159 protein-coding genes and 1 riboswitch (1 of these 160 only partly in view) are annotated in these 193,204 nt (G+C 48.7%); of the genes, 55 read left to right on the top strand and 104 right to left on the bottom strand.

What is annotated here, in order from left to right; translation table 11 throughout:
* Positions 1-398: 398 nt before the first annotated feature.
* From H7F15_RS12280 to H7F15_RS12200, 17 genes are all read right to left on the bottom strand, one after another.
* Positions 399-1,178 carry a hypothetical protein gene (locus tag H7F15_RS12280; protein WP_185197264.1) on the bottom strand — a complete coding sequence of 260 codons (780 nt, stop codon included), beginning with the start codon at positions 1,176-1,178 and terminating at the stop codon, positions 399-401.
* Between the two features lie 25 nt (positions 1,179-1,203).
* Positions 1,204-2,022 carry a DUF4138 domain-containing protein gene (locus tag H7F15_RS19655; RefSeq protein WP_370523714.1) on the bottom strand — a complete coding sequence of 273 codons (819 nt, stop codon included), beginning with the start codon at positions 2,020-2,022 and terminating at the stop codon, positions 1,204-1,206.
* Positions 2,023-2,064: 42 nt separating this feature from the next.
* Positions 2,065-3,363, bottom strand: coding sequence for a conjugative transposon protein TraM (traM, locus tag H7F15_RS12270; protein ID WP_185197262.1), 1,299 nt, complete (start codon positions 3,361-3,363; stop codon positions 2,065-2,067).
* An 11-nt stretch (positions 3,364-3,374) separates the two neighbouring features.
* Positions 3,375-3,734: a hypothetical protein gene (locus tag H7F15_RS12265; protein WP_185197261.1), complete on the bottom strand. Its 360-nt coding sequence runs from the start codon at positions 3,732-3,734 to the stop codon at positions 3,375-3,377.
* A 4-nt stretch (positions 3,735-3,738) separates the two neighbouring features.
* Positions 3,739-4,356, bottom strand: coding sequence for a conjugative transposon protein TraK (traK, locus tag H7F15_RS12260; protein WP_185197260.1), 618 nt, complete (start codon positions 4,354-4,356; stop codon positions 3,739-3,741).
* Positions 4,357-4,374: 18 nt separating this feature from the next.
* Positions 4,375-5,559 (bottom strand): conjugative transposon protein TraJ, encoded by a 1,185-nt coding sequence (gene traJ / locus H7F15_RS12255; RefSeq protein WP_185197259.1) that lies wholly within the window; start codon positions 5,557-5,559, stop codon positions 4,375-4,377.
* A gap of 21 nt (positions 5,560-5,580) precedes the next feature.
* On the bottom strand, positions 5,581-6,243 hold the full coding sequence (locus tag H7F15_RS12250) for a TerB family tellurite resistance protein (protein ID WP_221627060.1): 663 nt from the start codon (positions 6,241-6,243) through the stop codon (positions 5,581-5,583).
* Positions 6,244-6,247: 4 nt separating this feature from the next.
* Complete coding sequence (locus H7F15_RS12245) at positions 6,248-6,892, bottom strand: hypothetical protein (protein WP_185197258.1); 645 nt, start codon at positions 6,890-6,892, stop codon at positions 6,248-6,250.
* Positions 6,889-7,578, bottom strand: a complete 690-nt coding sequence (locus tag H7F15_RS12240; protein ID WP_185197257.1) for a conjugal transfer protein TraI — start codon at positions 7,576-7,578, stop codon at positions 6,889-6,891. The genes H7F15_RS12245 and H7F15_RS12240 overlap by 4 nt, the downstream gene beginning before the upstream one ends.
* A gap of 28 nt (positions 7,579-7,606) precedes the next feature.
* A complete protein-coding gene (locus tag H7F15_RS12235; protein WP_185197256.1) occupies positions 7,607-10,084 on the bottom strand; it encodes a TraG family conjugative transposon ATPase in 2,478 nt (825 codons plus the stop codon).
* A complete protein-coding gene (locus tag H7F15_RS12230; RefSeq protein ID WP_185197255.1) occupies positions 10,068-10,421 on the bottom strand; it encodes a DUF4133 domain-containing protein in 354 nt (117 codons plus the stop codon). Before H7F15_RS12230 ends, H7F15_RS12235 begins: the two co-directional genes overlap by 17 nt.
* A 10-nt stretch (positions 10,422-10,431) precedes the next feature.
* Entirely contained in the window at positions 10,432-10,767 is a 336-nt protein-coding gene (locus tag H7F15_RS12225; protein ID WP_185197254.1) for a DUF4134 domain-containing protein, read from the bottom strand.
* 19 nt (positions 10,768-10,786) lie between these two features.
* Positions 10,787-11,320: a hypothetical protein gene (locus tag H7F15_RS12220; RefSeq protein WP_185197253.1), complete on the bottom strand. Its 534-nt coding sequence runs from the start codon at positions 11,318-11,320 to the stop codon at positions 10,787-10,789.
* Positions 11,321-11,552: 232 nt separating this feature from the next.
* Positions 11,553-12,401 carry an RteC domain-containing protein gene (locus tag H7F15_RS12215; RefSeq protein WP_185197252.1) on the bottom strand — a complete coding sequence of 283 codons (849 nt, stop codon included), beginning with the start codon at positions 12,399-12,401 and terminating at the stop codon, positions 11,553-11,555.
* 348 nt (positions 12,402-12,749) lie between these two features.
* Positions 12,750-14,711 carry a conjugal transfer protein MobC gene (gene mobC, locus H7F15_RS12210; RefSeq protein ID WP_185197251.1) on the bottom strand — a complete coding sequence of 654 codons (1,962 nt, stop codon included), beginning with the start codon at positions 14,709-14,711 and terminating at the stop codon, positions 12,750-12,752.
* A gap of 12 nt (positions 14,712-14,723) precedes the next feature.
* Positions 14,724-16,001 carry a relaxase/mobilization nuclease domain-containing protein gene (locus H7F15_RS12205; protein WP_185197250.1) on the bottom strand — a complete coding sequence of 426 codons (1,278 nt, stop codon included), beginning with the start codon at positions 15,999-16,001 and terminating at the stop codon, positions 14,724-14,726.
* Positions 15,995-16,393 (bottom strand): ribbon-helix-helix protein, CopG family, encoded by a 399-nt coding sequence (locus H7F15_RS12200; protein ID WP_185197249.1) that lies wholly within the window; start codon positions 16,391-16,393, stop codon positions 15,995-15,997. Before H7F15_RS12200 ends, H7F15_RS12205 begins: the two co-directional genes overlap by 7 nt.
* 503 nt (positions 16,394-16,896) lie before the next feature.
* Here H7F15_RS12200 and H7F15_RS12195 point away from each other — a divergent pair.
* From H7F15_RS12195 to H7F15_RS12185, 3 genes are all read left to right on the top strand, one after another.
* Positions 16,897-17,187, top strand: coding sequence for a helix-turn-helix domain-containing protein (locus H7F15_RS12195; RefSeq protein ID WP_370523711.1), 291 nt, complete (start codon positions 16,897-16,899; stop codon positions 17,185-17,187).
* Between the two features lie 1,281 nt (positions 17,188-18,468).
* Positions 18,469-18,969, top strand: a complete 501-nt coding sequence (locus H7F15_RS12190) for a MarR family transcriptional regulator (protein ID WP_221627059.1) — start codon at positions 18,469-18,471, stop codon at positions 18,967-18,969.
* Positions 18,959-19,639 carry a nucleotidyl transferase AbiEii/AbiGii toxin family protein gene (locus H7F15_RS12185; RefSeq protein WP_185197247.1) on the top strand — a complete coding sequence of 227 codons (681 nt, stop codon included), beginning with the start codon at positions 18,959-18,961 and terminating at the stop codon, positions 19,637-19,639. Before H7F15_RS12190 ends, H7F15_RS12185 begins: the two co-directional genes overlap by 11 nt.
* Positions 19,640-20,266: 627 nt before the next feature.
* On the opposite strand, the gene H7F15_RS19330 is transcribed toward H7F15_RS12185, so the two are convergent.
* The gene (locus tag H7F15_RS19330) at positions 20,267-20,422 is read right to left on the bottom strand and encodes a hypothetical protein (protein WP_221627058.1); all 156 of its coding nucleotides are present in this window, start codon (positions 20,420-20,422) and stop codon (positions 20,267-20,269) included.
* 335 nt (positions 20,423-20,757) lie between these two features.
* On the opposite strand from H7F15_RS19330, the gene H7F15_RS12175 reads away from it, so the two are divergent.
* Together H7F15_RS12175 and H7F15_RS12170 are read left to right on the top strand one after the other, a co-directional pair.
* Positions 20,758-21,336, top strand: coding sequence for a Crp/Fnr family transcriptional regulator (locus H7F15_RS12175; protein WP_185197246.1), 579 nt, complete (start codon positions 20,758-20,760; stop codon positions 21,334-21,336).
* Positions 21,337-21,611: 275 nt separating this feature from the next.
* Positions 21,612-21,908 carry a hypothetical protein gene (locus H7F15_RS12170; protein WP_185197245.1) on the top strand — a complete coding sequence of 99 codons (297 nt, stop codon included), beginning with the start codon at positions 21,612-21,614 and terminating at the stop codon, positions 21,906-21,908.
* Between the two features lie 58 nt (positions 21,909-21,966).
* On the opposite strand, the gene H7F15_RS12165 is transcribed toward H7F15_RS12170, so the two are convergent.
* The 4 genes from H7F15_RS12165 to H7F15_RS12150 all read right to left on the bottom strand — a co-directional run bounded on the left by H7F15_RS12165 (position 21,967) and on the right by H7F15_RS12150 (position 28,355).
* Positions 21,967-23,328, bottom strand: coding sequence for a RagB/SusD family nutrient uptake outer membrane protein (locus H7F15_RS12165; RefSeq protein ID WP_185197244.1), 1,362 nt, complete (start codon positions 23,326-23,328; stop codon positions 21,967-21,969).
* A gap of 21 nt (positions 23,329-23,349) precedes the next feature.
* Positions 23,350-26,556, bottom strand: coding sequence for a SusC/RagA family TonB-linked outer membrane protein (locus H7F15_RS12160; RefSeq protein ID WP_185197243.1), 3,207 nt, complete (start codon positions 26,554-26,556; stop codon positions 23,350-23,352).
* A 19-nt stretch (positions 26,557-26,575) separates the two neighbouring features.
* Entirely contained in the window at positions 26,576-27,916 is a 1,341-nt protein-coding gene (locus tag H7F15_RS12155; protein ID WP_185197242.1) for a TlpA disulfide reductase family protein, read from the bottom strand.
* 133 nt (positions 27,917-28,049) lie between these two features.
* Entirely contained in the window at positions 28,050-28,355 is a 306-nt protein-coding gene (locus tag H7F15_RS12150; RefSeq protein ID WP_185197241.1) for a hypothetical protein, read from the bottom strand.
* A gap of 536 nt (positions 28,356-28,891) precedes the next feature.
* Here H7F15_RS12150 and H7F15_RS12145 point away from each other — a divergent pair.
* Positions 28,892-29,377: a transcriptional regulator gene (locus H7F15_RS12145; protein WP_185197240.1), complete on the top strand. Its 486-nt coding sequence runs from the start codon at positions 28,892-28,894 to the stop codon at positions 29,375-29,377.
* Between the two features lie 3 nt (positions 29,378-29,380).
* Here H7F15_RS12145 and H7F15_RS12140 read toward each other — a convergent pair whose 3' ends face one another.
* The gene (locus tag H7F15_RS12140) at positions 29,381-30,259 is read right to left on the bottom strand and encodes a HEPN domain-containing protein (RefSeq protein WP_185197239.1); all 879 of its coding nucleotides are present in this window, start codon (positions 30,257-30,259) and stop codon (positions 29,381-29,383) included.
* A 164-nt stretch (positions 30,260-30,423) separates the two neighbouring features.
* Here H7F15_RS12140 and H7F15_RS12135 point away from each other — a divergent pair, with 164 nt between their 5' ends.
* The 4 genes from H7F15_RS12135 (at position 30,424) to H7F15_RS12120 (ending at position 35,753) form a co-directional block, all read left to right on the top strand.
* Positions 30,424-31,077 (top strand): serine protease, encoded by a 654-nt coding sequence (locus H7F15_RS12135; protein WP_185197238.1) that lies wholly within the window; start codon positions 30,424-30,426, stop codon positions 31,075-31,077.
* A 3-nt stretch (positions 31,078-31,080) separates the two neighbouring features.
* Positions 31,081-31,536, top strand: coding sequence for a hypothetical protein (locus H7F15_RS12130; protein WP_185197237.1), 456 nt, complete (start codon positions 31,081-31,083; stop codon positions 31,534-31,536).
* A 520-nt stretch (positions 31,537-32,056) separates the two neighbouring features.
* On the top strand, positions 32,057-33,874 hold the full coding sequence (locus tag H7F15_RS12125; RefSeq protein ID WP_185197236.1) for an ATP-dependent endonuclease: 1,818 nt from the start codon (positions 32,057-32,059) through the stop codon (positions 33,872-33,874).
* 124 nt (positions 33,875-33,998) lie between these two features.
* A complete protein-coding gene (locus H7F15_RS12120; RefSeq protein ID WP_185197235.1) occupies positions 33,999-35,753 on the top strand; it encodes an ATP-binding protein in 1,755 nt (584 codons plus the stop codon).
* 147 nt (positions 35,754-35,900) lie between these two features.
* Here the strand turns inward: H7F15_RS12120 and H7F15_RS12115 are convergent, their stop codons facing one another.
* Together H7F15_RS12115 and H7F15_RS12110 are read right to left on the bottom strand one after the other, a co-directional pair.
* Entirely contained in the window at positions 35,901-36,449 is a 549-nt protein-coding gene (locus H7F15_RS12115; protein WP_185197234.1) for an ImmA/IrrE family metallo-endopeptidase, read from the bottom strand.
* 4 nt (positions 36,450-36,453) lie between these two features.
* Positions 36,454-36,810 (bottom strand): helix-turn-helix domain-containing protein, encoded by a 357-nt coding sequence (locus H7F15_RS12110; protein ID WP_185197233.1) that lies wholly within the window; start codon positions 36,808-36,810, stop codon positions 36,454-36,456.
* Between the two features lie 228 nt (positions 36,811-37,038).
* On the opposite strand from H7F15_RS12110, the gene H7F15_RS12105 reads away from it, so the two are divergent.
* The 4 genes from H7F15_RS12105 to H7F15_RS12090 all read left to right on the top strand — a co-directional run bounded on the left by H7F15_RS12105 (position 37,039) and on the right by H7F15_RS12090 (position 41,104).
* A complete protein-coding gene (locus H7F15_RS12105; protein ID WP_185197232.1) occupies positions 37,039-37,344 on the top strand; it encodes a hypothetical protein in 306 nt (101 codons plus the stop codon).
* 374 nt (positions 37,345-37,718) lie between these two features.
* Positions 37,719-39,218: a ThiF family adenylyltransferase gene (locus tag H7F15_RS12100; RefSeq protein WP_185197231.1), complete on the top strand. Its 1,500-nt coding sequence runs from the start codon at positions 37,719-37,721 to the stop codon at positions 39,216-39,218.
* A 141-nt stretch (positions 39,219-39,359) separates the two neighbouring features.
* Complete coding sequence (locus tag H7F15_RS12095; protein ID WP_185197230.1) at positions 39,360-39,575, top strand: hypothetical protein; 216 nt, start codon at positions 39,360-39,362, stop codon at positions 39,573-39,575.
* Positions 39,576-39,637: 62 nt separating this feature from the next.
* Positions 39,638-41,104, top strand: a complete 1,467-nt coding sequence (locus H7F15_RS12090; protein WP_185197229.1) for a hypothetical protein — start codon at positions 39,638-39,640, stop codon at positions 41,102-41,104.
* 882 nt (positions 41,105-41,986) lie between these two features.
* Here H7F15_RS12090 and H7F15_RS12085 read toward each other — a convergent pair.
* The 6 genes from H7F15_RS12085 to H7F15_RS12060 form a co-directional block, all read right to left on the bottom strand.
* Positions 41,987-44,392, bottom strand: coding sequence for an AIPR family protein (locus tag H7F15_RS12085; protein ID WP_185197228.1), 2,406 nt, complete (start codon positions 44,390-44,392; stop codon positions 41,987-41,989).
* On the bottom strand, positions 44,382-45,362 hold the full coding sequence (locus tag H7F15_RS12080; RefSeq protein ID WP_185197227.1) for a PD-(D/E)XK motif protein: 981 nt from the start codon (positions 45,360-45,362) through the stop codon (positions 44,382-44,384). The genes H7F15_RS12085 and H7F15_RS12080 overlap by 11 nt, the downstream gene beginning before the upstream one ends.
* Positions 45,359-48,556 carry a Z1 domain-containing protein gene (locus H7F15_RS12075; protein ID WP_185197226.1) on the bottom strand — a complete coding sequence of 1,066 codons (3,198 nt, stop codon included), beginning with the start codon at positions 48,554-48,556 and terminating at the stop codon, positions 45,359-45,361. The genes H7F15_RS12080 and H7F15_RS12075 overlap by 4 nt, the downstream gene beginning before the upstream one ends.
* Positions 48,543-50,132 (bottom strand): ATP-binding protein, encoded by a 1,590-nt coding sequence (locus H7F15_RS12070; RefSeq protein ID WP_221627057.1) that lies wholly within the window; start codon positions 50,130-50,132, stop codon positions 48,543-48,545. Before H7F15_RS12070 ends, H7F15_RS12075 begins: the two co-directional genes overlap by 14 nt.
* A 167-nt stretch (positions 50,133-50,299) precedes the next feature.
* On the bottom strand, positions 50,300-51,895 hold the full coding sequence (locus tag H7F15_RS12065; protein ID WP_221627056.1) for a DNA cytosine methyltransferase: 1,596 nt from the start codon (positions 51,893-51,895) through the stop codon (positions 50,300-50,302).
* Entirely contained in the window at positions 51,876-52,307 is a 432-nt protein-coding gene (locus H7F15_RS12060; protein ID WP_185197225.1) for a very short patch repair endonuclease, read from the bottom strand. The genes H7F15_RS12065 and H7F15_RS12060 overlap by 20 nt, the downstream gene beginning before the upstream one ends.
* 48 nt (positions 52,308-52,355) lie before the next feature.
* Here H7F15_RS12060 and H7F15_RS12055 point away from each other — a divergent pair, with 48 nt between their 5' ends.
* Positions 52,356-52,574: a hypothetical protein gene (locus tag H7F15_RS12055; RefSeq protein ID WP_185197224.1), complete on the top strand. Its 219-nt coding sequence runs from the start codon at positions 52,356-52,358 to the stop codon at positions 52,572-52,574.
* 520 nt (positions 52,575-53,094) lie between these two features.
* Here H7F15_RS12055 and H7F15_RS12050 read toward each other — a convergent pair.
* The 10 genes from H7F15_RS12050 to H7F15_RS12005 all read right to left on the bottom strand — a co-directional run bounded on the left by H7F15_RS12050 (position 53,095) and on the right by H7F15_RS12005 (position 62,811).
* Positions 53,095-53,871 carry a Cthe_2314 family HEPN domain-containing protein gene (locus tag H7F15_RS12050; RefSeq protein WP_185197223.1) on the bottom strand — a complete coding sequence of 259 codons (777 nt, stop codon included), beginning with the start codon at positions 53,869-53,871 and terminating at the stop codon, positions 53,095-53,097.
* 203 nt (positions 53,872-54,074) lie between these two features.
* Positions 54,075-54,353, bottom strand: coding sequence for a hypothetical protein (locus H7F15_RS12045; RefSeq protein ID WP_185197222.1), 279 nt, complete (start codon positions 54,351-54,353; stop codon positions 54,075-54,077).
* Positions 54,354-54,427: 74 nt separating this feature from the next.
* Positions 54,428-55,351, bottom strand: a complete 924-nt coding sequence (locus H7F15_RS12040) for a hypothetical protein (protein WP_185197221.1) — start codon at positions 55,349-55,351, stop codon at positions 54,428-54,430.
* 1,051 nt (positions 55,352-56,402) lie between these two features.
* Entirely contained in the window at positions 56,403-57,059 is a 657-nt protein-coding gene (locus tag H7F15_RS12035) for a response regulator transcription factor (RefSeq protein WP_185197220.1), read from the bottom strand.
* Positions 57,060-57,072: 13 nt separating this feature from the next.
* Complete coding sequence (locus H7F15_RS12030) at positions 57,073-57,867, bottom strand: sensor histidine kinase (protein ID WP_185197219.1); 795 nt, start codon at positions 57,865-57,867, stop codon at positions 57,073-57,075.
* Positions 57,868-57,880: 13 nt separating this feature from the next.
* Positions 57,881-58,540 (bottom strand): hypothetical protein, encoded by a 660-nt coding sequence (locus H7F15_RS12025; RefSeq protein WP_185197218.1) that lies wholly within the window; start codon positions 58,538-58,540, stop codon positions 57,881-57,883.
* Between the two features lie 50 nt (positions 58,541-58,590).
* Positions 58,591-59,010, bottom strand: coding sequence for a hypothetical protein (locus H7F15_RS12020; protein WP_185197217.1), 420 nt, complete (start codon positions 59,008-59,010; stop codon positions 58,591-58,593).
* Positions 59,011-59,926: 916 nt separating this feature from the next.
* Entirely contained in the window at positions 59,927-60,241 is a 315-nt protein-coding gene (locus H7F15_RS12015; protein WP_185197216.1) for a DUF3892 domain-containing protein, read from the bottom strand.
* A gap of 378 nt (positions 60,242-60,619) precedes the next feature.
* On the bottom strand, positions 60,620-61,780 hold the full coding sequence (locus H7F15_RS12010) for a sensor histidine kinase (RefSeq protein WP_185197215.1): 1,161 nt from the start codon (positions 61,778-61,780) through the stop codon (positions 60,620-60,622).
* 266 nt (positions 61,781-62,046) lie between these two features.
* Positions 62,047-62,811 (bottom strand): LytTR family DNA-binding domain-containing protein, encoded by a 765-nt coding sequence (locus H7F15_RS12005; protein ID WP_185197214.1) that lies wholly within the window; start codon positions 62,809-62,811, stop codon positions 62,047-62,049.
* Positions 62,812-63,553: 742 nt separating this feature from the next.
* Between H7F15_RS12005 and H7F15_RS12000 the strand changes: the two genes are divergently transcribed.
* The 7 genes from H7F15_RS12000 (at position 63,554) to H7F15_RS11970 (ending at position 71,883) form a co-directional block, all read left to right on the top strand.
* Positions 63,554-63,706 (top strand): hypothetical protein, encoded by a 153-nt coding sequence (locus H7F15_RS12000; protein ID WP_185197213.1) that lies wholly within the window; start codon positions 63,554-63,556, stop codon positions 63,704-63,706.
* Between the two features lie 853 nt (positions 63,707-64,559).
* On the top strand, positions 64,560-66,047 hold the full coding sequence (locus tag H7F15_RS11995; protein WP_185197212.1) for a TlpA disulfide reductase family protein: 1,488 nt from the start codon (positions 64,560-64,562) through the stop codon (positions 66,045-66,047).
* A gap of 161 nt (positions 66,048-66,208) precedes the next feature.
* Positions 66,209-67,354: a TlpA disulfide reductase family protein gene (locus H7F15_RS11990; protein WP_185197211.1), complete on the top strand. Its 1,146-nt coding sequence runs from the start codon at positions 66,209-66,211 to the stop codon at positions 67,352-67,354.
* A gap of 290 nt (positions 67,355-67,644) precedes the next feature.
* The gene (locus tag H7F15_RS11985; RefSeq protein WP_185197210.1) at positions 67,645-69,204 is read left to right on the top strand and encodes a T9SS type A sorting domain-containing protein; all 1,560 of its coding nucleotides are present in this window, start codon (positions 67,645-67,647) and stop codon (positions 69,202-69,204) included.
* A gap of 371 nt (positions 69,205-69,575) precedes the next feature.
* Positions 69,576-69,779, top strand: a complete 204-nt coding sequence (locus H7F15_RS11980) for a hypothetical protein (protein ID WP_185197209.1) — start codon at positions 69,576-69,578, stop codon at positions 69,777-69,779.
* 376 nt (positions 69,780-70,155) lie between these two features.
* Complete coding sequence (locus tag H7F15_RS11975) at positions 70,156-70,308, top strand: hypothetical protein (protein ID WP_185197208.1); 153 nt, start codon at positions 70,156-70,158, stop codon at positions 70,306-70,308.
* Positions 70,309-70,686: 378 nt separating this feature from the next.
* Positions 70,687-71,883: a carboxypeptidase-like regulatory domain-containing protein gene (locus H7F15_RS11970; protein WP_185197207.1), complete on the top strand. Its 1,197-nt coding sequence runs from the start codon at positions 70,687-70,689 to the stop codon at positions 71,881-71,883.
* A 363-nt stretch (positions 71,884-72,246) separates the two neighbouring features.
* Here the strand turns inward: H7F15_RS11970 and H7F15_RS11965 are convergent, their stop codons facing one another.
* From H7F15_RS11965 to H7F15_RS11945, 5 genes are all read right to left on the bottom strand, one after another.
* Positions 72,247-72,579 carry a helix-turn-helix domain-containing protein gene (locus tag H7F15_RS11965; protein WP_185197206.1) on the bottom strand — a complete coding sequence of 111 codons (333 nt, stop codon included), beginning with the start codon at positions 72,577-72,579 and terminating at the stop codon, positions 72,247-72,249.
* Positions 72,580-72,665: 86 nt separating this feature from the next.
* A complete protein-coding gene (locus tag H7F15_RS11960) occupies positions 72,666-73,628 on the bottom strand; it encodes a hypothetical protein (protein WP_185197205.1) in 963 nt (320 codons plus the stop codon).
* A 457-nt stretch (positions 73,629-74,085) separates the two neighbouring features.
* Entirely contained in the window at positions 74,086-75,366 is a 1,281-nt protein-coding gene (locus H7F15_RS11955; protein WP_221627055.1) for a type II toxin-antitoxin system HipA family toxin, read from the bottom strand.
* Positions 75,366-75,686, bottom strand: a complete 321-nt coding sequence (locus H7F15_RS11950; RefSeq protein WP_185197204.1) for a helix-turn-helix transcriptional regulator — start codon at positions 75,684-75,686, stop codon at positions 75,366-75,368. Before H7F15_RS11950 ends, H7F15_RS11955 begins: the two co-directional genes overlap by 1 nt.
* 191 nt (positions 75,687-75,877) lie before the next feature.
* A complete protein-coding gene (locus tag H7F15_RS11945) occupies positions 75,878-76,348 on the bottom strand; it encodes a RadC family protein (RefSeq protein WP_185197203.1) in 471 nt (156 codons plus the stop codon).
* A gap of 955 nt (positions 76,349-77,303) precedes the next feature.
* Between H7F15_RS11945 and H7F15_RS11940 the strand changes: the two genes are divergently transcribed.
* On the top strand, positions 77,304-78,029 hold the full coding sequence (locus tag H7F15_RS11940) for a DUF6088 family protein (protein ID WP_185197202.1): 726 nt from the start codon (positions 77,304-77,306) through the stop codon (positions 78,027-78,029).
* Positions 78,030-79,010 carry a nucleotidyl transferase AbiEii/AbiGii toxin family protein gene (locus H7F15_RS11935; protein ID WP_185197201.1) on the top strand — a complete coding sequence of 327 codons (981 nt, stop codon included), beginning with the start codon at positions 78,030-78,032 and terminating at the stop codon, positions 79,008-79,010.
* A gap of 73 nt (positions 79,011-79,083) precedes the next feature.
* On the opposite strand, the gene H7F15_RS11930 is transcribed toward H7F15_RS11935, so the two are convergent.
* The 7 genes from H7F15_RS11930 to H7F15_RS11900 form a co-directional block, all read right to left on the bottom strand.
* Positions 79,084-79,233, bottom strand: coding sequence for a hypothetical protein (locus H7F15_RS11930; RefSeq protein ID WP_370523713.1), 150 nt, complete (start codon positions 79,231-79,233; stop codon positions 79,084-79,086).
* 67 nt (positions 79,234-79,300) lie between these two features.
* Positions 79,301-80,803, bottom strand: coding sequence for a site-specific integrase (locus H7F15_RS11925; RefSeq protein WP_185197200.1), 1,503 nt, complete (start codon positions 80,801-80,803; stop codon positions 79,301-79,303).
* Between the two features lie 356 nt (positions 80,804-81,159).
* Positions 81,160-81,708, bottom strand: coding sequence for a dihydrofolate reductase family protein (locus tag H7F15_RS11920; protein WP_185197199.1), 549 nt, complete (start codon positions 81,706-81,708; stop codon positions 81,160-81,162).
* 27 nt (positions 81,709-81,735) lie between these two features.
* Positions 81,736-82,152 carry a cytochrome c gene (locus H7F15_RS11915; RefSeq protein WP_185197198.1) on the bottom strand — a complete coding sequence of 139 codons (417 nt, stop codon included), beginning with the start codon at positions 82,150-82,152 and terminating at the stop codon, positions 81,736-81,738.
* Complete coding sequence (locus tag H7F15_RS11910; protein ID WP_185197197.1) at positions 82,139-82,810, bottom strand: SCO family protein; 672 nt, start codon at positions 82,808-82,810, stop codon at positions 82,139-82,141. The genes H7F15_RS11915 and H7F15_RS11910 overlap by 14 nt, the downstream gene beginning before the upstream one ends.
* Positions 82,800-83,228, bottom strand: a complete 429-nt coding sequence (locus H7F15_RS11905) for a hypothetical protein (protein WP_185197196.1) — start codon at positions 83,226-83,228, stop codon at positions 82,800-82,802. Before H7F15_RS11905 ends, H7F15_RS11910 begins: the two co-directional genes overlap by 11 nt.
* Before the next feature lie 277 nt (positions 83,229-83,505).
* Entirely contained in the window at positions 83,506-83,838 is a 333-nt protein-coding gene (locus tag H7F15_RS11900; RefSeq protein ID WP_185197195.1) for a DMT family protein, read from the bottom strand.
* A 131-nt stretch (positions 83,839-83,969) separates the two neighbouring features.
* On the opposite strand from H7F15_RS11900, the gene H7F15_RS11895 reads away from it, so the two are divergent.
* From H7F15_RS11895 to ppk1, 5 genes are all read left to right on the top strand, one after another.
* On the top strand, positions 83,970-84,617 hold the full coding sequence (locus H7F15_RS11895; protein WP_185197194.1) for an SIMPL domain-containing protein: 648 nt from the start codon (positions 83,970-83,972) through the stop codon (positions 84,615-84,617).
* Between the two features lie 249 nt (positions 84,618-84,866).
* Complete coding sequence (gene gyrB / locus H7F15_RS11890) at positions 84,867-86,822, top strand: DNA topoisomerase (ATP-hydrolyzing) subunit B (protein WP_185197193.1); 1,956 nt, start codon at positions 84,867-84,869, stop codon at positions 86,820-86,822.
* 181 nt (positions 86,823-87,003) lie between these two features.
* Positions 87,004-87,666, top strand: coding sequence for a hypothetical protein (locus tag H7F15_RS11885; RefSeq protein WP_185197192.1), 663 nt, complete (start codon positions 87,004-87,006; stop codon positions 87,664-87,666).
* A 736-nt stretch (positions 87,667-88,402) separates the two neighbouring features.
* Positions 88,403-89,053, top strand: coding sequence for a hypothetical protein (locus H7F15_RS11880; RefSeq protein ID WP_185197191.1), 651 nt, complete (start codon positions 88,403-88,405; stop codon positions 89,051-89,053).
* 151 nt (positions 89,054-89,204) lie between these two features.
* Positions 89,205-91,307, top strand: a complete 2,103-nt coding sequence (ppk1, locus tag H7F15_RS11875; protein WP_185197190.1) for a polyphosphate kinase 1 — start codon at positions 89,205-89,207, stop codon at positions 91,305-91,307.
* Positions 91,308-91,980: 673 nt separating this feature from the next.
* Here ppk1 and H7F15_RS11870 read toward each other — a convergent pair.
* A complete protein-coding gene (locus tag H7F15_RS11870; RefSeq protein WP_185197189.1) occupies positions 91,981-92,880 on the bottom strand; it encodes a Ppx/GppA phosphatase family protein in 900 nt (299 codons plus the stop codon).
* Between the two features lie 200 nt (positions 92,881-93,080).
* On the opposite strand from H7F15_RS11870, the gene H7F15_RS11865 reads away from it, so the two are divergent.
* Positions 93,081-93,923: a murein L,D-transpeptidase catalytic domain family protein gene (locus tag H7F15_RS11865; RefSeq protein ID WP_255481206.1), complete on the top strand. Its 843-nt coding sequence runs from the start codon at positions 93,081-93,083 to the stop codon at positions 93,921-93,923.
* On the opposite strand, the gene H7F15_RS11860 is transcribed toward H7F15_RS11865, so the two are convergent.
* From H7F15_RS11860 to treZ, 5 genes are all read right to left on the bottom strand, one after another.
* Complete coding sequence (locus H7F15_RS11860; protein WP_255481205.1) at positions 93,901-94,539, bottom strand: thioredoxin family protein; 639 nt, start codon at positions 94,537-94,539, stop codon at positions 93,901-93,903. The genes H7F15_RS11865 and H7F15_RS11860 overlap by 23 nt on opposite strands.
* A gap of 711 nt (positions 94,540-95,250) precedes the next feature.
* On the bottom strand, positions 95,251-96,774 hold the full coding sequence (gene malQ / locus H7F15_RS11855) for a 4-alpha-glucanotransferase (protein WP_185197188.1): 1,524 nt from the start codon (positions 96,772-96,774) through the stop codon (positions 95,251-95,253).
* Positions 96,771-99,464: a malto-oligosyltrehalose synthase gene (gene treY, locus H7F15_RS11850; RefSeq protein WP_185197187.1), complete on the bottom strand. Its 2,694-nt coding sequence runs from the start codon at positions 99,462-99,464 to the stop codon at positions 96,771-96,773. The genes malQ and treY overlap by 4 nt, the downstream gene beginning before the upstream one ends.
* Positions 99,465-101,864 (bottom strand): DUF3536 domain-containing protein, encoded by a 2,400-nt coding sequence (locus H7F15_RS11845; RefSeq protein WP_185197186.1) that lies wholly within the window; start codon positions 101,862-101,864, stop codon positions 99,465-99,467.
* 2 nt (positions 101,865-101,866) lie between these two features.
* A complete protein-coding gene (gene treZ, locus H7F15_RS11840; RefSeq protein WP_185197185.1) occupies positions 101,867-103,669 on the bottom strand; it encodes a malto-oligosyltrehalose trehalohydrolase in 1,803 nt (600 codons plus the stop codon).
* A gap of 200 nt (positions 103,670-103,869) precedes the next feature.
* Between treZ and H7F15_RS11835 the strand changes: the two genes are divergently transcribed.
* From H7F15_RS11835 to glgB, 3 genes are read left to right on the top strand one after another with little or no spacing between them, the layout of a single operon-like run.
* Positions 103,870-105,891 (top strand): alpha-1,4-glucan--maltose-1-phosphate maltosyltransferase, encoded by a 2,022-nt coding sequence (locus H7F15_RS11835; protein WP_185197184.1) that lies wholly within the window; start codon positions 103,870-103,872, stop codon positions 105,889-105,891.
* A 17-nt stretch (positions 105,892-105,908) separates the two neighbouring features.
* On the top strand, positions 105,909-109,241 hold the full coding sequence (gene treS / locus H7F15_RS11830) for a maltose alpha-D-glucosyltransferase (protein ID WP_185197183.1): 3,333 nt from the start codon (positions 105,909-105,911) through the stop codon (positions 109,239-109,241).
* Positions 109,234-111,465, top strand: a complete 2,232-nt coding sequence (glgB, locus tag H7F15_RS11825; RefSeq protein WP_185197182.1) for a 1,4-alpha-glucan branching protein GlgB — start codon at positions 109,234-109,236, stop codon at positions 111,463-111,465. The genes treS and glgB overlap by 8 nt, the downstream gene beginning before the upstream one ends.
* Positions 111,466-111,539: 74 nt before the next feature.
* Here the strand turns inward: glgB and H7F15_RS11820 are convergent, their stop codons facing one another.
* Complete coding sequence (locus tag H7F15_RS11820) at positions 111,540-112,139, bottom strand: DUF2179 domain-containing protein (RefSeq protein WP_185197181.1); 600 nt, start codon at positions 112,137-112,139, stop codon at positions 111,540-111,542.
* 44 nt (positions 112,140-112,183) lie between these two features.
* Complete coding sequence (locus H7F15_RS11815; protein WP_185197180.1) at positions 112,184-113,260, bottom strand: mechanosensitive ion channel family protein; 1,077 nt, start codon at positions 113,258-113,260, stop codon at positions 112,184-112,186.
* Positions 113,261-113,539: 279 nt separating this feature from the next.
* On the opposite strand from H7F15_RS11815, the gene H7F15_RS11810 reads away from it, so the two are divergent.
* On the top strand, positions 113,540-115,753 hold the full coding sequence (locus H7F15_RS11810; protein ID WP_185197179.1) for a bifunctional alpha,alpha-trehalose-phosphate synthase (UDP-forming)/trehalose-phosphatase: 2,214 nt from the start codon (positions 113,540-113,542) through the stop codon (positions 115,751-115,753).
* Between the two features lie 901 nt (positions 115,754-116,654).
* Here H7F15_RS11810 and xseB read toward each other — a convergent pair.
* From xseB to H7F15_RS11795, 3 genes are all read right to left on the bottom strand, one after another.
* Positions 116,655-116,927 carry an exodeoxyribonuclease VII small subunit gene (gene xseB, locus H7F15_RS11805; RefSeq protein WP_185197178.1) on the bottom strand — a complete coding sequence of 91 codons (273 nt, stop codon included), beginning with the start codon at positions 116,925-116,927 and terminating at the stop codon, positions 116,655-116,657.
* A complete protein-coding gene (xseA, locus tag H7F15_RS11800) occupies positions 116,914-118,479 on the bottom strand; it encodes an exodeoxyribonuclease VII large subunit (RefSeq protein ID WP_185197177.1) in 1,566 nt (521 codons plus the stop codon). The genes xseB and xseA overlap by 14 nt, the downstream gene beginning before the upstream one ends.
* A 242-nt stretch (positions 118,480-118,721) precedes the next feature.
* Positions 118,722-120,224 carry a helix-turn-helix domain-containing protein gene (locus H7F15_RS11795; protein ID WP_185197176.1) on the bottom strand — a complete coding sequence of 501 codons (1,503 nt, stop codon included), beginning with the start codon at positions 120,222-120,224 and terminating at the stop codon, positions 118,722-118,724.
* A gap of 162 nt (positions 120,225-120,386) precedes the next feature.
* On the opposite strand from H7F15_RS11795, the gene aceB reads away from it, so the two are divergent.
* Together aceB and aceA are read left to right on the top strand one after the other, a co-directional pair.
* Positions 120,387-121,991, top strand: a complete 1,605-nt coding sequence (gene aceB / locus H7F15_RS11790) for a malate synthase A (RefSeq protein ID WP_185197175.1) — start codon at positions 120,387-120,389, stop codon at positions 121,989-121,991.
* 135 nt (positions 121,992-122,126) lie between these two features.
* Complete coding sequence (gene aceA, locus H7F15_RS11785; protein WP_185197174.1) at positions 122,127-123,410, top strand: isocitrate lyase; 1,284 nt, start codon at positions 122,127-122,129, stop codon at positions 123,408-123,410.
* A gap of 223 nt (positions 123,411-123,633) precedes the next feature.
* Here the strand turns inward: aceA and H7F15_RS11780 are convergent, their stop codons facing one another.
* From H7F15_RS11780 to H7F15_RS11770, 3 genes are all read right to left on the bottom strand, one after another.
* On the bottom strand, positions 123,634-124,029 hold the full coding sequence (locus tag H7F15_RS11780) for a hypothetical protein (protein WP_185197173.1): 396 nt from the start codon (positions 124,027-124,029) through the stop codon (positions 123,634-123,636).
* Positions 124,030-124,133: 104 nt separating this feature from the next.
* Entirely contained in the window at positions 124,134-125,561 is a 1,428-nt protein-coding gene (locus H7F15_RS11775) for an aldehyde dehydrogenase (protein WP_185197172.1), read from the bottom strand.
* A 6-nt stretch (positions 125,562-125,567) separates the two neighbouring features.
* Positions 125,568-126,416, bottom strand: a complete 849-nt coding sequence (locus H7F15_RS11770; protein ID WP_185197171.1) for an SDR family oxidoreductase — start codon at positions 126,414-126,416, stop codon at positions 125,568-125,570.
* A gap of 175 nt (positions 126,417-126,591) precedes the next feature.
* On the opposite strand from H7F15_RS11770, the gene H7F15_RS11765 reads away from it, so the two are divergent.
* Together H7F15_RS11765 and H7F15_RS11760 are read left to right on the top strand one after the other, a co-directional pair.
* A complete protein-coding gene (locus H7F15_RS11765) occupies positions 126,592-127,437 on the top strand; it encodes a hydroxymethylglutaryl-CoA lyase (RefSeq protein ID WP_185197170.1) in 846 nt (281 codons plus the stop codon).
* Positions 127,438-127,440: 3 nt separating this feature from the next.
* The gene (locus tag H7F15_RS11760) at positions 127,441-128,181 is read left to right on the top strand and encodes a (Fe-S)-binding protein (RefSeq protein ID WP_185197169.1); all 741 of its coding nucleotides are present in this window, start codon (positions 127,441-127,443) and stop codon (positions 128,179-128,181) included.
* Between the two features lie 84 nt (positions 128,182-128,265).
* On the opposite strand, the gene H7F15_RS11755 is transcribed toward H7F15_RS11760, so the two are convergent.
* From H7F15_RS11755 to creD, 3 genes are all read right to left on the bottom strand, one after another.
* Positions 128,266-128,916: an outer membrane beta-barrel protein gene (locus H7F15_RS11755; RefSeq protein WP_185197168.1), complete on the bottom strand. Its 651-nt coding sequence runs from the start codon at positions 128,914-128,916 to the stop codon at positions 128,266-128,268.
* 251 nt (positions 128,917-129,167) lie between these two features.
* The gene (locus H7F15_RS11750; RefSeq protein WP_185197167.1) at positions 129,168-129,806 is read right to left on the bottom strand and encodes an outer membrane beta-barrel protein; all 639 of its coding nucleotides are present in this window, start codon (positions 129,804-129,806) and stop codon (positions 129,168-129,170) included.
* Positions 129,807-129,919: 113 nt separating this feature from the next.
* Complete coding sequence (gene creD / locus H7F15_RS11745) at positions 129,920-131,272, bottom strand: cell envelope integrity protein CreD (protein ID WP_185197166.1); 1,353 nt, start codon at positions 131,270-131,272, stop codon at positions 129,920-129,922.
* 354 nt (positions 131,273-131,626) lie between these two features.
* On the opposite strand from creD, the gene H7F15_RS11740 reads away from it, so the two are divergent.
* The 4 genes from H7F15_RS11740 to H7F15_RS11725 are packed head-to-tail and all read left to right on the top strand — an operon-like array spanning position 131,627 to position 134,258.
* Positions 131,627-132,487, top strand: coding sequence for a TIGR02587 family membrane protein (locus H7F15_RS11740; protein ID WP_185197165.1), 861 nt, complete (start codon positions 131,627-131,629; stop codon positions 132,485-132,487).
* Positions 132,488-132,495: 8 nt separating this feature from the next.
* Positions 132,496-132,909, top strand: a complete 414-nt coding sequence (locus H7F15_RS11735; RefSeq protein WP_185197164.1) for a hypothetical protein — start codon at positions 132,496-132,498, stop codon at positions 132,907-132,909.
* A gap of 32 nt (positions 132,910-132,941) precedes the next feature.
* Entirely contained in the window at positions 132,942-133,841 is a 900-nt protein-coding gene (locus H7F15_RS11730; RefSeq protein ID WP_185197163.1) for a cyanophycinase, read from the top strand.
* A gap of 9 nt (positions 133,842-133,850) precedes the next feature.
* Entirely contained in the window at positions 133,851-134,258 is a 408-nt protein-coding gene (locus tag H7F15_RS11725) for a hypothetical protein (RefSeq protein ID WP_185197162.1), read from the top strand.
* A 204-nt stretch (positions 134,259-134,462) separates the two neighbouring features.
* On the opposite strand, the gene H7F15_RS11720 is transcribed toward H7F15_RS11725, so the two are convergent.
* Both H7F15_RS11720 and H7F15_RS11715 read right to left on the bottom strand, forming a co-directional pair.
* Complete coding sequence (locus tag H7F15_RS11720; RefSeq protein WP_185197161.1) at positions 134,463-134,786, bottom strand: 2Fe-2S iron-sulfur cluster-binding protein; 324 nt, start codon at positions 134,784-134,786, stop codon at positions 134,463-134,465.
* Between the two features lie 3 nt (positions 134,787-134,789).
* Positions 134,790-135,794, bottom strand: a complete 1,005-nt coding sequence (locus H7F15_RS11715) for an NAD(P)/FAD-dependent oxidoreductase (protein WP_185197160.1) — start codon at positions 135,792-135,794, stop codon at positions 134,790-134,792.
* Positions 135,795-136,116: 322 nt separating this feature from the next.
* On the opposite strand from H7F15_RS11715, the gene H7F15_RS11710 reads away from it, so the two are divergent.
* The 3 genes from H7F15_RS11710 (at position 136,117) to H7F15_RS11700 (ending at position 138,657) form a co-directional block, all read left to right on the top strand.
* Positions 136,117-136,809, top strand: coding sequence for a hypothetical protein (locus H7F15_RS11710; RefSeq protein ID WP_185197159.1), 693 nt, complete (start codon positions 136,117-136,119; stop codon positions 136,807-136,809).
* A gap of 110 nt (positions 136,810-136,919) precedes the next feature.
* Entirely contained in the window at positions 136,920-137,699 is a 780-nt protein-coding gene (locus tag H7F15_RS11705; RefSeq protein WP_185197158.1) for a hypothetical protein, read from the top strand.
* Between the two features lie 94 nt (positions 137,700-137,793).
* Positions 137,794-138,657, top strand: coding sequence for a pirin family protein (locus tag H7F15_RS11700; protein ID WP_185197157.1), 864 nt, complete (start codon positions 137,794-137,796; stop codon positions 138,655-138,657).
* A gap of 13 nt (positions 138,658-138,670) precedes the next feature.
* On the opposite strand, the gene H7F15_RS11695 is transcribed toward H7F15_RS11700, so the two are convergent.
* Positions 138,671-139,021, bottom strand: coding sequence for a thioredoxin family protein (locus H7F15_RS11695; RefSeq protein WP_185197156.1), 351 nt, complete (start codon positions 139,019-139,021; stop codon positions 138,671-138,673).
* Positions 139,022-139,236: 215 nt separating this feature from the next.
* On the opposite strand from H7F15_RS11695, the gene H7F15_RS11690 reads away from it, so the two are divergent.
* On the top strand, positions 139,237-139,509 hold the full coding sequence (locus H7F15_RS11690) for a hypothetical protein (RefSeq protein WP_185197155.1): 273 nt from the start codon (positions 139,237-139,239) through the stop codon (positions 139,507-139,509).
* Between the two features lie 181 nt (positions 139,510-139,690).
* Here the strand turns inward: H7F15_RS11690 and H7F15_RS11685 are convergent, their stop codons facing one another.
* Positions 139,691-140,077: a response regulator gene (locus H7F15_RS11685; protein WP_185197154.1), complete on the bottom strand. Its 387-nt coding sequence runs from the start codon at positions 140,075-140,077 to the stop codon at positions 139,691-139,693.
* Positions 140,070-142,262, bottom strand: coding sequence for a PAS domain S-box protein (locus H7F15_RS11680; RefSeq protein WP_185197153.1), 2,193 nt, complete (start codon positions 142,260-142,262; stop codon positions 140,070-140,072). The genes H7F15_RS11685 and H7F15_RS11680 overlap by 8 nt, the downstream gene beginning before the upstream one ends.
* Positions 142,263-142,668: 406 nt before the next feature.
* Here H7F15_RS11680 and H7F15_RS11675 point away from each other — a divergent pair, with 406 nt between their 5' ends.
* A complete protein-coding gene (locus H7F15_RS11675) occupies positions 142,669-143,583 on the top strand; it encodes a mechanosensitive ion channel family protein (RefSeq protein ID WP_185197152.1) in 915 nt (304 codons plus the stop codon).
* Positions 143,584-143,623: 40 nt separating this feature from the next.
* On the opposite strand, the gene H7F15_RS11670 is transcribed toward H7F15_RS11675, so the two are convergent.
* From H7F15_RS11670 to H7F15_RS19650, 5 genes are all read right to left on the bottom strand, one after another.
* Positions 143,624-145,228: an alpha-amylase family glycosyl hydrolase gene (locus H7F15_RS11670; protein WP_185197151.1), complete on the bottom strand. Its 1,605-nt coding sequence runs from the start codon at positions 145,226-145,228 to the stop codon at positions 143,624-143,626.
* Positions 145,229-146,144: 916 nt separating this feature from the next.
* Complete coding sequence (locus H7F15_RS11665) at positions 146,145-147,776, bottom strand: M28 family peptidase (RefSeq protein ID WP_185197150.1); 1,632 nt, start codon at positions 147,774-147,776, stop codon at positions 146,145-146,147.
* Positions 147,777-147,828: 52 nt separating this feature from the next.
* On the bottom strand, positions 147,829-148,254 hold the full coding sequence (locus H7F15_RS11660; RefSeq protein ID WP_185197149.1) for an SRPBCC domain-containing protein: 426 nt from the start codon (positions 148,252-148,254) through the stop codon (positions 147,829-147,831).
* Between the two features lie 93 nt (positions 148,255-148,347).
* Complete coding sequence (locus H7F15_RS11655; RefSeq protein ID WP_185197148.1) at positions 148,348-150,732, bottom strand: BamA/TamA family outer membrane protein; 2,385 nt, start codon at positions 150,730-150,732, stop codon at positions 148,348-148,350.
* A gap of 6 nt (positions 150,733-150,738) precedes the next feature.
* The gene (locus H7F15_RS19650) at positions 150,739-155,775 is read right to left on the bottom strand and encodes a translocation/assembly module TamB domain-containing protein (protein ID WP_370523712.1); all 5,037 of its coding nucleotides are present in this window, start codon (positions 155,773-155,775) and stop codon (positions 150,739-150,741) included.
* 455 nt (positions 155,776-156,230) lie between these two features.
* Between H7F15_RS19650 and H7F15_RS11645 the strand changes: the two genes are divergently transcribed.
* A complete protein-coding gene (locus H7F15_RS11645; RefSeq protein ID WP_185197146.1) occupies positions 156,231-157,673 on the top strand; it encodes an FAD/NAD(P)-binding protein in 1,443 nt (480 codons plus the stop codon).
* Positions 157,674-157,983: 310 nt separating this feature from the next.
* Here H7F15_RS11645 and H7F15_RS11640 read toward each other — a convergent pair whose 3' ends face one another.
* From H7F15_RS11640 to H7F15_RS11620, 5 genes are all read right to left on the bottom strand, one after another.
* Positions 157,984-158,244, bottom strand: coding sequence for an acyl carrier protein (locus H7F15_RS11640; RefSeq protein WP_185197145.1), 261 nt, complete (start codon positions 158,242-158,244; stop codon positions 157,984-157,986).
* 106 nt (positions 158,245-158,350) lie between these two features.
* Positions 158,351-161,530: an efflux RND transporter permease subunit gene (locus H7F15_RS11635; RefSeq protein ID WP_185197144.1), complete on the bottom strand. Its 3,180-nt coding sequence runs from the start codon at positions 161,528-161,530 to the stop codon at positions 158,351-158,353.
* A 74-nt stretch (positions 161,531-161,604) separates the two neighbouring features.
* Positions 161,605-162,660, bottom strand: a complete 1,056-nt coding sequence (locus tag H7F15_RS11630; protein WP_185197143.1) for an efflux RND transporter periplasmic adaptor subunit — start codon at positions 162,658-162,660, stop codon at positions 161,605-161,607.
* 20 nt (positions 162,661-162,680) lie between these two features.
* Positions 162,681-164,036 (bottom strand): TolC family protein, encoded by a 1,356-nt coding sequence (locus tag H7F15_RS11625; protein ID WP_370523698.1) that lies wholly within the window; start codon positions 164,034-164,036, stop codon positions 162,681-162,683.
* A gap of 69 nt (positions 164,037-164,105) precedes the next feature.
* Entirely contained in the window at positions 164,106-164,579 is a 474-nt protein-coding gene (locus H7F15_RS11620) for a GbsR/MarR family transcriptional regulator (protein ID WP_185197142.1), read from the bottom strand.
* A gap of 335 nt (positions 164,580-164,914) precedes the next feature.
* Between H7F15_RS11620 and H7F15_RS11615 the strand changes: the two genes are divergently transcribed.
* Positions 164,915-166,168 carry a sodium:proton antiporter gene (locus tag H7F15_RS11615; protein WP_185197141.1) on the top strand — a complete coding sequence of 418 codons (1,254 nt, stop codon included), beginning with the start codon at positions 164,915-164,917 and terminating at the stop codon, positions 166,166-166,168.
* 177 nt (positions 166,169-166,345) lie between these two features.
* Here the strand turns inward: H7F15_RS11615 and H7F15_RS11610 are convergent, their stop codons facing one another.
* The 8 genes from H7F15_RS11610 to H7F15_RS19500 form a co-directional block, all read right to left on the bottom strand.
* Positions 166,346-166,657: a helix-turn-helix domain-containing protein gene (locus tag H7F15_RS11610; RefSeq protein WP_185197140.1), complete on the bottom strand. Its 312-nt coding sequence runs from the start codon at positions 166,655-166,657 to the stop codon at positions 166,346-166,348.
* Entirely contained in the window at positions 166,641-166,982 is a 342-nt protein-coding gene (locus H7F15_RS11605; protein ID WP_185197139.1) for a type II toxin-antitoxin system RelE/ParE family toxin, read from the bottom strand. Before H7F15_RS11605 ends, H7F15_RS11610 begins: the two co-directional genes overlap by 17 nt.
* 125 nt (positions 166,983-167,107) lie before the next feature.
* The gene (locus tag H7F15_RS11600) at positions 167,108-167,740 is read right to left on the bottom strand and encodes a hypothetical protein (protein ID WP_185197138.1); all 633 of its coding nucleotides are present in this window, start codon (positions 167,738-167,740) and stop codon (positions 167,108-167,110) included.
* A gap of 98 nt (positions 167,741-167,838) precedes the next feature.
* Positions 167,839-168,606 carry a hypothetical protein gene (locus H7F15_RS11595; RefSeq protein ID WP_185197137.1) on the bottom strand — a complete coding sequence of 256 codons (768 nt, stop codon included), beginning with the start codon at positions 168,604-168,606 and terminating at the stop codon, positions 167,839-167,841.
* A gap of 132 nt (positions 168,607-168,738) precedes the next feature.
* A complete protein-coding gene (locus H7F15_RS11590; protein WP_185197136.1) occupies positions 168,739-169,485 on the bottom strand; it encodes an EcsC family protein in 747 nt (248 codons plus the stop codon).
* A 227-nt stretch (positions 169,486-169,712) separates the two neighbouring features.
* The gene (locus tag H7F15_RS11585) at positions 169,713-170,246 is read right to left on the bottom strand and encodes a YceI family protein (RefSeq protein WP_185197135.1); all 534 of its coding nucleotides are present in this window, start codon (positions 170,244-170,246) and stop codon (positions 169,713-169,715) included.
* Positions 170,247-170,459: 213 nt separating this feature from the next.
* Positions 170,460-171,125, bottom strand: coding sequence for a hypothetical protein (locus H7F15_RS11580; protein ID WP_185197134.1), 666 nt, complete (start codon positions 171,123-171,125; stop codon positions 170,460-170,462).
* A gap of 384 nt (positions 171,126-171,509) precedes the next feature.
* The gene (locus tag H7F15_RS19500) at positions 171,510-173,354 is read right to left on the bottom strand and encodes a DNA/RNA non-specific endonuclease (protein WP_255481204.1); all 1,845 of its coding nucleotides are present in this window, start codon (positions 173,352-173,354) and stop codon (positions 171,510-171,512) included.
* A 328-nt stretch (positions 173,355-173,682) separates the two neighbouring features.
* Between H7F15_RS19500 and H7F15_RS11570 the strand changes: the two genes are divergently transcribed.
* The 3 genes from H7F15_RS11570 (at position 173,683) to H7F15_RS11560 (ending at position 178,754) form a co-directional block, all read left to right on the top strand.
* On the top strand, positions 173,683-175,233 hold the full coding sequence (locus H7F15_RS11570) for a malate:quinone oxidoreductase (protein ID WP_185197133.1): 1,551 nt from the start codon (positions 173,683-173,685) through the stop codon (positions 175,231-175,233).
* A 187-nt stretch (positions 175,234-175,420) separates the two neighbouring features.
* Positions 175,421-177,535, top strand: a complete 2,115-nt coding sequence (locus tag H7F15_RS11565; RefSeq protein WP_255481203.1) for an ATP-binding protein — start codon at positions 175,421-175,423, stop codon at positions 177,533-177,535.
* Positions 177,536-177,938: 403 nt separating this feature from the next.
* Positions 177,939-178,754 (top strand): MBL fold metallo-hydrolase, encoded by an 816-nt coding sequence (locus H7F15_RS11560; protein ID WP_185197132.1) that lies wholly within the window; start codon positions 177,939-177,941, stop codon positions 178,752-178,754.
* Here H7F15_RS11560 and H7F15_RS11555 read toward each other — a convergent pair.
* The 4 genes from H7F15_RS11555 to H7F15_RS11540 all read right to left on the bottom strand — a co-directional run bounded on the left by H7F15_RS11555 (position 178,749) and on the right by H7F15_RS11540 (position 182,545).
* Positions 178,749-179,297 (bottom strand): alpha/beta hydrolase, encoded by a 549-nt coding sequence (locus H7F15_RS11555; protein ID WP_185197131.1) that lies wholly within the window; start codon positions 179,295-179,297, stop codon positions 178,749-178,751. The two genes, H7F15_RS11560 and H7F15_RS11555, sit on opposite strands and share 6 nt — an antisense overlap.
* A gap of 65 nt (positions 179,298-179,362) precedes the next feature.
* The gene (locus tag H7F15_RS11550; RefSeq protein ID WP_255481202.1) at positions 179,363-180,637 is read right to left on the bottom strand and encodes a sugar MFS transporter; all 1,275 of its coding nucleotides are present in this window, start codon (positions 180,635-180,637) and stop codon (positions 179,363-179,365) included.
* 192 nt (positions 180,638-180,829) lie between these two features.
* Positions 180,830-181,681 (bottom strand): cyanophycinase, encoded by an 852-nt coding sequence (locus H7F15_RS11545; protein WP_185197129.1) that lies wholly within the window; start codon positions 181,679-181,681, stop codon positions 180,830-180,832.
* A gap of 117 nt (positions 181,682-181,798) precedes the next feature.
* Positions 181,799-182,545 carry a DUF72 domain-containing protein gene (locus H7F15_RS11540; protein ID WP_185197128.1) on the bottom strand — a complete coding sequence of 249 codons (747 nt, stop codon included), beginning with the start codon at positions 182,543-182,545 and terminating at the stop codon, positions 181,799-181,801.
* 99 nt (positions 182,546-182,644) lie between these two features.
* Positions 182,645-182,749, top strand: a riboswitch (SAM riboswitch).
* A 194-nt stretch (positions 182,750-182,943) separates the two neighbouring features.
* Between H7F15_RS11540 and H7F15_RS11535 the strand changes: the two genes are divergently transcribed.
* The 3 genes from H7F15_RS11535 to H7F15_RS11525 all read left to right on the top strand — a co-directional run bounded on the left by H7F15_RS11535 (position 182,944) and on the right by H7F15_RS11525 (position 187,663).
* Positions 182,944-184,290 carry a Na+/H+ antiporter NhaC family protein gene (locus H7F15_RS11535; protein ID WP_185197127.1) on the top strand — a complete coding sequence of 449 codons (1,347 nt, stop codon included), beginning with the start codon at positions 182,944-182,946 and terminating at the stop codon, positions 184,288-184,290.
* A 226-nt stretch (positions 184,291-184,516) separates the two neighbouring features.
* Complete coding sequence (locus tag H7F15_RS11530) at positions 184,517-186,763, top strand: cation:proton antiporter (protein ID WP_185197126.1); 2,247 nt, start codon at positions 184,517-184,519, stop codon at positions 186,761-186,763.
* A 90-nt stretch (positions 186,764-186,853) separates the two neighbouring features.
* Positions 186,854-187,663 (top strand): PepSY domain-containing protein, encoded by an 810-nt coding sequence (locus tag H7F15_RS11525; RefSeq protein WP_185197125.1) that lies wholly within the window; start codon positions 186,854-186,856, stop codon positions 187,661-187,663.
* On the opposite strand, the gene H7F15_RS11520 is transcribed toward H7F15_RS11525, so the two are convergent.
* The 7 genes from H7F15_RS11520 to H7F15_RS11495 all read right to left on the bottom strand — a co-directional run.
* A complete protein-coding gene (locus tag H7F15_RS11520; RefSeq protein WP_185197124.1) occupies positions 187,664-188,686 on the bottom strand; it encodes a potassium channel family protein in 1,023 nt (340 codons plus the stop codon).
* A 327-nt stretch (positions 188,687-189,013) separates the two neighbouring features.
* Positions 189,014-189,646, bottom strand: a complete 633-nt coding sequence (locus H7F15_RS11515) for a DUF3347 domain-containing protein (RefSeq protein WP_221627054.1) — start codon at positions 189,644-189,646, stop codon at positions 189,014-189,016.
* Positions 189,647-189,721: 75 nt separating this feature from the next.
* Entirely contained in the window at positions 189,722-190,180 is a 459-nt protein-coding gene (locus tag H7F15_RS11510; RefSeq protein WP_185197123.1) for a hypothetical protein, read from the bottom strand.
* 15 nt (positions 190,181-190,195) lie between these two features.
* A complete protein-coding gene (locus H7F15_RS19495; protein ID WP_255481201.1) occupies positions 190,196-190,324 on the bottom strand; it encodes a hypothetical protein in 129 nt (42 codons plus the stop codon).
* Between the two features lie 17 nt (positions 190,325-190,341).
* On the bottom strand, positions 190,342-191,538 hold the full coding sequence (locus tag H7F15_RS11505) for an efflux RND transporter periplasmic adaptor subunit (protein WP_185197122.1): 1,197 nt from the start codon (positions 191,536-191,538) through the stop codon (positions 190,342-190,344).
* Between the two features lie 70 nt (positions 191,539-191,608).
* Positions 191,609-192,910 carry an efflux RND transporter periplasmic adaptor subunit gene (locus H7F15_RS11500; protein WP_185197121.1) on the bottom strand — a complete coding sequence of 434 codons (1,302 nt, stop codon included), beginning with the start codon at positions 192,908-192,910 and terminating at the stop codon, positions 191,609-191,611.
* Between the two features lie 90 nt (positions 192,911-193,000).
* A protein-coding gene (locus H7F15_RS11495; protein WP_185197120.1) for a TolC family protein crosses the window boundary here: on the bottom strand, positions 193,001-193,204 show its 3' end. It continues 1,101 nt past the right edge of the window; the window shows 204 of its 1,305 coding nt (coding positions 1,102-1,305); its start codon lies beyond the right edge, outside the window; its stop codon occupies positions 193,001-193,003.

Here is a 193,204-nt window from a genome sequence, read left to right as displayed (position 1 = left end):
GATTGGCAAGACTGGAGCATGGGAAATAACGTATAGGCTTATGTAGGTATCAGACCCTTTTACTGGAACGCGCTGTTCTCCCCCCATAAGAATTCAACATAGGAGAATTCAACATAGGAGGTGGAGCTGGACAAATAGCGGAGGGTCCGCCTGGCGGATACCCTATTTGTCCATACTACCTTGGCGTAAGCAGACCCATGTCGCGGCAACAGGCTACCTTTGAGCCGGAGAGAATTGATAAGGAAGGGAGTTGACAACTCTCCTGGAGGATACTGGCTGGCGGGGGGAGAGATCCGGAAACAATACGTCCCTGCACCATGGGTACAGGGACGATGTATCGGTCATCCGGGAAAACAGGATACCAAGGGAAGGGAATGTTGTATCCTGCTGAGTATAGCTTACAGGCTCAGCCCCTTTGGACGGGATTGCCTTTTAGCGAGTTGTTTTTCCAGTGTAGGCTCTTGTCTGGGTTCCTGCTGCTTTAGATTGTTTTCCAGCTTCACCCCGTAGCGGGTAATGGTTTCACGCATCACCTGGTGGTGCTGTTCGTTGTACACGTTGATGGTTTTGAACCGGGGGTTGGCTTCTATCAGTCGCTTCACTTCGTTGCCTCCTTCCAGGGCAGTAACCTGCTGCCGGTTGCCTTTCTGGAGGGAGCGCAGGAGTTGTGCTTTCTGTTCCGGGTCCAGTATTTCCATGATGTAGAACTGTTTCAGCGTTTTTTCCAGGTCGTAGCCATAGTTTTCATGGAACTGTCTGACCTTGTAGTTTCCTGACTGGTCCTTTGCACGCATATCCAGCTGCACCCAGGCTTTGTAGGGCTGCCCTTCCGCATTGACCAGTTCCTTAAATACGGCACGCCCGTTCAGCAAATTATAGGCTTCCCTGGCCGTAATCCCGTTGTTCTTATGAATGTAAAATGTCTGTCGTTTGTCCTGGGCGGGATCCATGTTCCTGTAAAGCGCTTCATACTTATTAAAGAAGTACATCTCCGACTGATCTGATTTCCGGAAGTGGAGGGTATAATCCACCGCGCTTTTGTAGTAGGGGATGTGGGCCTTCAGCTCAAACTCCCGTGCCTGGGCAGTGATGTTTTTCTCCAGTTCTTCGTAGAGGCTGTTCCCAAAGCCCAGGTACCTGAGCCCTTCTTTGAGATAATCTAAGTTTTGCGTATTCATAGGACAGTTGTTTAGGTGATAGATATTAGAAAAGCCGGTCGAGCTGCAGGGGAACAGCCTGGCGGATGTGCCGCCCACGCACCTGCAGTTCCAGGTGGCGGTCCCCCTGCTGTTCGGACAGGGACAGCACAAGGAGTTTGCGGGACGATAAGCTGGTTTTCGGCATGGTAACCATAAGGACATGGCTGGCACCTTCCGGCAGGCTTTCTGCGTCAGGCCCATGGACATGGACCGGGCGGATTTCCTGTTGCTGGTAAGCTATCCGCTTCAGGTGCCTGCGATCCCGGATGTGACCTTGTACCAGGCCCGGGGAATAGGGGAGGGCGGACTTATTGGTAAGCACGATGCGGCAGAAGAGCAGGTCCTGGTAGGTGTATATGCCTTCCAGCGTTGCCTTCAGGCCACTGTTTTTATCCCGGATACCGTAATGCCTCCTTTGGTCGCCTTCGAGGTGGCGGCTAATGACCTGGAGACTGGCCTCGCTGAGGGGCATGCCGGTGAGCTGAACAGGAAGGAGATCTGGCGGGGCGTCTGGAAGGTGAAGAACGGTACGGGCCGGGTGCGGGGCATATACGACCGGAAAGCTGTAGAGGTGACCTCCCGACGTGATGACGGTGAGATTGGTTACCGGGAAATTACGCCGGGCAGCTTTTAGCTGCAGTACATTCTGTGTTTCCCGGGGGACCTGGACCAGGACATCGGCACTCCCGCGATCCACACTTTTGATAGCGAAAGGAAATACAAGGCTGGTAGTCTTGTTTTCAGAAAGCTGCAGAGGCTCCGGTTGCTGCTGTTGGGCAACGGCTACGAGGTTCAGGGCAAACAGGGAGAAGAGGGATAGCATTAGATACTTTTTCATGATCAGATAGGTTTGGAGTGAGGAAAATTAATGGATAGCGTTCCGGTCCAGCAGGAGCAGCCGATGCCCTGCCGGTAATGTGACGTGTTGCCGTTTTATCCTGCCGCTGAGCAGGCGTTTAGCCGTTTCCATACCTGCCGCCACAGCCTGCCCGCCAAAGGTAGGGGCAAGTGGGGACGGGGGCATGTTCTGTGATATAAGGCGATCTGTTCCGTGTGTGGTGGCCTGCTGGCGAAGCAGGCCCGGGACGAATAATCCTTCCATCCCGTCCAGGTCGTAGGCTGATAAGGCTACAGGCAGGACAGTCTCCCCATCCCGTATTGTATGCACAGTGATATAAAGCCGTTCGTCCCGGATACGGCATGTGCCAAACACAGCGGTGCCCCGTGGCAGGAGCCTGCCCGCCAGGTAAGCATCCTGGCGCAGCGTGATCCGTACGGTTGCGCCCGTCGAAAGCCGTTGGGATTCCCGGATGTCTGCAGCCAGGGTGTTAGCAGGAAGGGGAGGAGAAAAAGCGTGAGTGTTAAGTCCGTGAAATGCCTGGGACGGCTCCCCTTCGTATGGGGAAGTGCCGGACAGGGTGGAGCCGCCGGAAATCAGGGAACCGTTCCCATGGGCTCCATCCTGCAGAAGGGTTACCGCAGGCAGTTCCTGCCGGCGGTGGAGCGGGAACACCTGGCGCTCGTTTTCCGATGACTGTTGCTGCAGCCTCCGGGTTACCCGCTCCGGGTGCTGGATATCAAGTATCTGGTCCAGCATACCCTGGAGCTGCTGCATTTCAGGGTCGGGAGCGCTGCCCTGTGTTGTGGCATGTTGCAGCAACCCCTCCAGCCGGTCAATGTCGGCCGCAGGCTGCCGGCGGGTATGCATGACGGGGGGAGCCGCTACCCCGGCACGTGCCGGCCGGGGTTCCACCAACTGTGCTAACTGTGTCAGCCGCTGCCGGATGCTGGCTTCCCGGGATTCGGGCACAGGTAAGCTGTTTTGTCCTGGGGTATCGCTTCCGGGAGTTGAAAGGCCCCCCGGTACTACCTCATGAAGGGTTGGGGTCAGCTGCGGATCATTCAGCAGTCCGCGTATGCTGCTAGCCCCTTCAGGCGGTAACGATGGGGCAGACTTTCGATGAAGTTCCTTTCTGGCAGTTACCTTTTGATTCTCCAGGTGCGGAGCCGGCAGTTCCAGGCGGAGACCGCGTGGAGCAGGAGATGGTTGGCCTTTCCCCCCGCCCAGCGCCCAGAAAGCCATGGCCAGGAACGGGAGGATGAGAAGGGGCAGTGCCAAAAGGAGCCTGCGTCGTTGACGGATGTTGGAGGAATGTTGTATCATGGTTACAGGGATTAATAAGATGGATTAATCGGGTTATGTTGCCGGGTCGTGTCAGGTATTATCCTGGTATTTCCCCATGGCGGTGCCTGTAAGGTGTTCGTGTCCACCCGGTACTTTAAAGGCGGTTCCCGGATACTCCGGGGGAGGTGTTGCAGGGGGCCGGCACCTGGTCTGTGAACCCTGAAGGCATCGGCGAGGATCCAGCTGCAGGCGCTCCCGAACAGCAGGCAGAATGCCAGCAGGCATCGCTTCCGGGCAGGAACTGATAGGTTGTGGAAACGGTGGCTTATCCACCGGGTAAAGGCAGTCTGAAGCGTTTTATGGCGGGGGGCAGCTTCCTGCTCTGAAGACGGTTTGCGGGTGGGATCCATAGGTTTAGCGGCTTGTTGTGTTTAGATCTCTGTTCTCGATGGTCGACCAGCGCTCTATGAGGAACCCATGGGGGTTATGGTCAGAGCGGGGCACCGGCCGGAGAGTGCCTTCCGTCAGGAGGCTTCGGGTCAGCACGGAAGTGGAGCGGGTCAGTTTCTGGCGGGCATAGCAGCGGAAGTAAAAAGGGACCTGGTCCAGGTTGACCTGGATGCTGTCGATAAAAATTTCCTGGCTGATAGTACCTGCGACCAGGTCGGAGTAGTAGCCACTTTCCCGGAGATTATCATATACCCGCCTGGCAGATGCATCCGCCAGGTGCATGGCTTTGGACAGGTGTGCTTCAATGACGCTTTTATCCGGGGCCAGGGTAAAAAAGTAATAGTGAAAAGACCGTATATGATCCCTGGCTTCTACAGCCAGGTTGGCACTTCGGCTGGAGGCGAAGGCTTCCAGGGCTTTGCCGGCAGCCAGCACGTAAACACGCTCCTGTGCGTCCTGTACCTGGCGGTGGCTGAAGTAGAGCACCAGGCCACATACGAGCGTACAGGCCAGCAGGAAAAGCAGGCTGAAGGTACGGATGTGCCGGAAGGCAGAGTCGATGTTGCGTAATTGCTTGAACATGGGCTGAAGCGTTTAGGGTCAGGAATTGCCGGAGAGCCGGTCGTGCTGAAAGGTGCTGCCGGTTGAGGTTGGCGGATGTTCCCCTTCACCGGGAGAGCGGCGGAGCAGGGTGCCCGCCACCGTTACCGGGATGGTGCTTCCTGCCCGCAGGGCGGTCAGCGAGGTGTGGGTGGCTGCACTGAACAGGTTCGTTATTTTGTAAAGAAGCGCGTTCCCCCCGCCGGCATGAACGATGTAGCCGGCCACGCTGGGCACGGTAAAGTAGCCCACGATCCCCATCAGCAGGAAGATCAGGTACGCCGTGTCGGTGGAACTGAAAAAGGTATTCCCATGGCTTTCCACCTGGCTGATATCGAGGCGGAGCATGCCTTCCTGCACTTTCCCGATGATGCTCCCGAAAATGTTGGCGATGGGGAGCCAGAGGAACACATTGATGTAGCGGGCGAGCCAGACGGTGAGGGTATGCCGGAACCCGTCCAGGATGGAAAAGGCAAGGACAAGCGGCCCCAGGACCGAGAGAATGACCAGGTAAAAAGTACGGACGGTATCAATACAGAGGCTGGCTGCCAGGAAGAGGAGCTCCAGCACTTCCGCCATCCACTGCTTAATGGAGAGCCGGAAATTATAGGAAGCCCTGGCCACGGCAAATTTGACATCATTGCCGATGGACTCCAGCAGGCCTTCCCCCTCTCCTGCCACTGCTCCGGGATGCGTATATTCATACCACTTTTCCCTGTCGCCGTTTCCGTCCGGGCCTACGTACATCTGCCAGTTATCGGACTGTTGGATAGCGGCTTCTTTTTGCTGTAACAGGACCGCAACTGCCTGGTTCGTGTTCCCTGCCATGGCTGTGGTGGCGGTGACGGTAGGCTGTAGTACCCCATTGAGCAGGGCCAGTACCGCCGGGTAGAGCAGGATGGCCATGCCCAGCGCAAAGGGGCGGAGCAACGGATAGAAATCGACGGGCTCAGCTTGGGCAATGTGCTGCCAGACACGGGAAGCAATGTAGGTCAGGGCGGCGAAGCCACCCAGTGCCCGGCCGACGCCGATGAGCTGGGTGCAGAGGGGCAGCATCTGGTCGTAAAGCTGCTGGAGGATTGTGTGCAGGTTTTCCGTTTGGGTGGTCCCGCCCTGTGCCTGTGCCAGGCGGGGCAACAGGAGGATTGCTGCGGTAGCCAGGAAGGGAATAAGTGCTTTTTTCATGGGTTTTCGCTTTAGGATTCACTATTTCAAATGCTCGAGGGGAGGGTAGTGCGGACGGATGCCACGGATGCTGATGCGCTCCCGTTCCCTTCGGAGGGCCAGGAGGGTGGCTTCCCGGTTAAAGTGCCGGAGGAAGTCCAGGTTGTCCCGCGTGTCCCGGTAAATGCGGTGGATCAGTTCCAGGCGTTCGTCATCGCTCATGCGCAGGGCGCCGCTGGTTAGCACGAGGGTAAGTTCATCGAGGTGCTGCAGGCTCCGGTTTGCCAGGTGCGCGTAGACCTGCCCGATATATTCCACTTCTTCCGGGGTAAAATGCCCGGACTGGCGGAATCGGCGGAAGGCCTCCCGGTGCTCCTGTAGTAGGGCCTGTTGCAGGGCGATGATGTCGGCTACCTGGCTGTACTGCCGCAGGGCAGGATTGACAGCCCATAAACCGTCGAGGAATGTCTCGTGCAGGTTGAAGCTGCCCTGGGAGATATCCCGGATGGCACCGTATCCCCGTTGCAGGATTTCATATCCCTGCTGCATATCCGAGAGGATGGCGCGAAGCTGCCGTAGCTTTTCGACGTTGAGCAGCAGTTGCCTGATTTCGGGCGCCTGGGCGTTGGCCGGGGTGTACGCGAAGACAGGCAGCACCAGCAGCCAGGCAAGGAGTAGGGAGCGTGTGATGGTTTTCTTTTTCATATGGTCATCGGGTAGGATATAGGTTGCGCATTTTCTGGAGATGGTGTGTTTCCATGGCCCGGTCCCGGGCCAGCCGCCGGACCTGCTCCAGGAAGGAATTGGTAAAGGCGTAGGTGGTGGCACTGCGAGCGAGCAGTGCCTGTAGCTGTCGGAGGCGGCTGCCATCGGTCATTTCCAGCCTGTCGTCAGTTAGGAGCAGCCAAAGCTCGTCCAGGTCCATCCTGCACCGCTGCAGGACGTTGGCTTTCACCTGTTGCAGGTAAGCCCGCTCGGCTGTGGTCAGGAATTCCTGCTGCGCCGGCAACAGGCCGTGCGTCCCGAAGGCCCGGATGATTGCTGCCTGCCGGTCCAGGATGTCCCGGACCAGGGGAGCACGCTTTAATCGGGGGTTGACTTCCCGGAGAGAGCGAAAGAAAACCTGGTGCAGGCCGAGGTCGCCGTTTTTGATGTTGCGCACGGTACTGATCCCTTCATGGGCCAGGGCAATGCCCTGGCGAAGGGTACCGGAGTAAGCCTGTAAGGCTGCGATCTGCTGCACCAGGTATTTTTCTTTTGTCCGCTTTTGCCGGAACCACTCGTCAAAGGTCTGCCCGTTTACCGGTAGCGTCAGCAACAGGAAGAGGGGCAACAGGAGATAGCGGGTCTTCATTGATTTTCTGTTAGATGGTCATATAACTGTCGTATTCCCTCCAGGTCGTTTCGCTCACCGGCGCGCCGGAGGGCCAGGCGGATGTTGCTGTCGTTAAACTTCCGCAAGGCGGTATAGTGGCGGTCCATGCGCCCGCCCAGTTCGTGGATCAAGGCCAGCCGGTCGCCGTCGCTCATCTGGGTGGAGAAGGCGTTGAGGATCAGCAGGAGCCCGTCGAGGTCTTTGAGGCTCGCCTCCAGCAGCCCGCCGTACACCTGCCGGATGTAGTCCATTTCGGCCGGGGCAAAGTTTCCGTGCTCCCGGAGCAGGCGGTAAGTGCGCCGGTACGCGTTGACCAGGGCTTCCTGCTTTTGGGCAAGTTCGCGTGCCCGCTGGTAGTAGGTGATCGCCGCTTTCACTTGCCAGAGTTCTTCGTAGTAGGTGGCATAAAGCTGGCGCTGTCGCTCCGTCCAGTCGGCAATTTCTGTCAGGCGCAGGTCCGTCAGCTTGTTCTCCAGCACTTTCTGGGCCTGTTGCAACCAGATGGTTTTGTTCTGCAGGCGTTGTATCTTCAGATCCATGGCGACGATGGCCTTGGTGATGCCCGCCTTGATGACAGCCAGGATCGGGTCCTGCGCCTGCGCGGGCAGGCCTGTCCCGAGATAGAGGAGCAGGAGAACAGGCAGTATTTTGTATAGTGTTTTCATTCGTTGGGTTTTACAGTGACTGGTCACATCATACAGTTCCTTCCCGCATGGCCTGCGCCAGGGCGGCAATGCCTTTGCGTACATCGCCCCCATACCGGGCGGCGTATGTTTCTACTTTCAGTTTTTCGGTTTCCTCGGTGGTGTAGGCCAGGTATTCTTCCAGCGACACTTCCGTGCGGTACACCCGGGAATGGGTGCCGCCCAGGCTGATAAAAACTTCCTTGTAGCGACGGGCGGGGTCATTTGCCTTGTTAAGGGACAGGACCAGGGTCTTTTCCTTTTCTGTGAGGCCCAGCAGCTGCTGGATACTGTCGAACTTGTGGAGGTACTTGCCCTGGTCGAGCAGGATCTTGCAGTCGGAGTTATTGACAATGGCTTCCTTGACCACCGGGGACGAGATGATGTCCTCGACTTCCTGCGTGACGACGATGGCTTCCCCGTAGAATTTGCGCACGGTCTTGAACAGGTATTTAATATATTCTGCCATCCCCTCCCTGGCGATGGCTTTCCAGGCTTCTTCGATGAGGATGACCTTCCTGATTCCTTTGAGTTTGCGCATCTTCGAAATGAAAACCTCCATGATGATGATGGTGACGACAGGAAACAGGATAGGGTGGTCCTTGATGGTGTCAAGCTCAAAAACGATAAAGCGTTCCTGCAGCAGGTCCAGGTTTTCACGGGCATTGAGCAGGTAGGCGAACTCCCCGTCCCGGTAATAGGGGCGCAGCACAAAAAGGAAATTGGCGATATCCACGTCCTTCTCTTTTACCCCTTCTGCCTGGAGTTTCCGGGTAAAGGTGTCCCGCACGAATTCATAAAATGTGTCAAAGCAGGGGAAAATTTCCGGCCTGGCCCGCAGCAGGTGGTAGTACATTTCCAGGGCGTTGGAGAGGGCCACGTACTCTGCCCGTGTAAAGGGCTCGCTGTCCTTTTTCCAGAGGGCAAGGAGGAGGGTTTTGATGCTTTCCTTCTTCTCCGTGTCCAGCGTGTCGCCTGCGGCAATGTAAAAAGGGTTGAACCGGATCGGGTGTTTTTCATCGTAGGTGAAGTAGTAGCCCTGCACCAGTTCGCAGAGGCCCTTGTAGGAGTGGCCGACATCCACGAGTACGATGTGGCTGCCCTGTTCATAGTAGGTGCGGAGCAGGTGGTTGGTGAAGAACGATTTGCCGCTGCCGGAGGGGCCGAGGATGAACTTGTTCCGGTTGGTGCAGATCCCTTTTTTGACGGGCTCATCGGAAATATCCACGTGCACGGGCATACCCGTCAGCCGGTCCCCCAGGCGGATGCCTACCGGGCTGAGGGAAGAGCGGTAGTTGGTTTCCAGGTTGAAGAAGCAGCAGGCCTGCTCGAGGAAGGTATCAAACGTATCGTTCATGGGGAAGTCGGCCTCATTGCCGGGCAACCCGGCCCAGAAGACCTGCGGGGCGCCAGCTGTTTCCAGGTGCGGCACCACATCCAGCTGGGCCAGGGCCGTGGACACGAGGTTTCGGATCTCTTTCTGCCGGCCTTTCCGGTCCGTCCAGGCCAGGATGTTAAAGTGCGCTTTGACCGGGAGGCGTTGCTGGCCGATCGCTTCGTTCAGAAAGGTGTGGATGGCATCCCGGGCAAGGGCATTCTCGCGGGAATACGCGGCCAGGGATTGCAGGCGCAGGCGCTTGCTTTCAAGCCGCTGGAGTGTTTCAGGTACATCTTCGAGGAAAATATACTGGTTATATACGTGGTTACAGGGCAGTAACTGGCCGAGCGGGGAGGCGAACCCGATACTGAATTTTGTCCGGTCCGTTGAATAGCGGTCGTAGTTTACCCGTGAGCCGCATAAAGCCGGCAGGTGTGTGGCATCGGCGAGCGTGAAGAGCTGGCAATGCTGGTTGCCGATGCGGATTTCATCCCCGAAGTGGATATCCTGCAGGAGGGGCGGGCCTTCGGCGGGAAGGAGTCCGCAGTAACGCTCGAGCAGGCCGGCTGACCGGTGCGTTCCGGCAAGTTCTTCATCGTTCAGGCGGCGAAGCTGCAGAAAGCCGCTATCCTGGAGGACACGCTCAAACTGCCCGGCCTGGTCCTGGAAGTCCAGGAAACGCTGCGGGGAGACAGGTGTCAGAGGGGGCGGGGACAGGCGCAGGAGCGAAGAAAGCAGGGAGCTCCCCGGGCGCCTGCTTTCCGCTTTCCGGGTAAGCAGGATATAGCACTGGTGTGCCAGGTAGGGGCGCTCATGGAAAAAGCGTTCGCTGGACCTGGACAGGAACGTATGGTGCTCCTGTTCAAAGCGGGCCTGGTAGGCACTGTCCAGGAACCAGTCCTGCTTGTGAAAGACAGTACCGGGTGACAGGAGCCGCAACGCCTTGGTAAAGGTTTGGTGCAGGGCTTCGTATTCGTAATCCGAGAGGGTGAAAAGCTCTGGCAGCATTACCTGGTAGGCGATGGTCATGTCGCCCTGGCGGGAGAGGATGCAGTCGTGCTCCACTTTGTAGACCGGCAGGATGGCCTCGATATCAGTTGTCTTTGTCATGTGTCGTTTGTTTTGTGTTGTCAGTAAGGTTCAGGAAGGGCCGCCTGGACCGGATGCGGAGGGTTGCCGGCACACGGTACCGGGCCATGCGTTTCAGCAGCCCGTGTTCCCCATAGGTATGGCTTAGGCGATATACCCCGGTGAACAGCCCGGCCCCTGACACGAGGATGGTGCCGAGGCCGATGGGGATGGGCACGCCGGCCAGGTACATCCCGGCGAAGAGCAGCAGCAGTGCTACCAGGCCGGCAGCCAGGTAGCCGATGTACTGCGCTTTCAGCCCGCGGAAGAGGATCGGCTGGTTGATTCCTTTGTTGAGTTGGTAGACACTGGTAGCCATATGCAGCAGGCTATATGCCAAAGAATGATTTAAGTACCGTGGCCACAACGACGAGGAAAATGCAGCTGCCAAACCAGGCGGCGGCCACCTTGCCGGTATCCGGCTCGCCGCCGTTCCATTTCTGGTATACCTTCACGGCACCGACCAGCCCGACGACGGCCCCGATGGCATACATCAGGCTCGTGCCGGTGTCGAAGTAGCTGCTGACCATATTGGTAGCTTCCTGAATGCCGGCGTTGCCGTCGGCTGCCTGTGCCAGGACCTGGCCTGGAAGCAGGGCCAGGCAGCAGATCGCCAGCCGTAGCGCTGCAGGGGCGATAGGGAAATAAGTGTTCTTCTTTTTCATGGGGTAATGGATATGTAGGTTATGATAAGTTGTTTTCAGGGTGCGGGGCAGCGGATTCCCACAAGGACAGCAGGTCTTCCAGCCGGACAGGGTAAGGCAGTGTATCGGCGCAGCGTGCCAGCAGCAGGTGGCTGGCTGCCTGCCGGTAGTGGTCCGGCGAAAGGGTGCTGTACCGGCCTGCCAGGAGCCGGAGCAGGGAAAGCAGCTCTTCCTTGTCGCCGAGGACAGTTGCATCGGCAAGCAGGAGTTCGGCTTCTGCCAGGAAGGGACCCAGCTCTCCAGGTACCCCCAGGCAGGAGGGGGCTATCCCGGTGTTCGCTTCGGCCCTGGGCGGGGCTACCTGCAGGTCGGCTGTGGAAGTGACTGCCATGTCCTCTTCCGCAACGGGTCCCATGAGCGGGGATGCCGGCTGGATGTGATCATTTCGTTGTGCCCCGGACATGCGGCGCACAAGCTTAGCCCGGTAGAGATAGACCAGCACGCCTGTATAGTATAAAGCCAGGGCAAATGCTGCATAGAGTAGGAACTGAAACCAGGTAACGGATGTAAACATAGCTTTTTCACCTGAAGCCGGGCCGCTCCGTGCGGCGGGCCTGGTGAGAGCAAAGGTGGAGATCACGGCTACCCTGTTTTCACAAGGTCATCCGTAGGTGGGAAAAATAGTTTTGAGGATATGGCAATGGAGGCAGGAGAAGAAAAGTCCGGTAGCAGGTCGGACTGAGGGCCAGGGGGCAGGTGTAACACCAGCCCCTTCATATGATTCCCGGCCTCCCTGCCCTGGGTGCTCAGACGGCGTCCAGCTCATCCATGCGGGCCTCGAGCTTTTGCCGCATCAGGTCCAGGAATTTGGTGCGGCTGTCTTTTTTCCGCTGGCGGATTTCCTGGAAGGTGCGGTATACGTTACCGAGGCTGACCTGGAAGAGCGCTTCGAGCCGGGAAGCAATTTCAAGTACACCGGCCGTCCCGTTGTTGATGTGGCCGGACTCATAAAGACCGTAGGCCAGTTCAATCAGGTGCACCTTAGAGCCGGTCCAGTGAAGGTCCTTGCGCTCCTCGGGCACATCCGCAGGCAGGTTGCCCGTTTCGAGTTCCTGTAAGGCACGGATCAGGTAAGCACGTAGCTGCTCGTTTGCCTGGATCCGGGCGATGACGTAGTCGTAGTAGGTCGTAAAGCGCGTGTCAGAATCCACAGCGGTCGTGGCGTAATGGTAAGGAAGGTCACAGGAGCCGCGCACGAAGAGCTTGGCATCGAGGAAGGTGGCTTCAGCGCGCAGGTACTGGTAGAGCTGTACATGGTGGTCGTGGAAAATGCGGATGAGCAGCAGCTCCCGTTCGTAGTGGCGGCGGATATCTTTCAGGCTGCCGGCCGGCCGTTTGAGCTCGATCAGGGCCAGGCGGGCATGGAAGATCAGGAGGCTGGTGAATTTGGGTTTGACATGTTTGAAGAAATAGATTTCTTCCTGTTCATCCCGGAAGGTGTGGTGGATGACCATTTCCTTCAGTTCCTGGATCGCTTCGTTGATGTATGTTAAGTTTGTTTCACGAAGCTGGGCCGGTGTTCCGGTGTGCTGGATTTCAGTGTCCCGGAGTGTTTCCACCAGCTGTTCATAGCGTCTTTCTGCGTGGTGTATCATATGTCATAAAAGTTGATGTACATGTGATGAACTGGCATACCGGACCACCCTGGCTTGATTTCCCGGGCAGAAGCTGCCGGAAGAATGGAAAGCGGCCGTCATGCGGCTAAGGGTCTGTCTGGCGCATCTTAAAAAGTTTCCATGGTTTTTCTGGTTGAGTCAGCTTGCCGGGCATTCCTGCAGTATGCCCTGTAAAACGGGCATAATGGATAGTTTGCTAATAATCAAATAATTATATATAGCTTATAGCTGATAAAAACGAAGAATGTTGCATGGAGTGGCTTTCTATATCGTTTATCCGGTTGTTTTTAAAGTAACCGGTTGTGTTTCAGTAAGTAAGGGATTTGTTTATTTTCCCTCATATCCCATGGGAGAATTCCCCTTGTTTTCCCCGATCATTTGGTTAATATCTTCCCGTATCCGCTGGTAGTTTGCCTGAACCGTTTCAGCAGTCAGTTGCCGGATGGCCGGTATGGGGACGTACTGTTCCTCTTCCCGGGCCAGGGCGGCATGGTCGTTCACGATAGTGGCATGAAAGACCTTATGCCGGATTTCCTGCCCGGGGTTATCTGCCACCAGCCCGGCAAATTCCCCGGAGGAAAGCGTGGCCAGGGTACCGGGCGGAATAGCTGCCTCCAGTTGGGTAGAGCGGCTGACGGATGTATCGCCGGCATTCAGCGATATACTCTGGCGCGGCTGCAGGATCTTGCCAAAGCGCTCGGACAGCAGCCGCGCCGTTTCCCCGGTTACCTGCCCGCTGATAATATTGCCCGGGATGTTCAGGATGACTTCCGCCTGCTCCCGGCCATAGTCTTTTTTCAGCTGGCTGTAATCCTGCACGCCCAGTGTCGTGGCCACCCGGTTGGAGCGGGCCGTGGCCATGAGGCTATCGATCCCGTTGAAATACAGGGTGGGAAACTCATCAAAGATGAGGCTGCATTTGAGCTGCCCTTTCCGGTTGATCAGGCGTACGGCGCGTGAAACGAACAGGGAGAGCACGGCACCATAGACCTGCAGTTTCTGCGGGTTGTTTCCCAGGCAGACCACCTTTGGGTCCCGGGGGTTGTTCAGGTCCAGCGTGAAGTCATGGCCGGAGAGTACATAGTAAAGCTGTGGCGACGACAACCGGGCCATGCTGATCTTGGCGCTGGCTACCTGCCCTTCCAGCTGGTCCACGGCTTGCTGTTCGAATGCCGAGACAAAGGGATTGATCAGCACTTCAATTTCAGGTTCCGTACGCAGCAGGTCAAACAGTTCCCGGTACTCCACCTGCATCAGCTCAATGACGTGGGGCAGGGTGCAGTAGCGCCCGTTCCGGTACTTGCGGAGAAACCAGATGATGGCTGTCACGAAGTTGATGGGGGACTCCACGAAAAAGTCCCCCTGCCGGCGGATCCATTCCCGGTTCAGCCCCAGCATGATGGTGCGGGAGGCTTCTGCTGCATCCGTGATATCGGCCATGCTTTCCGGGTGCAGGGGGTTGCACCGGTGGCTCCGGGCCAGGTCATCAAAGTTGACCAGATAGAAGCGGGGCGGTACCGGGTACTGGTGCCGGTACCGGAGCAGGGTATTATAGGCAATGCGGGTCAGGTCATCGTACTTGAAGTCGTACAGGAAGATGGCAAAGCCCTTGCGTATGTGCTGGGTAAGCACATGGCGGATGACGAAGTAGGACTTCCCGGCCCCGGGTGTACCCAGTACCAGCAGCGCCCGGAAAGGGTTGATTATGTTGATCCAGCTCCGCCGCGTCTCCCCCCGCAACGTGTACCGGGCCGGCAGGTTAATGGAAACGTCGTTATCCAGCAGGCGTTCTTCCTGGGGGAAGGATTCGTTCGACCGGTTAAAGATATCCGGGCGGAAAGGGGGGAGCAGCAGGCGCGAAATCCGCGTGCCGCCCGTGAGGATAAGCAGATAGCCTGCTCCTGTGAGTGCCATGTACAGGAGTGAAGTGGCAGGCGTGACCGGGAAACGCAGGAGCACATAGCTGCTGCCGAAGTATAGAATTCCCCCGGCAAGGAGGTAGGCTGCCAGGCTGCCGGCCCGCAGCTGCTCATCCTTCCTTCCCCTGTTTCCCAGCAGGGAGACGCCCAGCAGCAGCAGCGCGGCCCCCTTGGCATGCCACACATTACGGAACAGCAGCATCTGGTGGAGCGGGCCCAGCACCCGCTCCTGGAAGGGCAGCACAAGGCCCCACGCCTGGAAGGATTCCCGGCAGCTAAGATAAAAATGGAGCAGCAATACCACGATGCTCAGCAGCCGTGTGAAGTCCAGGATGTTGCGTAGCCCCTGTTGGTTTTCCCCGGTGTTCATAACTTACACTTCTCAGAGGGTTTGGTAACGTTTCTTTCGTTTTCGCTTTTTCCGTTTCAGTGCTGCCGGCAGGTAGGCCGGCTCCTGGCGGGCTTCCAGCAACTCCCGGATGACATTCTCCGGCTGGGTGGCCGGCGGCAAAATGCCCCGGGAAGTAGGTGCAACCCCACGGGGTTTTATTGCTGGGGTTATTTCCCCTGTACGGGGAGTACCGACCACCCCTTCGCCTTGCTGGCTGCGGGAAAGACGCGCAAGCAGCTGCCGGGCACCGTATGCTTTGCCAAGTTCCCTGCCGTTGATGACAGCCCGGTTCCGGTAGTCCAGGAAGGTGGCGCCGTAAACCTGGCCCCGGGCGCTCTCCCGGAACAGCACCTGGATGCCTGCCCGGTTCAGGTGCTGCAGGAAGGCGGGCGGGCCATCGCGATCAGCCTGGTGCAGGGCCTGCGTGACATGCGTGCGAAGGACATTGCACAGAAAGGGACGGTGCTGCCTGTTGTAGCTGAACTGTTTTTCAAGTTTGGCAAGGGTCGGCCTGCCGGGCAGGCTGCTGGCTTTCAGGGGGACGCCTGCCTTCTGCCCGTCCTGGCCCAGGATGCTGTACACCAGGCCTTTCCGCCGGTGCATAAGGGAGTTGGCTGAGCCCTGGTCAGCTGTAATGTTATATTGGCGGAGAACCACGTTCAGTTCCGGCAGGCTGGTCACATTGAAATGTTTCAGGATGGTATGGACGACCCGGGCAATGCCCTGCCGGGTCTCTTCCTGCCCGTACCATACCTTTTCCAGCTGGTCCAGGGACCTGGGAAGCGCAGCAACGATGGCGTTACCCTGGGCGGGCAGGAGGCCGAACTCCTGTTCGATTGCCTTCCGGGCCTGTTCGGATTTTTCCCGCCCGATGTTGTGGGTGTTTATTCTTTTCCCGTCGCGCGTGATATTGGTGGTCACTAAATGGAGATGGGGGTGCCCTGCATCGTGGTGGCGGTAGACCAGGTATGGCTGTTCCCCAAAGCCGATGCGCTGCATGTAGCTGGCAGCTATCTGGCTGTACTGTATGTCAGTCAGCTGTTCGGTGGGATGAAAGTTGAGGGAAATATGCAGCACGTTGGTCTTTACGCGGGGCGCCATCTCCTGCAGCCTCCGGAAGCGGCGAAGCTTCTGCTGGAAAGTCAGGTCAGCCGGTGATTGCAGGAAGCGGGAAGCCAGTATAAGCTCCGCTTTCCCTTCCTGCACTTTCTGTTCGTTGTAGTGCAGCACCCCGTGGATGCTCTTGCCGGTGGCGATGCGGGCTACCATGGCTGTGCCAGCTTTGCAATGAGTGAGAGTAACAGGCCTACCCTACGGTCCACCTGCTGGTAGGCCTCCAGCGTCTGGTGGGCCAGCACTACCCGTCTGGCGGGTTGCGTGCTGCCGTTAAAGTAGCGGGTGAGCTGGTTGATGTTGATCCCGATCAGGTGCAGTTCCTGCCGGATGGCGGCGAGTTCTTCCAGGAAGTTGTCCCGGGTGGTATCCCGGTAATATACCCGGACGGGCTTCCCAGCCAGGTGCCGGCGGATGAGTTCGCCTATGGAGCGGCAGTCGCTCTGCGAGGCAAGCTTTTCCAGGCGCATGTATTCGCTTTCGGGCAGGCGGATTGAAAGGAGCCTGGTGAGCAGCTGGTCCGGGTGGGGGTGCTTACGTCGTGCCATGCTACCTCCTTTGGAATTTAAAAGGAAAGCCGAGTTCCGAGGCAGGCGTCAGCCGGTCCTGACCAGGCGGGAGGCAGCCTTTTTTGTTTACAAAAATACATCTTGCTGCCTGCGCTCCACAGCAGGCCTGTGTCTCCTTCCCTTGCCTGACAAGAAGGCCCTGTTGTCCCTGACGGGAGGGAATGGAGGGAAAGGCAGTACTTCTGTTTTTAGAATCCAGCATAGGTATGAAGCTTTACATGGTGAAGCGCCGGCCCTGTTACGGGAGCTGAGCGACAAATTTCATTCGGTAAAAGCGCTGTTTTTCACAAGGCCTTCCCCAGTGGGGACATATTTTAAGGCAGGTTTTAGCAGGAGTTAGTGGAGGCTGACTGCCAGCAGGTGCTGTTCCCGGGGGCAGGCATGACCCTTTTGCTTAGTTGAATGGCAACAGAAGCAGCCAGTGATTAAAATTCCTTCGTTGGGTAAGCCTTGTGAACATGGGGACAGGCATTGTTCTACCTTTGGCCAAGAACCAAATGTCCCAGAAGATGGCTGTAGAAATTATCACCAAAGAAGACCTGCAACAGTTCCGCAGGGAGTTACTCGAAGACTTCCGTCAATTACTTCAAAGCAAACAGCCTGACCCGGTACGGGAAGTACTCCGGTCCGCCGAGGTACGCCGGTTGCTGAAGATCTCCCCGGCAACGCTCCAGACCCTGCGCATCAATGGCACGCTTCCCTACACGAAAGTAGGAGGCACGCTATATTATCGGATGGAGGATATTCACAAGTTGCTGGCGGGAAAGGAATAATGACATGGGGTCTCTTCCAGAAATTGAAAGATGCTGGGCAAGGGCTGCACAGGATGCACGTTTACTTCCATCCCACCTGCTGCTGTACCTGGCGCTTTGCCAGGCCTGGAGCAGGCACGGATTTGTGTCACCGTTCCCGGTTCGGCGGCAGGAGTTGATGCGATTGGCTAAAATCAGCTCGCGGGTCACATACCATCGTTGTATCCGGGAGTTACACCGCTACGGGTATATCCGCTATGCACCTTCTTATGATTACTATCATGGGAATTTTGCAACTGTCATTTCTGCTCCGGATGCTCTGCCAGTAATAGCTGTTCCGAACATTCCGGCAAAGCGGACTCAGGAATATATTCAGCAAGAGAAGCTTTAGGCTAAATTCACAATTTATCTGAATGTGTTAACCTTAATAAAGTTTTAAGGTTAACACATTACAGTATTTTACCTAAACCATACTTCCGGCCAATTCCGGACAATTTCAACCAATTCCGGCTAATTGGTACCTGGAGCCACGCCCCACGCCTGTGTGGGAAAGCACGGCCATTTCAGCAAGTTGTTGCAGCTCTTCAGTGGCCGTGGTTTTACCGAATTTATTGATCGTCTATGCGTACTGCTTGTTCTCCATCTCTTCCAACTGGTTCCCCGATCCCCGAGACTTCAAATTTAATCCGCGCAGCCTTAAGTTCAGCTCACTGTGCCTGATGATTAAGCAACCAGGTATTTTTATGGAACGATTAGAAACTGAGCTGAAAAAGATAGGCTACAGATTCGATCGCGGCTTTGTGAACTACTATGACGAGCAGGTACAGATTAGAAATATGACACCGTTCCATAAAAACCTAGAGCATTTGATTATCAGAAGGAGTTCAGGTTTTATGTTGATAACGAAAAGAACGAGCCTTTGAAAATCAACATTGGAAGCATGAAATCTTACTTCGAGATTTTTGATGCGAAAGATCTTGTTGGTTTAAGACTTGAGACTAAACCTAAGGATAGTTGAAGAGTGATATCATCGGCAGCCCGTATGGATCGGAGATTGACTCGGGTAGGACAGGTGGGTTCGTGTACTGCTCACTTAGTTACACGAGCTAACAAAGCAAGGATTCACTGCAGTTCTCCCTCTTCCGCCTTGTTTTGCCAGTTTACTGCCATATCTTCTTTTGCCCCCGAAGTACAAAAGCTTATGATACTTTTTTTGGTTAGATTATTTTAGTAATTTGCAATTCGCGAATCGCGAATTGCAAATTATAGGAGACAGTATACGGTATGAAGAAACATAACGGGATGCGTCCTCAGGATATCGTGATACTGCTGGACATCATTACAAGGGAAGAGGAGTGGACGATGAAGGACATCTCCCGCGGATTGAATATTAGTGGCTCAGAGGTTTCAGAGTCGCTCCAACGGTCTTGTATGGCCGGGCTGATAGACGGTTCCAAGAAGAACGTAATGCGGAATGCCTTGCTGGAGTTCCTGAAGCATGGGCTGCGTTACGTGTTTCCCCAAACCCCGGGGGCCGTTGCGCGGGGGGTACCTACAGCTTACAGCGCGCCACCGTTGCGAGACATGATCATGAGCGGCGATAAGCTGGTGTGGCCTTACCCGAAAGGCGAGGAGAGAGGCCAGAGCGTGGAGCCGCTTTACCCTACTGTGGTGGAATCAGCACAGCAAAACCCAAAGCTGTATGAGCTGCTCGCACTGGTTGACGCACTGCGTGTGGGCAGGGTGAGGGAACGGGAGTTGGCGGCGGTTGAATTAGAAAAAAGGGTTTTATATGAATGGTAACCAAGTCAACAGAGAAGTCATTATAAAGGTAGCTGAAGGCCTGCAGGAGCTGCGGCAGGAGATGGTGTTTGTGGGAGGAGCTACCCTGAGCCTGTATGCAGACGACCCGGCGGCTGATGCCGTGCGCCCTACCAGTGACATTGATTTAAGCGTTTCGCTTGCAGGCTATGGAGCCTGGAACAAGCTTCAAGAACGCCTTCAGGAGCTTGGGTTTTACCCAGACCCTGCAAGTCCTGTGATTTGCCGCTTTACCTTTGAAGGGATCACAATAGACGTCATGCCGGACGATCCGCAGATTCTCGGGTTCTCAAACCCGTGGTACCAACCAGGGCTGAACCAGTCGAGTTCAATTTCCTTGACACCAAACCTGAGAATTCGTTTACTGCCTGTGGCATACTTCCTTGCTACCAAGTTTTCTGCGTATCACAGCCGGGGCGGTAATCCGCTTACCAGCCACGACTTTGAAGATGTAATTTATATAACAGATAACAGGTTGCACCTCAAAGCGGAGATTGCCGGTGCGCCAATAGAGGTGAGGAAGTATTTACAGCAGGAATACAGGCAAATCTTAGACAGTCGTTACAGGGATGAGACCCTGTCAGCTCATTTAGGTGAGCCAAGTCGACTGCAACTACTGGTTGAAAAGATGGAACAGATCGTCAGGCTATAGAACTAGGCTTGCAGCATGTTGTTCCCATACCTTGCTTTAGCAGTAAGATAAATCTTTAGGGTGGATTTTGCTTTACTATCTCCTGCTCCTCCAGAGAGTTAGGCCACTAACATTTGACATTCCATTGGCAGACAGAGTTAAGTTCGTCCGTGTCCTCGGCAGGACTGCGCTACGGCAAAAGCAAGGCTGTATGAACTCCCTTTGGTCGGTCCTGGTTTGCCTTCGCCTGCCAGCCTGTGGTACTGTTCACATCTGTTGCTGTTTTCTTTTGATGTTGTAAAGTGTCTCCGGCAGGAAAGCCAAAAGCAAAGCCCACAGCCCATATTATGCTCGCCTTCGGGTCAGCCGCTGCTCAGCCAGTCGCCCTCGTGCCTCGGGCTCTTCCCGGCTGGCTCTGGCTTCCGCTCGCAGCGGCTCCGCGCCTGGTATCTTGCCTCCAGCCCCGGGTTGATGCCGGGGCTTATAGTTGGAGCTATACTTTATGGTTGGCGCTATACCTGAAGGCAGCAGATCCGCCAGCCGCACAAAGGCCAAGGGGCTATTCCGGCCCTTTCCACCCCAGTAGCCTTGCCGTGGCTGTCCGGGGCATGCGCCCCAGCCATCCCCGCGTTATACCTTGCTTGTTAGCTAAGGTATAGACACAAAGAAGCCCGACCTGTTAGGGCCGGGCTTTATACTTAATACCTGAGTGGCATTGAAATCTTCGCGAATACCTTTCAGGAGCTCAACCTTCTCACGCTCGCTTTCCAGCAAACGTTCATACAGTTTCTTGTTCTCCTCCAAACTTCCATCAGCTTGTCCATGGGTAAAGTTGCAGGTGTTGTGTATACTGTTCGGGCCTTGATTGAGGCTGTAGTCGCTGAAAATGAGGGTAAATCAAGTATCAAAACATAAGCTTATACATTGAATGGCTATTCTATTGGCCGGCACTATCTTCATGTCCCTGACTTAAATGCCTTATTCCGGAAGGTTCGTAACACATATTGTATGGGAAAAACCCATGCTCCTTTGGGGAGGAAGGTCATTGCCAACCAGTAAAGTATTGGCCAAATTTGTTAACAGCAGGCTTGTTTAAAGGCCGATTACAACGGTCGGAAATCAAAGAGTGGAGGTAAAGGATGGAGGATGAACCTAACATATTTGATGTGCTGGCAGCTTTTCACCCGGTAAGCAGGGAGCTACGGGAACACCTGAACAAGGTTCTTCTATCCAGAACCCTCAAAAAGGGGCAGGTACTGCTCCGGCCGGGACGGGTGCCTGCCCAGGCCTGGTTTATCCAGGATGGAGCAGCCAGGGCATACGTTTTTGATGACCGGAAAGGGGAGCAGGTCTCTGTCTGGTTCTGGACGGGCGGAGATTTCATGCTGGCCTTGGATAGCTTTTGCCGCCAGCTGCCTACCTCCTTTTACATAGAGTTGCTGGAAGACTCCACCCTGCTGTCGCTGAGTTATAGCCAGCTGGAAGAGACAGCGGAACGATTCCCTGCTTTCCGCCATATAGAGCGTTCCATTATGGAAGCATGCCTGCACCGGCTCTACCGGCATTACCATGCCCGGGCACACCTGCCGGCCAAAGCCCGTTTTGAAAAGCTTATGGGGGAACAGCCCTGGCTCTTTCAAGTCGCGCCGGTTAAAGACATCGCATCCTTCCTGGGCATGTACCCGGATACATTAAGCCGACTACGGGGAGAAAGATAACCCGCGCCGGCTACGGATTACAGATCAGGGTGTTACATGAAACCAGGCCGCCTTCCTGTTATGAAACAGAATTGTCAAACCGGGGAGCACCTACCTTTACCCTAACCAAAAGGAGAGGAGGTGCCCGGAAAACAGATTGAATAACCGGCGTTCCCGGATGCGGGGCATACAGGTACGCCACAGGGAAGGCTGAAAACCTGCAAACAGAGTAGGCCACATACATGTTGAACCAAAGTTTTTCGCTTGCTTTTTGATCTACAAAAGCACTCCAGGTTATGAAAAAGTATATGATCATCGGGGCTATGGCCGCTATCGCTTCAGCTGCCGCAGCCTTTACCGGGGCTCCGCTATCCAGTGAAGCCTCAACTATCGTACAGTACCAGTTCGGGGGAAGCTCCATGAGCGAAGTGTATGAACTGGATGAGTGGACCGAAGTTACGGGTACGCTTCCATCCTGTTCCGGCAGCAACCTGCCTTGTGTCGTCACGGTGCAAAGCGGAACCCTGGAAGAATGGCTGGCCGAGCGCGACCATGCCAGGATACTGAAAGATGCTACTTCCAAGAAGAATTAACCTGTAACTGGTGATGGAATAAAAAAGGCCCGCTCAAGAAATTGAGCGGGCCTTTTTATCAGCGAGGGTTCTGGGGCATGCCGGACAGGCGGATAACATCTTCCGGGATGGGCAGTGCATACCGCGGGTCATTGGGCGGGAGCGTGTAGGTCCGCCCCTCCAGCGACCTGGACATGGTGATAGCGGCCCCGGAGGCATTCAGCCTTTTGATATCCAACCAGCGAATGCCCCGCATCAGCAGCTCCCTGCGGCGGTCCTGCCGGATGATCTCGAGGGCTTCCGCAGCATTGGCCGCTTCCAACGGGAGGAAAGTTCCTGTTTCCCAGCGCGTAACCAGCAGGGTGTTGAGTGCGTCCATCGCCCCGGCTGCATCTCCCTGTCCGGCCAGGGCTTCGGCTTTCATCAGGTACAGCTCGGCGGTAGAGATCCCGCTGAACAGGTTGGCATTTCCTTCATAGCTTCCTTTAAACCCGTAGGTGCCATCTCCATTGCTTTTGAAGAATAACTTGTGGCGCAGGTCCCCGGGCTGGTAGGAAGCGTACAGTTCCGGATCGATCCTGGCGTTGGAAATATAGAGCGCATTGGGGACAGGGATGATGCTCCGGTAAATGATTTCTTCATTTGGCTGGCTGAAAGGAAAATCGGCCTCTGCAGAAAGGGAATTAAAATCAAGCAGGCTGCTGTGAAGTTGTAGTGCCGAATCTGCATATGCCGCCACGGCAGGGTAATTGCCCATGTACAGGTGTGTACGTGCAAGCAGGGCATAGGCGGCTGCTTTCGAGGGCCGGACAGGGTGTACCTGGGTAGGTGGAAGGAGTTTCGCCGCCTGCTGCAGGTCGGACAGCACCTGGTCAAAGCTTTCCTGCAAATTGCTCCGGCGCGACTTTTCCTCGAAATCGGTCGAGAGGCGCAAGGGAATGCCCCAGGCACCGGTTGCGTTCCCTTTTGTGTAGGCAGGAGCCCACAGGATGGCTACCTGCAGGAACGACTTGCCCCGGATAAAGTGTGCCTGTCCTTTGACATTGCGCCAGTCATCCTGGTTTGCCGGCGTCATGGCCACTTTTGTTAAGCCTTCCAGGACAGTGTTTGCCGTATAAACCGGGGTATAGGATGTAGCCCAGTCATTGTAGGGCGAAGTAAAGAAGTTCTCCCGGGACCAGGTATACTGCAGGCGTTCGGTTTCGGAGAGGCTTGCCCAGGTGGCGTCCTCCAGGTAATAGTCATCGGTGCTTACCTCCCCCGCCGCAGGGTCGTTGTCGTTTAGCTGAGAAAAATCGTCGAGCAGGGCCTGGAAGTCCCTGAGGGTGGAGGGTATAACCTGCTGCTTATCCGGTTTCTCGTCAAGGAAACTTTCGCAGCCGGCTACAAGGCTTAAAAAGCATAATATCAAAAAGCTTCGGCTTATATGGGATCGTGTCATGATATTTATTTTAATGATGGATTAAAAGAAGGCTTTCAGGCCAAGGGCAAAGCTCCTGGCTGGTGGCATGGTGTAGCTCCCCAGGTTATAGTCCGGGTCAATGTCCTGTGAGGTGGCTTTCCAGAGAATACCAAGGTTCTGCAGGGTGGCATAGCCCTGCAGGCGCCTGAAAGGCAGCTGGCCGGTGCCGTCCGGAACAAGCTCGTAACTGCAGGTTATATAGGCCAGGCGGACGTGGTCTCCCGGCTCCACGAGGGCTGCCGATCCCTGGTAGAAGGCATCCCGGCGTGAGTTCGCCGGGTATACCTGTGAGGGTACATCCGTATGGGCTTCATCTCCCGGCTGCTGCCACCTTCCGGCGTAATCGGCATGCCCGTCGCCGTTGCGGTACAGGTTGTTATAGTTGATAGAGCGTCTCCTGAAATAATAGCCCAGCTTATAAGTCAGCCTGGCGGTCAGGGAAAGTGGGCCGTAACGGAACGTATTGCCCAGCGAACCGAACCACTGCGGCAGGGCCGAACCATGGAACTGCAAATCGTCTACCTGTACATCCGAGCCTGTCAGCGCGGCGTAGTCCGTGCTGGGCTCTCCATCCAGGAAGCCACGCGGGTCACCGGTCTGTGGATCCAGGCCTGCCCACTTATAGGAATAAATGGCATACACCGGGTGCCCCACTACCGCAGATATGGTCGGGACCGTATTTACAAAACTGCTTCCGTTCAGGTTGCTGAGATAGTATTCCGTTACTTCATCCCGGGCAAAGCTGGCATTCAGGTCCGTAGACCAGGTAAAAGCGCCTGCCTCCAGGTTGATGCTGTTGAGTTCCACGTCAATGCCCCTTCCTTCCATGGTGGCAACGTTTTTAATGATCGTGGAGCCGATCCCGGCCGTACTTTCCAGCAGCTTTCTCCCGAAAAGGTCCGTGCCTTTCTTTTGGTAGTATTCCACGCTGCCTGTCAGGCGGTTGCCTTTCAGGCGGAAATCTGCGCCGAAATTCAGCATGCGGGACTTCTCCCACTGCAGGTCCGGGTTGGCATACTGGTCGTAAACCGCCAGGGTGTTCTGGGTATAATAAGACATGAAGGAATACAGCATGGTGGTTACAGCGGTCCGGCTCAGGTCGGCATTGCCGCTGAAACCATAGGTAGCCCGTAGCTTCAGGTACGGGAGGAAACCCACCTTGTAAAAGGGTTCCGTGGAGAGGTCCCAGCCGGCCCCCACGGACCACAGCGGGTTCCAGCGGTCGTTGGCCGCTACCCCGAAGAGGTTGGAACCATCCTGCCGTGCGCTGGCTGAGGCCGTGTACCGCTGCCGGAAGGTATAGGCGGCATTCCCAAAAAGCGACACGAAGCGGCTGAGGCGTTCGTTAAGCCCGTCCCCGTTGGGTATCTGGGCCGTACTGCCATTTACATAAGTAGGGTAGCGGTTCCGGTAGTCTACCTGGGCGAAGGAGAGCGTCTGGTCATCGTAGCCATACAGGCGCCGGCTGGATCCGGATGAACGGTTCTGGCGAACCTCGCCACCCACCAGGGCTGTAAGGTCATGCGGTCCCCATGCTTTTGTATAAGTAAGCTGCCCCCGGGCATTGTGTGCCTCCAGCTGTTGCTGCTGTCGGTTAAGAATACCGCCCGGAGGAATGGCGTATGTCAGCGTGCCGGTAACGGGGTCCAATGACGTATAGAGGTTGACCAGGTGGCGGGCGGCGTAGCTCTGCTCATCCTGCAGGTGCTCTGCCTGGCTGTGCTGGCGCTGGTACTGGTAACGGGCCGTGGCCTCCAGCCCGAAGGGAAGCCGGTAGTCCAGGCCGATCTGTCCTGTCACATCCTGCAGGTCTGTCCTGGTATGGTCGTGCCTGTAGTCTTCTAACGGATAATAATTCCAGTCCAGCAGCCTGTCGTCTTCAATAGCTTCCTTCCACGACTGCCGGAGGTCCCTGACGCCGGGTACCGGGTTGCCTTCTTCGTCAAGGAAGCGCGTGTAGGGATAAAGGGGGGCATTAGCGGAGGTGCCTTCCCCATAGCCGGTCCTGCCGCTTTTCTGAAGGCGCTGCGTGTAGTACAGGCTTGTATTCAGGTCCAGCCGGGGCAGGAGGCGCACCGTCTGCCGGAGGTGTGCATTAATCCGGGAGGAATGGCTGTCCAGGTTGTCGGTCGCTTTATCATACCCGGCGGAAAAATGCCATGCATAGCGGTCGCTGCCAGCGCGGAGCCCTATGCTGTATTGCTGCTGCAGCCCCTGCTGGTACATGTGCCTTCGGTATGCCTGACGCACATCCTCCTGCCTCAGGGCCGCCAGTTGCGCCCCTGCCTGTTCGGGCGTCAGCTCACCTTTACGTTCTTTCAGCAGGATCTCCACTGCAGGGGAGATGACACGCCTGCCGGAGGAATTGATCGTGGAATTGTAGTATCCCTTTCCAAACAGCATACGCTCTACGTCAATAAAATCACCGGCTGACATCTGTTTGATGTAAGACAGGTCCGGTTCCGGCGTGAGGATCATGCCGGCATGGAAATCAACAGACAGGGGTTGCCGGAAACTGCCGCTTTTGGTGGTGATCACAATCACCCCGTTGCCTGCACGGGTGCCCCAGATGGAGGCAGCGGCGGCATCTTTCAGGAGGGTAACGCTTGCCACGTCATTGGGGTTGATGTTGCGGATATCCCCTTCGTATGGGAAATTGTCCACGACAATAAGCGGGGCCTTCGGGCCCTGGATGGTACTCAGCCCTCGCAACAGGAGGCCGCCCCCGCCGAAGGTATTACGGTCCACTGTCAACCCATTGGCTACCGCCTCCAGGCGGCTCAGGATGTCGGGGCCGGCCTGTTGCTGGAGCTCCGCGCTGCTTACCGTGGAAAAGGACCCGGTGGCCCGCTCCCGGGGGATGTCCTGGTAGCCGGTTGAAACTACCTGCACGGTCTGCAGGGTATGATCATCTTCTTCCAGTTCGATAACCAGGGGTTCCCTTGAGGGCAGGGAGAAAGGTACCTCCCGCGTTTTGAAGCCCAGGAAGCTGATGACGAGGGTGCTGCTTTGCAGGGACGGAGTGAAGCTAAAGGTACCGTCTTCGCCTGTTGTGGTACCGGTGGTGGTTCCTTTCAGTACAACGGAGGCTCCCGGCAGGGGAGCCTTGTCGGTAGCCGACCGGACGAGCCCGGTAAGAGGCTGCTGGGCTACGGCCGTGAGCGCCAGGCAGCACCATAATTGTAAGAGGAGTATGCTCTTTTTCATAAACGTGGTGAATTAATGGTTATAGATCAGTTGGTTGTGTAAGTTTCCGCAAAACGAGGACGGGCACTTTCCTGCGCCGTGGTACCAGGTCAAGCCCCTGTGCCCGCAGTTCCCGCCGCAGGGTGGCCAGGTCCGCAAAACCGGACGGAAGAGTGATGTCTGCAGTCCCGGCGTAGCCGGTATGGTCAAGCACAAGCCGTGGGAGGGTATTGTTGCTGTTCAGGCGGGCGATCAAAACTTCCAGGGGCTTGTTCTGCATGGAAGGCGCGTGGGGGTGGAACAGCCTGTTGGCGGGTTTGCCCCCCTTGCTTTTGTACCTGCCGGTATTCCCATGCCGCACGAGCAGGAAGCAATCTATCTTCCTGGGCTCGAACAGGGCCTGGTACCCGGTATGGGTGTTCAGGTCCTGCAGGAGGGTGCGGAACAGGGGGGCCGGTTGCGCTGCACGCCGGGACAGGTCGTAGGTGTAGGTGCGGGTGGCTTTCCACTCTGTTGGCGGCAGGCCCGAGTTTTCCTGGAAGAGCTCGGCAGAGTCTACGCCTGCGAGCAGGAGCCCGCGGGAGCCCAGGGCCGGGTAGAGCTGCCGCTTTGCTGCCTGGAACAGCTCCAGGACGGACAGGTTTGCCAGTGTCATGCCGGTGAGGATGTCTCCCTCGTGGCGCAGTACCGTACGCCCGGGGCCATCGTCTATTTTGCCCCGTACCAGGAAGGATGCATGCACAAGGGAGGTTTCCGGAAGGGCGACACCGGTAAAGAGAGGAACGGACAGATCGCGGTCGGGCAGCAGCGATACCGGCATGCGGCCGTGCTCCAGGGCCTGCTGTATATTGGCCGCGGTCACCCGCTCCGCTCTTGTGATCGCGCCTACCGTGCCTTCGGGGGTGATCCAAGCGAAATGGGGCACTGCGTGGTGCGGGAAAAGCTTGATAAGGGTGGTGTCACCTGCCACGACAGGCAGGTGCGGCGTGCTCTGCAGCAGGGCCTTTATCTGAGGAAGCGGATCCTGCGCGCTTGTGGCGTTTACCAACAGTACCTGCAGCCTGTCCCCGTAAGCGTGCTGGAGTGAGTCCAGCAGGGGCAGGGGACGGCGGGAATCCAGGCACCAGGAGGCAAAAAAGTCCAGCAGCACCAGCTTCCCGCGGTAATCGGATAGTTTTGCATTGGTCCTGGCATGGTTCAGGATTTCGGGGATAAAGACGTCCGGCACGGGCTGGCCGGTTGCCAGCGCGGTGCCGGGTGGTGTGCTGCCCTGCGCCCGGCACACAGACAGCCAAAGCCCGGGCAGCAGGTAGAGCAGCAACACCAGTAACAGGAAATATAAGGGCATAGGCAGCCCATAGAGCCATTTTTTCAGGATCATAACAGTATAGTTTTAAATTCTACCAATAAAAGGGGCTGTCACGGCCCGTGATGCACGGGCCGGCCAGCAGGGGTTGCAGGAGCTGTCCAACCCGGGTGGTGCCACGGGCAGGGCATGGCCAGGGAAGTGGTGCTTAGCCATGGCCGGTGTCTCCTGCGGGATCAGGGTTTACTGCGGGTACTGTTGCCGGCGGGGCCGGAAGGTCAGGCAGCTGGTATACAGCCGAAACAAGAATTTCAATGTTTTCATAGAAAGCGGCCAGTTTGTTGGTAGTGTCGGGGTTCATTTCCTTGAAGCTGTCCAGCAGGCGGGGCTGCAGGCAGCGCCAGAGTTCATCCTGCACTTCCTGCAGGGGATAAGCTCTTTTAAAGGCAGTGATGGTCTCCTGCGGGCTTTCGGCGTGCAGGGAAGGGGGCAATAGTAATTGTGCGGTGTTCATGGTACTAAATGGGAATAGTTGGCAATACAGTCCCGGCCAGCTTTTGCAGGGCAAAGCCGGTAACACAAAGGGTTTGGGAAATGGCCGCGGAAAGGCAGCGTGGCTGCTGGCGGCAACGGTGGGGGTGTTATCTCACTCGGGAGGGGAGATCAGGAGCACCCAATCGAGCGTGCAAGCAGTGGTGCTGTTGATCAGGGTATAATTGTGCAAGGATATAATAGCAGGAAAGATCTGCACCAGAAAGCAGGGCAGCGCGATAAGAGGCACTGCCGGGAAGCAGGGAAACAAAAAGGTAAGCGCGGGGCCCCGCCGGACATTACTAAGGCTTGAGAACCTGCCGGTCCATGCCAGTAGGGCGCCCGCACTTAATGCTGTAACATATGGTAAACCTGTATTCATCGTCCCGTTCACTAAGGTTCTCAAGCTTAGTAAGGGAGAGTAAAGGTTTGTGACCTTAACCTGAACAAATATAATAATTAAAATGATTACAACAAAATGATATTTCTGTAATCGACTGAACTCTACACATTAGCATCGTGAAGAGACATCGGGAATACGAAAAAGCCTTAGGTAAAAAGATCAAGCTGCTGAGAGAAGACAAAAAGCTTTCACAAGGGGAGCTTGGTTATCTTGCAGGTGTGTCTCAAAACCAAATTTCGAGATTAGAGAATGCTAAAGGGGGTGTTACTGTTTATTCACTAATTTCTATAGCCGCAGCGTTGGGTTGTGATCCGAGCGAGCTCATCAAAGTTGATGTAAAGCTCGAGTTCGATAAAGGGAAGAAGCTATCTTTAATAAAGAGATTGCCTATTACTCCAACTCTAAGAAAAGTTTTAGCGTCTGATTTCTTGCTTACTCCTAGATCTATTAAGGAGATAGTAGAGTATTGCGAATCAGAATTAAATGTTGCCTTGAGAAGTGGTTCTATTTCAGGAGCTTTGAAGAGACTTGCAGAAAAAGGGTTGGTTCACCGTCTACCAGCACCAAAGAAAGGTGATTTTCTTTACCAAAAACATCTATAAAAATTACTCAATTCCTATTGATAAGACCTTTTGTGAGCATAGCTCATAAACGATTTTCTGCATTTGCTCTATTCTATCTATAAGGTCATAAATTTCACTTGCAGCAATAGTATATTCAGATTTATACCTTGCATCAATATATCCCTTTTTAAGTAGATCAAATAGATACACCTCGTGCTCGTTCTGTGGCAAGGGTGAAAAGATAAAATAAAGTTCTTTGGAATAGGGTTTTACTAAATCCCGGAGCTTATCAAGATTATGAACTTTAGGTTTATAGTTAGTGAAAACTAAAAGGGTTGTATTATAGAACCTCTCTGCTGCTTGATGTAGAAGAAAAGCAACTTCATTCAGGCTTTCTTTTTCTTCTAATGATTCTTTAAATCCAAGCTTTGCGTACTTTAAAAGCCTTGAGGCACTCTTGTACCACTTATTAAATTTTTCAGTAGCTGTTTGTTTCGATTCTTCACACGTTAATACTTTGGGATCTGAAAATCCGAAAGCACCTGCATCATAAAGTAATATACCATCCTTAATAATATCAGTAAAGAAGTACTGCCCATTCTCTAGTCCTTCGTTCACATAATCTATAGTATGAACTATAGGATTGACAGGAGTGTGATAATGCCAGCTGTTTACAATTTTATCCTGAGAAACATATTCTTTTTCTTCACGGGAGGTAGTAACTATAAGCACATCAAAGTCACTTATATACTCATACTGGATACCATTTTCAGTATACTTATCTTCTACCCAATTGCCACTGGCATAGCTGCCGAATAAGATGATTTTATCCGCATTCGGCACTTTCTTCAGAATCAGGTTCTTTAATTCGAGGACCTGGTTTTTCTTGTCTTCCGGGAGGTGATCTAAGGATGTTTTCATTTCTGTAACATAGGGTGGTATAAAAATACGCTTTATAGTTCAGAAATGAAATTGATGGGATTTTTCACAACTGTGTTTGGTGTAAAACAGGAGATAAGACATTTTGCCTGACGTATATTGCAGGTGTAAAATTATCGCTCAAAAATAACTGATTAAGTTCTATTATGGATATTACTAACCTTCATCAAATTGTTTTTACAGTGGGTCGAATAACACCCCAAGGCGTTAACTTATTAGGAACGTGTGTTTTATTAAATAAGGATGGGCTATTTGCAACGGCATCGCATGTTACGAATAATGACAATACTAATTTAGTAATTGTTTTATCTCCAACAACTGACCTATTACAGTACCAAGATACTTCAAACAATAGAGTACAAACTATCGATGCATCTATTTTTAAAGTAGATCCAGTGAGAGATATATGTATTTTAAGAGTTACAAATAGTATTTTCAGTAATATAACAATAGCTGGGGCAGATTCAGTTAAAGTTAGTGACAGCTTAGCTATTGTTGGTTATCCACATAGTAATTATGGGAGGCAGGTATTAACTTTTCAAACAACAGTTGTAGGAGCAAAAATACTTATTGAATCTTCTGGTATAAAAACGAAGCATTTGGTCCTTAATATACAAACAAGGCCTGGCCAGTCTGGTAGCCCAATATTTAATCTTTCTAATTCCCAGTTAGTTGGTATATTAATTGGCTCATATGCTCCTGAAGAGGAAGGTGGAATTTCTTTAGGTGGTATTGATCCTCAGACACTGCACCAAACAACACATGCTGTATCAGCTGAATATATTAAAAATATGATTTAACGTATGGAGAAATATAATCACATTTTATCTAAGGATGAAAAGGAGCTTCTAGGAGTTTTAGAACAGTATCAACTTGATATTATTAATAATTTTTTAGAGCAGACAAATGGTGATTACATTGAGAGTGCTAATAAATGGCTAAATGCTACTCCAAGTAATACTGCAAAATTTGGAAGTCAGCCTAGCACATCTAAGCTATACCAAGAGAAATTATTAGAGGAAATAGAAAAGTTCTTGTGCGGTGATGAACGTTATGAAGAAGATAGAAAAAAGCTAAATAATACAGCCGACACTTCTAGTAAATTTTTTATAAGTTCAATGTCTGCTGCAATAGGGAGTTATCTAGGTGTTGCTGGAGCTTTTATAGCGCCTGTAATAGTTCTTCTACTTATTAGCTTTGGAAAGATGTCGATAAACGCCTGGTGTGAAATGAGAAAATCTAACCGTGAAAACCTTTAGAGAAGAGAAACAAAGAAACACTTAGTAAATTTAATTGTATTGAAGGGAGGCTATTAACCTCCCTTTCTTTTTCTTGAGATTATATACTTGCCGAAGCTTGATTCTAAGATTTTAGAGTAGCCTAGCATTGCAAGCAGCAGTACAGGAATTATCCAGAATCAGTCGTACCATTCAGCTTGTGATTTCATCTTTTATAGTTTGGCGTGATGGAGTAATAATTATAAGGAGAAATAAAAGTTCTAAAAGTCTTCTACTAGAAGATATTATGATGATTTCATTTGCTATAATGTAGGGTGGTATAAAAATATACCGATTTGAGCGGAAATCTATCAATATGCAGGAATAGCTCTCTTCTCCTACCGGTTGTTTATAAATTAAGAAAAATTAATGAATTGTATGATGTGAAAAATCACTTGAACTGAAGACTTTGAATTTCTGCTTTCTATGGTATGATTTATATATATTGCTTAAAATATATAACTAGTCCTTAAATTAAGTAAAGCAATTTATAAATCTACAGATGGCGAAAAGCACAAAGAGTACAGAGAAAGCAGAAAGTAACGAGGCAATAATTCTTACAATGCCCAAACCTAGATTAGTAAAGCTTATAGTTAAGAATTTTAGATGTATAGGTTCCAAAGGGGTAGAAATAGATTTAGATGAAATAGTCGTGCTAGTTGGACCTAATAATGCAGGAAAGAGTTCTTTGTTGAAGGCTTACGAAGTGGTCATGTCTGAAGGTTCTAAGAACGGCGAGTTAACAATTTACGATTTTCCTAATAATAGAGTAGATCCTGATAATCTACCTCAGATAGAATTACATACAATTGTGTTTGATGAGCGGGTAGGCACCCAATGGTTAGAAAAGACAGCTGAAGCGGAGTGGCTGGTAAAAGAAAAGTGGACATGGGAAAGTACTGGTAAGCCAGTACGTAGAGGATGGAATGTAACCTTAGGAGATTGGGACTCTAAAAGCTTTCCATTTGGGCCAGCGAATATTGCTAACCAGAGAAGACCTGAGCCTCATAAAGTAAATGCTTTTGATAATCCAGATGATCAAGCTAATGCAATAAAGAAATTGCTGATGGCCGCAATTACAGAAAGAGTTAAAAATCTGCAAGCTGCTAGCTCTGAAGATAAAAATGAATATCATCAACTTTTGGATAAAGTGAAGGATTTACAAAAGCAAATAGTTGATGAAGCTCAAGAGCAAATAGATACTGCTAATACTGAACTTTCAGGACTTATAGCAAAAGTATTTCCCGGCTATCAGATCAATTTTGACGCAAAGCCCGAAAATGACATTGAAAAGACTTTAAACCTGTTTAAAGCTGACCCAGACCTCTTGATGGGGCCATCAAGTGGACATTTGAGCACGATTGATAAGCAAGGTAGCGGAGCAAGAAGAACCCTATTGTGGACAGCACTGAAGTATATCTCTGAAAGTAACCAGAAAATGCAGAGCGATGGATCCCCTGTGAGACCGCACCTTTTGCTTCTTGATGAGCCTGAGATTTGTCTTCATCCTAATGCAATAAGGGAAGCTTGCAACGTATTATACGAGCTCCCTACATCTGGTAATTGGCAGGTGATGGTTACTACACATTCACCAATATTTATCGACTTTTCGAGAGATAATACAACAATTGTAAGAGTGAACAAGGATGAAGATGGTGAAATACAAGGTACAACTGTATTTAGGCCTTCAAAGGCTAAACTAGATGATGATGATAAAAAGAACCTTAAGCTTCTAAATTTATGTGATCCTTATGTAGCTGAGTTTTTCTTCGGGGGGAAAGTAATAATCGTTGAAGGTGACACAGAGTACACAGCTTTTAATTATATCAAAGCTAGTAAGCCAGAAGAGTATCGGGATGTACATATAATTAGAGCCAGAGGTAAAGCGACAATCGTTTCATTGATTAAAATTCTTAATCACTTTGGAACAAGCTATTCAGTGCTTCACGATAGTGATACCCCTTTAACAAAGAAGGGGGATAAGGCTAATCCTGCTTGGGGGAATAACCCTAATATTCTTGCTGCTATACAAGCTAAACCTTCAGGAACAAAAGCTAGGTTATTGGCATCTCTTCCAAATTTAGAAGAAGCATACTTTGGTGAAGCTATATCAACAGAGAAACCATATAATGCATTAAAAACTATTTCTGAAGATCCTGAAAAGTTTGCGATTATTGAGTGTCTGCTCCAGGCTTTGATCAATCATGAAGCTCCGGTGCCCAACAAGTGTACTGAGTGGGAAACAATTGAAGAATTGAAGCAAAAACTGGAAGAAGTATTGTCATCAACCAATGATAGTTTGCTTAATCATCTGAATTAGTCTTTGTTGAAGTGAATTAAAATTACTTTCTTTATTTAGTAGCATTCTGTAGCTCTATCGCTTCTAGGCTTATACTAATATTCTCAAAGACTTAAACAGGGATCATTTAACTTAAAATCTCTTTATGGCCAATTTTAAAGTTGATACAAGGCTAGCCTCTTTACTAGGTGAAAATTATCGTTCAACTGAGCACGCCTTGAAAGAGTTAGTTGATAATGCTTGGGATGCTGAAGCTAGTATTGTAGAAATTACTTTACCTGATCCCTTTAATAAGGCAGATCAACCCATAATCATTAGCGATAATGGAAATGGTATGACTACAAAAGAAGTAGAGGAAGATTATCTGAAAGTTGCAAGAGACAGGGTTCTTCAAAAAGGAAGCAGAACTGAAAAGAAGAATCGGTTAGTAAAAGGAAGAAAGGGCATTGGGAAATTTGCAGGTTTAGTTGCTGCAAATTCTATGATACTAGAAACTAAAAAAGAAGGTAAACTAACTAAAGTCTCTATAAATAGGGACGAACTTAAAAAGTTTACTGATTTAGAAGTAGCAGACTTACCTTTAAGTTTTTCAGACTGCAATGAGAATGAAAACGGCACTACCATTACCCTATATAATTTAAATCAAAATTTAGCCTTCCCTGATCCTGAGAAGTTGAAGCAAATACTTTTTGTCGAGTATAGTCGTGAAAACGACTTTAAATTACTCGTCAACGGAGAACCAATTGAAATTGAAAGTCTAACGGGAGAAGTTTTTGAAGAAAGTGCTCATCTGCCTAATGCAGGATTTGTGAGATATAGATTTATAATTACTGACGAAAAAAAATCTCTAAAGTACCCCGGACTTATAATAAGAGTGCAAGGAAAGGTAGTTGGCAAACCTTTTTACTTTGGTCTTGAAGATTCTGAAGAGATCCCTCAAAAGCTGTTAAAGAGAGTTTATGGTGAAGTAATTGCCGATGAACTCAGTGAGGAAAATGTAACAGCTAACTGGAACAATATAATTGAGAATAGCCTAGCATATGCTGAAATTAAGGAGTTTATAGCAACTGCCTTGGATGATAGATTAAAGGATAAATTTAAGGCGATAATAAACTTACAAAAGGCTAGAATTCAAAAATTAATAAACAAAAAGTTAAGGAACCTTCCTGAGCATAGGAGAAAATATGCTGAACTGGCTTTAGATGGTATCCTTAGAAAGCTTTATACTGAAAAAGCTGATCGAGTAGAAGCAATAATCTCTTTGCTATTAGACGGTTTGGAGAAAGACGAGTATTGGACTGTTTTAAAGAGTATTGAAGAAGCGAGTTACTCAGATATACATTTATTTGCTGACGCACTTTCAGAATTTGGTATAGTCGATATGATTATGATCAGCAAGCAAGCGCAGAATAGGTTACGGTATATTGACTATCTGGAGCAAATAATTGCAGATGCTTCTACTGATGAAATGACCATTCATAAAGCTATTGAGACAAATCTATGGCTGTTCGGTAGTCACTTCACTTTTTTAAATTCAAATCAAAGTTTAAAAAGAATCATTGAAGAAAAGGTTACCCAAAAATACACTGGTAACAGAGCTAATAAGCGTCCAGATCTTCTCCTTACTCAGGATATTACTAATAGATATCTACTATTAGAGTTTAAACGCCCTAGCATCACAATAAATAGAGATCACGAGAGCCAGGCTATTAAATATCGTGATGATTTAAGAGTCTATATACATGATAAGCCGATAGATATTTGGGTGATTGGTGGTAAAGTAGATCCAAAAATCACTTCTCATAATCAAAATCAAAACGTTAAACTTATTTCATTTACAGAACTAATTAGCGAGGCAAGAACGCAATTAATATGGCTCCTGAACCAGCTAAAGCGGTAATTATTTCTCTAGATCCAGCTCGTTTTTCTATTCCATGTTGACTGTGTTAAAGGTAATACTACTAATTCTTTGACACAGTTTTTTTTGCAGCCTCAGTAAATAGAAAAGGGATTAATGCCCCCTTTTCTATTTAAAATAACTTCTTGATTATTGGAGAACACCCAGGTTCGTCAATCGGTAGGTCATGGCAATTGTGCTGACTTTAAATCTTCTAGCTAATTCATTAATGATTTCTTCGTCATGTTTGTAATTATCTAAATCCAAAGAATTGATTTCTTTTTTTAGAAGATTGACAGGCATGAGGAGAGCAGCTGCAAAGGCGTTCGCTTCCCTTTCGATCTTCACCTCGCCAGATGATGATTTTCCATCCCTAAACAGTACCCTAACCCCATCTTCCTCTATTTTCTGAATCAGCCCATCCTTGTCTACAAATAAGGCACTTGAGGACTTATGAAGGGAATAGTGACCTATTTCATGCGCAATGGTGAATCTAGTCCTTTCCCTTGATTCGGAGGGGTTTACTCCTATGATAGCTTTGTCATTGTCAAGCAGGAGAGCACCAGATACCCCGTCTCCAAGGTCATATGCTTTGATGGATAAACCCAAGGCTTTTGCAATTTTTCTAACCGGAACTGGGGCTTGAGTAATTTTTAGATCAGTCAAGAGTTCATTTACTTGATTCTCAATCCTTTTCATTAGGTTAAGGTTTTGTGGGTTTGATGTTTGACTTTACAAAATCCAATAGCTTTTGTTGCAACTCTTCTTTCCCCGCACTTTTCTTTTCGATTTCCTTCTGAATATTCTTGTCAATATTCTGATCAATGAATTCAAAGACAGGGAGTAAATCAATAATTGAGAGTTTCAGAAGTCTGGCAATTTCATAGAGTACATGAAGAGGTGCCCTTTGCCTTCCTTTCTCAATGTTGACAAGTGATGCGCGACTAATATTCAATAGTTCTGCAAATTTCGTCTGCTTGAGTTTAGCCTTCTCCCGCTCTTCTTTTATACGGCTGCCCAAGGAAATATATAATGAATTTATTTGGTCGTTATGCAACATTGGATATCCAATTGACTGTGCAAGTTAAGAAATACTGCAACATTATACTACAGTATGTATTTAAGGCATCCCCATAGGGAGCAATATGAGTCCTTGTGTTTGTAAAAATATACAAAAATATTTACGAATAAAAATTGCAACTGTAAAAATGATTCCCTTACCTTTGATGCGTCATCCATCCTGCTTTAGAACGGACTGAAGAGGTAACAATGGGGGCATGGAAAATTTATGAACATTTTTACAAACACTAATGAGGGCAGAGCGTCATCAGATGGCTCTAAGGGGCCAAACAAAGGAAAACAAGAGAGAGAGATTCGCTACACTCTGGACGGAGAACCACAAACTACAACTGAGCGAGAAATGACAGCTGAGCAGATACTGCGAGTCGGTGGTGTTGATCCCGCTAAATATTACCTTGTGTTACAGAAGGATGAAGGTAATGTTGTATTTAAAGATAATCCCTTGGCTGTTGTTAAACTTCATAACAACATGAAGTTCTTGGCAAATTATCGTGGTGCAACTACAGTATCATAAGTTATGGGTAGATCCTTATTCATCCAACAACTAGAGGCCCTAGGGTACCAACCACAGATGGTTGGTACCACGGGGGTGCAGTTCCCCTTTGTTATACCGGTTGGTAGACTCAAGGGTAATGAGGTTCAAATAGGAATTGACGTGGGGCCTTCATTTCCGCATATTCCCCCTCCTGGTCCACATTTTAATCAACAGATACTACCACTTCAGGCTGGTGGCACACATCCAACAGGTGGAATTCATCCTAGTGTTAACCACAGCAAGAGTTTTGGGCAGGGTTGGCAGTATTGGAGCAGGCCTTTTCAAGGTTGGGAGCAAACAGACAGGACAGCTCGTGTTTACATGGCGCACATTCATAACTTATTAGAAACATTATGAAGTACAGTATAGCGCTATCAACTAGAATTCACGAGCAGGCTGTTAGACATCTTGTCCGAGAAGATGGCCAGGAAGATTTGTGTTTTGCATTATGGTATCCCAGTAGTGGTAACACAAGGTACACTGGGATCATCAACAAATTAATCATTCCAAGGGAGGGTGAGCGAAATGTTCACTGGAATGTAAGTTTTAATTCGTGCTATTTAGAGCGTGTGCAGAAAGAGGCTACACGAGCCAATGCTGGAATCGCCTTATTGCATAGTCATCCATCGTCTGGTTGGCAAGATATGAGCGATGATGACATCCTGGCCGAAGAGCGAACAGCGCCTTCCTGCTTTGGAGCTACCGGTTTGCCTTTTATAGGCATGACTGTTGGAGATGACGGTGCCTGGAGCGGACGCTTCTGGAAACGCGAAGCACAAAGAGTTTATCAAAGAAAGTGGTGCGAGTCTGTAAGAGTTGTTGGGCACAGCTTAGATGTTACATTTAATGATGAGCTACTGCCAGTGCCAAATATAAGGGAAGAGCTACTTAGAACAGTATCGGCATGGGGTAGTGATGCACAAGCTAAGACTGCAAGGCTGACAGTGGGGGTTGTTGGGTTAGGGAGTGTTGGTAGTATCGTTGCAGAGTCGCTAGCAAGGATAGGCGTTTCAACGGTATTGCACCTAGATTTTGACGCGATTGAGCGAGTAAACCTTGATCGTGTCTTGCATAGTAGTGGTGTCGATATTGAAAAGTCAAAGGTTGAAGTTATCAGTAAAGCTACATCTAAAAGTGCCACATCCTCATCGTATACTGTCTTACCAGTTGAATATAGTATTTGCGAAGAACATGGCTACCGTGCTGCATTGGATTGCGACATCCTATTTAGCTGTGTTGACAGGCCTTGGCCAAGATTTGTACTCAATCAGATCGCTTATGCCCACTTTATACCCGTGATAGACGGTGGGATATATATCGAAACTAATAAATTAAATACCCAGATGAAGCGGGGGAATTGGCGTTCTCATGTAGTAGGCCCTGGAAAAAAATGCCTTGAGTGTATAGGACAATACACACCAGAAGCAGTTGCACTTGAAATGAGCGGTGATTTCGACAAGCTAAGTTATATTGCTAATCTTCCATCGGATCATTTTCTTCACAATAACCAGAACATTTTTCCATTTAGCTTAAGCCTTGCTGCGTTTGAGATGCAGCACTTTATTATGATGGTAGTGTCTCCTGCTGGTGTCTCTGATGTTGGATCATTGAACTACCATTTTGTTTCCGCAACTTTAGAAAGGGAAGGCGGAAGCTGTAAACAAAGTTGTATTACTGATTCATATATTGGACAAGGTGATTTAGCTTTTAAACCTTATGTTGACGTACATCCCGTAGCTGAAGAAGCAAGAAGTAGAAGAAAGTCGAACAATAATTTAGATGAGAGCCTAGAGACTTCTCCTAAAGGTAAATTGTCAAGAATAGTAGCATATATAAGAAAGCTTATAAGATAGAGGCACCATTTATGGGTATATTACTTTAGCTTAATTATCTAAGCCAAGCCATGTTACAAATTCTTACTCAGGTTAGTGATCAGATATTTCTTCAACGCCCGGGTAGGAATTGTAATTGCCAAAAGACAGCTCTAAACACGAATGAAAGTAATGATTACCTTCGACGGGTACAACAACCCAGGAAAGGTAACACTTCTGGATGAGGGAAATGAAATCAACTCAAGTTATTTCCCTGAGGATTTCGATGCCAAATGGCAGGATTTTCAATTTATGGATGACAATTCCTTACAGGTCAATGGCTACCACAAGCATAATACTGCTATAGGCAGTTACACCGTCACCATAAATCCTGAATGATTAATTTAAGTAACTGCTTCTTTCTCTAAAGATCAGCTACACAACTCTCACGATATATATTGATGAGTTCAAATGAAGAAATAAAAAGGGAACTTCAGGAGACCCTGGAAGCTATTCCTGCAATAAAAGTTATTCCAACTTTCGACAGAATAGAAAGACTGGAAGAGGAGAAGGAAGCCTTTCTCAGCATACCCAGCCATAATTTACTTGAGCGGCAGGTTTCTTTACAAAAGCTTGCTACCGGCGGATTTCGCATCAGGATTGATAATGCTTTTACCAGAATGTCTGATCCATTTGACGCTGAGTTGTTTATAGATAAAAAAAGGTATCAAGTGGAGAGCTTGTTCTTAGGAATGTCAGGTATGAAGCTTGAAAGGGTGCCCGGTAGCAAATATTTTTCCGGGGAGTCTTCGCTGGAAGGGCAGATATATTCATTCTCAAGTCCTGCTTCTGCCTTTGAGGATAAGTATCTCCGTTATGTGATTGATGCTCCAAGAGCAGAACTGTACCATTATCTGGAAGCAGGGATGTCAAGAGATGAAGCTACTCTTGATAAGTATAGCAGGGTGCCGTTACTCGTGTCTGGTAACGAGTTAACACTCTATGAGAGAAAGCACGATGGGAAGACATATTTTCTGATAGATTCTGCTGCACCGATCGACAAGGATCTTTTTATGAACCTGTGCTTGGCCGTGATGCTTGGCTTCGGGCTGCTATCAGCCAGGTTTTATCAGGGAGAGGCCTATTGTCTTTCTTCAAATGAAGAAGACTTTAATCACATTGAAGGCCTGTCTTACCACACACTCCGGGATTCGTTGACGAGTGTTTTCAACCCGATTTACTTCAACCCTTATGGCTATACAAAAGACGAAGGAGTAATTGGTAAAGTGGGGCATCTGAATAAAGTTTTTTCACCGGAACTCTTCTCGAAGTTATGCTCCAGGATTTTTGAAGAGGATGAATATGCCGCGTTACTTATCCTTATGCTGGAAGCAAATTCCGCATCATTGATTCTGAGACCAGCCGGATATGCAGTGACCCTGGAGCATCTGACGACCATGATCGCTGAAGAAGACAACGGGTTAAAACCCATACTTGATAAAAAGCTGGCCAAACAATTTCGTAAAGAACTATACGGGGTGTTGGATAAGTATGCAGAAGCAATTGAAGCAAACGGACAGACAGATTCCCTACAGATCCTGCGCAGGAACATTGAGAAAATAAACAACCCTACCAACCGGGATAAACTAACAAAACCATTCAGGATTTACGGTATAACTTTAAGCCCCTCGGACGTTGAGGCCATTGACTACAGGAATGACTTTCTGCATGGGAGAAGGATAAATTCCGGGGGAAGTGAAGGAGAGTACTATCTTGATGTCTTTCATGTTGCCCTTCGCTTGAATTTCCTTGTTAATAAGCTAATCCTGAAGCATATTGGCTATACGGGTATGGTAGTTAATTATGTGAAGTATAATGAGGAACAGCTGAAGGCAAAGCTTGATGAAGAGCTACTGGTTGAGATTTAACCAGTATAGGTTTACCACTTATATATCTATTCCTTATGATGGCGGGAGCCTGAAGCTCGTACTTGGTTTCTCCCTAAATTTTACTCTTACAGACGATAGCTTTCGACAGCGTTTCTACTCTAGTTGTTATTAAAGATAAGTGTACTAATATCATACAGTTAACAATTAGCTCCTATATGTACAGTTATCACCCATCGTTCTATAGTACGACCTCAATTAATTTCAAGTAATGAATGATTGTCTTACCAGCTGCGAATTTAAATAGTACAGAGCAGTGATAGCTGTATTAATTATTCTTCAAGAAAATAACACCAGTTGAATTTTTAAAATTGCTTCTTAAAGCTACGAACCCGTGTTACTGAGAAAATCATTTTCAGGTAATAAGCACGCTTAGTATGATCCTGTCTGGGTTCAAGTCTTTGCGTATAAATTTATGTGATGGTTATGTGATAGCTTAATAAGTTATCCACAATCTTATTTCTAAGATAGCCCCTATTGCTAATTAGGTAGCTTTCGTGTGATTAAATCTTATGTGATGGTCATGTGATAACTCTATCGGATACTCATACTATAAGACGTGAAAAAAGGTTTGATGCGAGTACCGCCGCACCCGCCTGCAGGCATTGAAGCAATTTTTCCTGCCTGCTACATAAACCATACTTCTTTCTTAATGCCTCTTTAAACCACAGAGGGTTACGAAAAAGAATAAATTTTTAAGCATTCCGGTTTAAAAATTAGCAGTAGTGTCAGGCCAGATAGCGGCATTTTTCCTGAATAGTCCGGACATTCCTTTGCTGTGGTCTGTCTCTCTAAAGGCCAGTGATGAACTCACTCTCTAAACTATCTGCTACTGAGCACCTGGTATACTTTAAATAGTTTTGTTCATTTGGCTGACGTTATTCTCATGACATAGTCAGATGCTGCACTGATCAGTTCTATTGTCGGGAGATTACGGTTCGTCAGGATTTTGCCAATCTCCCTAAAGGATGAATAGTAACTGGCTTTCCTTGCCTGGGCGAGTTCGGCTATGTTATTAAAGTGGTCATCCAGCCTTTTAGAAGCAGAAACGGCCTTGTTATATTCCCGGATTATAAAATCAAGCGTTACTTTAAAATCATCAGACGGCTGATAAGCTACCTGGTCAAAAATCTCAGGAGTCTCTTTTCTGAGCCTGTTCAGTAACCGGGATTCGAACAGAATTTCTTCTTCCTCCAGATCCCGGGCATTCTCCAGTTTTGAGATTATAGAACTCAATCTGTTTGCCTCACCCGGCTTCAGACCATCCCCGATTTTACTTCTGATTGCCCTGTAAAAATCAGCTGTATTCCTGTGAATTCTGACAGATTCAATGAGTAAGGTGAAATCAATGTCTGCGGCTTCCTTTTTTCTGGATACCGGAATTTTATCCGCAATGGCGAATTCTTCCAGGATTTTTGAAGCATTGTCTGAGGCCATGAAAGTTTTTATCTCGGCGCAGTTTTTTATGGAGTCCCACAGTTCCTGCTTTTTGGAGTATTCACCAAAATCATCACTCTTCGAATAACGCTTGATAAGGCCATTCATGAGCACCATCAGTTCCTTCATGAAGCTTTCCAGGTTGTCTCCCAGTCCTTCCTGAGACCATATTTTACTGAGATTAAACCGTGTACCTTTCCTGTGCTGCCCGGAGTACTGGAACAGGACAGAAACAGAATAGGGGATAACCGCCGACCGGAGCTGTCCCATGGAGTTTGGTCCCTGGCCATATAGTTGCTCCAGTCTTCTGAACAGGATAATCCTGGAGATAAGGTCTTCGTAAAATTCCCTGTCTATCTCAGCAGCTTTCTTATTCCTGCCTTCCCCTGTTATCTGCTCAATAAAATACCTGAATACCTTTTCGCCCCCCTTTTTCACCATATAAGGCTGATCTCCCCAGGTAGAGTAATACTTGGCGAGCTGCTCTTTGGAAAATCTTCTTTCAGGCGGATATTCCTTTCGGATGCGGTTATGGTTGGATCCGGCAATTCTGAGTATTGTGTTGAATTCACCCTTTGCCCTCTCAAAGAACCACTTATTTCCCTTGGGAGTAACAATACTGTCTGAGAGCGCCTTTAATTTTACGAGCTGCGTACTGCGTGATCTCAGATCCACTTTCGATACCCGTGACTGCGCATTGGAGAAGGTACTGATGTTTGATATGAGATCTTCCAGTTCATCCTCCGTTGCTTCTTTGGCAACATTGATCTTTGCCATGACCCGCACCTTGGAAACATCCAGCCCTTCTTTTCTGGAAAAATAGATGGTAGCGGTAGTCTGGCCACCATTTACAATCTGGAAATTGGACAGGGACTTAATGTAGGTTTTGCCGTTCTCTTCGATGATTTCCTTTCCAGTGGAGGTAATAGTCAACCCGTTGTTATAGGCAATAAACTTTTCGGGATTTTTCCGGATAGTTTCCTTAATCCCTTTGTTGACTCCCCTGAACTGCAGGAAGGACCTGACGTTTTTTTCCAGAAGGCGACTGCTGTACCTTTTGTAAAGGTCAGCCAGAATGGCTGCGGGCAGGACACACAGATAAGATTCAAAATTATTCTCATCTGCTGCTTTGATGGCCTCTATCCTGTAGTCAAAGGTCTCTTTGAAATCAATAACCAGCTCTTCCCTGTTCCCCTGGGAGATTAAGACATTATAAAGGAAGTTAAGGTCAATGAGGCGCCTGATGACCAGGAGCTCCTTTTTGAATTTCTCCCTGCCTTTTGTGTAGGAGAATGTGATTTTGTCATCCTCAAATTCCATACGCCTGGGTTCCGGTTCGGAACCTCTGAAAGAGACCGTAGGTGTCGCGGACAACAGGAATATCTCCACAACATCAAACTGGTCCGCACCTTCTGAAGTGGCCAGATGGGAAATGAGTGCCTTGACAGGACTGGAATCCTGGATCTCATCATTAAGGTAGCCCTTGACCGCTCTGTTCACGAACCGGGTTGCCCGGCTGAAGTGATTTTCATAGTATGCTTTCTGGGAAATCAGTAAAGCGCTTTCCGGGGTTCCGGGATTAACCGAATCTTCATTTACGATAAAGAGCTGGAGCCTTTCCCCGGATTCATTTACGGCGTAGGCATTTATTTTCAGCTTCTCGGCTTCATGCGTATAATAGGAGTCATGGGAATCTTCGGAATCCACCAGCTTTACTTCAAGCATGGAGGGCAGCACAATGCTGAGAAAAGCGGATTCTGAAATGAAACCATCCTCGTCTTTGGATTCTTCCAGTAAATCCCTTCTGTACTTTAAATACTCATCAACTACCATAGGAATACTCCTTTTCTGAGAGAATAAAATTGCTTAATAAACTTAACTGAATGTCATACCTGACATTTTGCACTGCCTCAGGAATTTCAGAAGCAGTGAGTTTCGGGAAATCCCGGTGCATGCAATCATAAACTGTCTCCTGTACAGGGGTAAACCGGTAAGTATCATACTCCTCCAGGGCATGGTATGAAAGACCTGCCGCTGATAACGCTTTCAGCAGGATTGAGAAATCACCCTGTTTTTCCCTTATCATACCCCTTATGGCATCCGACAGCTCTTTTAAGGAGACGCCATCCGCAGGGTTAGTCCGGACTGAAATTACCAGAAGCTCCAGATCCCTGCCTGGGTCAGGCTGTAGCTGAAACTCACTGGAAATGCGGATTTCGCCTTTTGAAATTTCCTTTGTCTTCACTTCAACATCCTTCTGACCCAGAACAAAATCATGGGGGGTATGGAAGGGCCCTTTCCACATGTCAAGTACAGCGTTTACTTCATGTGCCGGGGAGGCTGACAGCAGGGACTGCAGGAAAAGAAGTTCACCGAAGACCCCTTTTATCTGCTCTCCTGATAACCTGTCAGATCTTCTGTTCTCAAAGAACTCACTCCATCTGTAAAGCGCACTGATAAATTCCCCTGTATATGCCTCCACAGCAGCAATACCTCTGATCCGGTGATGCAGGGACAGGATCAGGTCGTTGAACAGGTCATTAAAACTGTTGTCCGTCAGCTGCAGCACAATAAAATTGTCGTCCGGGAAATGCTCTACTGTTAAATTCTCTCTGATAACATTAACAACGTTAACCTTATGTAAGCGGGGGACGGCCAGGATCAGGCAGCGTCTGAGTTCTTTACTGATGCCTATGTACAGATCAGGCAGGCATTCGGGTGAAACCCGCAGTGACTTATACCCGCGGCTGACATTTTCCAGGGAAAGTCTCTGCCATTTCTGTTCCAGCTGAGCTACGTTCATATCAGCTCCTTAATGTCATCAGGTACCTCGCTGTCGGTCTCCGCTTCTTCTTCCCCGGATTCGTCATCCGTATCAAGGTCATAATCTCCCTGCATATATATACCTCCCGGATCATCCTTGATCGGTGGAAAACCAATAGCATATCCTACCAGGGGAATATCCAGGTCATACCCTTCATCTTCCACCATCTTTCTGAACTCCGGATCCTCACTGCCTTTTTCCTGCAGAAACACATAATGGGCATCGAACAGATAGATGACCAGCAGCCCTTCCTGTTCTGTCATTCTTTCCCGGTACACCCTTTCAGGTACTGTGGTCTTTTCAGCCTTCGCCAGTGCCGCAGCCTCACTGAGCGTGGGATCTTTTCTCAGTATGCTGGTTTTTTTCTCCTGTATGAATTCAGCTTCAGCTTCGCTGATCTGGCTTTTACTCAGCAGCAGGGAAAGGTCTTTCCCCCCCGAGATAATGTTGGCAGATCTGCCTGAAGCACTGAAGCTCTTTTTGTACAGGAATATATCCCTGTACCTGCTCTGGCTGCTGTTATCCTTTGAAGGGCCTTTCCTTACAGACAGGTTTACATCCACCGGAAGATTGGATTCGCCTGCTTTCAGAGTTCCCTTTCCTGTCACTGCCGTTGCGTTTCCTCTGGTTTTTACAGCTATCGTCCATTTCGATAGTTTTCCTTTTTCCCGGCACAGTTCAATGAACCTGATTAATCCGTTCCGGACATCCTCATCAAAGTTATTCTCCAGCTGTAAGATTCTAAGGATGCCGGGGATATCCGTTGAGCAGGTTAGGAAGCCTTCCCTTTCGGCACTGAACGCAAGGGAACCGGCTATACCATTTTTGAAATCAGTCCAGACTTTCAGGATCTTTTCCTTTCTTACATCAAACCGTGTTGTCTGTTCCAGCTGGTCCTGGTAGGACCATTTTACCTCTTTGGCATTTTTTAAAATGGATGGCCTCGTGATTTTAAGGGTTCCCGGGTGCTTCCTGACGCGAAGGACAAAATTCTCCGGCGTTTTATTTTTAGCCTCCATTTTCCTGAACTCCGCTTCCAGTTCTTCGATGGTACGGGTAGTCGCATCGAATTTGTCAATAGAGTCCTGAGTAGTGAACAGTTTGCAGCAGTCCAGGTAGCCGGGCCTGTATCCAAACCATCTTCCCATTTGGAGTAGGGTATCCGAATAATTGGTTGACCGCACAAAATAGTTGATGGTCAGCCCTTCAAGGGTGAACCCGCGGGACAGCCTGTTACCACCGATTGCTATAATTTTTTTAGGGGACTTTTTAGAATACTCCAGTTTATCGTTTGTAACACTGTTGATCGCTTTTACCTCGATGTCCTGAATAGCATCAGGCAGATAGTTTTTTAGGGCTTCAAAGGTAATAGGCGTCAGGAATTCGTCCTGATACCCTTTGGGAAGATAGCTGCTGATGTTCTCTATGATCCCCGCATAATACCTGTACCAGGTCTTTTCAAAAACAGCATAGACTGAATCAGGGTTACCCGGAAAATCATTTGGCAGATCGGTCTGAAGCTTCCTGATATATTCCTCTACCAGCTTCTTGGTAGCATTCTGCCAGCTGGTATATCTTGAAATGTGCACCAGCATGGTATGGTGCGGGTTATACAATGCCGAGTAAAGCATGCTTGATTTCCGGCTGTCCCTGATGGCCACCGAAAGAACAAAGCACCTGATACTTTCCCTGACAGAATTGGGCAGGGCTGCAGGGAAGGAATCAGTGGATTTACTGGCTCTTGTGGATTTTCTGTACTCCTGGTAGCTGGTAAAATCCAGATAGCCGCCAAAGGGACCAAATCTTTCTTCCCATTCCTCTTTATTTTCAAAATTTTCCACCCCGATCAGGCTGCCATCTTCCTGCCTGTAAACCCTTGTCGGAAAACTTTCTGTATGGTCTCTGACAACTTCTATCAGTGGGATCTTTTCTCCGGCAATGTTGTCAATTGGCTGCAGTGTTTCAAATATCTGTTTTGCACCTATATAATTTGACGGAGGGTTCAGCAGCACAATAAAGTCATCCGGGAAGATATTGGAAACCTGGGACAGGGATTTTTCGCCGGACTCCCCTTTCAGTTTGTATTTTACAACCCAGTCATTTTCAGGTGCCTCGTTGCGGTCCTGCAGAACATTGGCAAAAGGGGTCGCAGTGTATCCCAGGTAGGTTTTTCTTTTAAAGAGGTCCAGCAGCGCCCGTATATGTCCGTTTGTTTTGGAAGCATATTCCCGGCCTTTCGCCCCTGCATTATTCAGAGAGGCATTATCGGCTTCATCATCCAGTATAAGTAAGGGAATGTTATGTTTATCTTTGAACTCCTCCAGGTAATCGTGCAGCCAGACAATAAGATTCCTCAGCACGCTTACATTCTTTTTACATACCAGGATATTGGTCTTGTCAAGTGAAAAGTCGGCATCTGCAAGAGGTTTGTTAAAGTCTGATTTGAACGATGTTACCGCTACTACCTGATCTACAGACTTGTCGCCCTGAAGGCCGAAGCGCCTGATTCTTCCAACGCCCTTGGGCCCTTTTGTTTCTGCGGACAGATCGGTAATCCCTGAACCCACCACATCATTTTCAATCCTCAGCTGTGTCTGGCTTCTCAGGTCTTCCATGATACCGGAAAGAACTATAATCAGCCCATAGCCGGCATCTATTGCCCTGTTGATAACGGCATTGAAGTTTCCTGTCTTACCTGACTGCACGCTGCCTACTACCAGTCCTTTTATGTAAAAGGGTTCCCTGGATTCCGGGTCCCCGATTTTTTCCAGAATCTCCAGGCTGGAGACCCTGGTTTCTTCCACTACTTTCTCCGGCCGGCCTGTGTTTCCAAGGTATGTAAAATACCTGTCACTGTAATTCCAGTCTGTTGCATTCCTGCGGTCAGCTGTAAGCCAGGTCTGAAACCCTTCTTTTGTCAGTGAACTGCTCGGATCAATATCAATCGGGTGCACTGAAAGAAATTCCCTGACAGCGATGTTATAGTAGTTTTCCAGGGAGATATCATCAACTTCAGGATAATCATACATGTCAGCTATCGTACGCACAGGGGCTTTGATTTCCGGCAGAAGGCTGTCGAAGTAGGCTGTATTCAGTTTGTTATCAACTGCATAGCTTCTGGCTTTGCTTGTGATAAGCTTTTTGATAACATCAATGTATTTACTGGTATCCATGTAAGTCTGTTTTTAATAACTGTTTGATTTCTTCAGGAAGTGAGGCTTCAGAAAAGCCAAGGCTGGGGAGTATGTCTTTTTTAATCTGCTCCGGTGTCATTCCGTTCTCCCTGAGCAGCACAATACCGGAAATGATACTGTCGGCTGATAATCCATCTTCTTCCCCAGTGCTGTTATAGGCCACATCCTCGTGTACATGCCTGATTTTATTAATTGAGGTGGTGATCATCCGGAGTATCCAGTTGAGCTTTGAAAGCTGGTTACCGGTCAGTTCGTTTCTGAGCTCCTTTAAAATTGGGAAATCTGCATTCAGTTCCAGAACCACCCCCTTGCTGGATGATCTTCTTTCAAAAAGCTGTATACTTCCGGCTTTCTTCTGGCCGGAGAATTTTCTGATTCCCCGGTTAAAAAACTCTTTTTCAGCTTCTCCTTTTAATATACTGATATATCGCAGAAATGCCTGCCGTAACTCATAGGGGATTACAATCTGGGATTTTGCAACGTTCAGATGCAGCAGGTGATCCACACTGTTGCCTACTTCAACTCTCAGGCGGGCTAACTGAAGCTTTGGGGATTTTTTGATAATCCCGTTCCAGCCTCCGAACAGAATTATTCTGTCTGCCCTGTAGATATACATCCCTTCCATATCCATCAGGCCCCGGTTACGGGTAGTCCACTGGGTCAGCCCCTGCTTACTCTCATCGATGCTTCTGGAGGGCAGCACAAAACCTTCAATCTTAATGGTATCCGTCCGGAAGTTTCTGTGCCTGTATTCAATAGGCCTTACATCTGTTTCATGGATTGGAAACGGGTTAAAAGGCTTTATGACTGTATTGTTAATCCTGATCCTGAGAGGGTTTGCCTTTCTTTCCATAAACCGGTGAAATACCAGCGAGAGGTAGTCGGAGGTCACTTCCGTAATCTCTTTTTTGAGACTGTCCTGCCTGTTGGTCTCTTCCAGGTAATCTTCAAACTTGTAAAGCCCTTTCCAGACAATGATGGTATTTGCTTCAAATTTCTCAAAGCTGTTCTGGTATCCGGAGCTCAGGGACTGATAGGAAGCAAGAAGTGCTGTAATCTCTTCTTCCGTGTTTATTAAAATACGCCACTTTTTCTTCTGCTTCAGATAATCCACATCCCATGTTCTGCCATGGTAAGCTGATCCGCCCTTTTTCCTTGAGAGCACCGTAAAACACCTCGTCTGGGCAAAGGAAGCTGTCTTCATACCCAGCCCAAACCTGCCCAGGTCAGACACTTTCCGGTTGCTTTCCGGAGAGCTGCTGGGAAAGTGCATGCTCTGTCTGAGTGTTTCCCTGTCCATCCCACTGCCATTGTCAGCCAGAAACAAAGTGAAAGGTTCCTGATCCATCCTGATAAGGACCTCAATCCTGTCAGCACCGGCAGAAACGGAGTTGTCCATCAGATCTGTCAGTGATGTTTCCAGGCTGTACCCCTGCTCTGCAATAGACTTTATTAAATATTCGGGATCAGGATCCGCATTTTCATAACATGCATGATCAGTTTTGTTTTCAGTCATCAGGTGCTTTGGTGAGGCCGGTAATTCAGATAATTTCACAGGGTACGTAACGCTAATATATGAAAATTTCGATTTAATGATATACAATTCTGCTTATCATTAAACCGAAATTTATATGCCGGCGGACAGGGCGGCAGGGGAGGAGGAACGGTAGCCGGGCATAACATTCCCTGAAGATAGTTGCAGGCTCTTTAATAGTCTGTGGCTCAGGCTTCTGCTAAAGCTGTGCTTTCCTGCACAGTGGTCACAGGGTCTGCTTCGAAGGCCGGCAGTACAAGGCGTGCAATTTTATTTGCCAGAAGGGGTGGCACTGCATTTCCTACCTGAATGAACTGAGCTGTCCTCGAGCCGCAGAAGAAGTAGTTGTCAGGAAATGTCTGAATCCGGGCAGCTTCCCTGACTGTCAGGCTCCTGCATTGCTCAGGATCCGGATGAATATAGTAATGCCCGTCCTTGGAAATATGACTTGTAATGGTTTTTGAAGGCTGACCTGCAACCTGCACCCTGAATCTGTCAGCAAATTTCTTCGTTGTTACGGCCTCCTCAATATTCCGGTGCAGGGGGTATAACCGCTTCGGGAAGTCTATAATTTTCGGAGATGTTTCCCTGACCTTACCAAAACAGGCCGCATAGAAATACCTGTGCAGATCAGACGGCATATGCCCTCTGGAGGAATGATTCAGGACGCCCTGTAGCCTCGGGTCATGAAACCAGCCCTTTTCATACTGGCATGCAGCATGGGACCAGGGGATATAGTTATCCCCAACACCAAATTCAGACGGATTTATTTTTTTTAACTGTTTCCGGATTTCATCAAATACATCAGCGTTCTGAGGAAGTTCAGCCGGATTGATATCGATCTCCCTTATTAACTTAGCCCATCTTTCATACGTGTCCTTTTCTTTGGAAAGCCCGCTCCTTAACCGGGGCAGATCCTGTATCACATGCTGTAGAGGAACCTGATCAGCCTGCTCCAGAACATCAGGGGTAAAGGCAATATCGTTTCTGATGCCCAGGAGTATTACCCTGTGCCGTGTCTGGGGAATTCCGTGCTTTTCAGCATAAATTATAAAATCCCTGTGGCTGTAGAAACGTTTTCCATCCAGCTCCAGGCTCTGGGGATGATTCACGAGGGAATATATTTTATAACCGGGGCACCGCAGTTCAACATCCGGAAAGTCTTCCTCTTCCAGAAATGCTTCAGCCGGGTCAGAAAGATCTTTCAGGATACGGGAAAAGATAGGGCTCTCTTTTGTCTTTGCTGACAGAATTCCTTTTACATTTTCCATTACGAATACGGCAGGGCTGTGGACTGCAAGAATTCTGAGGTACTGCTTGTATAGCTCTACTCTGTGGTCTTTGGAAGCATCCAGTACTGTTTCCTGTCTTCGGGATCTTCCAACAACTGAGTATGCCTGACATGGAGGCCCCCCGATCAGCAGCCAGTTCCGCTCTCCCTGAAGGGCTGAGATGATTCTCCTGTCAACTTCAGCATTGGGTATTTCCCCTAAGGTAGCCTGCCATGCTTCTTCCCGGGCCGTTTCTGCCTGCTCCGGATGGTTTTTATAAAGCTGGCCGATACTTATTTCACCACGGACAAAAGCATAATAATCATCAGGTGCTTCTCCTGCCGGGAATTGCCTGAAAAAGCTTCTTAGCATTAACGTTTTATGAGCTTCCCCATCCTTTTCTATGGAAAGGGCTATTTTGAATTTTCTCTGCTTTTTTCCTCCTGATAAGGCGCTAAAACCTTCTCCAAGGCCCCCTGGCCCTGCAAAGATGTCAATTACCGGTATTGCCACTATGTATAAATGTTAGAATTCTGTCGTAGGTAAGGTCCCTGCTGCTGGCTTTCAACTCACACTCAAATATCGTCAAAACTTTCCATCCTTCCTGGGTTAATTTCTGAAAATTCTGTTCATCCAGCTCCTTATTTCTGTTGATTTTCTGCTGCCACCACTCCGTTCGTGTTTTAGGAATGACATAATATCTGCAATGTTCATGCCCATGCCAGAAACATCCATGTACATGAATAACTGTTCTGTGTTTAGGTAGGACAATGTCTGGTTTTCCTGGTAGTGTCTTATCATGTAGTTTATATCTGTATCCTTTGCTATGTAAAAATTTCCGGACCATAAGTTCAGGCTTTGTATCCTTTCCCTTTATACGGCTCATGTTATAGCTCCTTGTTTCTTTTGAATGTACATCTGCCATAGTTTCTGCTTTATAAAATATCTAAATTAGTAGCCTTAACAATTTGCTATGATCAGAGAATATAAAATCAATATTGTAAGGGAGCCAGGCCCTGATCCCCTGACTGGCGAATTTTATCCTTTCGAGCATGAAGAGCTACGTATAGAGGCCGTTTCTGAAAGAAGCGCCTATACAATTGCTTGTACGCTTTTTAAAATGAAGGTGAGGGGGCAACTGTTGCGGTTCTTTATTGATGGGGTGGAATACTTTGAGGAAGATTTAAGATAACGTATGCTTTATGTTTAAAACAAATCAATAATTTACAACTCTGGAGGCATAGTCAGATACTATATTCAATTGTTCATAAAGTTTTCCGCGGGTACTGGTTTACAGTCCGTAACTATATAATTGATTCGGAAAAACAGATGAATTATTTTAACTCCTGTCATACTCAACAGATCATGTTGATTTTCTGATTACTACCATTCAATGCAGTTTCGGTGGGTACGATGTGCAGACATCGGCTCATAGGTGAATGTAATTAGAAGTTAAGCACATCCCATATACAATAAATGTGTAATAAACCTTGTTCACAAGTGTATGCTCTACCAACCCTATCGGACAGGATTATGATATGGCTTTAGGTCAGACTGAAATCAGGGACTGAACGACCTGAAGCAATTGCCATTAGTTCAGGGCAACCATTTTACAGATCGTCTGCCTTCCTGCTTACGAACCCTGATCCTGCGGAAAAGACTAACCTTAACAAGTTTACCTATCAAACAGTAAGTGCTATAATGTACGTAAGTTAAGAAGGTATTGAACTACCCAAGCTTCCCTGGACTGAAGCCGATTCTATCATTTCAACCAGAGTTCCATACAGTACATCTAATATCCAGAAGAAATTTGCGCCAATCTCTTTTTCATTATGCATCATTTCCCTGACATTATCTATGATGGTCCTCTTGAGAATATCAATCAATATGTCTCTGTCAAGGCCTGATTCATTAGCATTTTTATCATCAGTAAACTGAAAACCAACTTCCGATAAAACCAGATCTGGGTCACTATGGTATCCTTCGTGGGCGATTTTGTTTCGGATGGGCTTTACTTTGGCGATGAGCGTTTCCACGGAACTTACTATCAGATCGAAGGCGTGGATGTTGTGCTCCAAAGCTTTTTTGCGAAGTTTTTTCTCAAAGCCTAATCCACTTTTTATTTCCAGGGCGTGCACCAGGTTAAATAATTGTAGAATCTGGTCCTTGTAAGTTGTTACCCTAAGAAAATAGTTTTCTATATGATACCTGAGGTATTCTCCTGTTTGTATGGTAGATTTTTCTTTTTTCTCATTATAATTAAAGGGGTGCCTTTCAGCTATAAACACCCGGGCCAACCGTAGGCTCTTGAGTGTATGCTGAATTCTGATTAGTTGGGTATTGATTCGGCTCACATAAGCGTAAGGTTCCCGTGTGACAGAGCTTATGGGGGTTATCCCTTTTTCAATTCCTTCAACATATGTTTTGAGAATCTTTATAACAAATTTATGCTCATGATATTCTATCAATTTCCCGCTCTCTGCACGCATGGTGTATAATTAAACAGCTTTGAAATACATCAAAATAATAGTTGAGGCCCCGACTTCATTACAGAGCCTGTTACAGTAGCTAAATACGGGTTAAGTTCTGATACGGAAAGAGATAAGCATAATGTCTGACATAGAACCCGTCTTTCATTCAAGTATAATAGCAAGAGGGCTCTATCAAACCAAAGTGACGCCAGGTTATAATCTTACTCAAGGACCTTTTCATAATCATGGTCACTTGCTGTCTCAAATATATCTTTATCGAAAACATCCTTTAGGGTCTGCCGGATAAACTTATAAGGATGATTCCATTTATTGGGCCCAACTGACAGAATGGCCTCCCCGGGCAGGTCAATCTTTTTTATCAATTTGTAGTCGCCGGCATGCCCGCCATGGTGAGGCACCACAAAATATACACGTCTGTTTTTTCCAAGCTCAGGTAAAATGTACTGATGCACCTGATCATAATGATGATCTGCAGGCAATATAGCTGCAGCACTCTTAGTCCAGACTCCCAACGAGAGCCCTGATTTGTTTCTATTAGATGATTTTGTGCCTCTTAATAGGTATATGCCATTATTTTATAAAGGGTATGCAGTACACTGCTTTTACCTCTTCCTGGCTCTCTCGAGCAGGGTGCGACCTCGATCCTCTGCCTGAAGTGCGTGTTTGCTACAATCTTTTCAAGTGCCCTTTCGCTGGTTCGGGTTGGAGGGTGAGCCATATAGATAACTTTATGAAGGAGCCTGATCCAGGCATCATCAACCTGAAAAATAGCCTGGTAGTGGTCTATATCCCAGTGGCTGATTATTAGTGTGCACTTGATGGCAGCTTCGCCTTCGTTTAACACCCTGATAATTTTACTTCGCCTGATGACACTGTCTATGCACTTTGCCGTGAAGCGTACAGACGCACCAATGTCGTAAAGGATAACATTCCCATCCTTAAAGTGCACTTCGTTCCAGTTGCCCTGCCCAACATTCATAGCTACCAACGTTGTACCCTCTGCCCAGCTTTTGATAGCATCAAACTCATCAATTGGTATCATTCCCGGTTCCGCTTCCCTTTCTTCATATTCTTTCCCAAAAACAGCCTTTTTGGATAATGCTCTGCCAAAGCTGAATGGCAGATTGCTGCCTGAGAGATCTAATCTGAAAGCAATAATATTGGAGTGGCCACCAGCGTCGTCTATACCTTGATAAGGCTCACCCTGATCGATAAGGCTTAAGATATTATCGGGCAGGTAATAATAACATCCCTCGCGAGGGACACGCATCTTTCCAAAATGAACGCCTGTTAACTCGATCATGCTCCGCTTATCGTTTAGAATAGGGTGTTCTTCCCCTACATTAGCCCTTACTTTCTCAAGAAAACTTCCGTGATGCTTTTCATTCGGAAAATCTAATAGGATATAACCTGATCCTTTCTCAATCTTTTCGATAAAAACAGGTACGGGGTCCGGGGTAGCTTCTGTAGAACGCATAAGTAAAGTGATTAAATAAACGGTTGATCAGGTGTAATATATTTGTACTACCTCACCTTGTATCAAATATAAGATTTGTTTGTGTAGTGCTAAAGCAGGAAACTGATACCAGGCTTCCGGTTCGTCAAGGTATGATGGTCTTTAGCACGGAGCTTAGTAACGATGGCAGGTGATTCCGGGAAACAGATGGCTGCTTCCGCCGAAGGAAAGCATAAGGACAGTCAGACGAAAAAACTTTTCCCAAGGACTGCTCTTATTGTCAACCGGAATCCAAGCATTCTGCAATAGCTACTTTTTTTGTTAAGCCCCTCTTCTGTCAGCTTTACTTTTTCTCAATTAAGCAGAGGTCTTCAGTTTAACTGCCTGCTTCGACATAAATCGTAATGAGAAGCAGCCTCTTCCGTGTTTATTCACAGGTAAAATTCACATGGAGTGCCGGGTATCAGGCGGTGGCTAAAGAGAAGCCCTGTATAATGTCTAAAGGCCTTCCGGGTAAAAAGAGAGAAAGGCGGGTCCATCTTTACACCCGTTTATTTTCACGTAAAAGGCTGTATTGCCGGAAGGGCTTTGGGAAGATGCTGCTCCGGTCATTTTGTATGCGCATGCGATTACAGGATTTAGGTAGCTATGCTTTGTACCATGCCTAATGTACCGGTCATAGGATGGAGGTTAATTTTCCCTGTGATTTTTCCCATGCCTACCTTGCTGCCAAAACCGCCTGTTTTGCCTTAATTGCAGACGTTAAAGCACCTGGCGCTATGAGCAGAATCAGCCGGCCGGGGGTGGGGTATTTGTGCCTGCAGGACGTATGATCGTAAGAAGGGGCACGGTACCAATGCGGTAATGCAATGCTTCCCGGGGTATGCAGTGGACTGCGTGGCCAAAAGCCAAGCGGTCAGTTCCCGGGAGCTGGAAACCGTCAATGCAGCAAATACTCAGACAGTCTTTTCCAGGATATGAAAACCTATCACTTTTGCTCCCGGTTCAGTGGAGGCGGGGCAAAAGTGAAAAGACCGGGATACCCGTAGCTCTTTAGTTCACGGGTCGGAAACTATTCAACTTTATAGATGCCGTTGCGGATAGCATAGATTACAAGACCTACCCTGGAAGCGACATCCAGCTTCTTGAACAATGTCTCCCTGATGGATTCCACTACGCGCGGAGAAACTTTCAGGAACGGGGAGAAGGATTTATAGGGTAATTCCGTACAGGCAAGTTTCAGAAATTCTATTTCCCTTTCCGTAAGTTCTGTCTGGAGCTGGGTGCCACTAACAAGTCCCCGTTTCAGAATCTCGCTCACACTGCTGGAGTAATAACTGCCATCCACCTCAAGGGCCTCTAAGGCCATCCTGAGTTCGGAGGGGTCCGCATTCTTCAGGATATACCCGTCTACCCCGCATTTCAGCATACGGAGTACGGTTTCCTCATCGTTGCTCATAGATAAGGCCAGGATCTTGATGTCCGGGTGGTGTTCCTGCAGCCACTTTGCCGTTTCAAAGCCATCCATGACCGGCATGCTAATATCCAGGAGTACGATAGCGGGAACCTTTTCCGGGAACAGCTTCCGTATAAAGTCCCTGCCGTTTTCTGCTTCAAGTATCACGGTGTATCCACTGAAACCATTGATCAACTCCAGGAGCCCTTTCCGGAAAAGCTTGTGGTCGTCAACAAGTGCTACCCTGGTAACCGCCGTTTGTGTGGTATGCATAATTAAAAAGTATTTAAATGAATCGGATCGGAAGCTCAAGATGAACAAGCGTGCCTGCCCCCGGGGTGCTTTCTATGCTGAACTTTGCACCTATCATGGCCGCGCGGGAATGCATGTTGGTGATGCCGGTACCACCTGCCATGTGCAGGAGTGCCGGTGCCGGGTCAGCCTGGTCAAAGCCCCTGCCATTATCTGAAATATTGAGGGTCATCCCGTCTGCCCGGAAACTGACGCGTACGGCAATGGCATCAGCCTGTGCGTGCCTGAGGATGTTGTTGATCGCCTCCTGTGCTATACGGAAGAGAATCAGCTTTTTATCCGGGGCAACGGGGAGTTCCTGCCCGATCAGGTCAAAGCTGGTGTCGATAACCCCGGTTTTGCCGATCAATTCAAGCTGAAATTTCAGGAGGGCCGATAGGGGCTGTTGTGTAACATATTTACTGTTCAGCCTCTTCGACAGATCTCTTAAATCCTGGATGGCCTGGTCAATCAGCTCCTTGCTGGTGGCAAGTTTCGAAGCACCAGCCTGTGTTATCGTGTTCTCCAGGGTGCTGATATTAAGCCGGGCCAATGAGAGGACCTGGCCTACATTGTCATGAATTTCCTGTGAAATGGAGAGGAATGTTTGTTCCTGCATCTCAAGTTGAGCCTTCAGCATTTCTTTCTGGTAGGAGTCTACCAGTTCCGTTACCTCCTGCTGGTGCAGGAGTCGCTTTTTCTGGTAGGTCAGGGTCATAAAAGTAATGAACATGCCTAACAGGAGTAACAGGGCGGTACCAACGGCAACAATCAACACAACGTCCGGCATAGGGAAGATAAGCTTACAGTTTCGCTCGTTCTAAAGCATAGGGGGTCTTTTTCCATTCGAGGAGGAAAGCGATAAGAAAAGTACCGTGCAGCAAATATCCGAGAAAGATACTGATATAAAAAAAGGCATTGGCCATTTCAAAAGATTTACCCAGCATGTAGTGCATCAGGCCGTCGACAAAAAAGCTCCCCAGTGAATAGAACAGGAGGCCTGTACTGGTCCAGAACATAGCATCTTTTGTTAACTCGACTACTTTTAAGCTGGTGAAAATCTCCCGGTAATAAAGTAATACCCAAAGGGTCAGTAAAACATTCTTCAATGACAGCGCATAGGAATTATATTCTGACAAGCCCTGGAAAAAGAACGTAATAATACCTGAGACGAGCAGGTACGCCGGGATGGTCAGGATTACAGCACGCCTGTAGATGGTGCCTTCCAATACCTTGTAAAATACAAGGGAGTAGAGCACATACTGTAAGGGGGTGAGCAGGTGATAGAGATGCAGATTTCGTGTCTTGTTGAGGAGCAGGTAAGCCGCGTAAGCTTCAAAAAGTGCCGTTAAAAGCAGCGTCCAGCCCAACAGCCGGAATGGGGAGTCCAGCTTTTTATACAGGACCAGCCAAACTGCCAGGTTCAGCGCCAATAAACTGAAATGAACATATAATTCCCACATAGTTCTGAAAGATAGGAAGAAGGCCCGGTAGATACCAAGCCTTCCCTGTTTTAAGGTTCCATCAGATCGTCTGCAGGGCAGTTCAAAAGTGGCGGACAACGGCAGCAATCATCCACGTAGGTGAGGTCAGTCTCCGTGGTAAGGCTATTCGCATCGTTTACCGGGGCCATAAAGAGACGGTGTTCCCCGTTTTCTTCAATCCCGTAGTAAACCCGAATGAAGGCACTTCCCGGACTCTGTTGTATCATTTGCAGGACCGAATCAGTGGTGAAATTGGCAGCGCGGATCATCGTATTGTCCTGGGGGGGCTGTAAGGCGGCAAGATAAGCCTTGTAGCGGGCACACCGTTGGCGAAGCTCCTCGTGGGTAACGTCCAGTTCTACGAATTCATTCTGGTTCACATCGCTGAAATTGCAGGGTTGTGTTTGCTCCTGCAGGCCATCTGTCTTTCTTGTGATTAAGGTTGGCATACATTTTTATTTAAGTGAGACATTTTATCTGTATGCCTAAGTAGGGCAGCCTATTCTTTAGACTCAACCGCCTTTCAAACAGGTAGTAAAAAGGGGAGTGTTGTAATGTCTTGGTAATGTGTTGTTTGTGTTTTGTGATGCATGCTATGGGCGTGAATATTTACCTGAAACATGTGTAAAACGGGCTTTGAATAAAGGGATTTGATACGGGTGACAGGATGAAAATAACGGCACCGAAGTGGGACTAATCACACCACCAGTGTAATTGGTTTTATCCTGGTTTTGTTAGTGTAAACGCCCCTGGAATGAAGGTCGGTTTACGACGTCCATCCGGGCATGAGTACTTGAGGCTGATTTCATTCGGCAGGTCCGGCATGCGGCATACTTTTTTCCCCGAATCCCTTCCCGGTCAGCGCAGGCAAACCTGCCAGGTAGAGATCAGGAGCTGGACCCGTAAGGTGCTTGCATATGAAGATGGCCAAAGAGGGGTGGGGAGGCCGGAGCCCTGCCCTGGGATTTGTTTATATTCTACAAAAGCCTGAAGTGTATCAGGCTTTTGTAGAACAAATTGTCAGGGTTTACCTCAGGTCGGAGGATACCATGTCCTGCAACGGCAATTTACCTTACCTGGCCAGATGATTCAGTGTTTAAGCCGTAATAGTAATTGGCAGTAACATCCTGCCGTTGCAGTAGCTGATTGCCCGGCCTGCTCAGTGGCTTCCGGGCCCGTCAGGGTGCATTCAACTCTCGGCAGCCTGCAGCTGTTCTGGATCCACTGTCTATGTCAGCCTCTTTTCAGTTCGTGTTGAATAAGCTGACTGCACTTGTTTTGCCCTGCAGCTACATCGTGCAGCAACAGAGAACCAGGCCGGAAGGGAATTTATAAAGCATATCCTTCCTGCTACCTTAAGTTACTTCATGGTGCTATCCAGTCAAAGTCAATCAGGTGTGCCAGGTTATCAGTTAACCGGTTATCGGGGTCTGTCCTCAGGTACTTGCCCGAAGCTCCGTTCACGACGGTGACATTCTCCCCTGTAGCCCATTGAGCCCTGCTGTAGTTCCACATCCAGGTTGTGGCGGAGTTTCCCCGTGTTTCAAGTAGTTGTATTGCCAGTGCTTTGGATACTTTCTCAGCCCGTGTCGTGCTGCTGTCCCCTTCCGTGTGGAAGGCATAATGGGTGATAACGTCGTTAGAGTCTTTCCAAACCCCTGAAATTCTGAATTTCGCCATATTTAGATTTGCTTGTTATGATAGACCGGTTTACGGTAAAAGAGCACAAGATTAGAGACTTAATTCAGGAATCAGAAGGGGATGTACCTGTGTTTTTTCTCCCATTTCACAGGTTTAATCTCATCCGGGTGGTCTTGTATTTGCCTGATCAATTCATTTGGGTTCCGGGCACCTGCAGAGAGCGAATACAATTTCAATAAGTCTCTGGCAGGCTGTAGTGAATTTTGAGGGGGCCCGGGAGGTTCTCCTTATTTGCAGAATCGGCCTTAATTAGCCAAACCGGGGGCTAAGGCAACACGATGATAAAATAGACATGAAGATGACAGGGGAACTGGTACCGATTATCATGTGAAGAGGGATCTTCTGACGTATTGGTCCTCAGCTGGCATGAAGAGATCTCGGCAGAGCAGGCCCAGTTGCCTGCCGCTCCCAGGTACCAGGTCCCACGTGATCAGCTGCAGCAGTGACGAGGGCAGAAGGAACCTGCAGGAAGGTATGGAAATAGCCTTTCTTGTCAGAGCGGCTTTCGAGAAGGAAATTGTCCTGGTAGCTATGTCGGAGTCTTCTGCGAATATTATCTAGTCCAATCCTGTGGCCCGATGGGCGGGTGGAGCACCGCAGGTTGGATGTCCTGATCTGGAGGCCCTCTTCATCAAGTAGAACATTGATGATAGCGCCTTGCCCCTTTTGCGTGAGATTCCCATGTTTGAATATATTTTCCACAAGGGTCAGGAGAACAAGGGGGATGAACCGTACCCCTGCCAGGTTAGGGCTGTACACCAGTTCGATATGAAGCTTATGGTCGTTCCGTAATTGGTATATGCGTATCAGGTGCTCCACCTGTTCTATTTCTTTTAGAAGATCTGCTTCCATGTGCTCTTCTTCGCGCTGGAGTGAATAACGCATCATTTCGGAAAGCGACAGGATGGTTTCGGCAGCCTGAGCGGAAGTCTTCCGGACACTGTTGTACACAAAGCTAAGGGTGTTAAACAGAAAATGGGGATTAATTTGTGCCTTCAGAAAAGCATTCTGGGACTTGATCAGTTCATGTTGAAGGGTTTGCTTCTCAATTATCTGGAGCAGGTGCTGTCTTTCTGCCTGTTCTGCACGTAGTTTTTCTTTTAAAGACTTGATGAGAAAGTAGTAGCCTGTTGCAAATCCCATAAAATAAATGGCGCGCCAGGTAGATCGCAGGATGTAGTTATAGTCGAGCGCGACAGGGCGTAGCATGGTGACACCCAGATACCGGGTCAGCAGCAGTTCTGCCCCATAAACAACAAAGACGTAGCACGCAAGTACCAGGAAGACCAGGAAGGGGAGTACCAGTACCGGCTTGGCGGTCCCCAGAAGTGTACGGGGAAGAATGACTGTCGCAAACAGGTAAAATAGAAGGATGTTGAGAATGTAATGCACGGAATAATCCAGCAAGGAACCGAATGAGCCGGTAACAAGACCAACTACCAATACCTCGTAGGCGATGAAGCTTACCCAGACAAGAAAATGGGTTTTATAGCCCTTAATAATCGAGTACAATTGCATTATCTTTGGTTTTATGGCTAATGTATAACGGCTCGGTCCGGTGGTGGAATAAATTTAGGCTGTAAAGGCGTAGGTCATAAATTTTTCATAAAAGCTATGAAAAAACATACGAATATCCGTCTTAATCTGAAATTGAAAACAAGTTTTTCCTTTCGGCCAACCAGTTTCTCTGGAGGAATCTTCAGTACCGAACCTGCTACCACACCGATTACCTTGACAACTGGCGTCTTTCCGGGCGTAGATGTTTAAAAAGTAATGCGGGCATATTAATTTCCGGCGGATCCTAACCGGCCGGAAATTAATACGTTGCCGGTAACATACTGGAGGAACTGCTGCCGGTAGGTATCCCCGATGGGTACTTCCAGGTTATTGACAAGTGTGATAGTGCTTCCTTCAATCTGTTCGACGCTCTTCTTTGCAATGATGAAGGATCTATGCACACGGATAAATCCGTTCGAAGGAGACAGAGCCTCTTCCACTTCCTTCATCGTCAGGTAAGTAATATGTTTGTGGCTGGCTGTATGAATGATTACATAGTTTTTTAACCCCTCTACTGCGATGATCTCTCCTGTACGTACCCGTATCAGTCTACTTTTCTTGTCGCTCTTAATAAAAAAACCCTCGTCAGTCTGCTGAGGGATTGCCGGATGGCTTCCGGACTGCCTTTTGAAGACGCACTTAACTGCTGCCAGGAATTTATTGAAGGAAATTGGCTTAAGTAAAAAATGATCCGCCTGAACATCAAATGCTTCCAGCGCATATTTAGAATGCGCCGTAGTGAATATCAAAAATGCAGCATGGGACCGCAGGGTTTTCGCCAGTTCAATCCCGGAGATCCGTGGCATGTCAATGTCCAGGAAAATGAAATCGTACATTATATCGCCATGGAAGTCCATAAGGGCTCTTACCGGGTCCTGGTATGTTCCGGCAAGCTGGAGTTGAGGTACGGATTCGATATAGTCAGAAAGTAACTCAACGGCGTGGCTCTCGTCGTCTATCACCACACACCGATACTGATGGGTTTCGTTCATGTAAGTACGAGTTTGTTTTCGTAGATCAATTAAGAAATAATAGGTTGGTATCTACCAGTTTTCCCATGTAAAAAGGAGCAGGCTACAAATACTGGCTATTCCTGTGGGGTGAATACAGGTATTTCAATACAGAGCCAGGTTCTTATCATACTGCATAGCGGTCGTTGCCTGTGTCACCATGTAAAACAAATATACAATATAAAAAATAATTGCAGGGTCCCAGGCAAGGGAATGCATCAGGCGGCCCCCCTGCAACAGGGTTTTTCAGGTCAGACGCACCTGTTTGTCCTCCCAGGCAGGGTGTTGGTGTAATAAATTTCTGATACTATCTCAGATTTAATAGTTTCATTCAGGTAAGGTATAGTTATCGAATGGGGAAAACACTGGCTGATGGGAATAAGCAGGGATGCTTCCAGAAATTATCCGCTGATGGGCGCCTGCTTCAGGAATTGCTTCCGGTACAACCACTGGAAGGTGGGCCAGCAAGCAGGCATCCAAAGCAATCCGTATGAAAACCAACGTATCTGTATGAATATTTCTCTTGCTCTTCCTGCTCTTAACCGGGGGTGCACACACCGGTCTATTTTATTTATAGTTGGGAAGTTGCTAAGCAGAAATGACATTCCCGTGAACCGGGCATCCCGAAGAAAAACTTTATATCCATCCTGATTTTCAAACTCTTTTGTAAGTCAGCGATGGGCTGGCAGGACTGGGGGTGGTGCACCAGGCCATTCATAAAGACATGGACACACTGCTGGGAAAATTTACCAGGCCCCTCCTTATTGCTCTAAAGGAACACGATGGAGACTTCGCTGTAATTGAAAACATCAAAGATGCCAAAATCGCCCTATTAACTGATTGCGGGGAAATCAAGAGGGTGACAGCGGAGGAGTAGGCGGGGACGTGGGATCATACAGTCTTGACACTTGATGCCAGTGCGAAAGGTGCAGGATTGCCCCGAAACAACTCCCTGACAGGTTCCCGGTAGTTGTCCGTGTGGGGATGAATGACTTTGATTCTGATGCGGAGGCGCAGGCATTTTGCTCGAGTCTCCTGGGAGATCACTGCGGTTCACTCTTTGTAGTGTAGTCTCCTGTTATACCCACATCCGGGAAGCGGTATGTTTTTTGACCTTTTGCTGGCACGTACACCAGCAGGATTCACCTGCAGCTGCTATTGAAGTCTCTGCGGTATGTGGGCCTGAGACCATACTGCCTGTCTGGACCGGAGTACCCTGGGATTCACCCTGCTGGCTGATCCCTGGCTCCATGTGTCGTATCAGGGAGTTTTTCATGATAATATCCTGCCTAAAAGCCTTTCCTGAAGAAATAGCGTGTCACCTGCAGGAAAGGAAACATGAAATTTTGAATGAAACAAGATTTAACAATTTACCGATGTCCAAGAAGTTGATTAAGCTTATACAAGCTAACAAAGAGAAGTTCAATATCCATGTCCCTTCTGGGAAGGTGTGGCGCAAGATCTCTGCTCAAATCCACAAAGAAAGCAGTTCATCCAAAAAGTGCCGAGATATCTCCGGGAAGTAAACAGGTGGGACTTCCCATATCATTGTTAATATGTGGAACATGCATATAGCGAGGAAGAGGCGGGACTTCTGATGCAGAATAGGGCAGATAACTTTAAAGGTTACCTGCAATGAAATCACCGCCACAGTTGAGAGATATTTCAGGAAATGAAGCGTTGGTGCTAATCGCATATTTATAAAAAAGATTGCTTACTCATTCAAAAATATGAAGATAGATAAGTTTCTACTGTCAGTTGCTATACCTTTTGCTGTAGCCTCATGTGATACTAAGCGAGCCACTACTGAAGCGGAACAGTCTTATGGTGTAGAAAGAATTATACCAAGAGAAGTCAATAACATTGTTCTTATTTTTTCCAGGAATGATCAAGCCAACAGTAATAAGAAAAGTTCTTTTTATACTGCGAATAACGTTCGTTATTATGAAAACGTGATTGATAGGATTGATGTTGAGTTGCAGAATAAAGAGCAGGAGGATACCATAGTGGTAATAACTGACAGGAAATTACAGTCAGTTGACCTGTTCCACAATTACGTGACATTTAACTACTATTTTCAAAAAGGAGATACCGCCGTATTTTCTTTTCGAGATGATATACCCTATGTTCAACTGATCAACAGAGAGACGAAAACTTATGATACTAATCTATCACTTGTTTTGAGAAAGCGATTCAATCAGCCCCTAAAAGAAAGTGGTATAATGAGACTTTCCGCAGATAAAGCTACAGTTGCAGAAAGATTTGAAATCATCAAGGCGAAATATCAGCAGGAGCAGGGATTTCTTGATTCCTTACAATCTAATGGTTTATTAACACATTCCATTTGGCAAGTTGCTACTCAGCAACAGGTATATAAGCTATGGGAAGCATTGCTTGACCCAACCTTAGCACCCTATAGAACTGATGAGTCAGTCAGTTTCCCTTTGTCAGAATTAGTAAATAATGATCGTCTGATCTTTGATGATTTTTTTCACAGGTTTTTAAAATACAAATATTTGTGGAGTGATCTGATGGGGATTAGAAAAGTGAGGCATTCACAAGGTATTTCACTTGACTACAAGGAAGGGTATGAAAAAGTTAAAGCGAAGATAGGAAATCACAATGTAAAGAATCTCCTGCTCTTCTACTGTCTTCAGATGATTCAGGATGAAGAACCTAAAGCCATCTTTAATGCTTACCTGAAACAATTTAAGGTAGATGTGCGAGATACAGCTTATATAGCCTATCTAGACAAGAATTTTAATAATAAGCCGAATAGCCCACCAGGCTCCTCCACGTTAACAAATTTGTTTAATACGAGAAAAGTTGAGTTTAATAAGTTAATTGATGAAAACAAGGGAAGAGTAATTTATGTGGACTTATGGGCAAGCTGGTGCAAACCCTGTTTGTCAGTCATGCCTGCGTCACATCTGCTACGGGAGCAGTATAAGGGGGAACCGATAGTATTTATATACCTATCTATCGACGATAAATTTACTGCTTGGGAAAAAGCAGCCGAAAAAGTGGGCCTGGTGTCTTCTGAGGATAACTTTTTACTGCTAAATCCTAGAGATGCCGGTCTTACGAAGCAGATCAGTTTAAGAACATTGCCTCGTTACCTTATTTTCGGAAAATCTGGTGCCTTATTACATGAGAATGCCCCCGGTCCGGATAGCCCTGAATTAGTAAAGCTTCTCGATAGGTATATTAAGGAATGATTTACTTTAATCTGGATGTGGAAAGAGTCTAAACATAAAGTCTTAATGTAATGCACAGAATCAGGAATCCAAATATCTGATAACATCACCTATAGTGCATAAAACCCAAAACGTAAACTGTATCGAGCAATAAAATCCAATACAACCTAAACTTTACATACATGAGACACCTTATCTTACTATTACTTCTTGGTTTTTGCTGCTGTAGCAGTTATGCGCAATTAACCTATCATGTTGATGTGTCCTTCTCAGATCCTTACAATACTAAAGGAGGGGTAGTAGACGGGGAGGTGATAAAGTTGGAATTCTCCTTTCACGATAGGGTACAACAATCAGTAGTAAAAGATGGTAAAGCTACCTTTACTGGTACCCTTGCTGAACCCACCGTTGCTATGCTAAACTATAAGAGCGGCGGCGTCAAAATTTTACTTGACGGAAATAAGTATACTCTGAATTTGACGGCAGTGAAAGAGGCAAATTACTTTATCTACAAAGATAGCGTGATTACTACCTCACCGTTCCATAATGTGTGGCGCGAATTCTATAAAAATAACAGAGCCCAGACAAGGCGCAAATTAGAACTTCTCGATGAAATAGATCTGAGCCAGGATAAACAGCAGATGACTTCTCTGCAACGGGAGTTGGTGTTACTGGATTTAGAAATTGCAGAAAGTTATAAAACGGTTGCATTGGAAAATTCAGACAACTATGCAGTAGCTTATTTTATGGGCGATGCGCCTGACTTTTCCTATAAAAACTATATGCCTGTTTATTCTGCTTTAAAAGAGGATGTAAAACGTAGCCAGTTAGGCCAGCGACTACTCAGTAAACTGACTGCTGTGAGAAATCTATCTGAAGCAGATGCTGTTCCTGTCAATCCAATCAGCAAGAAATATATTGGACAGAAGATGCCAGAAATAGTGGGGGTAGATGAAACTGGAAAGCGTGTAAGACTGGGTCTTGAAAACTACAAAAGTAAGTACACACTTATAGAGTTCTGGGCTAGTTGGTGCGGCCCATGCCGTAAAGTAAATATAGATATGCGGGCGAGTTATCCTGAGTACAAAAAAAAGGGGCTTGAGGTAATAGGCTTTTCGCTGGATACAGATGCCACGAAATGGAAAAAAGCGGTAGCACAAGATAATACAGGTTGGTTGCAGGTATCAGATTTACAGGCAAGTCATTCGCCCGTAGCCCGATTCTTAAACATAGTTTCATTACCATCCAATGTCATAATTGATGCTAGTGGAACCATCGTAGGAATGGATGTATATGGTGAAGCGTTAGACAAGATATTAAATAAATAAGATAGGTCACGCTATAGAATTAAACGTAAATAAAAGCTCCCAGGAGCATATAAATGTGCAATCCACGCTTATGGTATTCCTGGTTTTTTCACCACCTCCTTCACATCACAAAAGGACCAGAACCTGACTGTTTCGTTTTCGGCTTACTTTATGATAAATATGATTTTTGAAAATGTAACAAAGTATATAAGACTAAAGTGTATAGTGGTGGACCACCAATAGTTGATTCCAAAAACAAGAAACACTGGATGCATTAGATGCAGACACGAAACCCGAACACAGCGATGAGAATGAAATGGCTTCTTTTTTTACTGCTTGTGCTGCAGCAGGTAGCGGGCTTTGCGCAGCGAGAGGCTACCAATTGGCATTTCGGGAATAAACTTGCCATGAACTTTAAAAGCGGTTGTCCTGTCCATTTTACAGTGGGTGATATGGTGACATTCGGGGGTAGTGCCGTCATGTCTGATAAAGATTCAGGTGCGCTGCTTTTTTATACCAATGGAAGAACCATCCGGAACAGTATGCACCAGCCAATGCCAAACGGGCACTATTCCCCTTTAGATTGTGCCAACGGAATCGGGCAACCTGCCCTGATCGTGCCGATGCCCGGGAACGAAGATCTCTACTACGTTTTTCACCAAAATTTCAGAACCTACCCGGAAGGAGATAAACTATATCAGATTTGTACGACCGTGCCTGCCTTGGCCTACAGCATGGACGTGCTGTATTCAGTGGTGGACATGCGGTTAAATAACGGATTAGGCGATGTGGTAGCTATGCAAAAGGACATGCTACTGCAAACCAAGGCAACCGAGAAACTCACCGCTGTACCGCACAGCAACGGCAGAGACTACTGGCTTGTAACGCACGAGTGGGATAGCGATGCTTTTGTCGTTCACCTCATCACTCCAGCTGGTATTTCATCCCCGTTTGTGCAGCGCATTGGCTCTGTTCACAGGCAAAAGCCTAACCACGACAATAGCGAGATCAGGGGCATGATGAAAGCTTCTCCTGATGGGAAGAAACTGGCTGTTGCCGTGAATGGGGGAGCACGCCCTTTCGACCTGTTTGACTTCGATGCAGCTACAGGTATCTTATCGAATTATGTGAACCTTGGAAATCTACATGAACAGTTTGGTGTATCCTTCTCGCCCGATAACTCGAAGCTTTATGTATCAAACGTAGACATAAGCAGGATGCGGGACGGAGAGTACTACCCTGATAATATTGTGCAGTTTGATTTGCTGGCTGGTGACACAGAGGCGATCATTACCTCTGCCCAGAGCGTTATCATGGACAACCCGTTGTTTAACAGACCGCCCCAGGGTGGAATCGGGGGCGGATTTAATGACATGCAACTTGCGCCTGATGGCAAGATCTACATGATTGGGAATAACTGGATGGTGCTTGATCCGAGCTTAGGCAACAATAATGTGGTTGTGCTTCATGCCCCTAATAAAAAGGGATTTGACAGTAGGCCAAGCTATAGTACACTTACCTTCAGCGGGCAGCCAATTGATGCCGGTCTGCCCAACTTCATACAGTCTTACTTCAACGGCTTAGAACCTGTGTCCTGCCCTGCAGCCGATGAATGTACATTCTCAGTGTTCGATCTGTATCCGAATCCTGCCACAGGTGTCGTAAAGTTTAACCTCCTTGCCTGTGGTGGGAAGCAGAATTTTAGCCTTCACATTGTAAATGCGATTGGGCAAGTTGTGCGGGAAGATCTAAAAAGGTTGAGTTTTGAGGACGAGGTAGACCTATCGGGTTATGCCGCTGGTCTGTACCTGTTTATTTTCACTTTTGAGAATAGACAGCAGGTGGTGAAGAAAGTAGTGAAAGCAAAGTAAGAATAGTGTATCTTTAAAAATACATATAAGAACTATCCCGTCAAGTATGACATCTATGCCTTCGGTTAAGGGTGAGAAGCAGTTGGAAGGCATGCGGGCATAAAATTAAAAAGATAAATGAAACAAATTCTACTGCTCTTTCTCCTGCTTTTAGTGATGTAAACACAAGCAGCGGCCCAAGCTAAGAAACCAGCTGATTTTGGACTCAGGTATTTACAGACTCTTTACAAGCGGGACACAGTGGAGATACTGGTGATGTCAAGACAGGGAGAAGAGAAAATAGAGAAGCCTCTGTTCCTTTTTGTGCAAGGGTCGCTTCCGGTACCACTCATCCTGCTCAAAGAAAATGGGGAGTCCTACAGCGTCTTTCCATGTATGCTGAAATCCTGCTAGACAGCTATCACCTTGCTATAATCAGCAAACCTTTTGTGCCGCTTATCAAAAAAACGGCTGAGTTGCGAAGAGACATAGCCTATATTAACCCACAGACAGGCGGTTTTCCTTCAAAATATATCGAGCGGGATCAACTGGAATACTATGCCGGCAGAAACAAAGAAGTAATAAAGTTACTGTAGAAGCAAAGCTGGTAGGTAACAGGGACATGGTCGTCGCTGGTCATTCGGAAGGAGCGGCTGTAGCGGCTAAACTGGCGGAGTGATCCAAAGATGTTAACCGGCTTGTCTTTTCCGGCGCTAACCCTTCCGGAAGAATGATGACTATGGTTTCACAGATAAGGCAGCAGGACGACTCATTGGGTACGGTCACAGAGAAGCAGTTTCAGTTCTGGCAGGATCTGGTAAACGATCCGGAGAATAACCAGGTACAGAGAGAGACAACCTTTAAATCTATCTATAACTTCTCACAGCCTCCAATAAGCTCATTGCGCAAGTTAAAGATTCCTGTGCTAGAGGCTTATGGTACAGAAGACATCGTTGCCCTTTTTTTGATTTCATGCGCATCGAGGCTATCCGTGACAAAAAGAAAAACTTTAACTTCAGACCTTATGTCGAAAGAGAGCATAATTTCTTTGGGTTTGACGAAAGTGGAAGCGTAAACTATGACGATTTCGGGTGGTATCAGGTAGCGCAGGATTGGAAAGAGTGACTTCAAAAGCTATAAATTCATTGCCCAGGTTATTAGCAAGCACGCGGACATCGCGTTTCCCTACTGCCCCGCGGGAAAATAAATCCCTGAAATCTGAGCGGTTGCATCTGTGGTTTTTCAGAAATAACAATGCATCTGCTTCCTATTAATCCATTATTGTACCTGTGCCATAGCAGCGCAGGAAGTTGTGAAACTACTTATGGCAAATGGTAGCATTACAAATGCCCTGGAACCTTAAAGACGGAACATAAAAAGATAAATCTATTTCTATTGTTACGATAATTTCGTAGAATTACGACATGTTCGTAATAATAAAGGCTTCAAAAGTGTTTGCTTTAAATCTTCGCTTTTTTAGCTGTAATAATCAATGAAGCTTTTATGAAAATCCACCTGTTACTTCTGTTGTTCCTGTTCTTAAGTTTTCCATCACAGGCCCAGCATACCTTATCCGGGAGGGTAATAGACGAAGCTTCCGGAGAGCCGCTGGAGTTTGTGTCGGTTTATATAAACACCACTACCCGGGGGACTGCCACTGACGAGCACGGAAAGTTTTCGCTCACACTGTCTGCAGGTAAATTCGAGCTCATTGTTACCTACCTGGGCTATGAGCCTATAATTTACTCGCTTGACACTAGGCTGCCACTGCCAGACCTGCTTTTTAAAATGAGCAAAAAGGTGATAGGCTTGCAGGAATCTGTCGTGCTTGGAAAGAGGGATGAAGAGTGGTACATCAACCTGGAAGTATTCAAGCAAAACTTCCTGGGAAGAAGCGCCTTGGGTGGGCAATGTCGGCTGTTAAACCCAGAAGTGCTAACTATCGTCTTTGACCCTAACACAGGGATATTGGATGTCGCATCGGATGAATTGCTACAGATCGAGAACCAGGCTTTGGGGTATAAAATAGAGTACTTGCTCGAGGAATTCAAGCTTTACACCCGGGGAGGCTATTGCTATTTCATGGGGTACCCGCGCTACATTCCCTTAGAAGGGGGGAGAAGCAAGCAAAAGCGGTGGGCAAAGAAAAGAGCTGTGGCTTATAACGGTTCAGCCATGCATTTCATACGGGCACTGCGTGCAAAAAAACTGGAAGAGCAGGGGTTTAACCTGCGCCGGCTCTACCGCATGCCAAATCCCAACAGGCCAAGTGAAAATGAAATTGCTGCGGCCCGTGAATTGAGCCGGTTAGCGGGGGGTCCTGCCTATGTACATGACTCGGTGCGCAGTGTGCTGCAGCGGGCAGGGCTGCCAAAGCACATTGAGCAGTTAGATGCCCGTAAGGTTCCTTATCAGGAATACCTGCAGGTAAGCCAGGATAGTGTGTTGCTGCGCTTCAGGGACTACCTGCAAATCGTGTATACCGGCGAAAAGGAAGAACAGGTCTATGTTTACCTACAACACCCCTTCCGGAAAAGGCACCCTATGTACCAGACTTCTGTTATCTCCCTGCAGTCTGCTTTCGTGCTGGTAGAGGAGAACGGTACTGTTTCGCCTCCGCTTGATCTGTTATTGGAAGGCTATTGGGGTTTCGAGAAGATTGGCGACATGTTGCCGCTAGACTATAGCCTTATACCTTGAGCTTTGTAATTGTAAGTATGGAACACCCGGACGAAAGTTGTAAACTCAATGATGAATGCATATCTTTATTGTGAGATTTGCAGTTATTCTTGTCACAAAAGAAGTGAGTGATCAGGTGAGTAGATGAGAGGGGTTGCCGTAAAGTATTGATGGCCAGTTTGTAATCAGGTTGGTTCGAATCCCTCACTGTCCTTGCCCGACTATTGCCCTAGGTGAGCACTCGTATTCACTGAATAGACCGTAGGCGTTGTCGCAGCAGTGAAGGCCTGCTAGGAGAGGAGCTGAATCTCATCTTGGACCGAAGCTGTCCGGTGCAGGTGCAGGGCCAGGTTGAAGGCCTTGCCGCCTGCACCGCCGCCATGATCAGATTTTGCGTTTGATTAGCATGTGCTGGCTGGTTTCCTGCTGGATTTCTGGTATTGTCTTTTTTCTTCCCTGCCGGATCCACTCAGCTAACTCATTTTTATAGAAGTATAGGCGCTTACCCTTCTTGTTGAAGGGAATTTCCCGACGACAGGTTTTCACGTAGACAGTGGCGACGGAAAGGTGCAAAAAAGCAGCGGCCTGGGTGACATTGAAGATTACCTCCGTGTCCTGTGGTTGGAGATGCTCTGACAGACGCAACTCCAGGTGTTCCATTTTTTCGAAGAGCAGACGCATGGCCTGGGGCAGTTGCTCAAAAGTGAAGTTTTCCATAACAGCTTTTCTTTTGGTTTGTGCTGCAATGGTAGGTGTTTGTTTGAGTGGGATACAAGCAGGCGGTACTGCTTCCTCCCTGTTTCTTAGTAAGAACTATAGTTTTTTTGCGTGCGAAGCACCTGGACGATGGTGAAGCTGCCGTCCGCCTGCTTTCGCACATCCAGGATAGGCGACTGACATGGTTTGGCGTTGGAGGAGATAATGGCTCCCAGATAATTGGGTGGCAAAGATTTTTGCTGGCCGCGGTATACGTAGGCAAAGTGCGTAGCGATCCACGTCTCCATTTCCCCTTTGAGGCAGCCCACGATCAGGTTAGCCTCGTAGAGCTGCTTAAAGGCATCGGCCAGTTGCTTGCCATTTCCGTGGAAGAGCAGGGGAGAAGCAGGTGCCTGGTTGTGGAGGAAGAGGGGTAACAATTGACCCTGGTCTGCCTGGGTGAAATACCCCTTCAATACCTCCGTGAATTTTTCGGCCACGCCATCCGTAAAATGCGGGTAGCTCAATACAGGCTTGCCTGCTACAGGCTGTACAGATTTGCCACATTCCTCTTCCGGAGTGAGCAAGCGCCTGGCCTGCCTGATGAAATCGGCCAGGAAGGCTTCCCTTAGCCTGACGGATTCGGTAAGATCATCCACAAATTGCTCATCAATCACAATGCCAGTACATACTGGTTGTAGCGCAGGGACAGGAAACAGCTTAGGCAGACTGATTTGAAACAGGAAATCAGGAGGATAGTTAAAGTCAAGATCAAACCGGCAGCTATGGAAGTTGACCCAAAATGCCTGAAAGCGTTTTTCGAGCAAATCAAGTTGTTCCAAAATGGCCGGAAGCCGTCTGTCATCCAGGACAAGTATGTCTACTAATGCCGTTTCTGTAAGAAGCTTGAGCTCATTCTCAAAGGAAACGTCCCCGTAGCTGGTTTCATGTGTAATCTCATAAACCTTCACCTCTTCCCGGCCAGCGCTTTTGGGACAGTAAATCTTTTTCGGTACTACCTTCAGGTTAAATGTTTGGAGGTGGGTGATGAACTTTTTCAGGTGTTTCATAGTGCCAGGGCTTTGCGGTGTGCATCACACGTTTACCTGCTTAGCCTGAGCTTCTGCTAATCAATTAAAGCAGGCGTTCAAGTGATTCCTGTAGTATTGCTTATGAATATAAATATATAAGGTTGGAAATGCAATTATTACTGCTTGCATTGTCTCCTCAAAATAGAATGATTCATTTTATGGTTATCTAAAGTAGTAACTATGGTTACCGTTTTTTGCCTCAGTGCATTCGTTGATTTTCCAGTTAGGAACTGAATAGAATTGAAAGACATAGTGGGTAGTAACATGATCGGTGCAACAGGTAACGCAGATCTGTTGTGTGTAAACTAATGTTTATCAGAATTTTGTTTAAAACCTCTTGATCAGGGATGACTACGGTCGCTAATAATAATACCTCTACCTTATTTAGCCGGTTTTCAGTTTAATAGTAATAGCCAACTGTCTCATTAAAATCGAATTAAACATCTTCTGCTCGCTGAAATGCGAGAGCTTTCAATTCCTGCTGTGCTTTTGGGATCCCGTACTTGGTTGCAATATTCCTCCAGCATCTGACAGCAGCTTTTACTTCTTCCTTAACTTTTTTGGCTCTTTCTTCCGTCAATCGAAAGTACTCGCTTACTTCCATTGCAAGGTCAAGGTCCAGCGCATTGTCATTATCAGATATGTTTAATTTCAACCCGCTACCATTTTCAACTGGGTTTATATCGTATGCTGGTGACAGTACCCAACCTCCCTCTGTTAACATAAATCCATGATTCCGAAGGTGATCATCCGTATTGGAGACACATATATGAAAGACTATTCTGCGCCAGAGCTCCTCAAGATCCCGATCTACGTTTGCGCCATTTGCTATAAGGAATTCAACCATTTCCAGATAGCTTGCCCCATCCTCATGGTCCTGGCCGTCTTTGTACCCTAACAATGTGATAGCCGAAGCAAAATGTATTCTTTCCCCGTTACTTGTTCGGTCGAATCTCTTCGTTAAAAATGTGTAGTTTTCAGAAGAGAATTTTTGAGCTTTGGACTCGGCCATGTCTATACCGGCTGCAATGGCCAGTTCATAGGTGACAATTTCCCACCCTCCAATATCTTCTTGATCGTTTCGACTTGGGAATTTTGCTATCCATAAGCCTCCGTCCTTATCTATAATGCTTGCTTTTGGCCGGGCTCCACCTAGCGATGCTCCTGGCGCCACCAATATACTCAGCCATTTTAGATATTCTGGATCCTCGATCACGTCATCTTCTTCCAATCGTAAGCTGATTTGTTCTAACTCGCGAAGAGAGGTCCAGGGAGGACTGGCCATTTCTCTGTTGTTGCTCATAAATGGACCATCTTCAGCTAATTTAAATCTGAGCGCACCCATCCTGTGGCCATCAAAAACACCTAAAAGATAGTCTGTTTCAAACAGCTTCTGTTCGGGTCTTCTTTCTTTTCTAGCCATTGCTGCCTCACGTCTGCGCATCAATATCCGGCCCCATCTGTCCGGAGAAGAGTCTAGAAACATCCCGAAGTTTTCCTGTTCCTCATTTAAATAATGAAGACCCGCATACATTTGCAGGTTCGGATCCAGTAGCTGTGAAGGGCCGTTCTTTAGCCAGTCTTTATCATATTCGAAAGAGAATATCTCCTTTCCCTTCAATCTTTCAGAATGTAGCATTCCCATCAGCATGGGGTCGTTCAATCCTTGCCAGTGGGCATATACAAATAGTGACCTTTTGTTTTCCTGCTTTGCCATTACTTATCTGTTCTTTTAGGGGCTCGCTCGCTAGTGATGATTTCAGCATCCTGTAACTTTCTTCCTAATAAATCATCCTTTGCAACTGAAAGCAAATCCTTTTCCAAACCTAACACCTGTAACACGAGTAAATAAGAACCAATGCTAACAGTTGGAGAGCCTTTCTCAATTGCTACCAAGGTTGGTCGGCTGATATTTGCCCGTTCTGCCACTTGTTCCGAACTAAGTTTTCTTCTCAATCGGGCGAGTTTTATATTTTCACCCATTTCAGTTAGAATACGCTTTGTTTTAGGTAATATTATTATTTTCTTTTTGGCCATAATGTTAAATATAATTTACAAATATACACCTTTTTGTAAATTATATTTAACATTATTATAAATAGAGTATTTATTGCAAATATATAATCCATTCACACGACAAGATATGCCCAGGGGGTGCATCCTGCTGTAGTTTCTCCACATGAATTATGTGTACAGAAAAGAATCGCATGTGTATGAACATAAAGGGGCTATAAAAGCCCCTCATCTGCCATGGAATAATATGTATCGCTCGTCAGGATTAGGTGGTCCAACAAGGCTATGTCCAGCAGCCCGGCACCTTTTTTCATCTTCTGGGTCAGCTGCAGGTCTGCTGTACTGGGCTTAAGGTTACCGGAGGGGTGGTTATGGCAGAGGATGATGCCGCTGGCGCAGGCTTTCAATGCGGCTACGAAGATGAGCTTCGGGTCTGCTACCGTTCCTGCTACGCCGCCTGTGGATACTTCGAAGATGCCCAGTACTCTGTTGGCGCGGTTTAGCAGCAGAACCTTGAACTGTTCGACAAACTCTATTTTGCCGGTATCCCAGCTCCCCTTCAGCACCTTGTATGAATCTGTCGAACAGGTAACCTGCGGTCTTTCAGAGGGCTTGACGCGGTTGCGGTAGGTGAGCTTTACTTCGGCTACGCGGTAGATTGCTGGGGATTTAGTTGTCTTTTCCATAATCTTGATCTTTTAGTGTGAGGAAATTGATTATGGTGCCCCGTCTGCCTTCGGTGCCGGACTAAGGGCATAGGTGGAGCCAAAGAAAATGTGGAGGGTCCGCCCCAAGGTGGATACCCATTTTGTTTGGACTACCTTGTCCCGTGTCCGGCCCGCAAGGCTACCTTTGCCCCGAAATGAATGACGTTGGATTTTTGCTTTGAAGTGGCCTGTATGGTGCTGCTCACTGTGGTCAGGCTATGCTTTAACTATCACCATTACTGTTATGCTGTTGAGATGTGGGAAACCCGGAGGTGTTTTCCATATCTCGACAGCGCTCTTGTGTTGCAGGAGTATTGAAAACCTATTATGGTTATGTGTATGGTTGTATTACATGTTTTGCTAAAAGGTATATGTAACTAACAAACTGTATCTCCTCTATACTTGTCTAGTCCTGATAAGAAAATCCCTGGTTGAATTGTTGCGGATAAGTGAAGAGAGGTTGTTTTCTTATTGCAGGCGTAGTTTATTGATTTACTAATGTGTTTTCTGTTCGCTTTTTATTCTTGTTCGTTTTTTGCGAACACCGTCTATTTGCGAACATGGAAGGGAGTTGTTTCATGCTATTATCAGAAAACTGGAGAAAATACCTGCTCTTGGAAATACAATTAGGGTAGAATCACAACCCAACAATATATTATCTGATAGTGTGCTGCACATCAGCAGGCAGGCTTGGCACGTGGAAATATGGCTGGAACTGGGGGCTCCCAGGCCCCTGCACCTGCTTCAGCAGCTTTAGTACGTTAAGCCACCCTTGCTAATAATTACCAATAGGTTGATTATAAATATGTCAAGTTTATTGCGCAATAAACTTGACATATTTATAATCGAAATGTCAAGTTTTTCGTACACAAAACTTGACATTTAATAGTTTTAGAACTTTATTTGTGGTGTACTAATTGTAATTCATTGCTTTATGAATGTTGCAGAGAAGATAGAGAAGAAAATAGGTAGAATGGAGGAAGGACTTACTTTTAAGTATGAACAACTCGGTATCTCCAAAGAAGAGTATAGCGCTGCCACCAAAGCAACAGAAAGGCTTATTCGCAAGGGGCTTATTAAAAGGGTATCCAAAGGAGTGTTTTATAAGCCTAAGAAATCCCGCTTTGGTGAACTCAAACCCCGGGAAGAGGAGTTGCTTAAACCCTACCTGTTCGAAGGTAACAAGCGTGTAGGTTATATCACGGGTAACAGCCTGTACAATCGAATGGGTTTGACTACACAAGTGTCAAACACCATAAAAATTGCCAGTAGATCAAAAAGAATATCAACTAAGCTGGGGAAAGTCGAAGTAAAGCCTTTAAAGAGTTATGTAGATATAAATGATAAAAATTATTATTTATTAGAAATTCTTGACGCACTAAAGGATTTCAGAATCATACCTGATTTAGATAAGAAGTCGGGTGTTAAACTCATGCAAAGCAAAATTCAGAAACTGGACCCTAAAGAGAAAAAGACGCTGATTAAGTATGCGCTGGAGTATCCTCCCCGCGTTCGAGCATTTCTTGGGGCAATAATAAGTGTTAATTCAAAAGAAGAGGACATATTACCTTTGAAGGAAAGCCTAAATCCATTAACATCCTATACTTTAGGCATAAATGATAATATGCTGCCAACAGCTTCCCAATGGTTTATTGAATAAATGAGACTTCACGAAAACAAAGAACTACTGCAGGACGCCATCCAGGCGGCAGCACAACAATTTGAAATAAGAGAGATATATGTAGAAAAGGATTATTGGGTAACTGTAGCCTTATATCATGTCTTTCACTCAGAAGTTGCCAGTCAAGCTGTTTTTAAAGGTGGAACAGCGCTATCCAAATGCCATAAGTTAGTTGAACGCTTTTCAGAAGATATCGATCTGGTTGTATTAAAGAACCAAGGTGAAACAGATAATCAACTAAAAAGGAAAATTCGCTCCGTAAGTAAATCGGTTGAAAAAATACTGCCGGAAATCCAGGTTGATGGGCTTACTAATAAATTAGGGCAGATCCGTAAAACGGTGCATCGATATGATAAAATATTTGATGGTGATTTCGGACAGGCCCGGGAGCATATTGTCTTGGAGGCAACTTGGTTAGGAAACGCTGATCCCTATACGAATAAGCCCGTCAGTTGCTATATAACCGAAATGCTGAAGAGCAGAGGGGAAGAGGATGTAATAGCAGAATATCAAATGGCTCCTTTCGAAGTTCAAGTACTTAGCGAAGAAAGAACTTTTTGCGAAAAAATAATGAGTTTAGTTCGTTTCTCCAGAACCGAAACGGCTATTGAGGATCTGAAAAAGAAAATAAGGCATGTGTATGATTTGCATTTGATGTTAAATAACGAGGCAATAGCAAACTTTATAGAGGGGGATGAATTTGAGGCAATGTTAGTACAAGTAGGAAAGGATGATATTGTTAGTTTTAAAAATAATAATGATTGGGTGTATACCCATCCTTCTGAAGCCATAATTTTCGCAGAGCCAGAAAAAACCTGGGAAAGTATAAAGGTAACTTATCAAACATCATTTAAAGAGTTTGTTACAGGAGTGCTGCCGAGGGAAGAAGCGGTAATAAAATCACTACAGACTTTAAGCGATCGCATAAAGAAAGTTAAATGGGGGTTGTATAACGAATAAAGCTTTAGTGACAGAATAGGTGGTAAAAATGAGTTAATTAATATTTATGTAAATGGCACCTTGCCAACACCCACTATACAAGCATGTGGCGAGGAAGCGGTACAGGGCCAACCTGGTGTCCAAAGAGCTGCAGCACCTGGTTTACCTTATCCAGGCGCAGGGTCTCCTTTCCCTGCTCCAAGTCTCTTAAAAACCGAAGACCAACCCCTGCCTTTGCAGCCAGCTCTGGTTGTGTCAGGTTTGCTTGCTTGCTTGCGTCTTTCCTTTACAAATTCATTTAACTGCATGTCCTATACCTTATCGGGTATAAAAATAACATATGAGGCATTGCTTATACCCGATGAGGTATAGGATCTTGTTAAGCTTTGGAGGTTAAGCGGGCTATTATCTATAGGAACTGAAAGGCTCTCCTTATAAAGTGGGTAAGCCGTTTTAATCTTTTGCTGAGCTCTAGGCCTTTTTATGTGCTTCTGTCCTGATCTCTTTTTATCTGCTTGCTTTTTAAATGCGGTCAGATGGGCTGCATACTGTCGCTTTACATCATCTTCAAAACTGTCGAGGTAGTATTCAGTAGTTTTAAGGTTGCTGTGACCCAGTGACTCTGATATGAATTCAGTTGGTGCACCAGCGCGCTTGAGGACGGTGGAGAAGGTGTGCCTGGCGGTATAGGTGGTCACATTGTGCTCAATGCCCACTGCAGCGGCGACACGCTTGATGTAAAGGTTAATGGTTTTGACTGTCTGCCTGACATAGGCCAGCTCCTGCTCAGGAGTTATATCCTCCCTCAGAATAGGAAAGACATACGTGTCCGGAGAGGTTGGTTTATTGCCCCACCTTTTGATGATGCGGTTTATCTCTGGTGTGCGCATAGCCACAATAGGCTTCAGGGCATGACGGGTGGTGCGTTCTGTCTTCGCCCGGATAAAAGTGATGCTCTCCCGGCTCAGCTGCTTGTACTTTAATCGGGCGATATCCTTGACATTGATGCCGTTGCACAGGTAGGAGAAGATCCAATAATCACGGGCCTTCGCCTGGCTATCGTGCTCGGGATGGTAGTTGTATATTTTCTCAACATCAGCAAGGGTCAGGGCTTTTTTAACATTCTTGCTGGCCGGCATCCTATACTTCCTTCGCCCGAAGGGGTATAGATCCCTGCTTAAATCGCCTGCATCTATAAGATCATTAAAGAGGGTGCGAAGTGTGCGCAGGTACATGCTAACAGTGGTGAGCGTTTTTTTACGGCTGAGCATCCACTTTTCATAGCTGTTGAGAAAGTCTACGGTAACATCGGTAAAGGGCAGCGGCTTTTTTCTCCTCACCAGGTCTTGTTTCCTTTCCTTAGATTTTTGAATAGAGAGTCTCCTTCGGTTGATGGGAGGTTCCTTAAGCATAAAAGAGATGAGGGAGATATAGGCGTTTTCGTAGAAGTTAGCATTTGCGGCCTGTCCATTCTCGCTCATCTGCTTAATACACTGCTCATAAGCGGCAAACACATCCTTTCTTGCATGTAATTCAAGAAACTTTCTGTCAAAGGCCTCAAACGTGAAGAAGGGCATCTTCTCAAGAATACGGACCGCCTTTTGTTCCAAAGCCTGCAGAGACAACTGGATTTCTTTATATCTACCCCTTGGCTTTTCCCCTTGTACCTTAGAAAAGTCTTCCTCAGAAAGGGCGTATTGAGTGCCATAATATTTTCGCTGCCTTTGGAAGGTAATCCTTAATTTTACCCGGAACGTCCCGTCTTTTAGCGGTCGTCTGGTGTCCAACATGATAGAGGTTGATGCGGTAATCATAGCTGTTTTCGTAGAGGTTCTGTGCACACAATTTGCACACAAAGGGCCAAAATAGCAATAATTACTTAAAATTAATTTTTATACAAAAATCTGTAAATCAGCTAATTGTAAAAAATATAAAAGTATATTAAATTAGAAAAATGCTATTATTTGTCGCTTCTAAGCAGTAGGTCTTTGGTTCGAATCCAAACGGGATCACTTTAAAGCCTTGTAAGTCGTTGATTTGCAAGGCTTTTTTGTTTTTATGCCACTTGTATTAAGTTAACTATAGTTTGTGCAGAGACAAAGCGCACAAAGTCGTACTAAAACCAGTGATTAAAAACTATAGTTGATTAACAGCGGGCAATTACTGTTAACTATTTATTCTTCTCATAAACGAGCTGTACTACTCCTGATTTAAATTTACTGACCTCAATCAGATTCAGGTTAATTCTCTCCTTCAGATCCGGGAACAAAGGGTTACCGCTCCCTAATACAGTTGGGTGCACTGCCAGGCGGAAAATGTCGATTAAGTTGTGGTGGAGAAAGGATGTGATCAGTTTTGCACCTCCGTAAAGCCAGATATCTTTCCCTGGAAGCTGCTTTAGTTCGGCTACTTGTTGCGGCAGATCAGATGTAACAAATAGAGCTCTGCTTTCATCTTGTCGCAGTTGGCTGGAGAAAACTACTTTTTGCTTGCTATGCACCGCCGCCCAGAGTAATTTTTCAGCTTCAGAGGCATGCTGGTCCGGCTGATAATTTCCCCACATATCGTAGCTCACCCGACCGTAGATGATGGTATCGATGCCGGAAAGGAAATCGGGGAAATCCATGTCTTCATCCAGCACGCACCAGTCAATTTCGCCATTCGGGCCTTCAATGAATCCGTCTAATGTTACAGCTAAGTCTAAGATTACTTTTCTCATACATTTAACAGTGTAAGGTGTCAGAATCTACTCATACGGAACCGGACAGGTTTCCAGCATTCCTTTCACCTCGGTTAAAGTGTAGCGCTCGTTCTTGTTGCCAAAGTTAGTCTGGATATAGTTGAGCAGGTTGGTTATTTCGTCGGGGCGGAGCGTGTGCACACCGGGCATTTCCTTGTTATATTCTATGCCGTTTACCACCATCGGTCCGTCTGCGCCGTGGCGTATCAGGCAGGCCAGCTCATCGCGGTGGGTCTGCAGGTAATCGGCTTTGGCAATTGGCGGTATAAGCCCGCGCAGCCCCGATCCGTCTTCCATGTGGCAGCTCTGGCAGTGCTGCGCGTATAGTTTCTGGCCCTGGTTCTGCTTATCGGTAAAGCATTGCGTAAGCGTGGTGAGCGCCATCAGCCCTAATACACCTGTTACAAACCTATTTTTTCTCATGCTGTACTTCTTTCAGCAAAATGTCCATGTCCTGCATCAGGCGGTCAACATCGGCGGCTTCGGTGCCGTGGTAGTGCCCCCGTATATGACGGTTCTGATCGATCAGCATAAAATCGCCGCTGTGCGCAAAACCACCTTCAGCCTGGGCATCTTCCTGTACACCAACAAAATACTGCAGCGCCATATCATATATCTTGTCGCGGTCGCCGGTTAAAAAGTGCCACTTTCCCGATGTTACGTTCATACGCTCGGCATAGTCTTTCAGTACAGCTACCGTGTCGTGGGCGGGGTCTATGGTATGCGAAAGCAGCACTACGTTCGGGTTGTCTTTATATTTCTCGTACACGCGCAGCATCTGGCTTTTCATTTTAGGGCAGATGCTCGGGCAGGTCGTAAAAAAGAAGTCAGTCACATAGATTTTTCCGGCTACGGTCTCCTGTGTTACCTGCTGGCTGTCCTGGTCCACAAAAGCGAAATCCGGGATCTGGTGGTACACGGTATCAACTATAGTTTCTCCATTCACCACGCGCTCTACGGGCTCGCGGGAGCCTAAAATGGGCAGCGTTTTTTCGGATGGGTTGCTCTGGCAACTATAGGTAAAGGCTGCTGTAAGTATAACTGAAACGGCAAGTAGGCTTTGCTTAAGGCTATAGTTCATGTTGCTGGTAAACTTGTCGGGCAGCGTTTATCGAGCTGTCCATAGTTGTTTTTACTTTCTCAATTTTCTGAAGTTCCTGGTTCAGGTAGTCCATGGCCTGTTGGTGCTGCAGGGAGTCCGGCGCTTTATAGTTCCGCATCCAGTCCATCATGGCTTCGTCGGCTTTGCTGAGGCTGGTAATGTTTTCCTGTAGTTGCAGCAGCACAGTGGTGTCGGTTTGCTGGGTAGCCAGGGTGTCGCGCAGAGTACGCAGGTTTTTACGGAGCTTAAAGATCTGGCCCATATCGGCCATGGCGCTGTCGTGTACGGCCATTACGTGTTGCTCCAGCTGGGCTTTCTGTTCTGCTTCAGTGGGGCCTGTGTTGCAGCCCGTAAGCAGGGCAACCGAGAGCGACAACAGCAGGAGGGGCTTTTTCATGAGGCCTGTGGTAAATGTTTGCAATTTTGTTGCAAAGGTACGCCCATTGGCAGGAATGTAAAAGCATGAACGCCTTTAAATTAGCTATCAGCTGCCGGAAAGCAGGTTTGCAGCCACCAAAAGCAAAGAGGCTCCGGCAAAGCCAGCCTCTGGAACAGCATTACTCCAAACTGATCTTTCCCTGCAAACTATAGCATCAAATGCAGCGCTTATTCTGCTAACTCAGCCAAATTAATGTTTACTGCTAACTGTTTGCTGCTAACTGTTTACTGTAATGTTAATCCCATTCTTTGAACACGAAAAACACGGCAGCCAGGATCAGGACAAACCCGACTATGTAATTCCATTTCACTTCCTCGCGCAGGTAAAACACCGAGAAGCCGATGAAAACGACCAATGTAATAACTTCCTGAATGGTTTTGAGCTGGAAAGCGGTGAACTGCCCATGCCCGATGCGGTTGGCCGGTACCTGAAAGCAATATTCAAAAAAGGCGATCAGCCAACTGATCAGGATGACTTTCCAAAGCGATACATCTTTGAACTTGAGGTGGCCATACCACGCAAACGTCATGAAGATGTTGGAGATAAGCAGCAGAATTACGGTTTTCATACGTTATAAACTATAGTCTAAAATACAGGAATCTATTTTCAGTTTGCAATTAAGTATTTACTGTTCATTGCAAACTGTATGTGGCACGGTTATCGCTATCAGCGTACTATATATAAAACAACTATACAACTATGAAAAAAATGCACTTGTGGTTGCTTGTTCTTGCCGGTAGCGCCACACTTTTAGCCGGTTGCCAGCAGCGCGACATGGACGACGATGATGAGCGCTACCTGGAAGTAATAGGAGAGTACGAGCAGGTTACGCCGGATGCCGGGTATAAACTGAACCTGTCGTATAACGGGCCGATGGAGTTGCGCCAGAAGTTCCAGAAGTGGGTAGACTCGCTGCAGCAGGAATTGCCAACAATGGTAAAGACCAACGACAACATTTACCTGAACTATATGCCGGAGCAAATGGGCAAGCGTGTAACACCAAATATGTACCAGGTAGGCGTTACTTACATGGTGAACGTAGCCGACAGCGCCACCTACCAGCGCATTGCAGACCAGTTGCTGAAGCGCAACATCCCGTTCAGCCTGAACATGATGGGGACGTTTATAGATCCGGCCAAAAAAGCTGAGATACAACAGCAGATGCTGGGCAAGGCTATAGAGAATGCTAAAACCAAGCTCAACTTCCTGAAAGGCGATGGCAGCCAGAGCTATGAAATCATCAGCATTGAGGAACTGGACAATGTAGCGCCCTATGGCCCCGAATACTACGAGTATAACCGCCGCATGCTGTCGCGGGTAAAAGTAAGAGCCCGCCTGAACGATTAATTTTTTCCTGTTTTTATAGTGCCGTCGGGCTACCTGCGCAAGTGGGTAGCCCGATGTGTTTTTATAGGGTAAATGGTTGTAAAACAGGCACTAATTCGGGTGCAGGATTGTTGATATAAGGTTGGGCCTTTCGCCTCCCGCGCACTGATCCGGCATGGTACTGTAAGCCGGTGTTTTTAGCCGCGCAAAGTATAGCATAAACGAAATAAAAGTGGTAATTTTACCTATTAATCTACCTTATTGACACACATGAGTGAAGTAGAAGCAACTAAAGCAAATAATTATTCCGCAGATAGCATACAGGTGCTGGAAGGACTGGAAGCAGTTCGTAAACGTCCGGCCATGTACATCGGTGACATTGGTATTAAAGGGCTACACCACCTGGTTTGGGAAGTAGTAGATAACTCCATCGACGAAGCCCTTGCCGGCCATTGCGATGAGATCAATGTAACCATCAACGAAGATAACTCGATCACGGTGTCGGACAACGGCCGTGGTATCCCTACAGATTTTCACCAGAAGGAAGGCCGTTCTGCCCTGGAGGTAGTAATGACGGTGCTGCACGCCGGTGGTAAATTTGATAAAGACACATACAAGGTTTCCGGTGGTTTGCACGGGGTAGGTGTGAGTTGCGTTAACGCACTCTCTACTGACATGCACGTGACTGTGCACCGCAACGGCAAAGTGTTTGAACAGCACTATAATATTGGTATTCCGGCGTTCCCGGTTCGCGAGATCGGTACGACTGAAAGAACTGGTACAACGGTAACGTTTAAGCCGGATGCTTCCATTTTCACGGTTACCGAGTACAAGTACGACACCATTGCCAGCCGTATGCGCGAGCTTGCCTTCCTGAACAAAGGCATCCGCATTAACCTGAAGGACCTGCGCGAAATGAACGAGCAAGGCGAGCCACTGAGTGATACCTTTTACTCAGAAGGTGGTCTGAAAGAGTTTGTGGCTTACCTGGACGAGACGCGTGAGAACCTTATTCCGGAGCCGATACACGTAGAAAGCGAGAAGAACGGTGTGCCAGTTGAGATTGCGCTGCAGTACAACACGTCGTATGCCGAGAACATCTTCTCTTACGTAAACAACATTAACACCATTGAAGGTGGTACCCACGTAGCCGGTTTCCGTCGTGCGCTTACCCGTACGCTGAAGGCCTATGCCGAGAAATCAGGGATGCTGGATAAGCTGAAGATCGATATTGCCGGTGATGACTTCAGAGAAGGTTTAACAGCCGTTATCTCGGTGAAAGTAGCAGAGCCGCAGTTCGAAGGACAGACCAAAACCAAGCTGGGTAACTCCGAAGTATCGGGTGCGGTGGACGTGGCTGTTGGTGAAATGCTGAACGAGTTCCTGGAAGAGAACCCGAAGGAAGCCCGCATCATTGTTCAGAAAGTGATATTGGCTGCTCAGGCCCGTAACGCAGCCCGCAAGGCCCGCGAAATGGTACAGCGCAAGAACGTTCTGTCCAGCACCAGCCTGCCGGGTAAACTGGCCGACTGCTCTGACAACAACCCTGAGAACTGCGAAATTTACCTGGTAGAGGGTGACTCGGCGGGTGGATCGGCCAAGCAGGGCCGTAACCGTATGTTCCAGGCCATTCTGCCACTTCGTGGTAAGATCCTGAACGTAGAAAAAGCCCAGGAGCACCGCATTTACGAGAACGAAGAGATCAAGAACATGATCACGGCGTTTGGTGTGAGCTTTGGAACAGCTGATGGCGAAAAAGCTCTGAACATGGAGAAACTGCGCTACCACAAAATCATCATCATGACGGATGCTGACGTGGACGGTTCTCACATTCGTACGCTTATCCTGACGTTCTTCTTCCGCTACATGCGCGAGCTGATCGAGAACGGTTACATATACATTGCATTGCCACCGCTTTACCTGGTGAAGAAAGGCAAGGAAGAGCGCTACTGCTGGAGCGAGCAGGACCGTATAGATGCCATTGCCGACCTTGGTAAAGGCAAGGAAGACAGCGTGAACGTGCAGCGTTACAAAGGTCTGGGTGAGATGAACCCGGAACAGCTCTGGACTACTACCATGGACCCGGAAGTACGAAGCCTGAAGCAGGTAACGATAGAATCTGCTGCCGAAGCCGATCACCTGTTCTCGATGCTGATGGGCGACGAAGTTGGCCCACGCCGCGACTTTATCGAGCGTAACTCGAAATACGCCCGTGTAGACGTATAAACCATAGTTTAGCTATAAATTAAAAGCCGGCTGTACTGCAAAGTACAGCCGGCTTTTTTGCTGGTGGTGTGGTGTTAGCTATAGTTTGTATATTGGTATGTGAAATTAGCAATCAACTACTATGTATAGTGCAGATAAGTGTATGTTTACTTTTATCTAATAGTAGGCAAACATAAAAAGCATGAGAAATTATAATTGCCAGACTCTATTTATCTACTTGACACTACTAGTGCATGTAAGCTGCAGTTCTCAAAATAAAAGAATTGAAGAAGCCAATGCGGAATATAGGAGGGATATAGAAAAGTTTGGAGCAGGCTTTGTAACTCATTTCCCTAAAAAACTTTATACCTCAGACTTTACTACACTAGTTTCTGAAAATATTACAGAATCTCATCCTAAAGTTTGGCTAAAATATAGTCCTTCCCAAGAACATATAGATTCGTTAGTAGCTAAATTATCAATTGAAGCTAAAGCCATTTATGAATCAAATGATAGTTGCTTACTCATAATTGATAAGCATTTAACAGAAGATAATTGGATTGACTATGACAAAGCTTCTCAATATTTACCCAATCTATATGGCAATGAGCGAGAATGTACTACCAGCAAATTACCAGTGCCTAAATTTTGGAATGAATATTTTGTAGAAAGAAAAGCTTCTGCTCTTGGCCTAGCTCCTGGGTATAAACTCTATATTGTAGATGCACAAAAAGGGAAGTTTCTATCAAATGACAGTATACCCAATGGTAAACTTACTCCATCTGAGTGGGAGCATGGATTTACCAAAGGGGTTGCCATAAATAAACAGAGTGGAATACTCATTTACTGGTTTGATACTTGGTAAAGTATGAATTGTGACTAAGTTGATATTCAGGTTGCTAACATTGAATCATTCCTAAATAATGACTTTTACAATCATCATTGTTGTTGTAGCATTCCTCTACTGGATCTAATTAATAGACGGTTTTAAGCGGCGGCCCTTACGGCGGAATTATTTTAAGTTATATAAAGACAAGAAATACCTGACAGTGAATCTAATCGTTTCGGGTTTGCTTGCTTTAACTTCTGTACCTTTCTCTGCAATGCCGTTAAGTTTCATCCTGCTGGCCCTAACTATAAACAAAGCGTACATACACCATTACAGTAAAAACTTTTTGTTTATTCTGAATGGAGATTTTGTAAAAGGGACGTTCATTGACCACTTTTTGTCATTTATTTTGCTTTTCTGTCCTTTGCCAGTGGGTTTAATTTTATCTCTAATATTAAGAGACATTACATCAAACATTATCAATTTTTAGTATCATTTCTTACGAGGCAGCTGCCGCACACCGGCCTATGCTAAACAGGAACTAGACCTGCCAACTATAGTTGTCATTAACGTTACCGAATAACTATAGGTCCGTAGAGCTGCCGCATAAGCTTGGTCTAAACTATAGCCAACCCCTTATTTACCCCGAAACGCAGGAAGAACTCCACCTCTACAGCACCTGATTAGATGAAAAATAAATCTATAGTTGCGGTATATCTGGCACACAAATTTTCAGTAGCATTGCACCCGTTTTATAGTTTAGTCTCTGTTCATGAAGTTGTTAAAAGCACTGCTGCCTGTTTTTTGCTGTCTTGTTTTATTTCCTGCTGCGGTTAAGGCCCAAAGTGGTGGTGCCGAGTTGTCGCTGAAGGCGCGGGTTTCGGGGTTCCAGGGCCGGTTCGGCGAAACGTATTCGGCTATAGGCGTGGAGCCAGCTTTAACGATACGGCCACAATCCATGCCGCGTGCTGCCATTGGCCTGAGCTATTCCAAAAGCATGCTGAACTTCGACGCTACCTCTGATATGGAAGCTGATATGCATTTGTTTAACCTGCATTCAGGTGTTAAAGGTACGGTTGCCACGCACTTTCACCCGTTTGCCTACGCCATGGTGGGCATGCGCTTTATGAACTATACCAACCTGAATGCACCTACAGACACCGATTCCAAATTTACTTCTGTGTCGCTTGGGCTTGGCGGCAAAGCCGGCGTGCAAATAGGCAAAAACAACTGGCGCTTCGAGACAACTATAGAATACCTGACCGGCACCAATTCGCGCTACCTGACGCCGGAAGCCTTTAACCAGGCCGTGAACCAGGGCCGCAATGTGCGTGAATTCACAAAACGGTCGCTTATCACTTCTTTTACCGTAGGGGCGGGCATTGCTTTTGTAATGGACTGGGATAAAATTCCTCAGGAATAGGCTCTGCGTTAGAACAGCGAATATTCTTGCGGTTTGGTGCGCCAAAACTGTTTAATATCCGTTACAAGCTATATATTAGCATTAAGGATCATACATTCCCGTTTGTACGGCCGTTTATAGTTAAAAGGCCCTTTTTAATCGCCCTGAAAGCATGCTTGTAAATAAGGTTTCTGACCAGATAAAGAAAAGTAAATACATTAGCCGCGACCTGAGCTGGCTGCGCTTTAATTACCGCGTACTCGATCAGGCCCGCGATACCAACCGCTCTATTTTCGACAGGCTGAAGTTTTTAGCCATCACGTCTTCTAACCTGGATGAGTTTTTCATGATCCGGGTAGGCAGTTTGTACAATTACATCGACTACGGCAAAGAGCGCCTGGACTATTCGGGGTTGCGCGAGCTGCCATTCCGCAAAAAGCTGTTAGACTACTCGCACCGCTTTGTAAACGACCAGTACCTTACTTACAACAACGAGCTGAAGCCGCTTTTTGAGAAGAGTGGTTTTGATGTGCTGATGGTTGGCGAGCTGACCGAAATTGAGCAGAAAAAAGTAGACTCTTACTTTAAGAATACCATTTTCCCGCTGCTCACGCCCATGGTGTTCGACAATTACCACGGCTTCCCGCTGCTGATGAACCAGCTGCTTACGTTTGGCGTGGTAACCCGTACCGAAGACGAAGGCAAGTCGCAGGACCGCCTGACATTTGTGCAGATACCTCAGAACCTGGCCCGTTTTTACGAGATCAACCGAAAGGACAAAATTGTATTTGTGCCCATCGAAGAGATCGTGCGCTGGAAGATCAAAAAGCTGTTCCGTAACGTCGAGATCGTATCCATAAACCTGTTCCGTATTACCCGTAACGGCGACTTTACCCTGGAAGAGTCGGATGATATTGATGCGGATTTTGTACAGGAGATCAAGTCGAAATTGAAAACGCGCAAGAAGGGTCGTGTGGTGCGCCTCGAAGTGGAGCGCAACCCGTCGGCGTTTATGATGAAGATCCTGAAAGAGCGCTGGACAATAGACAATGCCAACGTTTTTACGATCAATAGTTTAATGGATTTGCGTGGCTTGTGGCAGATCATCAACCACCGCCAGTTCAAAGACCGTTGCTTTAAGCAGCCATCGTCGGTTATGCCGCGCAGCCTGCCCGGCGATGGGGTAGACCTTTTCCAGTACCTGAAAGAGCACGATGTGCTGCTGCACCACCCCTACAACAGCATGGAGCCGGTGGTACAGTTACTGGAGCGCGCCGCCGAAGACCCGTATGTGCTGGGAATTAAGCAAACCATTTACCGCCTCGCCGACCAGAGCCGCGTAACAGCTGCCCTGCACAAAGCTGCAGAGAACGGGAAGCACGTATCGGTGTTGTTTGAGGTAAAGGCCCGTTTTGATGAAGAGCGTAACCTGAAAGAAGGCGACCGCCTGGAGAAGGCAGGCTGCTTTGTGATTTATGGTATCAGCAAGTATAAAACGCATACTAAAATGCTGATGATCATCCGGAAGGAAGGGGAGAAGGTAACACGTTACGTACACATTGGCAGCGGTAACTATAACGAGCAAACCGCCCGCCTGTATTCTGACGTAAGCCTGCTGACTACGGATGAAGTATATGCCCACGACGTATCAGAGTTCTTTAATGTAATTACCGGCCACTCGCGCCCGAACGAATATAAATCGCTGATGACCTCGCCGAAAGGCCTGCGCAGCCAACTGATCGAACTGATACGTAACGAAGCTAAAAATGCCAAAAAAGGGTATAAAAGCGGCATCGTGATCAAGATCAACTCCCTGGAGGACAAAGAGGTGATGGACGAGTTTTACAAAGCCTCGAAAGCCGGTGTGCCTATCAAACTTATTGTGCGTGGTATCTGCTGCCTGCGTCCAGGCCGCGAGGACCTGAGCGAGAATATTTTCGTGAAGTCTATAGTTGGTGAGTACCTGGAGCACAGCCGTATTTATTACTTCCACAACTCCGGCGACCCGAAAGTATACAGTGGCAGCGCCGACATTATGGTGCGCAGTTTCGACAGAAGAATTGAAGCCCTGTTCCTGCTCCTGAACGACGAGTTGCGCCGCGAAGCCATGACGATCCTGCACTATAACCTGCTGGATAACCAGAACTCCTACATCATGCGCGAAGATGGCACCTACGTGAAAAAACGTCCTGCTGCCGGCGAAGAAGTAATCGATGTGCACAAGATCTTCTACAACCGCCACATTTACGAAAACACGGATATAGAACTGGTGTAAACTCCTGGGGTAATCTCCGGAGTTTTTGTCTAAATCTCTAAATAGGGCCCCTACCCCAAGGATTTTCAGGATGAAAGGATTTTCAGGATCCGTGCTTTTTGCTATAATTAAGACTATAGTTTTATAGTTGCTACTTTAACACCCCTGTAGTCCCCTCAAGGGGACAGTCTCCGTCTTTGCTATAGTTCAGCTATAGTTCTATAGTTACAGATCACGAACAGGGCAGGTTTACCTGTCCCTTTGAAACTATAACCACGAGAAAAGCAGATCTGCTCCCACCAAAAGCAAATAAATAAACTACAGCTAAGGCATAATCTATCAAACTGAACTCAGTCTTTGGGTTGAGCGCCTTGTAGATTTCCGGTGCCTGCAGGGCATTGCGACGTAGGAGCAAAGGAAATGTACACCGCGCGATGCCCGAAGACGGGGCCTCCCGGCCCGGGAGGGAGCCAAGTAAACTATAGCACTATAGGCTCTTAGAGCTCCCAGGGTTGGAGGAAACTATAGAATGATGGCTTGTTTCCAGCAGTAGGCAAAACCAACTATAGAACTACAAACTATAGTTTGAGATAGATTTCTCACTCTGTTCGAAATGACAATAGTAGAAACTATAGGACAAATAAGATCCCTTGACTAATGCTTGGGATGACAAAAGAGAAACTATAGTTAGCTCTTAACTAATCCCACTGATCACAAACCTCTCTGGATGGAACTGCTCGTAAAGGGCGTGAATCATCCCGTCCTTCAGACCAACGTTCGGTACCATCATCGTTTCCAGTTTGGCCCATTTCATGGCAGAGAGGTAAATTTCAGCAGCTGGCAGAATTACGTCGGCGCGGTCGGGGTTCAGGAGCAGTTTGGTCAGGCGTTCCTCCATCGTCATGCTCGAAACCAGGGCTACTACTTCTTCAATCTGCTTCCGGAAGATCGGCTTGCCCGGCGCTTTACCCGCTAAGTCGTGGATCTTGTTGATGTTGCCGCCGGTGCCGATGGCCCGCGAAAGATGGTACTTACGGGAGTTTTCTTCGATCCAGAGGCGCATGTTGTTCCAGAGCTCCTCGGAGTCGCGGCCGTGCATGTGGCGTATTGAACCCTGCTCAAACGAGCGTGAGGCTACCTTTTCGCGGTTCACATAAATATTGAACTCGGTGCTGCCGCCGCCCACATCAATGTGCAGGTAATTGCGCTCGTCCAGGAAGTTAACAATTACTTTGTTGATCAGGTCAGCTTCGGCAGCGCCATCTATCACCTGAATGCCCATGCCCAGCGTATCCTGCACTAATTGTAATATCTGCGGGGCATTCTGGGAGTTACGCATCGCCGATGTGGCGCACACCATAAAATGATCGACATCGTGCACATCCAGCAGCAACTGAAAGGCATGCAGCAGCTTTACAAATTTCTGGATCTTCAGGTCGCTGATGTAGCCCGAGTTAAAGACATCCTCACCGAAACGGATCGCATAGCGGATATACTCGATGCGTTTGAATATAACCTGCTCTTCGTGCTTAAGGGCACTGGAAATCTGACATCTGACGGCGTTGGATCCTATATCGATGGCTGCTAACTTCAACTATGTAGGTCTTTTAAAGTAAAACATGCGGTGCGCAACAGTCAAAGATAGGCAGAAAACAGCATTTCATAAAACACAAAAAGATAGCAGATAGGCTCCCGGATACGGCGCAGACAGGTAGAACGGAAGCAGGGCATCAACAAACTATAGCCAACAGGCAGGCGTACACTAATAGATGCAGTAAAGCTTAAGGAGACAGAATGATGAAGAAAAGGCTGAAATTACAGATGCGTAAACGAAAAGTTGCCAGAAGGTTACTGCCTTTGTTTGCCCCGTTCATACTTACGCCGGTCGCCTCCTCGCTGAGCCCGGGCACGGCCAAAGCCAATACCAAAACCTCTTCCAAAACCAATGTGTCGGGGTACAAAATAATGCAGTTCGACCAGGTAGCTTTTAACCTGTATAACGAGATGAAACTGGCCCAGAAGGGACTGAAATATGAGATCTTTAGAAAAGCGCTGACGGGCTACTTTAACATGAAACACGATGGCCTGCTGTCGGAGAAACCGGTGCTTACGATGGTGGATTTCACTAAGTCATCATCTAAAAAACGCTTGTGGGTAGTGGATGTGGAGAACAAAAAACTGCTGCACCACACGTATGTAGCGCATGGCCGAAACTCGGGGGTAGAGTTTGCCGAGAATTTTTCGAACGAGGATAAATCCTATATGAGCAGTATCGGGTTTTATGTGACCCAGGGTATTTACCACGGCAAGCACGGCCTGTCGCTCAGGCTGGACGGGGTGGACGAAGGTTTTAATACTAATGCCCTGGACCGCTGCATTGTGATACATGGCGCCGAGTATGCCAGCCCGGACATTATAGCGCAAACCGGCAGGCTTGGCCGCAGCCTGGGTTGTCCGGCACTGCCCATGCAGGAGCATAAGGATATCATCAATACCGTGAAAGACAAAACGGCCATGTACATTCATGCTGCCGACGCCTCGTATACCTCAGACTACCTGGACCACGCCACAGCTATGGCCGAACTTATTCAGGAGAGTTCCGAAAAGGTGCCGGTTAGTACGGATACTTCCATTTAATGCTGCACCCAACGGCAGGCTGTTGTTCTCCGGATGGTTGTTTTCCTTGCAGCAACGCATCGAGTACCATTGTCAGGTCTTCGCCGGTAACAGGGATATCGGATTTTGGTCTGGAGCTATCGAACTGCCCATGGTAGGCAAGGTTAAGGTTTGCATCGAAAACAAAAAACTCTGGCGTGCATAATGCCTGGTAGGTGCGGGCCACCTGTTGGGTCTGGTCGTAGAGGTAAGGGAAGGTAAAGCCATACTGTTGGGCCAGTGCTTTCATGTGTTCCGGTCCGTCCTGCGGGTGTGTAGCGGCATCGTTGGAACTGATGGCTACAAAGCCTACGCCTTTCTGCTGATAGGCTTTTGCTACTACTGTCACCTTATCCAGCACGTGCAGCACATAGGGGCACTGGTTGCAGCTAAACATGACCACGGTAGCTTTAGTGCCAGCCACATCCCGCAGCGAGAATAGTTTTCCGGTAATCGTATCCAGCAGTGCAAAGTCAGGAGCCTTGGTACCCAAAGCAATGTCGGTTGTCGCGTAAGCCATAGTTTCAGGGTTAGAGGTGAAGGATGCGCCATGGATGTTACTCGCAGGCCCTTCTAAAATAGCTTTATTATCTGACATAACAAATTATGTAGCTGGGGATTGTTGTCGTTTTGAGGTATAGTTGATAGCGTTTTCTGGTGATGGCTTTGAAAGTTGATTGTGTCTGTTGTTGTCGTTGGCTATAGTTAGGATATCATAGATCTATATTTCTTCACGTTTGTCATTTCGAACGCAGTGAGAAATCTATCTCGGCTTATAGTTTGTAAAGACCTAGCAGCGTGCGCAGCTCCTGCTAGCGCCTGATGCTATAGTTGAAGCCAATTGCAACTGGAACCAAGCCGTTGTTCTATAGTTAACCCAATCCTGGGAGCTCTAAGAGCCTACAGCTTTATAGTTTGCTTGGCTCCCTCCCGGGCCGGGAGGCCCCGTCTTCGGGCATCGCGCGGTGTACATTTCCTTTGCTCGTGCCTCGCAATGCTTTCAGCACCGGAAATCTACAAGGCGCTCAACCCAAAGACTGAGATCAGTTCGATAGCAGCTTCCTTAGCTATAGTTTCTGTATTTGCTTTTAGTTAATGCAGATCGGATTTTTTCGTGGTTGTAGTTACTTGTGTCAGGCTGCGCCTGCCTGCTCTCAGTCTGTAACAATAGAACTATAGTTCAAACTATAGCAGTAGCAGGAGTGTCCCCTTGAGGGGACTACAGGGGTGTTAAAGCAGCAACTATAAAACTATAGCTGGCAACTATAGCAAAAGCCCCAATCCTGATAAATCAGATAAATCCCTTTAATCACTGGTTCACAACCCTGCCATACGTATCGGTCTGTTGCCTCAACCATTTCACATACTTTGCTGCAAACTGATTTTTCTGCAGCCGCCATTGCCAGTTACCATTGGAAGTAGAGGGTTTGTTCATAATACCTTCATGACCCAATCCCAGCACATCCTGTACCGGAACTACTGCCAGCTGAGATACCGAACTATAGGCTAACTGCAACATCACTTCATTGGCATTCTCCTGAGTAACTTCCTGGTGTACATAGTTGCTGAACATCTTGCGGTCGGCGGCTTTGGCATCTTTAAACCAGGCTTTTACCGTGGCGTTGTCGTGGGTGCCGGTGTAGACCACACTGTTCTGCGTGTGGTTGTGCGGCAGAAAGGAACTCTCAAAAGCATGCTCGTTACTTTCGAAAGCAAACAACAAAACCAGCATTCCTGGCAGGTCGAACGCATGGATCAGGTCGCGCACCGGCTGGTCAATCTCACCCAAGTCTTCGGCGATGATCGGCATTTCGGGGTGGTGCTGTTTGATGAGTGAAAGTAGCTCATGCCCCGGGGATTTTACCCACTTCCCATTGATGGCGGTTTCTTCCCCAGCCGGTACTTCCCAGTAGGCAGAGAAAGCCCGAAAGTGGTCCAGGCGCAGCAGGCTGAACAGTTGCAGGTTGTGGTCGATGCGCCGGAGCCACCAGTCGTAGTTATGCTTGGCCAGCGCTCTCCAGTTGTAAACCGGTGTACCCCAAAGTTGCCCGGTCTCACTGAAAAAATCTGGTGGCACGCCTGACACGGCGCTTGGTCGTTCGTCTTTATCAAGCTTAAAGTACTGCGGGTTGGCCCACACATCGGCGCTGTCGTGACTCACATAAAAAGGCATGTCGCCTATAAAATGAATATCTTTCTGTTCGCAGTAAGCTTTCAGGTTGTTCCACTGGCGGTAAAACAGGAACTGCAGAAACTGTTGCTGTTCTATCTTCAAAGCTTGTTCTTCGGCAAGCTTCAGCATAGCACTTTCCTTTCTTGTCCGGATATCCTTGTCCCATTCCACCCAGCTCTTAAGCCCGTAGTGTTCCTTGAAAACAACAAAGTAACTATAGTCGATAATCCAGTCTTTGTGCTCTTCTAGAAAAGCATCGAATTCCTTCTTTAGGGCCTTTGGTTTTTGGGATTCATAATTCAGATAAGCCTTCAGCCAGATCTCTTTTTTGAACAAAGTAGCCGCTTCATAATCTACCTTATCATCCGGGAAACTATAGTCGTGCTTCAAATCTTTTTTCTCCAGCAGGCCATCATCCACCAATAGTTCGGGGCTCAGTAGCAATGGGTTACCGGCAAAAGCAGAGTGGCTGCTGTAAGGCGAGTTGCCCATGCCTGTCTCAGTTGGGTTAAGCGGAAGAATCTGCCAGTAGCGCTGTCCGGCAGCTTCCAATTGGTCGGCAAATTTATAGGCTTCCGGCCCCAGATCACCGATACCGTACTTAGATGGAAGCGAAGTGATGTGCAGTAAAATGCCGCAGCTGCGAAGTGGTATGATCATAAGTTTGTTCCGGTTAAAAGTACTACTGGGAAAGTTTCTGTGAGATCAGCTAATCTTAGGTTGCCGGTGACCTGTCGGTTGCCCAGTTCGTCCTGCCACTGTTGTGGTGCGCCATCGGGTAATACAAGTGCTGTATCGCCCCAAATCTGCTCACCCAACGGCAGGCCTTTTTCATCTGTCAGTTTTGTGAGTAGCAACGGCACAGCAACTATAGCCCATTGGTTTTTATACTTCCGGGCAAAAGCCAACACGTGGTTTTTATACTTTCCGGTTGCTTCTAATGGTACGTAATCACCTTGCTCAAATACCTCGCGGAAGTTGTTGCGCACAGCCAACGTTCTGAACAGCAGGTATAATTTTACCTTGCCATTTTCGGGTTGCTGCAGTAGTTGCTGGTGTAGTTTTGCCTGGTTGCCTGTAGCAGCAGCCTGTAGTTTGTTGAGTGCGTCCTGCCGCAAACTATAGTCTACTTTCCGGCGGTTATCAGGGTCTACCAAGCTTAGGTCCCAGAACTCGCAGCCTTGGTAAATATCTGGTACTCCGGGGCAGGTAAGTTTTAGCAGCAACTGGTTTAAGCTATAGAGCCAGCCATAGTGCGATAACTTGCGGAAGACCGGCAGAAACATATCCAGAAAGCGCTTGCTTTTGAGCAGTTTGCTGGCCAGTTCTTTGGTGGCTTCTTCGTACTCTTCGTTCGGGTTGGTCCAGTTGGTGCGGGCTTTGGTTTCGCGCAGGGCTTTGGTAATGTACTCCTGCACGCGTTCAATCAGCGTATCGTCAACATTCTCATCCATTGGCATTACACCCAGCAGTGCCTGGAAAATAAAGTACAGGTCGTTGCGGCGCGGCACCATGCCCGGCGCTACATCCACCGCAAAATCTATCCACTGCTGCACATTCTCTTTCCATTCTTCAGGCAGTTCGCTGATGACGTTGATACGCATGCGGGCATCTTCGCCGCGTTTGGTGTCGTGGGTGGCAGTACCGTTTATGGAGTGCGGGAAGTGCTGCTGCCGGCCCTGCATATGCTCGTGGAAACGCTCTGGCGGCAGGTTAAATATCTCCGGACTGTTGCCCACTTCGTTGAGCGAGAGCAGGCGGTTATAGTTGTAAAAGGTGGTATCTTCTACCCCTTTCGCAGCCAACGGGCCCGTGAACTGCTGGCTCCGCATCACAAAGTATAATTTGTCACGCAGCACATCTTCCGGTTCACTTAAATCCGGTTGGTAAATCTTACGGATGGCTTCGAGCTGTTCCTGTCGTTCGGGTGCTTTTTCCAGTGCAGTCGCATACGCTTTTTCAATCTCTTCATGGGCTACATCGGGCAGCGGAAAGCTGTTGCCGTACACGCGGTAAACCGGGAAGGATGCCAGCCAAACCGCCAGCGCATGGTACCATGTCTCTTCCGCTTCTTCCGGCACGATCTGCAGGTGTTGCAGCAGGCGCAGCAGGTTCTGTAGTTCGCCCTGCATGCGCTTCTCCAGTATGTACAGCTTCTTGTCGAACACCAGTTTTTCGTAGTCGGTAGTAGCGGTAGGTACTATATGTTGGTATATTTCAGTCAGCTTTTCTTTACCTGCGGGGTCGGTCATTACATTACTTGCCCACGCTAAAAAGTCGTAACCAGAATTGCCTTGTATTGGCCAGTAGTCGGGGATCACTTCTTCACCTTCCAGAATTTTCTCTACCACAATGTACTTGTCATCTCCGGCCATTTCGCGAAGTTGTACCAGGTATTTATCCGGATCAAAAAGGCCATCTACGTGGTCTACGCGCAGCCCTTGCACCAGGCCCTGATTACAAAGCTGCTTGATGAACTGATGGTATTTTTCAAAAACTTCCGGCTTTTCGATGCTCAGGCAGATCAGATCATTCACCGTAAAAAAGCGGCGGTAATTCATCTTTTGCTGCGACTCCTGCCAGAAGCAAAGTTTAAAGAATTGCAACTCCAGCAGCTCTTCCAACTGCTTCTGATCGCCGTTTATAGTTTCCAGCAATTTCTCTAAAGCAGCGCTATCGTTTATAGTGGAGTGCAGGGCCTGTTTTGCCTGTTGCCAGCGGGCAATGTCAATTTTATCAGATGCTATAGTTTGCTCTAAGTGCTGCAGGTTTTCTGCTATAGTTTGATCACCCGATTCATCAGCCAGTTTCTGCAGCAGGTAAGGGTAGGAGTTGATACTTGCTGGGTACACATTATCGAAATAAGCAATGTGAAAGCCGGTTTCATCATAGGTAAGTTTTAGTTGACCTTGCTCCAGTACTTTTTCCAGCGGCTCGCCCAGGAACGGCACCATTAACTTTCCTTCAAACTCGGGGTGGGTAAAGTTGATGTCGAAGAAAGTATAGAAGTTCGATTTCTGGCCTTTCTCCAGCACATCCATCAACCACACGTTGGTGGGGTGGTAGGCCATGTGGTTCGGCACGATGTCTTGCAGCCAGCCCATGTTGCGTTTTCGCAGTTCTTCAGCAATCTCTTCCAGTTCTTCCAGCGTTCCTATTTCCGGGTTTATCTGGTGGGGATTTACTACATCATAGCCGTGCTCGCTGCCGGGCGCGGCGGTAAAAAACGGGGCTGCGTAAATGGTGCTGATGCCCAAGTCGTGCAGGTACGGAATAAGTGCCTTTACTTCCTTTAATTTAAGGCTTGGAGAAAGTTGCAGGCGGTAAGTGGCCAGTGGTATATAGGTCATTTATAGTTTCAGGTTTAAGTTGTCGTATAGCTTGGTAAACTGTTGGCTCCACTCGGAGTCTGCAGGGTGGTTGGCATAGTGTTGCTGCTTTATCCGGAAGGCGATGTTCTGTGCCTGCCAGAAGTCGGGTTGCAGTGTGGTGTTATGCAGGGCAGGAAGCAGCTCATTTAGCTGCTTTATGAGCTGCAGGTTGTCGGGTTGCTGCTCCAGTTGGTGCATAAAGCGCTCCATTCGCTGCGAAATGGCAAAAGTGAGTTGTTCCCGGTCGAAAGTAATCTGCATGCGTTTGGCCTGTTCGTTTAAGCGCTTCATTTCTTCCAGATCCGGTTTTTCGGCGTTCACCTCGTCCAGCATCTTTTTGTTCAGCATGTACTCCACTATCACCTTTAAGGGGCGAGGCAGCGTTACGTTCAGCGTGTGCATGGCGGCCATCAGCGGGTAGTTGTTATAGTATACCTGCTCAAAATCGCCCTCAATGGCATGCATGGTGTAGCCCAATACTTTGTTCAGTATCCGGTTCTGGTCGTCGCGGAACAGGTGCCAGAACGAGTAGTTGTGCGACTCAAAATGCTTGTCCAGCAGCATGATCACTTCACTGATCATCCCCTTACTGAAGGCATCTTCCATCTCGCTGTACATCTCCTGAAAAGCATAATCGCCCCGAAAATCGCGCACGCCGCCCAGTAACTGATGATCGCCGATGTGGAGCACGCCATAGGTTATAGTTGCTTCGTCCCAGGTGATATTGGAACGGATGCGGGCCCTGCCAACCGCCAGCTTTTGCCGGCCGGCTTCTACCGCTTCGTGCTGCTCTGAGGTTACACTATAGCAGTATAGTTTGCTTTCGTTGGCATAGTCTGAAAACAGGGACGAAACCGCATAATGGGCACCCACGCGCAAGAGGTCGAGCATAGTGGTTTTGGCAATGGCCCGGTAAGCTTCTGCGGCATTTTTATAGTCGTCTTCGTTGCTTTCAGCCTGCTCCAAAATCTGCAGAAAAGTAGTTTCATAGTCTTGCCCGCTAATGCTCTCGGCCAGTTGCAGGGCGCGGGCAGCATACAAAATATCCTGCATGGTTTCGATGCCGGTCACTTCATCAAAAAACCAACCGCAACTGGTATACATCAGCATGGCGTGGTACTGCATTTCAAGCAACTGCAGAAAAGTGCGCTGCTCGTCTATAGTTAGCTCCCGCGAAGTATGAGCACGGATAAATGCCTGTACATTGGCTTCTGACCGGTCGGAGATAACCTGGATATAATCGTTGCGGCTCTGCCACGGATCTGCACCGAGTTGTTGCATCTGAGAACTATAAAGCGGTTCCAGTTCGTCGCGCAGCCAATCGAAAGCTTGGCGTAAAGGTTTGCGCCATTTCTGGTTCCAGGTTGGGTGACCACCCGTGTTGCAGCCACAGTCGCTTTGCCAGCGCTCTACCCCATGAAAGCAACTCCAGGATGTTTTTTCAATGATCTGTGCTTCGTATTGCGGCGGAAATTTCTCCAGGTACTCCCCGTAAATCGTAAGTTTTGCCTGCTGCTCCTGATACAGATGATGCAGGGTATACGACAGCGCCATTTCGCCGAAGCGGTGGTGGTGGCCATAGGTTTCGCCGTCGGTGGCAATGTGCAGGAGCTGCGGTTCGGTGGCGTTATAGTCTAAGGCTCCCAGCAAGCGGTTTTTAAACTTCTCGCCGTTGTGCAACAGCCCTTCAAACGCCACACCCTGCGAAACAGGAGCATGATAAAAGAACACAACTATAGTTTTACCTGATGGCAGGTTGACGAGGTACGGCCGGTTCGGGTTTATCTGCGCATTGGTAGCATCGTGCCAATTATGTTCCCCAATTCTGCAGTAGCTTTTGGCCTGGTACGGCGATAGTATCGTAATCCTGATGCCATGCTCGGCCAGCACTTCCAGGGTAGAAGTATCGGCAGCGGTCTCACCTAGCCACATTCCTTCCGGGTCGCGGCCGAAGCGCTTTTTAAAATCATAGATGCCCCATATTACCTGCGTATGCTTATCGCGCTCGTTGGCCAGCGGCATGATCATGTGGTTGTATACCTGCGCCAGCGCCGAGCCGTGCCCTGAAAACCGGTCCTGACTTTCCTTATCCGCAGCCAGTATAGCCTGATAGGTCTCGGGAGCTTTTTTCTCCATCCATTCCAGCAGCGTAGGCCCGAAGTTGAAGCTCATCCAGGCATAGTTGTTCAGGATGTCAACTATAGTTCCGTCGTTGTCCAGGATGCGGGAGGCAGAGTTGCGGGCGTAGCATTCGTCGGTAATGCGCTCGTTCCAGTCGTGGTACGGCCGCGCCGATTCCTGCAACTCTACTTCGTTGAGCCAGGGGTTTTCGCGCGGTGGCTGGTAAAAGTGCCCGTGTATACAAATGTATCGCTCCATATCTATCTGCTTGCCTGAAGTACTACTACGGACTCAGGTTGCAGAATGGTATTTTCAAAACTATAGTTACTGCCCGGACCGCCCCATTTTTCTTCAGCAGAGTCAAGGATAAGTTTCCAGTCTTTTAGGTCTGCAGCTATAGTTTGTGGCTCTTTACTAAAATTGATGATGCAGCGGATCCCGGCAAAAGTATGGGTAAAGTCCAGTACTGTTTCCTGCTCGTTCAAGGCTGCTTCCAGGTGCTCTTTGCTAAGTTTTGTAACTATAGATTTGCGGAGCTGGATGAGCGCTTTATAAAACTCACGCAACTGGTTATGCTTTTTGCTGTTTTTATAGTTGTGCTGTAGTTTAGAGTTGTTGAAGGTTTCTTCGGATTGCGGATCGGGAGCTTCGCCTTGCCAGGCAAAGGCTTTAAACTCTTCTTTACGCCCTTTTCGTACGGCTTCCACCAAGTCCTTATCGGTATGGCTTACAAAGAACAGGAACGGGTTTTCTTCCCCGTATTCTTCACCCATAAACAGCATGGGTGTGTAAGGAGAAAGTATCACCAGGGCTGCAATCGGTTTCAGCATTTCAAAGGATACCAGCTGCGTCAGGCGCTCGCCCAGCATGCGGTTGCCCACCTGGTCGTGGTTTTGAGAGCAGACCACAAACTGTTTCGCCGGGTTGGCAGTCGCATCGCTGCCGACGGTGCGTTTCCGGTTTTCGGAGTACATGCCGTTGTAGATAAAGGAGTGCTTCAGGGTTTTCACCAGGTGCTCCGGCTTCCCGAAATCTGCATAGTAGCCTTCCGTTTCGCCGGTGACCATGGTGTGGATGGCATGGTGGTAATCGTCCATCCATTGCGCTGCCAGTCCGTAGCCACCTTGTTCTATTGGGTTGATCAGGCGCACATCGTTCAGGTCGCTTTCTGCAATTAAATAGAAAGGTTTGTTTTGCTGCTCTGCCAGGTGGTTTACGTGCTCTTGTAGTTCCTGCAGAAAATGTTTGGCACCTGTATCCAGTATCGCATGCACGGCATCTAAACGCAAGGCATCTATATGGAAATCGCGCAGCCACATGAGCGCATTCTGGAAAAAGAAATTACGAACATGGTCGGAGTGGGCATCATCAAAATTCAGGGCAGCACCCCAAGGGGTGCTATATTTTTCGGTAAAGTATGGTCCAAATTCATTCAGGTAATTTCCTTCCGGTCCCAAATGGTTATAGACTACATCCAGTACTACCGCAATACCAGCCTGGTGGCAGGCATCCACTAATTTTTTAAGACCTTCAACTCCGCCATAGCTATTCTGCGCGGCAAAAGGGTAGACGCCATCGTAGCCCCAGTTCCGGCTGCCCGGAAATTGCGCAATCGGCATGATCTCGATTGCTGTTATGCCTAAATCCTGTAGTTCTGGAAGTTTGTTGATGATGCCTTCAAAAGTGCCTTCTTCTGAAAAAGTGCCCACGTGCAGCTCGTACACAATGTATTCTTCCAGGGGTAAGTTTTTCCAGTTGTGGTCGGTCCAGCTATAGTTTGGGTTTACTACTTCTGAAGCTTCGTGCACCCCAGCTGGCTGCGACATGGAAGCGGGGTCGGGTAACTCTTTGTCATTGTTGAGTTTAAAACTATAGCGTGTGCCGGGTTTGGCATCTTCAACCAAGCCTACCCAATAGCCGAAAGCTTCCCGTTGCATAGCTATAGTTTGCTTCTTCTCTCCGTGTATTACCACATCTACCTGCTCTGCTTCAGGTGCCCAAACCGTAAATGTCGTGCCCGTTTCGGGTACATATTGTGCGCCTATCTCTCTAGTTATTCCCATACATCAACTTAAGTATACTAAGCAGGATTAACTGTGCCTGAGGCGTTAAGGTTATAGCTTTTTGGTGAAAGCAAACTATAGTTTACCGAAGTGCTTCCGCTTCCTGCATATCGTTACTGAAACTTAGCCGTATGTTATAAACTTACCTGTAACCCGATGTGCAGGTGGCAAGTAACTACAGACCAAAGCATACACGATACATGGAAGGACTTGACGGGACCCACAGAGTCATTATAGAGAACGTAAAACCTGAACTTAATTGCGGCCAGTACCCGGTAAAGCGGGTGGTAGGCGAAGAGCTGACTGTAACGGCGGATATTTTTGGCGACGGGCACGACGAAGTAAAAGCAGTACTGCTATACCGCCACAACCGAAGCAAAAAATGGAATGAGGTGCCCATGAAGTTCCTGGGTAACGACCACTGGCAGGCCACTTTTGTGCCCGATGCAATGGGCATGTTCGAGTATACTTTACAAGGTTGGATAGACCATTTTTATACCTGGCAAAAAGGCCTGCGCAAGAAATTTGAAGCCAACCAGGACATAAGCGTAGAGCTGCAGATAGGCGCGCAACTGATGGAAGAAGCCGCTGCAACCGCCAAAGCCGGTCAGCAAAAACGTTTGCACAAATGGGCCCAACAGCTGCGTGGCAATATTTCGGCGGCAGATGGAGTGGAGCTGGCAACCAGCCACGATGTAACCGACCAGATGAATGCCTGCTGCGAGCGGAAGAACGTGACCACCTACTCTAAAATTCTGCGGGTAGATGTGGAGCGCCAGAAAGCCCTGTTCAGCACCTGGTACGAGTTCTTTCCACGGTCTGCAGCCCAGGAAGCTAACCGACATGGTACGTTTCAGGATTGTGTACGCCTGCTGCCACGCATTGCCGAAATGGGCTTCGATACGATTTACCTGCCACCAATCCACCCGATAGGCCGTGCCTTCAGAAAAGGGAAAAATAACTCCACTACATCGGAGCCGGGCGAACCGGGCTCGCCGTGGGCTATCGGTGCGGAAGAAGGTGGCCATAAATCCATACTTCCCGAGTTAGGTACATTAGATGATTTCCGGCACTTTGTGCACGAAGCACGCAACCATGGCATCGAAGTAGCGCTGGATTTTGCCATTCAGTGTTCGCCAGACCACCCGTATGTGAAAGAACATCCGCAATGGTTTAAATGGCGACCCGATGGCACCGTGCAATATGCTGAGAACCCACCCAAAAAATACCAGGATGTGCTGCCGGTAAACTTTGAGACCGAAGACTGGCAGAACCTGTGGCAGGAGTTGAAAAGCATTGTGCTGCACTGGATAGACCAAGGCGTTTATATCTTCCGGGTAGATAATCCGCATACCAAGACCTTTGGTTTCTGGGAGTGGATGATCCGGGAAGTGCGGGTAAAGCATCCGCAGGTTATTTTCCTGGCCGAAGCCTTTACTCGTCCGCGCGTAATGGAGCGCTTGGGTAAGATCGGTTTCACGCAGTCCTATACATACTTTACGTGGCGCAACAATCCGCAGGAAATTCGTGAGTATCTGACCGAGCTTACCAAAACCGACATGCGCGAATATTACCGCCCGAATTTCTGGCCGAACACGCCTGATATTTTGCCGGAAGTGCTGCAGCATGGCGGCGAACCGGCCCACATCATGCGCGTTGTATTGGCGGCTACACTATCATCAAACTATGGCTTGTATGGTCCGGTATACGAATTCTCGATGGGCACGCCGTATCCGGGCAAGGAAGAATACATCGACTCTGAAAAGTATGAAGTGAAGCACTGGGACTGGGGCAAGAAGACCAAGGTCTCGGAAGTCATCACACTCATTAATAAAATACGCAAGGTGAACCCGGCCCTGCAAACCACCTGGAACATCACGTTTGCCGATACCGATAATCCGCAGATTCTGTGCTTTGCCAAATGGGATAGCGCCAAACGGAACAAGATTATAGTTGTCGCCAACATGGACCCATACAACACACAGTCTGGTTGGGTGCAGGTGCCGATACGAGAACTACAGCTACCGGAAGGCGAGCAATACATGGTGCACGACCTGCTGACCGAGCACAAGTATACCTGGCAAAACGAATGGAATTACGTAGAACTGCGGCCACATGAGATGCCGGTGCATGTTTTCCGTATAGAAGAAGCTAATACCGGAATGGGCCACAATAATTTAGACGATACCTGGCTCCCGACTGAACATACCACCCACGAATAAAACGATAAAACTACACTATGGCAGCGGACAAAGATCTGTTAGACGACAACATTCACTGGTACAAGGACGCCATTATTTATGAGCTGCACATCAAAGCCTTTAAAGATGGCAACGGCGATGGCATAGGCGATTTTAAAGGACTGATGCAGAAGCTGGACTACCTGGAGAGCCTGGGGGTTACAGCGATCTGGCTGCTGCCTTTTTATCCGTCTCCGCTGCGCGACGATGGCTATGATATTGCCGACTACTATAGCATCAACCCGAACTATGGCGACATGCGCGATTTTAAGCTTTTTGTAAAAGAAGCGCACCGCCGTGGCCTGAAGGTAATTACAGAACTTGTTATCAACCATACTTCGGATCAGCATCCGTGGTTCCAGCGCGCGCGCCATGCCAAACCGGGCTCAAACCACCGCGACTTTTACGTGTGGAGCGACGACCCGACCAAGTACAAGGATGTCCGCATAATTTTTACAGACTACGAGCCAAGCAACTGGACCTGGGATCCGGTAGCCAAGCAATACTACTGGCACCGTTTCTTCCATCACCAACCTGACCTGAACTACGACAACCCTGCCGTGCAAAAGGAAGTGTTTAAGATGCTGGATTACTGGCTGGATTTAGGAGTAGATGGATTCCGTTTGGATGCTGTGCCTTACCTGTTCGAGCGCGAAGGGACCAACGGCGAAAACCTGCCGGAAACACACAATTTCCTGAAAAAGCTGCGCGCCCACGTGGACCAGAAATACACTGGTAAACTGCTGTTAGCGGAAGCGAACATGTGGCCCGAAGATTCGGCATCTTACTTCGGTAATGGCGACGAGTGCCACATGAACTACCACTTCCCGATCATGCCGCGTTTGTTTATGTCGGTGAAGATGGAAGACCGCTACCCGATCATCGACATATTTGATCAGACGCCCGAGATACCGGAAACCTGCCAGTGGGCCATGTTCCTTCGCAACCACGACGAACTTACCCTGGAAATGGTAACCGACGAAGAGCGCGATTACATGTACAAAGTATACACCCGCGATCCGCTGGCCAAAATTAACCTGGGTATTCGTCACCGCCTGGCGCCGCTGCTGGGCAACGACCGCAATAAAATTGAATTGATGAACGTGCTGCTCTTCTCGATGAAAGGTACCCCGGTGGTATACTATGGCGATGAGATTGGCATGGGCGATAACTTTTACCTGGGCGACCGCGACGGCGTGCGCACCCCAATGCAGTGGAGCGACGACCGAAATGCCGGATTCTCTGAAGCCAACCCACAGAAACTATACTTGCCGGTCATCATCGATCCGGAATATAAGTATGAGTCGGTTAACGTTGACACGCAGGAGCAGAACAGCAGTTCGTTGCTCTGGTGGATGCGCCGCATCATAAACATGCGTAAGCGTTACAAGGCTTTTGGCCGAGGCAGCATCAAATTCCTGAACCCGTCTAACTCCAAAGTGCTAGCCTTTATCCGCTCTTATGAAGACGAGAACATCCTGGTCATTGCCAACCTGTCGCGCTTTCCGGAGGCTGTGGAACTGGACATGCAGGAGTTTAAAGGCTATACACCACGCGAAGTATTCAGCAAGAATAAATTCCCTACTATAAAAGACGATGCCTACCTGTTTACCATTGGCGGGCACGGCTATTACTGGTTTGAGTTACAGCCACAGGAAGTATCGGCACAAAAGGTACTGGACATGCAGCGCGCTGTAATGGAAATAGCACCGTTACACCAGCGCATGCCACAAAATATGGTTCGCCAGCTGGAAGCTAAAGTGCTGCCTGCATACATCCTGAACAGGCGCTGGTTTGGGGGCAAAGCCCGCACCATACAGCGCATGCAGATCATCGATAACATGCCGCTGCAGCTGAATAATCAGGGTGTTTCGTGGTTGCTGATAGAGGTGAACTATAACGAAGGCTTGCCGGAGCTATACCAGTTGCCGGTTGCCTTTATGCCTCGCGAGCAGGAGCAGGACCTGATAAGTCATCATCCGGCGAGTGTGATTGCACGGGTTACCCTGAACGGGCAGGAAGGTATTTTATACGATGCCTTGTATAGTGAGGAATTCCGGCAAATGCTGCTGCATCTGATAGCCAGGCGTCGCCGCCTACGGGCAGGACAGGGCGAGCTTGTTGGCCATAGTCACCAGCGCGTGAGCAATGTGCTGCGCGAGAACAACGGTAATCTGTCATCCAAAATTCTGAGCGCCGAGCAAAGCAACACCTCTATAGTGTACGACGGGCAGTTTTTCCTGAAGATCTACCGCAAAATAGATCGGGCCATGAACCCGGATGTGGAAGTAGTGCAGGCGCTTACCGACAGAGTAGGATTTGCACAGGTGCCGCGCTTTATGGGAATGATTGAACAACAATCTGACACAGGTTCGCCGATGGTACTGGCCATGCTGCAGGAACTGGTGCCTAATCAGGGAGATGCCTGGGAGAATATGGAGGACTCGCTGAAACGTTTCTTTGAGCGCATCGAAACGCAGAGCGAGCGTGTAAAGACTGCTCCAACTATAGGAACCTTGTCGCGGCCGGTTGCTTTTTCGGATACGCCGGAGCCGGTACAGATGCAGTTGGGTGGAGCATCGGTGAACAGGATAGAACTGCTGGGTTTAAGAACGGCAGAAATGCACCTGGCACTGGCCTCTATCCGCGATTCAAAAGATTTTGCGCCGGAAGATTTCTCGCTGCACTACCAACGTTCGCTTTACTCGTCGCTAACCTCACTGGTGCGCAGTAATTTCGATTTGCTGCGACAGCGCCTGAACAAACTACCGGATAATGTGCGTGCCGAAGCCGAAGAAGTACTGAACATGCGTACCCAGATTCTGGAGCGCTTAAAACGCATCTTCTCCCGCAAGATAGATACCCTGAAGATTCGTACGCACGGCGATTACCACCTGGGGCAGGTGCTGTTCACAGGCAAGGATTTCATCATCATCGATTTTGAAGGCGAGCCAGCACGCTCGTTCAGTGAGCGCAGGTTAAAACGTTCGCCGCTGCGTGATGTGGCCGGCATGATCCGCTCTTTCCATTATGCCGCCTACAATGCCCTGTTTCAGCGGGACTCTACCTTAAAAGAAGATGGTTACCTGGAAGAGTGGGCAGAGCAATGGTACCATTATGCCAGTAATTTCTTTATGCACTGTTACCTCGACAAAACAATGGGTACCGGCATTGTGCCTGATAAGGAAGAAGACTTCGAGATCCTGATGGAGACCTTCCTGCTGGAGAAAGCGATATACGAACTGGGATATGAACTGAACAACCGTCCGGACTGGGTACTGATCCCGATCCGTGGCATTAAGTACATCATGAAAAAGTATCAGAATGGCTAAGAAGAAATTAGAGCAGACACCGGAAACAAACTTAAATAAACCATTAACTGATGCAGGTAGTAATAAGCCCGCAGCAAAGCGTGGTCGGCCCAAAAAGGCAGATCTGGCTGCAGAAATGGGTGCACCAGTAACTATAGTTCCTGCTACTGAAACTACGCCGCCAGCCGTAAAATCAAAGAGAACCCGTACCAAAGCAGTACCTGTTGAGACAACTGATCTTACACCAGCTCCAAAAGTAAGGGCTACTAAAAAGGCAGCAGCAGGCGCTGCAACTATAGCAGAACCGCAAACTATAGTTCAGCAGGAGAAAAGAGCTGTTTACCACGACGTCAGTCGCTTTACAGAATTTGATATTTACCTGTTTAAGGAAGGCCGCCACTTTACCTTGTATGATAAAATGGGTGCGCATTGCATGGAACATGCCGGGCAGAAAGGTACTTGTTTTGCGGTTTGGGCGCCCAATGCGGAACGCGTTACGGTCATTGGTGACTTTAACCATTGGAACCGCGACAGCCATAGTTTGAAGGTTAGGGAAGATGGATCCGGCATTTGGGAAGGTTTTATTCCGGATCTGACCGGTGGCGAACTATACAAGTATCACATCAAATCGAACTACCATTTATACCACGTCGAGAAAAGTGACCCGTTTGCTTTTGCACGCGAAAAGCCACCACAAACCGCATCACGCATCAGCGACCTGAAATACGAATGGCAGGACCACGAGTGGATGGAGCGCCGCAAAACTATAGCCGGTCAGGCGCAGCCTATGAGCGTGTACGAAGTGCATTTAGGTTCGTGGCGCCGCCGGCCGGAAGATAACAACCGACCGTTGACGTACCACGAACTGGCTGAGGAGCTGCCGCAATATGTAAAGGAAATGGGCTTTACGCACGTGGAGTTTATGCCCGTGATGTACCACCCGTTTATGGGCAGTTGGGGTTACCAGATCACCGGGTATTTTGCTGCCGCCAGCGTGTATGGTTCGCCGCAGGAACTCATGCACCTGATTGATGTGCTGCACCAACATGGCATTGGTGTTATCCTGGATTGGGTACCGTCGCATTTTCCGTCGGATGAGCATGGGCTGGCTTATTTTGATGGCACACATTTGTACGAGCACGCCGACCCGCGCAAAGGCTACCACCCGGACTGGAACAGCTACATCTTCAACTATGGCCGCAACGAAGTCCGTTCATTCCTGATCAGCAATGCACTTTTCTGGTTGGATAAGTACCACGTGGACGGACTGCGTGTGGATGCCGTGGCTTCGATGCTGTACTTAGACTATAGCCGCAAGGATGGTGAATGGATACCAAACGAGCATGGCGGCCGCGAAAACCTGGAAGCCATCTCGCTGATAAAAGACTTTAACCAGGCAGTGCATGAAAAGTATCCGGATGTGCAAACTATAGCCGAAGAATCAACGGCATGGCCGGCGGTAACGGGTAAAGTAAACGATGGCGGACTTGGCTTTGACATGAAGTGGATGATGGGCTGGATGCACGATACGCTGGCCTATTTCTCCAGAGACCCGATCTACCGCAAACACCACCAGGGCGAGATCACGTTCAGCATCATTTATGCCTTTTCGGAGCGCTTTATGCTGCCGCTGTCGCACGACGAAGTGGTGCATGGCAAAGGCTCGCTTATCCGTAAAATGCCGGGTGATGAATGGCAGCAATTTGCCAACCTGCGCATGCTCTATAGTTACATGTATGCACACCCGGGCACCAAACTCATGTTTATGGGAGGCGAGCTGGCCCAAAGCACAGAATGGAACCACGACAGCAGCCTGGAATGGCACCTGCTACAGTACCATTACCATAGCGGGGTGCAGCGGCTGTTGCAGCAACTTAACAAACTATACCAGCAGGAACCTGCACTTTATGAGCACAATTTCGACAGCAGCGGCTTTGAATGGGTAGACTTTCAGGATGCGCACAACAGCGTGATCAGCTTTTTACGGAAAGGCAACGACCCCCAAAACGATGTACTTATAGTTTGCAATTTTACCCCTGTAGTACATGAGAACTATAGGTTAGGCGTGCCACACAAAGGCGAGTGGGTACAGCTTTTCAACTCCGACGATGAGCAGTACGGTGGCAGTAACGTGCAAAACCAAGAATCGCTGCAGGCTGCAGAAGAGCCATCGCATGGCCGTGATTATTCGCTTACCCTGAAGTTACCGCCTTTGGCAGTGGTATATTTTAAGTTTAGGAGTTAGAGAGCTAAAGAGTTTGGGAGTTGAGGAATTAATAACTCTTTAACTCCCAAACTCACAAACTCCTAAACTATAAATCATTTTCCTTTCCGCAGCGGGAAGATGCGGCGGAAATTCAGGCCTCTTTTAGATTCTTCCTGTGGCAAACTATAGTCTGATACTGAACGCACATCTTCGATAGTATAAAATGCCTGCGGATTATATTCCCGGATGATGTCGAGCACATGGTTCAGTTTTTTGCGCTTTACGATCATGAACAGCAGATTTACTTTGCCGCGCGTGCCACGGGCATCCACACAGGTCAATCTATAGCCGTGTCCTTTTAGTCGTTCTATCAGGTTGTGGGCCGAATCTACGGTAATGACCCGCACTACCATTTGCCCCAGCGCCAGTTTTTGCTCGATACGCAGCCCCAGGAAGTTACCGGTTGCAAAGCCACCTGCCCAGGCCAGGTAAGAAGCCACGTTGTTCAGGTTTTGCATTACCTGCGTTATAGCTACCAGCCAGATCAGCACTTCTAAAAAGCCCAGCGCCGGCGCAATCATTTTATCACCTTTCGAGATGAACACGATGCGCAGGGTGCCCAGTGTTACGTCCATAATGCGGGCCAGGAAAATTAGCAGCGGAATAAGTACCCAATTAACAAGGGTGGGGTCGAGGGCGTCGAAGAAATTCATGTGCGGTTGAAAGTATAGCGTAATTAAACTACAGGCAAGTATAGCTATTTGTTTGCAGTTATACCGCCGTCTACGGAGGCGCGTACTTTAGGTAACGAACCGGGATAGTTTTTCTGGATAAAGTAAAGCAGCTTTTCACGCACCAGGCAACGCAGATCCCAGGCTTCGCCGGAGTTGTAGGCACTGAACAAGGCGCGTAGCTGCACTGTATCGGGCAGAATATCAGTTACCTGCAGGCCAGCTACCTCCCCGTTCCATAGTTTTGAAGCGGACAGTATGCTGCTTAGCTCTTTGCGGAGTTCTTCCACTGGCACATTGTAGTCGGTGTAAAAATAAACGGTAGCCAGTATTTCGGTACTGGTGCGTGTCCAGTTCTGGAAAGGCTTTTCGATCAGGTAATTAAGAGGCAGTATCAGTCGGCGGTTGTCCCAGAGGCGCAGTACCACATAGGTCAGGGTTATTTCTTCCACGCGGCCAAATTCATTCTCCACTACCAGCACGTCATCAATCCGGATGGGTTGTGTAAAAGCAATCTGAAGGCCTGCCAGCAGGTTTGCCAGCGAGCGCTGCGCCGCAAAACCCAGTACAACTCCGGCTATACCTGCCGAGGTCAGCAGGCCGGTACCCAGTGTTCGCACGGCCTCAAACTGCAGCAATACCAGCGATACAGCAAAAAACAGGATCAGCATAACGGAGAGCTTGCGTACAAACTGCAGCTGCGTTACCAGTTTGCGCTCCCTGAAATTATCGGCCTTATCAATAGCATATTTATGGCGCACCATGTCCTGCACCACCGATACTACCCTGATCAGCAGCCAGGCAAAGGCAATAATGTTCAGGATCTCTATCACCCGCCTCAGAACATGTAACTCCCCCGGTGAAAGTGGCACAGTTGGCAGCGCAATAGAAACAAACAGCAGTGGTGTAAGAAAGGTGAGAGGCTGACGCAGGCGGCGGTTTACCGACGATACCAGCAATGGGTTGCTGGTGCGGTTGTACATACCGATCAGCTTAAAAAGGATGAAATTCAGGAGCAGGCCCAGCACAATACTTACGGCAAAAATAATAAGCGAAATGGCCAGGTTATCGAGGTGATCTATAAACGACTGGAGTTTATGCATAGGCTATAGTTGCGGATGGTAAATACCCCTGTTAGTACTCCGGAAGATAGCTGCAGGTTATTTTATAAGGCTTTTGTGCTGGTTTGCAGCTACATATACAACTGTGCAATTTCAGTGTATAGCCAAATGCTAATATAAGGCCAACGCTAACGGGAGATGCTACGTAAGAATAAGAGTGTAAACACGCGCAAAAATTAAGCTTATAGTTGATCATTTACTTAAAAATATGGCCGTAGAGCCCGGTATTACAATTATTGCCAGCTCATAACGCAAATTCTAATGGCAAAACTGATTATTGTTTCTAACCGTTTGCCGGTTAAACTGCAGGAGAAGGAAGGAAAGCTGAAGTACACCCCGAGCGAAGGCGGCTTAGCGACAGGGCTCGGTTCTATCTATAAAAAGAAAGATAACCTCTGGATCGGATGGCCTGGTACGGTAATAGATGACCTGCTGATACAGGAGCAGGTGGTGGAAGATCTGAGCCATGAAAATATGTACCCTGTCTTCCTGACAGATAATGAAATAAAGGAGTTTTACGAAGGATTCAGTAACGAAACGCTCTGGCCGTCTTTTCATTATTTCAGCCAGTATGCCGTTTACGACCACGACTTGTGGGAAACCTATGTAGAGGTAAATCAGAAGTATTGCGATGAAATACTGAAGCACGCCAACCCCAACGATACCATCTGGGTACACGATTACCAGCTGCTGTTACTGCCCTCCATGCTGCGCAAAAAGCTACCCGACAGCACTATCGGTTTCTTCCAGCATATTCCGTTTCCGAGTTACGAAGTGTTCAGGCTGCTGCCCTGGCGCCGCGAGCTTCTGGAAGGCATGTTGGGCGCCGATCTTGTAGGCTTCCACACTTACGACGATATGCGCCACTTCCTGAGCTCGGTAAACCGTATTCTGGGCTATGGCGGCATGCACGGCTGGATTAACACCGGCAACCGCTCGCTCCTGGTCGATTCTTTCCCGATGGGTATAGATTATGAGAAATACGCCTCCGTAGCTGCCTCCGAAGAAGTGCTGAAACTGGAGCAGGAGTATCGCCGCAATGTGGGTACCGAAAATATCATCATCTCCATAGACAGGCTCGATTATTCTAAAGGGATACCGCAACGCCTCGAAGCGTTTGAAATGTTTCTGGAGCGCTACCCGGAATTTCATGAAAAAGTGACCCTGGTAATGCTGGTAGTGCCCAGCCGCGATGCCGTAGAAAAGTACAAGGAGCTGAAAGAAGAAGTGGATGAACTGGTTGGCCGCATTAACGGTAAGTACAGCCATATCAACTGGAACCCGATCCAGTATTTTTACCGCTCGCTGCCCCTCGAGACACTTTCGGCGTTTTACAGGATGGCCAATGTGGCACTGGTTACCCCAATGCGCGATGGCATGAACCTGGTGTGCAAAGAGTATGTGGCCAGTAAATTAGACCAAAAAGGAGTGCTGATACTCAGCGAAATGGCAGGAGCTTCAAAAGAGCTCTCCGATGCGCTGCTCATCAACCCGAACGATATCAATAAAATGGTAGACGCCCTGTACGAGGCCCTTACCATGCCTGTGGAAGAGCAGCGTCAGCACATGATCAACATGCAGGAAACCCTGAAGCGCTATAACATCCACCATTGGGTTGGTTTGTTCATGGATCGTCTGTCGTATGTCAAGATCAAGCAGATGTCGATGGAAACCAGCTACCTGGACGATGCTACCTTCCAGGAAATGAGCGACTCCTACGAGATGGCCAGCTCCCGACTTATCTTCCTGGAGTATGACGGCGGCCTTACCAACTATAAATCCAAACCCCTGCTGGCCCGCCCCGACGAAGACCTGCTGGAGCTGTTGGAGAACCTGAGCAATAACCCTAAGAACAGGGTAGTCGTGATCAGCAGTCGCGAGAAAGCCAATATGGAAGACTGGCTCGGCCACCTGAATCTGGATATTGTAGCGGAACACGGCGTATGGCTGAAACAACGCGGCTCCGGCTGGAAAACCATGATGAGCCTGATGGATGACTGGAAAAGCGATATCCGGTTGATACTGGAACTATACGTTGACCGAACGCCTGGCTCGTTTATAGAAGAGAAGGAACATTCGCTTGTGTGGCATTACCGCCGCGTAGAAACCGGTCTGGGCGAGTTGCGTGCCCGGGAACTGGTCAATCACCTGACTTTCTTGGCATCGAACAGTAACCTGCAGGTGCTGGATGGACAAATGGCCGTAGAAATAAAAGCGCAGGAAGTAAACAAAGGCAAAGCTACCAGTCATTGGCTGAACATGTACCCGCACGAGTTTGTGCTGGCCGTAGGCGATGACTGGGGCGATGAGGAAATTTTTAAAGCCATGCCGCGCAATGCTTATACCATTAAAACCGGTAACTCCTATTCCATTGCCAAGTACCATTTAGATGGTCCAGGCGAAGTAAGGGAAATGCTGTTTAAACTGATAAAGCAGGAGAGCCGGGAAGCTTCTAATGCGAAAATGACAGGATAAGACAAAAGCCGTTGGTTGTATTTCCAACGGCTTTCGACTATAGTTTATAAGCTTTAGTGCTATAGTTTCTCTTTCTGTCATGTCGAGCATTCTTGAGACGCAAGTGGAAAAGAGCCAGCATTGCTGTGAGATATCTTATGCGTCCTATAGTTTTTTCCGCTCTTTTGTCATTTCGAACAGAGTGAGAAATCTATCTCATACTATAGTTGCTTCTTTGTCATCCCGAGCGTCAGTCGAGGCATCTTATATGTCCTATAGTTTACTTTGCCTACTACTTGGACCAAGCCATCATTCTATAGAATCTACCAATCCTGGGAGCTCTACTTACCTATCGTTTTATAGTTAGCTTGGCTCCCTCCCGGGCCGGGAGGCCCCGTCTTCGAGCATCGCGCGGTGTACATTTCCTTTGCTCGTGCCTCGCAATGGCTACGCCACCGGAAATCTACAAGGCGCTCAACCCAAAGACTGATATCAAGCTCGATAGTAGATACTTTGGCTATAGTTACTGCTCTTGCTTTTGGCTCGAGCAGATCGGTTTTTCTCGTGGTTACAATTCCTTGGGCCAGGCTGCGCCTGCCTGCTTTCGGTCTGTAACTATAGAACTATAGTTATTGAGCTGGTAAAGGCGTACAAATTCCCCTCCTTGGACAAGGAGGGGTAGGGGGTGGTTGGACCAATGCCAACTATGAAAATATAGCAGACCCAGAAATTGTCCCCTTGAGGGGACTGCAGGGGTGTTAATCCCTCAACTACAGAACTATAGCCCCAACCATAGCAACAGAAGCAATTCCCCCTCTTGAGAGGGGTAGGGGTGTGTATTCTAACTATAGAACAATAACTCTAACTATAGCAAAACCCCAAATCCTGAAAATCTTCAAATCTTGTAAATCCTGATTCAGACCTAAAACAACGTCCCACTTCCACTAACCTTACCTTCCGCTTTCTTTTGCTTGGCTGGTTCTTCGCAGTTCTCCTCGTTAAATACCTGGTCGATGGCTTGTTCGGCGGCGCGTAGTTTTTCTTTGCACAGCTTTATGAGCTGCGACGAGCGCTGCACTTTCTGGGTTAGTTCGTCCACGTCAACAGAGTCGTTTTCGATGGCGCGTAAAATTTCTTCCAGTTCCTGCGTGGCCTCACGGTAGGTCATGGTTTTAATGTCTTTATAGGGTGTCATTGGTGTCTTTGTTTACAACTATACTATGGATGGTGCCATCTTTCATGCGGGTTTCTACCACATCGTCGGGCTGTACCTGGTTAATGCTTTTGATGATCTTGCCATTCACTAACGTAAGCGTATACCCGCGCAGTAGCAGTCGCTCCGGGTCGTTGGCTTTGATGCTGGCTTCTATCAGATTCAGGCGGTGTTGTTCGGTTTGTAGTTTGCGGTCAGTAGCAAATTCCAGTTTATCGCTTTGCTTGGTAAAACTGATCTGTTTCTGCTTGATGCTCTCCTTTACTTCCGTTTCTACACAGTGGCTGAGCGTATTTAGTTCATGCTCCTTCATGTGCAGATAGCGTTGCGCCCTGCCTTCCACACAAACCGACAATTCGCTCAGGTGTCTCTCGCGGGTGTGTAAGAGGGATTTGGTGTTTGATCTGATGTCACGCTCCAAATCACTTACGGTGTGCTGCTGCAGATTCAGGTAATTCTTAGGCTTTACCAGCAAACCACGCGATAAATTCTCCAGTAGCTCCCGACCTTCCTGCAGAAAATCTTTGGTGGTATTTGAAATACTTAGTTGCAGTCGCTCTAATCGATCTTCCGTAAGCCGTAGTTGCTGTGATGTAAAAAGCCTGATGCTATCGTACAGACCTTCTGTATATTCTTCGGCACTTCTGAAGCGGTCAATCAAAAAAGTAGCAACGGCAGTTGGCGTTTTTAAGCGGGTGTGCGCTACCAGGTCGGCTATACTTTCGTCGCGCTCGTGGCCGATACCGGTTAGTACAGGCAACGGCGAATTACCAATAGCAGCGGCAATAGTATAATCATCAAAGCAACTCAGATCTGTCTGCGAACCGCCTCCACGTATCATTACAATCGCATCAAATCGCTCGCTATAGTTGGCAATAAGCGCCATGGCTTTGTTTACAGAAGCTGGCGCATCATTACCCTGAACGGTAGCCGGGAAAAGCGTGGTATGGAAACTATAGCCGTAGGCGTTGTGCTGCAGTTGGTGTATAAAATCCTGGTAACCGGCTGCAGTGGCCGACGAAACGATAGCCAGTCGCTGCGGAACTTCCGACAACTCTAGTTCTTTGTTGGCTGTCAGTAAGCCTTCGGCTTCCAGACGTTTTATCGTTTCCTGGCGCTGGCGGGCGAGGTCGCCGATGGTATAGTTTGGGTCTATGTTGTGGATGTCCAGGCTCAGACCGTATAGTTCGTGGAACCGCACGCTTGCCTGGAACAGGATTTTTAACCCGGCTTTTAATGGCTGCCCGGTCTTGTCTTCGAAGAAGCGGCCAAGCATGGCAAAGCGGGCACTCCAGATAGTAGCGCGGGCTTGTGCTACCACGTTTCGGGCATCATCGCCTTTATCAACCAAGGTTAAATAGCAGTGGCCTTTGCGACGGTCGGGTGTTATTTGTGCAATTTCGGCAACCACCCAGTAGCTTTCCGGAAACGCCACTTCCAGCTCTTCCCTGATCTGCTGGTGCAGCTCAAAGAGTGAAAGCGGAGTCTGGAACTCCTCGTATACACTGGTTTGCCTGAAAAATAACTGCGACATCTGCCTAAACCGAAAAATCCTGAGCCAACAGGCAAATTACAAATCTATTTCTAGAGTTTCAGAATCCGCTCCTCGGAAATTTATAGTTTATAGTGCTGGTAACTATAAACTATAGTTGTGACTAATAAAATGAAAGGATCAACCCACCCCTAACCCCTCCGAGGAGGGGAATTTTTTAGGTGATTAGGAATTCCCCTCCTCGGAGGGGTTAGGGGTGGGTTTTAGAAACTTGGATTTATAAACTATAGTTTAGCCTGAACAGAAGGTTGTTGTAGTTTCTCCAGGGTTTCGTTTACCTGCTGTTGCCATTGCTGTTTCTGCAGGATAACCGGCGGAGCAGCGCGCTCCAGGCAGTCCAGGGCAGGACAGCGCTCGCAGGTCTCGTTCACATAGCGGTTTAAAATAACAGGGTCCTGCAGAAACTTGATCTTTCTGCGCAGGTTCTCGTTCAGCAGCAAACCTATACTCACCGTGCCGTTTACCCGCTCATTTGGCTGAGCCAGCGCAATCACCAGGTACTCGTTCTCAGAGTTGATGTACGACGACTTCTGGATTCCGACCACGGGTTTATTGGCCGATACATCCAGCGGCAGATTCTCTACAGCTTCAAACAAAGTAAGTGAGATCCAGCGACGGCAGTAATGCTCGTTCAGCAGCGATGCGTGTGGGTTGTGCAGGCCGGCCAGGTGCAGCTCTTTAGTAAGGGCAAAATGGCTGGTAGCTGGCTCGTGGTTAAAGCGAAGGAAGAACAGCTGTTTGATATTGAAGAAGCGTGGCAGCAGCGATGTGATGCGATGAAGAAATGTCTCGGGCGATGCCTGGTAGGTTTGCATGAGTTGCAATAGGTATTGCGGTTGCCAGGTAGGCAGCGCAAAGAACTTCTGCAGGTCCTGCACCAACAGGTCGCGGTTCAGAAGCAGCGCTCCGGCAAAGTACGATGCCCGGAAATTATTCAGCACTTCATCAAAAGAGCGCACTTTTACCCAGGTAGCCGTGTAAGGTCTTTCCTGAATTTTTAGATACTGAAAACCAAGTTCGCGGGCAAGGGCAAAAGCCTGTTGTTGCTCTGTAAGGTTGGCATTAAGTAATAAGCGTGGTTCTTCGCCGGGTACAAATACAGAGCGCAGCGGCTTTAACTCAGGTGTTTCTTCAAAGGTGGTTAGCCTGGTGCTGATATGGTATAGTTCTTCCAGTAAACTGCTGAGTTGCTGCAAGGTTGGTGTCTGCTCCGGATCCAGGCCGTGTGCGTTCAGGAAGTTCTCAGCTTCCAGTTCAATGTCTTCAAAGTAATTATCATATAGTTCCTGGTACGAGCGCAGCGCTGAAAAATAGAACTGCTCTACACGCAAATCAAACGAGCGCGAGATCTCCAACAAGGTCTTAACAAAGGCACTCAGTTTGGCCGGGGCTGTAGCAAAGATGTCAATCAGGCGGCCCATGTCCAGCCCGAAATGCTCCAGCGGTAACTCCGACAAGATATTGGAATGCAGCAATTCGCTGACAGGTTGCAGCCTTTTAGATAGTTGCAGCGACACCAGCGAATCATAGGTCACGCCCAGGACATCGGCAATCACTGCTATCTTGCTTGGCTTCGGGTGCTTCTTTCCTTTCTCAATCTCATTTAAATAAGAAACTGAAATATCGGTGGCCGTGGCAAGGTCGGTGAGCGAGATGCCTTTTTCGGTGCGCAGCTGTTTGATTTTTAACCCAAGGATAAGGCGGATGATGTCTTCCTGCAGCTTCATGTGTAGGGTGAAATGGTTCGTCTGAAATTGAAGTACGTGGATTTATAGTTTAACTCCTAAAAAAGCGTAAAAATATTTTTAGCGAAAATTCGCCAAAAGCTAAAAATTCGCGTATAGTGCTCTATAGTTGTTGCAATCATTTCACCACCAATCAGTTATTTTATGTTAGTAGAGAGCGCCATCCAAATAAAAGCGAAAGATACAGAAGCTTATAAAGACATTCTGACACCAGAAGCACTGGAGTTTCTGGAGATGCTGCACCACAGATTTAATAGTCACAGAGAAGAGTTGCTACAGGCCCGCACGGACACACAGAAGAAAATTGATGCCGGAGAGCTGCCTGACTTCTTAACCGAAACTGAAACTGAAACTATAAGAACAGGCAACTGGAAAGTAGGAACTATACCTGCTGATCTGCAATTGCGCCGCGTGGAAATTACCGGACCCGTTGACCGCAAAATGGTGATCAATGCGCTGAACTCCGGTGCCGATGTGTTTATGGCTGATTTTGAAGATGCTACTTCACCAACCTGGGAGAATCTATTGGAAGGACAGGCAAACCTGCGCGATGCTATTAGAAGAGACATTGATTTTACGGTGCAGAATGGCAAAGTATATCGCCTGAACCAGAAGGTAGCAGTACTGATGGTGCGTCCGCGTGGTTGGCATTTACCCGAAAAACACGTGCTGATCGACAAAAAGCCAATTTCGGGAGCGCTGTTTGACTTTGGCCTATACTTATTCCATAACGCAAAAGAGCTTTTGGAGCGCGGCAGCGGGCCGTATTTCTACCTGCCAAAACTGGAAAATCACCTGGAAGCCAGACTATGGAATGATGTGTTTGTAGCGGCTCAGGAAGCACTCGGTCTGCCTGTCGGAACTATAAAATGCACCGTGCTGATCGAAACGATAACAGCTGCTTTCGAGATGGACGAGATCCTGTACGAGCTGCGCGACCATATAGTAGGATTAAACGCCGGCCGTTGGGATTACATTTTCAGTGCCATCAAAAAGTTCAGAAAACACCCCAATGTGCTGTTCCCTGATAGAACTGATGTGACAATGCAGGTGCCGTTTATGCGGGACTATACCAACCTGCTGGTGCAAACCTGTCACAAGCGCGGCGCGCACGCGATGGGTGGTATGGCCGCTTTCATCCCGAACCGTCACGACCCAACTATAAACGAAGCCGCCTTTGCCAAAGTAGCTGCCGACAAAGCCTTTGAAGCTGCCAATGGATTTGACGGTACCTGGGTAGCGCACCCCGACCTGGTTAAAATTGCCCGCGAAGCCTTTGACAAGGTGATAGGAGCAGAACCACACCAGAAACACGTGCTGCGCGAAGATGTAAAAATTACCGCCCAGGACCTGATCAACTTCGAGATACCTTATGGTAAGATAACTGAGAAAGGGTTGCGACTGAACATCAATGTGGGTATTATGTACATCGGTAACTGGCTTTGCGGCACCGGCGCGGCGGCTATTCATAACCTGATGGAGGATGCTGCCACTGCTGAAATTTCACGGGCACAGGTATGGCAATGGCTGCACCACGAGCACACTAAAACCGACGACGGAGAAGAGATAACCGAAGCGCGTGTGCTGCAACTCATCAAAGAAGAAACCGATCACATCAAAGAAGAGATCGGGATGGTGAAGTTCAAGAATTGCCACTTCGAGAAAGCATCGCAGCTGTTCGCCGAATTGGTGCTGGCCCCCTGCTTTGTAGAATTCCTGATCCTGCCCGCTTACAAATACATTGATTAATGACTAATTAGGAATGAGTAATGAATAATAAACTATAGCTCACCTCAAACTATAGCATTACGCATTCTTCATTAGTCACTAATAACTACCCATTAGTCATTCATCATTATTCATTACTCATTAAAAACATCCGCCATGACAACTAAGAAAGACAGAATCCGCAACATCGAAAAAGACTGGATCGAGAACCCGCGCTGGGCAGGCATCCGCAGACCGTATAGCGCCGAAGAAGTGGTAAGACTACAGGGCTTGGTGCAGATAGAATACACACTGGCTAAAAACGGAGCCAACAAACTATGGAAACTGCTGCACTCCGAGCAGTATGTAGCTGGTTTGGGAGCGCTGACCGGTAACCAGGCGGTGCAGGAAGTGCAGGCTGGTCTGAATGCAATTTACCTGAGCGGCTGGCAGGTAGCTGCCGATGCCAACTTAGCCGGACACATGTACCCCGACCAAAGCTTGTACCCAGCCGATTCTGTTCCGAATGTGGTGAAAAAGATCAACAATGCTTTGATAAGAGCCGACCAGATACAGAGCGTGAACGATGATGGCGAGATCGATTTTATGGTGCCTATAGTTGCTGATGCCGAAGCTGGTTTTGGTGGTAACCTGAATGCCTTTGAGCTGATGAAAATGATGATAGAAGCCGGCGCGGCAGGTGTGCATTTCGAAGATCAGTTATCGTCTGCCAAGAAGTGCGGCCACTTAGGTGGTAAGGTTTTGGTGCCAACCCAGGAAGCCATCAACAAACTGGTAGCAGCCCGCCTGGCTGCTGATGTAATGGGTGTGCCAACTATAGTTGTAGCCCGTACCGATGCCGATGCCGCCAACCTGATCACCAGCGACATAGACCCACGCGACCACGAGTTTATACTGGACAAACCTCGTACCAGCGAAGGCTTTTACCATGTGCGCTGCGGTATTGAGCAGGGGATTGCACGCGGCCTGGCCTACGCGCCATATGCCGACCTGATCTGGATGGAGACCTCGCACCCCGACCTTGAGCAGGCACGCCAGTTTGCAGAAGCCATTCATGCGGAGTACCCGGATAAGTTGCTGGCCTATAATTGCTCACCGTCTTTTAACTGGGCCGCCAAACTGAGTGTGGAAGAAATGGAAACGTTTAGAGAAGAGCTGGCAGCCATGGGCTATAAATTCCAGTTTATTACGCTGGCGGGTTTCCATGCGCTTAACACGAGTATGTTTGAGCTGGCAAAAGCGTACAAGGCACGCGGCATGGCCGGTTACTCAGAACTACAGCAGCGCGAGTTTGCGCTGGTAAAAGATGGATTTAAAGCAGTGAAGCACCAGGCCTTTGTAGGTACCGGTTATTTTGATGCCGTGCAGAACACTGTTACTGCAGGTGCTGCCTCAACTGTTGCCTTGGCCGGCTCTACGGAAGAAGAACAGTTTCATTGATAAGAACTATAGTTTAGCTGGCGCGAGTGTCCTCGCTCGTGTCGAACTATAGTTGGGCCTCTGGCCCAGTCGGATTACAAATCCGACTTTATAGGTAAGTCACGGATCACAGATCCGCGCCAGCGAATACTTTTAGCGCAGGAACTATAGTAACCAAAAAGCCCGCAGAGACTTTCACGTCTGCGGGCTTTTTGCTGTTTTCAGCAGAGTAACTATAGTTTAGTTAATGCACCACACGTAGTACTGGTTCTGGTAGTGGCTGGCGTGTTTCGTGGTCAATAGTAAAGTAGCCCACCATGCTCGGACCATAACCTAAGTTGATCTCTATAAACTTGTTCTTCTCAGGCAACATCTGGATCAGCTCATTTCGCAGCGTGCTGTATTTTTCCAGCAGCTCCGCCATCTTCTGCTCTTTGTCGTTCAGGGCGGCGCTTTTGGTGCCGTCTTTCATTTCCTGCTCCAGGTCGTGCTGCTCAGGGTTAAAGTCTGACTTTATGCTTTGCAGCGATAGCAGTTCCACATCCAGTATCCGGATGTCGCGCTCAACGTTAAGGTAATCTTTTACTTTGTTTTCGAGCGGTATGAGGGTTTTATCCAAGTAATGCGTAAGGTTCTCCATGGTGTTGTATCTCAGGGTGATATAACTATAGAGTTGTATACGCAGCTTTCTGCATTTTATTTACGCTGATTTTAGGATAAAATAAATGCAGCAGCAAAAGCAGGTTACAACCAGCCAAAAAGCTTTCGCAGGAATTTCAATTTGTTGCCATAAGGCGGATAGCGGAAAGGCAGGTCGAGCCAGGTGCCCCGGTGCAATACACTTTTCTGATGCGAGAACACATCAAAACTGGCCATACCGTGGTAACTGCCCAGACCGCTGCTACCCACACCACCAAACGGCAGGTTAGGATTGGCAAGGTGCGAGAGGGTATCGTTAATGCAGCCGCCGCCAAAGCTTACTTCGCGCAGGATGCGCTGCTGGTGCGCTCTGTTACCCGAAAAGAAATAAAGGGCCAGCGGCTTTTCATGGCGGTTTACCATTTTTATCATATCGTCCAGCCCGTCAAAAGAAAGAATGGGCAGTATGGGGCCGAAGATCTCTTCCTGCATGGCCGGGTGCTCCCAGGTAATATGTTCAAGCAAAGTAGGTGCCATATAGCGGGTAGCGGCATCGGTTTGTCCGCCGGCACGGATATGTTCCGGGGTAAGCATGCGGCTTAAGCGCGCAAAATGAGCATCGTTTATAATGCGGGCAAAGTCAGGACTTTCGGCGGGGTTGGTGCCGTAAAAATCAGTTATGCAGCGGCCGATCAGTTGTATGAAATCCTCTTTCACTTCTTCCTGCACCAGTACATAATCGGGTGCTACGCAGGTCTGGCCGGCATTCAGAAATTTTCCCCAGGTAATACGGCGGGCCGCCAGTTCCAGGTCGGCATCCACGGTAACTATAGCCGGGCTTTTTCCGCCCAGTTCCAGGGTTACAGGTGTCAGGTGTTCGGCAGCAGCTTTCATCACAATACGGCCCACCTGGGTGCTGCCCGTAAAAAAGATGTAATCGAAGCGCTGTGCCAGCAGGTGTTGCGCTGTTTCCACGCCACCTTCCACTACGGCCAGGTAACGCTCGTCAAAATTCTGGCTGATGATGCGGGTAACTATAGCTGCCGTGTTGGGTGCAATTTCAGAAGGCTTCAGGATGGCACAGTTACCGGCCGCCATAGCCCCGATGAGTGGTGTGAACAGCAGGTTGAGCGGGTAGTTCCAGGGCGAAATGATGAGTGCCACCCCATAAGGTTGCGGGTACACATAACTGCGCGCCGGAAAATTGATCAGCGTTTCGGGTACACGACGGGGACTGGCCCAGTCGTCAATGCTTTTAAGAGCAAGTTTCAGTTCCAGTTCTATAAAACCGATCTCAGTACCAAAGGCTTCGAGGGCAGGTTTCCGGAAATCGGCATAAAGGGCATCAAACAGTTCCTGTTCGTGCTGCTTCAGTACCTGCTGCAACCTGCGCAATTGTTCTTTCCGGAAGGCTATGGGCAGGGTATGGCCATCCGCAAAATAAGTGCGCTGCGTCCGGAGCAACTGCTCTATGCGCTGCTGGTTCTGGTCCTGTGGGGCGGGTGTAACTGGTTTTTGCTGGATAAGAGCCATTTCCGATTAGTTAGGCTGTTTGGTAAATGCTGGCTGTTCTGCTGCAGGCCGACCTGTAAAATGGTCCATAGAAGTGTATACGTTAAAAAAACGGCCAACTATGAGGTCGAACATACGGGTTGGCAGAAGCCCGCGCAGCAAGGGTAAAAGGTACACCACAGCAGGTTTGCGAACGATCGCCCGGTTTGTAAGGATGGCCTTAACTATAGCTTCTGAAATTTCTTCGGGCCCGAGGATAGGAGTAAGCAAGGGAGCTTTTACGCCGGCAAACATACCCGTGCCAATATAACTTGGCGTAACGGTGGTAACATGCAGGTTTTTGCTTTGTTGTTCCAGTTCCAGCCGCAGGCTTTCAGACCAGCCTAGCATGGCCCATTTGCTGGCGGCATACACGCTCATGCGCGGGTTGGGCGTTAAACCTGCTGCCGAGGCAATATTCACGAAATGTCCGCTGCCCCGCTGTATAAAACTATCCAGAAACGCTCTGGTAACATACATGGCACCGGCGGTATTTATCTGCAGGGTACGGTCTATGTCCTGGTAACTATGTTCCTGAAAAAGCCGGCCAACTATAATTCCAGCATTATTGATAACTATAGCTGGCAGGCCGATTTCCTGCATTACCAGCGCCGCCGTTTGCCGTACCTCATCAGCGTTGGCTATATCTGCTTTATAACCTGTGGCGGCATAGCCTGCTGCTGTAAATTCGGCTATCGTTTGCTCCAGCAGCACGGTGTTCACATCCCAGATCACCAGGTGGCTGGCACCGCGTTGCAGACTCTTGCGGCCCATTATTTTCCCGATACCAGAAGCACCGCCCGTTATCAACACTATATTTCCGGTAATTTGGGTCATGGGTTGGCAAGGTTATCGTATAGTTCTTGAAAGAGTCTATAATTTAATAAGATTTTTGATAGATACAACAACTATAGCCGCAGAACTATAAAACAGGAAATGCAGTAGCGGTAAATTTGTATATTTGACTGTGAAACGAGCACGGCACCAGACTGCCAACTATAGCTGAACCACTATGAAGATAATTGAATGCCCGCGCGATGCCATGCAGGGCCTGAAGCAGTTTATACCCACTGATGTAAAGATCAGCTATATCAATCAGCTGCTGAAAGTAGGGTTTGATACCATCGATTTCGGGAGTTTTGTGTCGCCGAAGGCCATTCCGCAGATGAGCGATACAGCTGAAGTGCTGGCCAACCTGGACCTGGAGAACACCACCTCTAAACTGCTGGCCATTATTGCCAATGTGCGCGGCGCCGAAGATGCCGCCCAGCACGCGCCGATCGATTATCTCGGTTTTCCCTTATCTGTTTCCGAAACGTTTCAGCAGCGCAATACCAATAAAAGTATAGCCGAGGCAATGGAGCAACTGGCTCAGATCCAGGACATCTGCCACAAGCACAATAAAACACTGGTAACCTATATTTCCATGGGTTTTGGCAATCCGTACAATGACCCCTGGAACACCGATACTGTGCTGCACTTTGTGAACGAGCTCGATAAACTACAGGTAAAGATCATTTCGCTTTCCGATACCATTGGCGTGTCTAACCCCGAAAACATCAGTTACCTTTTTAGTTCGCTTATCCCGGCGTTCAGGCACATCGAGTTTGGGGCGCACCTGCACACTACGCCAACTACGTGGCAGGAGAAAGTAGAAGCAGCCTATAGTTCCGGCTGTCGTCGTTTTGATGGCGCCCTGCGCGGGTTTGGTGGCTGCCCGATGGCCAAAGATGAGCTGACCGGCAATATGGCCACCGAAAATTTAGTAGCATACTTCAACGGTATTGGTGTAAATTTGAACCTGAACCAGGCTGCTCTTAACGCGGCCCTTGCACAGTCTGGCACTGTGTTTTCTTAACCTATGGCAAAAAGAACGATCGTAGATATTTTTATTCCCTGTTTCGTGGACCAGATGTTTCCGGAAACCGGGATGAACATGGTAAAAGTGCTGGAAGGCGTAGGCTGCGAAGTGCACTATAACCCTAACCAGACCTGCTGCGGACAACCCGCTTTTAACGCTGGTTTTTTTAACGAAGCCCGCGAGGTAGCCACCAAATTCCTGGATGATTTCTCCAACGAGACATCGCATTACATTGTAGCGCCCTCGGCGTCGTGTGTGGGCATGGTGCGCAACTCCTACCAGGATATTTTTGTAAAGTCGTCGAATTTGGTGAAGTACCGCGCTATGCAGAAAAAGGTGTACGAATTCACCGAGTTCCTGACCGATGTGCTGGGCATTACCGCCATTCCCGGGGCCTCGTTGCCGGGCAGGTTTACGTACCACGACTCTTGCAGCGCCCTACGGGAGTGCGGCATAAAAGCAGGGCCAAGAGCCCTGTTGCAGAACGTAGAAGGTTTTGAGCTGGTAGAGATGGAAGACAACGAGACCTGCTGTGGCTTTGGTGGTACCTTCGCGGTTAAGTTTGAGGCTATTTCGTCGGCCATGGCCGAGCAGAAAGTGGAGAACGCCTTAGCAACCGGCGCCGAGTTTATAGTTTCTACGGACAGCAGCTGCCTGATGCATTTGCAGGCTTATATTAATAAACAGAACAAACCGATCCGTACCGTGCACATTGCCGATGTGCTGGCCAGTGGCTGGTAAGTTTGATTGCTGAATTGTTGATTATAAAAAAGCCTGTGCAGTTTATAGTTGCACAGGCTTTTTTTATAGTTGCCAAACTATAGTTTAGCGGCTGAAGTGGTAGCTGAAGCCGAATGACAGGGTACTGCTGCTTAGATTTAAACCAAAGAATCCCGAAGTGCTTTTGAAGCTCCCTGACTCAGTTGTTGAATTACTATAACCAAGTGAACCAAACGATGTAGAAATGCCTATTTTCTCGGTCGGGAAGAATGTTAAACCAGGAGAAATACCAGCAAAGTATCCTTTAGTATCAGATTCTGTTGATACTGTATAGTCTGAACTAAACTCTGTTTTTGTCTTTCTCATATCTACACCTGCTTCAACCCTGGCGCTCAGGGCAAATTTATCAGTTAAGGAGAAATACTTCTTCAGATAAGGACTGAAACTATAGCCCCTGGTTCTGGAATCTTCTGTAAAATCTGAAAATCCTCCATCTTGTACAGATTTAGTTCTATTGGTTTCAAACCCCAGAGAAGCTCCTGCTTCGAGGTTATCTTTCAGAAAGTACCCTATACTGGGTTCAATTCTCAAGAACCTATGCGAATAATCTGAAGGAGCCATATTGTTACTTCTTTGATTATTAGCATACATCCCAACACTAAATGAACCCGATACTGCTTTTGTGCCTTGTAATGTTTGCGCAAACGCACTGGTGCACAGCAGCCCTAACACTGCTACAATAAATAATTTCTTCATGTTTGTTTTAATGTTTTAAGTGAGGTTATATTAGATAATCCCTATGTTGCAATATCTATGCCACAAGTTGTATTATCCTTAAGTAAGTTGTGCTTTAAACTATAGCTATGGGGCTGTTCTGATCAGTAAATGCATGTTGAGGTGGTAATGCGGAAGAGAACTATAGTTTGGAGTCTACAGTAGACTGCAAACAAAAAAAGCCTGTGCAGCTTATAGTTGCACAGGCTTTTTTGTTGAAAAGCTATAGTTGGTTAGCGGCCGAAGTGGTAGCTGAAGCCAATGCTCAGGGTGCTGGCGTTCAGGTTAAGTCCTACTGTCGAGGAAGTGGTTTTATCGTCGCCTTCTTCAGGTTTTGAGGACAATTCGCTATAGCCCAGCGAACCGAACGCTGCGGTTATGCCTATTTTCTCCGTCGGGAAGAAAGACAGGCCCGGTACAACAGCTACCTGGAATCCGGATACCTCGCTTTTATATTCTCTGCCCCCATCAAGCGAGATGGAAGAGCTACCAGTCGAGAAACCTGCAGTCGCGCTGCCGGTAAACGCTACTTTATCTGATACCATGAAATACTTACGGATGTATGGGTTAAAGCTGAAAAGATTGGTTTTCATCTCATACTCGGACATACCCCAGCCATCTGGCACCAGAATGCCATTTGAAGTCTGATTAAAGCCCAGTCCAATACCAAGTTCCAGACCATCCTGTATAAAATATCCCACACTTGGCGAAAGATTAAAGGTAGTCTGATCTACTTCCTGCGAGGCATTATCATCCTGTGTTGTTTTGGAATAGCCCACCGACCCGGACAAAACTATAGTTCCTGAACCTGTTTGGGCAAAAGCTCCCGTGCCGATAAGGCACAGCCCTACCATTGCTAAAATTTTCTTCATGTTTGTTTTCATATTAAATTTTACAAATATAAAGAATTATCGATACTATAGTTGCCGGTTCTGCCTGCTTCAAACTATAGTTTATATTCCTGCATATCCCCGCAAACTATAGGTTACTCCTTTGGTAATGCTTCTGTAGTTCCTGTATTTTTCCGTCCGATGTTATACCAGTCCACTTTTCTGGAGTAGTACATCACCAGTGCCAGTATCAGGAACAGGCCAAGGCTACCCATCAGCAAGGCGAAATCCTGTAGCTGGATGATGGTGAAAATGTAGGCGTATAGTATAACCAGTGTGCCGCCCACCAGCGCTGCCAGCTTTTTGCTGCTGAATACACTATAAGTATAAACCGTTACCAACCCAATGGTCATAATGCTGGCGATCAGGTAGGCGATATTGAAGTTACTGTACTCTGAAATGGAAACCAGCAAGGTGTAAAAGATGCAGAGCGCCAGCCCGATGAGCACATACTGGAACGGATGCACCGATTTTTTATGCAGCAGCTCAATAAAGAAGAAGATCAGGAACGTGAGGCCGATGAACAGGATGGCATACTTAACCGAGCGCATTGATTTCTGGTAACTGTCGATGGGGAGCAGCAGGTTTACACCAAAGGCCGCGCTGCCAACATCGTAGCCGGCGCCTTTCCATTGCTGCGGAAAATTGCGGTTCAGGTGCAGCACTTTCCAGGTAGCAGTAAATCCATCCTGGCCAACCTGGCGCTGGTCCGGCAGAAAAGCCCCGTCAAAGCTTGGGTTCTGCCAATTAGAGCCGATCTGTACATTGGTTTCTTTGCCAACCGGTACAAAGTATAAAAACTCGGAGCCTTTCAGGTTCAGCGATAGCGAGAAACTATAGGGTGCATTGGCAGCGGCATCGGTCAGGCTTACCGGCGCATTTATCCCCGAAGCCAGCACATCCGAAGAGGCAACGCCCGGGTTAAACGAGTACTTGTGCGTATTCCAGTGCAGCGTTACCTGTTCTTTTATGCCCCGAAGGTCTGTAATGCCCACCGAAAGAAAAGCATCCTGCAGGCGCAGGTTTTCCTGCGGCACGCCCAGGTTAGCGAAGTTTATCGGCGGAAAGTTGCCTGTCAGTTTTACATCAGAATTATAAACCACCACCTCGTAAATGCCGCGGTACCTTTTCTCGGGGAACAACTGGCCGTTTACTTTCAGCTCATCGGGTAAAAAGTGCATGTAGCGGGTAACCTGGCGTACTACTTTGTTGGTGTCGCGGTAAAACTCCAGGTACGGGATAGTGAGCACCGGCCCGGTTATCGTCTGTTGTTCGCCCCACTTGGCACTTATCTCGCGTATGGCTTCGTCTTTGCGCATTTCGCGTTCCTGTATCAGGCCCTGTATCATGGTGCTGGGTATGAGCAGGAGCAGTACCAGTACAAAAATAACGGTAGCCTTCACAACCACTGCGTTGCGCTCTAAAAATGACTCTTGGGTAGGGCTCATAAGTAAAATTGATGGGATAGCTTTCTGTAAAAATAATCAAATATATAAAATAAGCAATATAAGCGGAAAGCGCGTGCGGCTACGTATTCCTGCTTACAGGGCTGGTATAAGTCGGTATTTTAATTGGTAAATACTGAAATAAGGCGGCTTTTAAAGTTGCTGGCCGCAAAGGGGCGTATGTGTAGCAGTAAGTGCAACTAAAGTGGCAGAAAAATGCCGGAAACGGTGCAATTTATTTTGTCTTTGTTCATCTGTTTCCGGGGTAGCTTTAACGCGATGCAGGAATCTGCAGGAGGGCAGCATCACCTTAATTATGCAACGGCGTATACTGCATCAAACTATAGTTAACACAAATTGAGCACGACTGAAAATGCCGGCGGTCATCCGCTGAAACTATCGTTAAAAGAATACGCCCGGGGCATAACCGGTGGCCTGCTGTTCAGCTTCCCGATCCTGTATACCATGGAAGTGTGGTGGGCTGGTTTTCATGCTACGCCGCTGCAGTTGCTTGTACTGATGCTGGTAAGCTACCTGCTGTTGCTGGGCTACAACCGTTACGCCGGCATGCGTCCGGGAGTAACGTGGCGCAGTGTGCTGATCGACTCTGTGGAGGAGATGGGCATTGGCTTTGTAATGTCGTTCACGGTGCTTTGGATGCTGAACCGCATACAACCCGGCGTAACCAGTTTCGACGAGATGATGGGCAAAGTGATCATCGAGGCCATGGCCGTATCGGTGGGGGTATCTATTGGCACGGCACAGCTCGGCGATAAAGTTGCCGAAGAGGAGCAGGAAGATGAACGCCTGGAAAGAGAAAAGCAACCGATGCACATCGGGATGGCTGCACTGGCTTTTTGCGGTGCCATTATTATAGGTGGTAACGTAGCGCCAACCGAGGAGGTGGTTATGCTGGCCATGGAGGCTACCCCGACGCACATACTGGCCATGGCCCTTATATCGCTGCTGCTAAGTATAATTGTGGTATACTTCAGCGATTTTAAAGGGACCAAGGACAGGCACATGAAAAGCTTCTGGTTCTGGTTTATACTGGATACCTGTGTAAGTTACCTTGTGGCGCTGGCAGCATCGGCGCTGGCACTCTGGTTCTTTGGCCGTTTCGATGGTGTCAGTTTCTGGATGGCTTTCTCTCAGACGATAGTGTTGGGAGTGTTGTCGTCCCTGGGGGCTTCGGCAGGCAGGTTACTCATTAAATAAGAAGCAGGATGAGTAAGGAAAAACGACAGGAAGAGCATAAAGATGATAGGAAGAACTGGCTGGAGTGGCTGGTATTTGGCTTAAGCCTGGCCATGTTGCTGGGTATACTGGGCTACCTGACCTACCAGACGGTTATCTATAAGAATACGGACCCTGAGGTATATGCCAAAGGAGTGCCGGACCCTTCGGAGCTGGCCCCGAACCGCTACAAGGTAACGGTATACAACAAGGGGGGTACTACTGCCGAAGCCGTTATAGTTGAGTTCACGCTCTACAGCCAGGGGCAGGAACCGGAAGTATCGGAACTGACGATCCCGTTTTCGCCGAAAGAGTCGGAAAGGGAAGGTTGGGTGATTTTCCGGAGCAGCCCGGCAACGGCAGACTCTGTTGTGGCCAGGATTGTAAGCTATAAAAAACCCTGATCAGTAATCGCTTAAACTTAAAATTGGAAGGCATGGCAAAAAAGGAAAAAGAAAAAGCTGAAGAACAGTTTCCGATTAGATCGCGGATGCCGCACCCGAAAGGTAAATTGTTAGCAATTGGTGGACGGGAAGACAAAGGCGATGAAAAAACGGAGCTGCAAAGTCATAACCAGGATTTTATAAAAGAGGAGATCCTGAAATGTTTTGTAGATAACCTGAGGGGCAGCGACCCGCTTATCGTTATTATACCTACGGCATCGTCGGAACCTGAAAAGAGCGCCAACGACTATATAAAAGTATTTACGCAGCTTGGCATCACCAATCTGCATGTGCTCGACATAAGGGAGCGGGCAGATGCCATGAAACCAGAGAACGTGGAAGCTATAACCAAGGCCGCCGGCGTGATGATGACAGGCGGCGACCAGCTGAAACTGACCGCCATTCTGGGGGGCACCATTTTACTCGAAAAACTGAAAGAGCGCTATACAAAAGAGAATATTATTGTGGCCGGTACAAGTGCGGGCGCAGCAGCTTTATCAACTCCCATGATCTACGAAGGTGAAGTGAACAAAGGCATGCTGAAAGGCGATGTGCGCATTACCACAGGGCTGGAGTTCCTGAAAAATGTTGCCATTGATACGCACTTTATACAGCGTGGCCGCATTGTGCGCATGGCGCAGTGTATTGCCACCAACCCGGGCTGTATTGGCGTAGGCCTTGAAGAAGACACTGCCATACTGGTAACCGAAGGCCGTAACGCAGAAGTGATCGGTACCGGACTGGTAACTATAGTTAATGGTTTAAATATTACCAGGAGCAATATTTACGAGATTGGTAACCACCAGCCTTTCACGGTTTTCGGGCTTGAAGTGCATCTGCTCTCGAGCAAGGAGACCTATGAGTTCCCGATCTTCGAACAGTTGCATGCCTGATCAGCTTACATGAAAGTATATGTTGTGTCTATAGTGCAGGGCCTTTACTGGTTTGTAACCGGTATATGGCCCTTTTTGCATTTAAAGAGCTTTGTATGGGTTACAGGGCCGAAACAGGACTACTGGTTGCTTTACACGGTGGCTGTACTCATAACTGTAATTGGTGCCGTGTTGCTTGCCGCCGGACTACGCAGACAGGTAACAGCAGAAATAAAATGGCTGGGCATAGGCGGGGCAGCAGGGCTGGCAGGCATCGATCTGTTTTACGCCCTGAGCGATTTGATCAGTGATATTTACCTGCTGGATGCTGCCGGCGAAGCCATACTCATCCTGCTTTGGCTATGGGCGGGCACAAAAGGCATGGCCCGTTTTAAACAAAATAGGGATGATGCTTCTCTTAATTCTTCGAAACTATAGTTTCAGGTAGCGTTAGCGAAGTCTTCCAGCTTATAATTTCCGGAATGTAAACTATTGTTGGTGAGCGGGTTTGGTAACAGATACGTTTTTAGGCAGCCGTATTTTTATTAACTCAGAGCAAATCTATAGTTATACAGGCAACTATAAAAACAAAAAAGGCGCCCTGAACTACAGAACGCCTTCTTATCTTGTTATTTGTAATGTTTATGCTTCCGGCATCAGGCGCACTACCAGTCCATCCAGTTCTGGTGTAATGCGTAACTGGCACGACAGGCGGCTCATTTCTGTGGCATGCGGTAACGATTCGATCATAAAGGCTTCGTCGTCGTTCATTTCAGGCAGGTCGCCGCTTTCCAGCACCTCAACGTGGCAGGTAGCGCAAATGGCCATGCCGCCGCAAATTGCTGGCACGTTCAGCTCATTGGCCTTCATTACTTCCATTACCGACAGTCCCATGTCGGTTGGGGCTTCCAGTGTTATACGATCACCGTCCGGGGTTTCTACTGTAATTTTTATTGCGTCTTCCATGGGCTATAGTTCCTGTATGCCGTTTACGGTGGTGTATTTCAGTACAAATTTCTTGTCCGGGTAAATAACGTTGTAAGCACTTTGCGCCATCAGGGCTGCCTCATGGAAACCACAAAGGATCAGCTTCAGCTTGCCCGGGTAAGTATTGATATCGCCGATGGCATACACGCCCGGAACATTGGTAGAATAATCGAAGGTGTTTACAACGATTGCGCCTTTGTCCAGCTCCAGTCCCCAGTCTTCTATCGGGCCCAGTTTGGGTACCAGCCCGAACAACGGAATAAAGTAATCGGTCTCAATCTCATGTGGCGTATCGTTATCTACCAGCACGGTTACTGCATTCAGTTTGCCGTTGCCATGCACATCCGTCACGTTTGATTTAAGCAGCAGTTTTATGTGCCCTTCTTCAGCCATGCTGATCACTTTCTGCGCCGACTCGGGAGCGCCGCGGAAAGTTGTGCCACGGTGTACCAGGGTCAGGTCTTCGGTGAGGCCGGCCAGGTAAATTGTCCAGTCCAGGGCAGAGTCGCCGCCGCCTGCAATTACTACCCGCTTGTCGCGAAAGGTTTCCGGGTCGCGCACCATGTAGTTCACGCCTTTGCCTTCAAAAGTTTCGAGGTTCTCGATGGCAGGCTTGCGTGGCTCAAAAGAACCCAGTCCGCCGGCAATCACCACCACTTTGCAGGCTACTTTGGTGCCGTCGGTCGTTTCCACTATAAAGCTGCCGTCTTCCTGTTTGTGCAGGTGCTCTACACGCTCGCCAAGTGTAAACGTAGGGTGGAAAGGCTCGATCTGTTTCATCAGGTTATCTACCAGGTCGCCGGCCAGTATGCTCGGGAAGCCCGGAATATCGTAGATCGGTTTTTTAGGGTATATCTCCGCTAACTGCCCGCCCGGGGTAGGCAGCGCATCAATAACGTGGCAGCGCATTTTAAGCAGACCTGCCTCAAAAACGGCGAACAGGCCAACAGGGCCCGCGCCAACTATACATATATCTGTCGTTAACATTAGTAAAATAATTATACTTGTTTCAGCCTTTGCTGATGCCGTAAATGTAAGGGCAACAGGCCAACTTCCCCAACCTTTTCTGCAATAATTAACCCTGTGCAGCAGGTATTGTTTTCAGTTTTTACAGAAGGTGGCGCTATCAGTTTATAACGGTTCCGGAGGCGGGTTTCGTTCCTGCAGCATGGTGGCTATAGTTGGCAACGTGGCGGCTTTTCAGGTTTTTAAAACAGAGTACAAATTATCCGCCCTGCCCCACGAACTATAACCGCTGCGGAAGGCATCCGTTTAAAAGAGATATTGTGTACTTAAAAACCTTTAAACTATGGCAAGAAACGAAAGAAGAGATGAGCGCGATATGTCGTATGGCGGATTTTACGGCACCAGTTCCGACGGCGGTTACACCCGCGATTATGACAACCAGAACAGATCTGCCGGGCGTGATGGCGGACGCGAGATGGGAGCAGGCCGCAGCATGCGAGGCAACGACTACTACCACGATGCAGATGATGATTTCAGGGGTTATGACCGCTCGCGCACTTTTGGCGCACACGCCCGCGGCGATATGAGCGGCGGTACCCGCTACGGCAAAGGTGGCAGCACATACGGCGGCGGCTCTGCCTACGGCCACTCCGACTATGGCAGCCGCCACATGCAGCAATACGACCGCAACCCTGGCCGCTACGAGCGCGGCGGCAGCGAATCGTACACCGACTATAACAGTCGCAACTATGGCAGCTACGGCGGCAGCCGCGAACCGGATTACCACCGTTACGGGCAGTACAACACCGGTGGCCGCGGCCGTGACAGATACGATGACCAGGAGAACTATAGCCGCAACAGCTACGACCGCAGCACTGGTTACGACCGTTCGTTCCGGGATATGCCACGCGGTTATGGCTCTACGGGCTACAACGAGCGCGACCGTGACCGCGAATACAACGCCTATAGTTACCGAAACAATTACCACGACGAAGATTACCGACGCAACGATTACCGCGATCGCTACAACGACTGACACGATATAAACAAAGCCCCGGAGCCCGGTTAATGTCACCTGGCTTCGGGGCTTTGCTGATAACTGGACAGCAGTATCATAAACACACTATAAACATAACCACAAAAACTATGGAAAGAGACGAAAGAAATACCTATTACCACAGCGGCCTTGGCTCCGAAAACAGAAGAGACTGGGACCGCTCCAGCCGTGACGGAGATTTTGGCCGGGATTATGAGAACCGTTTCCGGAACAGCCGCGACCGGGATGCTGACTACCGTCGCCACCACCATGACCTGGAGGAAGATTACTACCAGCAAACCCAGCGCAGCGGCCCCGATCTGAGCACCATCAGGCAGGGCTACGGCATTACAGGCTTTGGTTCGGAGGGCCGCTACACCGATACCGGCGAAGACATTGCTGAACGCATGCGCCGTGACCGGGAACGGCTGCAGCGCGAGGGCTACGGCTCAGGACGAATGGGCGGCTACAGCGGGTCTGCTTTCGGAGGCTCCAACTATAGCGCACACGGCGATTTCAGTGGCGCTTCAGACTATGGCTCCATGAGCGGCGACCGCGGCAATGTGGACGATTATACTTCTATGTCGGGTTACGGTGGTGGTTATGGTAGTGCACAACGCAGCATGGACCGGAGAGACACAGACTATAGCAACAGAAGCGGCTACAACAGCTACAGCAACAGAGGCATGGAGTCCGGTATGCCACGCAGCGTGGGCAGGTACAGCCCCGACAACTATAGCGAATCGACAGGGAACCACGGCAGCTATGGCAGCCGCGACTATAACCCTTATAGCCAGGGACGGAACTATAGCACAGACCAGAGCGACCGGGGCGGTTACCGGGACGAAGACCCCAACAACTACCGAAGGGACTATGAGATAACACAGTAAACTATAAAAGCCGGCACCATTGCCGGCTTTTTTTACAAACTATAGTTTAACGCGTATAGCTTTTCAGATAGAATACAGCATAACTTTGCCCACCATGAAAAACAGAACTGTTGCCCGCCTGCTCTATGCCGAAGAAGTAGAAATGAACGGAGAACCTGTGCGCCAGCCCTTCCCAACCGAGCAGGTAGACCAGATCGATCCTTTCCTGATGCTGCATCACCACACAACAACCATCTCGCCAGACATAGAACCACGCAGGGCCGGCATCGGGCCGCATCCGCACCGGGGCTTTTCGCCGGTAACATTTGTGTACAAAGGCGGCGTGCACCACCGCGACTCGCGGGGCAACAACAGCATTGTATATGAGGGCGGAACACAGTGGATGGATGCAGGCATGGGCATTACGCACAGCGAGCGTCCGCCGCACGATATTCAGGAGCGCGGCGGGGTGCAGGAGATCATACAGATCTGGGTGAACCTGCCGGCAAAACATAAAATGATACAGCCCCGCTACCAACCCCTGCATGCTTCTGAAACACCTGTAGTAACCGGCGATGGCTATACGATACAGGTTATAACCGGCGAACTGGGAAATGTAAAAGGCCCTGTAAAAAGCCTGGTGCCCCTGCTGGTACTGCGCCTTACCCTACAAGCCGGCGCCACCTGCCACATTCCTGTACCGGAAACCTACAACGCTGTATTTTACCTGCTGGACGGGCAAATCTCGTTACAAGGGTATGGGCTGATAGACGGCCACTATGCCGTAGAACTGAACTCAGATGGCGAAGGCTGTACCATAACGGCAAAAGAAGCGACCCGCATCCTGTTCCTGGCCGGCCAACCGATAGAGGAAGAAGTAACCATGTACGGCCCTTTTGTGATGAACACCCAGATAGAAGTGATGCAGGCCATGCGCGATTACCAGCAGGGCAAAATGGGAATACTGATCGAAGATTAAAAGGAGAAACTTCTCAGGCTTTCTGCTCCAGCAACCGGGTCAGCATCCGGGTGATTTCCTCGCGGGTACTTACCAGGCCACAGTCCAGCAGCACTGCTTTGTGGTAGGTGGCAATAAACGGCGTGCTGCTTACCTTTACTTCTTTTCTGGATACCGGATTCTCGTTGGCATCCATCCGCAGGAACAACACCTCATTATAAGCAGTTTGCCTGGCAAGCGCCTCAAACGAAGGCGCCAGGGCCTTGCAGACCTTACATTCCTTATCTGTAAACTTAACTATAACAAGGTCGTGCTTATACAAAAGTTGCCGCAGGTCAGCATCAGTTGCATTGTGTATGGTGGTTAGGTTGCCTGTTTTCTGCATACTCTGATAACGCAAACCAGCCTCAAGAGTTAGAAACCCTGCCTTTGAAAGGTGCTTTCTCTTTACTCCCTTAAAACTATAGTTTATCCTTCGTTCAGGTAGGTTTACCAATTCAATAAGTTTATGTAATGCGGTTGTTATTTATTGTAATAAATTTACATTAAAATGAACTTTGCTACTGAAATGCGTGTAGTACAGAAGATAACAATTAAACTATGGAAGAACTGCTGGAAAGATTAAAAAAAGGGCTGGACAACAGCCAGTTAATGCTGATGAAGAACGAAGAAGAAGGTCTTGCCTGTTCTTTCATTAAATATGGTATGGTGCAGGATAACTTTCTGGTAAAGGATGAATACGTGGTACAGGCCCTGAAGCAGACCGGTATAAACGGCGTGGTGGAAGGCAATACCTTTGAGCGCCTTCGCAACAACTATGGTTGGTTCTCGCTGCGGGTAAAATCCAGAAAATTGCTGAAAGAACTGGAATAGCGCCGGCAGGAGCCGGACTTTACGGATATGAATTTTGTGTTTTGCGGCCTTTGTTCAATAAGGTCTGTAATCAATAGAGCCACTTTTTAGGTGGCTTTATTTTTTGGTACAAACTATAGGTAGCGGGCTGCTACGCTGTGGCAAATAAGTCATTTCCCTGATCTCAGATCAAAAGGCTGCTTTACACGGCATGCTTCAGGTACGTGATGGCCACTTCGTCGAGGGGTTTGCGCAGGAAGCCTTTTACAAGCATATATTGCCCGGCCATTTCTTTTTCCTGCGGATCTACCGACGAAGTAAGAATAAACACCTTTACCCGTTGCAAAAAGCGTTGCTGCTGCGCTGTCATGGCATCCAGGAAGTTCCAGCCGTTCAGCACGGGCATGTTCAGGTCCAGGAAAATAACCTGTGGCCAGTTTTCTTCGGGGCCATGCAATAATTTATGCAGGGCTTCCTCCGCGCACAGAAAGCATTCCACTTCCCGGGCAAGGCATTCCGACTCAAGCAGCATCGACGTAACAAAGGCACTTATGTCGTCATCATCCACTACATACACTCTGTCAATCATTGCGTTGTGCCTTAAAATGGATTTTAAAGGTGGTTCCCTCTCCTTTTACGCTTTCTACTTCAATGGTGCCGCCCATGGCCTCCACCTGCGATTTTACCAGGTATAGTCCCAGGCCCCGGCCTTCGGTGTGCACATGGAAGCGGTTATAAAGCTTGAAGATGTGCGGTCGTATCGCGTCCATATCCATGCCCAAACCATTATCCGTTACCTGGATAGCTGTACTGCCATCGGAGTTTTTGCTGATGGTAAGCTGTAGTTGCAGCGGGCGTTCTTCGGAGCGGTATTTAATGGCGTTGGTAAACAGGTTGTGCAGAATGCTGTAAAGATATGCTCTTTTGGCCTGCAGCACGATGCCACCCTGAGTTTTCAGTATAACTGTCGCTTTTATGGCCGTGGTCGTTTCCTGCAGGCTCTGGGCTACCTCAGCGCTCAGCGTTGCCAGGTCTACCGGCTCCAGCACTTCCGAGCTGTCCGGGGTTTTGACAGCCAGTATCTTGCCCAGGTCACAGATCACGGCATCCAGGCGCTGCACCGATTTGTCGAGGTTGGCCAGTGCTTTGGTAAAGGCAACAGCGTCGGACTGCAGTTTGGGCAGCATGCGGGTAAGGCCTACAATATTGGCAACAGGCGCACGCAGGTTATGCGATACAATGTAAGTAAACTGCTGCAGATCCCGGTTCTGTTGTACCAGGTTCTCGTTCAGGTGCAGCAGCTTGGTCTCGGCATATTTCCTGTCCGAAATATCTGTGTAAATGATAACGTACTTTTCAATTTCGCCGGCTTCGTCCAGGATAGGGGTAACGTCGGAAGCGATCCACACTTTTTCGCCGTTCTTTTTATAGGTCAGCAGCTCCTCCGAGAATGGAATGCCAAGGCAAAGCAGGCGCTTCATGTTCTGCAGTGCTTCCTGGTTGGTTTCCGGCCCCTGCAGTATCATCACGGGGTCCTGTTGCAGCACCTCATCCAGCACGTAACCGGTCAGTTTCAGAAACGAGTTATTGGCCCACTCAATGCGTCCTTTGTTATCAGTTATAATAACGCCGTTGGTTGTTTTGCTGGCCACCAGCGATAGTTTTTTCAGTTCTTCCTGGGCTGCCTTTTTGGCTGTTATATCGGTAAAGCAAACAGCAATACCTTCCTCAAAAGGGTAAATCTTATAGTTTGTAACAGCCTGCAACGGCACTATGTATTCTTCGTGCTCCACGGCTATGCCGGTGGCCATTACCTCCATGCACTTGCGGTAAAACACCGAATGCACCAGGTCCGGATACTCCTGCCAGATATTGGTATGCAGCACTGCATGGTCGGCCACCTGAAAGTAGTCGGCAAAGGCTTTGTTGGCGTAGGTAATGCACCACTGCCGGTTTACTGCAAAAAAGGCTTCGGTTATACTGCCAAGTATATTATTCAGCTGCGTGGTCTGTTCTTTCAGCAGCCTTTCTGATTGTTTGATCTGCGTGATGTCTTTGGCAATGCAGTGCACAGCCGTGATGCGGTTATCCAGCCACACCGGAACCAGCGTCACGCTCAGGTCTATCTTCTCACCGTTCTTGTCTATGATCACTGTCTCAAAGGCGTGTGCTCCACCTTTTATCACCTTCCGGAAGGCCTGCAGCGCTTCTTCCAGGTAAGCCGGTGCAATAAACTGTGCAAAGTGCTTCCCAATGCTCTCCTCTGTACCAAAACTGGTTACCTTCGAAACACTGGCATTGCTTTCTTCTATCACCCCTTCCTCGTTCAGGGTAAACACCAGGTCAGGGTGGTTAATGAACAGTGCTTTATAGTAGGCCTGGCTCTTTTCCCGTTTCTTTTCAGATTCAATTTCTTCGGTAATGTCCCGGGAATTGGTCACATATCCCTTTACAGCCGGGTTATCCAGCATGTTGGTCAGTACGCAGTCCAGCCAGCGCCAGGAGCCGTTTTTATGCAGATACCGGAAAGGTTTTACGCGCAGCTGGCGGGTATTCTGTATTTCTTTCAGGGCTGCGAAAACGTGTGGCAGGTCCTCGTTATGGATGTGGTGCAGGGCACTACCGCCGATCAGTTCTTCTGAAGTATAGTTTAGTTGCTGCTCCACAGAATCGCTCACATACATATACAGTCCTTCGTGGTCTATGATCGTGATCTTATCGTGGCTGTTCTTCAGAATCGAATCGTAGAATTCCGGGGTAAACGTTTTGCTCATAAATTGACCTGGCTAAAAGTCCGGTTACAGTTCTGGTAAACTATATCCAGTTGCAAAAGTAAATTGTAGTTGATTTAGAAACCACTATGTTTGGATATATTTGTTGAGTGCCCCTGTAGATTGTTTAAAAATTAGCTTATGTCTGATAATTAGTGGTGTTTATGCAGGAGGCAAGGCGAGTAAACTATAGTTTTAACTTTTTTTAAAAATAGTACTTAAATTAGATTGTTGTATAAGTATGACTATAGTTTCACCAGCAAATTGCGGGCAGACACCAATCCATAAAAGTTAAGTTGCAGAAAAACCCGTTCCACACCTGACAGAGTCATCTGAAAACTATAGCACGCGAGAACGGTGCGACATAAAGCTATCCTAAACAAAGAAGTGCTCGTATTGCGGTAGAACAATGAAAAGGATCATACACTGGTTAGAGGTTAGTACCGGCATAGCGGCAGAAGTGCTGGAAAACGTGCTGCTTTCCGTGGCGGTGATCCTGGGGTTATGGCTGCTGAGCAGGTTAGTGCTACGGCTCATATTCCGGCAACAGAAGGACCTGCGCAAGCAATACCAGTGGCGCAAGGTAACCAACTATGTTACCACAGCCCTGGGGTTTCTGCTGCTGGTCAATATCTGGTTTCAGGGGTTTCAGCCAATTGCTACCTTTCTGGGGCTGCTCTCGGCAGGTTTGGTGCTCGCCCTCAAAGAGCCCGTCCTGAACATGGCCGGCTGGCTTTTTATCATCTGGAAACGCCCTTTCCGGGTAGGAGACCGCATTGAGATAAGTGGCAGAACCGGCGACGTGATCGATATCCGGCTTTTCCAGTTTACGCTGAACGAAGTACAGGGCTGGGTAGAAGCCGACCAGGCCACCGGGCGCGTTATTCATATGCCGAATGGCAAACTGTTTACCGTAGAGCAGGCAAACTATAACTATGGCTTTCCGTTTGTGTGGCACGAGGCTGGCGTAACTATAACCTTCGAAAGCAACCGCCAGAAGGCAAAGAGCATACTGGCAGCAGCGGTGGCACGGCACAGCGAGCAACTGACCGACGAAGCAGAGGCCCAGCTTAAACGTATTTCGGAACGGCACCTGATCTTTTACCAGTCGCTGGAGCCGCAGATATTTACCAGAGTGGTGGAGAACGGCGTGCGCTTAACAATGCGCTACCTGTGCAGCATTGGCCGCCGGCGCACCAGCGAGCACCTGATCTGGGAAGAAGTGCTGGATGCTTTTCTGGCTACCGACGACATCCGATTTGCTTACCCAACCACACGCTTTTACCAATCAGAACAAGCCCCTTTACCCCCGACCGCGCTATAGTTTGGCGCAACATCCGGCATAAAGTTTAATCCTATAGTTGCTATAGTTGCAGTCTGATGATCAGGCCTTCGTCGGCCTGCAGGATGATCTGCTCCTGTACCAGCTTTCCTTCCCGCTCCGGATCGGTGGCCAGTAGCACAGTGCCTTGCAGGTGCATGTTCCCGGGTTTAAAATAACAGGTCTGGTGTCCCATGTTCAGCACGATCAGCAGCTTTGTATCCTCATGCTTCCGGAGATAAGCCATTACATTGCCTTCAGCCATAACCGGCAAATAATCGCCAGTGCGCAGAGCTGGTTCGCTGCGTCGTAGCGCTATCAGGCGGCGGTACAGGCTTAACATTGCATGAGGATCGTCTTTCTGCTTCTCTACATTGATGCGGCTATTGTTCGGGGGCAGGCGGAGCCAGGGCGTGCCGGTCGTAAATCCTGCGTTTTCAGCATCATTCCACTGCATTGGGGTTCGGGCGGGGTCGCGGCTCAGGTTCAGGCCGGGCATGTTCAGGCCTTGTGGGTCCTGTATCTCATCCGCCGGAATTGCCACATCGGTCATCTCTATTTCGTCGCCATAGTACAAGGTTGGGGTGCCGCGCAGGGTTAGCAGCAGCATGGCCGCCACCCGTGCCTGTGCCCTGCCAACCCGGCTGGCAATGCGGGGTTTGTCGTGGTTGCCGAGTACCCAATTGGGCCAGCCACCTTCGGGCAAAGCGCCTTCGTATTCATCCACTGCCGACGCGATCTGGCGCGCATTCCAGGGAAGGTTCAGTAACATAAAATTAAAAGGCAGGTGTGCGCCGTTATTGTCCGGGCCATAGTATGTTACCAGCCGGTGTATGGGCAGGTATATTTCCCCGATGAGCACGCGTTCGTTGTAGGCATCCGTTACCTGCCGCATTTTTTGAACGATGTCGTGTATTTCGGGCTGGTCTGTGGAGAAGGCCGGTGTCAGCTTTTCGTAGGTGGCCATTTCGGGGCTGTAGTCCGGGTTAGGTGGGTTGTCGCGCAGTTGCTTGTCCTTTATCATGTGCCACATCACATCCACCCTGAAACCATCCACACCCTTGTCCAGCCAGAAGCGCATCACATCAAACATGGCCTGCTGCACCTCCGGATTGCGCCAGTTCAGGTCGGGCTGCTCTTTCAGGAACGCGTGGTAGTAAAACTGCCCTGTTTGTTCATCCCATTCCCAGCCGCTGCCGCCAAATACGCTCAGCCAGTTGTTAGGCGCACTGCCGTCCGGTTTGGCATCCTCCCAGATGTACCAGTCGCGTTTGGGGTTATTTTTGGAGGAGCGGGATTCCAGGAACCACGGATGCTGGTCGGATGTATGGTTGGGCACCAGGTCCAGGATCAGTTTCATGCCCCGGCGGTGTACGTCCTGCAGCAGTTCATCAAAATCAGCCATGGTGCCGAAGAGCGGGTGAATACCGGTATAGTCTGAGATGTCGTAACCAAAATCGGCCATTGGCGAGGGGTAGATCGGGGAGACCCAGACTGCGTCCACACCCAGCCACTGCAGGTAGTCCAGCCGCTGCCGGATGCCTTGCAGGTCGCCCACGCCATCGCCGTTACTGTCCTGAAACGACCGGGGGTAGATCTGGTAAATGATTCCGCTTTGCCACCAAAGGTAGTTTTTGTCTGCCGCCATGTTTGTCCGGTTTTGGTATAGTTCCTTTTGTACGGGAGGTAGGGGCAGGGGATATAGTTTTATAGTTTGCTCTTTTCTTATTTCAAATGGAGTCAGACGAGCTTCTATGTTCTGGAGTTCGTTTCTAATCTTCTGTCATTTCGAACAACTTAAGCAATCTATTTCAGCCTATAGTTGCTTCTTTGTCATCCCGAGCGAAGTCGAGGGATCTTATTTGTCCTAAATTAACTATTGTCATTTCGAACAGAGTGAGAAATCTATCTCAAACTATAGTTGAAAGGCTATAGTTCTATAGTTGCCTTTGCTTGCAACTGGAACCAAGCCGTTTTCTATAGTTAACTCCAATCCTAGGAGCTCTAAGAGCCTATAGTGCTATAGTTTACTTAGCTCCCTCCCAGGCCGGGAGGCCTCGTCTTCGGGCATCGCGCTGCTGCCTTCTTGCTATCCTCCTGCGTCGGATTGCCTGACGGCACCGCAACAAGTCAAAGGCGCTCAACCCAAAGACTGAAATCAGTTCGATAGCTACCCTATAGCTATAGTTTGCTCTATGTCTTTTGGTTAGAGCAGATCGTTTTTCTCGTGGTTGTATTTCCGAAGGGACAGGTCGCGACCTGTCCTGTTCGTGAGCTGTAACTATAGAACTATAGCTTGTGAATTAGTAATGGCAGAATGCTCACCTCCTTTGATAACGAGGGGCAGGGGTGGTTGGACTGATAGCAACTATGAAACTATAGCCTAACTATAACTAAAGTATTAGATAAAAACTCCCTCTCCTGTTTTTAGGAGAGGGCTGGGGTGAGGTAAAACCAGCCATAATCCTGTAAATCCTTGGGGTAGGGGGCCTATTTATAAATACAAACAAAACCCTCTCCTGTTAGCAGGAGAGGGTTTGGAATAAGGTCAAAACTGCTATAGTTTACTGCACTGCGCGGGTGCCGAAAAAGTCGTTCTTGTTCCAGGTGGGGCGCTCCGGTTGCTGGGCTACCAGGTACCCGATCAGGAAGTTGAGCTGCGCGTACTTTTTGGCAGCATCGTAGTCAAAAATACCATCCGGATTATCCTGTGGCTTGTGGTAATATACTTCACGCCACTTCTTTACGGTCTCGTCCAGGTTGTTTTTGCCGTCGGCGGTTTTGTTACCGTACTTTATGTGCAGGGCCGGTACGCCCTTTACCACAAAGCTGTACTGGTCGCTGCGGATAAAACGGTTCTGCTCCGGCTCCGGGTCTTCTTCAATCGTTAGACCCAAATGGCTGCTGGCCTGCGCTACCTGCTTGCTGAGCGATGAATGCTGCGCACCCAACGGCACTACCGATAAGAGCGGTGCAATAAGGGTGGGCATGTCGGTGTTTACATTGGCAACCATGCTGCTGGCAGGTACGGTCGGGTGGTTAGCGAAGTAGGCAGAGCCCAGCAGGCCCATTTCCTCGGCAGTTACCATTACCAGCAAAACCGAGCGCTTCGGTTTCACTTTCAGGTGGTGGTAAATGCGGCCGATCTCCAGCAGGCTGGCAACACCGGAAGCATTATCGTGCGCACCGTTATATATAGAATCTCCATTGATAGGGCGGCCAACACCCACATGGTCCAGGTGGGCACTGTGCACTACATACTCGTCTTTCAGTTTCGGGTCGGTGCCTGTTATTTTGCCAACCACATTATAGCTTTCAATGTCCTGGTAAGCAGAACTATAGTTTGCGCTTATACTTGCCTGCAGCGGCGCGGAGGCTGGTTTGCCGGAACGTAGACTGGCTTCTGTTTTCTTCAGATCCAGGCCTGATTGTGCAAAGAATTTCTGCAGGGCTGCAAAACTGATTGTAGCGGTTAGTTTGATGTCGTCGGATACGTAGGAGCGGGATGCGCCCACTTTTCCGTCCGGGGTCATGACGCTGTACACACCGCGTGGCTGGTTAGGTACGCGCGGGGCTGCTACCACTACACCAACCGCACCATGGGCAGCCGCGTTCTGCAAAATCGTCAGCAGGTCCATGCTATAGTTGGCAACCGTGTTCGGGAACTTCTCGGGTGCGCCACGCAGCACAACTACAATCTTGCCTTTGGCATCAAGCCCCGCATAATCGTCGTAACCCAGGTCAGGAGCAGAAATGCCAAAACCGGCAAAAACCAGCGGCGCTTCTATTGTTACCTGTGGCAGTACGGGGTTAGGAGAGATGGCCGCATCAGTGCCGATCACCAGCTCGGTGCGTTCGCCGGCAGCATTGCTGGCGGTGATGCTGGCATTGGGGTTGGTAGTAGCCTGACGCAGACGGACGGTTTGCAGGTAGGTGTTATTTTCGCCGGCAGGAGCCACGCCCGTTTTCTGAAACTGGTCAATCACATAATCTACCGCCATCTGGTAGCCCGGTGTGCCCGGTTTACGGCCCAGCAGTTTGTCATCGGCCAGGTAATCAATGTGGGCTTTAATAACAGCAGGCTGTACTTTCTGCATGGCTTTCGATACCGGTTTCTCCACTTTTATAGTTTGAGAAAAAGCTGTGCCCGTTATCAGCAGGCAGCTTGCCAGAAAGTATAGTTTAAAGTTGCGCATAATTCAGGATGGTTATAATGGCGTATGTAAGCGTTAGGGTAAATCAGTTTTATCAGGCCAGCTCTGCAAGCGTTTTTATCTTCTGCAGCGATGTTTCGGCAAACTGCACCGACATATCGTAATACTGCTGCGCGTTGGGCACGGGTGCAAAGTCACCGATCTCGAAATCCAGCACGGTATGGCCGTTTTCCGGGCGCAGCGTAAAGCGGTAGGCGATGTTATAGTCTGTGGGAGCAAGCGCTACATTTGGCAGATATACAGATAGCACCAGCAGCCTGTTCACCTCAAAGGTCGTAACTGTCAGCGTCGAGAAGCCTTCGTATGTGATCACGCTGCCCAATTGCAGAGGCTCATCCCCGAAGTTTTCAGGCATTTCCTCCCACTGGCGCATGTAGGCAGGGTTAGTAAGTACCTCCCAGACCCTGGCGGGCAGGGCGGCGATGGTTATCTTGTCGGTAACAATAAGGTGTTGCTGCATCAGCTTGTTTCAGAACTATAGAAGTTGTGCTCCGGACTACGTCAGTATATCAGGATAAACAAATATAAGGTTTACTGCCGGATATTTATAGCATCAGAAAGGATAACCGATGGCGATGTTCAGGGTCATGCTGTTGTCGCCTTTAAACCCGAACTTGAAATCGGACAGCACGTTGCGTTCCCCGGCCGGCAGGTACGGCACCCTAACCGGTATACCCAGATCGAAGCGGAGAACGAAGAACTCGACATCCACACGCAAACCAAAACCTGTACCCACTGCCAGTTCCCCTAAAAATTCGTTGCCTTCAAACAGGCCGCCGGGGCGGTCTATCTCGCCTTTTTCGTTACGTGTTTCCTTTAGCAACCAGATGTTGCCGGCATCCACAAAAACAGCACCTTTAAAGAAACCGGCAATCGGGAAACGGTACTCAATGTTGGCTTCCAGTTTCATGTCGCCGGTCTGGTCGAAGTAAGAGAACACCAGCGAATCGGCTTTTTCAGTTACGTCGTAGGTGCCGGGGCCTATGCTGCGCGCCCGGAAGGCCCGGATGCTGTTTGGTCCGCCAATAGAAAACTGCTTGACATACGGCATTACGGTGGAGTTACCATGCGCGTAGCCCACACCAGCCAGCAGGCGCGTCACAATCTGGCTTTCCTGGCCGAAGTTAAAGTAATACCGGAAATCGTTCTCTACGCGCACGTACTGCGAATACGGCCTGCCAAAAATGGTGCGGGGCTTGTTTTCCTGTGGTTCCTCGGCACCCGTTAAGCTTTGCAGCCCGTTAATCAGGTTTCCTGATCCATCCAGCGTAATGTTATCGAAAAACTGGTGCGTGCGGTTGGTCTCCATCTGGTTAGAGAAAGTAAGCTGGTAAATAGAGCCGATAATGAACTGGTCTTCGAAGCTGCGGCGCAGGAAAACGTTCTGATCCAGCAGGTCCTGAAATTCATCGGTCACGCTGGCCAGTTGCACATACTGCAGGTTGATGGGCGTAAAGTCGTGTGTAAATTCCTTTTTTGGTTTCCAGTTGTAGGCATAAGAGGCGTTAAATGAGTTCATCTGGAAGTAGCGCACTCGGGTCAGGAAGTTGAAGCCCAGGCCCATGCGGGTTTTAGGCACAAACTCGGTACGCAGGTTGCGCAACCTGAACGGGGAAATAATGCGCGGAAAAGTAAGGGAACTCTGAACGCCCAGTTCATAAGAGCTCAGGTTGGTGTTAAGCTGTTTTTCAGTGGCTGTATTTTCCTGGGAGCCCCGCCCGCCTGCCTGGCTTTCAAAGTTCCCGGTAAAATCTACGTTCAGCAGTTCGGAGCCCTTCAGGGCATTGCGGTTACGGAACGAGACGGTGATGCCAGGCCCGGTAAAGTTGTTGGATTTGCTCACAAATTTGCCCTCCATGCGCAGCGACTTTTTAAAGGACGGGGTGAGGTAAATAAAGGTATCCAGCAGGCCGGGGTTCAGGGTGTCGGTCTCATAATCGATGTTCACAAATTTGTATGCCGAGAGGCCCGACAGGCGGTTTATAGTTAGCAGGTGGTCCTGGCGGGAGTATAAGCTATCGTGCTCTATAAAAACACCGCGCACCAGGTGGCGTGCCCGTACATAATTCTCGTTGGGGATGTACTTATAGTTCTTGTAGCTGATGGTGTCGTTTACCGATAGGCTGTCGCCGATATTATAGTTGGCAAAAATATAGATGTCGTCTATCTTATACGGGCGCAGGGCCTGGTCTGGTAAGTTCTGTTTCAGGCGCATCAGCACATCGGCGCGTCGGTTGCCCACGGTGGTATCTACACTAAAAATGAGCATATCCGGGCTGAAGTAGTAATAACCTTTGTTTTTCAGGTTGGCATCAATGCGTACCCGCTCGGCGGTCATTTTATCCAGGTCATAGGGTTCGCCAGGTATCAGTAACGATTCTCCTCTGTTCTGTTCAATGTCCTGCTGCACTATCAGCGAATCGGCTATAGTATACACCACCTGCCGGATGCGGTAAGGCTGGCTCACGTACGCTGTCCAGTCTATAGTTGCTGTCTTTTTCCTGACATTGGTTTTGCTTTGCACGGAGTTGTTAAAATACCCGCGGTTGTGCAGCCGGTTGCTCATCACTAAACTTACTGTAGCTGTATCCACGGTGGAAAGGAGCACAGGCGGTTCGCCCAGTTTGGTTTGTATCCAGTGCTTCAGGCCTTTGTCTTTTTCGGTGTAAAACGTGTTGTAAATGGCCAGTTTGGGACGCATGCCCAACAGCGAGAAATTTGGCTTTGGACGCACGGCTGCTTCCAGTTCGGTCTGTAGTTGCTTCTGGCGGTTAGTGCTGTCGTTGCGGGCTTCCACTTTCACGTTAAAGCCTGTAAAAAGGGCATCGTCCTGTGGAATGCGGCTGGTACCGGTGCACCCGCATAAAAGCAGCAGGGCGGCCAGCAGCAGGGTGTGGCAAGGGCGGGTGTGTATCAGGGCAGGTATAGCTGCTAACATATCGGCTTATTTGGTAATGTCTTCTTCTAATTTGGCTGCCTGCTCCAGGCGGCGTTCCTGTTCGCGGCGGTGGCGCTCTTCCAGGTGGCGGAACAGGTCTGAGAAGTGGTCGTACTCGCGCATGTAAATAACGCCTACGCCGGTGGCACGCACGTCTCCTTCCAGGTAATCCTCAAACTGGTTTCGCTGAAAGGCCTGCACGCGCAGCCTGCCATCTTCGGTCAGGGAGTATTCCACGGAAATGTCTCCGCCAAAGCCGCTCATGCTGTTCTGTTCGCGCTGGCCGCCTTCCAGGCCTATGTCTGTGCCGACACGCACGGTCAGGCGGTCGTTCAGGAACTGCTGGCGGAGCGCCACGTTCAGGTCGGTGCGGCCCTGTGCGGCGCCTGAAGAGTAATCTTCGTATGAGTTCAGGCCCAGTTCAAGGCCAAGCCCGCCGGCGTAACGCTGTGTCAGGTTATTCAGCTGGTTGGTCATTACCTGGCTTAAGCTGTTGCGTGCCGTAGAGGCAAAGCCACCCCCCGAACTGGTAAACGGATCGGGCGCCAGGAAACGGTTGAGCACCAGCAGGGCAAATACCTGTTTGCTCATTTCGGCTTCATCCGTGCGCAGGTCGTTCAGGCTCGATGCCACTTCGCGCGGCATGCGGCCCTGTGCTGTTTCAGGTACCTGAATGTCAAACGAAATATCAGGTTTCAGCATTTCGCCCTCTACGTTCACATATACCAGGAAAGGCAGCTCGTTGCGGAGTACCGGGTCCTGTGTACCCCCGATCTGCGAAGCCACCAGTTCCAGCGGTGCCGTTTCGACTGTATAAATGGCCGTTACCTGCATGTTGGCCTGCAGCACATCGCCGGTCCAGGCAATGTAGCTTCCTTTCTCAATCTCCAGCTCCCGCGATACCAGGTCGTAAAAATCCATACTGTACTTGCCATCCGTTATCTCGTAGCGCCCCGACATGTTGATATCGCCTGAAGGCGTCATGCCGATGAACATCGGGTCTGCTGTGCCCCGCACTACCAGGTTATCGCCGGTTATCGGGTCCAGCACTATAGTTATGGTAGAAGCATCGGTTATGTATAGCTGGGCTCTTACATCGGCGCCTACAAATCCGGTTATCCCGGTTGAGTCTGACGGCACATTTTTGCGGATAATGGCGGTAGCCGAGTCGTTCAGGTTTACAAATTCCACAATTCCTTCGCGTTCGGCAGCACCGGCTTCATCGGCAGGTATCACCAGCGTAAAGTTTGAGTTATCCAGAATCCGGGCATTGGTCTCTACTACCGGTTCCATCATGGTGCCTTTTACTGTTGCATCGGCATCAATAAACACCTTTCCGTAAAAAAGCCCGTTGTCCTGCGCGGTAGAGTTAAGGGCCATAAACTTATCGGTGCTGGCGGTCAGGTCTAACCGGAAATCGGTATAGTTCTGTGTCAGCAGGTTTCCGTTTATTTCCAGGGTGTTGCCCAGTGAGTCGGTCAGGGTAAAATCGGGTAAGCTGATGCCGCTTTCATTAAACACCATGCGCTCGTTCTGCAGCCGGTAAAGCGAGCCGAGCTGCGTAATGGTGAATTGCGCCTGGTTAAAGCTGAGGTCGCCGAGAATGTTCGGGTCTGCCAGCGTGCCGGTGATGCGCAGGTTGCCGGTAGCATTGCCTCCCAGGTCATCTATAATTCCTTCGGTAAAGCCCTGGAAACTGGCAATGTTCAGGCTCGGTATCCTGGCTGTCAGGTTAAGCAGGGTGGCATTGGGCTGTGTTTCTATAAAGCCATCGACCAGCAGCTGGTTTTCGTTGCCGGTGAGGCGGGCATCCAGACTATAGCGGTTGCTGCCAGCGGTTCCGGCTACCAGGGCAATGTCTCCAACCGGCACTCCTTCGTAGGCAAAATCTTTCACCGTTACATCGGCAGTAATGCCCGGCGTGCCCGACATAATATCGCGCAAAGTAGCCGTTCCGTTTATAGTTCCGGACATCAGGCTGTCGCTTTGCTGGAAGGAGCGGGTAATGTACTCTATCTCAAAATTATTAAAAGTGGCTGTAAGAGGTGCGCCCGGACCCACAGGACCCTGGCTGTTCAGGTTCAGCCCCATGTTGTTGTGCTGCAGGTTGATGTTGTTGGCGTAAATAAAGTTGGTGTCGAACTGCAGGTAATTGTCTTCAGGCACAGTCCAGGTATCTCCGTTTATGACCAGCTGCTCCGGATTAAAGGCAAACCTGTAGCCGCGACCTAAACTGTTGAGCACGCCACCCATTACAAACTTTGCCTCGGTACTGTCTTCGGCCACCGAAAGGCGCACCAGCAGATCGTTGTCGCGGGCAGCACCCGTCAGGGCCACATCTTTTGCCCGCAGCGAAGGCGACAGAAACTGGCTCAGGTTGACGTTATAGTTCATTTTTTCGCGGTCGCCGCGCACCTGCAGGGTCAGGCCATTCAGGGTATAGTCCGTGTATTTGAGCCGGGTAAAGCCGCCATCCATTTTAAAGGTCTGGGTTTCGCCGTCGTACGAGCCGGTTAGTGGGCCTGCCGGTTGCAGTTGCGTCAGCCCGGGTACAAACGAGGTGATCACTCCTGTCTTTTTCAGGTTGATGTTGAACGTGAAATCTTCGAGGTTCAGGTTGGCAGGGTAAGGCGGGTCCGGCTGCAGGTCGAAGTAATTGGAGAAATGCTTCAGGATAGCAGTTGGGAGTGTGGCCAGCGAGTTGCCAAACTGCATTTCCGCATTCATCACATCCGACCGTACAAGCACTTCGGTATTGCCTGCCCTTTGCTTCAGGTCCAGCGCCAGCGAATCGACGGGGTACGTGGTATTGTTGTGCTGCACCACCAGTTGCTGCCCGAAAAACCTGCCGTTCAGGGTGCTTGCATCGGTTCCGGTAAAGTTGCCCTGCAGTTTGCCTTCTATCTTCAGTGGCTCGGCATACAGGTTCAGGGCATGCAGATTGGCCTCGTTTATATCCAGCGCGAACGTGGATTTGGTGCTGGTAGTATCGCGCAGGTTAAAGGTGCCGTCCAGGGTCAGGTTCAGGTTCGGGTCTTCGGCGCGGGCGTTTACCTTATAGATTTCGCGGTTTATGTCTACGTCTGCTACAATGTTGTTATAGCTATAGTTGTTGTACTCAAACTTTGTCAGGTTCGCTTTTACATCGGCCACCATGGTTTCGGGCGTAAGTCCCTGTCCGTTGGCAGTTACTGTTCCGGCTATAGTTCCCAGGCCAAGGCTATCGGTAAACAGTTCATCCAAAGCGAAGCCGGCTGTTTTTATAGTTGCGCTAAACCTGTCGTGCTGGCCCATGTCCACATCAGCGGTCAGGTTGCCGATGGAGCTGTTTATAGTTGTCTGCGCATCAAAATTGGTGAGGCTGCCCTCCACAGCACCTTCCAGACGTACCCGCTCCGGAATGCGGATATTGGGGGGTATGGTACCCGGCGGGGCGAAGGCAAGAATGGTGGCGCGTGTTGTTTGCAGCTCGTTCACATCCAGGTCCAGGTAGAGGTTATCGGGGTCGGTGGCGTTGCGTATGTTGCCGGTTACGTTCACGATAGTTCCGTTCAGGCCCGATGCCCGCAGTTGCCGCACGATCATGTTATCCACGCTGCCTTCCACGTCGCCGCTTATAGTCAGGGTGGAGTTAACGATAGATTTAAAGGATGGATTCTGACGCAGTTCGGGCATAAAGTATAGCACATCCTGCATGGCGATGCGGCTGTCTACAATGCTCAGGTCCAGTTGGGTATTGCCCGGGTTATCAGCCAGCGCATCCAAAGAGCGGTAGCGGATGGCCAGGTCGCGTTGGATGTGGCTGTTGCCGGTTTTCAGGTCCAGGTTGGTCAGCTTTGTCTGAACAGAGTCGAACAGAATATCTGCCTGAAAATTCTCTACCCTGAACCCGCTTTTCTCTTTTAGTTGCAGTTGTTTCAGCTCGGCCTGGGTGCGGTTCAAACTATAGCTCAGGTCATTGGCCTGCAGTACTATGTCCGTAAAGTGCAGGTGGTCGTAATCCATGCCGCGTGGTTGGGCCGGCGTGTTAAAGTTGTCGAATTTAATGTTGACCCCGGAGATGTCGGTTTTATCTAAAGTAACGATCCAGTTTACAGGCTGCCCCTGTGCTTTCTCTACCGATTCATCGAGCTCGCGCACCGTTTTGGCAGGGTTTACAGCCAGCGAATCGGATGGCTTATACTTTTCCTGGGCATAAACTATAGTTGAGTTGTGCAACTCCAGCGAGCCGAGGTTTACGCGGGCGTTAGGCAGGTCTATCTCATCGCCGGTCAGCGCAGCTTTTCCCAGGTCCACTTCAATACGTTGTTCGGCTACCCGGTTCACATAACTCAGGCTGCTGTTCTCTATCTCTGCGCTGTTTAGGCCAATGTTAAAGGCAATAGGTGCCGGCTCTGTTTCAGGCGGAAGTTTGGTCTGTTCGTATTTTACCCAGGTATTTTTCAGGGCTACGTCATCTATCAGGTATTGCTGCTTTTCCAGGTCCAGGTCTTCCATGGTCGTGGTCAGCTGTCCTACCTGGCTTTCAATAAAGTTACCGCCGGCTTCGTCCCTGAAACGCACGTGTACATCCTCCAGGTTTATCACATCCAGGCTCAGGGCAAGGGCAGTGGTATCGGCGGGGGTGGTAGTGGCAGTGGTATCGGTGGCAAAAGCCTGCAGTAAAAAGTCGAAGTTAGAGGTGCTGTCCGGGCGAATGTGAAGGTTCAGGCGGGCGTGGTCCAGGTCAATTTTGCTGATGTTGTACTCGCCGCGCAGCAACCCAAGGATGTTCATGTCCACACCCAGGCGCTGGCTGTACCAAAGCGTATCCTGTTGCTGATCCTCGATGTACACTTCCTTCAGCACCAGGGCATTGCGCCAGTCGGTGGTCAGTCCGCCGATCTCCACTTTCGTGTTCAGCATTCCTTCCAGGTAATTGGCTCCTTTTTTGGCTACAAAGTTCTGTACACCCTGGAACTGCAGGGCTACAACTATAGCAATTACCAGGACAACAATAAGCAGCAGCAGGCCAAAAATAACTTTGGCTGCTACTTTACCGATATGTTTTGCAGTTGCGATATGGTTTTCCGTTTCAGGTTCTGTCTTGCCTTTACGGAATTATCCAAACAAGGATAGGGTACTATATAGGTGATTTAATGATTTTTGAATATTGATATGGGTTTATCAATTAGTTTATATCCGGCAGGCGTGTATAAGAAGTACAATTTATAGTTTGAAGCGCAGTAACCCGTAGGCTATAGTTGCTGAAATATCCTTTTAAAAATTGTGAATGCTATCGTATTCGTTATCTGGTAGATAGCGTGCAGGTGTATTTATTTTACACGTACCGGCTGCCGGGCAAACTATAGAAAATACATTCCCGTAAAATCAGATGTTTTTCACGCTCGCCGGTTGTGTCCGGCCACTCCCAGCACCCACTATACTGTACAGGCTTCCAGGATAGGTTTCGCTTGTCTGACTTTTGTAAGGTTTATTTCACCTAAGATAGAGCACCTATGGCGATCGCAATTATTGGAGGAGGCCTCAGTGGCACGTTAACAGCTATTCATTTGCTGCGGAGTGCCAGGGGTAGTAAAATCATCTACCTGATAGAGCAGGACCGGTACAGAATGAACCGGGGTATTGCCTATTCCAGCCAGTTGGCGTTTCAGCCCTTAAATGTACCAGCCTCTGCCATGAGCCTGTTCCCGGAGCAGCCTCTCGATTTTTACGACTGGCTTACCACACAGCAACACCGCTACGAAAAGCATTTGAATACACCTGTCAGCAAAAACGATTTTATTCCCCGGTTTATTTTTGGCGATTACCTGAAAAGCAGGTTAGAGGAGGCGGAGCAGTTAGCTGCCGAAGATGTAAAGCTGGTCAGAATTTATGAGGAGGCCCTGGCAGTTACCAAACAGGGCAATTCTTTTCGAGTTAAGTTTAAAGAGCACAAAACTATAGTTGCAGCTAAAGTAGTGCTGGCTTCAGGTAATTTTCCACCGGCTGATCTGCCGATTCCCAATAAAGCGTTTTATAAGAGCAGTAACTACGTGGCTTCGCCGTGGAGCGCAAAAGGCCTGGCTAACCTGCGCCCTGAATCTCCGCTGTTACTTATCGGCTCGAGCCTGACAATGGTGGACCTGGTGGGAAGTCTGAAGGCAGAAGGCCATACAGGAAAGATCTATGTTGTGTCGCGCCACGGCTTACTACCGCAGGCTTTTGATGTACACACGCCACTTTACCATCACCTCCGGCTTCCTGATCTCAGCGCTTCCTTAACAGTGATTGATTTGTTCCGCTTTATCCGGATGGAGGTTAAGAAGGCAGAAGCACAAGGCTATAGTTGGCGCAGCGTGCTGGATGCCATGCGTGTGCATATACCGGCTATCTGGCAGTCCTTTTCATTATCTGAAAAGAAGCGGTTTCTGCGCCATGTGCGTCCTTACTGGGAAACGCACCGCCACCGCATGCCGGCCAGTTCCGCAGCCATGCTTCAGGAATTACAGGAACAGGGTCGTTTAGAACTGATCGCCGGAACTATAGTTGACATGAAAACAGAAGGGGAGATGGCCCTTATAACTATAAAAAGAAGGAAGCAAACTATAGCACAGTCTATAAAAGTAAGCCGCGTAATCAACTGTACAGGACCTGAGAGCGACTACTCAAAAATAAAGTTACCCCTGGTGCAGCAGTTGTTTACCGATGGCCTGATAAAGCCCGATGCCTTAAAACTGGGACTTGTAACTGCAGAAGATGGGACATTGGTAAGCGAAAGCGGATTGCCTGTAGAAGGCTTTTATATGATAGGTCCAGCCCGGAAAGCAATACTGTACGAATCCACTGCGCTGCGGGAAATACGACAACAGGCAAAAGACCTGGCACATTGGTTACTGCAGGAGAATAAACTGTGCAGAACGATACATCTTTCTCCATCAGATGAAGCATTGCAACTATAGTTAACAATTAAGTGTCCCCGCTCGCGATGAACTATAGCAAGGGTGTCTGGAATGAACAAACTATTATTTTGCTGTTCCGGACATCAGTGTCCGGAACCACTCTGCTGCGGACGTCCACGTCCGCGTAAATCGGGGACAAGGATGTCCCAGGCAGATGGCTTTCGGACATGGATGTCCGAAAGAGCGCCAGAAGTAAGAAACTATAGTTTAACGTAGCTATAGTTTAAAGCCCAACTATAGTTTACCACACAGAGCACAAAAAAAGCGCCGCAATGTATAGTTGCGGCGCTACTTTTATAGTTGGGCTGGCTTAACCGGCCTGTTTCATGGTTTGTGTGTACACGTAGTTCACAAAGTCATCTACGGTATAAACCGGTACCTCATCGGGTATGGTCAGGTCGTAGGTTTTTTCCACTTTCAGAATAACGTCTACCACATCCACTATGTCAAGCCCGAGTGTCGTCAGGTCACGGACCTCCAGTAGTTGATTTCGTTTAAGGTTGGTAACAGAGGTGATGATCTTCACCACTTCTTTTTGGATTGCCTTTTTATCTGGGGTTGCAGTTGTCATGGCATGTAAGAGGTAAAAGTAAGCCTGGTTCCGAGATCGCGGAAACTATAAGTCTCTGCGATCTCCCCAGTAATTTATATGTATGAAAACAGGTAATGCGTGTTGGTTAATGCGCAAACTCGTGCGCCATTTTCTTTTCTTCCAGCATCTTGGTTTCGTGCTCCAGTTCTTCCAGCGTTTTCTCTTCCAGCTCGATCTTGGTTTTCTTATCTAAACCGAACTTAGCCAGGATTCTGTCGAAGCCATAGTAGATGATCGGCACCACGATAAGCGTCAGGAACATCGAAGAGCTCAGACCACCGATCAAAGCCCAGGCCAGACCGTTTTTAGTAGCAGCTACTGAGCCACCTGCCAGCGCAATTGGTAACATACCAATCACCATGGCCAGCGTCGTCATCAGGATCGGGCGGAAACGGATACGGATCGCTTCGATCAGGGCTTCTTTCACTTCCACGCCTTCGTCTTTCAGCTTGTTGGTAAAGTCTACCACCATAATCGCGTTTTTCGCTACCAGACCGATCATCATAATAATACCCAGGATAGAGAAGATGCTCAGCGACTGCGAAGCAAGCGCCAGGGCCAGCAAGGCACCGATAATCGCCAACGGAATAGAGAACAGAACCACCAGCGGGTAAATGTACGAATCGTACAGGGCTACCATGATCAGGTACACGAAGATGATAGAGGCAAGCAAGGCAACACCCAGCGTACCGAAACCTTCGCTCTGGTTTTTCAGGTTACCGCCATACTCTAAGCTTACACCGGCCGGCATTTTTACTTCCGCCATCTTCGCCTGTATGTCAGCACCCACCGAACCGGTTGGTCTACCAATAACCTGTGAGTTCACGTTTACCGAAGTTACACGGTTGTAACGCTCCAGCTGCGATGGACCTGTAGACTGGCGGATATCAGCGAACTGCGCCAGACGAACGATCTGCCCTTTACTGTTTACGAATGACAGGTTACCGATGTCGGTTACGCTGCGGCGGTCAAACTCATCGAGGCGGATGTTGATGTCGTAGTCTTCGGTGCCGGAGCGGAAGGTAACGTCAGAGTTACCGCTGAAAGCCAGCTGCATGCTTGCACCCACACTCTCCAGCGACAGGCCAACATTTGCCATCTTATCACGGTCCACTACCACTTCAATTTCCGGGTTACCACCCTCCACAGACATTTCCACGTCGGCAGTACCATCCACACCTTCTGTAATGGCCAGCACTTTCTGCGAGAAATTCATCACGCTGTCCAGGTTAGAGCCTGAGATGATGATCTGGATCGGAGCCTGTGAGTTACCTACCAGGCCAACCGGCACCGGCGTTACTTCCACATCCGGAATGTTGCTTTCGATATCAGCTTTTGCCTGACGGCTGAACTGGTCGGTGCTGAAATCACGCTCTTTTACATCTACCAGGGTCACCGAAACGTCGGCTTTGTAAGCGGTGTTCTGGCCGGCCTGTGCCGAAGTAGTGGTACCAACTGTGGTAAACACTTTCTTTACTTCAGGCTTGGCAAGCAGGTATTCCTCCACCTTACGGGTAGCAAAGTTGGTCTGCTCTACGGTGGCATTCTTTGGCAATTCCAGCTGTAAGCTTACTTCACCGCGGTCACCGGCCGGTATAAATTCTGAACCGATAAAGCCCATTGGCACCAGCGCAAACGAAGCAACCAATAGCAACATAGTTACACCCAGCGTGATAAACTTGTGGTTAAAGGCCCACTTCAGGGTAGCCGTAAAACCATCAATCACGCGGTCCAGGAAGCGCTCAAAAGCAAGGATAAATCGTCCGAAAATGTTCTTGTCAGAGATGTGCTCCAGTCTGGAGAATCGGCTGGCAAGCAACGGGATAAGCGTAAAGGCTACGAACAAAGAGATCATTGTGGCTACGGCAACCACCACCGCAAACTGGCGCAGGATATCCGAAACCAGACCTGTAGAAAGAGCGATCGGGATGAACACGACCACAATTACCAATGTGATGGAAGTAACCGTTGCCATGATCTCACGGATACCATCATAAGCGGCCTGTGCCGGCTTTTTACCCATCTCCATGTGGCGGTGAATGTTCTCAATTACCACAATCGCGTCGTCCACCAGAATACCAACTACCAGCGAAAGTGCCAGCAGCGACATCAGGTTAAGCGAGTAGCCAAACAGGTACATGGCAATGAACGTGGCTACCAACGAAGCCGGAATAGACACCATTACAATAACCGCGTTACGCAGCGAGTGCAGGAACAGCAACATCACCACAGCCACCAGTATAACGGCAATAATAAGGTCATGTATCACCGAGTCAGCAGCTTCCAGTGTAAAGTCAGAAGAGTCGTTGGCTACGTTGAATTTCAGGCCTTCGGCAGCGTAGGTTTTCTCCAGAGAGGCAAGCGCTTCTTTCGTCAAACGGCTTACTTCCACCGCATTGGCATCCGACTGCTTTTGTATCGTGATACCTACCGACGGGTTACCATTGATACGGTTCATTACCTCGATGTCTTTCTGGGTATCCTGTACTTCGGCTACGTCAGCAAGGCGCACAATGCCTTTGTCGTCCTGGCGGATGATCAAGTTGTTCAGCTGCTCCAAAGACTGGAACTTACCCGCCAGTCGGATCTGCGTCTGGCCGCTTTCCTGTTTTATCTTACCGGTAGGGAAGTCGAGGTTGGAGTTACGGATCTTCTGCTGTACCTGCAAAATAGACAGGTTGTAGGCTTCCAGTTTGTTGGCGTCGATGTTTACTTTGATCTCACGTTCCTGGCCACCCAATACTTTTATGGCCGCCATACCCTGTATGCGCGACAGCTCCGGTTTGATCTTCTTATCGATCAGGTCATAGAACTCGGTAGCAGGCATGTTGGCGGTAGCACCCATTTTAATAATAGGCAGGTCGTCGAGGTCAAATTTGTTCAGCGTAGGGGCATCGGCATCTTCGGGCAGCTTGGCCAGAATGGTGTTGATCTTACGCTGTGCTTCCTGTAAACTCAGATCCACATCGGTACCCTGGTTCAGGTTGATCACGATCATTGAAAAGCTTTCCATAGAGGTGCTTTTCATTTCCTTCACGTTCTCGAGCGAGGCAAGTGCGTCTTCGATCTCTTTGGTAACAGAGTTTTCTACCTCGTTTGGCGAAGCACCCGGATACACCGTCATAATGGTAAGCACCGGTGGGTTGAACTTCGGAAGAAGCTCGTAGTTAAGCGATTGATAGCTGACAACACCAAGCAGCGTGAGTACAGTAAATACCACCACCACTATAGTTGATCGCTGGATCGATATTTTGGTTATGTTCATTTTATAGTTTCTTATTTAAAAGAAGTTATTGCTTTTACTATTTTACCGGGCCAGAGGCCCAGACTATAGTTTGCTTACTTCAGCAAGGTCACTTTAATGCCGTCGCGCAGGTTTATCTGGCCGCTCTGCACTATCTGCTCGCCTGGCTGTACGCCTTCCAGTATCTCTACTTTATCCTGTGTAACCACGCCTACTTTTACTTTGCGCATGGTAGCAACGCCGTTATTTACCACATAAACACTTGGGTTCTGGATGCTACCAACTATAGCCTGGCGCGGTAACAACATGGCATCACGCTGGTCGTCCACTTTGAAGTAGGCAGTGCCGTACATACCCGCTCTCAGGTTGTTGTCAGCAGCATTTTTTACTTCAATCTCCACGTCAAATTTCAGGGTTGGATCGGCCTGGGCGGCAATGGCGGTTACTACGCCTTCGTATTCCTGTCCGGCACCGGCGTCTGCCTTCACAGTTACTTTATCGCCTTTGTTTATCAGCAATACTTCGCTTTCAGAGGCTTTTACTTTCAGCTTTAACTTGTCCACGTTCACGATGTCGTATAGTTTGGTACCCATGTTCAGGTAAGAGCCAACTTCTACATAGATCTCGTTTATCTCGCCGCTGATAGGCGCTGTAATGCGGGTCTTGGTCAGGCGCTGACGGGCAGCAACCAACTGTGCCTGCGTAGACTTGGCAGCCAGGCGGGCATCTTCCAGCTGACGCTGCGTGATCGCATCACCGGCAGCCAGGTTCTCGAAACGCTCCAGGTCACGCTTTGCTTTCTCGGCATTGGTCTGGGCTGTAGCCAGGTCGGCAGCCATGGTGTTGCTCTCTACCTGTACCAGCAGGTCGCCGGCTTTTACTTTGTCGCCTTTGCGCTTCAGCACGCTTTTAATCTGGCCGTTCGTTTCTGATAAAAGTGTCAGGCTCTGGATAGGAGCGAAGTTACCCTGTGCGGTAAATGACTTGTCTAATTTCTCTGTTTTAACCTGTGTAACAGCAACCGGAATGGCATCGCTTTTAATGTCAGCTACTGCGGCATTGGCGGCCATCTGTTCTTTGTTGCTCATCAGTTTAAACCCGATAGCGGCCAGCACAACAAGCACAAGTACGATATAAATTACCTTCTTCATTTTAGTATTTGGTGTATGTCTTAGTTTGATAGTGATTCGAGATTTCCTTTGGCTTTCAGATAGCTCAGCTGGGCGATCTGGTATTTAAGCCGTTCGTTGTTTAGGTTGGTCTGGGCTTCGCGCAGGGCAGTTTCGGCGTTCAGCAGGTCGCTGAGTGGTGCCAGGCCTTCCTTGTATAGTTGGTTGGTGGTGTTGTACACTTCCTGGGCCAGCTTTACGTTGCGCTCCTGGGCAGCTATGTTGTTCTGGCTGTTGCCTAACTGGCTCAGGGCGTTGCTTACCTCCACCTGTGTGTTCTTGTTGTATTGCTGTATGTCCAGGTCCATTTTTTTCAGCTCAATCTCGCGCTGCTGTACCTGGCTCTTTTTGCGCAAACCATCAAAGATCGGGATGTTAAGCTGCAAACCCACCTGCGAGTTCGGGAACCACATCGCATCCGGGTTGCCGATCATGCGGCCATCGTACTGCGACTGGTAGTTGTAGTTACCAAAGGCCGCCAGCGACGGGTAGTAGCCCGCTCTAATGTTCTCGATCTCCAGTGCTTTCAGCTCTTTCTGCTTGTTCAGGATCTTGAACTGGGCACGCTCGGTAGCTACTTCGTTCACACCGGCCATAGTTGGCTGCTCATCCAGCAGCACATCATTTGCAGAACCTATTAAGGCGATCTGCTCATCCAGCGGCATGCCCATAAAGAATTTAAGCACGTTCAGTTGCTGTACATAAGCGGCCTGCAGGTTCTCTTTCTGGTTCTCCAGGTTTATCTTGTTTACCTTAATGCGGTTCACGTCTACCTTTTTCACCAGGTCATTCTTATACTGCAGCGTCAGGATCTTTTCCAGTTGGGTAAGCATGTTCAGGTTAGCGTTGATGCTGTTAAACTGCTCTTTGGTCTGCAGTACCTGGTAATAAGCGCTGCCCACGTTATAGATCACGTCTTCGGTAGCCATTTCCTTGCGGATACGGTACAGGTCTTCGGCACTCTTGGCTGCCTTTAATCCCACAAAATATGATTTGCTGAACAGCAGCTGTGTTACCGACAAACCAGCCTGCACCGTGTTATCTGTACCCATTGGCTTGATCAGTGGACCAGTCCCTTCCGGGTTGAAATCTGCAGGTAGCGCAATCATCGATTTTTCAAGTGTTCTCACTGCGGAGCCTTTCACCTCAACCTGTGGCAAACCGGCACTGCGTACTTCGTTTATCTGGTACTTGGAGCCCATTTCGTCCAGCGACGCTTTCTTTACAGACTCGTTGTTTTCCAGGGCATAGTTTATAGCCTGTTGCAGATTCAGCTCTTTTCCGCCGGCGGGTGCTTGTGCAAAGGCAGGCGTCAGGCTGAAAAATGTTAATCCTAAGATTAAGTGTCTGATATTCACGTTTATAGTTCTTTTAGTTATGGTATTTATAGTTAGTTCTGAAATTGCAGAACTATAGAAGTAAAAAAATTATACTTTTTCTTTCAGGTTTTCCTTTTCCCACTGCTCAATCAGGCCTGGCAGCTGGCTTTTCAGGTAATCCAGGAAGCTGATGAAGTACAGTAATTTCTCGTCATAAACCGGGTTATCACGCTTTCTGACTTCCAGCACGCGCTTCAGTATATTGTTCAGCTCACCCAGGTCTTCCATCTTTTTGTTAAAAGTGTCGCGCCAGTTCGATGATTTTATCCGGAAGTAGCGTTTCCTGTCGCCGGGGAAGGTGGTATACTCGATGTGGCCCGTGTTAAGCAACATATTCAGGGCGTTGCTGGTAGCACTTTTACTGATGTTCAGTGTCTCCGAAATCTCTTCGAAGGTAAGCTCTGGCTTATCTGAAACCAGCAATATACCCATAACACGCGCTACAGCCGGCTGAAAACCATTGTTTTCCTGGTATACACCAAACTCCTCAATCAGCTCCAGTTGTTTATCGCTTAATGTCATAATAATTATCAGTTACAGGTTGATAACAATGCAAAGGTATAATATAGTTTCGTTAGTTCATAATTTACAGAACCAAAAATTTAAAATATTTCATCTGTAGCTTTCTGTATCAAAACTATAGTTGTGCAACAGGCATGGAATGAAGGAGATGTAGAGCTAAATATTGCTTGAGGGACACGTTTTGGAAACAAACCTATAGTTGCCAAACGATAGACCGGAGTGCTTTTGCGGCGGTTTCTGGCGAAATGAGATAAATTTTTTTTTGCTATTTTGCCTTCATTCCCGAAAAACACCTTGCCGGAAATCAACCTATAGTTAACCTTTCTGATTAGTTTATGGAGTTATATTACTCATTCTCAGTTCTTATCGTTTTAGCGTCGTTTTTTGCCTACGTCAACCACCGGTTTATAAAATTGCCATCTACTATCGGCATTATGCTGATGGCCATTATCGTTTCCATTTTTATACGGTTTGCGGGTGGCAGTATTTTTCCTGAAACAACGGGCAAGCTATTCAAACTCATTTCTGAGCTCGATTTTACAGAACTGCTGATGGGTGCCATGCTTAACTTCCTGCTTTTTGCTGGTGCTATACACGTAAACGTGGCCGACCTGCGCCAGCAACGGCTGCCGGTTCTTACCTTCTCCACTATAAGCGTTATAATTTCCACGTTTGTGATTGGCGGGGTCTTTTACTTCCTGATGCCCTTTTTTGGTATAGATATGCCGTTTTTATACTGCCTGCTTTTTGGGGCGCTCATATCACCAACCGACCCGATTGCGGTACTGGGTATCCTGAAGAAAGCCAATGTGAGCAAGGCGCTGGAAACCAAAATTACCGGCGAGTCGCTGTTTAACGATGGTATGGCGGTGGTGCTGTTTGCCGTAATTCTGCAGCTTACCCAGACTGCCGATGCGTCTATTTCGCTGGGTACTATATCGTGGCTGCTGGCTAAAGAGGCATTGGGCGGGCTACTGTTGGGCGTGCTGCTTGGTTTCTCGGCATCCAAAGCCATGAAAGATATCGACGATTACATTGTGTCGGTGCTGATCACGTTGTCGGTAGTGATGGGTGGTTACCTGATTGCGCGGGCCTTCCATATTTCGGGACCGTTAACCATGGTGGCGGCCGGTCTTATCATCGGCAACTATGGCAAAAAAGTAGCCATGTCGGCGCTTACAAAAGATTACCTGACCAAGTTCTGGGAACTGCTCGATGAGATTCTGAACGCTATCCTGTTCCTCTTTATCGGTTTTGAGTTGTTGCTGATCCCGGATTTTGAACTGTACTGGCTGATCTCGGTGGTAGCTATAGTTGTGGTGCTGTTCGCCCGTTTCGTTTCTATCTGGATTCCGTCGCTGATCGTACCGTTTAAGCCAAAGCTTAGCAGGGGCACGCTTACGATGCTGGTCTGGGGCGGCCTGCGGGGAGGTGTATCCATAGCGCTGGTATTATCAGTTACTGACCCGCTTTACAAAGAGCTGTTGCTGGAGATGACCTACTTTGTTGTCGTATTTTCTATTGTGGTGCAGGGCCTGACCGTAAGCAAACTCTCCGGCAGAGTACTGACAGTAGAACCTGAAAGGTAACCTATAGTTTTAACTGTATAAAAGCCAACAGAAATCTATATCTGTTGGCTTTTATAGTTTATAATAGAATGTGTGGTTTCTGTATTTACAGGTTAAGTAGGTTCAGTTGTGAAGGTTAACTGATTAATGCAGCCGAAGGCCGTATTGTAGTAAAGGTTACGGGGTGTAAGCCTTCTTCTAAAGCTCAATAGATATTTTAACTTTCCCTCCCAATCCTTTCTCAACAATATCAAATAAGGTTTTGAGCGTTAAGTTACTCCCGTCGTTTTCCACTCTTGAAATGTACGTTCTCTTCTTGTCGATGATTTCGCCTAACTCCTGCTGGGTAAGGTGTCTCGCTTCTCGCGCCTTTTTCAATTCAAGCCCGATTTTAAATGACTCGAACTCTCTATCAAGGTTATCACGTCTCTCTGTACCTTTCACACCATACACTCTGTTCTTGATGTCTGACCAAGAACTAACCTCTCCTTGTTTATCTTTTTCCTTCATAATATTCAGCCATTAGTTGTAGTGCTTTTTCAATCTCTTTCTTTGGTGTTTTCTGTGTTTTCTTCTGAAAGCCGTTAAGCAAAATGACCAGTTTACCTTCATCGAAGAAACAAAAAACCCTCCAAATGTTGGAAGCAAGTTGCACTCTTGCTTCATATAACCCGTTTGTACCCGTCAGGTGTTTCAGGTAATTTTGAGGCACCCGCTCAAGCGTTTCTATCGCTTCTAAAATCCTGAATATCTTATCCTGCACTTTCACAGGCTGTTCTTTCAAGAAATCTTCAAAGTAGTTTTTGTAAGCGACGATTTCTCTGATTTTCTTCATCTGTTGTACTTCCAACAGTAAATGTAACTTAAAAGTTACTATAAATTAAAAAAATAGCTCTCTTTTGATTTAAACTCGCCACTAATGGATTATATAAATTGAGCAAGACATAGTCGTAGGTTGACTTATGTGCCGTGTTGGTTGGAGTTGTTCTCTTTCTTGTGTATTTCCTTCAATCCATCTTCCATGGTTATCCAGTCCAACAAAGCCATTAAAATTTCGATATTCCAGCTTTCTCTAAAGTATAGATTTGTCCATAGCTTGTGATCGCTTTTGCTGTTTAGAGTGAGTCGGTCATAATTTTTCTGGTAATTCAAGTCTGCCCAACTTACAAGTGATTGCTTTTTAGTGATCGTGTTGTTTTTGGTTATAAGCACACCGTCTTTGCTAAGTGTGCAGTGTCCAAACTGTACTTCTTCACCTGCAATAAGCAAATCTACAGCTGGATTCATTATTTGGGAGATTATAGATTCCCAAATCTCATCTACTATTCTACCACACAAATCTGTAAAGTAAGCATTTCCAAACCCGAAGTAGCTTTTAAAAATAATATCAATCTGTACATTCTCGGTCCTAAGGCCAATGTGGTATTTTCTACCTACAGTAAACTTATAGAATTCGATTGCGCTTATCCAGTATCTTATACCTGATACTTTTCTTCTTTCTATTTCTTTATCATTAAATCGGATAAGCTCTCCATTAATCAGTAAGGTCTTATCTTTCCCCTTAAAGGAATTTGTTCTGACCGCTTCGTTCACCTATCTGTTTTTATTTTATTAATTTTAATTACCGTTAACGTACTTGGCTTTGCTGTGGCGTAGCTACAGTAAAGGTGTGGTTATGGGTAGGAGAGCTATTAATGAACTAATTTGATATGGTTATCTGTAAGTTCAATAACTTTAAACCTTTGCCCGTAGATTAACCCCTCACCATTTTTTTCGTCATCACCATACATATATAAATAGGTTGTGCCATTTAAAATATCAAATTGGTAATCATAATAGATTTTTCTCCTTTTGCGGTATAGAACCGCTTCTTGAGGTTTAACAAATTCAAGATATTCATCCATTTTGGAGTTAACTAGGACTTTTTCCAGTACCCATTCTGATTCTAATTTTAGGTTTTCAAGTTTTTCGTTTTCCTTCCATTTACCCGCTAATCTTTTTGAAAGTAAAACATTTAAGTTTTCTCTCTCAATTTGAAGTTTCTTGAAATAGTTTTCGAAAATTTCGTTTTCTAAACTTTCAAATGTTAGTGATTTCCAATCGCAGAATTTAAATATTTTTAATTTTCTGTTGTCTATTTCAACTTCGTAATATTGAACATACGAACTTTGGTTAGTTTCCTCGCAATCCTCTGAATAGCCTTCCGCTAACTTCACGAAAGAGTTTAAATTTGATATTGATTTTTCGCTTAATACAGTCCTGGATGAAGCAAGTTTATCCTTATTTGGAATTGTAATCCTTCCGACAACGGCATTTCCTTCAAGATTAAATGACATTTCCCTAACTGTATAACTCTCATCACCAAATGTGTGCTTTATTTTTAATGTATTGAACACTGGCTTTTCTTGCGCTGTGCAGCCCAAAAGGAAAAGCGAGAATATATAAATGAGAGTTTTCAAAATTGAGGATTTAAAACTTGCCCATAACTACCTCTAAACCACAACAAACGCTTATCTGCACTATAGTTATAGTTTCCAAATCCTGATCTGATAGTTACTGAACAAGATAAGGTAATTAGCTGATAGCACAAACTATAGTTTGCCGGTCTCGTGCCAGCGCATGCGGTAGGCGTTCATGGCGGTATGGCCGAGTCTGGTAAGCAGTCTATAGTTGACTACAGCTCCCACCGGTGCGCCTATAATCGGTATCAGTTGTGCCATCTTTGCCAGGTCAATATAATCGCGGTACTCCTGCTGAAAGCTGCGCCAGTTAAACTGGTTGATGTCGTCGGGGAGGTATTGTTTTTGCCTGTCCCAGTCTACCATCTGGTTGTACACGTCGCGGCGATGCTCGTGGCTGCTGAAGGCCAGTTGAAAGATGTGCAGCAGGTACACACGCTCTTTGTAGTCCGAGGCATCATATCCGTAAAGGGCGGCAATCTCGAACAGCAACTTCATTTTAAGCCCGAACAGCAACGGAAAATCAGCCAGGCCCAGTAAAATACCACCAGCCCCGGTAACGCCGCCTTCGGCAGCGGCAGCGTTTTTGTAAAACTTTATACGGCCCGCCACCAACCCTTCCTGCAACTGCAGGTCGTGTGCAGCGGCTGGCGCTTTTGTTATCAGACCGGCTCCGAAAAGGGTGGCGCGGGTCATTTGTTTTATGGCGGTAGTAATGGCCTGGTGTATTCTGTCGGGGATATAGCTATTGATCTTCTGCTGGGTTTTTCGGGCCAGGCTGTTCAGGAAGGTAGGTTCCCGTTGCATCTGGCGTTGCCAGTCGCGCAGCTGGTGCAGGGCATGCTGGGTATAGTAATGGTGGGAAAGCGGTATGGCCATAGGTGCTATAGTTGTAGTGCTAAACTATAGCTTTATACTTAAATGCCATGAAATAGCTGTAAACTATAGCCCAGGTTCTGGTAAAAATGTCGCAGGCCTTTTCATTTTCGCATCCGGGAAATTCCGGTGGTCGCCTTTTTTGGGGTGCCGATCAGTCGCTAAAAACAACAAGCCGCTGCAGAAGTTCTCCGCAGCGGCTTGCCGGTAAAAAAGGAAAAAAGGAAAATTTAGGCCTGCTTCACGAGCTGAACCTCGCAGTGCAGTTTTATCTCGTTGCTTACCACTACCTGGCCAGCTTCTGTAACAGCATCCCAGGTCAGGTTAAATTCTTTGCGGTTTACTTTACCTTCTACAGTAAAGCCGGCCTTTGTCTGGCCATACGGGTCTACTACTATACCACCATACTCCACATCAAGGGTAATCGGTTTGGTCACATCGCGGATAGTCAGGTCGCCGTGCAGTTTATAGTTGTCGCCGGAACCCTCGAAAGATTTACCTATAAAACGCAGCTGCTTGTACTGCTCTGCATTAAAAAAGTCATCAGACTTCAGGTGCGTGTCGCGCTGCTCGTTGTTCGTGCTGATCGAATCAATATCAGCTGTAAACTCGATGCGCGATGCTTTGGTAAAATCTTCGTCTTCAGTTTCCACTTCCAGGTTAAATTTTTGGAAATAACCTGTCACGGTCGTGATCATCAGGTGCTTTACCTTGAACTGGATTTCGCTGTGTGTCGGGTCAATCACCCATTTTGTAGTAGCCATAGTTTAAATTGGTTAGTGTTTATCTGTAAATCGGTTTATACGTGAGATGTTACAAATGTACAAACATTTAATGTATATACATGTAATTAGGCGAAAAAGTTTCTCTGTATTCCTTTTTTTACCAACAACTATAGTTTACAAAGCAGGGGAAGGACATTAAAAAAGGCCACTGGTGTTATTCCAGTGGCCTTTTTTAATGTTTGTGTTTATTTTTTAAGCGTGCTGTTTTTTCTGCAGCGCTGTCAGCTCCATTTTCAGGTCTTCTGCACGGTTCATTTCGGTCTGCATTTCACGCTTCAGCTTCAGTTCACGTTCGCGGGCAGCCTTTTTATATTCGTTAAACTCACTGTCGATGTCATCAAACGCTTTTACTTTCTCTATAGCCACGCGCTTACTGCTCTTGTACTGCATCATTACTATAGCCAGCACTATCAGCAGGGCAACTATAATTACGGAGTTCAGGATCACGTAAAACTGCTTCTGCATGTCTATCCCGAAAAACGAAATGTTGTTGATCAGGTGCTGGCTTTTCTGCACTTCCTGCTCTTTGCGTGCAGTCTCTTCGGTTAATGCTTTCAGTTGTTTTTCCTGTGCAGCTACACTGGCACGGGCTTCAATCAGTTCCTTGTCGGCGCCGGCGCGCGCATCGGCCAGCTTTTTGCTGATAACCTGCAGGCTGTCGTTTACGCTCTTATAGAACTGGTCCATCGACTTTACATTCACAACTTTGTACTGCTGACCGCCCTCCTGGTACGAGTTGGCTTTATCTTTCAGGGCACTGTACTGTTTAGACAGTGTGTTTTTTGTCGGGGCTGCATCCTGTGCCTGTACGGCCGTGAACAGCATCACTAAAACAAGGGATAAAAAGGTTGATTTCATGGTAAGATTGATTTTGATCCGGAAGCTATACCGGAGTAAACATAAAATAAAGTGCTATAACGCGCAATTAATTTTACAGGTGTTTGATTTAATATTCCTCTCGCAGCTGGTCAGAAAATCATTTTTGCGGCGGTAAAAACGAAATCTGCTAATGCTTTTTAGCTAAACTCTGTTCAAGGCGATTTATTGTAAACTATAGTTGGCAGCATCAGAAACTGCCGGCTTCGTTTGCCGCTCATCTCCCTGCAAAGCATAGCTTTACGGATTATATAAGCCAAAAAAGGGCGTTATAGTTCCTTAAAAAGATAGCCCCGCCGGTTGGCAGGGCTATCCGTAGTTATGTAAGGTTGCTGGTCAGGCCACAGAACGGCCCGGGCTGATGGCCTATAAAGCGTCTTTTGTTGCCTCCAGCACGCTCTCTGTGTTGTCGTTCACCAGGCTTAAAAAGTCGTAGCCGGTCTTTGCTTCAATGGCATCCACAGTGGTGCGGTATAGTTTCCAGTCCGACTGCACATTCTGGTCGTTTGGCATATCTACAGCAATTACGCGGGTGCTGGTGGTAATGCGTGCCGCATCGTTGTCGCCTTTCGGCAGCACCACAATTACTTTCCAGGTATTGGATGGCACCGTTACCTTGCCGCCGGCTATAGTTGTGGTATAGCCATTAGAGCCGCTGCCACCCATGCCGTAACCACCCGAGATAATGTATACCTCGTTGCCGCTGCTCAGCAGTGAGCGGCAGTAGTTTTCGAGTTGTGCCCAAGCGCCCTGGTTGTTGCGTGGTGCCTGCGGTATCATGTTGGTCATCAGGAAGGTAGCAGAGTTATCAGTTACCGAAGCGGTTCTGTCGGCAGACGGGCACATGTGGCCACGGTCGAAGCCGCTGCCCGAGTAATCGGTAGAGCCCACGCGGTACCAGCCCGACGGCAGTGTTGCGTCAGCCCTGAAATCATCCTGGCGTGGCGTGCTGCCGATCCAGGTATTATCTAAATGCCAGCTCACCCAGTTGGCCGTGCCTTTGTCGCGGCTATACGACATCACATACTGTGTTTTAAGCAGCAGGTAATTGTTTGGCTGGTTCACATCAGTTATAGCCCCCGACGGGTTGCCTAAGGTAAGGTGTACGCTGTTACTGGTTTCGCCGGGGTTGGTGGGGGCAGGGTCTTCGCCGGTGCCCGGGTCTTCTTCGGTAGCAGTGCTGCTCACAGTAACATCATCGATGTTGATGCGGGTACCCGTGCCACTCAGTTTAACTACTCTGAATCTGACAGCCGAACTATAGTTAACTGTAAAGGTAGCTTTCTGCAAGGTGGTTGCTGAAGTGTTGATCACATTGCCCTGCACGGTCCAGTGCTGGCCACCGTCTGTAGAGGCTTCCAGTTGCCAGGTGCTGGCATTGTCGGTGCCGTAGGCGGCGTGGTATATCGTTACCTCCTGGGCGTTGGGTACATCAAACTGCATCTCCAGGCTGCCCAGGTCACGGATGCGCACCGATTTGGTTCCGTTTTTACGGTCAGATTCCAGTGTGCCGATCAGCGCTTCGTTCAGGAACCAGTTGCCGGTTGTAAGTGCCACCGAAGCTGCTGCATAACTGCCTTTCGAGCCGGTCTCATAGTTTTCGGTGATGGTGCTGGTTACGGGTGCCGGTGCGGTTGCCGCGTTTGCTTCAACCTGAATGTTATCAATGTTGGTGCGGTTGGCCGAGCCGTCCGTTTTCCGGATCTCGAAGCGCACCGGGACGGTAATGTTCAGGGGCAGGGTAGTGCTTTGCTGGCTGGTCTTGCTTACGCTTATGGTTTCGCCGGCGCTTGTCCAGGTGGCGCCACCGTCGGTGGAGTAAAACACCTGCAGGGTGGTATTTTTATCGCGGCCATACTTGGCATAGGTAAGCGTAAACGATTTAGCACCAGCCGGAAGGTCGAACTTCATGGTCAGTTTACCGCTGTTCTGCACCCTGGCAGCCTGTACATCTGTCTTGGTGTCGTCGGTGGTATTGCCGGTAAGCGCATCAGTAAAGGTCCAGGTGCCACTGGCAAAAACTACATCAGCCGTTGCATAGCTGGTTTTGGTGGCGCCTTCAAAGCCTTCGTAAAAGGCATCAGGGTTAATGATGATGTTCTCTTCGAGCGGGAGCTGCGGGTCAATGTTCTCCGTATCCTGCTGGCAGGCGGTAAAGGTAAAAAATGCCGTCAGGATCAGGATCCATCGGAAAGGGTAACTGTGTTTCATTTGTATAGTGTTAGGTGTAAAGGCAATACAAGGTCGGGGAACAGTGCGGTTGGCTGCTTCATATTTCCGCATTCAAATATAGGTAAATATAAATAGATGAATAAAGCTAAGCTGCTCTAAATGTGTAGCTTGATGTTGCAACCTTAATAAAATGGTAATAGTGATAACCGGTATTGGCAAAGTGAGACGCTTGGATGTGCGAACCCGGTAAGTGGGCGGTCTGGCAGGTATTGGCAGCCCGGTTTGTTATTAAATAGCAAACTTTTCCGTAAGGAGATAAAACCCCGGGCAATGCCTGGTTACAGAAGCTGAACTATACACAAGAGCTATGGACATTAACAATATGACTACAGACGGAAACCCGGACGTTATTCTGATCGGAGCCGGAATTATGAGTGCGACACTCGGCATGTTACTAAAAGAACTGCAGCCAGACCTGAAAGTGGAACTATACGAGCGCCTGCATGTAGCGGCCGCCGAAAGCTCCGATGCCTGGAACAATGCGGGCACCGGCCACTCGGCCTTCTGCGAACTCAACTATACGCCCGAGCGCCCCAATGGCGCCATCGATATTTCAAAAGCAGTTAAAATAGCGGAGTCATTTGAGGTATCGAAGCAGTTCTGGTCTTACCTGCTGGAGAAGAACCAGGTAAAACTACCCGACTTTTTTATTAACACGGTGCCGCACATGAGCTTTGTGTGGGGCGATAAGAATGTGGAGTTTCTGAGAAAACGCTACGAGGCCATGACCAGCTGCCACCTGTTTAAGGGCATGCAGTACAGCGAAAACCCGGTTCAGTTAAAAGAGTGGATGCCATTGGTAATGGAAGGGCGCGATACTTCCGAAAAGCTGGCCGCCACCCGCATGGAGATCGGTACGGACGTAAACTTTGGTGCGCTTACACGCCGTATGTTCATGCGCCTGCAGGAACACGGCATGCGCCAGTACTTCGGGCACGAGGTGCGCAAACTCAAGAAGACCAGTACCGGCTACTGGCGTGTACGGGTAAAAGACCTGGCAACCGGCGAGAAGCGGAATGTGTATGCTAAGTTTGTTTTTATAGGGGCCGGGGGAGGCTCGTTGCCGCTACTGCTTAAATCCGGTATTCCGGAAGGCGAAGGTTTTGGCGGGTTCCCGGTAAGCGGGCAATGGCTGCGCTGTACCAACCCCGATGTAGTGGAGCGCCACAAGGCCAAGGTGTACGGAAAAGCATCGGTAGGATCGCCGCCCATGTCGGTGCCGCACCTGGATAGCCGCTACATAAACGGTAAAAAGGAGCTGCTCTTCGGGCCCTATGCCGGTTTCTCCACTAAGTTCCTTAAAAAAGGCTCTTTCCTGGACCTGGCCCTTTCCATCCGGCCGGATAACCTGCGCCCGATGATCTCGGCTGGTATTAAAAATATTCCGCTTACCCAGTACCTGATCAACCAGGTGCGCCAGTCGCCGGAAGACAGAATGCAAGCCCTCCGCGATTACTACCCGAACGCCAGACCCGAAGACTGGGAACTGGAGATTGCAGGCCAGCGGGTGCAGGTAATTAAAAAAGGCCCGGAAGGGGGAGGCGTGCTGGAGTTCGGAACCGAGATGGTAAGTGCTGCCGATGGCTCGCTTGCTGCCTTATTAGGTGCCTCGCCGGGTGCTTCTACGGCCGTATCGATTATGCTGGAATTGCTGCAGCGCTGTTTTCCGGAGCAGGTGGCCTCGCCGGCATGGCAGGCAAAACTCAGGCAGATGATTCCGTCGTACGGGCTTTCGCTGGCGCAGGACGCCGGGTTGCTGCAACAGGTAAGAGACTGGACAAGTAGCGTGTTAGGGCTGCCGCGGATTGGCGCCAACTATAAACAGGAAGCCGGACAAAGCAACAAGCTCGCCTCCTGAGGCACAATTAATTAAAATAGATACAAAATTAACAGGGAGCAAATGAACGTGTTAGTACTTTATCTGCACGAAACAGGCTGAAGTTCAGAAGTCATGCTAACTTCTATATTTAGTTTTCGTTATATTGCTTCAGACAGATGCAATGCAGGAACAGTACAAGCACACCCTGTTATTTAATACTTCTTTCATGTCTTTATCACAGAAAACCACTGCCGCAGGCAATAAGCAATATTTTTTTACGGGAGGCGGTGAGATGGGCGCCCTCATGCGCGCTTACGACTGGCACAATCACCCGCTTGGTGATATGGAGGCATGGCCACTCAGCCTGAAAACAACCTTACGCACCATCCTTAATTCATCGTTTCCGATGTTTTTGTGGTGGTCCGAATCCTTTTACATGTTCCACAACGATGCGTATTTGCCTGCCTTAGGAAAAAAACATCCCGATGCGCTGGGGGCAAGTGCCCGCGACATGTGGTCGGAGATCTGGTACCAGATAGGGGCAGTAGCCGAAGATATTTTCCAGAACGGCACCCAGTTCTACGCCGAAGACATGCCCATTTACCTGGATCGGAAGGGCTTTATAGAGGAAACCTACTGGACCTTTTCGTACAGCCCTGCATTTAACGACGATGGCCAGGTAGCTGGTATGTTCTGCTCCTGTAAAGAAGTGACCGACACTGTTTTAAATCAGCGCCGCCTTAAAACCCTGAAAGATGTAACCGAAGCGCTGACCTTGGTTAGTACCCTGGAAGAAGCCGGTGAGAAAGCCTGTGCTATAATGAGTGAAAATACCAGCGACATACCATTGTGTGGTATTTATCTGCTGGAGGAAGATAGCGGCGAAGCGCGGTTGCTGGGCCAGGCAGGTATTATGCTGCACGAAACGCTACTCGAAAGACCAAGCCTGAAAGAGCAGGGAATTGCAGATCCGTTGCTGCAGGTACTGGAAACGCGTAAGCCGGTGCTGGTAAAATACAGCGACCTGGTTGCAGATAAAACGAAGCTTACAGCGGAGCAGCAGGACTTGCCGGTAGCGCTTTTGCCCGTTGCCCTGCCCGGCCAGAGCCGCGTGGTAGGCATTATAGTGGCCGGTACCAGCTCTAAACTTGACTATAATACCAACTACGAGGACTTCCACATGCTTTTGGGGCGGCAGATAGCTATCTCGTTTGCAAGTGTACACGCCCGCTCTGAAACCGAAAGACGCCAGGCTTATATGAGCGAGATCTTTATGCAGGCGCCTGTGGGCATCACAATTCTGCGTGGGCCGGAGTATATTGTGGACCTGGTGAACCCGGGCATTTGCGAGATATGGGGCCGCACCTACGAGGAAGTGATCGGCAGGCCGGTGCTGGAAGCCTTGCCAGAAGTAGCCGACCAGGGCATCAGGGAACTGCTGGACGGAGTATACACCACCGGCGTACCTTTTGTAGCAAATGAGCTTCTCGTAAAACTTGACCGGAATGGTAAACTGGAGGATGTATACATTAACTTTGTATACCAGCCCATGCGCGACGAGCAGGGCAATGTGATAGGCATTATAGCGGTGGCTGTGGGTGTGAACGAGCAGGTGGAGGCCCGCCTGAAGATAGAGGCCATGAACAAGGAGCTGCTCGCCACGAACGCCGACCTCGATAACTTTGTATACTCTGCCTCGCATGACCTCAAAGCCCCGATCTCCAACATCGAAGGCCTGATGAAAGTGTTTGTGGATTTCCTGCCACACGAAAACCTGAACTCTCCGGACCTCCAGAAAGTACTGTCCCTTATCCAACACTCCATCGACCGGTTTAAGCGCGCCATTGCCGACCTGACCGAGGTAGCTAAGGTGCAGCGCGAAGACAACCACGATGTGGCCCGCGTGAACCTGAAACAGGTAGTAGAGGACATTCAATTAGACTTTGAACCGCAGATAAAAGAGAAGCAGGCAACTATAGAAACCAACGTGTCGCCGGAGGCTGAGATCGAGTTCTCGGCCAAAAACGTGCGTAGTATTGTGTATAACCTGCTCAGCAATGCGCTTAAATATAGTTCGCCGGCCCGCCTGCCGCACATAGTTATTAGCAGCGAGCTTACCCCGGAGTTTGTGATCTTATCGGTGGCAGATAATGGGCTGGGCCTGAACCCTGATGATGAAATAAAGATATTCTCGATGTTCAAACGCCTGCACGACCATGTGGAAGGCTCCGGTATCGGGTTGTATATTGTGAAGCGTATTATAGAAAATGCCGGCGGGCACATAGAACTGGAAACAGCCCTGGACAAAGGCGCTAACTTTAAAGTCTACTTTAAGCGCTAAGATTTCTGATTGGCTAAATCGGATAATTGGGAGTTATTAGGGTAAGAAGAGAAGGTAGTTACTGCTTCCAGCTATAGTTTGACAGGGCTTATCTTACTGTTATGCCAGTGATTTATTGCTGACTATAGTTCTATAGTTATTGTGCAACGCACATTTTTACATCCATTGAATTGTATTCCTGAAACTGCTATAGTTGCAACTATAGACTTTTCCAGGTGATCAAATCCCAGGTACATTAGTAAGCTATAGTTACAGCTTTAGAACTATAGTTTGTTGATAATCAGAAGCTATAGTTTGCTGCTGATTTTAAATGCAGCGTAAAAGGAATTTTGCTGCAGCAAGGGGAGTTAATAGATAGGGCCATCTTGGTAAAAAGCATTATTTAGCGTTTCTTTGCAGCTACATGCACTTGCAGATCACATCATTAAATTCGGGGAGTAACGGCAACTGTTATTACATTGGCAACGAGCGCGAGGCTGTGCTGGTGGATGCCGGTATTTCGTGCCGCGAAACCGAGAAACGCATGATGCGCCTGGGCCTGTCGATGCGCAAGGTAAAGGCCATTTTTATCTCGCATGAGCACTCCGACCATATCCGGGGTGTGGCCATGCTGGCAAAAAAGTATAGTTTGCCGGTTTACATAACACCGGATACCCAGTACCACGGTCGCCTGACCCACGAGCCGATTACTGCCATCTCGTTTACCGCTTATGAGCCGGTACAGGTAGGCAATTTAACGGTAACCGCCTTCCCTAAATGGCACGACGCCTCGGACCCGCATAGTTTTATGGTAAGCTACGAGGGCATTAATGTTGGGGTATTTACGGATATTGGCGAACCCTGCGAGCACGTGATCAAGCACTTTGGGCAGTGCCATGCCGCTTTCCTTGAAGCTAACTACGACGACGGACTGCTCGACAGCGGCCGTTACCCGTATTATCTGAAGCAACGCATCCGCAGCAAGCACGGGCACCTCTCCAACGAGCAGGCCCTCACGCTGTTTACCGAGCACAAGCCGGCCCACATGAGCCACGTATTGCTCTCGCATTTATCAAAAGATAACAACAACCCCGGCATGCTGAAACAGCTTTTCGATCTGAATGCTGCCGGCACCGAAGTCGTGATCGCATCGCGTTACCAGGAAACCCCGATTTATACCATTACCAACTCGTTTAAGCCGATAAAGCACTTTAAAGGCGAGCAACTACAGCTGCTATAGTTTCGGAACTATAGTTTGGTTGTGCAGTTGTGCTATCAGTTCCAGTCCCTGGTCCCAGGGGCCGTACCCGGATTTCGGTTCTATGTGGCCGGCATTTTCTATCGTTACCAACTCACTTCCCCAGCAATTAGCAAAATGTTTGGCGCGACTATAGTTTACCACATGGTCGTTGGTGCTGGCCACAACTATAGTCGGGAAAGGCAGATTTTGCAGCGGCAGCGGACTGAAGCCCGTAATGTAGCTGGGATAATCGGGGTTGTCTACATCGCTTGGGGCTACCAGCAGGGCAGCTTTTACCCTTTTGCCAAAGCGCTGGTGCCAGTTAACGATAGCGGCGCAACCTACACTATGGCCAACCAGCACCACCTCGCTCAGGTCAAACTGCTGTAGTTCCTGTTCTATGCGTGCGGTCCATAGGGCGCAGTCGGGCTGGTCCCAGTTGTGTTGGTTGATACGGTAAAACTGCTCCGGGTAAGCTGCCTCCCAGAGGCTTTGCCAGTGGTCGGGGCCGGAGTTTCTGAGGCCGGGAATGTTGATGTGCATGAACTATAGTTCGGGGTATGAACAAAAAAGCCCCGGCTGATCGCTCTGCCGGGGCTGTATGTAAGTTAGATCTTTCGGCCTGCTTTATGGCCTTTGGTAGCATAGTACCAGATAAACAGGTAACATGGCACCAGTATCCAGTAGCCGTGTTGGGTGTCTGTCACTTCGGATAACCTGCCGTATACCAGCGGAAGAATGGCCCCGCCGGCAATACCCATGATCAGCAGCGACGAACCGATTTTAGTGAAGCGGCCGAGCCCTGCAATAGCCAGCGGCCAGATAGCCGGCCACATCAGCGAGTTGGCCAGACCCAGCAGAGCGATGAACAGCACCGAGGTATAACCACTTGTAAGAATGGCAGCCACCGAGAACAGCACGCCCAGGATAGCCGATAGTTTTAATGCCACATCCTGTTTCAGGTATTTCGGGATAGAGATGATACCGATGACGTAGACCAGCAGCATGGCACCTAAGGTAAACGAGGCAAAGAACTTGGCATCTTCCAGCGAAAACCCGTTCTCAACACCGTAGCTGATAATGGTATCTACCGCAATAACTTCAACACCTACATACAGGAACAGCGCCAGTACGCCCAGCAACAAATGCGGAAACTGCAGTACACTTGTTTTGCCTGTGTTGGCCATGGCTATAGTTTCGTCTTCCTGGTCGGTATCTACTTCCGGCAAGCTCGACCACAGCACCAGCACCGCCAGTATGCCCAGTGCTACTGCCATAAAAATGTAAGGATTTATCACGCGGGCGGCCAGGGCATTCAGTTCGGCGGCTTTCTCCTGCACGCTCATCGAGTTAAGCTGACCCACCAGCGCATCCAGCTCGTTGGCATCCGAGAAAATAAAGAAACCCAGCACAATAGGAGCGATAATGCCGCCCACCTTGTTACAGATACCCATCACACTGATGCGTTTGGCAGCGCTCTCGGCAGGTCCCAGGATGGTGATATACGGGTTTGATGCTGTTTGCAGCAAGGCCAGGCCGGTACCCTGCACAAACAGGCCCAGCAAAAAGTAACTATAGGTGCGCTCCAGGGCAGCCGGTATAAATATCAGGGCGCCCAGCGCCATTACTGCCAGCCCGGCCGCCATGCCTTTCTTAAAACCAGTCGCCTTCAGCACCCACGCCGACGGAATAGCCATCACAAAGTAGGAGATGTAAAAGGCAAAGGTCACAAAATACGACTCGAAGGTGGTGAGCTCGCAGGCGATCTTAAGATAGGGGATCAGGACCGAGTTGAGCCAGGTCACGGAGCCGAAAATAAAGAACAGCGCACCAATGATATAAATGGCACGGGAATCGTTACGTTTCTCTAAATCCTGAGACATCGTGATTTCAGTTTTAACAGACATAAAAAGGTTGCGTAAAGGGTGTTCAAGATAAGTTATTTTTTGGATAACTCATTTATGTGCAGGCCCGCGTTAATTAAAAAGTGCAGAAAGGCCGCTGTCAAACTATAGCAGTGGCAGTGCTAGTTGTATGAGAGCAGAAATGAGGTGGTTACAGGACGGGAGAATAGCTTACATGAATTTACCGGTCACTACGTTGTAGGCCCTTCCTTTTGGTAGCACGTGCATGATCAGGTTCTCTACGCAGAGCGGGTCCCCCCGCTGGATGAAGTGATAAGTGTTCTTTTCCAGCCTGCGTCCATCTATCACCACAACCAGCCCCGAGCCTATCGTTTCGATGCAGTTGTTCCAGGTGATCAGGATGCCGGTATCTTCGCCGAGGCCGATGCCGATGTGGGTAGGATTGGCGGCGATGGCCTCTATAAGCCGCGGAATGCGACGCCGGTTTACAAAATGTGTGTCGATGATCATCTGGTCCAGTATATCCAGGCCTTTAGCAAGCGACACAGTGCCTTTTACCAACGGGTTCGTATCCACAGAGCCACTTATCATGACACCCGATAAGGCCATGGCGCCGGCACTGGTACCCGAGATCAGGAATTTTTCTTCCTGCTGGTATCGTGTTTTCAGGATGTGCAGGGCTTCCGAGCCGCCAAGTACCTCCGCGAGGCGCTTCTGGTCGCCACCGGTAAACATAACAGCATGCGTATTGCGCAGGCGTTCCAGAAATTCGGGGTTACGGGCATCGTCGGGGTGTTGAATGGGCAGTACACCTACATTGTCGCAGCCCAGCAGCAGAAAGGCATCGGTATACACTTTGCCGGCACGTTTAGGGTAAAGCGTAGCGGTGGTAACCACTTCAATGCGGGTGCCGGGGCCGTGCAGCTCGTCGTGTATGCGTTTTAAGATGCCCTGTGCAAATGTTTCCTGCAGCTGTTGCAGGTCCGGCGAGTCGGCATCGGGGATGATGCCTTTGTTCTCGTTGCCGCCAATGGCTACTATTTTTCCCTTCGGAGCTTCCATAACACGTTGCTGCTATAGTTTGATGACAATAGAACTATAGTTGCCGCCCAACTATAATCTATGTATTAGATACTACGGAAACCGGAAAAGTTACTGCTGCAGCCAACTATAAATTTTCTACAGGTTCCGGACCATATCCTTCAGTTTGCGGGCGTCGGTTACGGCATTGCCCAGTATGGTGTTGTTAAAGAACACCCACACCTCCTTGCCATCTTCCAGCCAGTCTTTCACCATATAAGCATAGCGCTCCAGTTTCTCATCCGGGTAGGCCGAACGATACATTTTCTCATCGCCGTGCAGGCGCAGGTAGGCCGTGTTGGTGGTAGTTACTTCTATTCCCGGAAAGCGTTTGCCGGCGCTGGCCATTACGGTAGAGATCTCATAATCGCGCAGCAGGTCCAGCGACTCCTCGGTGAACCACGACGTGTGGCGGGCTTCCAGGGCAAAGACCTGGTCCGGGTATTTCCGGCGGAGTGTTCTGTAAAAGTCTTCGGCCACCGGTCTGTTAAACCGGAAACTGCCGGCAATCTGCACCAGCACTGGCCCCAGGCGCTTGCCCATCAAACTATAGCTGGCCATAAACTTATCAAGCGGGGCATCAATGTCCTCAAATTTGCGGTTATGGGTAATTTCCTGGTGCAGCTTGGGCGCAAACTTAAAATAGGGCGGTGTAGTTGCCAGCCACTTCTCTACCGTTTTGGGCATGGTAAAGTGGTAAAAGCTGTTGTTGATCTCGGTGGCATTAAACTCGGTGGCGTAAAAAGCCAGCCTGTCTGCCGATTTCAGTTCGGGTGGGTACAGTACTTCGGGCCAGCGATAGCTCCAGCCGGATGTGCCAACGTACAGATTCGGGATGTACTCCATGGGCATAAACTATAGTTCAGGTTGGGGTTATACGGCTTTTTTAGTCTAAAGCTTGCAGTTTTAGTGGTTTCGGCCGTACCTTTGCATCATCTTTATCAGGATTTATAAAGAAGAGGGGAGAGTACAGGCTCTGCGAACCTCTAGCAACCCGCAACTATAGTTGATATGGTGCTAACTCCTGCCCGCTTTTGGGAACTATAAATTGGTACACATGAACTTACAACACATTACCCCACTTCCTTTTTCAGCTACTCTGTTTGCGGCCGCGCCTGCTGTGGCCCCATGCTGTTGCTGCTGTTGTAGGTAATTATCTCCTCCTTTCCTGTTTTAATTTTCTGCGCCCTGCCCGCTATAGGCTATAGTTGGCGCTCAGGCTGTTTTTCATTTTTTAATTTTTTATGGATCAGATCAAAAAGACTGGCGGATCGGCGCTGGTTCCTTTCTTAGTTTTTGTATTTATTTTTCTGGGTGCCGGCATTGCGCTCAACGATTTTTATGCTCTGCCATCGCCGGTGGCAGTGTTGTGCGGTATTGTGGCTGCGTTTATCATGCTAAGGGGCAGCATTAATGCCAAAGTAGATGCATTTATACGCGGCTGCGGCGATTCGCAGATTATAACCATGTGCGTGATCTACCTGCTGGCGGGCGCTTTTGCTGCGGTGGCCAAGGCCATTGGCGGCGTGGATGCAACCGTGAACCTGGGACTGGCTTACATTCCGGTGGAGTACCTGGGGCTAGGCGTATTCCTGCTGGCGTCGTTTCTGTCTACAGCTACGGGCACCTCAGTGGGGGCCATTGTGGCGCTGGGGCCCATAGTGGTGGGCCTGGCCGAGCAAAGCGGTTCGCCGTTGCCTGTTTTACTGGGCGCTTTGCTGGGTGGCTCTATGTTCGGGGATAACCTTTCTTTTATCTCTGATACAACTATAGCCGCTACCCAAACCCAGGAGTGCAACATGAAAGACAAGTTTAAAGTGAACATCCTGATCGCTGGGCCGGCGGCCCTGCTGAACATCGGGCTGCTGCTGTTTGCCGGTTTCCAGGGCGGGCCGGCTACCGAGGTGTTGCCTGCTGTGCAGGAGCCGGAACTGTTAAAAATTGTGCCTTACCTGCTGGTGCTGGGCCTGGCCATGTATGGTGTTAATGTGTTTGTGGTGCTGTTGTTAGGCATAGTTGCTTCCGGGGTAGTTGGGTTCGCCGATGGCTCGCTGGGTTTGCTGCAATTCACCAAAAATATTTACGAAGGCTTTACCAGCATGACAGAGATCTTCCTGCTCTCGATGCTGACCGGCGGGCTGGCCGAAATGGTGCGCCGGGCCGGTGGTATCCAGTTTTTACTGGACAAAGCAAATACGTTCATTAAAGGTTATAAGTCGGCTCAGTTGGGAATTGGAATGCTGGTAAGCGGCGTGAATAGTGCCATTGCCAACAACACGGTATCTATAGTTGTAACCGGCCCGGTGGCCAAAGAAATAAGCGACCGCTATGCCGTAGACAACCGTAAAACAGCCGCCATTATCGATATTTTTGCCTGTATTGTGCAGGGCCTGCTGCCTTACGGCGCCCAGATCCTGATCATGCTCAGCTTTACCGGCGGGAAACTTTCGTTCCTGGATGTGCTGCCGTATGCCTGGTACCTGTACCTACTGCTGGCCTTCGCCCTGGTCGGCATCTTTACGCCGTTGGTAGACAGGCTGCTGGTGCCTCAAACCCTTAAAGCACCTGCTCCCGCGCCGGTACATCAGTAACTATAACTATAGGTTGTAAGATAAGGGACAGATATTTTTTTCTGGAACGCAGCAAAACTACCGTAAAACCGTAATTGCTGCGTTCCTGTTCGTTAGCACTGTATAGGTTATTGCCAGAAAGGGACGGAAAGGAGCTATAGTTTGTGGCGGCAGAAACTGCTTTACAAAGCAGCGTTTCCTCATTTTATTTTATCTTACACAGGTTTTTTATTATCTGACCTACCCGATGCATTTACCACATCTGATCACAGACCTCGGCCTTATTTTAGCAGCTGCAGGTATAACTACACTCATCTTTAAGAAGTTAAAGCAACCCCTTGTGTTAGGCTACATTATAGCGGGGTTGCTGGTGGGGCCGCATGTCGGTATTTTCCCTACCATAACCGAAACCGAGAACATTACCATCTGGGCCGAGATCGGTGTTATATTTTTACTTTTCAGCCTGGGGCTTGAATTCAGCTTTAAAAAACTGGTGAAGGTAGGGGGCTCCTCGGCCATAATGGCTTTTGTGGAAGTGGTGGTAATGCTGCTGCTGGGTTACCTGACGGGCAAACTCCTGGGCTGGTCTACTATGGACAGTATTTTTCTGGGAGGAATTCTTTCCATTTCTTCTACCACCATCATTATCCGTGCGTTCGAAGAGCTGGGCGTGAAATCGAACAGGTTTGCTGGGCTGGTGTTTGGCGTCCTGATCGTGGAAGATCTGGTGGCCATCCTGTTAATGGTGCTGCTCTCTACGGTAGCGGTAAGTCAGCAGTTTGCCGGCTCCGAAATGCTGACAGCCGTTCTGAAGCTGGGTTTTTTCCTGCTGCTCTGGTTCCTGGCCGGTATCTTTATAATCCCTACCTTTTTGCGCAGGGCCAGCAAACTCATGAACAACGAGACCCTGCTGATCGTGTCGCTGGCGCTTTGCCTGCTGATGGTGATACTGGCCGCACAGGTTGGTTTTTCGCCGGCACTGGGCGCTTTCATCATGGGCTCTATCCTTGCCGAAACAACCAAAGCTGAGAAAATTGAACACCTGATCGCTTCTGTAAAAGACCTGTTCGGCGCCATCTTCTTTGTATCGGTAGGTATTCTAATAAACCCTGAAACGATTGTAACCTATGCCGGGCCGATTGCCCTGATAACTATAGTTACACTTGTTGGTAAAACGCTGAGCATAACCGGTGGCGGCCTGATAGCAGGCCAGGGACTGAAAACATCCATCCAGTCGGGTATGAGCGTGTCGCAGATCGGGGAATTCTCGTTTATTATTGCTACGCTTGGCCTTACCCTGAACGTGACCAGCGATTTCCTGTACCCGGTTGCCGTAGCTGTGTCGGCTATCACCACGTTTACCACGCCGTACATGATCAAACTCTCGTTGCCTGCTTACCAGGCCGTGGAGCGATTGTTGCCTGAAAAATGGAAAAGATCGATCAACGAGTATAGTTCCGGGGCACAGGTTATTAACAGCACCAGCGACTGGAAACGCGTATTGCAATCGTATGCCCTGAACCTGGTGGTTTACTCTGTTATCATCATTGCCATTGTTTTGCTTTCGGCCAGGTACCTGAACCCGCTGATCACGGAAAATGTAGTGGGCGGCCTTGCCGGGGATATTGTTACCACGGTCGTTACACTGGCAGCAGTAGCGCCTTTTTTATGGGCACTGGCTGTGTATCATCCGCAGAAGGAAGCACAGGGACGCTTATGGGCTAACAAAAACTACCGCAGCCTTATTATTGTGCTGGAATTTGTCCGTATCGGCATCAGCATTTTGTTTATCGGTTTCCTGCTGCACCAGTTCTTCCCGGTGCATATTTCCATTTTTGCAGGGCTGGCTATTATAGTTGGGTTGGTGGTGTTCTCTAAAAGAATCCAGAACTTTTACATCCGCATAGAAGAGCGCTTTATGCTGAACCTGAATGCCCGCGAAATAGCCGAAGCCAACCGCATGCACCACACCCTCACGCCCTGGGACGCGCATCTTGTCCGGTTTGATGTGTACCCGAATGCGGTAGTAGTGGGCAGGTCGTTGGTGGAGCTGCAGGTGCGTGAAAAATATGGCGTAAATGTAGCTGTAATAGAACGCAGCGACCGCACCATTATGGCCCCAACCCGCGACGAGATCATCTTCCCCGGCGATACCCTGTACGTGTTCGGGCTCGACGAACAGATCGCAGCATTCCGGGACCTGATAGAGCAGGAGGTGTATGATACCAAAGCAGATGAAACAATAGAAAAAGAAGATGTGCGGTTGCAGCAGTTAGTAGTATCGGGCAGTTCTGCACTGGTGGGTAAAGCTATCCGGCACTCTGGTATACGGGAGGTGACAAAAGGGCTTATAGTTGGCCTGGAACGCAACGGCGAACGCATACTGAACCCCGGCTCTGAACTGGTAATAGAAGAAGGAGACCTGCTGTGGATAGTGGGCAACCCGGGCAGGATACGCAAACTGGAAGCGGTTAAGGCAGAAGCCGTAGCCTGAACTATAGAATGCTGATCCTTTTTGTAACTATAGTTTAGAAGCGCCTGCAACATGCTAAGTACGAATGTGTTTTTATAGTATATTAGCCCGATGAAGTTAAAAAGCAGGCACTATTATATCCGTAAATCGCACCGCTACCTGGGCCTTGTACTGGGCATACAATTCCTTTTCTGGACAATAGGTGGTCTGTATTTTAGCTGGAACGACATTGACGAAGTGCACGGCGACCACCTGCGCAGCGAGAAAAGATATTTCCCGGCCGACCTGCGCCTTATTTCGCCGCAAGTAGTGTTGGATAACCTGAAAACAAACCGGCAGGTGGATTCTGTGGCAGGTATACAGTTGGCAGAGATAAATGGGGAGCCGGTTTACCAGGTGCGCTACTTTACCGGCAACGCCGACCACGCAACAGGCGAAGCAGGTGGGCATTCGGCTATGGCTGCTACCAACCAGAAAGTACAGTTAGCCCGCGCCGCAACCGGTGAATTTATACCTGCCCTAACCAAAGAACAAGCCGTAGCGGTTGCAAGCAACCAGCTGAAAGCCCCTGTTAAAGTAGAAAAGGTGGAATACCTGACCGAAGCAGGAGCGCACCACGAATACCGCGAAAAACCGCTGCCCGCCTGGGCCATCACCTATAGTCAGCCTGCTAACTGTACGGTGTATGTTTCGGCAGAACTGGGCACGTTCCAGGCCATCCGGCACAACCAGTGGCGCATGTTCGATTTCCTGTGGATGCTGCACACCATGGACTACGAAAGCCGCGACAACTTCGGCAATCTGCTGCTCCGCGTATTTTCTGTTTTGGGCCTACTGACGGTAGTGTCTGGGTTTGTGCTGTATTTTGTATCATCGCCGCGCCAGAAAAAGGCCACCGCATACCAGAAAGTAAACCGGTAACTATAGCTCAACTTCGTCCCGGTACACCTGTCCCCAGGTCCATCCATCGGTTTCAATCAATACGGTTAAAAGCGTGCGTGGGCCCTTTAGCTCCTTCTGAAAGGCAGCAACTATAGTTTCTTTGGGTTGTAACGGAATGCCGGCTTCCAGCAACTCATCCAGCTCCGGCTTGGGTGGTTGTTCGTCGGGTTCAGCATCTTTAATGTACTCACTCTTTACCAGCTGCAGGTACTGTTCCAGTGTGTTTTTCAGCATGATCAGCTTTAGCTTGTTGTTTAGCTGCGGATGCACACCATACTGCAAAAGGTAGTAAGTTTCGGCAAGCAGGGCAACCCCCACTGATATAGAGAACTGAATGCGGTGGTTATGAAAGTAATGGATAATAGGGTAGGAATGGTGGTGTGTAATGTGCTGCATCAGCATCTGGCAGATCGCATCCGTGTTCTCATAAAATGAAGAAAAGTCTTTGCCGTTCCAGCTGTTGCGCAGTATCTGGGCAGGCGTATGGCCCATGCTGCTGATGTAAAAACTGAGTTTGCTCTGGTGCTCCACAGCCTGCAGCACTGGTATAAAATAGGTGATAGACGCTGTAATAGAAGCCAGCCCGGCAAAGGCCGTAATGTTGGTAACAAGGCGCCAAAAATCTGTGGTTGGAATATAATCCCCCACACCTAAGGTAGAAAGGGTGTAGCCCGCATAGTAGAGTTGCTCCAGCAGGCTTGCATCTGCATTGGTAGTGCTGTTTTTAATAGCACCTTTATCAGCCATCAGCATTAGCAGCATACTGCCCCAGAGGGTAAAAACCCAGGTTAAAAGTATGGCGGCCAGTATGGCAGAACCCACATAAGACAGTACTTTGGACCTTCCGTTTTTGCGTGTTGCATACAGGAACAACATCCAGATACTTCGGGCAATATAGTTGGTAAGCGAACCTCCGCCGTTGGAGGATACGGTAGTTTTGGTAATATCTAAGGAAACAAGTACAAAGAGCAGGATGCCCAGCGCCAGGTAAATGTAGTTCATACAAAATGAGGTAGGTGCGTTTGCTTAAACGCACAGGCGCGGCAAGTGTTGAACTGCTGCAAAACTATAGCCTGGCAGGTAACTATAGTTACTATTTCTTGCCCTCGCTCGTCTCTGGCGAGTGTGAGCTATTTAGTGGCGTCCCGCCACGTCACACTTTATAAATGGATCAGATAGAACTACAGTGTATAAACTACAGCGGCCAGAGGCCGTGGAATAGCTCACACTCGCCAGAGGCGAGCGAGGGCTACAAAGGCGTAAAATGATGCATGAAAACAGAAAAGGCAGCCCATACAGGCTGCCTTAACTATAGATTGTAAACAGGAATTACTTCTTGCTGTAAACCTCTTCGTTGCTGCCGCATTTCAGCATGGCATCTCCGAAATAGGGGTTCTTAATATCTTTCTCTGCACTCAGCCAGTAAGCGCCCTGGTCGTTGTTGGCCATCGGGCAATGCTGGTAGTACAGGGTTTCGTGGGCAGCGCCAAATGCTTTGGTCAGGGCAAAAGTTGCTTCAGATAATAGCTCCAGCTGCGCGCGCTGCAGTTCCAGGTCAGCAGCCTCTGCCATGGCCGATGCTGCCTGGCGTACTTCGCTCAGTTTTTCTTCGGCAAATGTTTTCTGCTCGCCTTCCAGTGCACTTACATCTACTTTTTTAGCGGCGTCAACTATAGCTTTGGCATCCTGCTGTGCCTTGGCTGCATCCGATGCCACAAGGTTATCTTTCAGTTTCAGGTAGCCGCTTACTACGTCCGATATCTGGTTTTTTACCGGTTCTGCTGCCGCGGTGTAGTCCGGGGCTTCTACCACTACGCTGGTCTGCGCCGGCATTTCATCGCCGTGGGCCATGCCTTCGTGGTGTTCCATGGTCTCGGTTTCGGCAGTTTCGTGCTTGCCGCTCTCGGAGCATGCTGTGAATACAAACGCCGCCAGGGCAGCTGCTACAAACGTCTTTTTCATGATGCGTTTCGTGTTGTTTCGAAGTATAAAGATAAGAATTGATTTGGTGATTCTTAACTATAGTTGGCTGTGCGGCTATAGTTGCTGGTATTGCTTATAGTTGGCTTCAGATGCAAAGTAGAGCACATCGCCGTTCGCGCCGCCCGGCTTCAGGGCAATATACGCCGCTGATTTATCTACTTCTTCGCCGGTTACCGGGTCGGTGGCATAACGTACTTCACGCTGGTTCTGGATGGTTTTTACGCACATCTCGCAGCAGCCATAGTACATCTTATCCTCAAAGGCAACGGGGTACTGTTTTTTGCCCATAAAGGCGTTGTTCACCATACACACCAGGTCTTTGGGCAGGCCGTCTTCTGTCATCAGTTCGGCCGGCGATGCCATGGTGGTCTGGTGTGCAGTGTGCGCTTCGGCCATAGCTGGTGCTGGGGCAGTGGTAGTTTCGGCGGCCTGTGTTTGTGCCGGTTTTTCGGATGAGCAGGAAGCCAGCAACAGGGCAGCTGCGGCTATAGTATAAAGCAGGTTGTTTTTCATGGTAAGCTTATAAATTTAAAAGTTGATCTGTTCTAAAATTACAAAACCCAGCGCCAGGCCTATAGTTGTATAAAGCAGCCATTTCAGCCATGGTTTGCCCGTTTTGTCAGGTTGTTCGTCTCCGGTTTTGCAGCAGTCTTTCATGGTAACTATAGTTAGGATTAATGCTGATGGCTTGCCACAGGGTCGCCACCTTTTTTGAGTACAAATTCGCTGTAGAGCAGGTACGCCCCCGATACCACCACTTTGTCGTTTTCCTTAATGCCTGACAGGATGGCTACGTTCTGGGCACTCTCTTCTCCAAGGGTAACAGGCCGGGCAGCAAAAGTGTTCTTTCCGGTCTGTACCCACACGTGGTTTTTCCTGTTATCGCGGATCACGGCATCGGTTGGGATGGTGAGCGTGTTGCTGTTTTTGCCGGGAAGCGTAATGGTAGCCTGCATGCCCGGCATATAGTTGCCCTGTTTATTGGGTAGTTCGGCACGCAGTACCGCCACCTGGCTACCAGCCCTGAATTCCGGACTCAGGAAAGTAACGTTGGCTGTAACCGGGTCGGCAGCGCCCTGTACTGTTACCTTCACTTCGTCGCCTGTTTTTATCCCGGCAATTTCCTGTGGGTATAGTTCGGCCTCTACCCAGATGCTGCCCAGGTCGCTTAGTTTATATAGTACGCTGCCCTCTGTTACATACTGGCCTTCGGCTGCAGAAACTTCGGTAACTATACCAGATCTGGGTGCCACAAACGTAACGCGTGCATCTGTTCTGCCGGATTTTGCCAGGCCACGGATCTGTCCTTCGGTCAGTCCATAAAGTAAGAGCTTCTTTTTGGCAGCATCCAGGAACGATGCGAACCGCGGATTTTCTTTGCCCAGTTCCTGGTTCTGTTTCAGTGCCAGCAGGTACTCCTGTTGCAGGGTTAGCAGTTGCTCGGAATATAGTTGGTAGAGTGGCTGACCCTGTTTTACCGGCTGGCCTGTCTCTTTCAGGTATAGTTTGTCTATGCGCCCGGCGGCACGGCTGCTGATCACCTCGGTTGCGGTCTCATCCAGTACCAGGCGGCCGGTGAGGATGGTGTTGCTGTTCACATCGCCGTACTTAACCCGCTTCACCTTAATATTGCCCAGTGCAATCTGGCTGTCGCTCAGCATCAGTTCACCGTCCTTATCGCCACCCTTCGATACGGGTACCAGGTCCATGAAGCAGATAGGGCAGGTGCCCGGCTCGTTCTGCACAATCTGCGGGTGCATCGGGCAGGTATAAGTTGTCTCCGTCCCCTCTGCGTGCTTGTGCTCTTCGCCGGAGCAGGCCGCTACAACTATAGCCAGCGTCAGCAGCAGTATGTTTATATATCGTTTCATATCTTAATTCTGAATGAGTGGTTGAGTGAATGAGTGAATTTTCAAATCTCCACATCCCCAAATTTTCAAATCATTTATTAACTCTGATAAAGCTTTCGCTGTCTACCAGGAACTGGGCATTGGCAGCGATTACATCGGTTTGCTGCAGCCCTTTGCTAACCTGAATTTCCTTGCCCTGGGTGGTGCCTGTTGTAACTTCCATGGGTTCGAAGCCGCGTTCTCCTTTTTTGAAAACGATCGTTTTGGTGCCGATGTCCAGCACCGCTTCTTTCGGTATCCAGAGTGTTGGTTCCGTAGTATAGTTCACCTTCCCGCTTACCAGTTGGCCTACCATGGCTGCTTTTTGCTCACCAGGCAGGTATACCCGAACCTTTGCAAAGTTTTCTCCGGCCTGGTAAAATGGCTGAAGGAAGTCTAATTTGGCCTGCAACTGCTGGTCTGGTAGCTGCGGAAAAGTGATCTGCACAGGCGCGCCTTTGGTAAGTGTTTTTGCTTTATCGGCAGCTATGTTGAATTCAGCCCACAGCCGGTTTGGGTTTACTACCTGCAGCAAGGCCTGCCCGGTGCTCACGTACATGCCTTCGCGCAGCTGTATTTCAGATCCGGTAGATGCCGTAGTTTGCGGGGCTGCTGGTGTAGTTGAGGCGCCACCGCCCATCCCATCCATGCCCGACGCCGCAGGAGCAGCAGCCATAGTTTGAGCGGCAGAAGCAGTTGGTGCGGTGGTATTCAAACCGATCACATACCCATCGTAAGGACTATAGATCGCAAAAGTATAACTCTCTTTACCGGTCTTTACCAACTGGTTTATCTGCGCATCCGTAGCGCCTAACAGGCGTAGTTTCTGTTTAGCTGCCTCAATCAGTTGTTTGTCTTCGGGGGCAGAACGCACCAGGTAGGTTAACTCCCGCTGCGCTGTTATCAGGTCCGGACTATAGATCTCCATCAGCTTCTGGCCTTTACGAACGGGCTGGAAATTGAATTTTACCTGCAGTGATTCTATTCTGCCGGCCACTCGTGCAGGAATGGTATACACCCGGTTTGGGTCGTAGCTGATGATGCCTTCCATTGCTATAGTTGCATCCACGCTTTTATGCTCCGGTTTAATGGTAGCTATCGTTGCCACCACTGTTGTGTTGGTTGGTTTCAGCAAAAAGGCCAGGTCTTCGGTAATTTCGATGCCCTCGCTGTGCGCATTTTGTGGCACCAGGTCCATGCCACAGATCGGGCAGGTGCCGGGTTCGTTCTGCACAATCTGCGGGTGCATCGGGCAGGTGTAAGTCGTGCCCTCCGCGTGCTTATGCTCGTCGCCAGAGCAGGCCGCCACAACTATAGCCAGCACCAGCAGCAGTATGTTTATATATCTTTTCATCGTTTCTAATTTTGAATGAGTGGTTGAGTGAATGAGTGAATTTCAATTTTCAAATCTCCACATCTCCAAATTTTCAAATCCTCAAATCAACTACTTCTCAATTTCCTTTTCATAGTTCACCACCATCTGGTAGTATTGCTGCAGGTCATCTAAGTAATCCATCTGTGCCATGTTCAAAGCTTCCCAGGCATCGATCACTTCCGGCAGTTGGGCGCTGTTCTGTTCATAGGCCAGCATGGTTACATCATAGTTCTTCTTCAGGGCCGGCAGTATCTTGTTCTTATAGTTCTCGAT

Origin of the sequence: Pontibacter sp. Tf4, assembly GCF_014212495.1 — a bacterium.
Classification (GTDB): domain Bacteria; phylum Bacteroidota; class Bacteroidia; order Cytophagales; family Hymenobacteraceae; genus Pontibacter.
The sequence above is the reverse complement of the archived record's forward strand: the minus strand, read 5'-3'. Positions and strand labels throughout refer to the sequence as shown.

Excerpts from the sequence above, each read along its gene's own strand:
- H7F15_RS12280 (WP_185197264.1), bottom strand. The coding sequence starts at position 1,178 with ATGAATACGCAAAACTTAGATTATCTCAAAGAAGGGCTCAGGTACCTG.
- H7F15_RS19655 (WP_370523714.1), bottom strand. The coding sequence starts at position 2,022 with ATGCTATCCCTCTTCTCCCTGTTTGCCCTGAACCTCGTAGCCGTTGCC.
- traM (WP_185197262.1), bottom strand. The coding sequence starts at position 3,363 with ATGATACAACATTCCTCCAACATCCGTCAACGACGCAGGCTCCTTTTG.
- H7F15_RS12265 (WP_185197261.1), bottom strand. The coding sequence starts at position 3,734 with ATGGATCCCACCCGCAAACCGTCTTCAGAGCAGGAAGCTGCCCCCCGC.
- traK (WP_185197260.1), bottom strand. The coding sequence starts at position 4,356 with ATGTTCAAGCAATTACGCAACATCGACTCTGCCTTCCGGCACATCCGT.
- traJ (WP_185197259.1), bottom strand. The coding sequence starts at position 5,559 with ATGAAAAAAGCACTTATTCCCTTCCTGGCTACCGCAGCAATCCTCCTG.
- H7F15_RS12250 (WP_221627060.1), bottom strand. The coding sequence starts at position 6,243 with ATGAAAAAGAAAACCATCACACGCTCCCTACTCCTTGCCTGGCTGCTG.
- H7F15_RS12245 (WP_185197258.1), bottom strand. The coding sequence starts at position 6,892 with ATGAAGACCCGCTATCTCCTGTTGCCCCTCTTCCTGTTGCTGACGCTA.
- H7F15_RS12240 (WP_185197257.1), bottom strand. The coding sequence starts at position 7,578 with ATGAAAACACTATACAAAATACTGCCTGTTCTCCTGCTCCTCTATCTC.
- H7F15_RS12235 (WP_185197256.1), bottom strand. The coding sequence starts at position 10,084 with ATGACAAAGACAACTGATATCGAGGCCATCCTGCCGGTCTACAAAGTG.
- H7F15_RS12230 (WP_185197255.1), bottom strand. The coding sequence starts at position 10,421 with ATGGCTACCAGTGTCTACCAACTCAACAAAGGAATCAACCAGCCGATC.
- H7F15_RS12225 (WP_185197254.1), bottom strand. The coding sequence starts at position 10,767 with ATGAAAAAGAAGAACACTTATTTCCCTATCGCCCCTGCAGCGCTACGG.
- H7F15_RS12220 (WP_185197253.1), bottom strand. The coding sequence starts at position 11,320 with ATGTTTACATCCGTTACCTGGTTTCAGTTCCTACTCTATGCAGCATTT.
- H7F15_RS12215 (WP_185197252.1), bottom strand. The coding sequence starts at position 12,401 with ATGATACACCACGCAGAAAGACGCTATGAACAGCTGGTGGAAACACTC.
- mobC (WP_185197251.1), bottom strand. The coding sequence starts at position 14,711 with ATGAACACCGGGGAAAACCAACAGGGGCTACGCAACATCCTGGACTTC.
- H7F15_RS12205 (WP_185197250.1), bottom strand. The coding sequence starts at position 16,001 with ATGGTAGCCCGCATCGCCACCGGCAAGAGCATCCACGGGGTGCTGCAC.
- H7F15_RS12200 (WP_185197249.1), bottom strand. The coding sequence starts at position 16,393 with ATGGCACGACGTAAGCACCCCCACCCGGACCAGCTGCTCACCAGGCTC.
- H7F15_RS12190 (WP_221627059.1), top strand. The coding sequence starts at position 18,469 with ATGCGTCCTCAGGATATCGTGATACTGCTGGACATCATTACAAGGGAA.
- H7F15_RS12185 (WP_185197247.1), top strand. The coding sequence starts at position 18,959 with ATGAATGGTAACCAAGTCAACAGAGAAGTCATTATAAAGGTAGCTGAA.
- H7F15_RS12175 (WP_185197246.1), top strand. The coding sequence starts at position 20,758 with ATGGAGGATGAACCTAACATATTTGATGTGCTGGCAGCTTTTCACCCG.
- H7F15_RS12170 (WP_185197245.1), top strand. The coding sequence starts at position 21,612 with ATGAAAAAGTATATGATCATCGGGGCTATGGCCGCTATCGCTTCAGCT.
- H7F15_RS12165 (WP_185197244.1), bottom strand. The coding sequence starts at position 23,328 with ATGACACGATCCCATATAAGCCGAAGCTTTTTGATATTATGCTTTTTA.
- H7F15_RS12160 (WP_185197243.1), bottom strand. The coding sequence starts at position 26,556 with ATGAAAAAGAGCATACTCCTCTTACAATTATGGTGCTGCCTGGCGCTC.
- H7F15_RS12155 (WP_185197242.1), bottom strand. The coding sequence starts at position 27,916 with ATGATCCTGAAAAAATGGCTCTATGGGCTGCCTATGCCCTTATATTTC.
- H7F15_RS12150 (WP_185197241.1), bottom strand. The coding sequence starts at position 28,355 with ATGAACACCGCACAATTACTATTGCCCCCTTCCCTGCACGCCGAAAGC.
- H7F15_RS12140 (WP_185197239.1), bottom strand. The coding sequence starts at position 30,259 with ATGAAAACATCCTTAGATCACCTCCCGGAAGACAAGAAAAACCAGGTC.
- H7F15_RS12135 (WP_185197238.1), top strand. The coding sequence starts at position 30,424 with ATGGATATTACTAACCTTCATCAAATTGTTTTTACAGTGGGTCGAATA.
- H7F15_RS12130 (WP_185197237.1), top strand. The coding sequence starts at position 31,081 with ATGGAGAAATATAATCACATTTTATCTAAGGATGAAAAGGAGCTTCTA.
- H7F15_RS12125 (WP_185197236.1), top strand. The coding sequence starts at position 32,057 with ATGGCGAAAAGCACAAAGAGTACAGAGAAAGCAGAAAGTAACGAGGCA.
- H7F15_RS12120 (WP_185197235.1), top strand. The coding sequence starts at position 33,999 with ATGGCCAATTTTAAAGTTGATACAAGGCTAGCCTCTTTACTAGGTGAA.
- H7F15_RS12115 (WP_185197234.1), bottom strand. The coding sequence starts at position 36,449 with ATGAAAAGGATTGAGAATCAAGTAAATGAACTCTTGACTGATCTAAAA.
- H7F15_RS12110 (WP_185197233.1), bottom strand. The coding sequence starts at position 36,810 with ATGTTGCATAACGACCAAATAAATTCATTATATATTTCCTTGGGCAGC.
- H7F15_RS12105 (WP_185197232.1), top strand. The coding sequence starts at position 37,039 with ATGAACATTTTTACAAACACTAATGAGGGCAGAGCGTCATCAGATGGC.
- H7F15_RS12100 (WP_185197231.1), top strand. The coding sequence starts at position 37,719 with ATGAAGTACAGTATAGCGCTATCAACTAGAATTCACGAGCAGGCTGTT.
- H7F15_RS12095 (WP_185197230.1), top strand. The coding sequence starts at position 39,360 with ATGAAAGTAATGATTACCTTCGACGGGTACAACAACCCAGGAAAGGTA.
- H7F15_RS12090 (WP_185197229.1), top strand. The coding sequence starts at position 39,638 with ATGAGTTCAAATGAAGAAATAAAAAGGGAACTTCAGGAGACCCTGGAA.
- H7F15_RS12085 (WP_185197228.1), bottom strand. The coding sequence starts at position 44,392 with ATGGTAGTTGATGAGTATTTAAAGTACAGAAGGGATTTACTGGAAGAA.
- H7F15_RS12080 (WP_185197227.1), bottom strand. The coding sequence starts at position 45,362 with ATGAACGTAGCTCAGCTGGAACAGAAATGGCAGAGACTTTCCCTGGAA.
- H7F15_RS12075 (WP_185197226.1), bottom strand. The coding sequence starts at position 48,556 with ATGGATACCAGTAAATACATTGATGTTATCAAAAAGCTTATCACAAGC.
- H7F15_RS12060 (WP_185197225.1), bottom strand. The coding sequence starts at position 52,307 with ATGGCAGATGTACATTCAAAAGAAACAAGGAGCTATAACATGAGCCGT.
- H7F15_RS12055 (WP_185197224.1), top strand. The coding sequence starts at position 52,356 with ATGATCAGAGAATATAAAATCAATATTGTAAGGGAGCCAGGCCCTGAT.
- H7F15_RS12050 (WP_185197223.1), bottom strand. The coding sequence starts at position 53,871 with ATGCGTGCAGAGAGCGGGAAATTGATAGAATATCATGAGCATAAATTT.
- H7F15_RS12040 (WP_185197221.1), bottom strand. The coding sequence starts at position 55,351 with ATGCGTTCTACAGAAGCTACCCCGGACCCCGTACCTGTTTTTATCGAA.
- H7F15_RS12035 (WP_185197220.1), bottom strand. The coding sequence starts at position 57,059 with ATGCATACCACACAAACGGCGGTTACCAGGGTAGCACTTGTTGACGAC.
- H7F15_RS12030 (WP_185197219.1), bottom strand. The coding sequence starts at position 57,867 with ATGCCGGACGTTGTGTTGATTGTTGCCGTTGGTACCGCCCTGTTACTC.
- H7F15_RS12025 (WP_185197218.1), bottom strand. The coding sequence starts at position 58,540 with ATGTGGGAATTATATGTTCATTTCAGTTTATTGGCGCTGAACCTGGCA.
- H7F15_RS12020 (WP_185197217.1), bottom strand. The coding sequence starts at position 59,010 with ATGCCAACCTTAATCACAAGAAAGACAGATGGCCTGCAGGAGCAAACA.
- H7F15_RS12015 (WP_185197216.1), bottom strand. The coding sequence starts at position 60,241 with ATGGCGAAATTCAGAATTTCAGGGGTTTGGAAAGACTCTAACGACGTT.
- H7F15_RS12010 (WP_185197215.1), bottom strand. The coding sequence starts at position 61,780 with ATGCAATTGTACTCGATTATTAAGGGCTATAAAACCCATTTTCTTGTC.
- H7F15_RS12005 (WP_185197214.1), bottom strand. The coding sequence starts at position 62,811 with ATGAACGAAACCCATCAGTATCGGTGTGTGGTGATAGACGACGAGAGC.
- H7F15_RS12000 (WP_185197213.1), top strand. The coding sequence starts at position 63,554 with ATGGACACACTGCTGGGAAAATTTACCAGGCCCCTCCTTATTGCTCTA.
- H7F15_RS11995 (WP_185197212.1), top strand. The coding sequence starts at position 64,560 with ATGAAGATAGATAAGTTTCTACTGTCAGTTGCTATACCTTTTGCTGTA.
- H7F15_RS11990 (WP_185197211.1), top strand. The coding sequence starts at position 66,209 with ATGAGACACCTTATCTTACTATTACTTCTTGGTTTTTGCTGCTGTAGC.
- H7F15_RS11985 (WP_185197210.1), top strand. The coding sequence starts at position 67,645 with ATGAAATGGCTTCTTTTTTTACTGCTTGTGCTGCAGCAGGTAGCGGGC.
- H7F15_RS11980 (WP_185197209.1), top strand. The coding sequence starts at position 69,576 with ATGTATGCTGAAATCCTGCTAGACAGCTATCACCTTGCTATAATCAGC.
- H7F15_RS11975 (WP_185197208.1), top strand. The coding sequence starts at position 70,156 with ATGCGCATCGAGGCTATCCGTGACAAAAAGAAAAACTTTAACTTCAGA.
- H7F15_RS11970 (WP_185197207.1), top strand. The coding sequence starts at position 70,687 with ATGAAAATCCACCTGTTACTTCTGTTGTTCCTGTTCTTAAGTTTTCCA.
- H7F15_RS11965 (WP_185197206.1), bottom strand. The coding sequence starts at position 72,579 with ATGGAAAACTTCACTTTTGAGCAACTGCCCCAGGCCATGCGTCTGCTC.
- H7F15_RS11960 (WP_185197205.1), bottom strand. The coding sequence starts at position 73,628 with ATGAAACACCTGAAAAAGTTCATCACCCACCTCCAAACATTTAACCTG.
- H7F15_RS11955 (WP_221627055.1), bottom strand. The coding sequence starts at position 75,366 with ATGGCAAAGCAGGAAAACAAAAGGTCACTATTTGTATATGCCCACTGG.
- H7F15_RS11950 (WP_185197204.1), bottom strand. The coding sequence starts at position 75,686 with ATGGCCAAAAAGAAAATAATAATATTACCTAAAACAAAGCGTATTCTA.
- H7F15_RS11945 (WP_185197203.1), bottom strand. The coding sequence starts at position 76,348 with ATGGAAAAGACAACTAAATCCCCAGCAATCTACCGCGTAGCCGAAGTA.
- H7F15_RS11940 (WP_185197202.1), top strand. The coding sequence starts at position 77,304 with ATGAATGTTGCAGAGAAGATAGAGAAGAAAATAGGTAGAATGGAGGAA.
- H7F15_RS11935 (WP_185197201.1), top strand. The coding sequence starts at position 78,030 with ATGAGACTTCACGAAAACAAAGAACTACTGCAGGACGCCATCCAGGCG.
- H7F15_RS11925 (WP_185197200.1), bottom strand. The coding sequence starts at position 80,803 with ATGATTACCGCATCAACCTCTATCATGTTGGACACCAGACGACCGCTA.
- H7F15_RS11920 (WP_185197199.1), bottom strand. The coding sequence starts at position 81,708 with ATGAGAAAAGTAATCTTAGACTTAGCTGTAACATTAGACGGATTCATT.
- H7F15_RS11915 (WP_185197198.1), bottom strand. The coding sequence starts at position 82,152 with ATGAGAAAAAATAGGTTTGTAACAGGTGTATTAGGGCTGATGGCGCTC.
- H7F15_RS11910 (WP_185197197.1), bottom strand. The coding sequence starts at position 82,810 with ATGAACTATAGCCTTAAGCAAAGCCTACTTGCCGTTTCAGTTATACTT.
- H7F15_RS11905 (WP_185197196.1), bottom strand. The coding sequence starts at position 83,228 with ATGAAAAAGCCCCTCCTGCTGTTGTCGCTCTCGGTTGCCCTGCTTACG.
- H7F15_RS11900 (WP_185197195.1), bottom strand. The coding sequence starts at position 83,838 with ATGAAAACCGTAATTCTGCTGCTTATCTCCAACATCTTCATGACGTTT.
- H7F15_RS11895 (WP_185197194.1), top strand. The coding sequence starts at position 83,970 with ATGAAAAAAATGCACTTGTGGTTGCTTGTTCTTGCCGGTAGCGCCACA.
- gyrB (WP_185197193.1), top strand. The coding sequence starts at position 84,867 with ATGAGTGAAGTAGAAGCAACTAAAGCAAATAATTATTCCGCAGATAGC.
- H7F15_RS11885 (WP_185197192.1), top strand. The coding sequence starts at position 87,004 with ATGAGAAATTATAATTGCCAGACTCTATTTATCTACTTGACACTACTA.
- H7F15_RS11880 (WP_185197191.1), top strand. The coding sequence starts at position 88,403 with ATGAAGTTGTTAAAAGCACTGCTGCCTGTTTTTTGCTGTCTTGTTTTA.
- ppk1 (WP_185197190.1), top strand. The coding sequence starts at position 89,205 with ATGCTTGTAAATAAGGTTTCTGACCAGATAAAGAAAAGTAAATACATT.
- H7F15_RS11865 (WP_255481206.1), top strand. The coding sequence starts at position 93,081 with ATGATGAAGAAAAGGCTGAAATTACAGATGCGTAAACGAAAAGTTGCC.
- H7F15_RS11860 (WP_255481205.1), bottom strand. The coding sequence starts at position 94,539 with ATGTCAGATAATAAAGCTATTTTAGAAGGGCCTGCGAGTAACATCCAT.
- malQ (WP_185197188.1), bottom strand. The coding sequence starts at position 96,774 with ATGATCATACCACTTCGCAGCTGCGGCATTTTACTGCACATCACTTCG.
- treY (WP_185197187.1), bottom strand. The coding sequence starts at position 99,464 with ATGACCTATATACCACTGGCCACTTACCGCCTGCAACTTTCTCCAAGC.
- H7F15_RS11845 (WP_185197186.1), bottom strand. The coding sequence starts at position 101,864 with ATGGAGCGATACATTTGTATACACGGGCACTTTTACCAGCCACCGCGC.
- treZ (WP_185197185.1), bottom strand. The coding sequence starts at position 103,669 with ATGGGAATAACTAGAGAGATAGGCGCACAATATGTACCCGAAACGGGC.
- H7F15_RS11835 (WP_185197184.1), top strand. The coding sequence starts at position 103,870 with ATGGAAGGACTTGACGGGACCCACAGAGTCATTATAGAGAACGTAAAA.
- treS (WP_185197183.1), top strand. The coding sequence starts at position 105,909 with ATGGCAGCGGACAAAGATCTGTTAGACGACAACATTCACTGGTACAAG.
- glgB (WP_185197182.1), top strand. The coding sequence starts at position 109,234 with ATGGCTAAGAAGAAATTAGAGCAGACACCGGAAACAAACTTAAATAAA.
- H7F15_RS11820 (WP_185197181.1), bottom strand. The coding sequence starts at position 112,139 with ATGAATTTCTTCGACGCCCTCGACCCCACCCTTGTTAATTGGGTACTT.
- H7F15_RS11815 (WP_185197180.1), bottom strand. The coding sequence starts at position 113,260 with ATGCATAAACTCCAGTCGTTTATAGATCACCTCGATAACCTGGCCATT.
- H7F15_RS11810 (WP_185197179.1), top strand. The coding sequence starts at position 113,540 with ATGGCAAAACTGATTATTGTTTCTAACCGTTTGCCGGTTAAACTGCAG.
- xseB (WP_185197178.1), bottom strand. The coding sequence starts at position 116,927 with ATGACACCCTATAAAGACATTAAAACCATGACCTACCGTGAGGCCACG.
- xseA (WP_185197177.1), bottom strand. The coding sequence starts at position 118,479 with ATGTCGCAGTTATTTTTCAGGCAAACCAGTGTATACGAGGAGTTCCAG.
- H7F15_RS11795 (WP_185197176.1), bottom strand. The coding sequence starts at position 120,224 with ATGAAGCTGCAGGAAGACATCATCCGCCTTATCCTTGGGTTAAAAATC.
- aceB (WP_185197175.1), top strand. The coding sequence starts at position 120,387 with ATGTTAGTAGAGAGCGCCATCCAAATAAAAGCGAAAGATACAGAAGCT.
- aceA (WP_185197174.1), top strand. The coding sequence starts at position 122,127 with ATGACAACTAAGAAAGACAGAATCCGCAACATCGAAAAAGACTGGATC.
- H7F15_RS11780 (WP_185197173.1), bottom strand. The coding sequence starts at position 124,029 with ATGGAGAACCTTACGCATTACTTGGATAAAACCCTCATACCGCTCGAA.
- H7F15_RS11775 (WP_185197172.1), bottom strand. The coding sequence starts at position 125,561 with ATGGCTCTTATCCAGCAAAAACCAGTTACACCCGCCCCACAGGACCAG.
- H7F15_RS11770 (WP_185197171.1), bottom strand. The coding sequence starts at position 126,416 with ATGACCCAAATTACCGGAAATATAGTGTTGATAACGGGCGGTGCTTCT.
- H7F15_RS11765 (WP_185197170.1), top strand. The coding sequence starts at position 126,592 with ATGAAGATAATTGAATGCCCGCGCGATGCCATGCAGGGCCTGAAGCAG.
- H7F15_RS11760 (WP_185197169.1), top strand. The coding sequence starts at position 127,441 with ATGGCAAAAAGAACGATCGTAGATATTTTTATTCCCTGTTTCGTGGAC.
- H7F15_RS11755 (WP_185197168.1), bottom strand. The coding sequence starts at position 128,916 with ATGAAGAAATTATTTATTGTAGCAGTGTTAGGGCTGCTGTGCACCAGT.
- H7F15_RS11750 (WP_185197167.1), bottom strand. The coding sequence starts at position 129,806 with ATGAAGAAAATTTTAGCAATGGTAGGGCTGTGCCTTATCGGCACGGGA.
- creD (WP_185197166.1), bottom strand. The coding sequence starts at position 131,272 with ATGAGCCCTACCCAAGAGTCATTTTTAGAGCGCAACGCAGTGGTTGTG.
- H7F15_RS11735 (WP_185197164.1), top strand. The coding sequence starts at position 132,496 with ATGAGTAAGGAAAAACGACAGGAAGAGCATAAAGATGATAGGAAGAAC.
- H7F15_RS11730 (WP_185197163.1), top strand. The coding sequence starts at position 132,942 with ATGGCAAAAAAGGAAAAAGAAAAAGCTGAAGAACAGTTTCCGATTAGA.
- H7F15_RS11725 (WP_185197162.1), top strand. The coding sequence starts at position 133,851 with ATGAAAGTATATGTTGTGTCTATAGTGCAGGGCCTTTACTGGTTTGTA.
- H7F15_RS11720 (WP_185197161.1), bottom strand. The coding sequence starts at position 134,786 with ATGGAAGACGCAATAAAAATTACAGTAGAAACCCCGGACGGTGATCGT.
- H7F15_RS11715 (WP_185197160.1), bottom strand. The coding sequence starts at position 135,794 with ATGTTAACGACAGATATATGTATAGTTGGCGCGGGCCCTGTTGGCCTG.
- H7F15_RS11710 (WP_185197159.1), top strand. The coding sequence starts at position 136,117 with ATGGCAAGAAACGAAAGAAGAGATGAGCGCGATATGTCGTATGGCGGA.
- H7F15_RS11705 (WP_185197158.1), top strand. The coding sequence starts at position 136,920 with ATGGAAAGAGACGAAAGAAATACCTATTACCACAGCGGCCTTGGCTCC.
- H7F15_RS11700 (WP_185197157.1), top strand. The coding sequence starts at position 137,794 with ATGAAAAACAGAACTGTTGCCCGCCTGCTCTATGCCGAAGAAGTAGAA.
- H7F15_RS11695 (WP_185197156.1), bottom strand. The coding sequence starts at position 139,021 with ATGCAGAAAACAGGCAACCTAACCACCATACACAATGCAACTGATGCT.
- H7F15_RS11690 (WP_185197155.1), top strand. The coding sequence starts at position 139,237 with ATGGAAGAACTGCTGGAAAGATTAAAAAAAGGGCTGGACAACAGCCAG.
- H7F15_RS11685 (WP_185197154.1), bottom strand. The coding sequence starts at position 140,077 with ATGATTGACAGAGTGTATGTAGTGGATGATGACGACATAAGTGCCTTT.
- H7F15_RS11680 (WP_185197153.1), bottom strand. The coding sequence starts at position 142,262 with ATGAGCAAAACGTTTACCCCGGAATTCTACGATTCGATTCTGAAGAAC.
- H7F15_RS11675 (WP_185197152.1), top strand. The coding sequence starts at position 142,669 with ATGAAAAGGATCATACACTGGTTAGAGGTTAGTACCGGCATAGCGGCA.
- H7F15_RS11670 (WP_185197151.1), bottom strand. The coding sequence starts at position 145,228 with ATGGCGGCAGACAAAAACTACCTTTGGTGGCAAAGCGGAATCATTTAC.
- H7F15_RS11665 (WP_185197150.1), bottom strand. The coding sequence starts at position 147,776 with ATGCGCAACTTTAAACTATACTTTCTGGCAAGCTGCCTGCTGATAACG.
- H7F15_RS11660 (WP_185197149.1), bottom strand. The coding sequence starts at position 148,254 with ATGCAGCAACACCTTATTGTTACCGACAAGATAACCATCGCCGCCCTG.
- H7F15_RS11655 (WP_185197148.1), bottom strand. The coding sequence starts at position 150,732 with ATGTTAGCAGCTATACCTGCCCTGATACACACCCGCCCTTGCCACACC.
- H7F15_RS11645 (WP_185197146.1), top strand. The coding sequence starts at position 156,231 with ATGGCGATCGCAATTATTGGAGGAGGCCTCAGTGGCACGTTAACAGCT.
- H7F15_RS11640 (WP_185197145.1), bottom strand. The coding sequence starts at position 158,244 with ATGACAACTGCAACCCCAGATAAAAAGGCAATCCAAAAAGAAGTGGTG.
- H7F15_RS11635 (WP_185197144.1), bottom strand. The coding sequence starts at position 161,530 with ATGAACATAACCAAAATATCGATCCAGCGATCAACTATAGTGGTGGTG.
- H7F15_RS11630 (WP_185197143.1), bottom strand. The coding sequence starts at position 162,660 with ATGAAGAAGGTAATTTATATCGTACTTGTGCTTGTTGTGCTGGCCGCT.
- H7F15_RS11620 (WP_185197142.1), bottom strand. The coding sequence starts at position 164,579 with ATGACATTAAGCGATAAACAACTGGAGCTGATTGAGGAGTTTGGTGTA.
- H7F15_RS11615 (WP_185197141.1), top strand. The coding sequence starts at position 164,915 with ATGGAGTTATATTACTCATTCTCAGTTCTTATCGTTTTAGCGTCGTTT.
- H7F15_RS11610 (WP_185197140.1), bottom strand. The coding sequence starts at position 166,657 with ATGAAGGAAAAAGATAAACAAGGAGAGGTTAGTTCTTGGTCAGACATC.
- H7F15_RS11605 (WP_185197139.1), bottom strand. The coding sequence starts at position 166,982 with ATGAAGAAAATCAGAGAAATCGTCGCTTACAAAAACTACTTTGAAGAT.
- H7F15_RS11590 (WP_185197136.1), bottom strand. The coding sequence starts at position 169,485 with ATGGCCATACCGCTTTCCCACCATTACTATACCCAGCATGCCCTGCAC.
- H7F15_RS11585 (WP_185197135.1), bottom strand. The coding sequence starts at position 170,246 with ATGGCTACTACAAAATGGGTGATTGACCCGACACACAGCGAAATCCAG.
- H7F15_RS11580 (WP_185197134.1), bottom strand. The coding sequence starts at position 171,125 with ATGAAATCAACCTTTTTATCCCTTGTTTTAGTGATGCTGTTCACGGCC.
- H7F15_RS19500 (WP_255481204.1), bottom strand. The coding sequence starts at position 173,354 with ATGAAACACAGTTACCCTTTCCGATGGATCCTGATCCTGACGGCATTT.
- H7F15_RS11570 (WP_185197133.1), top strand. The coding sequence starts at position 173,683 with ATGGACATTAACAATATGACTACAGACGGAAACCCGGACGTTATTCTG.
- H7F15_RS11565 (WP_255481203.1), top strand. The coding sequence starts at position 175,421 with ATGTCTTTATCACAGAAAACCACTGCCGCAGGCAATAAGCAATATTTT.
- H7F15_RS11560 (WP_185197132.1), top strand. The coding sequence starts at position 177,939 with ATGCACTTGCAGATCACATCATTAAATTCGGGGAGTAACGGCAACTGT.
- H7F15_RS11555 (WP_185197131.1), bottom strand. The coding sequence starts at position 179,297 with ATGCACATCAACATTCCCGGCCTCAGAAACTCCGGCCCCGACCACTGG.
- H7F15_RS11550 (WP_255481202.1), bottom strand. The coding sequence starts at position 180,637 with ATGTCTCAGGATTTAGAGAAACGTAACGATTCCCGTGCCATTTATATC.
- H7F15_RS11545 (WP_185197129.1), bottom strand. The coding sequence starts at position 181,681 with ATGGAAGCTCCGAAGGGAAAAATAGTAGCCATTGGCGGCAACGAGAAC.
- H7F15_RS11540 (WP_185197128.1), bottom strand. The coding sequence starts at position 182,545 with ATGGAGTACATCCCGAATCTGTACGTTGGCACATCCGGCTGGAGCTAT.
- H7F15_RS11535 (WP_185197127.1), top strand. The coding sequence starts at position 182,944 with ATGGATCAGATCAAAAAGACTGGCGGATCGGCGCTGGTTCCTTTCTTA.
- H7F15_RS11530 (WP_185197126.1), top strand. The coding sequence starts at position 184,517 with ATGCATTTACCACATCTGATCACAGACCTCGGCCTTATTTTAGCAGCT.
- H7F15_RS11525 (WP_185197125.1), top strand. The coding sequence starts at position 186,854 with ATGAAGTTAAAAAGCAGGCACTATTATATCCGTAAATCGCACCGCTAC.
- H7F15_RS11520 (WP_185197124.1), bottom strand. The coding sequence starts at position 188,686 with ATGAACTACATTTACCTGGCGCTGGGCATCCTGCTCTTTGTACTTGTT.
- H7F15_RS11515 (WP_221627054.1), bottom strand. The coding sequence starts at position 189,646 with ATGAAAAAGACGTTTGTAGCAGCTGCCCTGGCGGCGTTTGTATTCACA.
- H7F15_RS11510 (WP_185197123.1), bottom strand. The coding sequence starts at position 190,180 with ATGAAAAACAACCTGCTTTATACTATAGCCGCAGCTGCCCTGTTGCTG.
- H7F15_RS19495 (WP_255481201.1), bottom strand. The coding sequence starts at position 190,324 with ATGAAAGACTGCTGCAAAACCGGAGACGAACAACCTGACAAAACGGGC.
- H7F15_RS11505 (WP_185197122.1), bottom strand. The coding sequence starts at position 191,538 with ATGAAACGATATATAAACATACTGCTGCTGACGCTGGCTATAGTTGTA.
- H7F15_RS11500 (WP_185197121.1), bottom strand. The coding sequence starts at position 192,910 with ATGAAAAGATATATAAACATACTGCTGCTGGTGCTGGCTATAGTTGTG.